The following is a 230,686-nucleotide window of genomic DNA, read 5'->3' as shown; positions in this document are numbered from 1 at the left end:
CTTCGCCTACCTCACGGTTCATTGAGTTCAGCATCAGGAAGATTTGTTCAAAGCCTGTATCCAAAAAGGAACCTAGCCTTAGGATAAACAAGATCACAATGACACTGCGTATCGCAGGAAGCGTAATGTGCCACAGCTGCCGAAAACGGTTGGCTCCATCTATTCTTGCAGCCTCATACAATTGCGGATCAACGCCGGCCAACGCAGCCAGGAAAATAATCGTTCCCCAACCGGTTTCTTTCCAAACTACCTGCGAAACGATCATAGTTCGGAGCCACTCGCTGGAAATTAGAAATTCCACCTTGGGAAGGCCTATGGATGCAATCACATCATTGACAATTCCGCCTTCGGTTGTAAAAAACATATACGAAATACCGACCACCACAACCCAGGATACAAAATGAGGAATGTATACAATCGTTTGGATAGTTCGTTTAAATACTTCCTTGCGAATTTCATTTAATAACAAAGCCAGTACTATGGGCAGCGGGAAAAAGAATACCAGATTGTATATGGCCAATATGATTGTATTCTTGAACAGCATAGCAAAGGATGCATCAAAGAAAAATCGCTCGAAGTGCTTGAATCCAACCCATTTGCTATGCAGCATGCCGAGAGCCGGCTGATAGTCCTGGAAGGAGATCAGCAGCCCCCACATTGGGAAATATCGAAAAATTATAAAGTAGAGCATGCCCGGAATTGCCATCAGATACAGCCACCTGTTTTTCATCAGACGGTTTAACCTTCGGCGGGCATTGCTCCTAGCAACCGTGTGCGTCTTTAACGGTTTAGAAGTCAGTTCCACCATTCATCGTCCTCCTTGATTATGTCGATAGCGTCAGCATACCGAAGCCGGAGATTGCGTTCAATAATCAACAGCGTTCCACTTGCTCTTATCGGCGAAACTTCAGGTACAGCAAGCCTTCATAATCACTAGCGTCCCCTTCAATAATCATTGGAAGCAGGCTGTTAACCTCCATGTTTGGACATACAGCTTCCGCTAAAGCTCAGCTTATTGGCAGAAGAATCCCGTATAAGGGGGCGGGCCCGGAGCTGGGCATTTAAGCTCAGTGCTCGTATCCTTGTCTCTAAAATAATAACGGAAGTGATTGTTCCGTTAGCTCCCAAAAAAGCAAAAAAACGAAGAAATACAGGAACCATTCGTTCCGTTATCTCTTCGCTTTTTATGTAAATCGCCCTCATTATCCCTAATAACGGAATTCCGACTTCCGTTATCATCTCAAAATTGACGAGACAGATTGAATAGCGGAACTTTCAGTTACGCTAAGGTACTTCATAGCTTGATAATTTCTCAACACAGTAGCTTTAGCTAGTATCTGTCCAACTTTTAGAAACAATAACTCTACTCCAAGCGTTAGCTCAGTGAGGAAGCTAAGCTTTCTTAGCGGTTACACAGCAGCTGCTAAAGCTCTTTTTGCTTCTGCTCCCTGTATTGACCCGGAGTCATCCCCTCCAGCTTGCGGAACTGACGGATGAAATTTTGCGCATTGGTATATTGCAGGCGTTCAGCAACTTCCGTAATTTTCATTTCCGTTGCGCTCAGCCAGCTCTTCGCCATGTCGTGACGGTATCCGGATAAATAGTCGCTGAAATTAAGCCCGGTTTCTTTGCGGAACATCCGGCGAATATAATGGGTGCTGTAATTCATCCGCAGCGCACACTGCTCGAGGGTCAGGTCGCTATCATAATGCTCATGGATCAGATCCATCACTGAGCGGGAGATGCTTTTGCCGGATGATTCATGCCGCTTGCGTGTCAGCTCGATCATAGGATGAATAATCTGAGTATTGAACCAGCCTTCGATTTCTTGTGGTGTCTTTAGGCTGAACAGCTGCTCATACTCGTTGCGGCGATCCTGGGAAAATAGTTCTCCTGTATCTCCCATGTCATAAATAACCCGAGCCAAATCCGTCAGCAGCATAGCGAAGGACATACGATAAAGGTTAGGGTCGGTTTCTACCCGGAGCACTTCTTGAATAAACTGTTGGAGCAGCTCACCCGCCTTGTCCCTGTCCAGAAAGGCAATCGCCTGTGTTAGCTCTGACACTAGATGATGTGGATAGTAATGGCGGGACGCTTGCTGCGGCTTCAGGTCATCCAAATGCAAAATAGCTTTTTCCCCAAGTCGTATTCTGTATTGCAGAGCTTCTTTGGCTTCTAGAAACGCTTGATGTGTTGCATACATATGCTCATATGGCCGGCTAATTCCTATGCTGACTTTAAGCTCCAGAAATTCAGCTGCTGCCTTCTGCACCGATTCAGCAAGAACGCTCAAATCGCTCAACAGCTCCCTGTGATTCTCTACATCGCTGCCGACCAAGGTTACCTGATAATTTCCGATAGGCATAGCATGAATCCGCTGGGGCTGCGGGATCAGCTCGGAAGCGATATTGTTGATCGCAAACAAGAGCAGATCCTGCTCATTGGAATTGTACCGCGTTTGCTCCAGTGTATCGATTTGCAGGACCATTACAGCATACCGGTCCCAGGCAGGAATATGGTACTGACTTGCCTTTTCATTCAGCTCACCGCGATGCATCTCGCCTTGAAACAGCTTAAGCATGAAGTAATCAATGAGCTGGCCCGATTGAATCTTCATTTGACCCTCCAGCTGCTCTTTGGATTGATGCAGGGAAGCGAACTGCGTACCGATCCATTGCAGCTCATCCTTGACTGCAGCTCCTGAGCCGGACGCTTTACTGTGACGCATCGTAAATTCCATCAGGCTGCGTACGGGGAAGGACATCCGCCTCGAGCCCCAATAAGCTAGCAGCGCAGTAAACAGCAGCAGCAGCAGACATGCCGTTAAAGTGGCCCACCCAATCGATGCAGATTCCTTCTTCGCTTCCTCTAAAGGAATTACCGATACATAGGTCCAATTATTGTACCGCGATTGATTATAGATCACGCTGTAGTCCTTACCCTGCAAAGTGCTATTGAAATAGCCCTGCATATTGCCGGTGTTCTGCAATTCCTTCAACCACGGCTCAGACAGGACACTTTGACCGATTCGACTCGTGTTGCTGTGGATAATGACATTCATCCTGTCGTCAATAATCATCGTTTCCCGCGTTGAAAAACCTCCAGTCAGCAGCTTGGCCAGCTCCGTATTGGACACACGCACGGATAAATAGCCCTTCTGCTCGGAAGCCGTTGACGGAATAGGCTTCACCAGCTTAATGCCCGAAAAGGATTGATCCATATCCGGCATCCATCGGAAGTTATAGACGGAATTGAATGTCCCGGCTTCCTTCCCTTTATCCGTACCAAAGTAAAAGCCGCCGTCTTTGATATACCATTCGTTCTGAAGACTGTGCAGCTCCACAGACTTAACGCCCAGTTCATACGTTTGTACGCCCAGAAGACCTCTAACAAGCAATTCGATATCCTGAAAATCTTCAATTTTCATACGCTTCGCTACTGAATTAACAACAAATGGTGTTTCGGCATAACGCCCGGACACCTGGTCAATTACTTTAAGAATTTGCTCGACCCTGTTTTGCGACTGCTGCAAGATGAAAACGTTTGCTTCGTTAACCTTGGTTTGGACCGTAGAAGTTGATTGGAAGAAGGAATAGATGCCAAGAGACAGAAGCGGAATCGTACTAACCAGTGTGGTAAACATCATCAATTTAATGAAAAAAGAGTATCGCGGGGGCATAGCATCCTCCATACGGCGGGTATAGTGCTTCCCATTGTATCATATGCTTTCGCTTTTGAGGACATTTGTTTTTGAGATAAATTACCAGGTATCTTCTCTAAATCCACAAAAAAAAGAAACCCGCCAACTAGGCCGATTTCTCGCCTTTGGCGGGTGCTTTTCATAATGCGATGCTGCCTACCTTACTAACAATGACGCCCAGGTGCTTTCGAGCCATTGATCAAAGTCAGCGCCCTTTTCACCTTCGTACGTATCGTATACATCGAGTCTCATCTTTTTCAGCTTCTCTTTAAACTCTTCGAACGTATGACCTTCCGGTAAACTTTTTTTAATTCTAAGCAAAATTTTAGTTACACCTTTAAATAATTCACCTTTATTTTTGGACGGTAATTGAACTTCCTCACCCAATTCTCTGAGCTTACGGAAAGCCGCCTCTTGAACTTTATACACGGCATCGCTTTTCAATCTAGTCGTCAGCAAATCAATGATTTGTTTGTTTTTCCAACCGCCCAGCTCTTCAACAGCATCTAAACGCTCTCTCCAATTCGACGTTCGATTGACAGATTTTTTTAATTCCTCATAGTTGGGGGGCAAATCGATTTTTACTTCATTACTATTCAAGCCATTCAATCTCCTTTTATCTCCAAATGCTTTTGAACTGCTCCGTATGGAACGAGTATCCGTAAAGGACAAACATACCACAGGTATGGCATTTACTCCAAATATATCTTTTAGGATGGTGGCCACAATTGCATACACGCTGAGTTTGATCGTACGTAGACCAACGTGGCAGCAAGAAGCAACAGCCTATGGACCACGCAGAACAGGAATGGCCCTGGATGGGCAGCACTTCTTCTATGTGAATCGCAATTTCATACGATCTCTGCCGCTTCCGCAAGAAATTCTACAAGATGGAGAGCGCGCAGGGTGCCGGACTTATTTTCCCTCTCAATACCTAACTTCATTTGCAATAAGCATCCAGGGTTAGTTGTAATGATCGTGGCTGCCCTCGTGTCGTTCACATGCTCCATCTTACGATCCAAGATCTCCATAGAAGCATCGAAATTGACAATGTTATAAATTCCCGCTGAACCGCAGCACATCTCCGCCTCTTTCATCTCTATAAACTCAACATTTGGAATGCTTCGGATTAGCTGGACGGGCTCTTTGGTCACTTTCTGGACATTGGTCATATGGCATGAATGCTGATACGTAACGCGCTGTGGTGCATGGCTCGCAATGGGAAGCCCGCCGCATAAAACAAGAACTTGGGAGATATCTTTCGATTTGTCCGTAAATCTCTTCGCCCGTTCCACCCACTGCGGTTCGTCACATAATAGATGATCATATTCAACCAGCATCGCCCCACAGCCGCCAGCATTATTAACTATGAAATCCACTTCAATCTTCTCAAAAGCAGCAATATTTCTTCTCGCCAGCACTTTACTTTCATCTAATTCTCCCGTATGGGCATGCAGTGCCCCACAGCATGTTTGATTCTCGATAACTATGACGTCACATCCTGCTTCGGAGAGCAGCTTGACGGAAAGTTGATTGATTTTTCTAAACATGGCATCCATCACACAACCGACAAAGAAGGCGATCGTATACTTTTTAGTTCCCTTAGCCGGGGTAAAACGCGGGAGGCTTGAACGCTCCAACGGGGATACCGCCGACGGTGTGACGGCTTCGAATTCACCTAAGTGAGAAGGCAATTTTTTCATGAGCCCGCTTTTTCTTGCCAGCTTTTGAACACCGCTTTTTTCATACATCCACATAGCATTTCCTATGAGATTCATCGCTTTTCGGCTAGGGAAAACCTTTTTGAACAACGTATTGCGCAAAGCTCGTACCGGCATGGAATACTTTTTCCTTCGTGTGATGGCTGCCCGAGCTGCTTCCAGGATCGATCCGTATTCTACTCCTGTAGGGCAGACCGTTTCACAAGCGCGGCATCCCAGACATAGATCCATCGGTTCCTCCAACACAGAAAGATCCGTAATTTTACCCTCGCCAACCATTTTCACCAAATTGATTCGTCCGCGCGGAGAATGCGTTTCCTTTCCCATCGTTGCATATGTCGGGCAGGCCGGCAAACAGTATCCGCATTGAACACATGGATCGGTCTTATCGTATTTCAGTTCTTTGCGGAGCGCCTCTAAATTCTCGTTCATTCACTTAACACCAACTTTTGCCCCGGCTCAGGGAAGATTTTCCCAGGGTTCATAATATGATTGGGATCCCAAGCCAGCTTGATTCGTTTCATCATATCTAATCCGGCCGCCCCCAGCTCCATTTCCATAAATGGCGCCTTCATGGTTCCTATGCCATGTTCTCCGGACAAGGTTCCCCCCAGCTGAATGGCAGTTTCAAAAATCTCGGCAACGGCTTGCTCCACACGTCTCATCTCTTCTTTATCAGATTTGTCCGCCAAAATATTCGGATGGAGATTCCCGTCTCCGGCATGGCCAAATACGACTAGATGGATATTGTACTTTATCTTGATTTCTTGAAGGCGACGACACATTTCTGGAATTTGGCTTCGAGGAACGGTTGCATCCTCCGAGATTTTGGTCGGCTTAATCCTGACAATGGCGGGCGAAACCAGCTTCCGTGCCTTCCATACCTCTTCTTTTTCCGCTTGAGTTTGGGGAATACGAACTTCTTTTGCTCCCGCCTCTTTACATACCTTCGATACCTGTTCGGCTTCATCTTTAACTGCCAACGGATGCCCATCAAGCTCGATGAGAATCAGCGCTTCCGCGTCACGGGGAAGTCCAGAAGGTTCATAGTTTTCTACAGCCACGATGGAGGCTTGATCCATCAATTCCATTTTGGAGGGCAAAATTCCGGAGGTGAGAATTTTCGATATCGCTTTTCCTGCGTCAACGAGGCTGTCAAAAATAGCCATCACCGTTTCCGATGCCGGCGGCTTTGGAATCAGGCGCAAGATCGCTTTAGTAATAATACCCAGGGTACCTTCAGAGCCTACGATTAGCTTGGTCAAATCATAGCCGGTTACGTTTTTTACGGTCCTGCCACCTGTCCGAATCAATTCCCCCTCTGGAGTAATCACTTCCAGCCCAATGACATAATCCTTAGTCACGCCATACTTTAGTCCGCGTGGGCCACCCGAATTTTCCGCCAAATTTCCTCCTATCGTGGATACGTGGGAGCTGCTCGGATCCGGAGGGTACAATAGCCCCTTCTGTTCGGCCGCTTTATGAATATTGGAGGTTAATACACCCGGGGATGCTACAGCAACCAGGTCTTCCTCGTAAACTTCAAGCACATCGTTCATAACGGACAAATCAAATACCATTCCGCCATGAACCGGAAGCGGACCCCCACTTAAACTGGTCGCTTGTCCACGGGGATATACCGGAATTTTCTCTCGATTGGCTAATTTCACAAGTGCGACCAGTTCCTCTACACTTTTAGTCTGAATAACTACATCCGGCAAATAGGTACCAAAAGAAGCATCAAACGAATAGCTGAAACGATCGCTTTCATTCGTCAGCACTCTGCCGGTTTTTACTATGCTTCTAATCTCCTTAACATGGGAATCCGTTACCTTTTTCAATTTATTCTCTCCCTCCCCTTGTTCAACTAAGTAGGCAAGTTTAGAAAAATAAGCTTAATTTTTTCTCCGCGTTTTTCAAGTGAATGGCACACTGGATTTTTGCCAGCTCCGGCTCTTCCATTTCGATAGCTAGTACAATATCCTGATGCTCCTTATAAACGGCTTTTCGCTTTTCTTTTAAGCCCAGATTGGGCCGGAGAGTAATCTCCAACGCTCTTTCATATAGGGCAGATAAGCTTTCCATCATTTGGATCATAATCGGATTCTGTGTCGCCAAAATAATCGTGCGATGGAATTCAATGTCAGCCTCTGTCCCTATTTTATCTACGTCGCTAGATTCGATTTCGAGCCGATTCAGTGCCTGATGCATTTGTTCCAATTGTTCCGGTGTACGTCTAATTGCAGCTAAATACGCAGCTTCAGGCTCTAAAATTTTTCTCATCTCGAATAAATGTTTGATGACCCCCGCATCATCATTTTCAATGCGAATGTGATGCAATAGAGCTGATCCGCCTATTCTCTCCTCAACATAGCTTCCTCCCCCTTGACGCGAGCTGATGACCCCCGCCGCCCTCAAGACGCTGAGCGCTTCACGAATCGGGACTCTGCTCACGCCAAACTGTGCTCCCAATTCCATTTCCGTCGGCAATTTGGATCCTGGTAGGAACTCTCCGGTTTCGATCCTATGTAACAGCTCACGGGAAATCATTTGCGAAACTTTTTCTTTTTCAGTCATAATTCTATCTCCAATCAGTCACCATACCAATTCAAATGTTGTAATACAAATTATTGCATATTGGAAAATTCAAGTCAACGAATAGTAATTGAAATAGGATTAAACAGCGTTTTTTTAATCTATTATAATAATACGGAATGATCAATCAAAAATATGTAATACAAGTTAGAACGGTATTGGGCTTCACGTTGCGGTAGCTGTTCTGGGAATAGACATAACCTCGCCGGCCGGGAATCGGTCAATTTAATAGGAAGTTAAGTTCATTCGATCCAAAACAATGAAAGTACTCCGCTAAAGTGATAAAATGTTTCTGTATAAGCAGCAGAAAGGCGGAGAAGCTATGGTACATGCGTTCATCATTGAGCCCAATACGTATAACGCCTTTGAAAACGAGGCGGCACAGCTTGAACAATGCAAAGAATGGGGCTTACTTTCAGAGAAAGCAAACAAAACTAAAGCATTTTTTTACAAAAGAAATGGTACGAGTCTGCCCTGCACCATTATCGGCTTTGTCGATAAAATAACCGCAGTGATCGAATTTGATAACGAGCAGCGGCATTGCATCCACCCTTCGTACCTTAAGGAGATGCAAGCAGCGAATTATGGTCAGAAGCTGGGTGTGGCAGCTGAAGAAGCACTAGAGCCTGAAAGCTTGGAGCTTGAGCCGACAGAAGTAGAAGCGCTACAGCCTGAGAGCTTGGAGGTTGAACCTCCGCAGGAGGCTGCTCCACCTGCAGAAGAAGCCAAGATCGAAGAAGCTAAGGCAGAAGAAAAACCTGAAATCGAAGAGCCGAAAGCCGAAGAGCCCCCGAAGGGGAAAGCCAAAAAAGAAAAGGCGCCCAAGCTTCAGCTTCCTGAAGAAAAGGTGAAAATGATCGCTACTGTAACGGAGTTTACAACGGTGCCCAACAACTTCTCCGATAATGAGGATGAAGTAATCATCTACGAGGCGGTTTCCATTATTGATCCGGAAACTCAAATCGGCTCAGCTTGGTCCAGCCACAGTGCCACACTTAAAAAGTTGGAGCTGGAAATTGGGGATACAATCACCTTTGAAGGCAAAATAGTAGCCAAGAAGCTAACCAAGCATCCAGTGCCTTACAAGATCAACAATCCATCGAAGCTGCAAAAGGAAAAAGCCTGAGAAGGCGGTGTCCACGAATACAAATACGGCTAGAGGCACCTACTTTCCAACTTTGTAAAACAGAAAAACCGTTTCTTGACAAAATGGAGGTACTATCAACCATTTATCAGGAGACGGTTTTTTATATGGATGTCAGCTTCCAACCGGAACCCTCAGAGTCACTTTCGTGCCGGTGCCGATCTCGCTTTCGATGCTTAAATCCGTGCCATACATAAATTTTAGCCGCTTACTTATATTTTGCAGACCCACACTGGAACGAGAAGTTAGCTGGGTTCCCGGATCAGGCGTCAGTACTTGCCTCAACCGTTCCTGCTCCAAACCGACGCCGTTATCCTCGACTTCAAACCAATAATGACCTTCCGCTTCATAGCCTTTTATGCGTACAACTCCACCTTTCAGCCGGTTGCCAATGCCGTGCCGAATCGCATTTTCAACAAGCGGCTGAATGAGCAAAGGCGGAAGCATGACACTTTGCACAGCTTCACTAATCTCATATTCGATCTGGATGCGGTCCTTAAATCTTGCTTTTTCAATTTCGACATACGATTGAATTAAGGCCAGTTCATTGCTGAACGGGACACCCTTCTGAATGTTGCTGAATGAGAAGCTTCCCCTTAAGTAATCGGCAAGATCCGTTATCAATTTTCTTGACTTCACAACATCCGTATAGCTAAGCGCCATAATCGTATTTAATACGTTAAATAAAAAATGCGGTTTAATTTGAGACTGAAGAAATGCGACCTCCAAATCAACCGTCTTGCCGACCGATTCTTTCATGATCAGCAAGCTTTTGACTCTTGCTTTTAATTCTGCCACATTGAAGGGCTTTGGCAAATAATCGTTTGCCCCTGATTCAAACGCAACTATTTTATCCTCAGGCTGGATCGAGGCCGTGACCATGAGAACGGGAAGCTCCAGAAGGCTGTACTTCCTGCGAATTTCCCGAACCACATCAAATCCTGACAGACCCGGCAGCATCAGATCGAGAATGACCAGATCAATTGAATGTCCTCCTTCGATTTGCTGTAAGGCTTCCTCACCGCTCTTGACGGCAATAACTGTATAATCGAGCCGTTCCAACGGATCTATTAACACCTTCAGATTGGAAAATTGGTCATCCACTACCAATATGGTAAATGTTCCTTTGCTCTCGGATACATACGGCGTCACGAAAGAATAACCATGCTCAACCGGGTTACGGAGCTCACTTGGCTCATTTTCACCCCTGCGGCTTTCTGGGTTCTCCCCTTCAGTGCTGCCTCCAGCGGACGGCAGACTCATCGTGAACACCGTGCCCTCCCCTTTCACCGATGTCACATGAATCTCCCCATGCTGCAGCTCCAGCAATTGTTTCACAATCGGCAGACCTAAACCGAAGCTCTGATTAGAATCAACCTTCAACGATTTAAACGGCTCGAAAATGACAGGCAGATCCTGCTCATCAATACCTATACCCGTATCTTTGACGAAAATGACAATCATCCCGTCCTTTTCCCCGGCACCTACTTCGATAGTGCCATACTCGGTATATTTCACCGCATTGTCCAGTAAATTGCTAATAATTTGCCGAAAACGGCTAGGATCCGCAAACACGAATGGAAGATCCTGTGGCACGCTGTTTATGAGTTGAACCGGCTTTCCACCCGTCATAAATACGAATATTTTCAAAATAACTTCTATCGCTGATCGAGCATGAATCGGAACAGGATTAACTGTCATTTCCCCTTGCTTCAGCTTGGAGAAATCCAATATATCGTAAACAAGCATAGATAACCGCTTTGCAACCGTAGTAATTATACCTATATTTTCCTTTTGCTCAACCGTTAGCGGATAACGATGGTCCTCCAGCACCGACTGAGCAATGTTCATCATGCCATGCAGCGGCGTTTTAAACTCATGTGCCGTCTTCGTTAAAAATTCATCCTTCAGCTTATCCGCCTGAATGAGCTGGAATGACAGCTCCTCGTTTTGTTTAAACGCATTCGAAAACCGAAGTGACATGAGCAGTGTCAGCATCAGTAAGAACAGGAATGGCTCCACCGGTGGAAATGTGAAAAGAGGAACAAAAAAATAGATATTCAAATTTTGCACAAATGCATAAAGGTTCAGGGAAACAGCGGCTGCAACCAAATACAAGCTTCCTTCCACTTTATGCAGGGCGGCCAAAACAAACACATAAAGGGCATAAAAAATCGGAAACACCCCATAAAACGTCGTTACCGGCTGCAACGCGATATGTTGGAAATAGGAGAAAAACAAGGCATACCCGATGAGCATTACACATCCTAAACCCAGCATAAACCTTATAACCCGCTTGGAGCAAAAAAGTCGATACGCTGTGTAAACGTAGAGACTCAAAGACATTCCAGCTGCTATGACTGACATGTATTGAATGCGTAGAAAAAGCCAGCCCGGCATGAAATCGATGAGTTCATACACCACTCTCTCGCCGCGGTATGCAGTAAAAGTGCCAATAAACAAACATATGAAACCAAACATGAGGACAGATGTATCTTTTCTGCGCTGGGTATATAAGCCGATAAAATAAAGCCCTACCATGAGGAAAGCGGTAAGCCTGATCCAATCATAGGCTATCGCTTTGCTCTGCAGCTTCCCAATTTGATCGGCATACCCCAAATAAATAGAATGGATAATCCCGCTGCTTGCAGGAAAATCGTAATTCGAGACCTGAACAATTACTTCATTGTTTCCTGGCTGCAAAGTAAAAAAGCCGGCGAATGGCTTATTCCGGCCATCATAAGATCGATCATCTGACGGATTTCCGCTGGACCCGATTGACTGACCGTTCACGAATATGTGATTTGCCATTGGGATTGACAATGTTTTCAGCCCGTACATACGCTGCTCGGCGGCTTCGTTATGGATACGCAGTCGATACGTTGCGCTGCCGAATGTGTCCATCCGGTCTGACCATGATCCCGGTACGGCAATCATCTGTAGGGAAGAAACGCTCCCCTCGGCAAAGTTTTGTGCGGACAATAACTGATCGGGATAAAACTCCCACTGGCCATCGAGCTTAATTATTCCATTCTCAGCGAATCGCCAGTTGGATACATCAAGCACCCCACGCTCCGCCTTCGGTGCTCCGTTATCATCAAGCTTCAAAACCATTGGGATCGTTCCGTATGTGCATACGAGCATTGCAAATGTAATGAGAAATGCCGCTATTTTCCGTTTCATTGGCCGCTCCCGATCCGGAAATTGGACGAAATCAGCTGCTGGTACAATCCGACCGTTTCCAGTTCCAATTCAACATCCAGACGTTCGCGTACTTCCAGCTCTAACTGCCTGTATACTTTAATGGCCTCTTTTCGATCTCCCATCTCCATGTGCAGCTTCATCAGCTCCCGGCTATCTTGCTCAGAATCCGGGGAAATGGCTACGATCCTGCGCAAGCATTCCTTAGCAATAGATAACTGGCCTTTCTTTTTGAAAAACAGGAACAGTTTGCGCAGCGAATGTATATATTTGTCCAAGAGCTCTTCCCGTCTCGGATACACCCAATTGAAGCCGCAATCTTCCATGTAATCTCCTTTGTACAGAGCAACAATCCGCTCAAGCCGCTGTAAGCCGAGACCTGTCTCTTCCAGCGTCTTGTCGAGCAGCTGTTCGAGCTCTAATACATCGCAAATCAGGCTGCCGCAATCAAGCATGTAACCATTACCCGTTTTTTGGACGGCTATTGGCAGGCCGCTCTCGCGAATATTTTTCCTAAGCAGCGAAATACAGGTATGCAGATACGATCTCGCCTTCTCGGCATCGGATTCCGGCCATAGCGCTTCAGTAATGACGGCACGCTCCACGGCTCTACCGGATCGATGGACAAGAAATGCGCATAATTCCTTCTCTTTATTCGTCCGCCACGACAATTGCGTGCTCTCAGCTTTTCCCGATTGAATAGTGAAACCACCCATGCAGCAGATTCTTGGGTCATCGTTCACCTCGTGTTCCCCATTCCATCCCGTTACAGCTTCCTCGATCCGCTTGAACGAATGATGCAGCCTCTCCAGTTTGATCGGCTTCAATAAATAGTCGAGAGAATGAATTTCAAATGCTTCAATCGCATACTCCGCATAGGCTGTTGTAAAAATAATGTGCACGCCCGGATGAACCGTTTGAATGGCACGTGCGGCGTCCACACCTTTCATTACTGGCATTTCTATATCCATAAAAACGGCATCTACTTGCAGTTGTTTAATGTCTTCAACAGCTTGCAGCGGATTCATATATTTGCCTACAATATCCACATTGCCGAGTTCAAGCAGCATAATTTCCAGCATATCCAGCGCATGTTCCTCATCATCAATCAACACGACGCGAATCATAGATGCTCCTCCAGTACTCGTATGTTCTCATTCATTAGTTCTTTTATTCGACAAATTTAGAGGATGTCCTGCTCTTTTTCCACAATCAGACAAGTGTGTAGGATACTTCTCTGAAGCCGCAGTGGCGTGCAAAAAGAAAACGCCTTGCGGCGTTTTCGGTATACGATATTAGTTTGTGCATTGCCTGAAATCAGTACTTTCCCTACTCTGACCCTCACATCCCATAGAATCCTGCAAACATACAGTTATTTTCTACAAAAGCTTGCTGTTGAGAGAAAAGGCCTGCGAAAGTACATTAATTTTCAGAGAGAAACGTTCTGGTTCAGCTAATAATGAAAAAAAACTGCACATTTGCATGAATTCGAGAATGCTACGATAAGACAGCTAAAAGGATGTATGAATGCAAGTTTTTGAGGTAACTAGAGATTTGAGAGCCGCCCGCTCTGCTCTATTCAAACTTCCCATAGAATGCTTTACGGTAAATCTCTGCCAGCTCTGTTACCAGAGGCATTCTCGGATTAGCGGTTGTGCATTGGTCTTCGAAGGCGCGGTCAGCCAGTTCATCTGCCCGGGTTTCGAACAGCTGCGGATCAATTCCGAGCTCAGAGAATGAAGAAGGGATTCCAAGTGCTTGATTCAGCTTGCGGATTGCTTCGATCAAACTGTTCACACCTTCCTCCGTCGTCCTCGCCGGAAGTCCTAGAATACGGGCAATTTCAGCGTAGCGCTGATCCGCAATGAAGTGGCCGTATTTCGGGAACGATGCGAACTTGGTTGGCTTTTGAGCGTTATAACGGATGACATGCGGCATCAGGATTGCGTTCGTCCGGCCATGCGCGGTATGAAATTCACCGCCCCACTTATGAGCCAGACTGTGATTGATTCCCAGGAAAGCATTGGCGAAAGCCATCCCTGCAATCGTAGATGCATTGTGAATCTTTTCTCTCGCCAACGAATCTCCTGTAGCCCAAGATTTCTCCAGGTATTCAAATACTAACTGGATTGCTTTTATCGCCAAGCCATCGGTATAGTCGTTGGCCATTACGGACACATAAGCTTCAATCGCATGTGTAAGCACGTCCATACCTGTGTCGGCTACCGCTGTTTTCGGCAAGCTGTACACATAATCCGGATCGATGATCGCTACATCCGGAGTAAGCTCGTAATCTGCAAGCGGATATTTGGTGTTGCCTTCACGTTTATCCGTAATGACCGCGAAGGAGGTCACTTCTGAGCCCGTCCCTGAGGTTGTCGGAATCGCAACAAATTTCGCCTTTCTCCCAAGCCGCGGATATTTATAAACCCGCTTGCGGATATCCATAAATTTTTGTTTCAATGATTGGAAGCTCGTATCCGGGTATTCATAAAACAGCCACATCGCCTTTGCCGCATCCATCGGTGAGCCGCCACCCAAAGCAATAATGCAGTCCGGCTGGAAGCCCTCCATCATTTTCGTGCCGCGCTCCACTGTTTCCACAGACGGATCAGGCTCCACATCCGAGAAGACCTCGATATACACAGGGGTTTTACGTTTCCGCAAATAATATTCCACACGTTCTACATAACCAAGCTTTACCATCATCGGGTCTGTTATGATTAGAATTCGAGAAATATCCGGCATTTTCTCAAGGTATTGCGTCGAGCCCTTTTCAAAATAAACCTTGGGAGGAATCTTAAACCACTGCATATTCACCGTCCGGTAAGCAACGCGTTTGATGTTAAGCAGATTGACCGCTGTTACATTCGAGGTAGTAGAGTTATGTCCATAAGAACCGCAGCCCAACGTTAAAGAAGGCAGGTTCGTATTGTAAATATCGCCAATAGCGCCATGAGTAGAAGGTGCATTTACGATGACACGTCCAGTTTGGAGAGCTGCTGCAAAATTTGCAATAACCTGATCATCCTTGGAATGAATGACCGAAGAGTGACCCATGCCGCCATAAGCTGTTACTTCTGCTGCACGGCTGATGCCTTGGGCCGCATTCTTAACTTTGTAGCAGGCCAATACCGGACTCAGCTTCTCAGCGGACAGCGGATAAGCTTCACCTACTCCAGTCAGCTCGGCTACCAAAATTTTCGTATTTGAAGGGACCTGAATGCCTGCCATCTCAGCAATCTTTACTGCAGACTGTCCTACGATAACCGCATTAACGGCACATTTCTCCGGATTAATGACCAGCTTGGACACCGATTCCGTTTCTTCCTTATTTAAGAAGTAGCAGCCCATCTCAATCATCAGATGTCTGGTTTGCGCATAGACCGGCTCTTCAATGATAACCGCCTGCTCTGAAGCACAAATCATGCCATTGTCGAACGTCTTCGATAAGATCAAATCTGTGACGGCTTGCTGCAAATCCGCTGTTTTGTCAATGAAGCAGGGGACATTGCCCGGCCCGACGCCCAGTGCGGGCTTACCGGTGCTGTAGGCGGCTTTTACCATCGAGGAGCCTCCTGTTGCAAGCACCAATGCCACGTCCGGATGATTCATCAGCAGGGAGGTTGCCTCCAGGGACGGATGCTCGACCCACTGAATGCAGCCTTCGGGAGCGCCTGCCTTTACCGCCGCCTCCATCACGGTTCTAGCAGCCGCTTCACTGCATTTCTGAGCGGAAGGATGGAAAGCAAAAATAATCGGATTACGCGTCTTTATTGCAATAAGCGCCTTGAACATCGTGGTAGAGGTAGGATTCGTTACCGGTGTCACACCTGCCACAATGCCAACGGGCTCAGCAACCTTTTGATAATTCTCATAGACATTATCTTCGATTACACCGACTGTTTTGTCATATTTAATGCTGTGGTAAATATACTCGGAAGCGAATAAATTTTTGGTGATTTTATCCTCATAAACCCCTCTGCCTGTTTCCTCCACAGCCAGCTTGGCAAGAACCATATGCCGGTCCAATCCGGCCAATGCCATTTGCTGAACGATGGTATCCACCTGCTCTTGGTTCAGCTGCATGAAGGACTGCAGCGCCCGCTTTGCATGTTCAACCAGCCGATTAACTTCTTCCTGCGCCGGAGTTCCGCCTGCAGCTTCCAGCTTCTTATTTACGGCCATAAGTTCCGCCTCCATAATCGATATGATTTTTTGCTTCCTCAGCCCTATACTTTGCTGCAATCATCACAACTAATTAAATATTGACATAACTGCTCAAGATAAAGACTTATCGCGTAATCAGGCTTGAGCAATATGCCCGAAGGAGCCGTCATGGCGCTTATAGACTAACTCCGTCAGGTTCGTCTCCCGATTATGAAATAGATGGAAATCATGGTCCAGCAGCTTCATGTTCAGAATCGCTTCCTGCACATCAACCGGCTTCAGCAGCACGTTCTTCCTGCGGACCACTGCGAAGTCCTCCACTTCTGCCTGCTCTGCTTCTGCGATATTAGCAAGCTCCGGAATTTCAAGTCCTGACTTCCGCAGTCTGCCTTGAACCTTTTCCTTCAGCTTACGCATCCGCCGCTCCAGCTTATCAGCCGCCAGATCAATTGCTGCATACATATCGTCCTGCTTTTCCTCCACCCGCAGCGTCATTCCATAAAACCGAATCGTCACCTCCACCGTATGCTCATGCTTATGTCCCTGTACGGATAACGTTATATGCATATCCCCTTCCACATCGTACATATCGTCAGGCTTCCCAAGCTTCCGTTTTGCATAGTCGCCTAGCACCGGGGTAATCTCCATATTTTTTCCATGTAAAATTTGTCTCATGGTTATCCGCTCCTTACATATTTGAATAATGCGTGCTTTATGATCCTTCGATTTTCAGGAAAATAAATAATCCAAATCCGTTAAAACCTGCTCTGTCATTGGAAAAACAAGCTGTTCTTCCTTAGCCAAATGCTCTTTGAGAATGCGGCACGCATGAATCAGATAAGCCAATGCCTGGTGCAGCTGCACAAGCTCCGAATCCTCCCCAATCTCATGAACAGCCCTCAAAAAATATTGGATATACTCCTCAGCCAGCTCATAATCCTTCTCAAGCGCCCAAAAGGAAGGAATCATCGAAGGGGATGATTGCTGGTGGAAATAACTGTTTAGAAACGGAAAAAGCTCCTCCTTCTCCCAATCCGAATGACGTTCCAGTTCTTGCATAAATGCTTTCACCCAAAGTCTCAGATGCAGAAGCGATTGGATTGTCTTTCTCTTGTCCGTTTCCTGCTCCGCCAGCTTGGCCTGGTCTTCCATATCCAACAATATCTGCATTAATTCACCGTGCTCCTGTGTCAATCGGTCCAGTGCGGCACTTAATTCAGTGGAGTGGGCAGTACCTGATTCCATCGGATAATGATCGTTTTTCATTCTCATTCCCTCCAAGTTAAAGCATTCCTTGCTCGCTGATCCATTCTATCCATACCAACTATGGATTTCAGTAAGCAGAAAAACGAGTTCTTTCTGATACCAGTGCATCTGAAAATTGATTTTCATGTGAAATAAATCACATTCTTGAAAGGAAGCCTGCACTTTTATTAACAATGCGGGCTTTTCACTCGGCTATTTTATAATTAATACCGGAACTTCAGCGTGCTGTACGACATAATGGCTAACACTACCCAGAAGCATTTCCTTCAACCCCGTAAGCCCACGGCTGCCCATAATAATCAGGTCGGAGCCCTGCTCTTTCGCGAATTGGAGAATTTCGATCTCCGGCGATCCTTGAATCAAGGAAACGGAATGAGGATTTTCCAATTGCGATAATTCCCCCTCCAGCCTCTTCACGATCTCGTTTCCATACAACAGGTCGGATTCATAAACATTTTCAGTAGTAACGGGATAAGCCCCTGCTATAAATGCATTAAATTTAATAACCATAATGACATGCAGAGCAATATCCGGACTGGTTTGAGCGATTTTTACTGCCTTGTCCAACGCCTTTTCAGATAATTCCGATCCGTCAAAAGCAACCAAAATCTTATTGCAAAACATTTTGAACACCAGCTTTCTTATTGGTTATGCATTAAGTATACGCCCTGCAAGCGCTGCTGGATGTGAGATAAATCACCGTTAGGTATAATCTTCGGATCGAAGCGCTATTCGTTGTATGAAAGAGACTTACGGTAAGCTATCCGATAAATTCCTGCAACGAACAAGCTTCCCCCTACAGCATTTCCTAGAAATACAGGGACAAAATTCGTTATATACTGCGCCCAGGTCGCCTGACCCGCAAAGATGGCAGCCGGTATTAAAAACATATTGGCGACAACGTGCTGAAAGCCGAGGGCAACAAAGGCCATGGTAGGGAACCAGACGGCAAGGATCAGCCCGGCGCCATCCTCCGAACCGTTAGCCATCCAGACAGCCAAGGAAACTAACCAATTACAGCCGATACCGGAGATAAAAGCTGCAACGAAAGGCTCCTCCAGCTTGGCATGAGTTAGCGCGACCGTCTGGGCCAAATACGGCCCCTGCTCTGTCATGCCTCCAAGGTGGCCAAACACGTAAGCAACAAAGATCGCTCCGGCGAAGTTGCTTATAGTTATGACGAGCCAATTTGCGGCTACCTGCCAGCAGGAGGCTTTGCCCGCAAAGCAAGCGAAAGGCAGAGCCATCATATTACCAGTTAGAAGCTCACCGCCTGCAACCAGACAAAGAATAAGACCTAACGGAAATACCGCAGCTCCCATAAAGCCCCTGAAGCCTTCCCAATCGGGAGGCAAGGCAGCACTTACCCGGATGGCTAACAAGAAGCCTAGTGCTATAAACACCCCAGCAGCAAATCCAAGTGGAAGTTGGACAGAAAGCGGCATATTCGCTTTTTTTAAACCGGCCTGCAAGGTGCGAAGGGCGATTTGATCCGGTTTGATGAAGCCCATTGCTTTCCCTCCTTAGTAAACGTCCTGTTGCTACAAAGTCACATGTATCGGATATTTGTTTGGCAGATTGCTGATAAAACCCTGATTGATATGTGAAATTAATCACAATCATAGGAGGAAGTAGTCCTCCCTTTGCATCCTAAGAGGATTCGACTGTCAGGAGATTCTAACAATCAAAAGCATGACCTTTAGTATAAGCTTGAGCATGCTTTTGATCATGATCATTGTATGGTTATGCGACTGCTGCGCTTCTGTTCACTGCTAGGTTATTAGGTGCGGAAAACGGATGCTTTTTCCTTCAGTAAATCCGACTGGCGCTGCAGCAATTCCGACGAGGAAGCAATTTCTTGCATAACAGCACTTTGCTCCTGAGTAGACGCGGCTGCTTGCCGGGCAGAATTTAATATTTCTTGTGAAATCGTATCAATGATTCGTTGCTTCTGTCCGGCATCCTGTATTTTCACCGCTTGCTTATCGACGGTTTGAGCGATTCGCAATACGGCGCCTTCCGTTTCATGAGCGCTGCTTCTAATCATCTGGAGTGCTTGTTCCGTCTGCTCACCTTTGGATGCCTCCTCGTGCATCGCTTCCCCTTGCTGCTTTAACCGTTCCACTACGTCATCCACTTTACTCTGGACCTGCCGAATTAACTCATCAATCTCTTGAGCGGACTTGGAGCTCTGCTCAGCGAGCTTTCTAATCTCCAGAGCTACGACTGAGAAGCCGCGCCCTTCCTCGCCTGCTCTGGCTGCCTCGATGCTTGCATTCAACGCGAGCAGATGCGTCTGGGCGGCAATTTCACCAACCAAATGGGTCACGCTCCCTATTTCCTTGGCATAAGCTTCAAGCTGCGCCGCTACCTCGATGGTCTCTAGCCCTGAATTAGACAGCTCTATCAGGGTATGCACTAGCGACCTGACAATTTGGCTGCTATCCTCAATGGTACGGACCATTTGCGAGGAGAAGGAGCATGTTTGCTCCGCTTGCTCACTGACCTCAACCGCAGCCTGAGTTACTTGCTCCATTGCATGGAAAGACTGCAAGGACTCCGCCTTTTGCCGTTCAGCTCCTGTAGCGATCTGCTCGGAAATGCGGGAGATTCGCTCCGCTTGATTCGTAGCCTGCAGGATCGCTTCGCTTAGTGCGGCAGAGCTTTGGCTGGCAGCTACTGCGTTCTGTGTAATATCTTGAACGATCTTCCTGAGCTGATTTACCATAAAGCTGAAGGACCTGTTCAAAATGCCCAGCTCATCCTTGGAACGATGCTCAGGAATAGTAAGCTTCAAATTGCCCGCAGCAGCTTCATTAGCAACAGCCGTGAACTGCAGTAACGGTTTCACAATCCATCTCGCCATAAGCCAGCCAAGAATTCCTGTCCAGCAAATTCCCATACCAAGGGTTAAGGAAATGAATAACCAATCCGGTAAAAATCCGGCAAAGGAATCCTTCAATACAAAAATAAAAAAGGCACTGGTTCCATAAGTTACTGCAGAAACACCCGTTACGCCAATGACCATTTTTTTAATCAAACCAAATGACATGAAACAGCCCCCAAACCCATAGTGTTGACACATATTGATTATACACAATTTTGGCAGATATTAACTGTGACAAAAATCATATACATCAAGTGCGCAGGTTGAGGACTGGACTTATACCATATTGATCAGATTGATGCATCCGTGCCCACGTACAGCTCTACTTCCAAAGGCAGCACGGTATCCTCTTCCGTTTGCAAATGCTCTTTGACCAACCGGCATGCTTGGAGCAGCTGATCCGTTAAACGGGAGCCTGAAGCACGCTTTTGCTGAGCCAGACAACTATCTGCCTCTTCCAGGAAATAACGGAAAAACAGGTTAGCCAGTTCATGCTCATGCTCCAGCATCCAGAGAGACGTTGTTGTATGTGGATGGCCAGGCAGTTGGAAGTATTCAATCAGCAGAGGGAACAGCTCGTTATCCTCCCACTCAGAATGTTTATCCAGCTCAGCAATCAAGCTGAGTGCTTGATCGCGAAGCTCCTCCAGCTTGCTTACATATTCTATAGGCTTCTCTACTTTATTAAGATGCTTTGCCCTATTTTCTAATTGATAGATAGTTTCGTATAAACAAATATGCTCATTTTTTAATCGTTCGAAAGCAAAGGTAAGATCAGTCGGGTCAGCTTGCTTCAGCTTCATTTCATTCATTGATCTTCAGCTCCTGTATGTCAGGTAAGTTCCACTCTGTCTTCCAACTCCAAGTTCAATTTCCCGTGAGAAGCTGCTATGCCTGATTGCACAATTCCCCATGCACGTTCCACCTCGCGTTCGGACGGTGCAGGCACACCTTCTAACGGGTAAGCTTTATTCAGTTGCTGCCATTTATATATGCCCATGCGGTGATAAGGAAGCAGCTCTATTTTTTGCACATTTCGCATGGTTCCTATGAAGGACCCCAAAGCATATAAATCTTCAAAACTATCGGTAATACCGGGGATCAGTACATGACGGATCCAGACCGGCTTCCTATGCTCCGACAGCCAATTGGCGAAACGGTGAATCCGATCGTTAGGTTGGCCGGTTAGAGCCTCATGCCTCGCCTTGTTCATCTGCTTCAAATCTAGCAGCACCAGATCGGTAGATTCCATGAGCTCTTCCGCATGGTTCGGCTCACAAAAACCGGACGAATCAAGTGCAGTATGCAAGCCATACCGCAGCTTGCACTCCCTGAACAGCTGAGCCACGAAGCCGGCCTGCAGAGTAGGCTCCCCGCCGGTGACTGTTATGCCTCCTCCAGACCTGCGGTAATATTCCAGGTAAGGCTCCAGCTCCCCAATAATTTCATCTACCGTAACTTGCTTGCCACCCTCGGTATCCCATGTGTCGGGATTATGGCAAAACTGGCATTGCAGCGCGCAGCCCTGCATGAACAGAACGAAGCGAATGCCCGGCCCGTCCACCGTTCCGAAGGTTTCTATCGAATGTATTCGGCCTTTCATGCGGGCCACCTCCCTTGTGCAGTAGCTATAGCTCTAGATGGCTCCGTGGAACGTGCGGTTGATCACATCGAGCTGCTGCTCGCGGGTCAATCTAATAAAATTAACAGCGTAACCCGAGACGCGGATCGTCAGCTGCGGATAGTTTTCCGGATGCTCCATCGCATCGAGCAGCTGTTCTCGTTCGAACACGTTAACGTTCAGATGATGGCCGCCGCTAGCCGCATAGCCATCCAACAAGGAGACCAGGTTGTTGATCCTCACCTGCGGCTCTTTGCCAAGCGCCTTTGGAACCATCGAGAAAGTGTTCGAAATTCCGTCCAGGCTGTGCTCATAAGGAAGCTTGGCCACCGATGCGAGCGAAGCTAGCGCGCCTTTGCGGTCGCGACCATGCATCGGGTTAGCTCCGGGCGCAAACGGCTCTCCGGCTTGACGGCCGTCCGGCGTGCTGCCGGTTTTCTTCCCATACACCACATTGGATGTGATGGTAAGTACCGACATCGTTGGCATAGCTCCCCTATAGGCCTTATGCTTGCGTAGCTTGTTCATGAACGACTCAGCAAGCTCGACGGCCAAGCTGTCAACTCGGTCATCGTTATTGCCGTATTGAGGGTATTCTCCCTCGATCTCGAAATCTACGGCAATCCCTTGTTCATTGCGAATCGGGCGGACTTTCGCGTATTTAATGGCGCTCAAGCTATCGGAGACAACCGATAAACCCGCGATACCGCAAGCCATCGTACGTAAAATTTCACGGTCATGCAGCGCCATTTCGATGCGTTCATAGCAGTATTTGTCATGCATGTAGTGAATGACATTCAGAGTGTTCATGTACAGGCGTGCCAGCCAGTCTTGTACTCTATCGAATTTGGCCCTCACTTCGGTAAAATCAAGAACCTCCGATGTAATAGGAGACATCTCAGGTCCAACTTGAATGCCCAGCTTCTCATCGATGCCTCCGTTTATGGCATACAACAAGGCTTTGGCCAAATTCGCCCGGGCGCCAAAAAATTGCATTTGCTTCCCTATCCGCATTGCCGATACGCAGCAAGCAATACCATAATCATCACCGAAATAAGGACGCATCAAATCATCGTTTTCGTATTGGATAGAGCTTGTTTCAATCGAGACCTTCGCGCAGTACTTTTTGAAGTTTTCCGGCAGCGCTGTTGACCATAGAATAGTTAAATTCGGCTCAGGCGCTGGTCCAAGATTATACAAGGTATGCAGAAACCGCATGGAATTTCGGGTTACACGTGTTCTCCCGTTCAACCCCATTCCTCCGACAGATTCAGTAACCCATGTGGGATCTCCGCTGAACAGTTCGTTATAATCCGGGGTCCTCAGAAACTTTACAATCCGCAGCTTCATTACAAAATGATCAATAATTTCCTGCGCCTCGGACTCAGTCAGAGTTCCTTCGGCCAAATCACGCTCGATATAAATATCAAGGAAGCTCGATACACGACCCAAGCTCATCGCGGCGCCATTCTGCTCTTTAATAGCGGCAAGATAAGCGAAGTACAGCCATTGAACCGCTTGCTGTGCATTGACAGCAGGCCCCGAAATATCGAATCCGTAAGATAGAGCCATCCGCTTTAATTCCTCAAGACTGCGAATTTGCTCCGAAGTTTCCTCACGTGCGCGAATAACCTCTTCGGTGATGGAATCCATTTCCAATTGCAGAAGATCCTGTTTCTTGCAAGCAACTAACCGGTCTACCCCATACAATGCTACCCGTCGGTAATCTCCAATAATGCGCCCGCGGCCGTAGGCATCTGGGAGCCCGGTAATAATACCGGCTTTTCGAGCTGATCGCATTTCCGTCGTATAAGCATCAAACACGCCTTGGTTATGTGTCTTGCGAATTTCCGTAAACAAACGCTCTATATCGGACGGCAGCTTGTATCCGTAAGCCTCGCATGCATCCACTGCCATTCGGATGCCTCCGTACGGTTGAATGGACCGCTTCAGCGGCTCATCTGTTTGCAAGCCGACAATTTTTTCATTCGATGAATCAATGTACCCAGGTCCATGCGAGTTAATGGTCGATACTGTGTTCACATCGATGTCAAGCACGCCGCCTTTTTCTCTCTCCTGACGAAGCATTTCACCAACCTTGAACCACAGCTTCTTCGTTGCATCCGTAGGTAAGGCTAGAAAATCTTCATTTCCCTCATAGGGTGTTATATTTCGCTCAATAAATGACTGAATGTCAATTTGTTTCTGCCAACTACCCGGTTTAAATGTGCGCCATGCTTCTGTCGCATCTGCCTTTTTCACAACATCTGATTCTTTCATTACCATGGGATAACACCTCCGTAATTGTTCTACAAGGATATGTTATCTTTTTCACAAAGTTACTGCTATGAAATAAGTCACATCGATCGCCACTACCTAATTAATAATTCCGGAGTTGATTATTTCCACTCTTACTTGAGTATGAAAACGAACCTTAGTATAATTGTCGGTCCAATTCTCCTTTACCTGGTTCCAAACCTTGGGATAGTGGGCCATCAGCCTGCGGGCAAGTCCAAAACCGTCATGATGCGCGCGCTGCATCTTATTAAGGATGATTTTGCTTTTCTTCGTCAACTCTTCGGATAATAGCTGGTCCAGCTCGTCTACAACTTCCTTCTTATACAGCTGGTTTTGAGGATCTTCAGTCACTGTAACCTTCAATTTCAAGTTAAGCTGAACGTCGATCTGCTGATCATCCCCTACCTTCACTTTCAAAGCTCTCTTTATCTTTTGAATAGCAATAGTAACATTGTCAAAACCTGTAATTCTCCGCTCAGCTACCGCCTCTACAGTTAATTGGGCTGTTTTCCCCATTTGGTCGGCTAATAGTAAGTACAAAGTCGATTCATCCAGATTTAAATTCCCTGTCATCTGAGTTCCGTGAAACATCGCTATTCCATGTACGGTAGGATAAGGCTCGGAATTGATCAAATAAGGAAGTACAAAATCATATCCTCGATCTAATGGATGGATCGACTGAAGATTTACTTTGGGAATCGTAGTTGAATCTTCAATACTCTCAATCAGCTTATCCATGTACTGTCCAATGACAGTGGTACCGACCATTTTTTTGTTAATCGTATCTTGAGCTTTGCCATGAACAACGGCTAACCGCGCATTCAAAGGACTTCTCGGGTCACGGTAATAAACATCCATATAAGGCAAGAAATCATACTGCTTCACCAGTTCCTCCCCAAGCAGCAGCACCCGCATTTTAGACGAGGAATAACCTCCCGATACTTGTTGATCAAGAAGTTGTCTGGCATGCTGAGTGGTTTTAGCCAAAACCGAATGAACTTCATTCGTGTCCTTGGGGCCAACTGACGAGGTCTTCATGTCACGGATGGACACCGTTGCTTGAAGCATGCCATTGGCAGCTCTGTCCATCCCTCCGATATTGACATTCCTTTGGTTCTTCAGCAGCATTTGATCCCAGCAGCCGCTTAATAATATCCAGATTAAGCCATAAGCCAGGAGTAGGCAGCATCTTTTCATGCGAGTGCCCTCCTCTTCCTGAATGTTCTCATTAAATAGTAAACCATCAGAAGAAGGATAGGCAGCCCAAGTATGAAAATATAACTTAAATACGAAACAATTTTCAGCAATGCACTGATCATGGCCTGATTCTGAGGAACCAGCGCAATCATAAAAATCACAATCGTAACGTATGGAACGGCCTTGTTATGCTGTTCTTTCCCAAAGAGCCTGGACACCCCTTTAACTGCCATAAATAAATAAGCCATAGCTGAGGTTGCAACCACAATAACCCATATTGATAAAAAATAAAGGTCAGGCCGCTCTATAATACTAAAGGATAGAGCTTTTACCATATATAGTACGGGCTGGGGAATAATTTTGAGCTCTAACTGCGTAAATACCACCAGACATGTGAACACCATGAACGTATAGAGCAAAGTTGAGAAAATATGCCCATATAATACGGCTTTTAATTTCCCCTTACTTGCCCCTTCCACATACGGATAACAGACCAGAATCAATTCAAAGCCATATAAGGAACTCATCGTTTCATTCATTCCCTTAAGGATGTTGAGCAAACCAGCTTGACCTACAGGTAAAATATACAAGAAATCCGCCTGGGAATAAGCATAAGCAGCTATGAAGATCAGTACAAGGAGTAAACCGCTGACAAGTACAAAAAAACGGGCGATAGTTTGTAGACTGTCCTGTACCAAATAAGCGCAAACAAACACAGTAAGAATTATAATGACCCATTTGGGCGTTTCCCTAAACATCCAATCCCGAATAACATCCGCAAACAGAACTAAGATCAGGCTGCTTTGAAAAATAAAAAATGTAGCGAATAGGACATGAACGATCTTACCTAACACCTTACCGAGCAGTAGATGCATATAATCAAATATCGTAAGAGTAGGAAATTTTCTTGCTAAATCCCACATGACCACAATAATCAGTTGAACAAACAAACCGGCAAGAAGAACAGATATCCAGGCATCTCCCTTAGCAATTGCTTCAACTCTAGAAGGTAAATACAATACGCCGACCCCGATTTGCGTCTGAATGACGATAAACATTAACTGCCCGGGAGTTATTTTATTCTCTTCTACGATCATTTTGCTGCCACTCCCTAGATTCGGTTTCCTGAACAACTTTTACGGGACGGGAATCCCTCGGACGCTCGTTCAGCTTCCAGAAGGGGAGCCGGACCATGGTATCCTTCCAATCCTTCCAACGGAAAGGAGATACCGGAGCAAAATAAGGGGTCCCGAATGATTTCAATTTACAAAGATGGATTAAGATCACGGTCAAGCTGAGCACGATTCCAAAAAATCCGAATAGAGCAGCGGAAAACATGACCGGGAAACGAAGCAGCCGGACTGAAGAACTCATTTCATGAGCAGGGATGACGAACGAAGCAATGGCGGTTAAGGCAACGACAATAATCATGGGGTAGGAGACCAACCCTACTCTGACTACCGCATCCCCGATGACAAGACCCCCAACAATACCAATCGTCTGACCGAGAGGTCCTGGCAATCGCATTCCCGCCTCTCTAAGCAGCTCGATCGTAAGCTCCATAAATAAGGTTTCCATAATAGGCGGAAAGGGAATCTGATCGACACTCCCTTTAATTTGATAGAACAACTCCGCAGGAATAACCTCATAATGAAAAGAGACGACTGCAATATAATAAGCGGGAAGAGCCACGGTAATAACAAGGCTTAATAGACGGAGACCCCTTATAAATGACCCTGCAAGGGTTCGGCTGTAATAATCATCAGGCGACTGAAAGAAGGCAAAGAAGGTGACCGGCATGATCAAGGCACTGGGAGTCCCTTCAGTAAAAAGAACGGCTCTGCCCTCCAGCAGATTGCTCACTACCCTGTCTGGACGTTCCGTATTCAACAGCTGCGGAAATGGGGAATACGATTTCTCTTCTATATACTCTTCAATCACGTTAGTGGATACGACACTATCTGCACTTATCGCTAGTAAGCGTCGGTCAATTTCCTCGATCAGCTTTGGATTAGCCAGATTGTTTATATAAACGACAGCGGTCTTGGTTTGAGTGATATCGCCTAGTTTATAAATGCGAACCACTAGATCAGTGCTTTGAATCTGTTTGCGGACGAGCTGGAGATTAACCGTTAGATTCTCAATAAAACCTTCGTGAGAACCGCGAACTGTCTTCTCATTCTGAGGCTCGATCACAGTTCGACTATAAGAGGAGTTCACCAGAATGACGTGACACTCGGTTTCCCCTTCAAAAAAGAGTACAGCATATCCCTGGATCAAATCATGAATGACTTGTTCAAGCTGAGTTCGTTTATCCACCCGAATTGAAACAAGGATATCCTCTAAGCTGCCTTCGATTCCTTGCATCAGCGGCTTCAATATCATTTCGAAAATCTTCGCTTTATCGCACATTGAATCCAGATAGAGGAGGTTGCCCTTTTGTAATTGATAGGAAATAGAACGCTGAATCAAGTCCTCCGTATGAAAAAGTGCCTCCTGAACATACTCCGCATTTTCCTGAAGGGAGGAGAACAAGGCAGGTGCAGGATGCGGGGGGGTATTGAAACTACGTTTACTCTTAGTTTTATTGTTATTAAACATCTGCCGAAAGAAGTTCATAGTCATCCCCCCTCAATTAGTCATTCGTGTATAAATTTCCCTATTTACTGTCTAATTATTCCTGCCGATTTCCCGATCCTCCGACTGGATTGCGAAAAGCATTATCTGCCAGAAGACCGGAAGCAGCTATGGCCTCCGCAGAGCTGTCCCGCGGCTCCAGGCGGAATCCGAGCCGTAGGCCTGGCCGCCGCTGGGCTCAAGGAACTCTCCTGTCTCAGAGCAGTAGAGCTATTTATCGTTCAAATGGAAGCAATACTCAACAAACCTTACTGCAAAAAATTTCTAACAAAAAGCACCCGATCGAAGATCGAGTGCCTAGTTCATAAGAAAAGCTTCTGATCGAAGCCCTTTCGAGGAAGATACATTCGTGTCTAAGCTGTAGCTTTTCTTGCAATATCAGACTTCTTCAGCTCCGCTGAAAACTTGTAAAGTCTAATATTATAAGAAAAGCTTCTGATCGAAGCCCTTTCAAGGAAGATACATTCGTGTATTAGCTGTAGCTTTTCTTGCAATACCAGACTTCTTCAGCTCCCGCTGAAAACTTGTAAAGTCTGTTGAAATCGTGTTTCTTGGGATGGAAGGCTTGCAGCGGGAGGAACACAAGCTTCAAAGGCAGGTCGCATACCCGAGCAGTCACCTGAGGTGACGACCAGGGCGGACGCTTACGCTCCTCCACCCCACACCGATTCCCTCTTTTGTTCTACTCTGTGCTTTGCGCCGCTTCCTTAATCCCCTAAGCCAGTCTTCGAGCCGTTATTGTTCACCATGAACTCTCCTGCAGTGTTCCATTTACGTACAGTTAGCTTCACAATACTTTTAGCGAAGAGATCACATGCACATAACCCTAAACAACACGCCAGTACTGCTGCACTCACGCAAGCGAAGGGTAATTCGGAAGTAATTCTTGCTTTATTACTTGAAAAGTCCAAAAATCAGAGTGATAAGGGAACAGCCAGTTCCGTTATTGCTCTGTTTTGTGCATAAATACTCATATTCGGCCAACATAACGGAATTCCCACTTCCGCTATTGCCCCAGATTGGAGTCGGCAGACGGAATAACGGAACTCTCCGTTCCGTTACAAAATCCTCCAGGGCTCATCGCCGCTATCCCCCCCCCCCGTGATCATGGGGTGCATTCAAGATCTTAAGCTCTAATACAGCTCTAATCTAAGCAAGGCAAGCAGGTTACTCGCTCATTCTTCATTCCTTCGAAATGCTTTCTGATCGAACCCCCTAGGATACATTTCTACCTTATAGGCAGCTTGCCTTGCGAGATAAATAGAGTACCCTCGGTAAACTTATATTAGAAATGGCACCTCACTTTATCGCTGTAAAGCACTTAACCTTCTTCTATGTTTTAAAAATTAATAGCTGACAGTAGGCTCCATTACAGTTAATGTGCTATTAAATGTATTCAGATTTGCAATTGCTCCTATAGGAATTGCCGCCTTGTAAGGTCCGTGTGCGGTAGCCAGATTTGTCATAAGTGGCTTGCCAAGCGGCACTACGAATTCTTGAATCAAATCTTCATATGACTTGCCATAGGCAACTGGACAATCCGTACATTGCCCCATGATAATTCCAATACATTCTTCGAATTTTCCAGCCAGCTTCAAATGGTTCATATACCTGTAAACGGTATTAACAGGCTCGTGAGTCTCTTCCAGGAGTAATATTTTTCCCCTCGTATCTATTTCGAATGATGTCCCCAATGTATCAACAAAGGATGTCAAGTTCCCCCCGACAATCGGACCTACTACGTTACCCGGAACCCTGCTTACCAGAGGCATTCCTGGCGGATTCTGTATTTGCCTATAAAAAGCTAACGAAGACGTCGCAGAAAAAAATTGATTGTAGTTATATGCAGGAGTTTCGGGTGTAAAGTCAATAAGCATGAGACTTTGGAAGGTAATTAAATTGGAATATTGGTACAACACATTCAGCAGCACTGTGATATCGCTGTAGCCTGATACAATTTTCGGATTGCTTTGGATCAAATAATAATCAAGGTAAGGAAGAATTCCGGCGACTCCTACCCCTCCTCTCGTAGGCAGTATCATTTTAACCTGATTGTTCTCAAACATCCTCATCAAATCATATGCTCGCTCTTGGTCGGTGCCTGCAAGAAACCCGTTTTGGGAGTAAACATATTGACCCAGTATTACATTAAACCCCATGCTTTTCAGAAAATTCACATTGGTATCAATCACATTTGCATCCAATGGACTACCCAAAGTAACGACTCCGATCGTATCGCCTTTTTGTAAAATAGTCGGTCGAATTGCCATTTTGCATACCTTCCTCCCGAAATACATATCACTACCGCTTTATAAATTATATGGACCCATTAGGCTCGACATAACAAAATTCCCCTGCAATCTATCGTTACTTATTATTAATGATCTTCAAGCGCAAAAAAGACCACCTTGCGGCAGCCTTCAAACGTTAGGATCAAGCCTTCGTCTAAGTCATAGATTATGATTTCGACGAAGGCTTATTAAAAACCGTGTGCTCTATTTTTGATTATACAATCTGTAGATAACTACCGCAGCTTCCGCTCTTGTCACTTTGTTTTGCGGATAAAGATAGGAGCTATCGCCTTCGATCAACCCTTTTTTCAGTAAGCTGCTGACACTCTTGATAGCATAAGAAGAAACCGAGGTTGAATCCTTATAGCTGCTCAACTCTGCCGAGGCTGCTTTTTCACCTGCAGCTTTTACCAAAGCTAACGCTCTATCAAGAATGACCATCATGTCCTGCCTGGAAATCGTGTCATGCGGTCGGAACAAATTATCTTCCACTCCGTCAACGATACCGAGCGCCTTCGCTGTTCCTACGGCCTCATAGAAATAATCGTCTTTGCTAACATCATGGAATACTGCCGGATTGTCGGCCGTTAAGCCTAACGTACGGTTCAGCAGCAATATGAAGTCGGCTCGGCTTACTTGAGCTCCCGGACTGTATACATCGTTTTGCGTACCTTCCACAATAGCCTTTGATGCTAGTACTTCGATCGCTTTCTTAGCCCAGCTATAGCTAGGGCTGGATAGATCTGCGAACGTTTTATACACTTCGGTTACCGCATACAAGCTAAAGTGGTTGATTTTAAATTTTACAACGTTTTGTCCGGAATCGTATTTTCCAGATGGAACAGTTTGAGTTTTCCCTGATGGATCTACATACCAAACAACTACATGCTCAGGATCGGCATTATTTGAACTTGGGATGTAGGGCACCGATACTTCAACGAATGAATCCGCGCTTTTCCATTCACTTAAGCTGCCGCCAATTTTGAGCGCAAGATCAATGATCGGTTTACCCGCCAGAGTCTTTTGCAGCTCAGCGGGAAGCTGGGCTGTGTTAGCTTTCGTAATAAGCAACGAAGCCGTTGCAGACTTTTGCGCATCTGCAGCTTTCAGCATTGTCGTTGACAGGATTATGGAAGCGAACTCAGTTTTGAGCTCCAGCTTTTTGGTTGTATCATTGGAGCTCAGGAAAGAAGCCGGCAAGGCGATTTCATATCCTTTTGAGCCCCCAATTTTGACTACATTTATCGTAAGTGTCTTAGTCCCATCTGCATCTGGCTTTATTTTCTCAAAAGAACTGCTTAAAGTTTCCGAGGAAACGGCTGCCTTCGATACATTTGTTTGGGGATCCAACGTAGCGGTCACTTGGGTTCCATCCTGCTTAGCTCCGTTATTATCGGCAGCAGGCTGCTCAGACTGCTGAGACTGGCCTACTTGGCCTGATTGTCCCGAATGGCTGGATTGTCGGCCAGGGTCTCTTGTCACAACAACATTGTAGCTTTTTGTAGAGCCGTCTGCTGCAGTTACGACATAGGTGACCGGGGTACTGAAATCATTGGCTGTGACCCCGCTTACTTGTGCAATGGATCCTACTGACACATTTTTCCCTGTTGTGGCAAACGTCGCGACTAAATTCGTCAAAGCAGTTGCATTGGGCACCCTTACAGCAATAGTTGTGCCTGAGATAACGCCGCTCGATGAAGCCGACAGCCCTTGGAAGCTGAAAGAGGTGATATCCTTATCACTACTTAGAGTTTGCGGAATATCTAGAGCGCCTCCCCCTACAGGTGTAGTCGCTATATTTTGAACGGCTTGCCTACCCATACGGTCCTGCAATTGCTGAGTATATAGGCTCAGCGGCTGTACATGGCGGCCTTCCTGCTCCCAGTAGCCTTGCGCTCGTTCTCGGGTTGGATCCTTTCCTGCCGGAAAAGTTCCGTCTGCTGGAAAATTGCCGTAATCGCCTTGATAACGCTTGCCCACAAGTCCGATGGCATAGTTTTGCGCCGTAGGCGGTGCCTGCACGGCCAGCTCCCCGGTTTGGTTCCACACGACATAATTCGCTCCAGCCCAACCATGTCCTGTACCATAGTTAGCCCGGTCAATGATATTGGCATTTCCCCGAATGTTGTCAAACAAGCCTCCTACAGACCAGCGATGATGCGGCTCGCTGCGTGCGAAGGAGTTAACTGAATCGCTATCCGTAAAAACGTTAGGCCCTGTGACCTGACTGTTAACAATAAACGAATGCCGTGCTGTTTCCGTATAAACCCGCTGTGTCAAAGCTAATTGCCCGGTATAGAAGAAAGCATATCTACGGCTACCCGTAATGATGCTAACCATATCATAAACCTTAGCATCCTGAATGGTGATCCATTTCGAAGACCTTCCCGTGAAAACGAGGGAGGTTTCCAAATGATAGCCACTTACATTCCGAAGCCACCCATTCTGAATATAGCCGAACCTTGCAAAGGTATGAGCTTTATTCTCATCCGAATAATAGGTGGTTCCATTCAATACGTCTGTCACTTTAGGGTCGAATTCCACATCAACCCGAAGATTCTCCACGCCTACCCGCTCGATCCGACCTTTATCGTCATACTTGCGGATATCCCCCCCGCCCCATTGAAGCTCAATCGCATTCGGTATGGGAGCGTCGATGGTAATTTCATTTCCGTTTACTTTAGTCACCACTCGGTCGAATTCAAGCGAGAACGGCTCCCATTGAACGGTGGTTTCCGTTGTGCTTGGCAAAATCTGATCCATATGAATCTCATGGATCCAGCTGCTGTTACCATAACGCCGAATCATAATTTTATCTCCAGCTTTATAGCCGGAACCATCCTGAACATGGAAAGTATGATTGCCTGACGGTACGTATAGATCTGTAATCTTAGTAAGTGTATCCCCCAGCAAGACAGGCGAAGCCGAGGTGTCCCCAATATTGAGGATATATCGCCTTGTTGTCCCGGTTGCGTAGAGAACGGTATCCTCTTTCCCCTCTCCCAAACCTCTCAAGACAACCCCGCTCTTCTTGATGAACAGCTCTCCGCCGATATCATAGCGGCCCTTCTTAAGCAGAACGGCTCCACGGAATCCGTCTTCTTGAATAGGCAGTCCTGAAACATAATCTATGGCAGCCTGTATGCGTGCCGTATCATCCCCGTCTCCCGGCTCCACGGCCACTCTAGCCTGCACATCCGGAAGCTTCACGCCGCCACCCATATAACCCACGTTGGAAAAATCGAGAATGCGATTTCCCCGGTAATCGGGTACATAGACCATATTGCCTTCCGTTCCTAAGTAGGCAATATGGCTTTGATCATCTGGAATTTGATTCACATCCGCCACGGTGAAGTACAGCTTGTCAAATACAACGCTTCCATTCTCTAATTTTAGCTGCAATTCGACTTCATATTGTCCTGGCGCTGCCGATCCCGGAATTTTAAATACCGTATCAGTCCCAGACCCCAGCTTGACTGCGTCAAATTGGTGAATGGTTTCATGACCGTCCCGTCGTACTTGCCCCGTCAGTTCGGCACCTACAAATGCTTTGACGGTCAACTCCGGATATTTGGACCCTGGTGGAATGAATGCGGGCGTTCCAATCTTTGTCTGAATGCTTGGGTGCGTTAACCCGGTATCGGCTATGCGAGGCGTATCGTCCTGTACGATAAGAAACACGGACGCCGATTTGGTTATCGGTCCATAGGTAACCGTTCCCGTCAAGAGTGAGACCCCACCTGCAAGCGCCTTGATTGTTCCGTCTTGCTCGATGCTCGCAACCTCAGGCAAGCTGCTCGTAAAGCTGATTTTTGCTTCACTCGGATTCAGATTCGTTTTATCAAACATTTTGCCGCCTATTGATAATTGCGCTGCGCTTCCTTTGGCAACATTAATTTCAGCTTTTTCCGGATAATTAGCGACTGTCTGGTCGTATAAATAGACGGAAGTCAGCGCATTGCTAAGGGGCGGCACAGGCGCTTCATTCGTTCGATAGACCTCCACCTCGTAGATCAGAGGCGACGCGGCTTTCGTCGCAAATACGTTAACCAAGAGATATCTGGCAGTAACCGGTTCGAAAATCGCCGTATCTGATTTGGCAATCAAAATCCGATTTTGATAGAAGCTCTGCCAGTTTTTCTGGGAATTACTCCAGACGATATCTTTCCCCAGGTTATCTTTCCCGAAAGTTTGAGACCAGTTTTTCTCGTCATTTGAGTAATAGAGCTCATAATTGCTGACAGCTCCAGTGTCTCCACTGTTCAAATTCATGACCGTTTTATTAAACTCAGTAGGTCTGCCGAAATCTATTATAAGCTGATGTTGCTTATCATCATTAAAATCGGCAGTAAGCGCGCGCCAGTAAGTGCCAGGATCGCCGTCAACCGCTCTGTAGTCATAGGTTCCGCTAGAACCGCCGCAGGTACTGCCGCAGAAGGAACTTGCAGCCACAGGCTTTTTCAGCGCCATATTTACTGTAGACATATCCGTACCCGGTGCATAAGCATCTACCCAGATGCGGGTCGATTTGGTGACGCCCCCCTTGAGCACGGAAACATTAATGTAGGTGGTACCGCTGCCTACTGCTGTGATCCGCCCGTTCTGATCAACCTGGATCACCTCAGGATAGCCGCTGCTGTAGGTGATCGCAGCATCACTTAAGTCCGCAGCAGCTTGATTATCCGCCACGCCCCTTACCGTCAACTGATGAGAGCCCCCGGGAGAAAGCTTGAGAGTTCCATTATTGGGGTATGGGTTCACACTGGCATCATATAAGTACACCGCGCTAAGAACGGTTCCACTCTGCTGCTGAGTTACATTAACCAGTAAAGTTACGGTTTTCGTTACGCTATTTAGCGTAGCGCTTCCTGTAATCGTTGCCGTACCGGATGCTACGGCTTGGACCTGCCCGCTCCCGTTAACCGTAGCAACGGCAAGGTTGGAACTGCTATAAGTAATTCCTGAAACGGTCAATGAGGCCGGTTGTCCGTTCGTCAGCTTACCATACAGTTGAAGTGATGCGGTTTGCCCAGCCATAAGAGTGAGTACATCATTGGAGGCATAACCCGTAAAGTATACGTTGTCGAGAACACTTGGATCCGTCGGTGGCGTAACGCTTGTATTATAAACCTCGACTTCTGACATCATATCTTTAACTGAAGAATAGGTCCCGTCTATCGTAAGGGTAACTTTAACATAACGTGCAGTCTGTTTGGCAAAGCTGATTGTTTCCGTCTGGGCAAGACTGCCAGATTTTTGAGCCACTACCGTTCCCGCCTGGCTTCCGTCCGGCCTGACACTCACGCTGTAGGCGATAAGGTAGGGGGAAGTGCTAGGAGATGTGACGCTAATGTTCAGCCCTTTCAATACAACCTTATCAAAATCGATATTACCTGAAACACCTTTCATCAAATCAATTTCTACAGATCTTACGCGGTTAGCTGTTACATCAGCCGCTTGTTTAAGTTTCCAATATGTAGCAGTATCTCCATCTACAACATTACCAGCTTTGGCTTGTGAATTTTCCGAGTCGGCAGTGACCGGTGTGTTTTTGGCCAAGTTTACCGAGTCGGCATGTACAACAGGGATCGAATACAATAAGGGAATGATCATTGTAAATAAAATAAAAAATGTTATGGTTTGTGCAATCCTCTTGCGAATGGATTTCATTGTACCTTCTCCTTTTCGATCACATTCTAACCTTTAATAGCTCCCAGCAATGCGCCCTTCACAAAATACTTCTGGAGAAAAGGATAAACAAACAAAATCGGGAGTGTTGCAATCATAATGGTTGCATATTTAAGCGTTTCCGCCAGCATGACCATGTCTCCTGACTCCGCCCCAGTAACCATTCCCGCCGTTTCCCCGGAGATTAGTATCTCGCGAAGAATTAATTGCAATGGAAACAGCTCCCGATTTCGAAGAAAGATCATTGCGTTAAACCACGAGTTCCAATGGCTAACGCCGTAATACAGTATCATAACAGCCATGATTGGCAAGGAGATAGGTATAATAATGCGAAATAAAATGACAAAGTCATTCGCTCCGTCGATCTTGGCTGATTCCTCCAAACTGTCGGGAATGGCCTGAAAGGTGGTTCTCATGATTATGAGGTTAAACGTATTAATGGCTTGGGGAATGATCAGCGCCCACACGGTATTGGTCAATCCAAGTCCCTTGACCGTTAAGTAGTAGGGAATCAGACCGCCGCTGAAGAACATAGTAAATATGATAAATAACGTCAGCTGCTTCCGGTAGTAGAGTCCCTTTCTTGACAGGGCGTAGGCGCCGAAGGCTGTAAGTGTCAGGTTAAAAAGCAGTCCGACAATCACTATAAATAGTGTGTTGCCATATCCTTTCAGGATCATCGGGTTGTCAAAGACCATAGAGTAAGCCTTGAGCGAAAGGCCCTGAGGAAACCAGATCATGCCCTTATGAGCCATTAATTCGGTTGGATTGCTTATCGATGAAATGGCAACGTAATAAATAGGATACAATGTTACGAGCATTAACAGCGATAGGGCAATAACGTTAAACACATCAAATATTCTCTCTCCAAAGGTTGGATACTCACGCATGCTGTCACTTCCTTACCATAAGCTAGTGTCATTAACCTTGCGACTAATGTAATTAGATAGAATGACCAGACCAAAGTTAATAACTGAGTTGAACAAGCCCACTGCCGCACTAAAGCTATAATTAAATTCCTGCAGCCCGACGCGATACACATAGGAGGAGATAACATCCGCTGTTTCATAGGTTGATGGATTATAGAGCAGAATGACTTTCTCGAAGCCTACATTCAGCAGTCGTCCCAGGTCCAGAATTAACATAATAATAATTGTCGGCACGATACCGGGAAGTGTAATGTACCTCATCTGCTTCCAACGGTTAGCACCATCAATTTTTGCCGCTTCGTATTGTTCAGTATCAATGGTAGTCAGAGCAGCAAGATAAATAATAGTGCCCCAACCGACATGCTGCCAAATACCTGATGATATAAAAATCGTTCGGAAATACTCCGGCAATAGCAGCAGACTTTCCTGCGGACCACCGAGCCAACCGACTATTGCGGCAATAAAGCCTCCTGAAGAGGTAAAATCTTTAATCATACCGCAAATAACGATTAACGAGATAAAATGCGGCATATAAGTAATCGATTGAACCGCACGCTTAAACCAAGAGAGCCGAATTTCATTCAACAACAAAGCAAGAAGAATCGGAGCCGGGAAACCGAACAGCAAATCATAAAAGCTTATCAGAAGTGTATTCTTCAACGTTCGAACGAAATAAGGTCCGTTAAAAAATTGGATAAAATGATCGAAACCCGCCCATTCGCTTCCCGAAATTCCACGTGTCGGTGAGTAATCCTTAAAGGCAATCATAGCTCCGTACATCGGCATGTAATGAAATAAAAAATAGTAAAGCAGCACGGGGGCAAGCATCATATATAAATATTTATTTTTACGAATATCCCATAAGAGATTTATTTTTCGGTTTGAAGCAAGCGTTAGAGGGGCTTCCACCTTCGCTGTTTGCACTATAGTATCCCCTTTCAATCAGGGACATTCCTTGGAATGTCCCCATGGTCTATCATGGTCCATCATCGTTTACCGTTTGCTATATCGATCCAAAGCCGCTTGATAAATTTCAAGAATCTTTGGCAAACCAAGCTGATTCTGCTGGGCTACGAATTTATCGTAGTTTTCGATTGGCTCCTTGCCCATAATAAACTTGAGCTGCATCTCTTCCTTGTAGCTCTTGAGGGCTGTAGTAAGCTTGGCCAGCTCTTTGCTCTCGCTTTCGGTTGGAGTTATAAACGAAGGCAGGGTATGCTTCTTCGCATCCGTAGCCGACCACAGCTTCACCGCTTCTTCCTGCTGCGGATATTTCAAGATCATCTTGCTGTACTTCTCATCAATCATGAACGGTCCATTTTGCCTTGTATATTGAGACAGCATTTGTATCGTAGTATATTTCGGGTCCTTATCCACCTTATCCGTGAATGTTAGATTACCATTGTTTGAAGTATAGCTTTCATTCGGAATGCCAAAGTTGAACAGCTCGTTGCCATCCTTGCTATATGCGTAATCCAACCACTGGGCCGCAAGCTCCGGATTTTTCGTGTTAGCGGAGATGGCCACCCCCCGGCTCGGCTCTACCTTGAATTCATAATGACCAATAAATGGAGTCTCTCCTTTGGTTAATGTCGGAAAAGGAACGCCTACCATATTAAATTTTGGATCCTTTGCTTTCATAGCTTCCAGATAAGACTGAAGTCCGCCGCTCAGCAGGTATACCGTAGCTCCGGACTGTCCGCTTAAAATCTTGTTATTGTTTGCTTTTGTATCTGTTACGGCAAAATCTTTATCCAGCAGTCCCTCATTGTACCACTTGCGGAATAATAGGATGACGTCCTTGTACTGCTTGTCCGATGGTCCATATTTGACTTTCCCATCATCACCCACATAAAAACCGGTTGCCGTCTTATACGCCCCGATGAAAGCTTCCTTAAGATCCATGCCGGCCGTATTCGAATAAATGATGCTAAGCGGAGCTGCAGCCCCTTTCTTCTCTTTAAACGCCCGTAAAACGGTTTCCCATTCATCGATTGTTGTCGGTACCGGCAGCCCGAGCTCGTCAAGCCAATCCTTGCGAATCATGGGTCCATTAAAAACTTGACTAAAGCTGTTGCGGACCATTGGAAACACGAAATATTTTCCGTCATCGGTTTGAAGCATTTTGGCCAACTCTTTATCTTCTTCCAGTAATTTATTTAAATTCGGCGCATTCTTCTTGATCAAATCATTCAAGGGTATAATCACTTTATCATTGATTGCCTTCTGGGAGCCTCCAGGATAAACACCGTTATTAAACCAGTTCGTTTCAATCATATCGGGAAGCTCATTGGAAGCGACCATCAAGTTGAATTGCTCTCGATCCTGACCTTGGGGAGGATGCGTAAAATTGACTTGAACCCCGGTTCTTTTGTTGAGCTCCTTCCCGAATGGAGACTCTCCGATGTTTGAGAAGAAGTTAGACATAGCCGAATTGCCCATTAATCCCCAGTACGATAAGGTCTGCTTGGTATTTATCGGATACGTCACAGCAGTTGATTGACTTTTATTCGTTGCAGCTTTGTCCTCGACTGGGCTGGCCTGCTTACTGCATGCGATGGTCAATGTGGATATCAGCGTAACTGCTGTCATACATTGAAGCATCCTTTTGCCTTTTTTGTTCATGGATGGTTAATCCCCCTTATGTATTTGATAGCACTCTCTTTGCTCAAACCGATCATAACCTAATTCTAGTAGGGTCCCATAGAGGTAAAACAGTGAAACGAATGGTAAAACTGTTAATTAAACGCCCGTAAAAGTGCAATCCACTTGCAAAAAAAAGAAAACTGAGGTAGAAGCCCCTCAGCTTTTCGGTAATTACCTATATTTCCCTGGCGTAATTCCTTCATATTTTTTAAAAATCCGATTAAATGTAGATATTTCATTGAAGCCAACCTGGTTTCCAATCTCAAGGACGCTTGCGGAGGTTTCCTTTAACAAACGCTTGGCATGAGCGATCCGAATTTTTTGAAGATATTCCAACAATGATTCTCCATTATGATTCTTAAAAAGCCGGGCCAGATAAGGAGGAGTCAGGTCAAATGCAACCCCGATTACCGATACGTTCAAATTCGGGTCGCAATAATGCTGTTCGACATAAGCCTGTACCTTCTCCATCAATTCATTATTTGCACCTGATTGCTTCTCTGAATGACACAGAAGCTGGATAGTCCTGTCCAGTTCCTCTTCCAAATCCTTAATACTGCGGCATTGAAGCAGCTGATTGTGAACTCGCTCGAAGGAAAGGCTGTCCTGCTCTGTTCTTCCTGGCAGTTCTATCATAGCTTTCATAAAGGTACTGGCAAATTCAACTACAATGCAGCGAATGAATGGAATAGAAATTTGCCTGCGAGTAAGGTTCGTTGAAATAATATCCTTGGTTACTGCCATAGCTTTCTCGGCATCGCCTGTCTTAATAAAATTGATTAATTGTTGTTCTGCAGCTAACGGATAATAGTAAGCTGGACGATGATCCTCTGAATCTCCTTGAGTCATTTCATCATATACCAGGATCTCCCCTCCGCCCATCAGGAATTTGTATTCCATAGCCTCCATAGCTTCCTCGTAAGCTTCCTGCAGCCCAAACAAGCTTTGTTGCATAGAACTGATAGAGACGGTCACCACTACTTTAACATGCGTTGATAAAAACTCTTGGGTCTGCCTCGCAATAGATTTCCATTCTTCGAGCCCTGCAGAATTATCGGGACTATTCAGAATGCAGCATAAATATTCATCCATTTCAACCATATACGCTACATTATTCTTATTTGCCAGTTCCTCTACTACATTGATCATCATAAAATGCAGCAGCTTTACCCTGTCGTAATGAGACTCATCATCAACAGGTGAATCCAGTTTGCCGTAGTCATCAATATACATCATTAATACGCCAAACCGCTCATGTGGAAAATACACTTCATAGGCGGCAAGCACTTCGCTTAAGGGGAGGGTCCGTTTCATTCTACCTTTAAGCAGCTGACCTAATAAATGGTTGCGCATAGCAGGATGCTGCTCTTTAAGCTTATGCATGAAATGTTCTTTCTCCTGGATCAGGCTTTCTAAGCCGTTCTGAATAAAGTGGTATTCATTGTAGGATATGTTGTGCGGATCAGCCTTCTGATGATTTACCTTATTCATTAGAAGCTGAATTGGACTGTAGTTCCTGCGTAAAAAGAAATAAGCTGCTGCACTGCCTAATAATAAACTAAGGGCAACACATAAATAGATGATCCGCTTAATATAAATCAGCTTCTTCAAGAAGACATCCTCAGGAGTTATGAAAATATATTGCCATCCTGATTGACTTGAGGTGACATAAGAAATAGCCAGATCACGTCCCCCATCCGACTCTTGAATGACCCCGCTAACGCCCGTAAATTTAGGAAGCCATGAGTCGTAATTAGGGATAACGGAGCTTGTTGACGCGATGACCTCATGCTTGGCATTGAGGATCAGAATGTGCCCGTCATCGACAATAGGCACGTGTTTTATCGTATTCAACAGCTTCGATGAATTAAACATAAACATTACACTTACACCGGGGCGGTCAGGATAATTGGGTATTAACGTTCTTACATACATGACGGATTTCCCTTTATTATCCACTTCCTGCTCTAAGGCAAAATGGGTGTTAATATATCGTTCCTTCAGTAAAGAAGTCCAGTCCATATGATTATCCGGTTTAAGAAGATCGAATAAAAAATGGCTTTGCTGTGCATTTGAATCTGAAACAACCATGTCAGTGCTGTGGAAATATACGAATACATAGTCGATAAAATCATTTCCAAACTTTGTCGTCTGCAAATCCTTCATCAGTTCATACATTTTGTATCTCTCATCATTCGTAAGAGGATTTTGGGCATTATACAGACTCTCCAGCTTTTTATTTATCGCCAAATCAACACTGAACTTGTCCATCTCCGCCAAACGGCTGTCCACTCCGCTTTGAATTTGGGTCAGCAAAGATCGGTTGGACCGGTCAATCTCATTGCTTAAGACCTCGGTTGATTCTACATAAATTAATACACCTACAATAATAGGGATCAAAAGGATGGTTACATAGGAGAGCAGCCAGCCTTTCATAATTGTATTCTTTTTCATAGCTCTAACGATCATCGCATCTCTCTCCCGAGTCTAAATATTACTTATTGTTGAGGCCTCTTCTCGGTTATCGTTGTATTTCAACATGGATCCATTTAGCGACTATTCGGCGATCGCTTATCATCTGATTATAGGTCACAACATCAAACAATCATATCATCTTACTTGCATCATAACCATCCTGTTAACCGTACATCAAGCGTTTTTGCTCCATTTTCACTAAAATGCTTTTCGATTCACAAAAATGACTATTGTGGGACAAGGCAGCTAAAAAGTAAATTGAATGTTGTAATCAGAAAACGCTTTCATATTAGACTATAAAAAGAGGAAGCAGCCCGGCATTGCCGGCTTCTGCTTCCTTGCAGTCTTCGTGCAGCTTACTGCTGCATACCTGTTATTTACTGTTCGCTATTACTGGCAGTCCGGTCTCCAACTGTGACGGTGATATCTTGTTTATTACCGTTTCGGATGACCGACAAAGTCAGCTTGTCTCCTACTTTTAACGCTTGTACCTTTTTGGTCAATTCCGCAGGAGTTGAAATTTTGGTGCCATTCACCGCAGTGATGACGTCATACGGACGAATGCCGGCTTCAAATGCAGGTGTTTTCCGTTGTACATCAGCCACCAAGGCGCCTTCGGTATTATCAAGCTTCAAATCGCTTAACATATCCTTAGTCAATTCTCCGAGACTTACTCCGATAAAAGGTACCGGTTCCTTCGGAATTTGGACGTTATTTTTTAATTGATCCAAAACCGTGCTAATCGTGTTCGTTGGAATGGCAAAACCGATTCCTTGAGCCTGCGAGCTGACGGCCGTATTAATACCGATAACTTCACCATTCAAATTCAGAAGTGGACCACCGGAATTACCAGGGTTGATAGCTGCATCGGTTTGGATTAGATGCTTATATTCTCTCGTCCCTTTATCATCCGGAATACTGATCGGCCGCTCTTTGGCGCTAAGCAATCCGGCCGTAACCGTATAGTCCAGATCATATGGGTTGCCGATAGCAACGACCCAATCGCCTACTTTCGCATTGTCCGAATTACCGATAGGCAAGGTTGGAAACGGATTGCTGTCCTCAATCTTCAGAACCGCCAAGTCCAAATCATAACTGTTACCTAACAGCGTGGCTTTAAACGGCTTGTCATAGCCTTGTATGGTAACATCAATTTCGTCCGCACCGTCAATAACATGCTCATTTGTCAGGATATACCCGGATGATTCAAAGATGAAGCCGGAACCGATGCCAGCAGGCTGAAGCTCTTGGCTTTCATTCTGTTGCTGCTGCTGCGGTTCGTTCCCCCCTCCAAAGAACTGCCGGAAAAACGGATCGCTATAGAGCGGATTGTTGCTGCCGCCGCTTTTAGGTTTTACCTTCGTTTCGATTTTTACTACAGCCGGACCGGCTTGCTGAGCAATATCAGCAATATTATTAGGCCGCATATCGACTGAAGCGGTTGTAACTCCTCCATTATTGGAACTTGCAGCCGAAACATTGGACACAAGAGGGACTTGGATGCCTCCGAATAAATTCATTTTGTCAGATGTATACATCAAGCCGCCTACTACCAGCGCTCCCGCCAAAAACGCGGCCAGCATACTTTTACCAGAAGAACGTTTTTTACCTGAAAACTCATTTTGGCCTGAGCTGAATTGATTGTTAGCAGAGTTAGAAAATTCAAAGAAACGGGGCTTCACCACAGTAATATCTCCGGATGTCTCTTTGGCTGACTGCTCCTTGTTTCCTTGATGCTCACTATTATTGTGCGGTTCTACGTCATATTGTTTTTGCTTATCGTCCATGATTACTACCTCCGTTTTTTAGAATAGTTATGGGTATTAGATACAAGTGCTAACTTACATAATCAATAATGCACCCTTAATCTTAATACCAACTTAAATGTTCATAAAAACGGAGTTAATTTTGATAATGTTCGGTCATTGGAATAAATAAAGGAATATGACTTCGGGCAACATAAGGTTGAAATAGCTGTAAGTTCAAGATTTCTCGCTAAAATTCCGGAATCGTCATCTTGGGCAGCCTGCTGGAATAGTGCTATCCATAATATTTCTTCACTAATCCTTTAAGATGATACCTCATCAATATGGTTTGTTCTATAGGATTCATTCCTGCCGCTTCTTCCGCGGGACCGTTCCAATATTCCATGGCTATTATTCCGTCCCAACGGAGCCCTCTCAGCCTCTTAATAATGGTATCAAAATCAATTTCACCGTGCTCAAACGGACATTTAGGCCAACCGACTGCCGCCTGTCTTGCATGCATATGTCCGGTATATTCCAACAATTTCATAGACTCATTTTGGCTATGCCCGTTAACCTGAAAGTGTAAGAAATCAAGTGTATACTTTAAGCCTGGCACTGCCTTTGCCATCTCAACAGCCTTCGACGGTATATTCAGCAACGAGTTCCGGCTAGGCTCAACGTGAAAAGAAATCCCATGCTCAGAGGCGATCTGTACCATCTTTCCCAAAGTCAGCGCGGCATTATCAAATGAACGCTCAAAGCCTTGTTCCTCGATTAACGTCCCTGCAGACCCCATAATACTTCGAAACCCGGCTAGACGCGCGTACTTGCAGATTTTATCGAAATTGACATACATATTATTTCTTTTTCTAACATCCGGTTGGCTTGTCTCTATTTTTTCACCGTCAACCCCTACATTGCCCAAAAAATATTCAGCCAGCGTAATCTCGTATTTCTCGGACAATTGTTTAACAAAGCTCGCCATGCTCTCCGGATTTTCAATTACATCAGCCTGACGAATCGTTCCTACAGAATCTACATCAATAAATTCAAAGCCCAGCTTCTTAATAAATCCAAAAATCTCATCCGGTGTGCCGGGACCGTAATTTCTCGAATGACAACTGAAGCCTATCATGGATTCCTCCCTCTTGAACCTTGGGCTATCAGTCCAATATAATTTGCTTGCCTTTATTTTTCATCGACAATTTAAGCGCATCCAATACTTTCATAACTACGACGCTTCTCTCGCCGTTGCTGATATAGGATTCCTTTCCTTCAGCTATACATTCAAAAAAATGCGAGTACATAGCGGCATGTGTTTTTCCGCATGAGATAAGCGGTCTGGTTTCCGATAGGTGACCCGCTTCATGCTGCGTATAAATGCGTATGCAATCATCCGATAGTTCCTTGTAGCATTTATTTACATCATATTTGATTAACCCCATATCTCCCTGAATGCTTACCTCATATTCGGCGGGAGCCGCTGCCGATCTCATCGCTTTATACATAAAGCTGCTGCCATTGTCGAATTGAATCAAAGCCAAGGAGCAGTCGTCCACTTCGCCCTCTTCCCTTTGCTCCAGCGGGATAGAGATGTTGTCATATTTGTAGTATCCAAGACCTGTAACAGATACCGGTTTAGGATCTCCTAAAAAGAACAGAGCCCATTCAACATTATGTGAAGCGCTTTCCATACTGATACCGTCTCCGCCTATTGTTTTGCGTTTGGAGCTGTCTGCGCCTCTTGGGAACGATCGAGTGATGCTTACATTGAACACTTCACCGAGCTCTTTATTGTCTATCATTCGTTTAAACATAAGCATCTGATTTTGCAGCATGCCATTGGAGCCGACAATAAATACTTTGCCGCTTTCCTTCGCCGCCTTCATCACATCCCGCATCTCGGCTTCATTCATAGTTGCCGGCTTCTCAAGATACACATTTTTCCCCGCCTGCAGTGCATCAATTGCTATTTTTGCATGTGTGAATGTTGGTGTACAGATCGAGACGGTATTGATTTCATCCATCGCAAGAAGCTGTTTATAATCTTCAAAAGCATACGGAATAGTAAGATCATCCGCTATTTTCGCGGCAAGTCCAGGCTTAGCGTCAGCTACCGCTACTAACTGTACATTAGGGTTATTTATAGAGCGGATCGAGGGAATATGTCTTTGTACCGTAACTTTTCCCATGCCAATGATCCCAAGACTTATCTGTTTAGTACTTTGCATGCCGAATCATCTCCCTTATTTTAGGTTATTGCAAGGTTGGAATGGATGGACTGCGCAGCTCGATGAGACCTGTTCGATATCCTCGTCTCAAGAGGAACGTTGCATTGCGCAAGCACGGCTGAAAATGTCCCCCCAAAACTGCATCCGCTTCCAATTTAGACAACCGATTCAGTGATTTTAAATAAAGACCTGCATCAAAATCCTCAGCTACCGTAACCCCAAGCTTAGGTTGGCCATTAGGTCCGGACATGACGGTATCTCCGGTAAATAGTATCACTTTGCCTTGATTATTCAGCTTATAAATAACAGAACCACGCGAATGCCCCGGAGTATGTATAATTTCGAAAGAAAGTCCGGCGATTGATATAACCTCTCCATCTTTTACTTTCATGTCGACAGGACATGGAACAAAGTTTTGCTTATACGAATAATATAAGGTCCTCTCGTCTCCAAGCTCTATACCCTCCGCATCCCCAACACCGGCAATTAATTTAACGCCTTTTTTGCTGAATCTATGGGCGTTGCCGCTATGATCAAAATGGGAATGGGTAAGCAGCAGATGGCTTATAGGGTATTGGTCCAACCCCCATAATGCCAAATTTTGCTCAATAAGCTTGTAGTCCTCATCACCGGTTCCACAATCAATCAATACGATAGACTCTTGGCCCATGACAGCGTAAACATTAGAAGATATACCATAGGGTTGGCCGCTTAGTAAATAGATATCCTTCATAATTTGCATATTAAGTCCCCTTCTTCTATTTACTGCAATATTATCTGATCGTACCGATAAGCTCGTCGATGCGCCAGCCCTTCCCTTCAATATAGCTTATCTTAATATCCTTCTCGCTTGGAGCTTCACCTGATGTTCCATCGCCAAGCGGTACGCTGAACTTGAATGTTTTTTGTTTCGTATCGTTTTGGATAAGTTTTACTGTAGAATTCTCCCAGCTTAGAAGGCTTCCTCCATCCGCATTTGGCTGCGCAAGCTTCCCGTCTTTTTCTACAAGACTGCCGCTAGCTATCTGTTTATCAAAAAAAGCAGCAACCTGCATAGGTGTATAAACCTCTTCCAGATATGCAGTATATTTCGCCTTTGTGTCCAAAGAGCCTGATAGCCAACGATAATCTTTTCCATTTACTATAAAAGTAGCAATCGGCTGCCCGTCACTTTGCTCATTGGGATTCGGATCACGGTCATTAACCAGACGCCCATCGATGACATGCCCGTTTATCAAAAGCCCGTTGGATATGTCCCAATAATGATTTCTGGCGTTAACTACCAGCTGCAGCATGTCGACCTCGCTAAAATCCAGATGGCTTTGCTTCTCCACTATTACGAGTTGATGGGCCGCATCCCAGCTGACTTTAGCTCCCAATGCTTCTGCCAGAGCACGTGCCGGAACGAGTGTGCTGCCATCAATGACCTGAGCGGGAACCTCAGACTTAATTTCCACACCGTTTACCATCAGCTTTACAATACCAGGGCCAGCATAAGAAATACCAGAAAACAACACCGAACCTACCATAATTCCGCTGACGAATGATTTCATGTTTAGTTTTATTGTAATCAACTCCTTTAATTATGCAGCGGCCGTGGATGCCATACGTAAGGATCATTTTTCATCCGTAGGCTGCCTTTGATACAATCATGCGCATCTATTTTATTTTAACATACGTAGCTATTTAATTCAGGACATAGATTCCAAAAAAGATTTTTGTCAATACTTGAGCCTCCGTTTTTGAACGTGTCCAACATTGTTTTCCTCTTCTCACTTTTGCTGATTTGAGCAACACTGTTTCTCTAGACCCACTCCTATTCTATCAAGTATTATTATCAACGACATAGATAGAGAGTGGGGTACGAATGGAAAACACGTATGAAGACATCAAGCAAGGCGAGAAGGGTGCATGGTTAAGTATTATTGCGTATATTTTCTTATCAGCTTTAAAGCTGTCGATTGGCTATTTTACAAATTCAGAAGCTTTGTCGGCTGATGGGTTAAATAACGCGACAGACATTATCGCATCCATAGCTGTTTTAGTGGGGCTAAAAATATCACGCAAACCACCGGATAAAGACCATCGGTACGGCCACTACCGGGCTGAAACTGTAGCTGCGTTAATCGCATCATTTATTATGTTTGCAGTAGGGCTCCAAGTGCTGTACCAAGCATTTATAAAATTCCAAGTTCCATCCATGGAGTCTCCCGATATGATTGCGGCATGGACAGCCGTTTTTTGTGCCGTTATTATGTACTTTGTATATTTATACAACATTCGATTGGCGAGAAAAATAAACAGTAATGCCATGATGGCCGCGGCACAAGACAATCGTTCGGATGCATTTGTCAGTATCGGTGCTTTTATCGGAATTGTTGGTTCTCAATTTGGACTACCTTGGCTTGATCCTTTAACAGCTCTGCTCGTTGGAGTTATTATTTGCAAAACAGCGTGGGATATTTTCCGTGATTCTACTCATGCCCTTACGGATGGCTTTGATGATGCCGAGCTTCAAACCATTCGCCAAACCATACGCAATATACCCGGAGTGGAAAAAATCATCGATATCAAAGCCCGTATCCATGGAAATAATAAATTAGTCGATGTAACCATCGGGGTAGACCACCAGCTTAATGTAAGCGAAAGCCATGAAATTACCGAGCATATTGAGAGTCGAGTTCATGAGCTTCATAACATATCGCATGTACATATTCATATAGAACCTTTTGAGAGTCAGAAAGAATGATGTTATAAACCATTTGCAAAAAGGGGCTCGCCGCATGCCGGCAAGCCTCTTTCTTGTTATGCATCTTCCCTGCCAGAGCTAACATGCAAAGCTTCTTCCAGTAGTCACACACCGCACCATAAGCCCCGTACTCAGGTAACGATTTACGAGATACCGTCCCATTTTGCAGCCCATTTATCCATTTCCTTAAGAGCCGTCTTAAAGTCCATACCTTTTTCCGTTAAAGAATATTCGACTGACACCGGTACAGTTGGAAATACTTTACGCAATACAATCCCATTGTGCTCCAGATGGCGCAGCACATCCGTTAAGGATTGCGTCTTGATGATAGCTAAATCTCTATGGAGCTGTTTAAATCGTTTTGGCCCTTTAGATAATTCAGCAATGACCAAAAATGCCCATTTTGCGCCAAGAATTTGCAACACCGAACAGATGTTGGAGAAGCCTTGTTCTTCTTTTATAGGTTCCATTCGCGTTCACCTACTTACTTATATTTAGTTAGTCAAAATATTTGGACAATATCCAAATACTTTGCCTTCTTACATAATTTATGTAACTTAATTATAATACAGTCAAATGATTTCGCAAAGATATGAAAGGAATGAATCGTATGAATCGACTGTCTATTTACATTCTTGCTTTAGGGGTATTTTTAACGGCAACTGCCGAGTTGGTTGTCTCCGGAATCCTTCACATCATCGCCAAAGACTTAAACACAACCATCGCCCTCGCCGGGCAATTGATTACAGCTTATTCTCTTGCTTTTGCAATTGGAACTCCCATCATAGTGTCACTTACTTCCCGCATGGGACGCAGAAAAGTATTGGTAGGTTCATTAGCAGTTTTCATTCTGGGCTGCATAGCTTGTTCTGCCAGCTCGAACCTTACGATCTTGATGGCTTCTCGAATGATTTTAGGGGGAAGCTCAGGCGTTTATCTTGTTGTCGCGTTCGGAGCGGCTGCCAAATTAGTGCCTGCTGAGAAACTAGGCAGTGCCATTAGCACAATTGTTCTAGGATTTAGTAGTGCTATGATCTTGGGAGTACCGATTGGGATAGCTATTACCAGTTGGATGAGCTGGCATGCCATTTTCATGGTTCTAGGCCTATTCAGCCTAATAATTACATTAGTAATCTTGCGTCTTCTTCCGGAGATCGAAGGGGATGAACCGATTTCTTTCCAGCAACAATTCAAAGTACTGGGAAGCCTGGTCATCATAAGTGGTCTATTCCTCACCTTTTTTAGGGAATCAGGCAATTCGATCCTGTTTACTTACCTAACCCCTTTTATAACAGACACCCTTCATATGAAAGCCTCCAACATTAGTATCATCATGCTTGTTTTCGGTATTTTCGGTGCAATCGGTTCACGTGTGGGCGGCTATGGCGTAGATAGATGGGGAGTTTCTCGAATCATTACATTTAGTACTATCGTTCAAGTTGCAACATTAGCCCTTCTCCCCCTGTTCTCCGAATCTTTAGGAATCGGACTAGGGTTGATAGCTCTCATGATATCTTCTATGTTTGTGGCGGGCCCTGCTATTCAAACCTACTTTATTCAACAAGCACCCCAATCGTCCAATCTCGTTCTTAGCTTGAATACATCGATTGTTCATTTGGGATTGGCAGCAGGGGCTGGAGCAGGAGGTGTGATGATAAATGTGACTTCCACTACTCTATATAATCCATGGATGGCATGCTTCATCGTGACTCTCGGGCTGGTAGCCGCCTTCGTCAGTTTCTCGTTGGGGAAAAAGCAGCGTTTGCTTAAGTTTCATAACCAAGCATAAGAGCTTAATCCCCTGGCTACAGGCATTAGCGGAAGTGGTCATTCCTCTATGGCACGGAAAGCACCATAAACAGAGCGGTAGCGGAAGTCCTGGTTCCGTTATCTCTCTGTTTTTGTTCATTGTGCCCCTATTTACCCCAAATAGCGGAATTCAGACTTCCGCTATTTCACGGAAAGCACCATAAACAGAGAGATAGCGGAAGTCCTGCTTCCGTTATCTCTCTGTTTTTGTTTATTGTGCTCCTATTTACCCCAAATAGCGGAATTCCGACTTCCGCTATTTCACGGAAAGCACCATAAACAGAGAGATAGCGGAAGTCCTGCTTCCGTTATCCCTCTGTTTGTTGTTCATGTGCCCCTATTTACCCCAAATAGCGGAATTCAGACTTCCGCTATGTCATGGAAAGCACCATAAACAGACAGATAGCGGAAGTCCTGGTTCCGTTATCTCTCTGTTTTTGTTCATTGTGCCCTTATTTACCCCAAATAGCGGAAGTCCGACTTCCGCTATCGGCTTAAATTGGAGGCAGCAGATCAAATAACGGAATTCTCAGTTCCGTTCAGTACCTTTAAACTACATAGCTGCCTCACCGCGATCGATTTCAAGCGTCGAGAATCATGCCTTGCTGCAATTCCACGTCGTGCCCTATTCATGAGTATCGCTCCAGCAGCTCCAAGAGTCTGCGCCGGATCGACACCTTCAATTCCTCCGGCTCCTCCAGTACGGCCTCGTCCCCTAATCCGATAAAGAACTCCGTATAAAAAGGAATGTCGCTGCGGGGCACATCCTTATCGATAACGCCGCTTCCGTCTTCGCGCACTTGCATCAGAGGAGCAAGCCACAGCTCGGATTCGCAGCGCTGGACGCCGGCCGGGCTTAACTCCGCCCGAAGGCGAACAGGCTCCCGCGGCTCTGCAACCTCTCTGCGGCTGAGGCGGATATCGCTCAGATCGAGCGGGTCCGTGCCGGATGCATCATATATCGCAGCGCGAATTCGATCGCATCGGAATACGCGAAAGCCCTCGCGCAGGAAACAGTAAGCCGTGCAATACCAGAAGCCATTGTTAGCATATATACAGACCGGCTGAATCCGACGGTTACCCGTCCCCTCCTCCTTTGACTCGTATTCGATGGCAAGCACCTTCTGATGTACGGCCGCGTCAAGAAGAATAGCCAAGCTGGGCGCATCGCCACGCCTCGCTGGCGTAATGAAGTCGACCCGGTCCTTCATGCCATCAATTCGGTCCCGGACGTCCCCAGGCATATGAAGGTAGAACTTTCGCAGCGCCGAAGCGGATTCAGCTTCGAATGGCAGCGAGGAGTAATGACGCAGGGCATGCACCGCAAAGAACATCGCCACGGCCTCTTCCTCCGTGAATGCGATCGGGGGCAGTACTCTCTCCCTAATCACCTGATAGCCCCCGTGTGGCCCCACTTCCGAATAAAGCGGTACCCCCAGCTCGCTCAGCTCCTGCAGATCCCTTAGAATCGTACGCTTAGATACGCCAAATTCATCGGCAAGCTCCTGTACTTTGAATCGCCTCTTCCGGTTGACAGTCATCATCAGTTCCATCAGTCTTTTGGACTTGGGCATCCGGATCATCCTCTTTTTCATAAATAAATTAATTCATGACAAATTGTGTCACTATTATAACTTACGATATAAAACGTAAGCAACACTAAACCATTAGGAGTGATCGACCATGCGTAAATATACGGTATTGTTCTTTCTCATCATGTTCATGATCGGAACCGATACGTTCCTGATCTCGCCCTTGCTCCCTACACTGCAGACACAGTTCGGCGTGTCAACGAGTATCGCCGGATGGATGCTTGGCGCCTATACGCTCGGTTCGGCCGTCTTCGCCTTGATCGCCGGACCTCTGTCCGACGGTTGGAATCGCAGAACCGTGCTTCTGAGCGGCTTGCTCGGATTCTCTGTCGCGACAATTTTATGCGGCTTCGCGGACAGCTTCTGGACGATGTGCCTGTTCCGTTTCCTTGCCGGCATCAGTGCGGCATTCACCGCTCCGCAGGTGTGGGCGTCCATCCCCGCCATCATGCCTGCATCCCAAATTTCGAAGACAATGGGCATCGCCTTCTCAGGGCTCGCCGCATCCCAGGCGTTTGGCGTGCCCATAGGTAGCTGGCTTGCGACCGCCCATTGGTCGGTTCCGTTCTGGACGATTGGAATCGCATCTTTGCTGCTTGCCATCGTCATCTTTTACACGCTGCCCGACATAAAGCCAAGCGTCCAAAAGGATGAGCGGACGTCGATCCTTCGCCGGTATGTCCCGTTGATCACGAGCAGGAAAGCAAGGGGCGGCTTCTTCGCTTACCTGCTCCTTCACTTGGGATGCGGAACTGCATTCGCCTTCGTTGGCAAGTGGATGGCAGACCGGTTCGAGCTTCCAGTCGGGCAAATCGGTACTGTAATGATCTTCCTCGGGCTTGGCAATCTTCTGGGGAGCACGGTTAGTGCATATGCATCTCAAAAGCTGGGTCAGTCAAAGGCAGTCGCGGCAGGAATGGCATCACTCCTGGCTCTATACGTAGTAATGCCTCATCTGGCGAGCCTTCCTGGCGTGACGATTGTCTATTTCATCATTTGCACGATACTCGGGATTATTTTCCCGATTGTTATGGGTTCGCTCACTTCGCTCAACTCTTCAATTCGCGGAACGATCTCCAGCCTGGCCAACGCGACGATGAACGGTGCGAACACACTCGGCGCATGGGCGGCAGGCATACTCTATGTTCAGCTCGGGGGCTATTCGTCAATCGGTATCTTCTCTGGGATCTGCATCGCACTCTCACTCGGGACTTTCCTGTCCAGTGGCGTCCTGGGGAGGAATTCAACGAGTAGCGGCAAGGAGTAAGCAGCGGCACTTATACCAAGGAAGGAAAAAAGCAGTACTTCTACGGCCATGCGCCCTGAAGTACTGCTCTTGCCTTGCTGAACGATTAGAAAAAATCAATTGCCTCGAATTTGGTGCCACATGGTCACCATATCAATCCAACCGTGATGTTCCGTAATCTTGCCGTCAACGACACGATATTGACGGTACAGCGTGACATCAATGGGATTGCCCGTAGGCGCGTTTCCAAAGAACATTCCTTTATGCGTGCCTTTCACAGTCATTCTTACGAGTACTTTCTCCCCTTGACCGATAATCTCTTCCACAGTGTAGCTTTTATCTGGAAATGCCTCTAATATCTTCCCCGCAAATTGTTTCAGACCCTCTTTGGATTGATAAGAGAGCTCTTGATAATCGGCTGACAGAAATCGATCTACGCAATTCAAATCGCTTTGATTCCAAAAAGCCTCGATAAACGCCGTCACCCTTTCCATGTTGTTCTGTTCTATTGTTTTCATAATAAAACAACTCCTTATTTGTTAGTTATTTGACTTAGCGACACATGATCTTTCCTAATGAGCACTATTGGGCTTAAATTTGTGGCAAAAGCGTTGCGGTGTCGAACCATCCGCGATGTTCCGCAATTTTACCGTCGACTACGCGAAATTCACGGAACTGAGTTGCCTTCACTATTTTCCCTGTAGCTGCAAGTCCTGCAAAATTGCCTATATGCGTACCGGCCATGAAGATTCTTGCGATTACCTTCTCACCTTGGACTAGGATCTCTTCCACGGTATAGTTCCGGTCTGCAAAAGCCTCCACGATTTGTTGAGCAAAAAACTGATCAGTCCGATCCAAAATGCTCTGATTCGCAATGTCCTCGATAAACGCGGTCACCGTTTCACCATTCTTCTGTTCTCTCGTATTCATAACAAAACATCTCCTTTAATTGTTTGTTTCATAGATTTCAGCTTGCTGCCCCTACCTTGGCAGTAAGTACGCGTACCAGATCCACGAAGCTTCTAACCGTACCTTGGATTCTGTCTCTCATACCCTCATCTAGTGGAGCACCATCCTGACCGAATGAATTCGATCCATACCCGATGGAGACCCATTCCGGACAATTAACGCCGTGCAAGTTGCGCACAATAGTCTGCAGATGCGAAAGTGAGCTTACTCCCATCGGACCGCCTGCGGAGCTTACAGAAAGCACCGCCTTGCCCGCAACCTGACCTCCGTTTATATAGTCCAAGGCGTTTTTTAGTACCCCTGATACGGATCCGTGATATTCAGGAGTTGCCAGGATCAAACCGTCCCCGTCTGCGATTGCTCCCAACACATGTTGGACATTTGGATGAAGCTCCTGGTTGTCGATCGAAAAAAATGGCAGCGGCAGTTCCAATAAATCAATAAATGAGACCGTTATATGCTGAGCTTTCAAAAGGCTTTCCATATACCTAAGAAGCTGCGTGCTCGAAGCGCTTGTGCGGTTACTGCCCGCAATCAATGTTATTTTCATATTCAAATCACCTTTCGCTCTCTTATTAATGGTTGTGAATCGATGGATCTGCCTGTCGCCGGCTGACAAACAAATCAGTATGTGTTAACATGTGACTATATAGTCACTTTTGTTAAGCTCAGGATACGTTGCTATATGGTCACATGTCAAGCGGATCAAACAACTTTTTTCGGACTGTCTGTCAAAAAGGGGGTGTTACGATTGAACAATGAAATATTCAAGGCACTTGCGGATCCCAGCCGCCGAACGCTTTTAGACCTGCTTCACGCTTCAGACGGGAGAACGCTGAACGATCTATGCGCTCCGCTTGACATGTCAAGATTCGGCGTCATGAAGCATCTGAATATACTCGAGGAAGCCGGGCTCATTACTACGAGGAAAATAGGGCGGGAAAAGCTGCATTATTTGAACGCAGTACCTATACGTAAAATCTACGACCGGTGGGTCAGCAAGTACGCCGAACCATGGACGGTCTCATTAACATCCCTACAAAATGAATTGGAGCGTGAAACAAATATGGAAAACAAACCCCGGCATGTAAACCGGATTGCTATTAAAGCGACGCCCGAGCATGTGTGGCAAGCCCTCACGGACCCAGTTAAGACATCAAAGTTCTGGTTCAATTGCTCCATCCGATCCACATGGGAAATCGACTCTCCCTTTGAGCTCTGCAATGGCGATGATAAGAAAGCGGAAGGAATTATTATCGCCATTGAGCCTCCGAGAAAGCTGGTGATGAGCTGGCGCTTCCTCTCGTTTCCGGACACGGCCAGTGACGCCCCGTCGCGCATTACGTGGGAGATCGAACCGCATGCGGAGCTTCGTGGCGTGACCGTCGTAACCGTCGTGCATGATGAATTTGAACAGGCAGCAAATACCGCAAAAATTCTTGAAAATGGTTTGCCGATCGTGCTTTCGGGCATGAAGACATTGCTAGAGACCGGGTCGACGCTTGCTAGTGATTAAAGCGAAATGTTTAACAGAAAAACGCCGCTCCTGCATATGCATAGGGGCGACGTTTTTTTTGAAGAGCAAGCATGCTGCGCTTTTAAATTTGTGAAACACATGGCCGCAGCCTTTCTATCTCTTACCGGAGTCAAAAGGCTCGCCTGCCGCTTTCGGGGCATTCGATGTTTTGGAGAACACAATTAGCGCCAACAACGTGACGACATACGGGAATACCTTGAGAATAATAGGCGGAAATACCGCTAACGATGGGATAACCTGAGATACATTAGCTATCGTGCTTGCAAAACCGAAGAATAGTGTAGCCCCCACAATACCGAAGGGTCTCCATTGCCCGAATATTAAAGAAGCCAAGGCCAGAAAACCCAATCCGGCCACACTGCCTGTAAATTCGCCCGCGAAGGTAACAATCATCGCGGCGCCGCCAAGTGCCGAGAAGGCACCGGAGATAATCACTCCGGTATATCTCATCGATTTTACGTTAATGCCTGATGCTTCAGCCGCGTGCGGATGTTCGCCGCATGCGCGCAAGCGCAGACCAAACGGTGTTTTGTAAAGAACAAAAGTACTGACGAACACAATTAACAGGATAAACCATGTTGATGGGTATGTATTGGAAAAGATTAAGGGACCCACAACCGGAAGCTTCGAGAGCAGCGGCACCTCAAAGGGCGTAAAGCCGGAGGTGATGCGTATATTGCCGCTGCCTGTAATATTGCGTGACAGAAAAACCGTCAGCGCCCCGGCTACCAGATTGATCGCCGTACCACTAATAATCTGATTAGCACTGAGACTGATGCTGGCAAATGCATGCAGGAGGGAGAATACTGCCCCGGCTGCCATCGCGATAAACAAACCGATCCAAATGACAGCCTGATTGCCGGGCCATATGGACTGTAATTTGAAAATAACAAATGCGCCAGTGAACGATCCTACAACCATCAGCCCTTCGAGACCGATGTTCACAACACCGCTTCTTTCACTAAATAATGCGCCCAACGCTGTTATCAAAAGCGGAATGGTAAACACGATGGCATAAGGAAATATTTGTTGAAGCGTCACCCACATAGAATCATTTCACCTGCTTTCCTCTGGTTGATGAGCGTCGGTTAACCCAACGGATCAAACGCTCAATGAGAATACTGGTAGCTGCAAAGTAGATAATGATAGCGATGATCGTATCGGCAATCTCCGGAGGAATCTCAGTCATGGCATTCATGAAGCCTCTGCCTGAAGAAAGCAGACCGAAAAAAATCGCAGATATGAGTACACCAGCCGGTGTATTGGCTCCCAGCAGCGCAACCGCTATTCCGTCAAAGCCTTGCGATGGCATAATCCCAATTTGCATATTCACGGCATTGCCCGCATATTGAGCTACGCCGCCAAGACCGGCGAGCCCTCCGGAAATAACCATTGACAACGCCATACTGCGTTTGACCGCTATACCCGTATATTCAGCAGCATATCGATTAAAGCCAACCGCTTTCAATTCATAGCCAAGCGTCGTTCTATCAATGATAAAAGCGACAAGAATAACGGCTATAAGCGCAATGAAAATCCCCAGGTTAATATAGGATCCCCCGAACAGCTCCGATAAGAACGGCTCCTTCAGCAGGGCAGTATCCGACAAATTTCTTGATTCGGTTTCCAAATACGCCCCTTTGAAATAAGCAGGCACCACGTAATAAACCGTCCAGTAAGCTATCCAATTCATCATAATTGTAGAAACCACTTCATGAACGTTAAACCTCGCTTTGAGTATTCCTGGAACGAATCCCCATATAGCGCCACCGATAAAGCCGCTGATCACCATAAGTGGCAGCAGCTGAGCTCTTGGCAGGTCAAAGCTCAGTCCAATGGCCGTCGCGCAAAGACCTCCAATCAACATTTGTCCAGCTACACCTATATTAAATAAGCCTGTTCTAAAGGCGAAGGCTACGGATAATCCGGTAAAAATCAGCGGGGTTGCCGTTGCTATCGAATTCCCGATTCTTTCCGGGTTTTTCAAACCACCCTGGAACAAGTAGCCATATCCCTCAAATGGATTATGGCCCGTCACCGCCATCAGCAACGCTCCGGCCAGCAAGCCCAGAACGACGGCAAGCAGGGAAGTAATCCCGCTTCTCATACGCCTCCCCCCCTCTTCACACCGGCCATCATCAAGCCTATTTCCTGCTCGTTAGTATCCTTTGACTCCACGACTCCGATAAGCTCACCATTATTCACAACAGCGATCCGATCCGATACTTGGATTACTTCTTCCAGCTCCAATGAAACCAAGAGCACCGCTTTCCCTTGATCACGATGCTCGATTAAACGTTTGTGAATATATTCGATGGAGCCTACATCCAAGCCACGTGTTGGCTGCACGGCAATAAGCAGATCAGGAGCCAGCTCGAGCTCCCTCCCGATGATTGCCTTCTGCTGATTCCCTCCCGATAACGATCTGGCCACAGATACAGCGCCTTGTCCTGATCGTACATCGAAGCTTTCCAAAATCCGATTCGCATACTCACGGATGGCTGTCTTATTCAGAAGCCCTCTTTTAGAAAACGGCTCGCGGTGGTATACCTCCAAAATCATATTCTCTTCCAAAGTATAATCTAGTACCAGCCCCCGTTTATGCCGGTCCTCCGGAATATGGGCAATCCCTTGCTCAATTCTGTCGCGAATTGCCATACCCGTAATATCCTTTCCCTGGAACCAGACATGCCCGGATTCGATCTTACGAAGACCCGTTATACCTTCAACCAATTCTGCCTGCCCGTTTCCTTCAACACCCGCGATACCAACGACTTCTCCGGCACGTACATCCAGTGAGAAGTTATTCAATGCGGTCAGCTTCTTATTGTTACTAATAGTTAGCGAATCCAGTTTGAGCACTACCTCGCCCGGCGTAGATGTCTGCTTATCCACCTTAAAAGAAATTTGACGCCCCACCATCATCTCTGCCATCTGTGCCTCGGTAGCTTCTCCCACATCAACCATTCCTATCGTTTTGCCACGGCGAATGATGGTGCAGCGATGTGCAACAGCTTTGATTTCTTTGAGCTTATGTGTGATCAAAATGACCGATTTGCCTTCCGCAATCAAATTTTTCAAAATCTTTTCAAAATCTTGGATCTCCTGAGGGGTCAGCACAGCAGTAGGTTCATCGAATATCAATACCTCTGCGTCACGGTAAAGCATCTTCAGAATCTCCACTCTCTGCTGCATGCCAACGGAAATATCTTCAATTCTGGCATAGGGATCAACATTCAATCCATACAATTGAGACAGCTTTTCGATCCGCTTGGCGGCTGCCTTTATATCAAGAATAAGTCCCTTCCGGGGCTCGCTGCCGAGAATCATATTTTCCGTAACGGTGAACTTCTCTACGAGCTTGAAATGCTGATGAACCATCCCGATTCCCAGCTTGTATGCAACATTCGGATTACTGATCCGGGTTTCCTCACCATTAACCTTAATGATGCCTCGATCCGCCTGATACATGCCGAAAAGAATACCCATCAGCGTCGATTTACCGGCGCCGTTCTCCCCCAGCAGGGCGTGGATTTCTCCTCGCTTCAAACGAAGCGTAATATCGTCATTCGCGACAATACCGGCAAATTCCTTACGGATATTGAGCATTTCAACCACATAATCCATCTATTTGTTCCTCCTTTACTCGCAGGTTCCGCTATATACCCAGATATACAAAAAGACGGAGGTTATCCGTCTTCTATATACCCGTGGCATTGCTATATACCAATCCTTATTTTATTAGTGAGCCCTGTTCGGCAGCTACTTTTATTTCGCCAGCTTTGAGCTTGGCCAATACTTCGCTAACCTTCTTCACAGTATCCTCGCTAAGATTCGGATTTTTATCCGGTATGCCCACACCATCATTTTTGGAATCGAATGTTAAGGTTTTACCCCCCGGGAATTTACCCTCCTTCTCGGCTTTGACCATGTCATAGGCTGCATGATCGATTTTCTTCATAGCTGATGTCAGAACAACCGATTTATCTCCTTGATATACACCATCCGCATATTGATCCACGTCAACACCCACTACCCAAACCGCCTTACCAGAAGAAACGCGCGTCTTGGTTTCGTTAATGACTCCAACACCAACGCCGCCAGCCGCACAGAAAATAACTTTCACACCGCGATCGAACATTTGCGCAGCCAATTGTCCTCCAGCTGCTACGTTGTCAAAGGAGCCTTGATAAATAACGTTTTCCTTCTTCAAGCTGATCTTCGTCCCCAGTTTTTCATTAGCGTATTGAATCCCTTGCTGGAAGCCCCAGTTATATTTTTGTACAGGTGGAATTTCCATGCCGCCAATAAAACCGGCTTCGCCTTCCTTAATCTGAAGCGCCGTAGCTATACCAGCTAAATATCCCGACTCCTGCTCTGCGAAAAAGATCGCTACCGTGTTTTCCTTTACTACGGATTTGGAATCACCACTATGTGGGAAACCATCAATCAATACGAATTTGGCATCCTTATATTTATCCTGGGACTTGAATATCGCCGTTTCAAACTTAAAGCCAGGAGTTACGATAAACTTGAATCCAGCATCATACAGATTGCCAATTTCCTTCATATAATCAGCCTCTGTCGTTCCTGTCGGCTTCAAATATTTATCGGTAAGCTTCAACTCGCCTGCGGCTTTTTGAATACCTTCCCAGGTTCCTTGGTTAAATGATTTGTCGTCAATCGAGCCGGCATCCGTAACCATCCCTACCTTGAAATTGGTTACTGTCGCTGTACCACCGCTTGGATTCTCTTTTTTACCACCACTACAACCTGTCACAAACATAACAACAGATGCAATTAACACCCATGTTTTGAACCCTCTTTTCACTATTAACGCCCCCTCAAATGTTAATTTATCTATCATTAAAGATAATATAATAACTATATGCGGAAATCCTATTTATTTCAACCTAACTTTATGTCAGATTTCTTAACTTATGATTAAGAGCGCTCTTTCTGCAAAGGGCCTTTCAGTAGATCATATATCCGATAAACAATAGCTTTTCCCACAATATTCTCCTTTATTCTGCTAATAATACCTTTATTAACTAGATCATTCCCTTCTTCATATGCCCTCACAAATAAAGTATTACCGATTGTGTTTTTTGAGAAAATTCAGTTATGCTTAAAATAAGCAACAAATTTGATGAATATATCATTTGGGGTTGATGCGGATTGTTTAGTATATTTTTAATTATTCATCTTCTTACAGGTATTATTTGTTTAGTAAGCGGCTTATTCGCTATGTTTTCCAAGAAGAAAAAAGGCAAGCATACACTATCAGGAGAAATTTATCATTGTTCCTATGTTATTGTATTTGTAACAGCCATTGCGATGTCCATTTTACATTGGGAGACAAGCCAATATCTCTTTTATGTCGCTTTATTTTCTTACGGCCTTGCTTTACTTGGCTATTTGGCAGCTAAAAAAAAGTGGAAAAATTGGTTGGGTTCCCATATAGGAGGACTGGCGGGTTCATACATCGGTATTGTAACCGCCACTTTGGTAGTAAACGTACATAGAATTCCTGTTTTAAATGAACTGCCCCAATTATTGTTTTGGTTCTTACCTACAATCATAGGAACTCCAATTATATTTATAGTCGGAAAAAAATATAGTCCACCAAACGTATAGTTGATACATTCAGAGGTGTATGGGGGGAGGGGGAATGCGAGTATCCAGATCACCGAAATAACAAGCCGAAAATATATCCTATTGGTCACTTACAAAATGAATGTCTTAATGCTATTTATAGAAACAATTTATTTGCATAGTGGAGATTCTCTTCGGTTATTATTAAATTGCATAATCCCAAGCAGCTGCGCCAAGCCCAATAGCAGCATAGAACTTTTTTAACCGCATGACTAACTCCTCACAGCATGGCATGGCAGCCTAGCAAACCGTACGCAATTAGCAGGAAAATGTCATGTTATTTTCTCCCAAAAAAGCGTTCCAATCCCTATAACTGGAATTTCTCATGCTAATTCTAAGGGTTTGGGTTGATCTCAGCCCTATCCCCTCTATTAGCAGGAGTTTTTCCAGTTAGATTGCTCTCAAACGATTTCCAGGCTGAATTAACGGGAGGATTTCCATCTATCATCCGACAACCCTCCGAAAATCCTAGTCTCCTTTAGAATGAAAGCAACTTCTGAACATCTGTTCTAGCGCGGTCACTTATGCCACATTAGAAAGGGTGCCCTACTTTTGCGCTACAAAGCAATTAAACTCCCTCTTACACGTAAGAAAAGCTTCTATTCGAATAAAAAAGGCAGTTGAATGATAAAAATCAACTGCCTTTCCTATTTGGGTGGTTAAGCCTGCTTTAAGCCAGATATTTCATCTTCTGTTACCGTATAAGTGCGGACAAAAGGCTGGTCCTGTACCGGCTCTCCCTTTGTATAATCGATAATGACGATGGAGCCGTCCGCTTGCTGTACCCATTGCGGATATCCGTTATCTCCAGCTGAGAATCCGGATTTATCTAGCAGTACAAAATGATCTCTGCGAAATTGATCGGGGTAGCCGGCAGCCGCATTCCATTCCCAATCGATGGTATAGTCATCCGGATTAATAACCTTTACAGATAACGACCGCCAGTGGCTGACAGAACGGTTCCGCTTAGCTTCATTCTGAATATACCGGTTACCGAAGCTGACCGTTCGCGTGGCCAAGCCTACTGTATTCGTGTGCAGCAGCAGTTCTCCGTCCACATAAATGAAGATCTCATGATGCTCCCGAATGATCTTGTATTGATGCCACTTGCGTGTGTCCAGCATAAATCCTTGCTCTGGCCGCCCGGCCAACGACACGCGGTCTGTCTCGAAGCGGATCCAGCATCCGGCACTAATGCAGCAGCCATACTCGTCTGCCTCCTCCAATCTCATTTCCGTCTCTAGTTCTACACGTGATACATCATTTTGAGCCGGATATAATTGGAACCTCACAGCACGTTCAGGACCTTCCTCCGTTCTTAGGGTCATGACGCCGTTGTCGATTACACAATCAGCTTCATTCCATATGAAGGAGTTCGGCTGATAAGTAAACAGCTCCTCCGGATCGAACACAAACGCATAGGTCGCATTGGTGCCCAACGCATTTCTGAAAACAGCCAGTGCCTTGCCTGATTGCAGCATACCAAGTGTAGGACGGTGACCGTGAAACGGCGCCAACACCCCTTGATCCCAAGTCAAGCCGTAATCATTGCTTCGAATCATACGGCTTGGCTGCCCATAACGAGTGCCATGGTCAGCGCAACGTGTTACAGCGAGCAAATGTCCGGGCTTGATTTCAGCAAATCCGGCTTCCGCGTCCGAGTACAACGGATGGTCCGTCATAAATGATTTCCGTCCCCAGGTTTGTCCCCCGTCATCCGAAAACACAGCCGCCTGCTTGTAATACACTTTAACTCCGGGGAACCAGTCGTATTTGGCCGGGTTGCCAAATTCGTAATAGGTTGCCGGATTAAAGCGCAGTCTAGGCTCCATTTCACCGACTTCCGCTCTTGTATACATCAAGCTCCCGTTCGATAGCTCCTGAATATATTCCGGCTCACCCCCAACATCGTCTATCCGGTGTGGACCATTCCAAGTCAAACCATCATCATAGCTCCAAAACAGTTCATTCCACATCTGCTTATTGTAAACCCAGGTTGATAAATATTGGAATTCGGTTTTGGGATTCCGCAGCCCGCGGTCACAAATAACAACCAGCCTCCCATCAGAAAGCGAATTAATTCTCGGTACTACGTACACACTCCCCTGCTCGAAAACATCGGTATACGCTATCGATTGATGGTTGATCCATGATTGCCCGCCATCCAAAGATCGTGTAATCATGATATCCGTTTTCGTACGATGATGACTGTCCGTACGCAAATAGCATGCCACAAGCGCCCCCTTCGCCTTAGCGATCCCGGGAAATGAAATGTACATATCCTTTTCTTGAGCTACCAAGTGTTTATTAGAATCGGATACCTTTTTCATAGGGTCACACACCCCCCTTAACATTACCGCCTAATAAAATTTGTGAAAGCTTATTCATTCCGTCAGTCGTAAGCGGCTGCAGCGGAAAGTGCGGCACTCCCTCGCCGAAGCCCAGATATTGCGCCATTCCCTTCAAAACCGGAAGCGAATACCCTTCAATCGAGAATGCTTCCTCCAGCCGGACGATAAAATCTTGTATTTCATAGGCTTTCTCCAGTTCTCCCTGCCGAACGGCTTGAAATAACGAAACCATCTGATCAGGGATTACATTGCCGACCCCCGGAATCAATCCGGCCGCACCCATTTGCAGACTGATCACACTTAAAACCTGCACCCCCTGCAGCACCGAAAAATGCGGCAAATCGCTGGTAAGACGAATCGCCTGCTGAAAATGTGGCATGTTGCCGGAGCTGTCCTTGTAAGCTATGACATCTGGAAAACGGGCGATCTCGTTAACCGTCGCCGGTTCAATCGGGTTGCCGGTATACACCGGAACATTATAAATAATGAGCGGCAATGAAGTCGCTTCGCGAATTGCGGCGTAATGCTTGACAATCTCTTTCTGCTTAACACGGAAATAGTAAGGGGTCACAGCAACAACCGCATCCGCCTGCAGCTCCTCCGCCTCGCGCACGAGCTCCAGCACTCTGGCTGTGCTGGTTTCCATAACGCCAACCAACAGCGGAGTTCTTCCTGCACACTCCGATTTCAGCGCCTGCAGCGCCTTCAAGCGCTGCTCACGGGTCAGCATTGGCGATTCAGCTGCCGTTCCCATTGCAAAAATACCGTTTACCCCAGAGCTGATCATATAGTTTGCCAAACCCCGCAAAGCAGCCGTATCGACATCCAGCTCCTTTGTAAACGGTGTAAGGATTGGCGGAATAATACCTTGTAATTTATTCATATTTACTTACCTCCCTTTGTGTATGGTCAGACTTTTGATTGCAAGACAAAACAAGGGCGAATCCAATCCGCCCCAAGTTATAAAACTCTGCCAGTGGTCCCTTCATTTCATGGTCATTTTGCATTCTTTTTCTTCTGATAATAGTCATTCATCAATTGATCTGCTTTATCCCCGCCAAGACGTTTCCATTCCTTCTTTAAATCTTCTGCTGCCATTTGTGGCGTATAAGCCGCTCCGGAAACTACAGCTTTAGCAATTGCCGGATCAACCAAAGCGTTAAAAGCAGTCATCGTTTGATTAAATTCCTGAGTGGACGGCAGCACTGCGAAATCTCTGCGGAACGGTACGGACAATATGACTTTGCCGGCTTGGGCCCTTAATTCATCGATTTCCCGGAAGATCGGATCCGGATTCGGATTTTTCAAAAGATCCTCGTAAGAGCCCTTGTCGTTGTAAAGCAGATTATACGTAGCCGCATAAGTAAGCTCCTTGGCATTCTTTTGCGGATCGACAGGCGCAGGAACCCCGTTGGATATTTTGTAATGCACATTCTCCAATCCATTTGCCAATGTAAACCCGCCTTTGTCGATCATGAAATCGAGGACCTGTACGGCCGCTTTCGGATTTTTCATCTGTTTATTGAAGCCGACCATATTGCCTGCTAAGCCTACCCCTTGGTTATAACCGTTCTTTCCGTATTTGGTGGATACAGGAGCGATTGGAGCCAGCTTCGCCGTTGGAGCATTTTTCTTCAAGTCCTTATACGAGTTGTAAATATCGCCGGTCGTACCGAGAAAAATCCCCGACTTCCCTGTTACCCACAGCTGTTTTTGGCGTTCAAAATTTTTGTCCGTTAAATATTCCTTATCAATGAGACCTTCCTCGTACATTCTCTTATTGAATGCAATCGAATCTGCAAACCGCTCTGTCAAAGCGCCATAGGCAGGCTTGCCGTTTTCCACATGCCATTTATCCGCCATCGTATCGAATATGCCTTGAATCGGACTGCCTAATCCGAGAGGAATATTGAATGAAAAAGGTACTGTATCCGCTTTTCCGTTACCGTCAGGATCTCTTTCTTTAAAGGCTTTGGCAACCTCCAGCAGTTCGTCTGCGGTTGTCGGCATTTTGAGTCCCAGCTTATCCAGCCAATCCTGCCTGATGAAGCCTGCATGAACAATCGTGCCGCTTGTGCCTGCACGCATAACCCCTGCTAAATACATTTTGCCGTCGTCGAATGTGACCCATTCCTTCAGCTCCGGATGCTCAGCCAAATACTTTTTATAGGAGGTGCTGTACTTGTCAATGTAGGAGTCTATAGGCTGAAGGGCACCGTTATCAACTAATGTCGATAGAAACGGCCGATTGGCTTCAACGAACAGATCGGGACCTTCTCCTGCTGCAACAAGCGTGTTCAGCTTCTGAATAAGCGGACCTAAGGTAGGAGGAGTAGCAATCCACTTTACTTGAACGCCTGAGTTTTCATTAATCCATTTCGTCCAGCGGTTCTCCTCGATATTGCCTTCCTCGCTTGCGATATTCCCATTATCTCTGGCATTTATGGAGACGATTTTGGGCAATTTATCATACGGATCGGACGAGCCCTCCGCACTTGGAGCAGGGTTACTCTTCGTGCAGCCGGCGAGTAATAGGGCAGCAGCCAGACCACCGGATAATGTTAATCGAATCGTTCTACGACCCAAAGCCTTTTTATTCATTGACTTATCCTCCCAGGAACATCATCTAAATTTTCGCTATCCTTTGACTGAACCGATAAGAACACCTTTAACAAAATGCTTCTGCAAAAACGGGTAAAAGCAAAGGATTGGCAGCAATGCGATAAAGATAGCCGCGGCCTTTAAGCCCTCCGGCGTTGGAATATCATTCACACTGACGATGGCCGTATCCAAATTTTGCAGCTTATCATTCATGCCTTGCAGCATTTGATACAGCTTCAGCATCATCGTTGCTTTTTTGGCGCTCGAAATATAGATCAATACATTAAAATACGAGTTCCACCAGTAAACTGCATAAAATAAAGATAAGGCAGCGAGCATCGGCTTAGAAAGCGGTAATATAATCTTGAACAACACTGTCCAATCCCCGGCTCCATCAATAGCAGCGGATTCTTCGATCTCAGAGGGCAGTCCCTCGAAATATGTTTTCATCACAAACATATTATAGGTGCTTATTAAAGCAGGAAGCCATAGTGCCCAATAAGTGTTCATCAAGCCAAGCGTTTTAATCAAAATGAAATGAGGAATTAAGCCTCCGGTGAACAGCATCGTAAACGTTATGACCATAAGCAGCGAATTCCGACCTATAAGCCTCGGCTTGGAAAGCGGATAAGCAGCAAGTACCGTCGCGGTAATATTGAACACTGTGCCGACTACCGTCACGATTACCGTATTGAAGAGAGCGGTGAAGATGGCCCCATCCTTCAATAGAATGCTATAGTTCAATAACGTAAATTCCACCGGCCACAGGTATACCTCGCCCGAGCTTATCGCCCTGCTGCTGCTGAAGGAAGCGGCAATAACCTGAATTAACGGATATAGTGCACAAAATCCGCACACCGCTAGTAGGGCATACATGAAGCTGTAGCCAAGTCTTCCTGCCAATGTAGTTTTATTCATACCCTCCCCCCTACCATAGTCCTTTTTCTCCTAGTAATTTCACAATTTTGTTCACGCTGATGACGAGAATTAATGCGATTAGCGATTGGAACAACCCGAGCGCTGTCGTGTAGCTGTATTGTGCTGACAAAAGCCCTATCCGGTACACATAAGTACTAATGACATCGGAGATGCCCAAAACCATATCGTTTTGCAGCACAAAAATTTGCTCGAAGCCAATATCCATCATATGCCCAACCTTCAAAATCAACAGTATAGCAACCGTACTGCGTATGCCTGGCAATGTTATATGCCATATTTGACGCAGCTTGCCCGCGCCATCCATCTTGGCCGCTTCATACAGCTGAGGGTCCACATTAGCCATTGCCGCTAAATATAAAATCGTTCCCCAGCCCGCCTCCCGCCAAATTCCAGAGAGTACGAACGTAATCGGCCACCAAAAGGTATCACCAAGAAAATAAATCGGGTCAAGCCCCAACCCCTTCGTCAAAATACTGTTGATCACACCTCTTGCAGGAGACAATATCGTAATGAGGATTCCCCCAAGAACGACCCACGATATAAAATGCGGAAGATACAGAAAATTTTGCACAATCCGCTTGTACCACTCCACCCGGACTTCATTCAACAGCAGCGCCAGAATAATAGGAGCCGGAAAGCTGAATAAGAGGCTGTACACGTTCAGCAGCAATGTATTTTTCAATACCATATAAAATTCTTTGCTGGCGAACAGGCTTTCAAAATGTTTAAGACCTACCCAATCGCTTCCCCATATGCCGTCTGCAAACCGGTAATTTTTGAATGCAATGATCTCTCCTCCGAGCGGGGCCAATTTGAACAAGAGATAGAAACCGATCACCGGCAGCAGCATCAGATATAAGTTGCGGTCCCGAACGAGCCGTTTTCTGATCCCGGCCCACACGTTCTTATGTGGCTTGGGGGCAAGCACGGATTGTGTGATTATTGTGTCGGATTCGTTATGCTGCAAGTTTGCTCACCTCCTTTGCCCTTATCGTACGTGCTGCAGCTCCATTTTGAAAAGTAACACCTTTTGATGTAGGCCGCTCTTTTTGACAAATGGCTGATCGCATCTTTTGACCCGCACTTTTTGACATAGCAAAGCTTCTATTCGACTGAAGTTTTCCGGGCACAACCCTCCCTCACACGTATCTCATCTAAACCGCGTTGTCCCTTCCGGCTTTCCCAAACTGCTGCAGGTTAAATCCAGGTCCGTATAGCTCCTCGAATAGCGAAAAGGAACGTCAGTTCGTTATTTCATGTTTCAACAGCCATTCACACGACGAAAGGGAACGTTGATGCGCTATTGGCCGAATTTCGGTGCCTTAACCCCGGTTTTCTGTCAAATAGCGCACCTACGTTCCCCGAGTGCCTCTTTTGCCCCGCTTTCAAGACAAATAGAACATCTATGTTCCGCCTCTTCCTGTTTGCGCCGCTCATTATCCGCTCCTGTGAACCTAAACTTTGTAATACTTAAAAAATAAGAAAAACGCCTTGCGGCGTCCTTGGTGTACAATCTACGTTTGTGCGTTGGGAGGGAATCGGGTATGGGATTCCGGCCGCTGTTGAAGTCGTGTTCCTTTGAATGGAAGGCTTGCAGCGGGAGGAACACAAGCTTCAAAGGCGGACGCTATCGCTCCTCCATCCCACACCCGTTCCCTCTTTTGTTCTACTCTGTGCTTTGCGCTGCTTCCTTATTTCCCTAAGCCGGTCTTCGAGCCGTTATTGATAGCCATGAACTCCCCTGCAGGTGTTCCATGTACAGTTAGCTTCGCTATACTTTTAGCCAAGAGATCCCCTGCATCTAAACAATACGCCAGTACTGCATCCATGGAAGTTGAGGGCAATGCGGAAGTAATTGTTCCTTTATCGCCTGAAAAGTCCAAAAATCAGAGTGATAAAGGAACAGCCCGTTCCGTTATCACTCTGTTTTTGTGCATAAATGCTCCATTCGGCCAACATAACGGAATTTCCGCTTCCGCTATCACCCCAAATTGGAGGCGGTAGACGGAATAACGGAACTCTCCGTTCCGCACAAAATCTTCCAGGGCTAATCGCCGCTATTCATATAAAAATCCCCTTGATCATGGGGTGCATTCAAGATCGAAATTCTTTCATTGAAGATACATTTCAATCTTAAAGGCACTTAAACTTTCTTATATCTTCCTCGAAAGGGCTTCTGATCGAAGCCCTTTCGAGGAAGATACATTCGTGTCTTAGCTGTGGCTTTTCTTGCAATATTAGAAAGGTGAACCTCCGGTTCGAACTTATACTTTCTAATATTATCAGAAAAAAATCCCCCTACCGAAGTAAAGGGATTTGCAATGTCCTATGTCCGAAGCTCAACTGTTACGCTCTTTATATTCGCCAGGTGTCATGCCTGTGTACTTCTTGAAGATCCGGTTAAAGCTGTAGCTGTTACTGTAGCCGACTTCCTCAGCGATCTCATTTATTTTCATTCCTGTGCTAATCAGCATCTCCTGCGCCGCTCTAACCCGAATACCAATCAAATATTCAAGGAAATTACATTCCATCTGCTCCTTAAACAACCGGCTTAAGTAGGAGACGCTAAAATCAAACTTTTCGGCAATCAGATTGAGTGACAAATCAGCGCGTTGGTAATTATCGTGAATATAGTCGAGTATTTTGGGAAATGCCTCGTTTTTACTGCGGCTGCTTCGTTTTTCCTGAATTAACCGGATGAGCTCGATCAAAATATTTTTGCTATAAGCGCGTATTTCAGCCAACTCCTGGGAATTATTGATTGTCTGGTACAAATCCCCGTGTTTCCTGGTTATTTCCGACACATCCACGTTAAGCTCCAATGCCTCACTCAAAGACTCGACCAATACCTGGACGCAAAGCTGTTTCATCGTTTCGGGAGGAAAGTTTTCCTGCACAGCCTTATTTATAAGCTCGTCGAAAAGCTGCTCCGTCTTCTTCACGTTTCCCTCACGCAAAGCATCTGCCACACCCTCGCGCGTAGCGAAAATTTTAATCGTACTCTCGCTTGATGGAATTTTTAAATCCTCGATTGACAGGACCATATTCATTCCAAGCACCAGCTTATACTTTAAAGCTTCCAACGATTCCAGATAGGCTAGCTTAAGCCCTCTCATGTTCTCGGTATGTCTGCTCAAGCCTATTGAAACCGATTTGTTGAAGTACTGTTCAACTGAGCTATGTATCAACTCGCCAATAGACAGTGCCGTTACGATATTGCCTGAGGCATTCTCGTCCTCAAAGCTCATAATGAAGGCGGCCTTCCCCAGTTCAAGCTGAATAGAAGCCCCTTTCCCGGTAGCATTCATATATTCCTCCGCCATATTACATAGCCCGAACGTATATAACTGTGCGTCCCTTTCGCTGCCCAACTCTTCCGGCTTATCGAACTCAGCGACCATCACAATGTAATTGCTTGAATATAAACGAATGCCCAAAAAGTCAAAAAGCGGTTTTTCCGCCGCAAAACTTGTCCTGTTCCCTAATAGAAGGTCCATGAGCAAACTCCACTTCATGACCGGTTTACTATCTCGGAGCTGCTGATTCATCGTGCGGTTATCGGTGATCACCTGACTGAACTTTTTCTCCAAATAATCCAGATTACCGTACATTTCCGCCGGGCTGGAATCGGCTTCCCCCTTCAATTGCGTACTGATGCTCCGTAAGGCTTGCTGCATAGGCCGGTAAAACCGGTTGCTTAGCATCAAGGCCGCAATAACTGCAAATACTACCATTCCCAAAGCTACTGTGAGCAAAATATTACGAATAACCCCCAGCTGCTCATCCTGCTTTTCATCAGGCATAAAATTCATAAATATCCACCCGGTATAAGGCGAGGTATAGTAGTAGACCTGACCGTTCATGCCGTCGATCTGTATTTTCTGCTGACCGCTCTGCTGTAATTGATCGAAGTCATCCCCGAACCATATTTTTCCGGTGTTCTGATAAAGCCGTTCCTTATTCTGATGTGAGATAACATTGCCCATTCCGTCCATTACAAAAACTTGCCCGAGCCTGGAGTTCGTATCACTAATAAGCTCATTGAGCTTTTCTTCATTAATATTTGCCGCAACGGATCCTTTTTTTCTTAAGCCTGTAGCAGTTAAAGGATAGGAGCGCATCAGTGTGATGACATTTTTATTAATGCTGTAGCTTGTATTGGCGTTATAGGTTACTTTGCGCGGGCCGATCCAGACGGATATATCGTTGATCTTATGAAACATATCGACCCATTCAGAATCGAAAAATTGACTGCGTTTCTCTAGTGTACTGCTGGAGGCGATAAGGTTGTTGCCAGATGAATAAAGATAGATCGAGCTTAGGATGTTGTTGGCATCCAGTATCGTCCGGAGCGTGTTGGATAAATTGTTAAACACCTCATACTTTTGCTGATCCTCAGGGAGATTGCCCTCCATAAACCGTACGACTTCCATCTCTTGCACCAAGTTCAACGTTGTTTTATCTATACCGCGAAGCACCAAATCAACCTTCTGCCCAAGCTGCTTCAGCAGGTCAATTCGGGTCGCATCCAAATCCTCCTTAACATGAACTGCTACACTCCAATAAGACAAGCTTGCGGTAAGGATGACAATACTAACAAACACGGCTACATATACGGTTAGCACTTTCTGCGGAATTCTTCTTTTAATTATCCTCATAACCTGAATAATAACTCAATGAATTACGGTTTGCTAGGAACTATTTTTGACAAGGTACACCTTTTTTGATATGGAGATTGTGATGAGAAAAGCTTCTGATGAAAGTCTTTTTACATCTTAAAAAACTGACGCTTAACACCCTTTCACTTTCACCCAAAAGAATACGAGGACTTATTCATCCCTAAGGCGATTGCGCTGTCAAGCGTACAAAAAGCAAGCCATCGCACCTATTCGTGCGGCAGCTTGCTTCTTAGTAAACTCAGATTTCTTGGATAAGTACAATGATTACTTTTTTTGCAGCTGAAGCGCTCTTAAAATGACAGTCACGGCTTCAGCACGTGTGGTGTTAGCTTTCGGCTTCACTGTGCCGTCCTCGTAGCCGTTAATTAAGTTTTTAGCAGCTGCGGCTGTTAATGCATTGCGAGCCCAGTCGGATATTTCAGCGTTATCCGTGAAGCTGATTTTCATATCCGTTGAATCGATCTGTGCCGCACGAATTACAATCACCGCCATTTGCTCACGGGTAATCAAGTCGTCAGGACCGAAGGCGCTCCCGCTATACCCGGTAACAACGCCCAGCGTGGAAGCAGTCTCAATTGCACTTCGGGCCCAATGAGCTTCGGTATCAGCAAAAGCTTTGCCTGTTTGTGCTTGGAGATGAAAGGCTTTTACAATGACAGTAACGAACTCAGCCCTTGTTATACGGTTATCCGGTTTAAAAGTATCGTCTGAATAGCCATTAATCACGCCCAGTTGAACCAAATCGCGAATGTTCATTTCAGCCCAATGCCCTTTGGTATCGCTAAAACCCGCTACTGCCGCTGGAGGACCGGTGATCTCCTTTTTATCCGACACTAGAACAGCAAATTTCGTAAAATGACGAACAGTTCCCGAGACAGTTCCGTTAGTCAGATCTACTTTCTGATCATCTAACTGTATCCATCTATGTTCCTTTTCGTTCAACCAATACAAGCTTACAGTTGATTTAGTAAAGTCAATCTTAGTTTTGTCGAAGGGTAATGTAATAATAACTTCCTTACTGAAATCACCAGCTTTATCCTTCTTAATCTCGTATATCTCACTCACCAAGCTCATGGAATCGACAATAGGCAGAATAGATGTATCGCCTATTTTATCTACATTAACCTGAATATCGCTTTCTATGGCTCCGAGAGGCACATCGATTTGGGCTCCGTTCAAGATCAGAGTCCCCCCATAAGCTGCAAAAATGGTTCCGAAGTTGACAGGGCCGCCGCCGCCACCACCTCCTCTGCCGCTGCTAATCGTTGGGGTAATTGGCGAGTAGAAGACATATTTCGTGAAGTGCTTTGTCCACACCACAATATCTTCGCCAACCGTGATTTTAGCATCCCCGCCTGGGACAATTTCGTGATCTGCGGTCGTCTGTATATCTGCCGATACTGAGCCCGTGATCGGAATCAGCTCACCACTTCTTACGTAGCCAACCAATTTGCCTCCCTGTTTCGGGAACAGCAAGCGTATAGCTTTGTCAAAAGTTAACGTAACATCCGATGAGCCCACTTCAATGACCCCGCTCACATTGCTAGCGCTGACCGATACACTGTTGCTGCTCTGCACTTCTGGCAGCCTGATGGTGCCATCCCAAGCCGCAGGAGCAATAACTTTCGTGCCTTCCGGAATCACCACCAACACTTTGCCTTGGGAGGTTTCCACTTGCACTTCGATTAATGGGAGAATGGCCTCTTTGTTCGATCCTGCAATAATTGGCGTAACTGCAATTTTTGCATTCGTTATACCCAATGGTGCGGTAATAGTTACGGGCTCACTAGTTACCTGAATGGATGCGTCAGACACAGCCGTTATTGCCACAGCTCTTTTGATAGTTACTCTATATGTTAATTTCGTTGTGCCATCTTGTGCTGTCACTTCAATAGTGACAAGATTTCTGCCAGCATTTAATCGAATTTCTTTGGACGTTGCAATTTCAGAGTTTATTTTCACACTGGCACGAGCTTCTTCAGGAAAAGCCTTCAAAGTCAGAACATCCACACTATTTCCCACAGACATGGTGTAGTCAAAGATAGCCCTGTTAAACTCAAACACAGCGTCGCTTACTTGTAAGGACTGCAACTGAGCATTACTGTATGCTGCAGATGTTTTATTCACGTACACGAGATAAGTTTTACTTGAGCCGTTGTGATCAGTTACCACCAATTCCATTCGGTTGCTGCCCACATCGAGCGGGATCGATTGAGTTGACTTACCGCTGATTAAGTTAAGTGGACCCCACACAAGCACATTACCACTGTTGTACAAGCTCCCTACAATGCTGGAGCTGCTATCATACACGCTTGCCGTAACGCTAATACTCGGTATTTGACTAGTCACATTAAAATGATACGTAGTTCCCGTTACAGAATCGGCAACTAATGTTAGTCCCCCGCTCGACAGTGTCAGCGCGCTTAGGTTTGCTCCGCCCCCTGAAACAGCAGACCTTGTTACAACCACTATATAGGATGCAATCGTTCCATCTTGCGCGGTGACGGTGTAGATCACTGGTAAAGTGAAGTCGTTCGTCGTCGTCCCGCTCACTTGCGTAGTGGCGCCGACCTTCACCGTCGATCCTAAGGAACTTGTGAAGGTTGCAACTAGTGATGTTACGGTCGCTGCGTTGGGTACGGTTAATGTTATATTCGTGCCATTGATTGTACCCACTACCGCCGGCTGCAAGCCTTCGAAGCTGAACGCTGTCAGTTCTTTGGCGCTGCTTGCAGCTACTGTAACTGTTACAGTGTAATTCTTCGTTGTTCCGTTCTGTGCGGTGACGGTGTAGGTCACCGGGGCAGTGAAGTTGTTCGCCGTCGTCCCGCTCGTTTGCGCGGTGGTGCCTACCTTCACTGTCGATCCCGCTGAACTCGTAAACGTTGCAACTAGTGACGTTACGGTCGTTGCGTTGGGTACGGTTAGTGTTATATCCATTCCGTTGATTGTTCCCACTACTGCGGGTTGTAAACCTTCGAAGCTGAACGATGTCAGTTCTTTGGCGCTGCTTGCAGCTACAGTTACGGTGACTGTGTAGCTCTTCGTCGTTCCATTTTGCGCGGTGACGGTGTAGGTCACTGGTGTAGTGAAGTCGTTAGCGGTCGTGCCGCTTACTTGCGCGGTAGTGCCTACCTTCACGTTCGATCCTACGGAACTCGAGAATGTTGCAACTAGCGACGTTACGGTCGTTGCGTTGGGTACGGTTAATGTTATATCCGTTCCACTAATTGTACCCACTACCGCTGGCTGCAAGCCTTCGAAGCTGAACGCTGTCAGCTCTTTGGCGCTGCTTGCAGCTACTGTAACTGTTACGGTGTAGTTTTTCGTTGTTCCATTTTGCGCGGTGACTGTGTAGGTCACTGGTGTAGTAAAGTCGTTAGCGGTCGTGCCGCTCGTTTGCGTGGTGGTACCTACCTTCACGTTCGATCCTACGGAACTCGTGAATGTTGCAACTAGCGACGTTATGGACGTTGCGCTGGGTACGGTTAATGTTATATCCGTTCCGTTGATTGTTCCCACTACTGCGGGTTGTAAACTTTCGAAGCTGAACGCTGTCAGTTCTTTGGCGCTGCTCGCCGCAACAGTCACGGTGACCGTCCAGTTGTGCGTGCTGCCATCTGCTGCTGTAATCACATAAGTTAAAGGAGTCGTGAAATCGTTAGTGGTCGTGCCGCTCACTTGATTTACTGTGCCTACCTTCGCCGAGGCTCCCGCAGATAAACTGAACGCTGCAACCAAGCTGTTCAAGCTGGTTCCGTGCACTACTTCTATCACCACTGTGTGCGCAGTCGCATCTATCGTTGCCGCTCCGGTTTGCTCAGCCAAGCTGAACGCTGTCAGTTCTTTCGCACTGCTTGCAGCTACTGTTACGGTTACAGTGTAATTCTTTGTTGTTCCATTCTGTGCGGTGATGGTGTAGGTCACTGGTGTAGTGAAGTCATTCGCTGTCGTGCCGCTCACTTGTGCAACTGAGCCTACCTTCACCGTCGATCCACCCGAACTCGTGAATGTCGCAATTAGCGACGTTACCGCTGTTCCATAAGGCACAGCTAAAGCTACATCCGTGCCACTGATCGTACCCACTACCGCTGGCTGTAAGCCTTCTAAGCTGAACGCTGTCAGTTCTTTCGCACCGCTCGCCGCAACAATCACGGTGACCGTCCAGTTCTGCGTGCTCCCATCTGCTGCTGTAATAGCATAAGCTAAAGGAGTCGTGAAATCGTTAGCGGTCGTGCCGCTCACTTGATTCACAGTGCCTACCTTCGCCGAGGCTCCCGCAGATAAACTGAACGTTGCCACCAAGCTATTCAAGTTGGTGCCGTGTGCTACTTCTATCACCACTGTGTGCGCAGTCGCATCGATCGTTGCCGCTCCGGTTTGCTCAGCCAAGCTGAACGCTGTCAGCTCTTTCGCACTGCTCGCAGCCACTGCCACCGTTATAGTGTAGCTCTTCGTTGTTCCGTTCTGCGCAGTGACGGTGTAGGTCACTGGTGAAGTGAAGTCATTCGCTGTCGTGCCGCTCACTTGTGCAACCGAGCCCACCTTCACCGCCGAACCGCCCGAACTCGTAAATGTCGCAATTAGCGACGTTACCGGTGTTCCATAAGGCACGGTTAAAGCTACATCCGTGCCACTGATCGTACCCACTACCGCTGGCTGTAAGCCTTCGAAGCTAAACGCGGTTAGCTCTTTCGCACTACTCGCCGCAACAGTCACGGTGACCGTCCAGTTCTGTGTGCTCCCATCTGCTGCTGTAATCACGTAGCCTACAGGTGTCGTGAAATAGTTAGCCGTCGTGCCGCTCACTTGATTCACGGTACCAACCTTCGCCGAGGCTCCCGCAGATAAACTGAACGTTGCCACCAAGCCGTTCAAGCTGGTGCCGTGCGCCACTTCTATCGCCACCGTGTGCGCAGTCGCATCGATCGTTCCCGCTCCGGTTTGCTCAGCCAAGCTGAACGCTGTCAGTTCTTTCGCACTGCTCGCAGCTACTGTTACGGTGACGGTGTAGTTCTTCGTCGTTCCATTCTGCGCGGTGATGGTGTAGGTCACTGGTGAAGTAAAGTCATTCGCTGTCGTGCCGCTCACTTGTGCAACTGAGCCTACCTTCACCGTCGATCCTCCCGAACTCATAAATGTCGCAACTAGCGACGTTACCGGTGTTCCATAAGGTACGGTTAATGCTACATCCGTTCCACTGATCGTACCCACTACCGCTGGCTGTAAGCCTTCGAAGCTAAACGCTGTCAGCTCTTTCGCACTGCTCGCCGCAACAGTCACGGTGACCGTCCAGTTCTGCGTGCTGCCATCTGCTGCTGTAATCACATAAGCTAAAGGAGTCGTGAAATCATTAGCGGTCGTGCCGCTCACTTGATTCACGGTGCCAACCTTCGCCGAGGCTCCCGCAGACAAACTGAACGTTGCCACCAAGCCGTTCAAGCTGGTGCCGTGCGCCACTTCTATCGCTACTGTGTGCGCAGTCGCATCGATCGTTGCCGCTCCGGTTTGCTCAGTCAAGCTGAACACTGTCAGCTCTTTCTCGCTGCTGGCGGCTACTGTTACAGTTACAGTGTAATTCTTCGTCGTTCCATTCTGCGCGGTGATGGTGTAGGTCACTGGTGTAGTGAAGTCATTCGCCGTCACTCCGCTCACTTGTGCAACTGAGCCTACCTTCACCGTCGATCCGCCTGAACTCGTAAATGTCGCAACTAGCGACGTTACCGGTGTTCCATAAGGTACGGTTAATGCTACATCCGTGCCATTGATCGTACCCACTACCGCTGGCTGTAAGCCTTCGAAGCTAAACGCGGTTAGCTCTTTCGCACCGCTCGCCGCAACAGTCACGGTAACCGTCCAATTCTGTGTGCTGCCGTCTGCTGCTGTAATCACATAAGCTAAAGGAGTCGTGAAATCGTTAGCGATTACTCCGCTTACTTGGTTCACGGTGCCAACCTTCGCCGAGGCTCCCGCTGATAAACTAAACGTTGCCACTAAGCCGTTCAAGCTGGTACCGTGCGCCACTTCTATCGCTACTGTGTGCGCAATCACATCGATCGTTCCCGCTCTAGTTTGCTCAGCCAAGCTGAACACTGTCAGCTCTTTCTCGCTGCTGGCAGCTACTGTTACAGTTACAGTATAATTCTTCGTTGTTCCATTCTGTGCGGTGATGGTGTAGGTCACTGGTGAAGTGAAGTCATTCGCTGTCGTGCCGCTCACTTGTGCAACCGAGCCCACCTTCACCGTCGATCCGCCCGAACTCGTGAATGTCGCAATTAGCGACGTTACCGCTGTTCCATAAGGCACAGCTAAAGCTACATCCGTGCCACTGATCGTACCCACTACCGCTGACTGCAAGCCTTCGAAGCTAAACGCGGTCAGTTCTTTCGCACCGCTCGCCGCAGCAGTCACGGTGACCGTCCAATTCTGCGTGCTCCCATCTGCTGCTGTAATCGCGTAGCCTACAGGTGTCGTGAAATCATTAGCGGTTGCTCCGCTCACTTGATTCACGGTGCCAACCTTCGCCGAAGCTCCCGCAGATAAACTGAACGTTGCCACCAAGCCGTTCAAGCTGGTGCCGTTCGCCACTTCTATCGCTACTGTGTGCGCAGTCGCATCGATCGTTCCCGCTCCGGTTTGCTCAGTCAAGCTGAACGCTGTCAGCTCTTTCTCACTGCTCGCAGCTACTGTTACAGTTACAGTGTAGCTCTTCGTCGTTCCATTCTGCGCGGTGACAGTATAGGTCGCCGGCAAAGCAAAGTCATTCGCTGTCACTCCGCTCACTTGTGCAACCGAGCCTACCTTCACCGTCGATCCGCCCGAATTCGTAAATGTCGCAACTAGCGACGTAACCGGTGTTCCATAAGGCACAATTAATGCTACATCCGTGCCACTGATCGTACCCACTACCGCTGGCTGCAAGCCTTCGAAGCTAAACGCGGTTAGCTCTTTCGCACTGCTCGCCGCAACAGTCACGGTGACCGTCCAATTCTGCGTGCTTCCATCTTCTGCTGTGATCACGTAGGCTACAGGTGTCGTGAAATCATTAGCGGTTGCTCCACTTACTTGGTTCACGGTACCAACCTTTGCCGAAGCTCCTGCGGATAAACTGAACGTGGCCACCAAGCCGTTCAAACTGGTTCCGTGCGCTACTTCTATCGCCACTGTGTGGGCAGTCGCATCGATCGTTGCCGCTCTGGTTTGCTCAGCCAAGCTGAACGCTGTCAGTTCTTTCAAACTGCTCGCCGCCGCAACATTTACAGTAACGATCCAGTTCTGCGTACTGTCATCCGCTGCTCTCACCAAATAGGTGACTGGGTTCGTGAAATTGTTAATGGTCGAGTTGCTTGTCTGCCCCTTGGAGCCAACCTTCGCAAAGGCTCCAGCAGATAAAGTGAATGCCGCCTTCAAACTAGTCACGTTAGTTCCGTACGCCACTTCAATCGCGACTGTGTGAGCGGTAGCATCAATGACGGCAGGCCCTGTTTGCTGAGGGAAGCTAAATGCCGTAATGGCTTTCGCACTACTCATTGCAGCGGTTACGGTCACTGTCCAATTCTGCGTACTACCGTCCTCCGCTTTCACCATATAGACAACCGGGTTCGTAAAGTTATTTGTAGTCATATTGCTCACTTGATCTGTGGAGCCTACCTTCGCGGAGGCCCCTACAGATAAAGTGAACACAGCCTTCAAATTGGTCAGGCTGGTACCGTTGACCACTTGAATCACAACCGTGTGAGCTGTTGCATCAATCACGGCAGGACCAGCCTGCTGAATGAAACTAAATGCCGTAATTTCTTTTTCACTGTTAATCGCTATGGTTACGGTAACCTTCCAGCTTTGCGTAGTGCCATTCTCCGCTTTGACAACATAGGTGACTGGGTTCGTGAAATTGTTTGCAGTTGTGCCGCTCACTTGATCTACAGTGCCGACCTTCGCCGTCGCTTCTGCAGATAACGCAAATGTTGCCACTAAGTTATTTACGCTTGTACCGCTCATCACTTCAATCTCTACCGTATGTGCAATCGCATCAATAACGGCAGAACCGGTTTGCTCAGCCAATCCGAATGTCAGGATATCTTTCGCATCGTTCGCTGTAACGCTCACTGTATACGTAGTCTTCGTTGTTCCATCCGTCGCCGTTACGATAACCTTCTTGCCTGTCGCCAATCGAGTAGCTAAGGTTATCCCGTCTTCATCGTAAACCTCAAATGATGCATTCGTTGCTGGCATTATCGCTGCCTTGAATACGGCTAATGTCGTGCCATAAGGGATGTCCGTTATGCTTTCGCTCGCCGTTCCACCTGTACTTACGTTTCCTATCGTGGAAGTCAGCGTTGCAATCGAGTTCGGTACAATCCACCTCGCATACAAGGTCGTAGTAGCCGCTATTGTAAAAGAACCCCCCGATTTATAGGAAATACCGCTGCCATCCGCCTTCGTATTCCATCCATTGAGGATAAAGCCTGTCTTTACTAAATTGATCGTACCCGCATAAATACTCGCTTTTGCTCCTGGCATGTAAGAATGACTAGTCGGAACGGTCCCGCTGATGTTTCCATTCCCGTCATAGTCCAAGTAAGCCTGAATGGCCGATAAATAGGGATATTTGCCATTATGTAATGAATCGATCGCCCATATATTCGAAAAATCCCAAATATGAGCAATATCTGCTTCATAAGTGCTTTTATTCTGCATCTGTGCAGTAGATTTGCCTACGCCTCCGGCTGAAACCGATTGTCCTGTTGTTACTGTGTCGTAGAAGCTGTTGATGGCCTCTCCTCCGCCGCCAAGATAACTATCAAGTCTTTCACCAACCAGGCCTCCTACATCCATACTTCCGCTCACGCGTCCAGTGGCATAGCTGTTGTTGATCATTCCGCCGCCGTTTTGGCCGGCCAAACCGCCCACTTTAGCATTTCCCCCTACTTGTCCTGAAGCATAGCTGTTGCTAACATATCCATAACGGTTCCAACCAACCAAGCCTCCCACCATTTCACTATCAGCACTTCCTATCACATTCCCTAAGGCGTAACTGTCGCTGATCGATCCACTGTCGAAGTTATCGTTGTAACCAACCAAGCCTCCTACACCATATCCTCCGCCCACTTCCCCTGTGGCATAACTGAGGCTGACTGTTCCGAAAATATTGCTGCCAACCAAACCGCCTACATGAGAACTTAAATCACCTCCGCTCAAGTTCACATTCCCGGTCGCGTAGCTGTTGCTGATCTTTCCATTAACGCTGTCGCCAACCAAGCCGCCCACCTGAAAACTTGAATCGCCGCCGTTCACATTTCCTATGGCGTAGCTATTTCTGATCTTTCCACCTTGAGAGTTGTCGTTTTTCCCAACCAACCCTCCTACACCATAACTTTCATTAGACCCGCTCACATTCCCTGTGGCGTGGCTGTTGCTGATCTCTCCATTGTTGTTGGAAGCAACCAAACCACCTGCATATGGACTGGGATTGGTTGAAGCAGGATTTTGACTCAAGCTCACATTCCCTGTAGCGTAGCTGTTGCTGATTGTTCCATAATACTCATTGGCAACCAAGCCGCCCACACTAAAACTTCCGATCACATCTCCTGAGGCGTAGCTGTCGCTGATCGCCCCGTTTATGTTCCCACCAGCCAAGCCGCCTACATATTGGCCTCCGCTCACCTTTCCCAGAGCGTGGCTACTGCTGATCGCTCCATTTTTATTGTAACCAACCAAGCCGCCTGCATTTCTGTCTGAACTTGTAATCAAACTCACATTCCCTGTGGCGTAGCTGTTACTGATCGGCCCATCAGTATTGTAACCGACTAAGCCTCCTACACTTTTATTTCCACTCACACTTCCTGTGGCGTGGCTGTTGCTGATGATAGTTCCACTATAGGATTCACCAACCAAGCCGCCTATATTTTCAATTCCGTTCACATCCACCGATGCGTAGCTGTCCTTGATTTCTCCATGGCCGCTACCAACCAAGCCACCTGCACCATATCCTCCACTCACACTCCCTGTCGCGGAGCTATTCTCTATTTTCCCTCCATCATTCAAACCAACCAAGCTGCCTACGTTATCTCCACTATGATTAGATACATTTTCCAGCTTCACATTTGCAATTGAACTTCCATTCCCGATACTACCAAATAACCCTGTATAATCACCATTACGTATCGTTAACCCGGTTATTTTATATCCGCTGCCATCCATATGGCCACTAAAAGAAGTATTTACATCTCCTATCGGAACCCAGCCTGCTCCAGCATAACTGCTCAAATCAATGTTACTTGTCAGCTTAAAATATAGGTTCGCAGCTAAATAACTACCTCTGACCTTATTAAGTTGATCGGCAGTCCCAATAAGATAAGGGCTGCTAGAAGAGCCGTTTCCTGAAAAATCTGCTGCAAATGCCTTGCCAATTCCGAAAATCCCTCCGGGTATAGTGCTGAACATTATCATCATCGTAAATATCACTATCATTATTTTATTACCTGATTTACGCATTCCGCTTTCTCCTTTCGGTCCATCACTTGATTCCCAACAATTCAACAGGCGACTTTATTTTTAATTTTCATAATGTAAGCTTACAGCAGCCCAATAAAAGAATAATGAAAAACTCGGCCAAAAACAGAAAAAAACCGCGCAGCATCAAGCCTTCGCAGTTTTTTTAAAGCGGATTGAGCTATTTTATTTTTTGTCGGAAAATCGCCTTAGCAGCAAGTCATATAGATGTATCAGTTCCTCAGAAGGGCGAATACCAAGCTCCCGGCTGAGAAGCCGAACATAATTGGTGTACAGAGCAGTCAATCCCTTTTTGTCCCCGGTCATCTCGTGTATCGTCATAAGATGGCGAATAACCGATTCGTCCAGCGGATTGCGCTCGTTCAGCTTGAGCAGCAGCTTTAATGCTGTTGCCGTGTTCCGAAGTGAAATTAGCACAACGGCAAGCCGCTTTACGAACAAAGCGTACATTTCCGCATAGCGCTCCGTTTCGTGAATGGCCCAGACATACGCCTTGTCCCCAAACAAATCTCCCGTATACAACCGTTCGATTTGTAGCGCTCTCTCCACATTTCCGGCATCAATGGATTGCAGCATCTCTGTTTGTTTTTCGAATTCCAAGTAATCAATAACTGGCTCCTTTAATTCGAGTGCGTAGCCATCGTTCTCCGAACGCACAACCTCGCGCATGCCAAGAGGCTCCAATGACTTACGCAGTTGATAGACCGTTGTATTCAAATAGTTCTCCGCATTGGCTTTGTGCATTCCGCCGAAAATATCCGTTACAAGCCTGGAACGGGGAATTCGTTTGCCGCGGTAAAGCAGCAAATAAGCGAACAGCTCTGCGCATTTCCTAGAAATCCACTTGACACGACCCACTTCGTTGCTTATTGCTACGTCGCCAAGCATCGTTAGGACAATCTTGCCGGAATCTGCTGATACCGGAGCCGACAACGACGGGGAATTGATGACTCTATGGTTCGCCAGCGCGCGATTTACCGTCCGCTGCAGGCGCTCCTGTGAAACGGGTTTGACCAGATAATCGATTACGGACAATTCGTAAGCTTCCAAAGCAAATTCCTTATGCGATGTGACGAAGACGACTTGCATAGGAGAATTTGAAGCTTCCAATTTAGCGGCGAACTCTATTCCACTCTCACCTGGCATGGAGAGGTCTATGAAAGCCATTCCGATATCTGTGTTCTCCCTTAGAAAGGAGGAAGCCGACATCGTATCGCTAAAGGCACCCGCCACATGAACTCCTGGCAGTTTGAGCAACATTTTGCTCAGAATCAAATGCATCGCCGGCTCATCGTCTATCAAAATAACTTTCATACCGAACCTCCTTCATTCCACCGTTGTCCAATTCGTCCCCTGCACCAGCCGAGCCGGGCAAGGTGAAGGAGAAGGTTGTTCCAATTCCTGGTTCACTCTCGAACCAAAGATTGCCGCCATGGATGCGAACGAATTCGCGGGTTAACGCCAGTCCGAATCTCGTATCCCCTGAATCGTCACTGGTAACCATTACCTTTAGGAACGGCTCCTCCCGTCGCAGCAATTCCGATGTCTGATCATCGATTCCCGCTCCATTGTCGCGTACGGACACGACGATCATATCGCCATCCAGAACGGCCCCGACCTCAATCGCCCCGCCGATTCCAGTGAATTTGATCGCGTTGGAAAGCAAATTTCGAAGAATAAGATCCAGCATTTCTTTATCGGCGCTGACCGTAAGCAACTCGTCGATTCGATCCGTCATCTGTATTTGCTTCATGCCGGCTTTCGTGCCGGAAAGCAACAGCGCCTGCCGGACAACCTGCTGCAAATTCCAGCTTAAGGGACGAAACACGACCTTCCCCTTCTGGCTGCGATACCAATCCAATAAATTTTCGACGAGATGGAACGTACTTTGCACTTGTCCTTTGAGCTCCCGCACCAATTCGGCATGCTCAAAGTCCGCGGCGGTCAGTTCATCACCCAGCAGCTCGGTTAAGCTAACGAGGATTGCGATCGGATCGCGGATATCATGCGCCACAACGGTGAACAGCTTGTCCTTGAACGCGTTCAGCTCGGACAGCTGTCGGGCGTTCTCGCGCAGCCGTGCCTCGCTCTCCTTCAACTCCGTAATATCGTTGAACATCAGAATCTTACCGATCAGGATATTGCCCGAATCGTAGATTAGCGACAAACTGCAGTTGTAATGCTTATTTCGGTTAGCATGGAATCTATGGAAAGGGAAGCGTTCGTCCCCGTCATTTGCATGGCGAATACGCTCAAGCAGTTCCGGACTTCCCGACAAAACCTTCTCCATTTTAACGGGGTATTGTGTCGTCAAAGCGAGTTCGGGAAGCACCTCTTCAGCTGCATTGTTGTAACTAACAATTTGGTCCTCATAATCGAGCAGGACGACCCCATCCCGAATGGTTTCGAACACTTTGGCCATCGCAAGCGGCGTTAAGCGAAGCAAATTAAACCGTAAAATTCCCCACACATAGGCAACACCCGATAAGGCGAACCCGAACGGTGTTAAATCAACGCTAATGCTGGTCCAAAGGAAGAGATTGAAAAACATAGGCGCTACCGCACCCAAAAGAAGGACCATGATTTGCTTGCGCACGATCGGCAAAGCCCGCCAATACATAGGGATAAACAGCAATATCCCGCACAGTAGTACGGAATAATTATAGATGGTATGCACCTTATACCAAGGTCCCTTGAGCGTTGTATACAAGGGAACCGAAGCTCCCTCATTCAGAATGTAGCGCTCATAGATCAGATGATGCCAATCGTTGGTCAAATGGAGGAAAAACACAGCTGCGGGTATAACAAACAGCACTAGCGCGAGACGCTTGCGATAGCGAGATGCCGTCCCGGTAAATTGAATAACCTGAAAGAACCAAAGAGTAGTAACGAAAGGAATGCCTAAATATTGAATTTGTAGCGACAGCTTCACTTCGTTCAGGTCCCGGCTCAACACCTCAAACGCATAGCCGAGCGCATAGAAAGCTGCTGCCAGCATGATCAGAATCATCGTTTTGGCAACAGGCAGATGTCGTTTCCGGTAAGACAAGAAAGAGACAAACACCATCAGCGCCGTTGCGAGAAAAAGCATTATAGACATCCAGTGTCTTATGTCCACGGCTTCGTCTCCCTTATATCGAATGACTGTCGGGTCGCCCGATGGGCTATTTCGACAAATCTACCTCAAAATAGGATATCACCTTCTCTATCTTGTGTCCACGGCGGCATCCTCTGCTTATTTTAATTCAAGCTCACTTTTTTGGAAATTTCAGACTATTGATTTATACTTAAAAACCATGTAGGCTATAAACATTTATAACAGAGGTGAGATCCTATGTATTGGACAGCACTATTCGAAAATGATGTACCTACTGAACCCTTATACTCTTAATGGAGATAGGGTCACAGCTTCTCTCCGTTAGGGGTATTTCCTACCTAATTTAAACGGAGGGGTATTCTAGTGAACAAAACATGGTTAGGCTCTATATATTTAGCTTTAGCTGCCAGCATTTGGGGTGGCATGTACGTTGTCGTTAAAGTTGTTATACAGGTCATTCCACCTTTGGAATTGGTATGGATGCGTTATTTAATAGCCATTGTAGCCCTGTTTGCAGTTGGTGTAGCTACAAGACAATCCTGGAAGATCCATCGGCGTCATATTTTATTAATTGTCTTAATCGGAATCATTGGCAACACTATTTCTATCGTTACCCAAGAAATAGGCACCATGCTTTCTTCTGCACAAATGGGGGCCATCATCACATCTTCTACACCCGCATTTATGGTAATTTTTGCTCGTCTGCTCCTAAAAGAGCGTTTGAGCCTGAGGAAGGGCCTATCAGTTGGTTCAGCTACAATAGGCGTACTAATTATAATGGGTGGAACCGGGCATATTGAAGGATCCAATCAACTGGGCGGTATTTCATTGATTGTAGCAGCACTAGCTTGGGCGCTCATGTCGGTTATGATCAAGTGCGTTCCAGGACATTATTCACAAATCGTTGTGACGACTTATTCAACCTTGGTTGCTATCATTGTATTGACCCCATTGGTTATAGGTCGGTTACATGAAATTAATATTCATCAACTGGCTCATCCCTCCATTTGGGGCGGACTCTTGTATTTAGGAATCATTTCTACCGCTGCTGCATTTTTACTTTGGAATCGTGGACTTCAACTTCTTAATGCATCAAGTGGAGGATTATTTTTCTTTTTTCAACCTTTAGTAGGAACATTTCTTGGATGGCTTATTTTAGGAGAAACGCTCGGCTTATCATTTGGAGTAGGCTCCATCCTTATATTAAGCGGTGTTCTATTAGTAATTAAAGAAGGAAAATAGATTAAAATAGAAGGCGCTGTCACTCAAGGCCCAATTAATCCTGCAGCCGATGATTACCAGCCATAATAAGTGATTTGATACATTGTTGGACGAAAAAAAGAATGGACAGAATTTCAGAGAAAATCTGAATTCTGTCCATTGATTAAGCTTAAATTTAGCGAGAAACTAATGGGGATCAAGGTTCTTAAAGTTCAACGATCTTTGTTGCAACATTTTGGCAAAATTCCTTGTCATGCTCCACAAAAAGAATGGTTGGCGAGTATTCAAGCAGCAATTCTTCAATTTGCATGCGAGAAATAACATCGATAAAATTAAGCGGCTCATCCCAAATATGCAAATGAACTTTCTCGCTAAGACTTTTTGCAATCAGTACTTTCTTCTTCTGTCCTCCGCTAAACGCTGAAATATCCTTTTCAAATTGAACTCTGGAGAAATCAAGCTTTCTTAAAATCGATTTAAAAAGACTTTCATCTATCCCGTTGTCTGCAGCATAGTCAGATAAATTGCCTTGAAGATGGGATGTGTCCTGTGAAACATAGGATATTTCCAACTGACTATCCTTCCTGAAGGTGCCTGTATAGTTTATATCCTCGCCGCAAATAAGCTTGATGATACTTGATTTTCCGGAGCCGTTTATACCTGAAAGAGCAACCCGCTCACCTTGCTTAATAGAAAAGCTTAGATCTGCACAAACTATCTTATCACCGTAAAAAATCGATACATGTTCAAGTTCAGCAAGTTGGTTTTTATGAAAAGCAAGCTGCGAAATCTCCAAGCTGTCAGAGCTTTCGATATTTCTAAGGAGTTTGGATTTTTCATCAATAGCCGATTGCTGTCTTTGCTCAATTGCTTTAGAACGCTTCATCATTTTAGCAGCCTTGTGGCCAATATATCCTTTATCTACCTTGGAACCGGAATTTCTTGTTCCGTTTTTTGTTTTTTCCACTTCATGCGACCAATTGCCCGTCCGTTTAGCTGAATCCGACAAGCGTTTAATATCTTTTCTAAGTTTTTCGTTCTCTGCCAGCTCAAAACCGTCTTGTCTCTTTTTGTTTTCCCACCAGCTCGAAAAATTACCTTTTTGAATTTCTATGTTGGTCTTATTGATTGAAAGAATGTGGTCTACACAGTTATCAAGAAATGATCTGTCGTGAGATACCAAAATATATCCGCTTTTGCTATTTAGATAATCACTGACAAGTTTTCTTGCTTGCATGTCTAGATGATTGGTCGGTTCATCAATTAACAGAAAACTATTTTCCTTGATAAATAAAGTAGCAAGCAGCACTTTCGTTTGCTCTCCATTAGACAATGAATCGAAGGGTCTGTACAAAACATCCTCAGAGACCTTTAACAATGAAAGTTCACGCATTAATTTCCAATGAAGATAGTCAGGAAATAGATCGTTGATTACATCAATCGTATTATTCTCTTTGTTTTCGACATGGAAAGGGAAATATTCAAAACTGACATTGGCAGAAATATTTCCGCTGTATTCATATTTTCCAAGCAACAAGTTGAGAAAGGTTGTCTTACCTCTACCGTTTCTTCCCGTAAATCCTAATTTCCAATCGGTATCGATTTGAAAACTAACGTTTTCAAATATGTTATCGTAACTGCCCTCATAGGCAAACGTCAGGTTCGTAACATTTATTTGTGACATGAAAATATCCTCCTGTATGAAAAATATAAAAGCTACAAGAAAGTTACTTCTTGTAGCTCAAATAACATACAGCAAAACCAACCCAAATAATTGGGTTAGATAAGGACATATGGTTTGAGTGAAAAGATAGAGTAACTTTCTTGCATATAAAGAATAAAACATGCGAAAAAAATATCGCTTTTACCGTTTTATTTTTTTATATATTTGCAAGAAAAATTACATTATACTTTTCAGCTCCAATCATTAAGTTAAAGATATCTTATCATACCCATTTATTAATTTCAATTCCCAGGCTCGTTCGCGTTTCCATCCAGATCCTTCAGCGTAAGCATACTTCTTTTAAATAAGTCGAGAAGCTTTCGATATTCATCCGGATATGCCGGTTGCTACCTTCCAGCTTGCTCATCATAATGCCGCCTTCCATGACGGAAAGTGTGAATGTAGCTAAAGCATCGATATCGATGGCAGCATTGAACTCACCGCTTCGGATACCTTCGGAGATTATCGCTTTCATGTTGTCCAGCGTACCTTCCAGACCCTGCTGGGCTCTTTGGCGTAAGATCGGATGAGCGTCATCACTTTCGGTAGCCAGATTAAGGAGTGGGCATCCTCCGATAAAAGGCGGCGCTTCAACCACGTTTTCGTATACACGTAAATAAGCCAACAGCTTGCCAATAGCTGTTTCTTGCTGATTGACTGCATCGTTAATTTTCCCCCCAACTACGCTGCCTGCATAGCTGTATGCCTCAAGAGCAATTTCATCCTTACTGGTAAAGTGGCGATAGATACCGCCTTTCTTAATATCTGTTACTTCTGTAATATCGGACAAGGATGAGCCTGAATACCCTTTTTGGTTAAAAAGCTCAGCAGCCTTAGCGATGATATGCTTGCGGGTGTTTTCTCCTTTTCGCATAATCAATTCCCCCTTACCCACGTAAAATAATAATTTCATTATAACAAATGAAATTGATCTATTGAAAAGGTAAGCGGTTATGCTACAATAAAGATACCGATCGGTATCTTTATTGTGTGAGAGGAGCTTGCAATGGGTACAACATGGTTTAAGGAACCCCGCTATGCATGGATTGGATTAGGTTCACTTTGGATAATCGGCTTTATTGGCGCACTGACCCGGTTTACTATGGCTTATTTTCAGGTTCAGATTTCAGAGGATTTGGAGATCAGCAGAGGATTCATTTCGATGGCATGGTCTACCAACCTGCTCATTACAGCCTTATGCGCACCTCTGGGAGGATGGCTTGTCGATCGTTACGGGCCCAAAAAAGTAATGCTGGTCAGCGCAATCATAGGTACTATAGGAACTGGCACCGTCATACTGGGACATCATCCTATCATCTTCTTTATTGGATATGGGGTTATCTCCGGGTTCGTCGGTATTGGAACGTCCACTACCTATATGTTGATGTTTAAATGGTTTCAGCATCATCGGGCCAAGGCTACGTCACTGTTAGCGAGCGCCTCTTCTGTAGGATTGGCGATCAGCACACCGATTTTCGTTTCCTCGAGCTGGCTGACCTGGAAAGATGCCTTCCTAACCTCATTTGTCCTAGGTATTATCGTAACCTTGCCTACCATTTGCTTTGGCATTAAGGGGTTTGAGCTGAAGGATAACAAAGCAGATAAAGTGCAGGAGAATGAGATCATTACATTGGACGACCAAGCAATACCGAAAGCAACCCGTCCTTTGTTCAAAGGAATAGCCGCACCTCTGCCTATATTCATTGTCGTTGCCTGCGCACTGTTCACTTGTGGCTTCAATATGGGGACTGTAGAGATGAATTTGGTCGCCATCCATCAGTCGGTGAATGTGTCGCCGAGCATGATAGCATTATCCATGAGTGTGCTGGGGGTTATGGAAATTACGGGATCGCTCATTTTCGGCTATTTTTTGGACAGAGTTAATAAGTTTGTTATGATGACCATTTTGTACGGCATACGCATTTTGGGATTTGCTTTCCTCTTTATACATGTAGATTGGTCACCTGTCCTATTTGCCATCGCCTTCGGTATTACTTATTTGAGCGCTATTCCAGGTGGACTGCTGATCGCCAATGAATTTTCAAAAGGAAATGGCAAACAAACTGGCTTTCTCCTTCTTTTTCATCAAGGGGGAGGCATACTCGGTGCGTTGATAGGCGGGATTTCCTTCGATTACTTTAATAATTACCAGGTGCTGATCGGTGTTGATGTCTTAATCTGCACTCTCATGACACTCGGTTATTTGTTCTTGTATACAGCCCTGAAACGAAGCATCCGATTTCATAATGTGAACGCCTCTGCGATACACAATTAGAGTGAAGCATCTATTATTTTTGGAGGAGAGCTGCATAATGTCGATGAGAGAACAATTGGATCAATCAAAGAAAGCTTTTATCGCGAACGCACCTGAAGAAGTGCAATCAGAAATTTTTCGACATATTAGGGAACAACAACAATCCGGTATCACGTTAGGTTTGAAGGAAGGCGACAAAGCCCCCAATTTTATGCTAAACAATCCTCTTAACGATCAAGTGATCCTGTACGACGAGCTTGTAAAAGGACCGGTTGTCTTGACCTTCTATCGCGGCAGCTGGTGCCCCTTCTGCAATATCCAGCTGCGGGCTTACCAGCAGATTCTACCGGAGATTGAGAAGCTAGGGGGCCAGCTAATTGCCGTCACTCCGCAAAGCCCCGACAACTCTTTATCTCATAAGGAGAGGGAGAAGCTTGCCTTCCAAGTGCTGAGCGATCCGAATGGTCGTGTCGCTGCTAGTTATCAGATTTTGTTCCAAATGCCTAATTCCATTCAAAATGTTTTCACTAATACATTCCGTCTGGATCTCACTGAGTTCAATGCATGCGATCGCTGGGTGCTGCCAATTCCTGCGACATATATTATCGACAAGGACGGGAGCATCCGTCGAACGTACGTCAATCCGGACTTCATGAAGCGGATGGAGCCTCAGGAAATTCTTGAGCAATTGCAGAAGCTCTGAGAGCAGCATGAAAAGCCGCTTGCGCGGGGTCAAATAAAGAGAAACCGAACCTTTTTCAAAGATTCAGTTTCTCTTTGGCATTGCCTCTGTTGAATGAAGCTGGGAAGCAGCTACAGTTTTAATAGCGTTCTCAATTCAAGTAAGTCATCAATGATAGCATCCGCTTGTGCTAGCTCGTCTTCTTGGGCAAAGTCAAATCGGCAGCCGATCGCCATCAAACCATTGTTTTTTGCGGCATTAATATCAGAGAGCCTGTCGCCGACTACTGCAGCATTGACGATGTGATATTTTTCTAAAATATGGCATACTAAATCAGCCTTATTCTGGGTTTGTATCTGTTGGATACTGAAGGTTTCTGTCACCCAATTATCCAGCTTGTAATAACTTACGATGGCATTCAGATATTCGGTTAGCCCATTACTTGCAATAAAGATGGAACAGCCAGCCTGTTTCAAGTAACCGAAAACCTCATAGACATGAGGATATAGGGCGCCGCAGCCATTATTAATGTTTGCAATTAACTTCTCGTGGAAAAATTCGTTTGCGCTTTGCCTGAGTACGTTTGAATGATCCGGCAATAACGTTTCCCATACTACTGGTAAAGGAACCCCCATAATCTCACGATATTTTTGAGTTGGTGTTTCGCTCGACCATTCATGAAGCGACCTCAAATAGGCAAACGTTTCTTCGAGGGATATTTCCAAGATTTTGTTTGTTTGAAACAGCGTTCCATCCATATCGAAAATGACTGCTCCTGGCATTCTTTTCTCTCCTATCCCGGATTAATTAAGTATGATTTTACATTGGATACTATTATAATTCGCTTCCCAAAACGACCCTTTCATTATTCAGTCCACCTTTTTATGCTCTTAGGCGCTTTATATCTTGCCTAGGCGGAAAGCCAAACATGCGAGAATATTCGCGGCTGAATTGCGAGGGGCTTTCATAGCCTACTCGAAAAGCCACATCAGCAGCATCTGCTGATTCGGTTAATAATAGGCGACGTGCTTCCTGCAATCGCAGCTGCTTTTGAAACTGAATAGGGCTCATAGCCGTTACCTCTTTAAAGTGTCTGTGAAATGAGGAAATACTCATACTGGCTATTTCTGCAAGCTCTTCAATACGCAAAGGCTTGTCATAGTTATTGCTAATTTGTTCTATAGCGTCCCTGATTCCATAGGTGCCGCTTCCTTCCAATGCGATTTGCGACAGCGCAGCTCCATACTGCCCTTGCAGAAGCCTGAATAGAATTTCCTTTGTGTAGATAGGAGCAAGGAACGGAATGTCTTTCGGATTGTCTAGTAAACGTGCAAATCTGAATATTGAATCCATTATAGGTAACTCCATCTGACCGACAAACATAGCTCGCTCAGCATTTCCTTTAGGGGTGATTCGAATTTCAGAGTCCCTTAAAACCTCTAAGATTTCACTCGCCGTAAATTCAAGTCTAAAACCCAAATACGGAATGTCGGAAGAAGCTTCCGTGACTTGGGCAGTAACCGGCAAGTCAACTGATGCAATAAGATAATCTGCGGGATCGTACTTGAAGCGCTCCTGTGCCAGCCATACCTCCTTCGCCCCTTGAACCACAATGCATAAGGAAGGTTTATACATTCCGTAACTTGGTCCGGTCAATTTTGAGCGACGTATGAAAAATAAATTCGGAATGGCCGTTGAGTGAACACCGTCCTGGACTGAATACCGCTCAATTAGTTTGGCAAGTTCATTCTGCTGTTTGGTTATTATTTCAGACATAAGATCCCCCTTGTTCCGTCATTCCTTATAGTTCGATTATAATCCATATTCATCAGTTACATAAGTGTAGTGAGAGGATTAGGCAATCATTTGACATGAATGGGATAACGCTCACTTTTTCATCTGTTGCATAATAAGGCTATAACCCTTTAACAAAAGGAAACAAAGGAGCGTATCGACAAATGGAATATGTGAAACTTGGAAATACCGGCTTGGATGTATCCCGGATTTGTCTCGGCTGTATGAGCTTTGGTGTAGCAGTGCGGTGGCATCATCCATGGATTCTTGATGAGGAGCACAGTCGTCCTATCATAAAAAAAGCCCTTGAATTAGGTATCAATTTTTTCGATACTGCGAATGTGTATGCAGACGGAACTAGTGAGGAAATTATTGGACGGGCTCTAAAGAGTTATGCGAATCGGGATGAAATTGTCCTCGCGACAAAGGTGCATGGACGTATGCATCAAGGTCCAAATGGCGCAGGACTTTCACGAAAAGCAATCATGAGTGAGATTGATAAGAGTCTTATGAGACTGGAAACCGATTATGTTGACCTCTATCAAATCCACCGCTGGGATTACAATACTCCCATTGAAGAAACCATGGAAGCGTTGCATGATGTTGTGAAAGCCGGTAAGGCAAGATATATTGGTGCTTCTGCCATGTACGCATGGCAGTTTCTCAAAGCGCTACATGTAGCCGAGAAAAATGGATGGACCCGGTTTGTGTCGATGCAGAATCATTTGAACCTCATATATCGTGAAGAGGAGAGAGAGATGCTGCCGCTTTGCAAGGTAGAAAAAATCGGTGTGATTCCATATAGCCCGCTTGCATCAGGAAGATTGACACGTGATTGGTCGGAAACAACGCTTCGTTCTGAAACCGATCAAATGCAAAAAAATAAATACGATGCGACAGCAAATACGGATCGATTGATCGTGGAGCGTGTTGCAGCAATCGCAGAAAAACATGGCGTTCCCCGTATTCATATCGCACTTGCTTGGTTGCTTCAGAAAGAACCTGTCTCAGCTCCTATTATCGGTGCTACGAAGGTGTCTCAGCTCGAAGAAGCCATAGGTGCTCTATCGATTACGTTAACATCTGAAGAAATTTCGTCATTGGAAGAGCCGTATGTTCCCCATCCCGTAGTTGGTGCGATTTAATCTTTGGCATTCTTGGGAACAAATCCTCATACGGATAAGATCAGATAATTTACAAATAATATTAAAAAACCGGAGGATTTTAGATGCAAAAAGTAATTTTGAACAATGGTGTTGAGATGCCTATTCTCGGTTTTGGTGTTTATCAGATTGCAGAGAAAAATGAATGTGAACACAGCGTTTATGAGGCTATTATTGCAGGTTATCGGCTGATTGATACAGCTGCCTCTTATCTAAATGAAGACGCAGTTGGCAGAGCGATCAAACGGAGTAGCGTTGCAAGAGATGAATTATTTATCACTACGAAGCTTTGGGTTCAGGATGCTGGTTATGAGAGTACAAAAAAAGCATTTCATAAATCACTGGAAAGATTGCAACTCGATTATTTGGATTTGTACTTAATTCATCAGCCATTTGGCGATGTATATGGCTCTTGGCGGGCTATGGAGGAATTGTATCGTGAAGGAAAAGTCCGTGCAATTGGCGTTAGTAACTTCCAGACGGATCGTTTAATAGATTTGATACTTCATAATGAAGTAGTTCCTGCCGTAAACCAGGTTGAAACGCACCCTTTCAACCAGCAAATCGAAAGTGCAAAATTCATGAAAGAAAACAATGTTCAGATTGAGTCCTGGGCGCCTTTTGCTGAAGGAAGAAATAGCTTGTTCCACAATGAGGTATTGGCATCCATAGCTGGAAAGTATAATAAATCCGTTGCTCAGGTGGTATTACGTTGGTTGACACAAAGAGAAGTCGTTGTAATTCCAAAATCTGTTCGTAAAGAAAGAATTATCGAAAACTTCAATATCTTTGATTTTGAATTAAATCAAGAGGATATGGAGTCGATTACTACGTTAGATACGAAAGAGAGCCTGTTCTTTTCACATCGCGATCCTGAAATGGTGAAATGGATCGGTACCCGGAAACTCGATATCTAACCATCTTTCGAAAAACGGCAGGTTGTGATTACAAAAAATGAACTCATTAATTTAACAATAGCCTTAAAAAATGTAGCAGATGCTTAGGCAATCTGCTCCCTATTTCGTTTGCAATCTCCAGGTAACTGCATCATTTGACTCTGTTGCGAGTGTATAACATATAAGAGTAAAACACAGGAATTATAGATGCAGCTGCAATCGCTATTATGAATACGATAACTGCTGCTGAACCGCTTAAGAACGAAGATATCACGGAAATTATCCCACCGATCATCATTAGTGGGCCTGCTAGCCTATGGGTTTTCCTCCATATTTCTTCATTAGCCAGCGTCCACGGTGTTCGTATTCCAAACATATAATTATGCTTAACCTGGGTCAAGTAATTGCCCATGATCGCGAAAAACAGCCCTACAACAACCATGGCCACCTTAGTTATGTCGACATGATTTCCTAGGTTGTAGGCAATGATCGTCCAACCTACCACCGTTATCAGTACAGTAACACCGACGCGAGATACTTCAAACGCTTTAGAAAATTGTTCGTAATTTGCTCTCTTGGGGTCGACGAAACGTAAAACACGGATTATTACCGGTATTAGACCAAGCAATATAAGCGTGATGATTAGCATTCCTCTGCTCATGGTACCGTTCACTTCGTTATTCATACCAAAGTGTGTAGCCATCGTTTCTGGAAGCTGGTTGTAAAAAATCAATGCCCCGACAGCCGGCGAAATGCTGAGCAAAATAAGAAAGATTTCTCTCATTATTTTCATCATTTTTCATCCTCACTTTTGTTAATAATATTGAACATCCATCCTATGACATCTTCTACTACTGTCGTATGCAGCGTATAAATAATGTTTTGCCCATGCCGTTCGTCTAAGACCAAACCTGCCTGCTTGAGCAAGTTCAAGTGATGAGATATGCTCGGCTTGCTAATCTGGAAATGTTCCGATATCTCCCCGGGACTCATACTTTTGTCCCGTAACAACTGTAAGATTTGCCGACGAGTCGGATCCGATAATGCTTTAAAAGCGTCATTCACAACATATCACCACCATATTTCAATATTTAGATAAATTTCTAAATGTCTAATTACATAGTACACATAGATTGATTTGACGTCAATAAACATTTATCAGAAAAGTAAGATTATACTGTGTTTGACACGATTGCAGTTATGACATATACTGTGCTTATAAATGCGCAGTTAACATTCTGGCCGTGATACGGCGGTTCGTTGATAAAAGAGCGCATATCCAAATTCGGAAGGATGGAGAGTTATATGTCTATTCAAGTTGGGCAAGCGGTTTTATTTGCAGATGTTGTAAGGGATCGTCATTCCGTAAGAAAATATGATGCGAGCTGGACTATTTCCAAGGAAGAAATGACAGAACTTTTGCAAGAAGCTACCCTCGCTCCCTCGGGCGCTAACGTGCAGCCTTGGCGGTTCCTTGTTATCGATGATTCGGAGCTTAAAAAAAAGCTGCTGCCGATAGCGTACAATCAGGAACAAGTGGTCCAGGCTTCGGCAGTCGTAGCTATTCTGGGCGATTTGCAGGGAATTGATAAAGCGGAGCAAATTTACAGCGCGGCGGTAGACGCCGGCTATATGAGCGAAGAGGCCAAAGAACAAATGCTGCAAAATTTGCGCAGATTTTACGCGGACCCTACGTCTGAAGTCGTTAAACGCGCATCACTAATCGACGGCAGTCTCGTCTCGATGCAATTTATGCTTTCGGCCAAAGCAAGAGGCTACGATACGGTTCCAATGGGCGGTTACGATGAAAAATCCCTTAGAAGCGCATTTCATATTTCCGATCGCTACTCCGTTGTCATGCTGATTGCAGTCGGAAAAGCGGCTCAGGAGGCCCATAAAACGGTGCGCCTGCCAGTGGAGGAAGTCACCTTCTGGAATGCAATTCCAGAAGAAGTGTAAACGTTGGGTGCATAGTTGAACACTGGTCCAGCTTGTTGTTCAACTCCTCGAAAACTATTATAATGAGCTTACGAAACAAGATAAAATAGTACAACAACATCACACCAAGATATCGTAGAGCGATTTATAATAAGGAGTGAACGACATGGGTATGACGAATCGGGGGATACCTATAGGACCTCGCCGTTTCGTAATTGCTGTACATGCATTGGTGTGGCTGGCCCGAAGTGAGAAGCTTTTACCCAGTTCGGCGATCGCTTGCCAGGTTAATTCACATGCGACTTTTTTACGTAGAGTTCTTCAGGTTTTAACTCAGTCGGGGATGGTAGAAGCAAGAGAAGGCAGAGACGGTGGTTACGCACTCGGCAAATCGGCCAGTGAAATTACGTTGGCTGACGTCTACGTCGCGCTCAAAGCCGAATGTGCGGAGCTGGAAGACAATGATAATTGCAGCGAGGCCGACAAGCAGTTGGATTCTATGCTCGTCACTATATTATTCGATGCGGAGCAGCAAACGATTGAGTATCTTCGTCAATTTACGATAGCCGACATGATGACGCGCATTCCATTATGCGATAATAGTTGAATTATAAGTTCCGATACATCCGTGCACTGCACGGATTTTTTTTATCGAGCATGGGTAGAGAATTATCCCCCGCGCTAAACTGCCCGCTTAATGAAAACAGGAACTGCTGCCGCGGCAGCTGCTCCTGCTGTTGTTCAAACTTCGACTTAAGCCCGCGCGAGCAGTGGAAACAGACCGCCGCGGATCGGCTCACCCACGACAAGACCGAGGCCGTTCGTAATCGTATGCGACTTGCCGCTGTACGTCGTGCCGTCGGTCATGTAGATGATGGCGAGCACCCGGCGCGGATTGTCGGTGACGTTCGCATGAGCGTAGTGGAACGTCAGACCGTCGTGGAACGTGCAGCTTCCCGCCTTCATGCGGACGATAACCGGCTTTGTATGCTCGTGTTCGGTCCCTTTCGTATATTCGAAGATATCCTGCGGATCGACGAGACTGATCGGGTTCAGCTTGCCTATGCTGCGCGAGCCCGGTATGAACATCATGCAGCCATTGCGCTCGTCCACGTCATCGAGCGTAATCCATATCGACAGTGCGCCGGTTTCGTTCATCGGCCAATACGTCAAGTCCTGGTGCCAAGGGGTTGGCTTCGAATCACCGGGCATTTTCAGTAGGGCGTGATCATGAAACAGCCTGATGCCGCTTGCGCCGACCAATTGCCTAGCCATTTCCGCAAAGCGCGAATGCGCTGTATATTTGGCCATGCCGGCATGATCTCGCCAAATATTAACCCGCTGATTCAGCACACGGTAGTAAGATCCCCCTTTTTGATCCGTCTGCGTGGACATGCCTTGGGCAGAATTCATCGCTTCGTCCATGTAGTCGCGCAATTCCTCCAGCTCGTCAGCCGTGAGTACGTTGTGGATTTGAACGAAGCCGTTTTTGCGGTAAAACTCGATTTTTTCCTGCGGAAGCAGGCTCTTCGGCTCAAAGGTGTCATACATTGGAATCACTCCTTTCGTTTGATACCAATGTACAATGCGGAAGTGCAGCGCATCTTGGCTAATTTGCCAAAAAAACACGCCGATCCGCCATCCCGAGGGCCACCTCTCCCGAAGAGACAGTACCGAAACGCGGTGGCCTTGACGTCGCCAGCCGATTATCCGCTGTTTCCGCCTTCTGCTTTCGCCGCCCTGCGAAATTGCCCAGGCGTAACACCTACCAACTGCTTGAACACTTTGTTGAAAAAACTTAGGTCGTCGAAGCCGACCTGCCCGGCGATCTGTAAAGTACCGGCGTCTGAGGAGAGCAGCAGCTTTTTCGCCATGGCGATGCGCGCTTCGTTGCGGTATTCGATGAACGTTTTGCCGATATGCTGCTTGAATTTGGCAGTGAACGACGACTGGCTCATGCTGCACAATCTGCTGACCTGATCGAGCGATAGCGGGCGGGCATGATGCGTTTCGATGAATTCGGCCATCCGTTTCATCACTTCTCGCTCGGGAGCGAGCACCGTCATCGGACGATGCAGCGACCGGTCGTAGCAGCGGCTTAGGAACACGAACAACTCGATCAACCGCGTTTTGACGAGAAGGCGGTAGCCCGGCTTTTTTTCTTTGTACTCGGAAAGAATTCGATCCAGCAAATGCTTCATTTCCAGCTGATCATGCGGCTCCACATTCAGGTGAGACTGAAATTGGACCGACTGCCGCAGAAACGGCTCCACATAAAAGAAGTCGACGAACGAATCCACTGTTGATAACATCTGCAGCTCATTCGATAAAATCGACGGCGCGAACAGCACGTTGTATACTGTCAGGTTCGGATCCTTCCCGCCTTTATAGGAATGCTCGGCGTCCGGCTCGATGACGAAAACGTCGCCTTCGTAGATCCTATACGTGTCGCCGCGGTAATCATGCCGGCCCGACCCTTCCGCTACATAGACGAGCTCGATGAATTCATGGGAGTGCGGCTCCACCATCTCCTCTGCTCGGAACGGATACAGAGCGATATGGAACGGAAAGTCGGCGCTTTCGAAATACCGGGAATTGCTGATCCTTGTCAACGTGGTGCCCCCCCAATACCTTATTTCATCGATAATGATCCGATGGTTGCTGAGAACGGAATCATGCATACTCGTATGATAGAACATTTCTCTTTTTCGGGGAAGTGGGAGCGATACGTGAAAAAAAGCAGCCTATGTCCGGTAAACTGTGATTCGGATCAAGGCTGCTTCGTTTATTTCGTGGTTAGCGCGATCGGAAAGAGGTCCGAACAGTAGAAAGCCTAGAGCGTAGGCAAAAGAGAGCTCCGTCCATGCCACTTCGGCCGGCGATGCATGAAATGCATCCGCCAGTACAGAGCCCATCGGTAAAGTAACTTATATACCAGACACGACAACAAGAGAACACCAGACTAAGATGGCCGTTATTAAATAATAGCGTGTCTTCGGTGAATTGCTCAATGTCCGAACATGTTCTGTCACGGTGATCACCCGTTCCAATATTATTCCGTTCAGCTGATCAGCCCGAATTATCAGGTTGTGAAATACTGCTCCCGATCAAGGTCAGGAATGAGCGTTGGTTGCACAGGCTGCCACCCGAATCGTTCACGAGTCAGAGCGCTTGATGCCGGGAGGTCCACCGAAACAAAGTGCGTCAACCAACCGAAGTGGTTGGCTGCTTCCTCGGATGACTTGCTTTTCACCGGAACACCCAGGCGGCGGCCGATTACGTCAGCGATATCACGGATCGGCACTCCCTCTTCACCAATCGCGTGCAGCTTGGCACCCGCAGGTGCCGACTCAAGCGCCAGCCGGTAAAGACGTGCAGCATCGAGACGGTGCACGGCAGGCCAGCGGTTAGCGCCATCGCCCACATAGGCCGAGACACCCGTGCGGCGAGCGACATTGATCAAGGCGGGAACGAAGCCATAGTCTCCATCGCCATGTACCGAGTGCGGAAGCCGCACCACCGACACTCGCACGCCATGCAGCGCCATCGAAAGCGCTGTCGCTTCCGAATCGGCGCGGTGCCTCACTGCGGAGTTAGGATCGGGAGCATCTTCTTCGGTCCCAAGGCGGCCTGGTGTTAGATGCCCGATCACGGAGGTGAAGACTAAGGGGCGGCCAGATTCCGTGAGCGCGGTGCCGAGCGCCTCGATAGCGAGCCTGTCTGTCACACCGGAGGCCGTAAGGTTCGAGAAATCGTGAACAAAGGCGGTGTGGATGACACCATCCGAGGCAGCGGCTCCGCGCCTCAGGCTATCGAGATCATCAAGCGAGCCTTGGTGCACTGCGGCTCCGGCCGCGGCGAGCATTGCTGCGGCCTCATCCGAGCGAGCGAGGCCAAGTACCTCATGCCCTGCTCCTATTAGTTCGCGCACGATGGCGGAGCCGACGAATCCAGTCCCTCCTGTGACAAAAACACGCATAATGAAGTCCTCCTTAAGCTGTTAATATAGTAGAGCTACTTGAATACTAACGGTGCGAATCAACGATTAGCACCGCCGGCCCCAAGGCTAAATTCATTATATATTGCGTTTCACCCGGATGTTTGCCTGTTCCGCGTCGCTTCTTGCCTAATTCACCGGAACGTTCCCGACCTCTGACTGCGTATGAAAGAATATGAAGGTAACTGACGTCCGATATTCCGCGGGTAAAACAAGAAAACCCGCCAAGCCTAATGGCCGCGGGGTACGAGGGTATAATCGGGGGCGTATGCATCTCGGTCCGTATAGTCCGATACAGGGAAGATGACAGCTGTTGTGTCATCCCATACGGTTTGATCAATCCAGCACTTGTATTTATCGACGTAATTTAGCGATGTCTCTCCTTGGAGGGCTCCCGAAAAAGCGGCTGTAGTCTCGGTTAAATTGAGAGGTGCTCACATACCCCACTAGCAGGCATGCAGAGGTCGCATCCATTGAACTGGAGACCATCAGACGTCTCGCTTCATGAAGGCGCAGCGCTTTTTGGTATTGTAGCGGGCTCATCGAAGTGACGGACTTAAAATGCTCGCGAAACGAGGACTCGCTCATGTGTACCAGCTCGGCCAAGTCTGCAACCTTCATCTGCTGGGAGAAGTTGTCGCGGAGCCAAGCAATCGCCTTCGCAACTCGCTGCACGCTGGAATCCGCAAAACCCATTTCAGCAACGTGAACGCCGATGGGGCTGCGCAGGACTCGTATCAAAATCTCATCCATCACGAGTGGGGCAAGCAATTCAGCATCGCCGGGGCTCAGCAAACAATCCATCAGCCTCTTCACCGCGCCCATAATGCCCAAATCGGCGCTCGTGACGTAACTCGCGCTCCGTTGACGAGCTGGAGGCAAGCCCTGGGGATACACTTTCAGGACCAGCTCAGCAATCTTTTGCGGGTCGAGGTCCAGCCTAACGCCTAGGAATGGTTCGGAATAGCTGGCATGTGTGGCATTCATAGCGATCGCTAAGGCAACGGGGAACATGAGCATTTGCGAACTGCCGAACTGATAGATCTCCTGCCCCACCGTGACGACCTTTGCCCCCTGTGCAACGATTAATAAAGAGGGCAAGTAGAAGGTTTTCACGTAGTCCATATTTATTTGCGAAAAGCGACTGATGTTCAAACCGGGGATGCGCTGGCTAAAGACACCATCATGTGGAGTATTCGTGTAGATCAAGCGTGCCAGCCGGGCTGTTTCTGCTTCAAGCGATCCCTCTAGATTCCCGAACGCCGGTGAAACCGCATGTTCATCTAGCATCCTCATCTTTTCGAAGACAACTCCTGTGTATTCAGACATCTTGACAATCGATACCATGCGGTTCGTTTATGATCCATTCTCATGATATCATGTGAAGCTCAACCAATCTAGAATTTCCCTTGAACTCTTCTGACTGACTAATTTAATTCACCAAGCTATCTCCTTCATCAAGTCCTAGCATAAGATTCATATTTTGTACCGCGGCACCTGAGGCACCTTTACCTAAATTATCGTACCTTGAAATGACATTAATTTTATCGTTATGACCAAAAACAAAGATCTCTAGACGGTTCGTGTTATTACATTCAGAAATCATGAAATGCCCTTCATCAAGGTAAACTTCTGAATCGAACGGCATCACATGTTTTGAATTGCCATCCATCCTTATTTGCAATTACATAATAAAGATGTTTTCGTGAAGAAAAACGGAGCATCCTTGTATTGAGGATTTGACAACATTTTAGGGAGAACGAATCCTTTGGAAAATTATACAAAAATGGACGTATTAAGGAAGCAGTGTCTTCCTTAATACGTCCATTTGAACTAACGTTCTCCGTCTAGCTTAGCAATTGGGTTGAACTTAACAAAACCCGCCAATGGAACGTACTCGTCATCATACATTACCAAAGAAAGCTGACTGGAGGCGTACTCTTGTTTGTTTTATAATTACCACAATTTGGTCGAACCTATTACGGACACAAACCGCCATAACATCACGAAAAATATACAATTAATAATAGTAGACAAACATATAAGGGGTCACGTCGTGAAAGAGAAAAAGCCACTCATTTTCTGGTTTATTCCGCTATTGATTTTAGGATTGGGAGCGCTTCCAAGCGTTAGAGAAAGCTTTTGGTGGGAAGCGCTTGGGGCACTCCTATTTGTGATTTTCATCGTTATTTACGGTTGGTCTTGGCTTGATGCGGTTCAGGAACAACGTAAATTATTTAAAGAAGCTGAGCAGGCAACGATTCAAGAAAACAGCACAAATACTGGGCCTTACCGTAAGTCATCTTAGATGGCTATGGAATAACTCCTTATTCTCATTCTACAGAAAACAGACCAAACTTACACCTATTTACACGCTAAAAAAAGCCGTGTGCTGCCCTTCCAAAAGGGCTCTGTCGCCGCCAAACACGAAATTGCCAACTACTTCACCGAGCTTGCGCAGCGTAATGCTTCCAGTCTTTTTGCTCGCTCAAACGCTTTATGTAAAAACTCTTTAGCCGTTAAATCCTCATAATCCCAATTCATGGGCTCTATTGCAGTTGCACCTGAATAATCCGTTTGCGCAATTTTTTTCATGGTTGTAGACCAATCAATCGTGCCGTCAAAGGGTAACCCGTGTTGGGCACGACTTCCGTTATTATCATGTAAATGGAGTGCCATCACCCGGGAACCGTACATAGATAATAAATCAACGCCTGGATAGTAGCGGTAGTGATGTCCGCAGTCATAACAGAATCCGATACGTAGGGAATCCACTTGCTCCAGCACATAGGCCAAATTGGTAAGATTCCGTAAATTCTCCAGTGCAACATTGACACCAAGCTGTTCAGCTTTTTCAGTGATTCTCTTGATTCTATCCAGTCCCAATGCATTATATGGATTATCTTCTTTGGGCAGGTGCACCACCATTGTTGGAATCTCAAATTCGGCGCAATCTGCAACACATTGCAAATAACAATCGGTTAAGGCTTCACCGTCCAGATTGTCAAACCAGAGGCTGTGTTGGTTTTTGACAGGCGCGTGGATATTTTCTATAAAAAGACTCGCTTCTCGCGCAATTTGTGGCCCATTGCGGTAATCGTTCCGATTAAAGTCTTCACTCCACCATAATAAAACGCCATCAAATCCGGCCTCTTTTATTAACTGATAGCGATCCTTAATCGGCAATTCATAGCCAAACCAATCATAAATGGTAATCATAAGCCGCTTCCTTTCTTGTTTTTTTCCATCATTGCGCGCTCAAATTGCTTGCTGATTATTTATTACTGGTAAATTCATAATAAATAATCCTCCTCGGTTCCCAATAATTGGTCCTTGTGAAGCTATGTTATTATACTATTTATTAATTGGCAAACCTTAAAAACACACGTTAGCTTTCTGGATAGAAACATACATTCGCCCTACGATGCCTGATTATGGAGTTTTCAGAAAATGAGATCTTCGTTTATCTTTATATATCTCATTTTTTTGAAATGAGAAGATTCCTCCATTTGCGCAACCATTGTCGCCTTCGTTGCGTCCATTAACTTAGAATGATTAATGCTGAGTGATGGAGTGTGTGCTGCCTTGAAAAAAGTGCCTTTAACGCTTGCTCTAAGTGCCGGACTGTTAGTGACCGGTATGACGACTGTTTTTGCGGCCGAAGCCGTGAAAGCAGTACTGTTTCCCATTCAAGTAGTAATTAATCAAAAAGCTCAGGCACTTCCTACGGAAAGCCCGATACTGAACTACAACAATCAAACGTATGTCCCCCTCCGTTTTTTCTCTGAACAGCTTGGCCACCAGGTCGATTACAAGCAAGGCCCTACAAACGAGCAAAGCAGTGTTTCGCTAAGTTCTCCCTACAGCGGTTCAACAGAACAAGGATGGCACTTGACCTTCTTGATGCAACCTGGCAATCATAGAGACGCCCCGCTTTCCCTAATGCTGAACATGGCAGAAGTAAATCCAGAGGAAAATAAACCTTTGGAGGACCGCACATATCAATTTCAAGCTTCGATTTATAACGTTAGTAAACAGGATATTGTGCTGATGAACGGGTTCAAGATCGGTTTGGAAATCGTAAGAGCAGACGAGGACGGAATCAGCAAGATCGTATGGGAAGGATCTATCGAACATACTCCTTTGAAGGATGGCCCGGTACATATCAAAGGGCTACCGATTCCAGCAGCGAATAACGACATGTTTTGGGGCGTTCAGTCGCCGGCCTGGAACTGGGATGGTAAGGATCTTAACGGTGTTTCGCTGAAACCGGGATTTTATTATTTAAGACAAAAGGAAGGCGCTCATCTACAATATGGGATCATTAACGGATCATCCGAGATCCTCACGCATAACTTCAATCGCAGCATGGCTAATGGATTGGTTGGTTTTAGCATTCGTAATCTTCCTTAAACGCAGATAGGCTGCAGAGCAATGGATGACCGGCAGCCTTATATCCTTCCTGGGGGTTTCGGACATACATGATTGCGTCCCCACTAGGAATGGATACTCGACCAGTATTGGGAACGTCTCTTTCGCTGCTTTCATCGCTTTTGACTAACAGACCACTAGAAAGAGCCTCCCTAGTCTCGGGAGGCTCTTAAAATATTTAAGTCATTTGTGATAAGGTTCATCAATAAAGAAATCACCAAGCATCTATAAATTAATGAAAAAAGCTGTATGTGCAAAGTCTGGAATCAACAGCCTGACGCAGCTCCTGCATAAGCTGCTGAGCAGAGATTAACGCGTGACGTTCAACGTATCAATAACCGCCGTCCAGTGTTCGGGCTCCCACTGCACCTGCGCCCCCAGCGTTTCGCTGACGAGTCGAAGCGGAACGTAGGTGGACCCATCCTCTGAGATGAATGGAGCATCCGCCAGCATTGCTAATTCCCCATTGATAACCGCTCGCGCCGTTCCTATGTAGAGCTCAATCGTGGTCGACCCAAGGACAATCTTCACCGTACCGAGATAATCCGGCTTCGAGCTTTCTCCCTTCCAATTCATTACGCCGCTTGGCGGAGGTGACCATTTCACGGTAGCCCCCATGGCTTCTAACACACCCCGTAGGGGTATGAACGTCGATCCGTCCACCAGCTTTGCCTTCGGATTTACATCCACGTATTTCCCGTTCAAGCGAATGCCAATGTCGTTCTCATCGAACGCTTTGGGAGGTGCATCGTTTACGACTTTCACCACAATTTGGCGCTCCGTAGGAGGGGTTCCCGTCGTATAAACCAACGGCTTTAGTTCATAGACTTTCACCGCACGATCGTCGCTTAGCACCCATTGGACGGATTGCCTCACCGGGTTGTAATGAATCTCTACGCCGATGCCCAACCGAATCCCCGACATCTCTTCCGTCCTAAGGACCTTGCCTTGGCCGTTGACGAGGGCCATGTAGGTCGTGATGTAGCTGCTATTGCTACCGAATCCTGTATCCTTCTGTTTCTCCCAGAGCACCAGGTACTTGTCACCACCAAGGCTCAGCAGCTTCGAGTGTGCGGCATTCTCCTCTTTCATATCGGTATAATCTGTAATCCAGATCGGTTCGTTATGCTGATCCAGCGACCGGCTGACTGTCTGCAGATAAATATTCCTCGATTCATTCTGGCGCTCCGATGCAGGGTCGATCCTATCCGTCATCTCCGATACTCCTGCGAACAAGTACTGCTCACCTGTCGAGACCACGCCCCCCAATTGGGCGTACGTGTATTGATAGACCTTCCCCTGCTTGAACTTGAACGGAATGTACCAGTTCTGTAGTCGCTGCCCCTTCAACGACCGCTTCGAATACGTGAACCCTCTTGGTGAAGCATCGGCTTGATCAACAAAAAGCAGATCCTGACCGTCATAAAGCACCGCCTGGTCAAAGGAATGTCCGGCCGATGCTGAGAATCTTCCATTGGCATCAAAGACTCTCTTCAAGGTATCGGTCGAAGCTGCAAACCCAAAAGACGCCTGATGATTTAATCCATCCACGGATGATTTAAACATCAGCCTGCCGAAATACGCGGTTATCGTTTGGTCACTGATGACCAGCTTGCAATTTCCATTCGCAAAGGGCGTTTTTACCCCCCAATATTTATCGCTCCAGAATGTATCCGGATCGTCACCGGATATGCGTAACTCGCTGACCTTCTCGCCCGTTGAACGATACTTAGCGAGGAGAATGGCAGTCTCTTTCTCTTGATTTTCTTCGAGCTCTTGTCCAAACAGAATGTAATAATTGCCTTCCCTATCCTTCGCATAGCTGCCGAAGAGCGGGAGCTCCCGGCGGATGGTCAAATGCTTGCTGACGCCATAATCCGCATCTAATTCATAAATATGGATTGGCCCTTTCTCTTCGGCGACCCCCACGCTAGTCGTACCATCTGCGTTCACCTGCATCACCAAGGGTGACATCACACTATTCCATCCGTTCAGATAAGCGGCGGTATTATCGATGACGTTCTTCACCGGATGCTCCACGGGAATTCGCTGAATACTTAAAGGGGGGGCAGACTCCCCGCTGGCTGCTGCGGCTGCCGTACTCATCAGAGAAGACAGTAGGATGACTATGATGATTGATAATTTAAGCTTCATACTTTCTCCTCTTCCATAATCCTCTATTATTAGGGGTATTTTTTATCTTTCTATATTATACCATTCACTATTAAAATTGAAGCGGTACTTACTAGTCTTTTTGAGCCTTGATTCACTTTGACCCCTTGGCTTTTCGCTTTACTTGGCGCACCCTGTTGACCCTTGGATAAACTGCGACACACCTTTGCAAACATCTATGAAAGCAATCTCTATACCGGGCAAGCTGATAAGTAAGAATGACAAAAATAGGTATACTTTAAATACATCCCTTTTTTTATTATTGGTTTTTTCAAAATATAGTTCTTCTTTACAGGCTCAACCCCAAAATCAGCACTTGACCCTCTCCCCGACCATTAGCCCTCGCAAAATCCTGCAAAACTGCAGTTATTTTCCTACCGGAATTGCTGTAGAGAGAACAAACCTGCAAAAGTACATCCATTTTCATGGATAACGCTCCGCTTCAGCTAAGAATGAAAAAATAAATGCACATTTGCAGGAATTCAATAAGACTTCGGATATACATCGGCCAATGGCTGTATGAATGCAGGTTTTTGGGAGAAGACCATGGCTTCAAGTCGAATAAATTCGAATAAAGTCGTGTGTGCTGTCATTACCGTTCTTTAGCTTTTGTCCAGGGCTAGGCTGGACAAAGAAACGAAATCGAATGACTTCTTCAAGCGCTGATTTCGGTATTAAGCCTCTTTGCATAGTCTATTTCATACTGGATAAAAACGCCATACTCTCGTCAACCGACCTGTTAATATAATCAATGATTTCACAGTTATTGTCGTTAAACAGTTCCAGCGTTTCATTCATGAGGACTTCATCAATTGAAAAGTCCTTTCGCATCCAATCAAGTAAGGCAGGTAAGTAGTCGCTGTTAAATCCGTCAATGTTCACGGTAGGCAGCATATGCTGATGAAGTTTCAGAGAATATTGTTTAATAATTCGTCCATTTAATCTTGCGAAGTCACGATATGCAACTTGCGCTTTCTCCTTCAATTGCTCAGGAGTTGCGAATTCCACGATTCTCAAATATAACTCCAACCAAACGACATCCGAAATTAAGTGACATAAATAGCCGAGATAAAAGGGTTTATTCATAACATCCTTGTAAGTAGCATAAAACCGCAAGTAGTTTATTCGACTTTTTCCACATGCGTCTATATCCTTAAAATGTGTTACTCCTTTTGCAACTCCCATGAATCCATGTATATCAGGTGCAATCCCCCCGAGCATAAACTCATTCCGGTTATCAATACCTAACTTGTCACTTAATAGAGATGAAATACAATAGTGCATAATTCTTGAACCCATCTGCATGCCCCCTTATTAGCGATAGATAGCAATATTCACATGCCACTTATATTCGGATAAACTTGGATATAATTCAATAATCGTCAACTAACATGCCAATGACAAAAGGATAACAAATATACTGCAGTATCCTGCTCCATAATCAGGAGTCACATTAATTCGTTCCATTAAACTGCCGTTAGGTGAACAAAGACTGCCATTCGTGCCGGCAGTCTGCGTGATCTTGATGTTTATTGAGCTAAAGTGTCATTCGCCTGTCCAATACTTCCGTACAATATGTTTTTACTATTATTTTGATCGAATGGTATAAGCAACACCGCTGAACTAACGTGACCATGGATCGCACCGGCTTTGCAGATCGGTAAGAAAAATCGCAAAAACACAAAAAAGCCCGCTATTTGCACGGACTTAATTCGGATTATGTTCTTGTCTTCGACATGATTTTAGCATCCTTATTCCATAATATTTGGCATGGCCCAGTCACTTCCACATGCGCCCAGCGACGAAATATGCTTTAATAGATAAAAGGAGTGTGATTCAATGGACATCAAATCGTTTCTATATCCCAAGAACGAGGTCTCTTACCTCATGACATCCTCTAATATGAAAGAAGCCATGAATAAATTGGAGGCAAGCCACTATACGGCCATTCCGATCTTGGACGAAAATGGCTTATATTTTGGAACGCTATCCGAGGGAGATTTGTTATGGAAGCTGAAAGCCACACCCGGACTCAGCTTTGATACGATGCACGAAATTCCTGTCGTCTCCATCAAAAAACGGATGAAAGTCGAATGCGTCGAGATCAACGCCGATTTGGACGATATGCTGGCGCTGGCGGCTGATCAGAACTTCGTTCCTGTCGTAGACGCTGATCGCGTCTTCCTAGGCATTATTCGCCGCAAAGATATAATCGAATACTATACCCGTAATATTTCTGATTAGTTGGAATGACCTGATCTTGCGGATGATGAAGGCTGCTGCTCGTCGGCAGCCTTATCTCTGTTCTTATAATCTCCTTTACTAATCATTTAATCCCTTTCCATTGAGAATTTGCTGCATATATTTTTCAACCCTTGACTCTCGAGTTTTGGATTGTTTGGGTTCAGAAAAATAAAGAAGGTATGCTCTTTGCCGTCCCGGCGTCAAAGCTTCAAAAGCAGTTTTCAAAGCAGGGATTTCATCTAATTTAGTTTGAAATTCTTCAGGAATTATGTATTCTGTATTCTTTTTAAAATTCACTTCCAAACCGGATTTTTCAACCTCAATAGCCTCATAAATATAGGCTTTCAAGATGGTTTCCATCTCAACTATTTCTCGAACATTGGTGAACCGAATCTGGCGTGCCGCCTGTACATTCTCCGTTTGTTGGATTAGGATACCATGGGCATCTTTTAACAAGGCACCTTTGTGAAACAGAAGTGCACAGTAATCTTTAAATCCATGTATTAAAACTATGTTTTTATTCTGAAAAGTGTAACAAGGATGCATCCATTTAAATTCTTCGGTCAGCCCACAGTCAAGAACGATACTTCTCAACTTCTCATATTCTTCCTTCCACTTTTTAGCCTTACTTAAAAATCCATCAACCTTAGGATTCATACTGCTATTTGTCATCAAAGAGCACCTCTCTTCATCATAATATAGTGTTTTCAAAATAACAGTTCGTTTTCAAAATCTACTTATTTTTTAGTTAGCTTGCCCCCACTTGCGCCCAATCCATGCTGGCAGACACGGGCTATGATCGTGATCTGGATACATAATAGGAATACATTCTCGCCTCTGCGACTCATAGATTCAATTGTACGGCTTTTTTATGGATTGTACAGTTTGCGTACAGATTCTAGTCGATTCATTTTTTTCCTTCAACAGATTAAAATAATTTTTTGTTGACTTAAACCATGGTTTAAGATGTATCCTATTCCTGTCGACAATGAAAGATAAAAATTTGGAGGCCTCCAGATGAAGTATTGTTCAATTAGCGAAGTTTCAGCCAAATTCAATATTCCAGAATCAACATTACGTTATTATGAAAAAAAAGGACTACTACCACTAATTGAGCGTGATGAAACGGGTAGACGGTTATTTTCAGAAGATCAAATTGCACTCCTTGAAACGGTTATTTGTTTAAAAAATACTCATATTCCAATAAATGGTATTAATAAATATATGGATTGGATAGTAGAAGGAGATAACACCATTGAACTCCGACTTGAATTGATGAAGAAGCACAAGCAAGCTGTGCAAGCTGAAATTTCGTTGATGACAGAATCCTTAAAAGGAATAGACGTAAAAATTACACGTTATACAAAGCGCACTCAGGAAAGAAAAGAAAAATGAGAAGAGGAACTATAATGAAACTTTCAGGAAATACAATACTTATTACAGGCGGAAGTTCAGGAATAGGATTAGCTTTTGCAGAGCGCTTTATAAAATCTGGAAATAAAGTCATTATTTGTGGAAGACGTGAAGATGTACTTCAAAATGCGAAAGAAAAATCTCCTGGCCTTATTACTCGTGTAAGTAATTTGGATATTGAATCCGAGCGTGTAGCATTGTTTGATTGGGTAACAGCGAACTATCCAGAAGTGAATGTGTTAGTTAACAATGCAGGAATCCAACAACGCTTTAATGTGTTAAAAGCAGAAGCGAAGAACAATTGGAGTTATTTCAGTAAAGAAATCACAACCAACATTGAAGCACCTTTTCATCTCTCTATGCTGTTCGCTCCATTTTTTGCAACAAAAGAAGAGGCGACTATCATTAACGTGACATCTGGGCTAGCTTTTACACCGTTTGCGATTGCTCCAATTTATTCAGCAACAAAAGCGGCGCTTCATTCATTTACAATGAGTCTGAGACATCAACTTTCTGATACGTCTGTAGAAGTAATTGAGGTTGCTCCTCCGGCAGTGAATACAGATTTAGGCGGAGCGGGGCTGCATACGCATGGAGAACCGTTAGATGCCTTCGCAGATGGAATTTTCAAAGGATTAGCAGAGGGTAAAAAGGAAATTGGATACGGTACTTCTGTGAATCGCTTACGCATGTCACGAGATGAAGTCGACGAATACGTAGAAAATATGTATAAGGCAACGAAAAACACCATTGAATAACTAATGCACCGTCAGTCTAATACTTTATTTCCCCAGATTATGAAGAACTAATTCTGTTTTATCTATAGGCAGCGAACAACTAGTAAAAGCTCCTGCATCTGCAGGAGCTTTCTTATTCATTGAGCTAGCATTTGGAATGAATGCTCATAATGAATTATCAATAGCATAGCTTCGTTATTTATGATACCGTCCGGCGTGCTATCTGTAACGGCAAGTTTTCGCTTAGACCAAGCGTCCGCTCCGTTGAACTATGAATTTCGTTGATTAGCTCTGGTTTTTTCATGAGTGACACGCCATAAGAAGGAATCATTTCTTTAATTTTCGGCTCCCACGCTTTCAAATGCTGCGGGAAGCATTTTTTTATTACCTCAAGCATAACGGAAACGGCTGTAGAAGCACCCGGAGAAGCACCGAGCAAAGCAGCTATCGAGCCATCAGCGGCATTAATGACTTCCGTACCAAATTGAAGCGTTCCTTTTCCGGCAGCGGTATCTTTGATAATTTGCACACGTTGGCCTGCCACTAGTAATTCCCAATCTTCGCTTTTGGCGTCCGGGACAAATTCCCGTAGAGCATCCATGCGCTTCTCTTTTGATAACATAACTTCCTTGATCAGGTATGTTGTCAATGGAACGTTTTTTACGCCGGCCGCCATCATAGTAACAAGATTATGCGTTTTTACGGACGTTACCAAATCGAGCATGGAACCAAATTTTAAGAACTTGGGTGAGAAGCCTGCAAACGGTCCAAAGAACAACGATTCCTTTTTGTCGATAACTCTTGTGTCAAGATGCGGAACAGACATGGGAGGAGCACCCACAGAAGCTTTGCCGTACACTTTTGCATGGTGCTGCGCTACAATATCCGGTTTCTGACACACCATGAATAGTCCGCTTACCGGAAATCCTCCAATACCTTTTCCTTCAGGAATATCGGATTTTTGCAGCAAATGCAGGCTTCCTCCCCCGCCGCCGATAAAGACGAATTTTGCAGTACGTCGTTCGACGGTACCGGTATCGACATTCCGCACTTTCAACTCCCAAGAGCCGTCGCTAGTACGTTTAATATCATCAACATCATGTTTGAATTTTATATCCACATTTTTACTCTTTAAATGGGCAAACAATAGCCGCGTTAAAGCGCCAAAGTTGACATCCGTTCCAGATTCGATTCTTGTTGCCGCTATTGGTTTATTCATTTTCCGGTCTTGCATCATAAGTGGAATCCATTCCATCAGTTTTACCGGATCATCGGAAAATTCCATCCCTTGAAACAGGGGATTGTTAGACAGTGCTTCAAAACGCTTTTTTAAAAATGTTACATCTTGCTCCCCTTGTACAAAACTCATATGAGGCACTGGCATGATAAAATCCCGCGGATTACGTATCAAATTGCTGTTTATAAGATAAGACCAAAACTGCTTTGAAACCTGATACTCTTCATTAACTTTTATAGCTTTGCTAATATCTATGGATCCGTCCGGTTGTTCGACAGTGTAGTTAAGCTCGCATAGTGAAGAATGCCCCGTTCCCGCATTATTCCATTCGTTAGAACTCTCCTCTCCTGCATTTGCGCGCCTCTCAAACACTGTAATTTCCCAGTCCGGTACTAATTCTTTCAGCAGTGAACCCAAAGTAGCACTCATGATTCCGGCACCAATTAAGATAACGTCTGTTTTAGTTTGTCTGTTGCTCATTTTTACCGTCCTTATACCCTAATATTTTCAGAAAGGATGTAGGCGATCCTGTTTAGGCGCCACAGCAAGCCAAAGCGCGACCTAGTCACACATCTTTTCTGGATCAATTATAACCCTATCATAGTGTATCATTATTAATTATATATTAAAATAATTGTGCATGTCCTTGTACCTTTTTTTTTAGTTTTCACTAATCCTATTATAACCTTTATCTTGCTTCATTTGTATCATTATTGTGAAATCATAGAGCAATCCAATCCACTTGTGAAATGAATTGTGTCTGATAGCGTTTCGAGGCCGCCTAATTGTGCCGGCAGCCTCGTACTTGCTATTATTGAACTCTTGTTTCTAGAGGGAGCTTAATTACTCAGAGGCGTAAAACTTTTCTTTGTAGTACTGCCTTAGTTAGAGCTTTTGCATGCAACAGAACATCTTCAATAGAAGGTCTATATATAGTATTGCACTACCTATTTATAGTGTTACTAAAATGGCTCAAAAATGAAATCAGCGCTTGACGAAGAAGTTATTCGATTGTCTTACGTGCCGTGCCCTGTTCAACTGTAGACAAAACCTTAAGAACGACAATGGTAGCACACACGGCTTAATACGAATTATTCGATTCAAAGCCATTGCCTCTTCCTAAAAACCTGCATCTATACATCTTTTTGGCTTGATATCGGCAGTCTTTTTGAATTCATGCAAATGTGCAGTTATTTTTTCATTGTTAGCTGGACGGGAGAGTTTTCCATGAAAATTGATGTATTTTTGCAGGTATGTTGTCTAAACAGCAATTTTGTTAGAAAATAACTGCATGTTTGCAGTTTTTTTAAGGACTGATGTTCGGAAGAGGATCAAGCACTGATTTTGAGGCTGAGCCACTAAAATAATTCTTTATTATTTTGGACCCCCACCTTCCGAGTATTGCCATTCAAGCTAGCGAAAGACTGCCGCATCATGTCAGACAGCTTCGTCCTGGTAAATAATTGAGTGTCCCGTTGGGGCCAATGCCACCATCCATTCTACAATGAAAACAGGGCATTTGGATGTAAATGTTTTGTCAGATTATCTAATTCCGGGGAGGCGAACCAGTCATTGTCTAGAGCTTGACCATATTTTATAGTGTGTATGACTGAGTTTGAAGACAAATAAATGTTATGATGAACTAATGGTTCGAATGAGACATTCTCCCCTTCCCGCAATAACCGAAACTTTAATTCACCTTCTCTTTTTTCCGCGTACACAATCCATCCTGACTGTACAATATAAAACTCTGATACCGACTTATGGTAATGGCTATTTTGCCAAGCACCATTCTCTGAGGCTACTGTTCGACAATACGAATTTCCATCAGTTGAACAATTTAATCTGAATCTACGTTCACCATTCGGCATCAAATCATATTTAGTTTCAATACCAAAAGAACGAGCTTCTTCTATAGAGATTCCGGGCATATTAAGCCTCCTAAAATAATAGTAAGGATTTCTACCTATATTTTACAGAATCACGCTATATTTTGAGATGGTTTTTTGTAATATTGACATGGAATTAAGTTAGCACTTCGCTACATAGCTTCCTGTGGAACAATAAGGAATTACCCTGATCCCATCATGACCACGGCATGTTCGCCTTCCGCCGCGAGCTCGTCAGCCAGCTTTTTCTGGTAAACATCGCTCTATCGTTCACATACTCAAAAAAAGAAAAGCTCAAGTCGTTAATTTAGCATATACAACAAAAAACAACATCATCTCTCCAATGATCAAGTAATTGGGTACAAGGAAAAATAAATCTACTATGAAAAAAACTCCAAGTAAACCTAATAACAAAACTAAATGGAGTATCCCCAATCGTTGATGGATGTGCCTATATTTATGGAAAACCAGCGAGGTTGAGAAGAAGTAGAGCAGTACAGATCCAAAAATAAAACTTAGCATAAATGTATAATTTAATTGTTCCAGAAATAGCAATTGGATTGAAGCTGCAAGCATACACAAGGATAAATAAATGAATAAATGGCCGTAAATTATGGTCTGCCCGGCCGTCTCTATGCTCTTGTTCACTTTCTTTTCAACATTATCAAAATATTGCCACCATATAGCAATAATTAATAAAAAAGTTATTGACGCAAACAAAATAGATTGCCACGTCCAGTAGTTAGACTGCTGCAATACTGCAAGTATACTGATCACTGATTCACCAAGAAGAATGAGTGTGAACAACGAGAAGCGTTCTAATAAGTGGTGAGTATTTATAGGGCTTTTCACTAAGTATTGCCGGCCGATTAATGGGAGCAATATGTCTACAATAATTCCCGCATACAAAATTAAATAACGAATCCAAGAATCAAAGAAAATGGATAAAGATGAGATCACCAATCCGATCCAAAAACGACTCCCCAAATAACGGGCAGTGATTTTTCTATGATCTTCTTCTTTTTTATGTACCGAAAGATATTGAATGGCGGTCATAGCTCTTAACCCAATATAGCCTATTAAGAATGGAACATAGTATTGATCAAAATTAACCGACAGGCTTGCTGTCATTATTAACACAAAAAATAATTGTACAATCAGAAAAACTCGGTGTGACAGGATGTCTTGCCCAAACCGGTTTACAAAAAGAGATTGCCCAACCCACGCCCACCAAATCGGAACAAATATAAGAATGAATTTGGATAAGTATTCCATTGGAATTGAACCAGATTCGACATGCAACAAGACATGACTCGCTTTAGAAACTGCAGCTACGAACAGCAGATCATAAAATAACTCCAGCCAGGTAACTTTCTTCTCAGCAAATGAGTGTTCATTCATCGTTTTGCTCCCCAATTTAAGGTGATGTTATTCCCTAGTGCTTCAAAGATTGAACGCATGGGAACCATCACGGACCCCTGATAGTTTATAGGTGGAACTTCCAACGCCAGTTCGGTGTTGTCTACTGTGACCCTCGCTTCCTGAAAATCATCGGCCATTGCGCTGCTCTGGCTAAAGAGAACCGTCATCCCTACCATCAAGCACAGGGTACCAAACAAAATTTTTCGCTTATTCATCCTCCGGCTCTTTGTGAAAAGCATAGCAATCCTCTCATTTCTGTTAGTTTTTGACCATTCAGCCGATTCAGCTTAAGTATAATATTGCCTTTCAGTATTCTCCAAAAAAACCTATTTTCCTGCCCGTTCACCACCATGTAAGCGGAAATGGAAGCATCTTTTTTGTAGGGAAATTCCTCTCAGAGTGGGGGTTCGAAGATCCAAAAATGAGTTCGGCCGCTTTTTGGATGTTGCTTAAGTGATGGGGCGAGAAGCGATGTTCAAAGGCTGCTTTCAATCTAGAGGAGACTAGGATTTGTCGGGCGGCTGCGGAAGGAAAGAAAATAGATGGAAATTGTAACGCTAATCCAGCGTGGATATCGCCTGAAATCAATCTAACTGGAAAAACTAACTCTAATAGAGGTGAAATGGTGGATATCAGCCAAAATACGTAGAATTAGCATGAGGAATTCCAGCTATAAGACTTGGAACGCTATTTTCGGAGTAACTAACTTGACATTTTCCTGATAATTGCACGAAGTGTGCCAGACTGCCATGCAATGCCTTAACCGAACCACGAACCATGAATCACGAAACACGAACCACGAGCCATGAACCACGAACCACGAACCCGATACCTGCGATGAGTACGCGCTGGAAAGCGACCTCATCTTATTCATCACTAAGAATACACAAGAATATGCAAAAAAGCCTTCAACTATTAAAGTGGAATTGAGGGCTCTTTTGTAACCATCTATTCAGGATAAAATGGTGGAGGGGTTGTCTCAAAATGACTTTTGGGACAGCCCCTTTTCCGCGTTACCACTCTGCTTGGTCATCAAACCTATTTAGCTTAACATTTGACGAATGGCTTCGCTAAGCGGTGTAGCTGGACGGCCTAGTAATTGTTGAAGATCATTGCTCTCAACGTCTAGCCCGCCCTCCCGAATCCCGCGTTGCATAGATATAAGGAATGGAATCATCGCTTCAGGCACACCGACTTTACCCAGCATTTTGCCATAGGATTCGTCGTCTAAATGCAGAACCCTTACTTCACGGTTCATGGCTTCCTCAAAGATCGATGCAAGCTCATCTTGCGTTAACAGCTTGCCCGACAATTCGTAAATCGTGTTCTCATGTCCTTGTCCTGCAAGGACATGGGCTGCTGCCTCAGCATAGTCGCGGCGGGCTGCCCAACCTAATTTGCCCGATCCCGAGGCTACGGCCCATGGCGCTCCGTTCAGAACGGCTTGGAACGTTCCCATTTCATTTTCTAAATACCAGTTATTGCGCAAGAAGGAGTATGGAATTCCTGACTTTTTGATTGCTTCCTCCGTTTCGCGATGGTCCTTGGCAAGATCGAATTGGCTGTCTGTGGCATTTGGTGCACTTGTATACACGATGAAGCCAACATTAGCTTCTTTTGCAGCTCTTATAGCTGTCATGTGCTGTTCAATTCGATTTTGCAAATCCCCTGATGAAATTATAAGCAACCTGTCAATGCCGGCGAAAGCTGCTACCAACGATTCATATTCATTAAAGTTCCCGTACCGCACATTGACTCCCAGGTCGCTCAAGTGTTCGGCCTTCTTCGGATCACGCACGCTTACAGCGATACTTTTTGCCGGAACAGTCTTCAGTAAGGCTTCAACGACTAAAGCTCCAAGATTTCCTGTTGCTCCAGTTACCATTAATTTCATAATAAATGCCTCCGTTATGTAAACTTATTTATTTTATAGCGGCAATAGTCGTAATATCATTTTCAAAATGGCCGGAAAATATTACAATCGCCTTGGGTCGATTCCTTTGCAGAAGCGTTTCAGACATCGTGAATTCCGATTTTTCGCAGATCCATGTTGCGCTATTCATTAAGGGAATGCCCTTTTAAGCCGTTCTGGGTTTCATGAATTTTTTTTGCCCCAAAAACACAAGTAAACTCAACACCAAAAGCACCAATGGCGTGACGGCGATGCCAAAACCTTGACCAGCCTTGAGATGCGTAAATACAGCTCCTGCCATAACAATAATCAATGCACCGCTAGATACAGAAACTAGCTTATTCCTCCAAAACCCTAGTAGTAACCCCGCTGCTGAGAGAACTTCTATTCCTCCTGCCACATACATAAAACCGGAACCATACCCGTAAATCTCATTAAATGCTTCTATCTGATCTGGATTTCCGCTTAATTTCATAAAACCGGTCAATAAGAACATAACTCCAACCAAGCCCTGCAATATTCGAACTGCCCACTTCATTTTGACGCTTCCTCCTTGTATATGACTTACTTATAGAGCTATAATAATGCCAAGGATAAATTATCGGAAGTAGGCACTTAAAATAAACATAGTATACAAAATGATACCTTACATAGATATGTTATTTCTAAAGGAGAACTTCAAATGTCTGATACTTGTAGAGTCGAAACTGCATTAGAGATCCTGGTCGGTAAATGGAAGCCTGTTATTCTGTTTCATCTATTTTCGAACGGTACGATGAGATTTAGCGAGCTTCAAAAAGCAATTCCGGATATAACAAAAAAAATGCTTACAGCTCAATTAAGGGAATTAGAATATCATGATATCGTTCATAGAGAGATATATCTCCAAATCCCCCCCAAAGTTGAATATTCCATTACTGAATACGGTAAAAAAATGACCCCTCTATTACAGGCGATGAATGATTGGGGAATGGCTCATGTAGAGCATTTGAACGAGTTATATGGGAAAGATCAATCCGTGGAAGCATTCGAGGTAAATGATGAGCTTGTAGGGAAGTAAGCACCCCGGAAAGAAATTCGGGGTGCTTGCCTTGTATTTAGCATCCGCAGCTTAATCAGCCAATCATCCTCTTATGCACCAACAATAATTATTACCAGCTCCAGGCTTCAAGACCAAGCAGTTTTCTGCCCAGAGCGGTCAGCTCGGGATCATTAGGCGTATGAGCATGCTCCCAGTCTCGCGGATCTTTAGGAAACGGATTAAACTTATTGGACTGTTGATGCATCGAAGTTTTGTTCTTCAAGCTTTCAAGCGCAAGTCTTCTACGTTCTTCGAACAACTCTTCCTTGGCAGGGAACATTGTAATATATTGAGCCAGTCGTGGACGATCGAACAAATTTTCACCATTGCCATGGGCAACCAGAACGTCCCACAGGAGCAAATCGCCTGCCTCGCCGGGAATCACTTTCACCTCATGTCCCGTATAATCCGGATTGATCGGGTTTCTGTCCGCCGGCTGCTCCTTGATCCACTGCTCGAATTCTTTATAGATGCTGGGCACACAACGGAATCCACCCTGATGAATATTCGTATCCTCCAAGAACAGAACACCTTGCAAAGGACGCGGTCGTGGCAACGGGAACGTCAAATTTGTCGTGTCCGTATCCCAATGAATGAAGCTGGTATTAAGCTCCGGCTTGTCTTCTCTCTTCGGCGGCTTCATGTTCACACGGTCGACCGTCACCCACAGCTTCTCTTCCTCCAGCAGTTCGGCAAAAGCCTGATATAACCGCGGAAATTGACGATTATCCCAAAGCGAAGGATGGTGGATAAAAGGTATCATGCCTCTTTGCTGGTCATGCCACAATTCGTCCATTCCTGCTGGCGGGGTGTACCAGCCTTCCTTGTTTTCAGGGTCCTTGCCCATGAACTCCCAAATTGCGTTTACGGCACGCTCGCAGTTTTCTTTAGGTACTGCATTTTTAATTAAGATATAACCGTTTTCTTGGAAAAATAGCTTCATTTCTTCTGTAATGACTGTCATTGCTCATTTCCTCCCTGTATCCGAATATGAATGATATTATCCTTTTACCGCACCACTGGTTGTGCCCGTTGCGATATACTTCTGTACGAAAAACCCGATAATGATCATCGGCAACATAGTAATCGTGGCAGCAGCGCTGCTTTTTCCCCAGTCCACTGAAATTGCGCCAACGAAGGTCGAGATGCCGACCGGCAGCGTATACGTGTCCATGCTGGTCAATTGCATCGAGAACAACAGCTCGTTCCATGAATACTGCATAGCCAGAATGAAAGCAGCCGCCATGCCGGGCAAAATAATAGGAACGATGATTTTCCAAAATGTCTGCATTGGCGTACAGCCGTCGATCTTGGCCGCATCACTCAGTTCAGTAGGCACATCGCGGATAAATCCCATCATCAACCAAATAATAAAGGGCAAATTCAAAGCCGCATGAGCGATAATCGGTCCTGTCAGCGTGCCCAGTAATCCCGATACTCTGACCAATGTAAACAATGGCAGCAGCATCGATATGGCCGGTACCAGCTTTCCTAATAAAAAGCCGTTTGCAATCGTACCCGACCATCTTGAACTAAAACCAACCAAACCGTAAGCTGCCAATGTACCGAAAATAATGGCAATAAATGTTGACACAATGGCGACAAGCGCACTATTGCTAAAATAGGAAGAGAAATCCCCTTTTAAGAACACATTGACGTAATTGTCCATAGTTGGTGTGAAAAATAGCTTAGGCACCTTTGTAAAAATGTCCATTTCACGTTTAAACGAGTTGCTAATGACAAGCGCGATAGGAACGATAGTCCATAGGGTAAACAAACCTAGCGCAGCTGTTTTGAACCCGTGTCCGAGCAAGCGGTTAAGCATTCATTATCTCTCCTTTACCCTGCTTTGCCGGAAGCGGAGTTTTTCATCAACGAGCCAAAAATCAGGAGCAGACCGACTAGTGTAATGACTGACACAGCCATCGCATAGCCCATCTCATTGTTCTCAAATGCTTGCTTGTAGGCATAAATACTAAGCGAAGATGTTGAGTTGGCAGGCCCGCCGCCGGTCAGCGCAAAAATGATATCGAAGACGCGGAACGCATCGGTTCCCCGGATCAAAGTAATAACAATAATGACCTTCGATAACATCGGCAGTGTAATTTTCGTTAACGTTTGGAAAGCACCCGCTCCGTCTATTTTGGCCGCTTCATACAAATCATGCGGTATGGACGTTAATCCGGCAGAGACGACAAGGATCAAGAAGGGAGTCGCATGCCAGGCATCCGCGATCACAATGCTGAATAACGCTGTGCTTGTTTTCTGCAATCCGCCGAATGATTCCAGACCGAACCAGGACAATACATAATAAACAAGACCGTACGTCGGATCATACATATACCGCCAAATTAAGCCAACAATGACATGGGAAATGAGCAGCGGCATTGTAAATAATGCTCTCATGAAATTAGCCAGCTTCGCCGGGATTGTCGTCAGTAATACAGCTATACCGATTCCGAGCAGAAGCTCCAAGCATAATGCCATCCCCATAAACAGAAACGTATTCCACAGGGAGTGCAATGCCGTCTGGTCCTTAAAAAACCGGACATAGTTGTCAAAAAAGACGAATACTGCTTTGGATTCCTGTCCTAAACCGTATTGAAAGAAGCTCATAAACAACGCATAAACAAGAGGGACAATCATCGCAACAAACACGATGACTGCTGCCGGCAGGACTAGAAAACCGGCCAGAAAGCTGGCTTGATTTTTCTTCATCATGCGGCTTTGCTGATAGTTAATGACTGCTGTTCCGCCTTGGGGTTTATCCACTTTTTCTACTCCCCCGTATGTGATTTTTAGAATTGCGAGGCAATCTCTTGTTGTACTCTCTCCAATATTTCCTTAGGATCGGCGCCCGAAGTAATAATGCTCGACATACCGTTACCTAGCGCTTCGACAAGCTTAGGCGCGTTTGCTTGAAGCGGTGATGTGATACCGTCTTTCAGAGCAGTTCCTACAGCAGGCAACCACGGCGCCTTCGACACAAGCTCCTGATCGTTAAAGAGAGATTGGCGCAGACTGATATGGCTGGCATTTTTGAGGCTCATCTTTTTCTCCGTTTCCTTGCTGGTCAACCATGCTGCCAACTGGAACGCCTCTTTAGGATGCTTGCTGTCCTGCGGCAAACACCAACTCCACACGTTGATTAAGCCGGCCGGACTTTTCTTATATGGCAGCGGTGCGTATCCCAATTTGCCGTTGACCTTCGACTTGGTCGGGTCCTCCAACTGCGAGAACAGTCCCGATTGCGTAATGCCAAGCGGAATTTGTCCGAATTGCAAAGCTTTCGTGACCTCATCCCACCACCATGTTGTACTGCCTTTCATTGAATAGGAAGCAAGCGTTTTCCAAAATTGCATCGTTTCAATATTCGCAGGCGTCGCCAATTCCAGCTTACCGGAAGCGTTGAAATAATCCGAACCGTTGGTACGCTTCAAAATGGTAAAGATACTGACGCTGGCGCTGCCTTGCTTTCCGGGAATGCCGATCCCCGTTCCTTTGTCAAAAAAGTGCTTTGCCACTTTCAGCGTATCGTCCCACGTTTGAGGAGGCTGCAGTCCTTCGGCCTGAAGCATCTCTTTGTTATACACGAGCAGCGGCATCTGCTCGAAATTCGGCAGCCCGTACAGCTTGTTGTCGACGGTAAACGCTTTAATCGCGCTCGGGTTCATATCAGCCGCATCGTATTTGCTTCCAGCTTCCTTCACATAATCATCCAGCGGGGCCAGAAAACCGGATTTGACGTATTCCCCGATCCACGATTCCTGTGCCCAGATTAAATCGTACTGCCCGGTTTTACCCGACATATTCAAAGTCTGCTTAGGCTTCAATTGGCCAAAATCAATCGCATCCATCTTCACCTTGATGCCCGTTTCTTTCTCAAATTCCTTCAGCAGCTCAGCCTGATCGTCTGCATGGGGTCCCGCCCATCTGGAAATCGTCAGTGTCACATCGCTTTTGGGCGCTTCTTTAGCTGCGCTTGAAGCAGTAGTACCGCCGTTCGTGCCGGATGCTGCAGGTTTCGTGTCGCCGGTGGCGCAGCCCGATAGCAGCAGCAGAGCGGAAAGGGAACCCGCAACCAATTGTTTTGTTTTCTTCATAAAAACAGTCCTCCCGAAACGTTTTGGATTTTTCAACCTAACAATGTTTTAAAGTATTGGGCAAACTCATGAAGCATTTGTTTCGTTGCGAATTCTCCACTGTAATCCTCCAGACCCAAATACCCCTCGTATCCGACTGTCTTTAAATCGCCGACGAGCTGAGGCCACGGGACGCAGCCTTTGCGCAAGCCAGCCCAATCGGCCTTCCAAATATCATTCCCCTCTGCCCCATCTACCCGGTTCCAGCTCACATTCTTTACATGGACGTGGGCTAGATACGGACCTATTATGTCGAGGCCCATCCTAAAGTTCTCGTACCCTTCGTAGATCATGTTCCCAGGTCGTACAGGATGCCGATGAATGCCGGATCGAATCCATCGCATAACCTGCGGGCGGCCGAAGCGCTGCTGATGATCGTGTTGTGATGAATCTCGACAATTCCTTTAACCCCATAACTACGGCATAATAGTTCGGATTTGCTCAAATATTCCCGCGCATCGGCATACAATTTTGAATAAGATTTGTCTCCGTTGTATAACGGAACGCCCAACCGGATAAATGAAGCATCCATGAAGCTTGCCGCCTGCAGGAGGCGCTCCGTTGTCACCAGGTCTCCTGCAGCCATATTCGGCAGGACGCCAACCGAGGTTATATTCGCTTCTTCTGCCGCCAACCTGTACTCGAACCATTTCGTCTTCTCAGAAGCAATGGGAATGGAACAGAGATTGTTTCTCCAAAAGGATGGCGTCTCGTCTAGCGCATCCCGGGGAACATCGGCAAATCTCCATTCAATTCCGTCTATACCTGCTTCCTTTACTGCTGAAATCGTCTCACCCAATGTTAAGTCCGGCGTCGATGCAGTGAATACAGACAACTTCATTCGTGCTTCCCCTTTCCATTTGATTTAATCCAAGCCAAGAATGTTATGTTTCATAAGTTTTTAGCAGCAATCTATATAATAGAGTGCTAATTTTACAACCAAACATCACCCCCTTGTTGAAATCAACTTTTTTTCTTTATTTTTTCAAAAACTCATTGATTTGCCTTTGCTTCTCGTCAATGATCTTGTCTACACCGGCCTTTTTCAGCTTATCTATGAATTCCTTATACTTGGCATTCTGCTGCACATCGGTTCCGGAGCCGCTTTCCAGCGTTTTGCGGTATTCCACCACAATCGTGTTCACCCTGGATATTTCCGTTTTGACTGGATCGGGGTTAAAATCAAACCCCGATATGACCGATCGGGTAAAATTATTCGGATCGGTGCTCATCTGGATAAACTTCTTATCCGAAGCTGTCGCAGATGCCGGAATTCGGGCATTGGACCAAGGTGTTACCATCCACCATAAATTTTGAAACACTTTGGAAGGATCGATACCATCTGGATATTTGAACTCCTTATCGCCTACCGGGATGAAGTCTTTTCCTTTAATCCCATACAAGTACAAGTCTCTAACGTCTTTATCCTTATACAGCAAATTCAGAAACATCAGCACCTTCTCGGCGTTGCGGGAAGAGGGCGTAATGACGATAAAATTACCGGCTTTAAACGAGCTGACCATTTTAAAACCTTCTCCTTCGATGGACACATAGTCCAATCTCGCTCCAGGATCAAATTTCGCCCGCCCCGCGCTGTTCTCTCCCGTATAGCCTTCCGGAGCATTGCTGATATAACCAAGACTTTTTGTGTCAGAGATCAGTTCCGACGCCAGAGAGGATTTGCTGAACAACGAATCTTTGTCTATCAGCCCTTCGTCCCACCACCGTCTCTTCAATTTCAGAAAATCTTTGTACTGCTGGGTCTCGAATTGATTGATGACAACGGGTTCGTTATTCAGCAGAAAGCCCGGGGAGTTGAAATCATAGCTGGGAACAAATTCACGCTGTGTGCCAAGAAAAGCCATAGCTTTATAGTCACCCGTGTATTCACCGTTGTATCTGATGCCTACTCTGCCGTTTGCCTTCTCTGCGGCCAACACCTTCTTCAGAAATTCCTCCACCTGCTGAAGCGAACCCAGGTTGCTCGAATTGTATCCGTATTTCTCTGCAAGATCCGCCCGAAAATGAAAACCCTGCGGATATTCGATCGGGCCTGGAATCGGAATCCCGTACAGCTTTCCGTTATATTTATTAGAGTTAATATATTCAGGGGTAAGCCCCTTATATAAATCGGGAGCGTAACTTTCAATTAAATCAGTAACATCTTTGGCTCCCATCCGGTTCAAAATCTGCGAATAGTTTTGCCAGTACCCGTTATAGAAGAAATCGTAGTCCTCGCCGGCAGCCATTTTCACAAGCAATTGGTTATTGTAGCTGCTCCAGGGGATGTACTGAATATCCAACGTCGCATGAATAGATGCAGAAAGCTTCTTATTCAGTACCTCCATGACTTCACTGTAATGGGGCGGTGTCTCACCCGGTAATACGAGCTTTAAAATGACTTCGTTATTCCGCTTCCCATCCGTCACAGCTTTACTTAATAATGGTGCATTGCCGTTGTTGTATAAGGATACGGTATCGCTGCAGCTAGAGAGCAGCAGTATCGCTGTTATTAAGGACAGCCATGCAATTAGCGTCTTTCTGTTCACGAAGTTCCCTCCTGTAGGAATATTGGGGGTCGTTTCTTGGTGTATCGTAGCCTTTTACAACTGAAAAATATACTTCAAAATATGATTATTACTCAGAAATCCTTAAATCTGATGTTTTTGCAGCAACTGATAGAGCGAATTGTTGAAAAAAAGAACCAAGCATCGCGGCCTGGTTCATTTGGTGTTATTCAGTCTTCGGTAAGCGTTGGGCGTTAATCCGTATTCTTTCTTAAATACATAATAAAAATAGTTGCTTGAGTTAAATCCAGCAGCATGCGCGATTGCATTAATAAGCATATCCGACTGCTCGATCAGCTCCTTGGCTTTCTGCAGCCGTTTACGGTTGATATAGTCATGAACAGATACTGTCGTCTGCTCTTTAAACAGGACATTCATGTAGCTTACCGAATACTTTAAGTATTCCGCTACGTCGGCGGCCGAAAACTCTACCCGTGTATAATTCTCGTCGATAAATGTGAGTGCGCTGACTACCATCTCATTGGATTTTGTCTTTTTGCCGTTTTCCTGTACGTTTATCGCATCCAGAATGAATTCATTGATCCAAGACGTGATTTCCTCCACGGACTCGAGCTTCATAAGCTGATCATACATCTCCTGATAGGACAGAGTCGGCAGCGGGTTACCTTTGGACGCAGGCGGCAGACTTTTAAGCACACTGATCGTAACTTCGCTTGTAATTGCAAGCATATCCCGATAAGGATAGCTTTCCAGCCCTTGGAGCAAATTTTCTATAGCAGGCTTTACCTTATCCAGTTTTCCCAAATTTATCTCGTTGATGATGGCTTTTTCTTTATCATGCGGATACCCCGATTTCTCCAAATGCCGCAAACTTACGTAGTCCAAGATGGAACCGGCTCCTCTAAATATGCGATGATGCGTTGCTGCCAAAGCCCCCTCGTAGGAGTATTCGGCTTCGTACAAAGTTTCGACCGATTCCCCAATGCCAATCGTTACGCTTATATTCAAATAGTGCTTAATATTGGACTGTACCTCGGATAATACCTCGCTCAGGTTCTGAAGATCATCCTCCCAGTTATTGATAATAACCGCCACATGATCCGCCGCTATATTGACAGGCAGACTGCGATAGCTCCGTTCCATCGTTTCTTCTGCAATATTGCACATGGCAAACCGTACTAAATATCTGCTCTTACTGTCAAAAAGCTCCTCGAACCGGTTGTAATGATCGATGCGGAAGACGATGACAGCAGCTTGGTTGTCGGTTTCCAGCTGAATGTGATGTTCCTTGATCTGCTCGTCAAACCGACCTCGGCTATCGTGATGACCCAATAATAGGCTCTTCAAAAACTGCTCTCTTAGCAGCACCTGCGTGCGATGCGAGAAATTTTCCAGCGATTCGTTTTCTACAACCACCTTGGAGAAGGCTCTTTTAACGATTTCGATGTCCCCTTCCATCTCGATACCCGCTAGTCCATTCGTCTGCCGCTTGACCAGCTGAATGAGCGACCTGATTGGTGAATAAATAACCCGCGATAGAATGACAGAGATGATCAAGCTGGCCACAAGCAGCACCGAAGTACTAATTAATGTGATATTTTTAATATTGATGAGGCTTTTGAACATCTCGGTGTACGGATAAATGCTCACATAATGAAAGCCGGTGCTTTCCATAGTTGTTTTCTGAAAAGACACGACGTACTTATTGCCATTTACATTCTCGATAAATGAGCCGTTGGATTCTGCACTTTGCTGAATCCGCTCAAAGAAGGCAAACTTCCCATCCCCCCCGGTAAACAGGCTAGTGGAAGGCTTCGTTACAAATTCCCCATCGTTCTGAACGATGAACATTTGATTCAGCGGATCATTCACCATCTGATCGATAAGAGCCTGAAATTTGTGGCTGTTAATATTAATAACCATCGCCCCTTGAATCTCCCTTGAGCTAGGTGAAGGTTCGGTTATAATAAGCGACAGAAGTGGTCCATCTGAATCGTTCCCGGGCGGACCTTTGCGCAAAATATATTGAATTTTCGGAGAGGTATACCGGTATCCGCTTAAAATTGCCGTCATTTCGGTGTCCGCAAAATCTCTGACTCGCATATTCGCATACTTGGTCGAAATAACGACATTTTGCTGTATGTTGTACAAATAAATCGATTGAACGATTGGATTGAGCTGCAGCGTCATGTTCAATCGGGTGCCAATGTTGCTCTGCATGAACGTATCCATCTCGTCATGTGAGAACATTGCTGAAAATATAATATCGTTATAGTAAAGATCGTAGCCTATTTTGACCGTAGAGGTGTATAAGTAGTTGGAGATATTCTGCGTCTGAAAAAGCATGTTGTGGGATAAGTCTTTAATTTCTCGTTCCAAAATATTTTGAGATTTATAATAAAACAGTCCGAATACTAGATAAATATTCAGGATGTTCAGGATAATGAAAGACACGAGTAGCTTCATGAATGTATTTTTTCTTATGGAAAGGGAGGTGCGCGTGATTCCTAACGACTTCATGCCGGACAGGTCCTTTCTCGTGGTCAGCGTTTGATTAGTTCTTATCCTATTCTAGCATGAAATCTAAAGAAGTTTTGAACTTTTCAGGAACTGTGATTTAATTAAAAAGGGTTACCTCACAAGCAGTTTTCCTACTGCTTGCGAGATAACCCCAAGTAAATATAAAGACTAGCAGACAGTCAATAATACTCAGCCTTCCGTCGCCTAATTAGCCAAAACTTTATCAAGATAACGGAGAACGGCCTCCTTATTCCCTGACACCTCTTGCTCACGTTTTTGGTCCATGACAACCCGGTCTTGAGCTGCACGAACAACCTGCTGCTCTTTATCCTGCGGTACGACAACGACTCCGTCGACATCTCCAACAATAATATCACCTGAATTAATGCTTACTCCTCCGACGGAAACAGCCACTTTCGTTTCTCCCCCGCCAAACTTACTGCCGGCTGCTACCGTAGTCCCTCTGGAGAAAACAGGAAAACCAAGGTCGCGTATTCCCTTAATATCACGGATCACGCCATCTACTACGATCCCCTGCAGACCCAAGGTTTGAGCCAGTCCGACAACAAAATCACCGGCCACCGCGCGGTAAGTGTCTCCCTTGGCGTCAATGACCAAAACATCTCCGGGACTCGCTTCCCGAATCGCCCTAAGCACCGCCAAATTATCGCCGGCAGGTATTTTAACTGTGAAGGCTCTCCCTGCAATTTTGTATTCTTCCTTTAACGGCTTGATGGCAGGATCCAGATTGGTAAGGCCGTTCAAAGCATCCGAAATACTTGTTGTTGGAAGTTCAAGAAATTGGTTTTCAATTGCAGACATTTGAGTTTCCCCTTTCCACTTCGTTATTTTGTTTCCACACGCGTATACCGGTTAACGGGAATCGGCAGCCCCAGATTTTCACGAAGTGTGCGGCCTTCATATTCGGTACGGAACAACCCTCTGTTCTGCAGCTCCGGGATGACTCCGTCAACGAAATCCTCTAATCCACCCGGAACGTAGGGGGGCATGATATTGAACCCGTCAGCTCCGTTTCCAGCAAACCATTTCTCAATATGATCCGCTATTTGCACCGGTGTACCAACCACGATTCGATGCCCGCGCGCTCCGGCCACTTCCTTATACAGCTGGCGAAGAGTGAGCCCTTCCCTGCGCGCGAGATTAAGCAGCAGTTGCGGGCGGCTTTTCCGTCCGTTCGATTCCGGAATGTCAGGAAGCTGATCATCTAACGAATACCCGCTTAGATCAAATTGGAATCTTTCAGAAAGGGAAGCAATCGCTCTGGAATCATCGACAAAGCTTTGCAAATATTCATATTTTTCCCTCGCTTCCCGCTCAGTCTTACCAATAACCGGAAGGAGTCCGGGCAAGATGAGCAGATGCTCGGGAGAACGGCCATACTGCTGTAAGCGGCCCTTTAAACTGGAATAAAAAAGCTGCGCTTCCTCTAACGTCTGTTGAGCTGTGAACACAACCTCTCCAATTCGAGCGGCAAGATCTTGCCCGGTATCGGAAGAGCCGGCTTGAATAACGACCGGATGTCCCTGAGGACTTCGTGTCACATTCAGTGGCCCCTTCACGGAGTAATATTTGCCTGCATGGTTCAATGTGTGCAGCTTATTCCTATCTATGTAATCACCGGTAGTCTTATTGACAATATAAGGATCTTCCTCCCAGCTGTCCCACAAACCTTTGACAACCTCAACAAATTCCTCTGCACGCTCATACCGGACCCCATGCTCTTCATGCTGATCTCTATTGAAGTTTTGCGCTGCTGACAAGGTCGAAGTCGTTACTACATTCCAGGCCGCCCGGCCCCGGCTTAATTGATCCACTGAAGCGAGCAAGCGAGCCAGATTAAACGGTTCATAGTAAGTAGTGGAAGCTGTGACAGCTAAGCCAATACGCTCCGTAACCTTGGATAGAGCCGCAAGAAGCGTAATAGGTTCAAACCTTGCAACAACCGATGCAGGAGAATCAGGCGAAGTCGTTAATCCGTCTGCCAAAAAAACCATATCAAACTTCGCCCGCTCCGCCGTCTGGGCCAATTGCTGAATTAATTCGAAGTTTTCACTGCCTGCTTGAGCTTCATGATGTCTCCAACCGGCAACATGATGTCCAGCAGCTTGTAAAAATAAACCGAATTTTAGTTGTCTAACCGTTTGACTCATATTCGACAAGCACCTTCATTCCTTGAAATGTATGATTGCATTCATGGCTTTATTTGGCTGGCTTCAGCTTAATATCTTCTGCATAGAACATTTCGTCCATTCTCGGATTGAATTCGATTCTATTATTGACTCCATACGTAAATTTGTTTTGATAAAGATAAATTCTCGGACGGCCGTCCGCAAGAATCTCTTGTACCTTCTTATACTGTTCTTCTCTTTCCTTATCATTAAGATTGCTCGAAGCAGCTTTCAGAAGTCTGTCCACTTCCGGATTGCTGTAATCCGTTTGCTGCTTTGCTCTTTCTGTAATGAACGGCTCCAGCGGCAGTGGCGATTCAAACATCGAATTTCCTTTACCCTGCAAAGCAAGCTCTTTGAACGTGTTGGAATTATCACGCTGCTTATACTGAGTTTGTTCCAATATTTCAAGCTTTACTTTGAAACCGACATCCTTCAAATTAGCAGCAATTGTTTCCGCGATCTCTTTAAACGAAACCGGTGAGCTTAATGTCAATTCTGCACCATTCGGGTAGCCGGCTTCCGCAAGCAATTGTTTGGAGCGTTCTTTATTGTAAATATTTGTGTTAAACAATTTCGGATTGTTGCCTAAGATCCCGGGACCTATGCCTTCTTGGGTTGGCACTCCTGCACCTCCCAGTACATTATCTACCAGTGTTTTCTTGTCGATAGCCAGTTCAATTGCTTCGCGAACCTTTGGATTTTCTGTTAGAGTCCGAGGAGTTTGACGAACCAGCAAGCTTTGCACCCGTGCGCTATCTTGCTGTGTAAAGTAAGTGGTACCGCTATCTTTTACACGCTTGATGTCCTCTGGGGGTATGGTGATGGCAATGTCTACCGCGCCTGTTAACAGCTCGGAAATACGCGTCGTTGATTCAGGAATAGTACGGAATACGAGTCTGTCCCATTTCGGAGCTCCGCCATAATAATCTGTATTTTTTACCAGCTCCACCCGGTCATCCTTAATCCATTTGACATATTTGTAAGGACCTGTTCCGACCGGATTTTTCATAAAATTGTCCAGCCCTTGCTCTTGAAAATATTTCGACGGTAAAATACCTGAACTGATCCTGCTCAAACGCGCCAATAAAATTGGATCGGGCTCCTTCGTAATAATATCGACCGTAAAATCATCTACAATCTTAACTTCTTTAATAACGGAATAAGAGGAATAATCAATAAGCTTCTTATCGTTAGCGGCTCTCTCTAATGTAAACTTCACATCAGCTGCGGTGAACGGATCACCATTATGAAACTTCACTCCCTGCTTCAGCTTGAATCGCCAAGTCGTATCATTCGTACGTTCCCATGAAGTAGCTAGACTAGGTATTTTCTTCTGGGGGTCCGATCCGTCTTTCTTAACCAAATAATCAAATAGATTGACTTGAATGGCTTCCGTTTGCGTATTGCCGTGGTTATGGATATCAAAGGTTACATTGTCGGTTGTTTGTGCAATCGTCAACACCTTCTCTTTACCCGTCTCTGCTGCTCCTGTTCCCGCACCTTTAGTGCTGCTGCAGCCTGTAATCGCCAATAGGATCAATAGTGTTATGACCGGAAATTTACGAATCCAATTCATCTTTTCTGTCCCCTCCGAATATATGCATATCTAATGCAAATGCTAACCTCTATTTTATTATCGCTGTCCCGCAAACTGATTGCTCGGGCGGGTTAACCCCAAATTCTCCCGAAGTGTTCTTCCCTTGTATTCGGTATGGAACAGCCCCCTGCGCTGCAGCTCTGGGATAACTAGACGGGCAAAATCATCGAGACCTGTCGGCAGCTGTTGGGGTCTGATAACAAAACCATCGCAGGCTCCATTCAAGAACCACTCCTCCAATTGATCAGCCACCTGAACGGTTGTACCCGCAAAGGTCCGGTGTCCATTACCTCCGGAAGCTCTTTGAATTAATTGGCGTATGGTGAGCTTTTCCGTTTCAATCATATTTTTCATAAGCTCAAAACGGCTTCTGGTTTCATTAATTGTTTCAGGATCAGGCAGCTGTGGAACAGGACCATCCAACGGATAGGAGAACAAATCTACCTTTAATCGGTCTGAAAGCCGCTTCAACCCCAGTTCGGGTATAATGGATTCATGGAGCTCAGCCTCTTTCTCCTTGGCTTCTGATTCCGTTTCTCCTACGATCGAGCTGAATCCAGGCACAATTTGTACTTCATCCGGACTACGACCATATCGAGATAATCTGGATTTTACATCTGCATAAAAGGCTTGAGCCTCTTTCAAAGTTTGTTGTGCCGTGTATACGATTTCTCCCGTTCGGGCAGCAAGTTCTTTGCCTTCTTCTGATGATCCTGCCTGAGCAAGTACTGGATAACCTTGAGGAGGACGCGGGATATTTAACGGACCTTTAACTGAAAATGAATCGCCTTTGTGATTGATTGCATGGATCTTCTCTGTATCGGTGTAGACTCCCGTACCTTTGTCAGCAACCAGAGCATCATCCTCCCAGCTATCCCACAGCTTGGTTGTTAATTGAACAAATTCCAACGCCCGGTTATAACGTTCCGCATGTTCAAAATGCTCCTCTCTGCTGAAATTCAAATGGGTTTTGCCGATTCCCGTCGTAACGATATTCCATCCTGCCCGCCCGCCGCTTAAATGATCCAGGGAGGCAAAATAACGTGCCGTATGATAAGGTTCGTTATACGAAGTGGATACGGTAGCTATCAATCCGATTTGCTCCGTTACTGCAGCCAAAGCCGACAACAACGTATAAGGTTCCAGCCGTCCAAGCGCTTGATGCTTCACACTGCCGCCAAGATCATAGCCATCTGCCAAAAATACGCTGTGGAACTTGGCTTGCTCTGCACGTTGAGCCATCTTCTTATAGAAGGCTAGGTCGGTCACGCGCTCGGGTTCTGCTTTGGAGAGTCTCCATGCGGTTTCATGAAACCCGGTGCTGTTCATAAAAAAGTGTAATGTCATTTGACGTTTGCTGCTCATTCTGGTTCACCTCATGTTAATTATGAATAGTGTGGCTATGTAAAATATCTGAAAATAAAGCCGATGTTTCTTTTTATATCGCAAAGTGGCAGGCCACTCCATGCCCGCTAACATTTATTTCAAATTGTGGAGTCTGGCTGCGGCAAATATACTTCGCAATAGGGCAGCGTGTATGAAAGCTGCAGCCGCCAGGAGGATTGGCAGGATTCGGAAGATCTCCCTGCAGGATGATACGTTCCTTCTTCTCCTTCGGATGAGAAACCGGAATAGCGGATAATAAAGATTGTGTATAGGGGTGCTTTGGATTGGAAAACAATTCATCCCTGTGCGCCAGCTCAACAATTTTACCAAGATACATAACAGCGATCCTCTCGCTGATGAATTTCACAGTAGCTAAGCCGTGCGCGATAAATATATAGGTCAGCTGGTATTCCTTTTGCAGCTTTTTTAATAAGTTTAAAATCTGCGCCTGTATCGAAACATCGAGAGCCGAGACAGCCTCGTCACATACGATCAGCTTCGGCTTTAATGCCAATGCCCTGGCGATACCTACACGCTGCCGTTGGCCTCCGCTGAACTCATGAGGATACCTGTTCATCTGATGCTCGCTTAAGCCTACAACTTCCATCAGCTCGATGACTGTATTCCTCAGCTGGTCTTTACTGGATACACCGTGAATTCGCAACGGTTCCGCAATTATGTCCTCAATTTTCATTCTTGGATTCAATGAAGCATACGGATCCTGGAAAATAACCTGTAAATCACGACGAACCTTACGGATCTCATTGCTGCCTAGTCCCGTCAATTTTCGTTGTTCAAACCATACCTCTCCATCAGTCGGTTCCAGCAGCTGCAGGATCATTTGTCCTGCGGTTGATTTGCCACAGCCTGATTCACCGACAATGCCAAGTGTTTCGCCCCTCTTTACCGAGAAGCTAAGACCGTCTACAGCTCTGACATATCCAGTTTCCTTGGAGAATATACCCTGCTTGAACGGATAATATTTTTTCAAGTCTTTTACTTCCAATAACGGGTGCTCGTCTATAATTATTGAACTCATACTACGTCACCTTTACCTTCTGCATGAAAGCAGCGGACCTGATGCCCCATAGCCTTTTCTTCCAGAACCGGCTTCTGCAAGCTGCATATTTCGGTTGCGGCAGAGCATCGGGCTTGAAACGCACACCCGGACGGAAGATGCCGTAAATTAGGAATCGTTCCTGGAATGGAGTACAACTCCTCCTGCTGCTCATTAATTTGCGGCAATGAGCTTAATAAACCAATGGTGTAAGGATGAAGCGGATGATCAAACAATTCGACAGCAGCAGCTTCCTCAACCACCTCACCGGCGTACATAACCACGACACGATCGGCCATTTCGGCTACAACTCCCAAATCATGGGTAATCAATATAACCCCCATCTCCAGCGTTGCTTTAAGCTTCCCGATCAGCTCCAAAATTTGCGCCTGAATAGTTACATCGAGCGCTGTCGTAGGCTCATCAGCAATCAACAGCTTGGGACTGCAGGAGAGGGCCATCGCTATCATCACTCTTTGTCTCATGCCACCCGATAGCTGGTGCGGAAAGGAGTCGACTATCTTGTCAGGTCGCGGAATCCCGACCAACTCCAGCATTTCGATACTCCTTCTGCGTGCCTCCTTCTTACTTAGCCCTGTATGAACAAGGACGGATTCGGAGATTTGATAGCCGATCGTAAATACCGGATTAAGCGAGGTCATCGGCTCCTGAAAAATCATGGACACCTCATTGCCACGAATTTTGCGCATTTCCTTTTTGTCCATTTCCAGCAGATTTCTGCCTTCCAGCAGGATCTTCCCCCCAACAATCTCACCCGGGCGAGCCACAAGACCAATGATAGACAGCGAGGTGACGCTTTTGCCGCAGCCCGATTCCCCCACAATACATAAGGTTTCTCCTTTGGCAACGCTGAACGAAACTTTATTGACGGCAGGGACTATTCCTTCATTCGTTACAAACGAAGTTTGCAGTTCCCGAACCTCCAGCAATGTTTCCGGCATTCCATGCCCTCCCTTCTCGCACTCAATAAATGGGCATCAATTTAATTTCGGGTCCAGCCAATCACGCAGCCAATCCCCGACAAAAATAACTGCTAAAACTGTAATTGTAATTACCACTCCCGGGAAGGTGGCAACCCACCAGCTAGTGGCCAAATATTGCCGCCCATCGCTCAGCATCCCGCCCCATGAAACATCCGGGGATTGGATTCCAAGCCCGAGAAAGCTTAGGGAAGCTTCCGCAATGATGACACGGCCTACACTCAACGTAGAGATGACGATAAATGAAGAAATAACGTTCGGGAGCACATGGACAAAAATAATTCGGAAGTCACCTGCACCAACTGCTCTTGCAGAACGGACAAAATCACGCTCGCGGACAGCTAAGACCTCGCTTCGGACCATCCTTGCGTAGCTCACCCAACTGGTTACGCCAATAACGAAGATAAGCGTTCCAATTCCGGGTCCGAGCACGAACATAAAGAGCATCATGAACAAAATAGTCGGTATAGCCAAAAGTGCATCGACAATTCGCATAATCAAACTATCAACCCAACGACCGTAGTAACCGGAAATCAGCCCCAAAACAATCCCGATGATGCCTGAAACTACGACAGAACAAAATCCGACGATAAGTGAGACACGTGAGCCATAAATTAATCGGCTCCATATATCCCTGCCTAAATTATCTGTTCCAAAAGGATATTCCGCCAAACCTCTAGCCGCCCATGCTGGTGGAAGCAGCTTGCGAGCCACATTAGTTTGAGCAGGGTCATGCAATGCCAGAACAGGAGCAGCGACAGCAATAATCGCAATAACAAAGAGGACAACCATGCCCACAGCTCCTGTTTTACTTTGAACCAGCCTTTTAAAGGCGCTCTTCAGCCATCCTTTTCTGTCAACAGACTGCACCGGCAAGGACGAAGGAGCGGTCTTAGTTTCGATAGTTACAGACAACTCCTCACCTCCTACACTCTCAATAACATACATATCCTAGAAGATTAATGGGTTTTAAACTCAAAAAAAATAGTTCCTCAAAATCTTTAAAAGAGGTCTTCAGCCGACTGATCGACACAGAACCATTCATAAATACAGCATAACACAGGCTTATTCAAACAATATAATACTTAATTGTTATCGTGCTATAACTTGCGGGAATGAGGAAAGTTACGGCTTTTTTTAGTTGACAAGTAGGATTTTAACCAATTATAGTTTCTAATTAATACACATAGGAATAGTGTGAATTGAATTGCACCAGCTTCAACTCAAACCTCAAAAAAGTATCAATCAAAGGAGAATCTAAACAATGAGCAATTCAATCAGGAAAATCAAGCTCGGACTTTTCATCCAAGCTGCAGGGCATCATGTAGGCGGATGGCGTCATCCTGATGCACAAGCCGGGGGCGAGAATTTACCTCTGCTGCAGCATATTGCGCAAACTGCGGAGCGTGGAAAATTCGACCTGCTGTTCCTTGGAGACGGATTGGGCACATCGCCTAACGCTGCTCCATCCGTTGTCGCGCGGTTTGAGCCCTTCACCTTACTGGGCTTTTTGTCAGCGGTCACCAAGCATATCGGGCTTGCCGCAACCTCCTCAACGACTTACGGCGAACCGTTTCATATGGCTCGTGCCTTTGCCTCGCTGGACCATTTGAGCGGAGGAAGGGCCGCCTGGAATGTCGTGACAACTTCGTCTGCGGAAACTGCACTGAATTTCAGCAAAGACAGCCATCCAGATCATTCATCCCGCTACGAGAAGGCTAAGGAATTTGTGGAAGTTGTTAAGGGACTGTGGGATAGCTGGGAAGACGGGGCTTTCATCCACGACAAGGAATCCGGGGTATTTTTTGATAAAACAAAGCTTCACTACTTGGATCATAAAGGACCGAATTACTCAATTAGAGGACCGTTGAACGTGTCCAGACCTCCTCAAGGCTATCCCGTGCTTATTCAGGCCGGATCGTCCAATACGGGTCAAGATGTCGGAGCGGAAATTGCCGATATTATATTTACTGCACAACAATCATTAGAGGATGCACAATCCTTCTATGCCGGAATCAAAAGCAAATTAGCACAGCACGGAAAGTCTCCGGAACATTTCTTCATCATGCCTGGCCTGATGCCTATTATCGGAAAAACAGAGCAGGAAGCAAGAGATAAGTTTGACCAATTATCGAGTTGGGTTGATCTTTCCGTCGGTCTGGATGCGTTATCTGCTCGCCTCGGACAAGACGTATCCAAATTCCCGCTAGATGAGCTTCTTCCAGAGCTGCCGGAAACGGATGGCGCCAAAAGCCGATCACATCTGCTCACAGCATTAGCCAGACGCGAGCAATTAACGGTTCGCCAGTTGGCCTATCGGGTCGCAGGCTCGCGTGGACACGGCGTTATTCTCGGCACCCCCTCCCAAATAGCCGACCATATGGAAGAATGGTTTGCTGGTAAAGCCGCCGATGGCTTTAATATCATGCCGCCCTACTTCCCTTGCGGACTCGACGATTTTGTTGAGCTTGTAGTTCCAGAGCTGCAGCGCAGAGGTTTATTCCGAACTGAATATGAGGGTCGCACGCTTCGCGAAAACTTAGGGTTACCTCGTCCGAAGAGCCGATATGCCCGTGTATAACGAATAACATATAGCCCGGTGATACCAAGGTCAACTGCCTTGGTATCACCGGGCTTATCTTGTGTTGTATGTACAACAACTTAATGATTGTACTTAATGCGCGGATCAAGAAATCCATACGCAATATCGGTTGCAAGGTTAATCAAAATAACCATTAAGGCTATAACAAACACAGCCGCCTGTACTATCGCCATATCATGGGAGTTGATTGCCTGGACAATGAGCTGCCCCATACCGGGCCAGGAGAAGACCGTTTCTGTTACCAAAGCTCCACCGACCAGATTTGTTAATTGAAGCGCAGTAATTGTAACAACCGGAATAAGTGCATTGCGAAGTGCATGCTTATTAATAACGGCAGATTCCCATAGCCCTTTGCTTCTCGCCGTCCGGATATAATCTTGTCCGAGAATTTCCAGCATGCTGGATCGGACCAATCGGGTCATTTCAGCTGCTACACCCATTCCTAAAGTAAGAGCCGGAAGCACTAAGTGCCCAAAAGTACCACGACCGGAAACCGGAACCAGACCCAGGTTAACGGAAACCAACAAAATCAACATAATGCCTACCCAAAAATTGGGCATCGCCTTACCCAAAACCGAGATGCCGGATATTAAAATATCTCCTGCCGTATTGCGTTTAACCGCAGACCAAATGCCAAAAGGAACCGCAATACAGCAAGCAACAACCATAGACGCAGCTGCCAGCTCAAAGCTTGCCGGCAGTCGTTCCAGCACAATGGGGAGCGCTGCTTCTCTGTAACGGAAGGATGTGCCGAAATCGCCCTGCAGCAAATGTGACATGTAGCGATAATATTGAACATACAACGGCTGATCCAATCCGAGGGCTGCCGAAAGAATCCGCCTGTCCTCTTCACTTGCCGTATCCGAAAGCATTAAAGCAACCGGATCTCCCGTGACATGAACCAAAATAAATACGATCAAAGAAATAATATAAAGTACCGGAATGATCTGCAAAAACGATTTATACAAATACTTACTCATTGATCTCCGTCCTTTAAACTGTTACCGCACATACCCATAAGCGGCTAAGGAATCTTTGCGGCTATGCTTCCTGGGTGACAGCGCTTGATGTGTGAACAACCTCTCCAGCTATATTCTGCGGATTAAGCAGTAAATTGTAAATCGGGCATACTCGCTCAACTGCTTCATGCAGCGCTGCGATAGTCTCTGCAGATTCATTGGAAACAATATGCAGCTTGTAATGAATGTTATAGGGAATGAATGGAATCTCCTCAAAGCCTTCTTGCCCGCCGAGCGGATGCTGCTGACCGAATACTTCAACCTCAAGTGACTCCAATGATACGTCTCGCTTGGCGGCTTGAATCAATGTAATGTGGGTTAAGCAGCTTCCCAATACACCAAGCTGAAGCTCCGGAGATGTAGGTCCAAGACTGTAGCCTGCAAAATTTTCCGGGCTGTCGCTGATGATCTGGTAGTCGCGGATGCGAATTTCACGAACTCCGCTTCTTCCAGCAGCACGGACTTTCGCTGAAAAATGGTTAGGCTTAGGATCTGCTTTCGCCTGTTCTTGCAGCGCAATAGCCGCAGCTTTTTTTTGAGCTAAATACTCGTTCAATGTAGTCATGTTTAACTCTCCTCTTTAATTCTTATTTTACCTACCTATTTAATTGGTTTTGAAGTATAAGAACACGCTCTAATCTGTGCATTCGCCCTGTTCTATACCCTTCATTGTTTCTAAATATAGCATAATCCTTATTTCTGATACAGTATTGTTATTTCATCATATTATAACTTTTCAGAATGAATCCTGATGCGATGGATCTTGAACCTCCTTTGTCTCGAAAGGAAAGACCGGATCATTTAATTCTATTATGGTGCATGTATTCGACGCTGCTGCTTTTTGCTTTAAAAAATCAAGAAACGTTTGACTGGCTTTGGACAAATAGGTGTTGCGCTTTTTGCACACTACCAACTGGACCGGAATCGGCGGATAGATCGGAACAGTGCTCATCTTGCTGTTCGAGATAGTAACCATCCTCAGGAGCATAGTAACGCCTACGCCTTCAGCAACAAGGGATTTGATAATCGACAGTTGATTGGTGGTAAAGGTTACATTCATTTCAAGCTCCGCTTTCTTGCTGACTTCAATAAGAAGCTTTTTCTGAAAGCAGTCATTCTTAAAAAATATTAGCGGCTCGCTTAATAGCTCATGCAGAGTCACTACTTCTTTATCCGCAAGAGGATGGTCAGCCGAAAAACATGCAACCATATAATCGTTAAGCAAAGGTATCACTTCAACTTCTGTCTCAATCGGATTGGCGGAAATGATGCCGAAATCAATCTCCTTGCGTTCTATCCATGTACGAATTTGTTTGGTTCCTTCTTCCACAACACTAATATTAAGCGAAGGATAGCTGCGCTTGAACTCTTTGATGATCGGTAGAAAATAGGCACTGCCAAACATGGAGGGCAATCCGATTCGAATTTCCCCCCTCTGTAGCTCGCGCATTTCTTCCATCACACGTCGTGCATCCTCCATTTTACCTAGTATGTCATTAGCATAATCGAACAGTACTTTGCCTTCCTGAGTCAGAATCGCGGATTTCTCTGATCTGTCAAAGAGCAGCAATTGAAGCTCATCCTCCAGCTTTTGAATCGTCTTGCTTATAGCAGGCTGAGCAACCAATAATTTTTCTGAAGCCTTGGTGAAGCTGGATGCTGAAGCAACCTCTGCGAAATAATGTAATTTTCTGCTGTCCATAAGATCCACCCTTTTCCTTGTCTCCGAGGGAGTTATTTTTCATTTTCTGATAAAACAAGCCCGTAACGGCGATTGACCAAATCAATTTCTTCCAACGACATAAGAACCCTGCCTTTTCCTCGAACTGTAATCAGATGTAACAGAATATCGACTACAAACAAGCTGGCAATATGGGAATTGGCGAACGAGTAGGACATTCCTTGAACTAACAGTGCAACAGCCGCTTGCTTCGCAAGAGGACTGATTAAGGAGTCTGTAATTGTAATTTGATTGACCCCCCGTTCATATGCAAGTTCAGATGCCAGTATAGTATGCTTACCGTAGGTTGGAAGTCCAATCGTTATTAAAAGATCTGTACTATATAAGGAGCGAACACTATCAAATAACTCATCCGTTCCAGAACCAATCAAGATTGTATTCGTAAATATTTCATTTAAATGTACGGCTAGTACGGTTGCCGGTCCTCTGGCGTTTCGGCTTCCGACTACAGCAATTCGGTTCGAGCTCATGATGAGTTCTATAGCCTTTTCAAACGAATCCGACGAATTACTTAGTTGGGTGGCCTGCAGATTTTTCACAGTCAAATCAAATATTTTCTGTGCTATTCCCGAGCAGCCATTTTCTTTCGATATGAGAACATCAGTATTCACTTCCCCCAAGGTTTTGACAGCGGTCAAACGATTCTGCAATATGGCTTGCAGGGCATTCTGCAAATCGGGAAAGCCTGAATATCCGACATCCTGTGCGAACCGAACTACAACAGACTCGCTAACACCAACTCTTTGAGCAACCCTCGATGCTGTAAGAAATGATACATCCTGCCAATTTTCCAAAATGTAATGACCGACGCTTTTCTTCGCTTCGCTCAGATTGGATAGTGAAGCTTGAATTCTTCCAAACAAGGTTCCAGAATCAGACAAAATGAAGCTCCTCTCCTATAAGCAACAATTTTTTTCACTTCGACAATAAATATTCTTGCTTTTTACTTCATGATTCAGTAATTCCTAACACTATCCATAATTCCAGAAACATTACCACTACTGAAGATAAAAAAAAGACACAACTAGAACTCATCGAATAATGAGGTAAAAGTTGTATCTTCAATTTGAATGATAGATACTTATAATTCCTATTGGACTAGTGGGTATATATAGATTATCATTTCATTTTCATACGGTCAAACAAATAACAAACGGAATCTCTTATCTCCGCATCGCTCGCTGTCTGATTTTAAAGATAAGGTAAACGATCAATGGAATAACGGGAAAATAAGTGAAATCCCATGTCACCCAATAAGGATTCATTGAATCGAAATAAACAACGTTAGGCGCGATCACTAAAGCGTAGCTGAAGGTCAATGTCCCGAATGGTATTGTAAGATAGCGGTAGTCTTGAATTTGCAGCAGTTCAGCTATCCCTTTAATGAATCCATACCCGTAGATAACCATGCGAAAATAGGTACATAACAGCCAGCTGATGGCAAGGATAGCCTCCACTCTCTCCAAAAAATGACCGATTCCGATTTTCTTGGCTAACGTATAGGTTGAATACATCTGATGCTCCGTGAGATAGGCACCCAACACAAGCAAGGACATTAAAACAATAGCAAAAATGGCTATCCCTCCGATCACAGAGGCGAGGATGAAATCCTTTCGCAAATGCTCATTTGCCTTAACATTAGGCAGAATCATCCACATTACGAATAGCTCCGTGAAAGGAAAAGCAATGAAAAATAGTGAGCCATGTACTAGCGTGGGAATGTCGTGCTCCAGCACAGGTGTTAATCGATCCAGCTTGGCTTCGGGAATGAGAAGCAAAATAACCGCAATAAACATGATTGCAAAAACAAGAATCAACACCTCTGCGGTTCTCGCAATCGACTCCAGCCCACTGCGAATGGCCACAACCAGCATAATTACCATTAATATACAAATGATTCTCATCGGTGTTTCCGTCATCATCTGTGTTGTAACAAAGTCGCCGATTTCTCGAACTTGAGTAGCAGCGTCATGAAACATGATAATCATATAAAATAGGGACACAGCACCGCCTACCCATGTCCCCAGTACTTGTTTATGAATCTGTACGAGATTCAATCCAGGGAAGCACTGACTGAATTCAAATATGAGCCAGGCAAAGAGAAGTCCTAGCACGAGACCTATTAAGCCGGAAATCCAGGCATCCTGATGAGCAATTGCTGCCATGTTTGAAGGAAGGAAAAGCAGCATATCACCAATAACGAAAAAAATAATAAGGACTGACATCTGCTTGGTGCTGATCCGTTCCATCTTCAAGTACTTTCAACCTCCTCCTGGAAACATAGCGGCAAACCAATCATTGACAGGCTTATAGATCCATACCAGCAGCTGAAAGGGACTCGGAAGCTTAATATTGATGCCTGTTATGATGCAGAGAGCCATCCCTATAACCAACATAACCCCGTAAACTGCCGCTTCCCTCCCCTGTCTCTGTTTGATTAGCTTAGGAAGCTCCACGGCAGCAGCCAGAACGGAAACAGCAAGCACTAAACCTGTAACCATAACGAACATAGGCTGCTACTCCTTGATATTGTTTTGAAATGAATTGTTAGTTGTTCCCGTTCTTCGAATGGTTACATTGATATCATAATTGACCTTTAACCGAGGAAATCTTTCCTTCCATTCTCCTTTCAGTTTTTTCCAAACCTTGGGATCCTTTTTGTAAACTGCCTGTCCAAACCCAAAAACATCCACATTATACTTGGATTTGACCTTATTTATCGTATGTTGGAGTAAATTTCTCAGTTTTTTTTCCGCTTCGTGCTCCAGCCATACAATTGTATCGGGCTCCGTAATATCGATTTTACATTCAACTTCTCCTATGTTGGATTCGATAACAACACCAATAAGAATAAGAGGCTCACCGTTATCAAAGCTTACTTTCATTTTGGTATCCGAGCGGAGCGTCTCAAGTGCAAGAACTCCACCGTCCGGACACTTTATATGACCTGCAGTGCTTTTGACGTTGTTTCTTATGTAATTATAGCCCTTACTCTCGTCCTCATTCAGCCAGCCGATTAGCTTGTCTTTATCGAATATCGCAAGGCCCGCTGATTGCAGTAATCCTGCATTCTCGATTTTATCTACATTTGATTTACTATCCCCAGTCGACAGGTTGCCTAACACTTCTACTCCAGGCAAGACCAGGTTCAAGCCGCTGGTTACCAATTGAAGAATCGCCTGATCCATTGTAACAGTTGTTGTCGGGGCCCAGTTCTTGGAGGATGTATCCAGAGAGTAAAACAAATTATTTGCAGGTATTTTCTCCAGGGAGGTCATTACCTTCAGTACCTCTTCAGCCTTTATTCCCCTTGAAACTATCACATAATAATCCGTCCTTGCCTCGGGATTGCGAGACAGCAAGTCTAATATCTTCCCGATTCCTTCTTGGGCAAGCGACTCACCAATCACTAGGACTCGGGTATGCGCTGAATAAATTTTTCTGGGGCTTGTCTCAGTCAGCTTCCGGAAAGCTTCAAAAATGGTCGGCGCACTTGCTTTATACAAGGTCACTGGTGATCTGCCAGTGGTCAGCCTCGATGAAACCTCCCCAGGCACGACAACCTGTACAGCCAATTGATATTGATCGCCAATCTTATCAATAGCCATTCCCATCTGGATTCCAAGCTCATTTAACTCCCTGCGATTCCAACAACCGGTTAAAAGCGTCAGCAGCAGAAGCCAAGCACAAAGTTGGAAGCCTAATTTCAATGCTGAAGCACTCCTTCTTATCAAGTCTTGGGCTTGGGTGTCTTCGGCTGCCGCCAAAGGTTTTCCTTAGCTGTGGACATAGGCCTAGTTGTCATGAGTGGCCATGGAAGCCGAAATAAGGTGTCCTTCTGGTCCTTTCCATGAAAAGGAGAAAGTGAACTTAAGAACGGAACACCGAATGAACGCAGACAAGATAAATGGATGATCAGCAATAGAAGCCCTACCATAATTCCGATTAATCCGAAGGAAGCCGCCAAACCCATTAGAATGAATCGAATCATACGGATGGAGATGGACATGCCCGCAGCAGGAATGACAAAGCTGGAAATCGCCGTAATGGCCACAATAATGACCATGACTGCGGATACTATTCCAGCTTCAACCGCAGATTGACCGATGACCAGCGTACCTACAATCGAAACAGCTTGTCCTACGGTTTTAGGCATGCGAACGCCGGCTTCCCTTAGGATTTCAAACGTAACTTCCATCATAAGAGCCTCAATGAATGCGGGGAAAGGGACGCCTTCACGTTGTGCCGCCAAATTAATAAGCAGATTGGTAGGCAGCATCTCTTGATGAAAGGTAGTTACCGCAATATAGAGCGATGGAGAAAGCATAGTAATAAAAAAGGCCATAAACCGCATGAGCCGCAGAAGTGAGCTCACGTCAGCCCGTTGATAGTAGTCTTCGGCGGATTGGAAAAACTGAACGAACAATGCTGGCACTAGTAGGACGAACGGAGTTCCGTCGACGATAATCGCCACCTTGCCCTCCAGCAATCCGGCTGCAATCGTATCCGGTCGCTCGGAGTTGTACACCGTCGGAAAAGGTGTCCATGTCTTATCCTGAATAAACTCCTCGATGTAACCGCTCTCCAGTATGCTATCTATATTTATTTTATCCAGCCGACTGAATACTTCCTGCACCAAGCTTTCATCAGCTATCTGCCTCATATACATGACCGCGACATTCGTCTTGGTGACCGTGCCGATTTGACGTCCCTCTAGCCAAAGCTGAGGATCTTTAATTTTCCGGCGAATAAGAGCAGTATTGGTGCGAATATTTTCCGTAAAGGCCTCCATTGGGCCGCGGATAACCGTTTGCGTAGTTGGTTCTCCGACGTTGCGGTCCTCCCAGCCGGCAGCACCGATATGCAAGCCACCGGCATGGCCTTCTGCAAGCAGTACTACGTCCCCGGAGAGCAGGCTGTTAAATAGGCAGCTCATCTCCTTCAATTGACCGATATCGCCTATCGATAGCACTTCTTCTTTGAAAAAATCCAGTAGATTTGCAGGTGTTGAATAACTGGGGAGGCTGCTGCTATACTTGTCGCCGTTTAATAAAGAAGCAATAATCGATTGATTCAATACATGTGTATCCACCAAACCATCGATATACACCAAAGCGATGTCTGTCGTACCATAGGTCATCTCTTTTACGACCAGATCCTGGCTCCTGCCGAATCTGTCTTGAATTTCTTCAATATTCAGGTCAAGCCTTGCAGCCAATACATGCTGCTCAGAGGCTGTAGATTCTTCCCTCACGGACTTGTCCCCCTACTCGTTGACCCATCGATGTTATAATATTATCCAAAGCAAGAAAGATTATACGGAAATGGTAACAATCTCAATAAATAAGCAGTGGATCGAATATATGACGTTCGATGGTGAATCATCGATGGCCGACCTACGAAAAGCAAATGGCAGAGAAAGGTATTGGGAGTTGGCTTATTTCGGCATAGGCAACGAAAACTGGGGTTGCGACAGCCGAATGAGGGGCAGGCTGTCGACTTTGACGAGAGCGGATGGTTCGTCATTATGAAGGCGGCGTAGAAGGGGCAGCAATTATTTAAACATCACTATTTGCTGTTATGTGCTTGTATTCTCTCTATAAACTGCCGGATGTCGACTTTGCTAACAGGTTGACCCGTTCCCATGGGGCCAGCTGCCCGTTGAATCAACTCGAGACCATCGATCGCAGCACCTGCACACCTTGGAATAAGATGGATATGCAGATGTCTGACAACCTCTCCCACTGTCAACGTGTATACCCTTTCAGCCTGAATTTCCTGATAGAGCATATTTTCCAACTGTGAAATAATCTCGGGAAGCTCTCTTTTTTCATCGGATGTTAATTTATGCCACGATTCAACATGCCTCTTCGGTTCAACATACAAATAACCAACCAATTGCTTTTCTACAGGAGCATGGTATATCACATAATGGCCTTTCTCCATAACGAAATACGGATCGCTGCTTTGTTCCTTCATGCAAATTTTGCAATTAATCATAAGTACCGCCTTTTCCTTTAATTTTTCCGGGGCTGACACCAATATATTTTTTGAACAGCTTGCTGAAGTAAGCCTCATCCTTGATTCCTACTCGCTCTGCCGCTTCATAGACCTTCAAGTTTCGTTTCATAATCAGTTCCCTGGCTTTTTCCATCTTGGTTCGATTTACAAAATTAATAAAGCTATCGCCCATTTCTTTTTTGAAAATGTAGGAAAAATAGCTTCTGCTCATGTTCGAAAATTTGGCTGCATCCTCAAGTGAAATATTTTGTTCAATATTGTCGTAAACATATCTCTTGACGCTCATGATTTCAGGTCTTGCCGCCTCCCCCTTGATGGAAAGCATAGATTGAATGAACCCGGCGATGAATTCCTCTACGTACCCTTTGATGTCATGCAGCGTTTCTGCGTCCAGGATCATTTCCGTCCACTTCATGTTCGAATCGTTGTATGCCGGAGGCATCTGCTCCTCGTAAGGCTTGAATACTTTCATGAAAATATACAGCACATTTAATATCGCCATCTTTACCCTCATCGGATGATGAATCCCATTGGACAAAATCATGTTAAAAAAACGATCGATGACAATCTTCACTCCGTCATAGTCATTAGCGTGAATATATTCAATTAATAACTTTTCTTCCTCTAAACCGAAAATAATTTCTTTATCGATGAACTCGGTCATACTATCGGCAAAAATAATACACTCTCTCCCTTGATAGAAACGATATCCGGAAACGTGTTTTGCTTTACTGTAGAGTGCAGGAACATCCTTCAGGCTATTGGTCTTTCCGGAAACCGCAAAAGAAACGGTGATATTCAAATAGCGCTTGAGAGAATGATTCATTTTCCGGTAAAATTCAGTCATCACTTGATGATTTGATGCTGCATGGACTGATGTATCCAGTAATATCAAATAATCCCCGTCGTCCAATTCGGCAAACTCGGCTTTCGTAAATTCGCTAAGCCCTTCCTTCAAAATATTAAGAAACGAAGAGCTTAACAAATGACTGTCTCGCAATCTGCTTTTGGTCGGAGCATTGAAGTAGTCGTCAATGGTGCAGTAAATGACAAGAAACTGAACAAATCCCGGCTGAACCTGCATAACCGACGCTTCTTTTTGAAAATCGGAATAAGCTATGGAGCCGCTCACTAATTTCTTGTACAAGCCGTTTTTTATGACCTGCTTATTCGCTCTTAACACCGATTCAAAATTGATTTTCTCTTCATTTTGCACCCTTTCCTTTTCCACTTGCACCTTGGCTTTGAGCAGTACCTCCAGAAGACCATCGGGCTGCATAGAGAGCTTCAATATATAATCCTCGGCTCCAAGTCTCATCGCCTTTTTGACGGCATCCATCTCATTATGACAGCTTAAAACGATGACTTTGATATGCGGATAAAGGGTCGAAAGTTGTCCAATCAGCTCCAGGCCATCCATATTCGGCATTAATATATCGGTAAGCACGATATCAGGACGAGTCTTCTCAATCAGCTCCAATGCCTGTATTCCATCCTCCGCTTGTCCGACAAATTCAAAGTCGTACCTTTCCCATTCGATACATGACTTTATTCCTATTCGGACTAAAGCTTCATCGTCCACTATAATGACTTTTAGCATTGGATTGACCTCCCTTTCCTTCAAGCCTCAATATGAACTGTCTTCCTCTTTGATAATCGCCGGAATCACCACAGACACGGTTGTCCCTTCCCCCTTAGATGCCGAAATTCGCAATCCGAACGGCTCTCCGTATTTAAGCTGCAATCTGTCATCAATATTTCGGAGACCTACACCGCTAAATTTATGTTGAGTTCCTGTATCTTCGTTCACATCATTAAAAATTTCAAGGATTCTTCGCTCTTCAATCCCTTCCCCGTTGTCGGTCACATCGATTCGCAAGCATCCCGCTTCCAGCTGTGCTCCGATTTGGATCCTGCCGCCGGTCTTTTTGTTCTTAAGCCCATGCAAAATACAGTTTTCCACCACTGGCTGCAGCAGCAGCTTTATGATCTGATATTTCTCCAGGCTAGGGTCGATATCCATATGCAATTCGATACTGTCATTATAGCGGGCGCTTTGAATATTCATGTACGCTTTAACGAGATGCAGCTCTTCTTTTAAGGTGATCTCTTCGTCACCCTTCTTCATACTGACCTCCAGAAGCCTTCCCAAATCGGCAATCATATTCGAGGCACTAACCGCCCCATTCATCATAGCAGTCCATTTAATAATATTTAACGTGTTAAACAGAAAATGCGGGTTAATCTGAGCCTTCAACGCTTCATATTTCAGTTCCTGTTCTCTGCTTTGCTCTTCGACTACCTTAAGAACCAGCTCATCAACCCTTTTAAACAAATGGTCAAAGCTTCTCACGATACTCTTCACATCGTTGGAGTAAGTAATATCCTTAGTTCCCAGGCTGTAGTCCCCGATTTTTTTCTTCCTTAAATCTTTAATAAGAAGCTTTAAAGGGTTTGTAATATAAAGGATTAGCGAGACACTCGACAAAAGAAACAAGCCAAATACAATATAATTGATAGTCAACACCTGATTTTTAAGGCTTGACGTATTTTTCATCACATCTTCATAAGGAATAACCGATACGACCGTCCAGTTCAGCCGGTTCAGAATATGATAAGTAACCATATACCGCTTTCCTTCAGAGGCTCCGATAAAATAACCCTTTTGCGTACCATACAGCTTCAGGTCTTTTTTCACATTATTAATATCGTTTATCTCTACCTCGCCTGAGGTCTTAATGATTCGATCCTGACTATCCAGCAGCAGAATCGATCCTTTGGAACGAACTGTAAATAGGGATACGAAATTATCCAGGTCCAAATTAATCATAACGACACCCAGCATTTCGCCGGTAAAGCTGCTTTTTATAGATTTGGCAAGGGATACGTATTGTTTATCGTCATTTAAGTTGGAAGAATGATAAAGGAACGGAACCGTCCAGACCGAATCTCTTTCATGCCGAATGAGAGAATTAAACCACTCATCATCTTTTAGCCAAGAGCCGAATTCTTGCTTGAAATTCAAATACTCCTGGTTCATATCGATATCGCTTACAATATTCCCCATCACATTGCTGACAATTCCGTCCGAGCTGACTATGATCATATGTGCGTTATAATTAAAAAAATTGTTGTTTTTGGCATAATTCAGGCGATTTTCAATCTTGGACATTCTTGAATAATCTTCAGTTGTCAGCTCCTGCGGAAGTTTCATCCTGCTGAACGCTTTGAAATCCGGACTTCTGGAAAAAGCACTTAAATTCGATGTGATGGTATCATCCAGACTTAACACATTCGATAGCTTCATCATGTCCAAAGTAACATTCTCAACTTGATTACCTACCTGCTCAAGGTTGCTGATTAACAGGTCGGAGGTTTCTTTCTCAAATAACGTTTCCGTATGCTTAAAATTGATGTTCAGTGAAAAGAATACGGCGGCAAAAACGAGGATGACAATGGAGACTATGATCCGAATCTGCAAATTGCGATACAAAAAGCCAATCCATTGCTTAATCTTGTACAGAATCGGCTTCCCCTCCCGAGAACTTTCCGTAAGGAAAGTTTACTTCGTAAGCACATGCCGAGTTTTTGCGCAGCAAAGACTCTCTTCATGTTGTATCTATTGTACTGGAGTCCTATTGGACCAGCAACAATTATATAAGCAGCCCCCAGACAAGAGACTGGGGGCTGCCAAGACTCAAGCGGCCATTACTTAATGAATGTATCCTCCAGCGTGATGCCGGATTGGAAGGATAAAAATCCCGGCATGTTCTTGAATCCGCCGACGCTCGCCTTCATTCCGTACGCTTGCTCACGCCATGATAAATATACGAAAGGCGATAAATCGAGCGCCCGGTCAATCAATTTATCGTAGATCTCTTTGCGCTTCGCTTCATCTATCTCTTTTCTGCCGTCGATTAGCAGCTTGTTGATTTGCGCGTCATCAAAGAAAGCCGAATTGTTAAGTCTTGCAGGGCCGCCGGTGTAGAAGTTGCTAAGCCAGTCTGCATCTGTAATATCTCCCGCTGTGCCCGCTACAACAAAATCATAGTTGCCTTCGGTATTTTTCTTCACACGGGTAGCCCAATCAGGTAGATCAAGTTCGATTTCGATTCCAACCTTCTTCAGCTCGGACTGTACGGCCACAGCTGTTTGCTGGTGATAAGAAAATTGGGATGTGGATAAGAGACGCGCTTTAAAGCCGTTAGGATAGCCGGCTTCCGCAAGCAGTTTTTTCGCCTTTTCAATATTGTACTCAAAATATTTCTCATTCTTTTCATTATAACCCATATAGCCTTCTGGAATAGCCATGCCATATATCGGTTTTCCGCGTCCATTAAACGCTGTGTTAATAATCGATTTGCGTTCGATCGCATACGAAATGGCCTTTCTGACTCTTGGATCACTGAACGGCGCGAACTGCGTGTTGAACTGCAGCTGCATAAACGGCCCGCTTACTGCGTCAAGCTTCAGCTTCGAATCCTGTTCAATCGCTGCTGCGTCCTTCCAAGGTACGGTGTCGATCAAATCCACATCGCCGGCTTTGAGCGCATTGACTCTTGTATTTTCATCCGGATAAAAGACGAATCTCAAAGTATCCAATTTTCCCTTATCCTTCTTGTAGTATCCGTCGAATTTCTTCACTACGAATTCTTGACCCTTCGTCCATTTAACAAACTGGAAGGGACCTGCTCCCATCGGAGACGCGTTCAAATCGCCGTTTTTCTCCTCGGTGTACTTCTTGGATACAATAACTGACTCAGGAAGAGCCAAGTAGTGAATAAACGGAGCAGAGGGCTCCTTCAGTGTTACGGCAACCGTTTTAGCATCAGTTGCTTCAATCTTTTCAATGACGGACAATTCGTTGCGGAAAGTCGCGTTATTTTTTGGATTAGCGATTCGCTCGAATGTATATTTCACATCCTCTGCGGTAACTGGATCGCCGTTTTGAAATTTAGCGTCGCGAAGCTTAAACGTGTACGTTTTTTTATCGGCCGACAAGGAATACGTCTCTGCCAATTCATTGCTCAGCTTTCCTTCCTTGTCATAATTAACAAGACCGCGATAGATAGCCAGTTTGATCGTTCGGCCATGCGTCCCGTTTTGCACCAGCGGGTCCATGGTCGCCGGCTCACCGGATAGACCGAAGACGAGGTTGCCGTTTTTAGCGCTGCCTTTATCCGAGTTGTCCGGTTTGGCGGAGTCGGCCGCTTTATTCGGTACCGCCCCTCCACAGCCGCTCACAATCAAGACAACGACCATAATTAAAAACATCATTTTAGACAAACGCTTTACCATATTGCATGCCTCCCCTTGTTATTTATAATACGGTATTTATAATAGGGACAGCCATTGGAAATGGCCGCCTTTATTACCAAAGCTTAAGAACGGTTCAATTTCGGATCCAATATGTCTCTTAGACTGTCACCCAACAAATTGACGGCTAAAATGGTGATACCTAAACATAAGGAAGGCCAGACGGCATACATCGGATTTAAGCTGATATAACCCCTAGATTGTCCAATCATTTGGCCCCATGAAGGTTCAGGTGGAATTACGCCTAATCCGAGAAAGCTAAGTCCCGATTCAAGAAGAATGGCGGCAGCTATAGTCAAACTGATTTGGATAATAAGCGGGGACATGATGTTGGGTAAAATACAGCCGAACAACACCCGCATATGAGACGCTCCCAAAGACAGCTCACTTTCTACATATTCCTGCTGCTTGATCTGCAATGTCGACGAATAGGCGATTCGGGCAAAGTGAGGAGCATAAACGATTCCTATAATAATGATCAGATTTTTGATGCCTGCTCCCCAAAATCCAACCACCATCAACGCCAACAAAATCGGCGGGAAGCACAAAATAATATCCACAGCCCGCATAATCGTTTTTTCGGCAATACCACGGAAGTAACCCGATACAATCCCGAGCAGCAGCCCAACGGAAAATGCTACTATAGTTGAGCCTATCGCTACAGTGAGTGAGGGGCGTATTCCTAGAATTAGCCGGCTTAATATATCTCTGCCAAATTCATCCGTGCCAAGGAGATATTCCGGCAAGGTAGATTTAAGCACGATATCCGGATGAATTTCAAGCGGATCATGAGGAAGTATCCATGGTCCAATCGCGGCAATGATTAATATAGGAAGCAGTACTATAGAGCTAATGACAAACGTTCTGTTCCTGATGCACTTGTTCAGCATACATCCAACTCCTTGACGATATTCGGCATCTCACAGCATGCGCTGCCTTCGGCTTTAGCGAACTCTCGGATCCATGAGTCCATACAACAGATCAACGCATATATTAACTACGATAAAGAATGTGGCCATGACGACGATACAGCCTTGAATTAAAGGATAATCGCGGTTTGCTATCGACTTGACCAATAGCGTGCTCATTCCCGGCCAGTTAAACAAATACTCGATGAGAACCGTACCCCCGATTAGGTTACCGAGCTGCAAGCCGATTATCGTGATAACGGGAATAATCGCATTCCGGAAAGCATGCTTGGAGATAATCTTCCACTCCGGTACCCCTTTTGCTCTAAGCGTCTGAATAAAATCCTTATTTAATACTTCCAGCATGGACGAGCGCGTCATTCTTGCGATCGAAGCCGCCAAGCCCAATGCTAGTGTTAAAGAAGGCAGGACCAGGCGCAGCATATGCTTCCCCGGGTTATCTGTAAACTCGACAAAACCGCTGGCAGGAAGCCATTGAAGCTTGAAGCTGAACACGAGAATCATAAAGGCGCCTAACACATAGACAGGGAAAGAAACGCCCAGAGCCGATATAGACGAAAGCGCCAAGTCAATAAAGCTCTGCCGTTTCAAGGCTGCGGCAATGCCCAATGGCACACCGATGATCATGGCGAGAACGATGGATACAAGCGCCAGCTCTATTGTATTCGGAAGTCTTTGCATGATATATGTGTTGACCGAGGTTTTATCAAAAAGGGATTGCCCCAAATCAAATTTCGCAAAATTAACAAGCCAATTCAAATACTGCATGATCAAAGGCTGGTCAAGCCCAAGTGTATGGCGCATTTCCGCCACTGCCGCAGCGTCTCCTCCTCTTTCCGTACCCAGCACGAGAACTGCAGGATCCCCCGGCATAAAGTGAATCAACGAGAACACCAAAGTACCGACGACAAGCACCTGAACGATAAGCAGTACTACTTTTTCACCCAAATAACGTACCATTCGATCACCCTCTATTCAGCAAAACCGGTTGTTGTTGTTGTTGTTGTTGTTGTTGTTGTATTTCTGCGCTTGCATTTGTAAATAAGTGGCATGCCACGGCATGCTTGTCGCTTAGCTCAATAAACTCCGGAGCAACTTCGCTGCAAATCGGCATGACATCCTTGCACCTTGTACAAAACCTGCAGCCTATCGGCGGATTAACTGGGCTTGGAACGTCGCCGCTTAATATAATGCGCTCCTTGTTGAAATCGGGGTCCGGCATAGGAATGGCGGACAGCAGCGCTTTCGTGTACGGATGTCTGGCATTAGCATATAATTCCTCCGCATCGGCAATCTCGACAATACTCCCGAGGTACATGACCGCTATACGATTGCTCATATGCTTGACGATCGATAAATTGTGGGAAATAAACAAGTAGGTCAAACCGAATTCTTTCTGCAGATCGTCAAGCAAATTCAGAATCTGGGATTGGATAGACACATCCAAAGCGGATACAGCCTCGTCGCATACGACAAGCTTAGGATTTAGCGCAATCGCCCGCGCTATTCCAATCCGCTGCCTCTGGCCGCCTGAAAATTCATGAGGATAACGGTTTATATATTGTGGACTTAAGCCCACTAATTCCAGCAGCCGTTTCACCCTTTTTTCCTTGTCTGCTCCGGCTGCGGCACCGTGAATTTCAAACGGCGCTCCAATTATTTGTCCAACCGTTCTTCGCGGATTTAACGATTCGAACGGCTTCTGAAACACCATCTGAAATTTGCCGCGTTGCTTCCTTAATTGCTCGCCTTTCAGTTTTAACAGGTCGATATTGTCAAATTTAATTTCACCGCTGTCAGCATCGGTAAGCCGCATAATGACGCGCGACAGTGTGCTCTTCCCGCAGCCGGATTCACCGACAAGTCCAAATGTCTCCCCCTTGAATATGGAGAAACTAACATCATCAACCGCCTTGACATATCCGAGCCGTTTTGAAAAAACACCCTTTCTTAAAGGAAAATACTTTTTAACGTTGTTAACCTCCAAAAGAATCTCCTTCATCCTGTTTCACCTTCCCTCCATGCCTGATCCAGCTTCCAGCAGCGAGCCTTGCCGTTATGACAGGCCTGCATCATCTCCGGTTCCTTTTGCCGGCATATATCTGCCGCATCCGGGCATCTGGGGCTAAACCGGCAGCCATCCGGCATGGAACTGATACTTGGAACGGTGCCGCTTATACTATACAGCTTTTCATTCTTTTGCCCCATATGAGGAATCGATTTAATCAAGCCTTGGGTATAGGGATGCTGCGGATTGTGGAAAATCGACCTGACATCCCCCTCTTCCATAACTTTTCCGGCATACATAACGGCAACGCGGTCAGCCATTTCGGCTACAACTCCGAGGTCATGCGTAATTAGCATAATGCTCATATTCATTTCTTTCCTGATTTTTTTCAACAATTCCAGAATTTGCGCCTGTACCGTTACATCAAGCGCCGTGGTCGGCTCATCTGCGATAAGAAGCTTAGGGTTGCATGACAGCGCCATCGCAATACTAATTCGCTGGCACATCCCCCCGGAAAGCTCATGTGGATAAGCATTCATACATCTTTCCGGGTGAGGGATGCCAACTTGCTTCAACAGCTCTACCGACTTGTCATAGGCACCTTGATGGGATATTTTTTCATGAATTCGAACGGCTTCAATAACCTGGCTGCCGCATGTATATACGGGGTCCAAAGCCATCATCGGGTCCTGAAAAATCATCGCAATGGACTTCCCCCTGATTTGTGACATTTCTTTTTGGCTAACCTTCAGCAAATCCCGACCTTCAAACGAGATCTCTCCTGTCGTTATTTTCCCTACCGCAGGAATGAGCTTCATCAAGGAAAGTGACGCCACGGTTTTACCGCTCCCACTTTCACCGACAATGCACAATATTTCCCCTTTATCAATCGTTAAATTAACTCCGCTAATAGCCGGGAATACACCCTTGTCCGTCTTAAACTCTGCAGTAAGGTTGCTAATTTTCAATAGGGCATCATTCATGAGTATCACTCCCAGCTTTGTTCGCCTACCAACGATGCAATCGCTTCAAGACTATTTGACCACTATAAATCTAACATGAACATAACACAATTCACTTCTCTATCTATAACTAATTATATATTCATGTCACATTTCATTCCATGCAATACTGTATGCTTTCCTTGTAAATTCATATCGTATTTTGTAAAAAATGCGTGGTACGGAATCAGCTGGTTCAGACGGTTCTAGCTTCTTCTACTATATTCAGATTTTGTTGTATTATCGTCTTGTATTGATGAAGAGTGGTCCATTTTACATTCTACATTTTACATTTGAAATCGGAATCGGTCTCCGCGTGAAATAATTTTAACGTATTCCATAACTTGTCTTTGTTCCGAATAGACTAATGCGGTCATCAGAAACATGGACGCGCCTTTTACGGTATTCAACAGCCTGCTCTCGCTTGGCGAGGCATAGACGAGTTCCAGCGTTTTACTGGAATATGCAGGCCGCAGCCCGTACTTTTTATCGAGTATCTGATATAGGGATTGATCAACCAGAATTTCATGCTGAATCCCCGGACACCGTTCCAACGACAAGTAGGAGGTTTCCAGCGAAACCGGTTCGTCGTTAATGAGCCGAAGCCTCTGAATTTCAGCGATCTCTGAGTTTTCCGGTACTCCCAGTAATAATGCCATCTTCAGGGATGCCGGCGTTACTTTGACGCCCATCGATCTGGCTCCTGCAGTCATCCCTCGTGCCTGCATACGATCGGTGAAGCTAGTCACGTTCACAAGCTCCCGGTCGATTTTCGGCTTGGATACGAAAGTCCCTTTGCCCTGCTTCCGGGCTAATATCCCCTCATTCACCAAATCTTCAATCGCCTTGCGGACGGTAATACGGGAAACCTCATACTCCCCGGCCAAATCCATCTCGGCGGGAAATCTGTCTCCAAACTGCAGCTGATCCGATTGAATCAATTCCCGGAACTGCTCTGCCAACTGGATATACAGCGGAGTTGAAATAGTGGGGTCCAGCTTGTTCTTCACTTGTCTTTCACCTGCCTTTACGTATTACTTCAGGCTGCTCTTTGTCCAAAAAACGGCCACAGCACAGTGAATACATCTGTGCCATGTCCGTAGGGATGGTTTTAAGATTGCTCTATATTAATAAGGAACCTGGAACATATAACGCCGAGTCTCGAGAGGATGATTTCTACTTTTCGACAACGCCAGGGCAAACATGCGCAGTACGACATTGATGACGAGCGGAGCCAGATATCCTTTCATTTCTTCATCAATGCCGGTAAGATCAAAATTTTTGGCATCGACCACAATCAGCTTTTCCCCGTATTGTTTTAGGAACGTTAGTGCCCGCTCTTCCAAAGGACGAGTTTCATCCAAGCCCATCAGCAAAATGAATGGAACATCCTTATCCAGTATCTCGAACGGCCCATGAAAAAATTCCCCTGCATGAATGGCGTGAGAATGAATCCGCTGCATCTCCATCAATATGCATATAGCGAAGGAGTACGCCATGCCGTAACTTGCTCCACTAGCCATCGTATACATGATTTTTTCGTCCTTATATTGCTCGGCATATGCTTGTACCTGATCTGCATTCTGCTTCATGACTCGCTCGAATACAGTGCCAAGGTTCTCCAGGCTGCTAATCAGCTTTTCATATTTTTTGTTGCCTTCTTTCACATACAAAAGCCCCATAGCCAATTTATAAAGGATCGCATAGTTCATAATTTCCGGGAGCGGCTCCATATTTCCGGCCGAAATCCAGCTGTAGTTAACAATGAAATCAGACTCATCGGCAAGCGGGGCCGTCTCCACATACATCAGCGAAACTGTTAAAGCACCTTTGCTTTTAGCAAATTTGGCGGCCTCCGTCGTTTCCGGAGTTTTGCCTTTATGCGAACATAAAATAACTAATGAATGCTCGCCCAATGATTGGGGATTTCTGTGAATGAATTCATTGGAGCTATAAATTTCAGCTGTAATCTTGCTGGATTCGCGGTCAATGAAATATTTACTCGGATACATAAGTGCTGATGAACCGCCACACGCCACGTAAAACACTCGGGTAATCGTTCTTTGTTTAAAAGCCTCAAAGATCTGTTCAAGCTGCGTATTTGCATTCATATAAGGTGCTGAGTTTACCATTTGGATAGTCCTCCTGTAATCTTGATTATTGTTTTTTCTTGCCGTATCCGAAAGCGCCGTAATGCCCGCAGGTTACCGCAGCCGACCGTGAAGCTTGAATGAGAGCAGCCTGCATATCCCGATACTCGTGATAATGTGCAAGGAACCCCCCGATAAAAGAATCGCCGGCGCCCATCGTATCGATGACATTGCCCGTCATATGAGGTTGGCTGCAGATGATGCCGTCTTTCGAAAACATAGCAGGCTCCGCCCCTCTTGTCACACCAACTACTTGTACTCCCAACTGATGAACTTCCTCGAACAAGGAACTGATTTCGCTGTGAGACATGTCGCTGCCCGAGAAAAAAGCATAGGTCAAATACGGGCAAACAAGCTGCAAATATGCTTTATTCCATCGCTTCGTTGTGGAAAAATCAAATGAAAGCGGTTTATGCGCCAAACGGGACAGCTCGTGCTCGATATCACTATTCACACTTGTATGCACGACGTCATATTCATTGATATAGTCGAGATCATCCTGGGTAAGCTTAAGCATAAGCAAGGACTGTAACCGGATTCCACGGTTAGTACCTACGAAAATCCGATCGCCCTCTTCATTTAGAGCAACGACTGCTTTGCCACTAAGGCCGTATGCCCGGCGAATACGGGAGAAATCGATTCCTTCTTCCCCCATGCATTTCACAACATGCTCCGCTTCCGCATCATCCCCAACGATTCCCAGATAAGCGCATGCACTCGCACCGTTTCGTTTACTGGCGACCGCTACATTCAAAGCATTGCCTCCCGGATACATCAGCCCTTGGTCTTGATAATAATCAACAACGTTATCCCCGATTCCAATCAGCTTCATTGTCTCGCTTTCACCTCTTTTAGGCCTTTACTCCGTTTCGTAATTCAATAGTCGCCAATTCGTCGATCTGTAAGCCCGCAGGGGAATTCACCAACACAACCCCGTAATCCCCTTGCGCCGATTCCAAGGAAACTTTCCCTTCACGCACATCTGTGAGCACTGACTCCGCCGGGCGTTCATATGGATTTCCGTAACCGCCTGATCCCGGTGAGCAAACGCTCACTAAGTCCTCTTTGTTCAGCGTAATCCCGGATATTTTAGAGCCCAGCTGCTTGAGTTCGCCTCCGCCCAGAGCGGCCTTGAAGCTGCCCGGACTTCCACTCTTTCCGCCTTCCAAGCCCCATGGAGAGAACTTATGGCGGTCACCAAGACCTGTATAGCTCATTCCATCGTTCAAAATTCGGAAGTCTCTTTGAATGCCGAGGCCACCCCGGAACCGTCCTGCTCCTCCCGAATCAGTCCGCAGTTGATACCGCTCCACCAATACCGGGTATTCGCGCTCCAACGCCTCCACCGGCAGGTTCGATGTGTTGGTCATATGCACTTGAACGCCGCTTAACCCGTCTCCACGACTGTGTGCCCCGGCCCCCCCTGCGATCGTTTCAAGATAAACGAAATAATTGCCAGTCTTCAGGTTTGTACCCGAGAAAATAGCCGATGTCACGACACTGTTGCACGCCGCCAGGACACGTTCTGGGGCCACTTGGGCTAATGCCCCCAAGATCACATCTACCACCCGTTGGGCTGTATCGATCCTCTGTCCCACTGGAACCGGCAGCTTGCAGTTGACAATCGATCCTTCGGGTGCCGTTACCTGCAAAGCCCGGTAAATCCCTTGATTCGCAAAAATTGATTGTCCGGCAACCGCTTTGAAGCAATAGAAGGCCGTTGTCAGAAGTCCCGAATATGTCATATTCAGCGGACCAGGCACCTGTGGACTCGTTCCCGCGAAATCGACTTTTGCCATGCCGTCCACGATCGTGATCGCAGCCCGAATCGGAATCGGAGTATCCGAGTTGGCGCCTGCATCATCCAAATAATCTTCAAACGTGTAGGTTCCCTCCGGCAGCGTACGGATCCCGGCACGCATCAGATGTTCCGCATAGTCCAGCAGAGCATCGGTACATTCGGCAAAATAATCCGCACCGTATTTCCGCACGACTTCACCCATCCGTTTCGCTCCTGCAATATTCGAGGCGATTTGCGCATCGAGATCTCCGCTCCGCTCCACAGGGGTCCGGGTATTCAGGATAATGTAGTCATAAGTCTCCTGGACAAGCTCTCCCGCCTGACAAATCCGTCCTAATGGAATCCGCAGCCCTTCCTGATAGATGTTGTCCGAATTCGCCGATACACTGCCGGGTACCATCCCGCCGATATCCGAATGATGCGCAATATTGGCCACGAAAGCTACCAACCGTTCATCGATAAAAACAGGTGATACCATCGTGATATCGGGTAAATGAGTCCCGCCTCCAGCATAAGGATCATTTGTAATGAACATATCACCAGGACGCAGCGACTGCACCGGGAACTTCTTTAACACCTCGGTGACGACGCCGAGCATCGACCCAAGATGCATAGGCACATATTCAGCTTGCGCAATCATTTGTCCCTTTCCGTCAAACAGCGCTGTCGAGCAATCTTTTCTCTCTTTAATATTGGTGGAGTAAGCCGTCTTCACCAACGTAACGCCCATCTCTTCCGCAACGGAGAGCAGCAAATTTCCGACAATTTCTAATGTAATGGGATCTATCCGTTTCATTGTTGTTCCTCCTCGCCAAAGGTATGAATCAGCAGATTGCGGTATGCATCCACTTGCATGGTTTGCCCCGGCAGCAGCAGGATCGTAGAATCCATCTGTTCAATGATAGCTGGACCCGTGACCCGATCCCCGGGAACCAGTTCGCTCCGCTGATAAATAGCCGTCTGGTAATAATCCGGACGATCTGCTTCCGAGAAGTACACTTCCCTGTACAATGATGATTGCACCGTCCGGCTGCCGTTCTCATCCCCACGCTGCAGTGTCGCCTTGGGCAGCTCACCAAGAGCAGTGACCCGATAATTGACGAACTCCACGATTCCTGTCCGGTTGGAGTATCCGTAATTTTTCTCATGCTGCTCATGGAAACGCGTCAATATCCCTTGCATCCCTTCGCCAGTCAATTCAGACCATTCGACGGGGATCGTTAGTTCGTAATTTTGTCCCTTAAACCGCAAATCCAGTCCAAGTACAAATCTGCGCTTCGCTTCTGTTATGCCTTCCTTCTCCAGCATTGCCGCTCCCTCTTGCTCCATACCGGCAAAAAGCCCGCGGATTGTCTCCATACTGCTTGCACTTGATTCAAGCAGCGAGGACCGGACATAGTCGGAGCGAACGTCCGTCACCAGAAGGCCAAGCGAACAAAATGTACCCGGTGAAGGCGGAACCAGAATCCGGGGAATACCGAGTTCACGCGCCAATGCACCACAGTGAAGCCCACCTCCACCGCCAAAGGAAACGAGCGTAAATTCCCGGGGATCGTATCCTTTCTCCACGGAGATTAAGCGGATCGCCCGTGTCATGTTTGCGTTCACCACAGAAAGGATGCCCATTGTCGCTTCAAGCAGCGATAGATTCGTTCGGTCGCAAATGTGTTCCTGCACGACCCGTTTCGACGCTTCCACATCTAGAATCATTCTTCCGCCCAAAATACCATTTGGATTCAAACGGCCGAGTATCGTATTAGCGTCTGTCACGGTCGGCCGCGTTCCGCCACGTCCGTAAGCTGCGGGTCCAGGCATGGACCCGGCGCTTTCCGGCCCTACCTTCAACGCACCGCCGGCATCCAGCCATGCAATCGATCCTCCACCCGCACCGCATGCATGAATATCCAACATCGGAATGCGTGCGGGGAAACCTTCAACTTCACGTTCCATCGAAATTTTGGGCTCGCCGTTCTCAATTAAACTAAAGTCAGCCGAAGTGCCTCCCATGTCAAACGTAATCATATTTTTATAACCTGTCAGCTCGGCCAGATGTGCTGCCGCCACGACACCGGCTGCTGGTCCGGACACTGCAGTACGTACCGGATTTGCTACAGATTCTTGAATCGAAATGATACCGCCGTTCGATTGCGTAATGTATGGATCTACCGGAATGCCCGCCTTACGGACGGATTCCTGAAAATTTTCCATATACCGCTGCATAACCGGACCAAGGTACGCGTTTAGAGCTGTTGTGCTTAAGCGTGCATATTCTCTAAACTCCGGTACCACCTGATGAGAAGCGGACACGTAGGCTTCCGGGTACAGCCTCCGAATTTCCTCTACTGCTTGTTTCTCGTGCTCCGGGTTGAGGTAGGAGAAGAGAAAACATACCGCGATCGATTGTACACCTTCACTCTTCAAGTGTTCAATTGCTTCACGCAGACGGTCACGATCCAACTGTTTTCGTACGCTGCCGTCCGCATACAGGCGTTCGTCGACCTCCAACCGCAGATGGCCGGGAATGACCGGTTCCGGCTTTTCCTTGAAAAAATCGTAAAGACTTGGGCGGGTTTGACGCCCGATTTCAAGCAAATCACGGAATCCTTCTGTGACAAGAAGCCCCGTGAGTGCTCCTTTTCTTTCGATCAGTGAGTTGGTGGCCACTGTTGTGCCGTGAGCCAGATAACGAACCTCCGACACAGGAACTTCGTTCAGCTCCAGAATTTGCACAACGCCGTTCATGATAGCCCGGGATGGGTCTTCAGGCGTGGAAGGAACTTTATGGTTCAATATCTCTCCTGAATGTGAATCAACCAATGTTACGTCAGTAAAGGTTCCTCCGACATCTACTCCGACCATGTAACGCATATTTTTCCTCCTCGTACGCACTTGTACTGTAACCAGTTGTTATATATTGTCCTGTTGTACTATATTGTTACAAGGAAATTATATATCGCAGGTTTTGGGCAAACAATGTAATATATGACTTATTACTTGTCATATTGTCCTTTAATTAGCGGCTAAATTGGCTTTTTCGGATTGATAAAAACCTTAAGCAGCCACACTTGGCTCATCAAAATTTGCAAATGCGGAAACAAACATGAATAAGACGATATAATACAACTTTACAGATAAATATTACCTCTCGGAGTTTACCATTGCTCAAATAGACAGCACTGGAAATCGCAGCCTATCGACGAAATAATATTTTGGAGTGGGACTGCCCGCTTTCCCCAGAGTCTCGCGAAGAGGGTCCTAGAAAGACCTGTCGTTACAAATATTCGTGCGACGCACAAAAAGGCTGTCCCAAAAGGGTATCAGTGAATGAATCAGTCCCAAACTATGTACAAAGACGCCTCCAAAACCACCATGTAAGTGGAAATGGAAGCGTCTTTTTTGTAGGAAATTCCCATCAGAGCGGGGGTTCGAAAATCCAATAATGAGTCCGGCTGCTTTTTGGATGTTACTTAAGTGATGGGGCGAGAAGCGATGTTCAAAGGCTGCTTTCAATCTAGAGGAGACCATGATTTGTCGGGGCCGCTACGGAAGGAAAGAAAATAGATGGAAATTGTAACGCTAATCCAGTGTGGATATCGCCTGAAATCAATCTAACTGGAAAAACTAACTCTAATAGAGGGGATATGCTGGATATCAGCCAAAATACGTAGAATTAGCATGAGGAATTCCAGCTATAAGACTTGGAACGCTATTTTCGGAGTAACTAACTTGACATTTTCCTGATAATTGCACGGAGTGCGCCAGACTGTCATGCAATGCCGTAACCGCACCACGAACCATGAGCCACGAACCATGAACCACGAACCACGAGCCACAAGCCACGTGCCACTAAACACGAACCACGAACCCGATACCCGCGATGAGCACACGCTGGAAAGCGACCTCCTCTTATTCATCACTAAGAATACACAAGAATGTGCAAAAAAGCCTTCAATTATTAAAGTGGAATGAGGGCTCTATCCCCAGAAGTGTGTTTAGTCCCCCGATGTCTTTAGGCCAAGCGGACTTGAACCCGTTTTCAAGTAATTAAGAATGACTAAAATTCTTTCAAGTGGTTAACTGCCTTATCCAAGAATTCCGGTTTGCCGTAACTTCCCGATTTCAAAACGATTAGCATTTCATGGCCCAGGGACAGTCCCGAGGGGACACCCGTTTCGATTTCCTTTAGCACGTAATTGCCGGTGAATCCAAGTTTTCTGCTGACCGTACCCGATGTATCTCCACCTGCTACAACCAGGCGTCTGAGTCCTGTGTTATCCACCAAACGCTTAGCCACTTCAGCCAGAGCAGCGGAGACCAGTTTACTCGTAGCGAGAGGATCCATTCCTTGTTGCTCACCCAGCGCCTTTGTTTGCTCGACGACCTTGTCGCTATTATCCGCCATAACCAGTACATCAAAGCCGGACTCGAGAAGCGGCTGTGCTTCGCGTATGACTCGCATGATTTCCTCTTCCCGATCGGAGCTGAAAATGCGGCGAGAATCCAAGATGATAACAGGCTTTCCGATATGAATGAAATAGGCGGTTTGCTGCAGGGTGTTGGGAGTCAAACTTCCAGAGATCACCAACACGCCGCAACGATCACGGATTTCCAGTCCATGAAGCGGGTTATCTGTCTGAGACGCTCCCATGAATTTGGGAAGTTCTTCTGCGATGGCCGAACTCCCAGCGATGACTTTGAGGTCGCTTACAGCCTCTGCTATGATCCTAAGATCCTCCTGCGTCTCGCCGTCGATGATGCAATAGATACAGCGATCTTTCAGGCGATCGATCATCTGGCGTAATTCCTCGGCTCCGTTTCTTACGGTATCGATAGAAATGGATTCGACTTGGCGGGACGTTTGCCGCTGAAGGATTTCCACCAAGTTGGATTGCAGCATGGGATGGACGGGATCCCGTGAAAATGGCGTTTGTTCGAGCAAAACCCCATTCACTTGGTGAATGGCATTCCGCGTGGTTCTGCCGTTTTTGGGAAATGCCAGGATAATGACCGCGAAATCCTCACCTGTGGCATCCATCATGGCGTCCAGTTCTTTCCCCACGTTACCTCGGAAAACGGAACAGGTTTTATTGAAGAAGGTCGTACACCCCATCTTCATCAACTGGTTCGTCGCCTCAAACACTTTGCGGTAGCTTTCTTCCGGGGAATCCAACCGACTGTCCGTGTCCAGGATCAGTACGTCTGAGGCCCCGTTCTCCATGGTATACGCGTGCTCATTAAAAGTAACGACTTTAGCGGTATATCCGCCGTTTACGAACATAATTCCAATATCGTTTGCACCCGTCGTGTCGTCTGCTACGACTCCAATCATATATGCCCACTCCTTTGCACAAGTTGTTTCTCCCTATAGGAACAGTTCCAGCGGACTTACCGCTGCAACTCGATTTCCGGGTCAGCGGTTAATCCCTTCGACGATGGCTTGCGAAATCTCGCTCGTCAGCGTAGTTCTGCCTAAATCCTTCGTTTTAACACCTTCAGCCAACGCAGTAAAATGCAGTTTCCATCGTTTGAGAGCCGGAGTTGTGAGGTCCCATGATCTAACCGTGAGCTAGATTCAAGGCTTCTTTCGTTACTTGCAGGATGGGATAGCCGTTGGGTCCTACTTTGCTGCCGTAGGAGCTGCTTGATATTCGGAAGCTTTCGCTTACGCCCTAGGGCAAGGAAGGCGATCCCGGCATACCGGTCAATTGTTTTGTTCAATCGACTTCTTCTTTACCTTTCGAATTTGTACCGCTTTCAAGCGCAGGTTTCTTTCTCGGCTTGTATTTGGAATCTTCAAGAAAGCTTCTTACCGTTGTCTTCGGAATTTGCTCCATGGCGATCCCCGACGCTCTGGCCATTACGATCATACGGCATGCCATTTCCAATGTTTCCAGCCGCATTTGAACCTCCTTGACGGAATCGTCATAGACGACCACGCCGTGGTTCCGCATGAGAATAATGTTGGATTTACGAGCTTGCTTCTCAATGGAATCCGCCAATTCATGCGTTCCCGGATGCATATAATCCACATAGGCGATGTCTTCGAGATAATACATAGTTTCGATGAACAACTCCGACACGATCGGAATATTCGAGCATGCGAGAAGCGTGGTATAAAAAGGCGACGAATGCAATATGGCATTCACGTCCGGACGCTGCCGATAGATTGCCACATGGAACGGGGTTTCCTTCGAAGCCTTGCGGCTGCCGGTATATGTTCCCGTACCAATGTGGTATTCCACGAAACTTTCCGTATCAAGTTCCCCCATATAGGTGCCTGATGCGGTAATCAGCATTTTGTCTTGATCCAATCTTGCGCTCATGTTGCCGGAAGTACCCCAGGCCAATTGATTGTTCAACAAATAACGGCCTGCTTCGACGAGTTGCTTTCTTACATCCACTAGAACCATCTGCCTCCATCTTAGATTGACTGATCTTAGCTGTAGTGTATTATAATCGGTTTCAAAAAAATAATAGCGATATTGAATAGCGGATCATAACCAAAATCTATTGTAGAAACACGTTCATTCTTACGGATTAAGCAGAGTTGTCCATTCCATTCTTCTATGATAACGATTGATTCTTGTTACTTTCATTAGCCGATTTTGCCTGAAGGTGCCAGTCTATCTCCCTGCCCCGGAGCCAGACGGTTACACCTCTTCCGTTTTACAGGAACTGCCCAGAACAGGCGACAGGCGCCTCAGTCTCTGCAGTGCCGTAAGGATAAAAAAACTTCATCCTCAAATCACGCCCGATTTTCGCTTACATTCTCATCCCCCACATGCGAGCCATTCTCTTTCTTTATATCAGATTATGTCAGGTCACGAAAATCCACACTTTCCACAAACTCAACAAACGTCCGCAATACATTCAACTTTAAGAAATCGTCCTGGTAAAACATCCAGGTTTCACGCTTCAGTGGTACTCCATCTTGATCGGTAAGATCTATCGTATGAAGTCCGACCGAATCGTCCAGCACCGATCTGGCGAGAATTGCGTAACCCAAACCATTCAAAACCATTTCTTTGCAAGTGTCGGATTTGTCAACCTCCATACCGATGTATGGAGGAACGGAATAATTTCGGTACCACCACTGGTTCACCCATTGTCTAAATTTGTTATCCGCTTGATATACGATTCTCGGTAATCGAGGAAGATCATTCAGGTGAATCGGTATGCTGCTCGCGACACAGAGGTTCTCCTCGGAGATCAAATGTTTCTTGTCATTCCATTCGTAATTGCCTCGGATGAAAGCGACGTGGACTTCTTGGTTATACACTAAGTTGTAAATTTCAGAACCCCAGCCGCTTTTCACTTGAAATTCGACATTCGGATACCGTTCTTTGTAGAGCTTGAGAATACGGGGCAACTTAAACCTTGTAAAGTAATTGGAGGCACCCACCCGTAAAGTGCCGGTAACTGTCTTTTGCATGTTCGAAATCGTATCTTTCATTTGCCGGTAACGTGTCAGCATCTCCTCCGCGTATAGAGCCATATACTCCCCCTCCGGAGTAAAATGGACACCTCGGCGCCCTCTCTGAACGAGTTGAACTCCGAATTCGCTTTCGATCTGCTGGATCCGTTTGGTGAGTGCCGGTTGAGAAATGTACAGATTTTCGGCAGTTTTCGTGATGTTTTTTTCCTTCGCCAACACTTTGATGATTTCCCAGTCGGAAATGTCCATCGTTTCACCTCCTAACGCAAAAAAGCGCGGAAGAGAAGGATCCTTCTCTTCCCAACGCCTTATTTATCTTTCGCGATACCGAGTTTTTCATAGGTCTTCAGATAAGTGGCATCTTCCTTTTCCAGATACTTATAAAATGCGTCACTGCCAAGATATCCATTCTGGAGACCCACTTTCTGGAGTTCTAATTTCCATTGTTCGGTTTCACTCAGTACTTTTAACTTTTCATTCCAGTATGCCTTGGCTTCGTCAGACATATTCTTCGGACCGAATATCCCGCCCGCGCCTGCCGTCACAATCATCGTGAAGGGCTTTTTCGAATAGGTGCTCTGCCCCCAATCTGAGTTAGTGCTTTCAACACTTAAATCCACTGTACAACAATTCTTTGAAAAGTTGAAATTCACAGAAATTATTTCTGTCGATAACTTTTTTATATGGTTGGTGTTGCATGAAGTTTGACCTTGAGCATTTGAACGATCGCGGCGGTTAGTTCGGTTGTCGAAGCCGTACCGCCCAAATCGGGAGTCAGCGTTTTCCCCGAGCTTACGACCTCGTGGGTAGCCTCGACGATCGCCTTCCCCTCGTTCGGATAACCGAGATTGGAAAGCATCTCCGCGCCAGAAAGTACTAACGCAATCGGATTGGCAATGCCTTTTCCCGCTATATCGGGAGCTGCGCCATGGGAAGCTTCGTAAACCGCGCAATTCTCACCTATATTAGCACCCGGAGCAAGACCAAGAGATCCCACCAGACCGCCAGCTAAATCCGAGAGAATATCCCCGTACTGATTCGACGTTACGATTATATCAAATTTCGACGGATCTTTGACCATAAAATAACAAGTCGCATCCACCATGAAATCTTCAAAAAGGATATCAGGATACTCGAGTGCCACTTCACGACAGCACTGCAGAAATAGGCCGTCTGTATAACTTAGTGCATTGGCTTTGTGAACGCAGGTTACCTTCTTCCGTTTGTGCTTCCTTGCATATTCGAAAGAAAACCTGGCCACTCGCACGACGGCTTCGCGGGTTGTCAGCTTGATCGCTTCAGCAGCGTAATCGCCGATCTTATGTTCTAAAGCGCTGTAGACGTCTTCGGTAATCTCACGCATGATAACAACATCAAGCCTCTCGAATGAGCCGGAAATCCCTTTGAAACCCCGAATGGGTCTGGGTGCGACGAACAGTTTGAGTTCCCGCCGTATGGCATTGTTGATCGACGGATAGGTGATTTCAGAACCATCCGGCTGTACACAATTGATTCGGCCGGCTTGCTTCTCCACGATCAAAGGTCCTTTGATCGATACTTTTACTTCTTTGATCATTTGAATGACTTCTGGAGCAAGTGGATGCCCATAGCGCTCCAGCGATTGCTGCGCAGTCGGGATCTGAATCCACTCAAAAGGTAATCCGGTAGCTTCCAGCACTTCCAAGGTAGCTTTCGTAATTTCCGGCCCGATGCCGTTCCCCTCAATTACACCGATTTTCAGCATTTCGTCAAACCTCCATGTTCAAGATGATGTTTTCATCTTAAGAATAGAGCTTCCGCGAAACAAAATAAAATATGGATAACGAATCGCCATCCATAGGATTTTTGCATACCTTGCCTTTTTCCACAAGATGTTCCCCATTTCGTGATATCGCGGTGCTTCCCCTCCTGTTTCATTCTTATGACAAAAAATGAGTATAACCATCATATAGGAAACGACTGGTCCTATCCGAAAGTCTTGAAAACAAAGAAGAAAAACCCTCCGCTCATGCATGAACATAAAGCGAAAGGGATTCGATTGTTTCGAACCGTAATACTGACCCGACTTGTAATTATTTTTCTATACCTAGTCTTTTAATAAATGCAACAGAGCTTGCAGATGCTGAACGGCCGATTTCGCTGCCTCGAAACTGTCAGGCTTTTGACTGATTTCCATTGTTATATAACCCGAGTAATTCAAGGATTGGAGCATACGTAAAACTTTCAAATAATCAAAACTGCCTTGCCCGGGAGGCTGCCGATCTGTGTCGGCCGCATGGACATAAGTCAACAGCTCTTTCCCATCCCAAAAACCTTGAGTGACAGAGCGGTCTTCCTCGTTCATGTGATAAACGTCAAGCATAAGCTTTAAATTCGGTATTTGCAAATCATGGATAAACTGAATCGTTTCCTTGGTTGTATTCAGGTTATTTACGTTTTTTTTATTTTGCGGCTCCAGTGTTACTCGGATGCTGTATCGCTCGGCATGTTCGCAGATTCGCTCGAGACCTCCCCTAATCCATGATAGGGATTGTTGCGGCTGATGTATATCTAGATCACCTCTCAGCTTGCCTATGCTTACCTGAGACCCAAAAAGCGAAGCAAATTCAACGATTTCCATTGCCCTATTAACGGCTGCTTCACGTACAGCGGGATCTGCAGCTGACAAAGTAAGTTTGTCCTCGCTTACTACAGGTCCGGTTCCCACAGCAGCTACTTCCAGGCCGTGTTTGTCCAGTTGCTTGGTGAACCGTTTAACGTCGAAGTCCTTTGGATTACGAACAAAAGGCTCAATTCCCTTATAGCCGAGTTCCTTCAAAAGGGGAAACACATCGTCCGCCTCACCCCGATATCCGAGAATTGGCAAGGTAGTTTCAGGTGTTGCATACGGATATGACCACTTCAAACGCAGGCCCTCCTCTTTATTTGTGATGCTTTCATTACAGATCATATATTCTAGATAACCCCAGTAATTAAACAAACGATAAGCATGACGATTGTAGTACCGATTGCCCATTTCATCGTAAAACGTTGATGATCACCGAAGTTTACTCCCACAAGACCGACAAGCAAATAAGTGGAAGCAACTAGTGGGCTCAGCAAGTGTACGGTTTGTCCGAGTAATGAGGCTCTGCCAATAACCTCTGCAGGGATTCCATATTTCGCAGCCGCCTCTGCAATAATAGGAAGTATTCCGAAATAAAATGCGTCATTGGACATAAAGAAGGTAAATGGCATACTTGTAAGCGCTGTTATTATAGCCAAATAATTCCCAAGAGAGTCAGGTATAAGGGCAACCACTGCATGCCCCATAGCATCCACCATCTTAGTTCCAGATAAAATTCCTGTAAAGATTCCAGCTGCGAAAACCATGGATCCTACAGCAAGCGCATTACCTGCATGACTTGCGATTCGTTTTTGCTGATCTTTCAGGTTAGGGTAATTGATTGCCAATGCAACCGCCGTAGCAATCATAAACATTACGTTAAGCGGCAATACATTGAAAATAAGACCAACCAAAAGTGTAAGGGTCAGGAGGAAATTAAACCATAACAGCTTTGGACGGCGCAGCTCGAAAGGCTGCAATGCCGCTGTCAGTTCTGCGTTAAGGTGAGACTCTGTGTCAAATGCACTGTCTAACTGGATAACCCCAAGCCTCTTACGCTCTTTTAACCCAAAGTGATAAGCAACTAATAGCGAATATGCAGCAGACGCAATCAAGGCAGGTATTAAAGGTGTGAACACCTGGGATGACTCCAGGTGCAAGGAACTCATGACCCTTGCGGTTGGACCTCCCCACGGAAGAATATTCATTACACCGTTACCCATCATCGCAATACAAGCTAAGATCAATGGATTCATTTTAAGCTTTTTGTATAGAGGCAGCATGGCAGAGACCGTAATCATAAACGTCGTCGCTCCATCCCCGTCGAGAGAAACAACAAGGACTAGAACAGCAGTACCCACAGCGATTTTTAACGGGTCTCCTTTAACTAACTTTAGAACCTGGTTAACAACTGGATCAAACAATCCCGCATCAATCATAATGCCAAAGTATAAAATACCGAATATTAACAAAACTCCCGTCGGGGCAATGTTTTTTATTCCGGCTGACATCATATTAGCCAAGTCAGGGGCGAACCCTCCCATTAGGGCGAACACAACAGGTACAAGAATTAAAGCGACTAACGCTGAGAGCCTTTTGCTCATAATGAGATACATGAAGACCGAAACCATTAGAAAGCCTAATATAGATAGCATTGGTGATTTTCCTCCTAAACGAATGTGTTTTCAAAAAATGGCCAAAAGGCGGAGCCTTTTGATATAAATGTCTTTAAAGCGTTTTCAACTTTTTAATAGAACCGCTTGCACCTATTAACATCCAGCAATATCGCCTCATACCATACCTCATTCGCTCTATGGATCATCCACTTCTGTATAAAACGGATTAGCAATGTAATCCATAATAATTCCAATTGTATCCGTTCTATTTTGCCATTATATCTTCTTTAGTCATGGCAAGATAGCAAGGACAGCATAGCTTTAACGTTTATTTCCGGACTGGTCAAAATCGGAATCGGCTGCTTAGTTATTTTCTTCAAAGCACGAACCATAGACATTTGCGCAAGGACAATCACATCGCAGCGACTTGCCATTTCATACAGATACTGCCCGATCAGTTCATCATGCTTAGGCTGGTTCCCTTGCTGCAACGCTTCGAACGCTTCCGTCAAGACAACAGTTTCGACATTTACTTTAGCACCTTGCTGCTCGGCTATCTCATGAATTAACATTGTTGTTGTCGGACCGGCCGCCCCGACCGTAGCAACCACGCCAATACGCCTGCCCAGTTTAACGGCATGCTTAAGCATACTGTAATCAGCACTTAGAACCGGTTTACTGAAGAGGTGCTTAATTCCTTCCACATGCGGAGTAAACGATGAACAGGTAAGCATAATCCCATCCGCACGGCTGTTTTCCGCTCGTTCCATTAACGAAGCTAATTGCCTGACCATGGCTGGAGATATGACTCCCGTCTCGTTCAACTCGGAGATCAATCCTTCGTCCATAAAATGAAGCAACTTGATATGCGGTGCATATTCCTGAAACGCCTCTACAATAGGCTGAACCGAGTTCATCGTAGCATGGATAAGTGCTATACACGTTTCCTTTTGATTCAAAATTCAAAACCCCCTTATTACTCAGTATTTTTTGAAGATTTATTTCATGAATTAATTGTAGCCGGACTTGTATAAAAGCTAAAATTCGAATCTTGGATAGGTAATCATAAAAAAATCGTATATTACTTCTTTTATCGCAATTTTCTACATAATAACTAAGGCTGACCAATTAACGCAAAATTTGGAGACGATGCTCTGTACGTTGTAAAGCGAATTATTAAGCAGTTATTATCCTGAATTGGAGAGTTCCGCTCGCTGAAAATATGAAAAGGGCTCCGAATCTTTGGTAGAATGGTGTTTGACTAGAACAACATCATCCAAAGAAAGGAGCACCTTTAAGGTAAAATCTACCACACCCGTCAGCAAAATCAAGAGCGAATTCACGCTGCACAATGCCACCAGCTTCGGCAGTGTCAAGATCTTTCTGGCTTATCTCGAAAAAATCAAAATTCCACAAGCGTTGCGCAACCTCTCCCACGGAAAAGCCCACAATTGCCTGTTTCCCTTTCATCGCAGGTTGGCCATATATCAAGCTCAGGTTTCTTAATTAGAGAGAAAATGAGTAAACACAGTAGTTCAAAACAATAAAAATTTTCATAATTGTTGAGGCTATCGGCACTGCGGAAATGTATATTTATACAATATGGATATCCGGCTGCATACAAATAGATGCCTCCAACCCTCCCTGCAAGGTGGTTTTGGAGGCATTCTTGTACGGCTTGGAATTGACTTTCTCCCCTCAACAATCTTGGATAGCTCTTTCCAGCAGCCGAATTCACTGCGGGTTTAAACCGCACTTGCTATCCTTTCACCGCTCCGGCTGTTATGCCTTGGATAATATACCGCTGCATGCACAGGAAGAAAATAATGATCGGTATCACGGCCATCGTCAGCGCAGCCATAGCCAGGTGCCACTCGTTTGTGTACTGCCCGAAATAAACCGATGAGGCAAGCGGAATCGTTTGATTTTTCTTGGAGCTTAATGTAATCAACGGCAGCAAAAAGTCGTTCCATATCCAAAGCGAATTGAGAATCGCAACGGTTGTTGTAATCGGCTTTAGAAGTGGAAGTAAGATGCGGAAATACACGCCAACGGTTCCGCTGCCATCGATCAAGGCAGCCTCCTCAAGCTCTCGCGGTATGGATTTGATAAAACCATGAAACAGGAAAAGCGCGAACGGTACGCCAAAGCCCCAGTACATAATGATGATGCCGTACAGTGTATTGATCAGCTTCAGCTCTTGAGCCACCTTCACCAACGGTATCATCATCGTCTGGAATGGGATCACGAGTGAGGACAGAATGACAAGAAAGATAATCTGGCTAGCGAGACCGGGGCGGCGCACCAATTGGAAGGCAGCCGCAGAGCTGACGAGCAAAATACCGGACACGGCGATCACCGTAATAATAAGCGAGTTCATAAACACGCCAAGAAAGTTGATTTGCTTCCATACAACCGCAAAATTTGCAAACTGAAATACATGAGGCAACGCCAATGTCGAGGTTGCAACTTCATTGTAGGTTTTCAGTCCATTGATAAAAGTGATATAAAGAGGGACAAAGACCAGCAAGGCAAGCAGAATCATAAGGACTTCAATGATAAGCTTACCGATGGAATAACGATCCTGATTCACATCTCCACCTCCCTGCGCTTCATCACAGCCACCTGGATGAGCGTAATGGAAGCCAGCACCAGGAAGAATACGACAGACTTGGCTGCTGCATACGTAAACAGGTTTTTCGTGAATGCATCCAAATAAATATGAAAGGCAAGCGATTCCGTTGTACCGAATGGTCCGCCTTTGGTCAAAGCGAAATTAAGATCGAATCCTTTAAATCCGCTGGAAATAGCGAGAAACAGATTGATAGTCATCGCAGGACGAATCAACGGCAGAACGACATGCCAAAACCTTTTAATACGCCCGGCTCCATCAATCTCTGCAGCCTCCAGCATATCTTTGGGAACACCTTGAAGGGCTGCCAAATAAATTACCATAAAATATCCAGCGGAATGCCATACCGTAACGAGAACGAGCGACCAGAAGGCTTGTTCAGGCAAGCTGAGCCAGTTTTTTTGGAACAGCAGCCAGCCTGTTGATTTTCCGATCTCACCAAACAGTCGCACGATGATAAACTGCCAAATAAATCCGATAATGACCGAGCCGATCACGTATGGCAAGAAAAATATGGTACGGAGCATATTTCGGGTTTTAAGCGACATGTTCAGCACCAGAGCCAGAAAAAGCCCGCACACATTCAAGCATATTGTCGTCGCCAATACATACTTAAAGGTAAAATAAAAAGATTTAAAAAAACCGCTGTCCTGTAAGATTTTTTGATAATTTCCCCATCCGGCCCAACGGATATCGTTGCTGATTCCATTCCAATCCTGAAACGAATACATGATCGCCCGCAGGAACGGAACCAGAATAATCACTGCGAAAAAAAGGATTGCCGGAGCCACAAAAGCTGAATATATGAACAATTGTCGGGTTTTCATTTTCATTATGGGCTGCTCCCTTTCCTTTCATGGTGTAGGTTGATAAACATGGTGCACAGCCTCGTTTTGAAAGCCATGCACCGCGTCATCTTCCGGAAAGGTTATTTTTTCACTCGGTCCGTCCAGATTTTTTGAACTTCAGTCAAGGCCTGCTCTTTGTTTAACTGACCGCCCACATAAGCTTGCAGCGGCTTGGCAAACTCTTGATTGGAACCGGATGGCCACAACGTATGGGCCCATGGGATCGTTTGGTTTTTCTCAACATATCCGCTCAAATCCTGAGCGAGCGGTCCAAGGTCTGGAGACGTTTTCAAATCTGTAAATGCGGGAATGAGCTTGAAGGAATCAACCAAATATTTTTGTCCATTCGTATGGAGCCAAGTCAGGAATTTTTTAGCCTCATCCAGATTCTTGGAATTTTTGTTCAGCACGTAATATCCCGGTACGCCTACAGGTAATTTCGTGTCAGAAGCATTGTCATTGAGTGGAATAGCGAACATACCGATTTTGAGGTTCGGGTTGATCTTTACAATTGAATCAATCGTCCAGACACCTTGCTGCATCATGGCTGTTTTACCGGTGGAAAATTCCGACACCTGATTATCGTAGCTAATACCGACCGATTCTGCGCCTTTGCCGTATTTGACCGTCATATCCAGTACATCGAAAAATCCGTTCATGTTAGCTACATTGTTGACTTTAGCTTCGCCTTTGTTGATTTTTTGAATCATTCCTATAGGATCTTTCTCATAGGCGTAAGGCAGATTGAACAAATGCTGGCCGAGTATCCACCATTCCTTATATCCTTCCGAGTAGGATAAAATGTTCGCAGCCTTCAGCTTCTCGTTCACCTGCTTCAGTTCGGCAAGCGTTGTCGGCACCTTATCGATGCCTGCTTTGACAAACAAATCTTTATTGTAGATAAAGCCGTAGCCTTCAAAAGCAACAGGAAAGCCAAGCTTTTTGCCGTCTACCGTCATTCCCTCTACAGCCGAAGGAGATACCTTGGACATCCACGGTTCGTTCGACAAATCCGCTATTTTATCTGACCAATCCTTAATATCTGTAAACGCCTTGGACATAAAAATATCTGGAGCATCGCCTGAAGCGAATCGGGTTCTTACAATTGTATCGTAATCAGAGGTAGCCCCGCCTTCAATGATGACATTCGGGTTTTGTGCCATGTAATCAGCGGACATCGCTTTAACCTTGTCAGTAATCTCCACTTTAAACTGCAGCAGCTTGAGCGTCACCTTTTGCCCGTTTGCGCCGCCTGTTGCAGGTTGTGTGCTCGTTCCAGAGTTGGAACCTGTTTTAGACCCTGAATTACTTTGCGGCTCATCTCCACCAGCGCAACCGACAAGCGAAGTCAAAAGCAGTGCTGCAACGGTCAGCATGGAAAACTTCTTTTTCATAAATCCTCATTCCCCTTATAGTCAATTTTTGGTTCCCCTCACCAATTAGTCTATAAGTTTGTCTTACGGAACGGTAGAGATTATTTTCGCCAAAAAAAGGAATCTATGAATCTCGCCGCTGCTTCCGGTACTGCAGGGGAGAAACCCCGGTTTGCTTTTTGAACACCTTGCTGAAATAATTATCATCGGTATATCCCAGAGAACCAGCCATCGTCGATACTGGCATATCCGTATGGAGAAGGAGCGACTTGGCTTTTTCCATCCGCAACTCCGTCAAATACGTCATGAGCGTGGTATTGTACAGCTCCTTAAACTTTTTGGCGATGTATTGCGGGCTGAAGCGAAATCGTTCAGACAGCATCGACAAGGAAAGCTCCTCTTGAAAATGGCGTTGTATATAATCGTAAATCGCTTGAATGCCACGGTTGCCGGCATTCCCGTTTCCTTCCTCCTCGATCAGCATCCAAAACATTTGGACCAGCTGCTTTTCCCACTCGTCCAAATCACTTATCCATTGCGGCATAAAAGCATCAACCTCTTCGTTGTCCGATTTGTGCAGACGTCCTGCCTGTTCCAACAATAAGTTGGCTTCCATCGTGTAAGACTGCAGCTCCTTCAAGCTAAGCTCACCCCGTTCCCGCAATGCTTGTGTAAAAGAGCGGATGATGTCCGCAACGTAGGCTTTATTTTCATTTTTCAAAGCGGATTGCAGCAAGATTTGTTGTGCTGTCAACCGGGGAGCTTCCTTCCCTGACACCACCCGACTGCCAGAATTTAGCAGATTGCATTTCAGCAGCGCTGTACGGGCCGCGCCGACCGCAGAAGGAAGTGTTTCCACGGATGCTTCCGTATCGCATAAGCCAATAAGCACCTCGAGCCCCAACGTGTTTCGCCAGGCTTCCTTAATTTTGTCCATACAGCGCCTGTGCTCGCCCGAAGTCAGCCTAATGCTCCCCTCTGCTGCGGTTATCAGCAGCCATTGATACCCATCTAATCGGCACAAATAGTGGGAATTATACAGCTTTAAGGTTTCATGGGTAATATTGTTGACCGCAAAGACGAAGAGCTCTCCATCTCCAAAAAACCTTCGTTCGATAAGTCCCATACGATTGCGAGGCAGCACCAATGCTACCCTCAACTGTTCCATGGGCAAGCCGATTTTGAAAAACAAGCTCCGGATTCCTTCGTGCAGCGCGGTCTCGCCAATGAAATAGGAAGCCAATTTCTGCTCATCCAGCAGTGCGTCCGCCTTGCGTATGCGATATTCGGTTTCCCGGTTCTCACAAAGACTGCTTTCCTTCTGCTGCCATGCTGTAACCGCTCGTATGAGCGCTTGCTCCAGATCACTTTTGCTAAAAGGCTTCAGCAAATAATCCACACCGTTCGCCCGGATCGCCGCTTGCGTGTACGAGAAAGCGTCATAACCGCTGACGACAATTACCTGGGTGGACCAGCCTTCCTCACGGAGCAGCCGCAACAGCTCTGTTCCTTCCATATTCGGCATACTCATATCGCAAAAAAGCACTGCCGGATTGTGCAGGCGGATCAATTCAAGCGCCTGCTGCCCATCCTCTGCCGTCAAGCGTTCGGTAATGCCGAACTTATCCCAATCTATAGCTAATTCTATACCTTCTCTTACATGCTCTTCATCATCGGCAATCAATACTTTCATATTTAATTCGCCTCCTTGTTTAGGCTGTCAATGGGAATTTGGAGAGAGATCACTGTGGCTTCATAAGGTGCGCTTTGAATATCCCAATCGAATCCTGGATCGTAATGAAGACGCAGTCGTGTGAGTACATTGATCAAGCCGATCCCACCATCCTGACCGGTATGGAATTGGTGCTTGGCATACTCCTGCTTGATTCGTTGTATCATCAACGCGTTCATTCCCTTTCCGTTGTCCATTACACGGATACAAAGCTGCTGATCTGTCTCAATCCCGATGTGTATGGTGCCGGAGCCTCGTCCCTTTTCAAAGCCGTGGATAATACTGTTCTCCACCAAAGGTTGCAGGATCATCTTCGGCACATGCATGCTCATTGCATCGGGTGAACAGGACAGAGTGTACGACAGCTTGTTTTTGAACCGTCCCGTCTGCAGTGACAAGTAATGCTCGATGTGTTGGATCTCTTTTTGTAGAGGCACGGTCTCCGTCTGCAAATCCATGCTGTAGCGCAGAATAGCTCCCAGCTCGGCAATTTTTTCGCTGACCTCTACCGAGCCTTGGCGAAGGGCGAGAGTGCCGATGGACTGAAACGTATTATATAAAAAATGCGGATTGATCTGGGCCTGCAGCATTTTCAAACGGGCGGTGGATAGTTCCAGCCGATTCCGGTACTCCCGATTCATCAAGTCATCCAAATTCTGTACCATTGATTGAAAACGATGCTCCAGCACACCCAACTCATCCATACGTCCGGTTGAAGGCCCTATCTCAAAGTTTCCGGTTTCCACACGGGCAATGCTACGAAGAAGCCTTTTTACAGGAGCAATGGTGAAATAGGATAAAATCGCGGCCAGTATGAGCACAAAGACCACAGCAATGAACTGAATGATTAATGAACGGCTTAGTGTCTGGACAGCGGATTCATTCACAACTGTTAGCGGGACGAATTTAACTATGGTGAGAGGCAAATCCAGATAGTGGTCTCTCACATAAATATAAATCCCGCTGCTGCCTTTCCACTTCCCGCTGATCGAGCCCCTATCCCCAGGAAGCTCCGGCATTAGACCTTCGCCAGCTCGTTCAGCAGGTACATCAGCCGAGGAATATAGAAGTTTCATGTCTTTTTGCATATACAAAAAGACATGTTCGCCTTGATGATGCGCAGGAATGGTTAAAGGTCGAAGCCTCTTCTCAATCTCACTGAGACCGGCATAAATCGATACCATTCCCAGCACCTCGGAATGGGGATAATCGACAATCGGTTTATGAAAGGCAAGCGATAGCTCACCTCCAATCTTGTTCACTTCATACCATCTGGCATAATCCATAACTTCACTCTCATTTTGAGGTATCGCTGTACTGGGAAGTACCATATTGACTCCAACCCGGGCAATATCCGCGTTCACGATCGTTTCCCCGGTCAAAGCGCTCACGTATCGTACTGCGCGAAATTCGGGACGGCTGTTGTAAATGTTAACTAGTTGACTGCTTGTAGCCATCACATGGGCAGGAACAATTTCCCGCGATCTCAAATACCGCATTAGCGTCTGATCATAGTAAAAGGAAAGCGATATATGATTCAAATCATTCAAATACTGCTTGATATTGTCCATTCCGCTATCCATCGTGCTCTGATTAAGCTCGATCACCTGACGCTCCATGGATCGTGAGGTGGTTTTGTAAGAAATCATCGTAGACAGCGATAACGGGATGATTACTGAGATGAGCATACCGATCAAGAGTTTAGCAAACAAGCTCCTTTTTAGCCACATATAAAATCGCCCCTGTTCATGATTGCTTTCCATTCCATGACTCCATACTGTAAATGTCTGCTTATTCATATTAACATAATTTATGAAAGCGGATACACACCTCTTTTTCCTACATATCAACAATCCTGTTCCAATTAATCAAATTGCACAAAAATAAATACAAGTAATCCAATGTGAATTTAATAACTTAAATAGAGTGGTCTTTATGATCTTATTATTCCAAGAAGTTGCTATCGGCCTATTGATAGTTGCAACTGTAGGTGTAGGATAATCTGCACGACAGGCTGGCGATCGCAAGTAATTCTTTTCATAAGGCGGGACGATTACGTTCCATCTAGCACAAAAAAATCTCCCTTTGGAATTAACCAAAGGGAGACTTTGCATTTCATTACTTATTTAACGCCTTAATAAAGTTTGTAAATATTGTAGCAACACTTGCCCTATCGGCATTGGCCTTTGGTGCAAATGTGTTTTCACCTACACCGCTTATGATACCGTAGCTTTGGATCTGTGTCACAGCATCTTTCGCCCAATCACTCACTAAACTTGCATCTGCAAAAGCTGGCTGGCTTTTGCTTGCTAGCTTAATGCCCTTATATTTTATATAGTTATTCAGCATTACAGCCATTTGCTCACGAGTGATTTGTGCGTCAGGATCAAATTTTCCATTATTTACGCCTGAAACAATTTTCTTATCCGCTGCCCAAGCAATTGCCTTGCCATACCAAGCATTAATGTCAACATCTGTAAACTCCGATGTTTTGTAGCTTGAAAGGTCTGCTCCCACTATATTTGCAATTACCATTGCAAACATGGCTCTTGTCATTGCCATATTTGGTGCAAACTTCCCATCGCTTACTCCACTAAAGAACTGGCGAGCTGTTACAAAATCTACTGCCTCTGCGTACCACTGTGTGCTTTCGACATCTGCAAATGTTACTTTATTGTAGCCAATAACAAACCTTGAGAAGTGGCTGAGTGTCATCTTTACTGTACCTGTCACAGCATCAAATCTACCCATTACAGTTTCAAGCTTTCCGTTATTGTCCAAATAATATACTACAATTGCGTTTGCACTTTCTCCTGCTTTTAATGTATATGGAACTACTACTGTTGCATAACCGCCGTCGAAATTTGATATCTTATCACTGCCGCTTGTTACAGTAAAATCAAACACCGGTCTGTCCGCAACCTTTTCTTTGATTGCCGCAGGCACGGAAAGTGTACTCGTATCTACAGCACTTACTGAAACTGTTACATCTGCCTTGGCTGCTCCTGCAATTGTTTTTAGAGCCTTATTATCAAAGGTGATTGCTGCAACTGGTGTTGCAATCGTAAGTGATTCTATCTTGGCTTCGGCTGCTGCTCCCACAGATATTTTTGGAATAGTCATTTCAACTGTCTTTGCAGCTGCCGGTGCTTCTACCTTGATTTCAACTGCAGCTGCCGCGCCACTTGCTGCTGCCGCAAATGCAATTGCATCTGCTACTGCTTCTTCTGTTACTGTTGCAACAGCTGTGTTGCCTGTAGTAGTTTGTTTAACTTCTGATGCAACTGTTATTCTGCTTTCTTCCGTTTTTGAAGATTCTGGTTTTGTTGTTATTGTTTCATTGTTATTGCTACTATTGCCACTACTGCCACTCTTATTGCCACTTTGGTTACTTCTCGGTATGTTTTCATACTCAGCCTTCAATGTAACCTGGCTTGTCGGCATCGCAAATGTAAATGGATTTGCTGTATACTCTCCAGCCGCAAGACCTGTCGCTGTCCATTTTACAAAGCGTTGTCCGACTGGAACAGAAGCATTTACTGTAACTTGAGAATCCTTCTTAATCTGAGCAGGACTGTTTACCGCAGTTCCATCTACCTCAATTGTTCCTCCATCTACAGTCAGTGTAGAAACAACCCTATCCTCAACAATCAAAGGTATTGTGTATGCAGTGGAATTCAAGTCTGCAAAGGTTATAACAAGATCATACGTCCCTGGAACTAAATTATCATACTCAGGAAGTTTATTTATGTCGTCATAAGCAATTTCAAGCCGATCCTCAGGTGCACCATAGCCTGTGCTTGGGAACCAATAGCCGCCGGCGGCATCAAGAACCAGTGCATTATTCTTCATGATCTTTACGCTTTTTACCGCTTTCCGCCAGTTTGCCGGTTGAATTCCTAAAGATCCTTTTCCAAAGTCTACCGTTACCCATATATGTGCTTCAACAGCCCTGTTGTAATAGGCACTTGTTGAAACCAGGCTTGGAGCAACACCGGAAATGGAATCGGAAAGCTTGAAGGTGACGTCAATCGTGTGTACGGCTGTAACATTGTCAAAGATATACTCGCCTGCCGCAACAGCCGCAGTGTTTCCGACTCCGTCAACTTTTACGGTGTCAATTACAAAATATTCGTTTGGAGTGAATGTAAACTTTTGACTCTGTCCACGCTCGACCAAAACATATCCGTTTGGAGAAATTGTCCCTCCCGAACCTGCCGATGCAATAACAGTAACGAAATTATCTTCATCTCCGCCACCAACATCAATAACTCTGGGTAGGGGTACGTTGTTAGTTGCATTCCAATCCCAAACACTAGTAAAGTCCCATCCTAAAGCCTCGAATGTTGCTTTTTGTGTAAAATCGGAGGCCGTCTTAGCAGTAAACGCAGTGGCGATTGAACTAGGAAGTCCACTTGTACCTAACTTGTTACTATTATAGTAGTTGATTTGATCCTTATCGATAATCGGCCTGCTGCCTGACCAATAGCCTGCTATTTTACCAGGTGTAGCCCCATAAATTGCATTGGTCACACTATTGCCATTAAAGGTTTGGAGCAGACTACCACTTGATCCGCCCATATCACCAACAACAGCACCGTAATATTGACCTCCGGTAAGCCCTGTGACAGTACCCGCAACGTAGTTATTTAGAATAATTTTCCCAGTTTTTTCATCCTTTTGGGTAAGAGGCGAGGTCCAATTTGTACCTCCAATCAAGCCCCCAACCGTAGTTCCATAAACCGCTGCGGTTACGGAGGAATTTTGCAAAGTGCCCGCATGGAGCAAACCTACAATACCGCCTGTATTGCTGCCACCGGTTACTTTCCCATCCACATAGCTGTTTTCAATAGTGCCAGTGGAAGTCCCAGCAATGGCACCTGTGCTGCTGCCGCCGGTAATATCTACATTTACTAATTTAAGATTTGCAACTCTGCCGCCTGTGCCTATATAAGCAAAGAAGCCTGTGCTTTTGTTGCTGCTCGCTAATGTCAAATTTCTTATTGTATAACCATTTCCATTGAATGTTCCTAAAAATGGAGCTGGAGAAGTACCTCCGCCGATCGCTGAAAATGTTACATTACTCATATCGATATTTGCAGATAATTGGTATTTTCCGTCAATCGGATAGGCGGTTGTGCCAAACCCATTTGAAAATGCAACCAATTCACTTGCTGTTCCAATTTTTACAACTGCTGTGCCACTGCCGGCAAGAGGTGTGACTTTCGCTGTGGCAGTGCTTGTTACGGCTCCGTTATAAAAACCTGTTCCCGTAGCAACGGTGCGCAAATACATACCTACATCCGCTTTTTTGATCGTATATTTCGATGATATTTCTCCTGCAATCGTTGTCCACGCCGTGCCGTCCGTTGAGCTTTCCCATCTGAAAGCAGCTGTAGCGCTTGAAGGCGTAACGGATGCATTCAGGGTTTGTCCTTCTTTTGCAATCCCTGCAACGGCAACACCTGTTATCGTCAACTCGTTGACGTCTTGTGGCACCGATGGATAAGTCCATGCTGACAAATTGGGAGTACGCGGTTTGTTTGTAACAAGTGCGTTGCTATCCCCGTTTACCAGTGTTCCGTTGGCATCAAAGCCCTTGCTTGTCACTCTGATTTCCGTTGGTGAAATGGAAACATTTGAAAATCCGGGTCCGATTGCCCTTACATCTACATAAGCGACGTTTGCAGGATCTTTTGTGTAATAAGTTCCGCGTCTGTCATTATTACCAGAATAGCCCGTGATATAGGTTGTTCCGTTGCCGTAAGCCTGTGGATCAATGTTTGCGCCATTCGCATATAACTTGGTACGGACATAGACATGGTCGTGACCCGCAAGCACCACATCAACTCCAGCTTCATCAAAAGCGCTTGTCCAGGAAGCTACTGGATTTGCCATACGATATCCGAACAGAGATTTGTGTATAACAGCAACACGCCACTTTGTAGGGTTTTGTTTAACGACGGACTTCATCCAGTCCTGCTGAGCTTTTATTTGAGAAGCACTGTTTTGGTCCTGATAATCCATCATCATGAAAAGCGTATCGCCGTAAACAAAATAGTAGTTGCTTGACTCAAACTGCATTTTGTCCATACCCGCTACCATTCTTTGAGTACCGTCGCCGCCACCGTAAAATGACGCGCCGTTTTTAGGCGGATTGTAGCGTCCCAAAAGGTTTTGCAACGTTGGGTCCACCGGTGCCCAACTGCTGTTCGGCGCCCAGCTGTTGCCTGCACCGTCATACTCATGATTTCCTGTCCCCAAATACAGGGGCACACGCGCGAATGTATCGGCATTGGCCTCAAAAAAACCATTCCATTCCGAGGTGTCGAATCCATAGGTAACCTGGTCGCCCGAGCTCAGAATAAAAGCAGCATTCGGGAAATCAGTAAATGCTTGATTGAGAGCTTTGTTATTGTGATTGACAGTAGTGTTTGCTGCGTGTACGTCAGTAACCCAGTTAAAATTAAATGTATTGAGGTTACTGGCAGGAGTTCTAAAACTGGCCGGCGATCCTACGTTTGTAACATTCATTGCACCGTCACCAACGCTGTATACATATTCCGTATTAGGATCAAGTGTGGCCGTTTCCGCCTTATGGCTTTGTACCGGCGCAACAGAGTACGCGGTCCCCGCACCATTATAGTTAGCTTTTGAAATGGCGCTTGAAAGGTCTACCGTGTTATTTGTTCCCACAACAACATTTGTAAACTTTTTGCCATTGCTTTCAAAGTCTGACTTTTTAGCATAATAGAGTTGCGTTGTCTTCGTTGTTACTGGCGTTACCCAGTTAAAGCGTGCAATATATTTGCCTGACTCTTGATTAAATGAGTCTAACAAGAATGTTGTGGAGGTAGGCGCTGTACCGCCGCCTGTCGGCTGGGTGATCTTATCCCCTGATTTGGTAATGGTGAATGTATCAATGACACGGAAAGGATTTTCAGAGCCTGTAGCTTTATAGTATGCTTTATAGGTTATCGCATTGCTCGTAACCTCCACCTTGCTGTACATACCTGGTGAATAGATGGCCCCGCCGCCTGTACCCGTTTTATTGATGCGAAGGTCATAAAAAAAATCATTCCAGGAAGTGTCACGGCTGTCCAGACTGTAACCATAATTGTAAACCGATCCGCCTATGACATAGGTAGGCGCTTCGCCGAATTTTGCTTTTTCAAAGCTTCCTGTGCCTGACGCAGTAGAAGTTGTCTTTAGAGTGGTTCTAGCATAGGCATGCTCATGACCGTTGAATACCAAATCTATGCCTGCATCGGTAAGTTTTTTACCTGTTACATTGTCGATTTGATAGTGACTTGAACCTGGGTCATAGGGTGGAACATGAAGATATACAATTTTCCACTTTTTGGATGTTACTGCGGCCTCATCGGCCAAAAATTTCCATTGAATAGTATTGTCAGCGGAAGAAGCAAAAGAATTAAGAGAGATAAACAAGGCGTCTCCATACTCAAAGGAATATACGGTTCCATCACCAGCTGAAGACAGACCGTTTGGTTTCCGTAAAGATGTATGGTTAAGTCTTGCTTTATACTGTATAAAATCTCTGTCATAGGATGCACCGTCATGGTTACCTGGGGTTGCCATGATTGGTAACGTATCTAAAAGGTTTTGAGCCGCATCAAAGAAATACTGCCATTGGTCAGAAACATGTCCATCCTCTACCACGTCACCCATATGAAGAAGAAACGCAGCATCCGGTTCATTTGTCTTAATATGGTCGTATAACTTAGCTGTATTGTCAAACGCGCTTACAGATGTCCCCTGTGTATCAGGGGTGATAACGAAAGAAAACGGATTCTTGCCGTTAGGATCGACAGGAGCGGTAAAGCTAGCGATAGCGCTATATCCGTTACTTGCGTTGCCAACTTTATAATAATACTTGGTTTCAGGAGTAAGATTCTGAATAATAACATTAAAAGAATGAATAGCTTTAAATTGAGTCCGATTATTCTCCGGAAAAATATCTGTGGCAACTGGAGCAGTCATTGTGGCGCTTTTTATTACACCATCAGCCAGGTTAGGTGATGTACCATAAATAATTTCTGAAGTGTTCACCGTCGGATCAGTTACCCAATTAAAACTCATTGCCGATTTACCTAATTCTGCGCCTCCTGCTAAACTGATTGCAATTTGTGACGGTTTTGCCGCAGGTGCTACCGCCAATGCTGCCATTGGCGGCACAATACAGGAAATAGCTAAAACCACGGCTAAAATTGCTAAAACTAGTTTTGATGATTGTTTTTCTCTGTTCACTCCAAGTAAAACTCCTCTCATTTAGATCTATGACCATTATGTTTGCAATATATTAATTCTAATGCACTTTTACGTTAAGGTTTTGTTAAGGTGAATTTTAGGTCAAAACGAACCACTTTAAAATTGGGATCCTGTTGACGGTTCCAACACTCTTCATTCGCTTGTCAAAATACCCCACAAAATCCCTGGATGTTTACCATCTCACGGCTCAACGGGTCAATGCCCATATATTCCATCGTTATACTTGTCCAAGGTGTGGAGACCGATAGCGTTGAGTATTCATCTGACAGTTTTCCAAGCAATTTAAACACAGATTGCTGCTTCTTCATATGTTTGGCTCGAATGTTATGCAACTTTCGAAAGACAGGATTTGTTGCAGTGAGTACGACCGTCGCTTGATGCATATATCACAAATTGATGACAACAAAAAAACATGTCCTAACAATTGGACATGTTTATGAAATACGAATTATTTACTTGAAGACATTTGGAAATTGATTAACGATCCCGTTTGTAAAAGCATCTGCCATCTCCAGGGCCTGTTTCTCAATCCGATCATATGCTTCGATATCGGATTTATATTTTTTAGACAGCCTGAAAACTGCTTCATCCTTTGTCATTCGCAAATGCTCATGGAGCATATTCATCAAAGCCGATTTAGGCCAGTTCGGATTGATACGGTTCAGGAACACAGCAATTTCATCCGCATTGGCATACCATTTTTTCTCAGCTTCCGCAGCTGCTTGTTTATTGCCAGCTTTGGCAGCTTTAACAAGTTGTGCTGCCAATACAAGATGCTCTTTAAATAAATCGCTGAATCGTGCAGCTATCTCTTCACCGTAGTAGCGTTTAAACACAATCGCCATATCAGGCGGATTGCGGAGGAGGCGTTCAGTAACCGGTGCCTCATCTGGCAAACTCTCTGCAATGCTTATGATTAGCATCCTCGTCCAAGCAACGTGTTGTTCCCAAAGCGTTCGAAATACTTGGTTTAATTCCGCTTCTGCTTTACTGATACAAGCAGAATTTTGTGGTGGAACAGATTCATTTCTCAAGAAGGGCACAGCTGGGTGTGCATAAGGATTGAAATTATACTGACCACTGTTTGAGTGGAATGGGTGTGTCACCGAATAAGTATTTATAGGACGAAAATAAGATTGAAACGGTGGATCTGGTATCCACGGTGTTGAATAATACATATGCATGGTTCCTCCCCAAAATAGTTATTCACCTATATACAGCATATGAGAAGGAGTTCTTATTTGTTTGGGCCTTTGACTACGCTGTTGATGCAGGAGTTGATTGTACTTGTGAGAAAATACTACTTCATCAAATGAAGATTCAAATATTCCTTGCAGAAACCTCAAAAATTGGCCGCCTGGTTCTAGAGATCAGGTGGCTCAAAGCAGAGTTTCTCCGAACTTCAAATAAGACAACCTCCTAAGTTCCACTCGGAACATAGGAGGTTGTCTGCAATCTGACGCTGCTTATAGGAGCGGCGCTTTTGCTTACATCTAAAGTCGCATTAAACGTATACCTTCTAATAAAACTAGCCGTTACTTAAGATAAGGTTCAGCGTCAAGCTAAGATGAATCTATACCCCAAACTGGAAAAATAAGCTATCCTTTCTATATCAAGCATAATTCCATAGAAAGGATGGTTTGCCATGAATTCTATTCCACTTTCTATCAGCGAAGAAATGCATTTACTAGCCCAACAGCTTCACCATCATTTTTCTCCTACCCAACTCGAGGAGCTCGCTAGAAAAGCCGACTTCGTCCAACGAAAAAGCAAATATACCGCGCAAGATTTGGTTTCCTTATGTGTATTTTTAAATGATCATGTATCTGTGACTCCCCTCGCACGATTATGTAGCCAACTAGATGCTTCCAATCAGCTTTCGATGAGCGCAGAAGGATTGAACCAGCGGTTCAATCCTTCTGCAGTTGCCTTCCTTCAATCCCTTTTTTCAACGCTTCTCCATGACCTGTATTCCCTACGCTGGCAAATCGAGATTTTATTTAAAACGTGGAAATTTATCTTCCATATTGACCGATGCAAGCCGGTCAAAACCGAACGTTTTGAATGTCATGTATACGGGCAGTTGATCGCCATTTTGCTTAGTTCTTCTCTCCTGTCGAGACTTTGAACTTTCTCAACAGCCTGTATAGTCTTAGACTATCGCTGTTTCATTTAACTAACGTTCTCCGCGTTTCATCGCTGAACCTCCACCAGACCGTAGCGGCATCGCCCTTCTGATTGGCTGCCTTCGTATATAATTAGAGCTAGCTTTGGTTAGCTGACTATATGTTTTCTTCCAAAACCTTGAATTTGTCTCCATGAATCTTATCCAGGTGTTCCTCTCCCCAATAGCATAAATGGTCTAGCGCGGACTTTAATCCCCAGCCGTAGGAAGTTAAGTCATACTCCACTTTAGGTGGAATCTCTTTATAAACCTTTCGAGCAACAATTTCATCCTTTTCCAGGCCTCTTAGTTGAGTGGTCAGCATTTTTTGCGTAATGCCAGGCATTAATCGTCGAAGCTCAGACGTCCGTTTCCGTCCTGTCATCAAATGATAAATGATCAAAGGCTTCCATTTCCCCCCCATTACTTCTAATGCCGCCTCAACTCCAACTTTATACTTCTTTTGAACGCTATTTCCCCTCTTTTCAGTCATCTCTTATTCCTCCGTTAAAATACATTCGTCCGTTATGCAGTAAGACATCTATCTAGGGAACTTCCGTGTTCCTATAGCACCTGTATCATCCTATAGAACTTAAAAGTGCGTACTTCTAGATTTTTTATTTACTATTTATAATAGCATCAGCCATTGATTATGGCTACAAACTAACTGTTGAGAAAGGTAGGGAAGATACAAGTATGAAAGTATTAATTGTTGTTTCGCACCCGAGAAAAGATTCCCTGACATTTAAGGTTGCAGACCGTTTCGTACAAGGTCTTGCCGAGGCGGGCCATGACTATGAAATATTGGATTTACACGGGATTGGCTTTGACCCTGTTTTAAAAGGAATAGACGAACCTGATTGGTCAGTTGCGGAACAGTCCTTTTCCCCTGAGATAGAATTGGAAATAAGGCGAATGAAGAAACATGATGCCTTGGCATTTATTTTTCCAATCTGGTGGTGGCATTTGCCAGCCATGCTAAAAGGTTATATTGACCGTGTATGGAATAATGGGTTTGCGTACGGCTCGAACAAGCTTCATCATCAGCATGTCTTATGGATGGGTCTAGCGGGTGTTTCGAAAGAACAGATGAAAAAGCGTAATTATGACGAGATGATTACGCATTTGCTGAATGTAGGCATTGCAGATTATTGCGGTATTTCCAATTCCAAGGTGGAGTACTTATTCGAGACTTTGGATTCCAACCCTGAGCATTATGATATTATACTTAACCAAGCTTATTACTTAGGTTTAAATTACGCCAAGGGACTTTAAGCCTTAAGCAGTCTCACAAAGTACACGAGGGGAATGATTAATTTTGGGACAAAACTGGAAAATTTTTATACTTGCTGTGGTCTGCTTTCTGGTCGGGACATCCGAATACATGATCACGGGCATTTTAGATAAAGTTGCCTGTGAATCCCGTACGTTTCCAACTTACGGTTCATTCCGATCTTGCGCTTGTGGGCCTGCTCCTGTCTCATACGCAAATCGTAAAGCGTTTGGCTGCGTGTAAGCTACCCTATGCTGCGGCCAAGGCGGCCTTGTCCAACTACAGCAAAGGTATGTCCAAGGAATTCTCACCGCGCGGCATCCGCATTAATTCAGTGGCGCCAGGCTTTATTCGGACCGAGGCGTCAGAGGCGGTGATCGACCTGTTTGCCCAGGCTGCAGGAAGCAAGGAAGCTGGACTGGAGCAGTTCATGAATTCGTTCGGCGGTATTCCCCTTGGACGGCCGGGACAGCCCGAGGAGGTTGGCGAGTTGGTCGCGTTCCTGGCCTCTGACCGCGCGGCATGGATTACTGGCAGTGAATACTTAATTGACGGCGGGACGATTCCAACGCTTTAATTTTGTGAACCAGCCGGTGTCGGCTGGTTTCATTGATTTTAGGGCCGGAGCTATTCATTTAACTGAGAATTCAGATGATGATGCAGTTGGGATACCGGATCAGGATGTTCAGATATATCAATATCAGGATTGTTTATCCATCACCTATATCAATTACTAAGGTTGTTGCCGTCGAAGCAATCGGTTGTACAACATGCTTTTCCGGATCGCCAGTACGCCGCTATAGCACGAGTCCCTGACAACATAAACAAGACTTGAGCGGAAGCGCAATAGCTACGACTCAATGAACAGCCTCATGTACGCATACTGCGCAAAAAGCTAAAAGAGTTAGGTGTGTCAATTGTTGCTAAGGGCTCGATGCCGTCCCATCGGATATATCAATTGCTTTTTCGCCTCGATGCGCTAAAAGATTCTGATGGGACTCGATATGCTCTAAGCGGCAAGACAGTACAGTAATCAACTACGGATGAAAACAAGAGCCTATCTGTTTGGCGCAATCGGATTCTCGCCGAACTAGCACAAGGTGGTCAGCTTGTTATTTCCGAAAAGGGTATCGAACTGCCCGCTCGGATTGCTCTGGCATCGCCAGCAACGGAATATGGTCTGGGGCCGGGCCGAGGCGGCCAAGCACCATTGATCCGGACGGCCGTAGAACGGTTCTGGTATCTGCCAGACGGATGCTCAATGAGAAGCTGATCCCGTACGGCAGCATGGTGATGGTGATGGAGGAAAGCCTGGTATCCAAGGAGCTGCGGGATCTTACGTAGAATGGCAGCGGCAAGATGCTGCTACTGGAGCCTATGGGCGGTTGGTTGTCTATGAAAGCCCAAATTAAGGCTACGCTGGAGACCACGGGATCAGGTGCTATTGTCAATACAAGCAGTGTGGGCAGTTTAAAGGGGAATCCGGGGTTGGAAGCGTACGGAGCATCTAAACGGGGGGTAAACAGCCTAACTCAAACGGCTGCCATCGAGTACGGGCCGGAAGGTCTAAGAGGCCTGACGATCACCAAAAGAGATTTACACGCACATACTCGTATTCGGACACGGGAAAGAGCCTCCGGAAGCCTTTGGGCTCCTGGCGGCAACGTAACTAATGCTTTTCAAAGCCTAGATAAAGCTGCTTTTATGCACTCAGCCCGCCGTCTACGGGCAGAATGACCCCGGTAATGAAAGAAGCGTAATCACTTTGACCGTTAAAGATTAAGAAAAAGTACGTTCCGTATAGGGGCAGTACAAGCGTAGCTGACTCCACTCGCAAACGTATGGGTATAAATGGTAACGATAACACTAACTAACGTGAGATTGGGTTGATTCGGGGTACACCATGAACTTATTAACTCCTCGGTGCCCATAGCATGACGGACACTCCTACAATGCAAATAACGGCCCCTATCCGTACATATCGAGTGCTTTCTTATCGATGAGCCATCCCCCATATAACAGCGAGAATAACAAATACGCCGCCCTAAGCCGCGTAGACTCGCCCAAACGATGGGAAAGCATCTTCTGAGAGACGGAATTTCTACCGTTTGAGAGATCGTCCTAGTATTTGGTATTATTCTTCAGCCATTGCTTCTGCCTTCGTATTATGAACCGTACCAAATGGATGCTGAGGCGGAGCATAGATAGTGTAAAGTTTAAGCGGAATATTGCCCGTGTTTATTACATTGTGCCATGTCCCAGCAGGCACCATGATTGCATAATTATCATAAACTCTTTTTTCAAAATTTAAGTTATCTTTAGAAGGGCCCATGCGAACTACACCTTGCCCCACTTCAATACGTAAGAATTGGTCTACAGTGGGATGAACTTCTAGTCCGATGTCCTCCCCTACATTGATACTCATAACAACAACTTGTAAGTTATTACCTGTCCATATGGCAGTACGGAATGTATTGTTTTGTTGTGTAGCCTTATTAATATCTACAACAAGCGGTTTTCTTCCATAATCCTTTAATCCAATTTTGCCATCCATATTTGATGATTGCCTATGACCAAATCGGTTTGAATAGTCTATTTCTTGTGGAATTACCCAGTGCACAGGCTGTCTTACATAGTTATGGAGTGGGGCATTGATGTAGTACGGATAGGGAGATCTATACCCAGTATAATACATTTTGTTTACTCATTCCCTTCACAAAGTATAAAATATGTTATTCACTATGGCTTGGGTAGGGTACTTTTACTCTGCAAGAAACTGCTGTTTGCTCATCCTTATTTTCAATTAATTCGATTTAATTGACCATAAATGGAAGAACGGAAGTAATGGAACTTCAAAATAACCTACCTGTTGATGACCGCTAATTAATACTGCTACGTTCGAAGCCTTATCAGAACAGGAACAGTGAGTTTGTCCAGGTGTATGTTGATATGGGTAACAAGTGAAAATCTTCCTTAGAGTAAGAAAAAACGCTAAGTCGTCACATCCGAATGCTTAGCGTATATTTTCGTTAAGACACGGTAACACGGTCTTTGTCCCGAATATGTAAATGTTCCGTAATCTGCTTATACGTCCATTTCTCTTTGTCTCAATTGTGTAAGTATTGAATTTCTGACCCTTAATTGCCTTAAAAAAAGCACCCCTTAGAATTCATCAGATTAACCAGGGGGGGTTCCAATGTCTATTCTAAGGGGTACACCCTATTTGCTACAGGTCTTTTATCTAAGAATATATAAATAAGGATGAGTATTATGCTCATCCTTTCAAATATGCTTCTCATGACTGTTTTATCTATACTCAGTGGTGAAGTAAACTTCCTTCTGTTTGGGATCCTATATCACTGACAATCGCAGATCAATTCCCCCAGTTTAGTTAAATCATGGGAGTGGGAGTCAAAGACTTAATTTACGAGTCTTTGACTCCCGCTACGTCGTTATGTGGTTAACCTAATACTTATTTCTCATAAGCTCAATATCCTTACTTGATAAGCTCATCCCACTTTTTCTTCAATTCATCATAGCCCTGCTCCGGTGTCATTTTACCAAAGCCTACAGCCTGAGAGATCTTCATCCATTCGTCTGTCCATGTTCCATAGCCCTTGGGCCTGCTGGAAAATGCGTTGGCTTGCGGCATGGTCCGGTTAATAATGTCGGCCTGTGCCTTGTCAGATTCCTTCAATGCAGGCAACAGCACATCCATGACGGGCTTCGACACCGGAACTCCGCGTACAAGATTTAAGGTTTGTCCTGCCTCCTTGTCATTGACGAACCAATCGACGAATTTCTTTGCATCGTCCAGGCTTTTCGAGTCCTTACTCACCGTGAAAAATTGAGAAGGAAGTAGGAAAGCTCCTGATTGTTTGGCATAAGGCACCAGCGTCATCGCATACTGACCTGGGTGTACACTGTCGAAGGCAGGGAACCCAGCAGCGTAATCCCGTTGAACAAGCACAGTTCCGTTAAGGAAATTGTCCAGCTTCGGATCATATTGCTTATGGCCTGCAGTAACATCCGGTGGCGGAACAATGCCTTCCCTGCGAAGATCAGCAAACAATTTATTGAAGGCGATATAGGTATCACGATCAATATTGAATTTTCCGTCTGCTGTATGCACGAAGCCTTTTCCTTGCGCCAGCTGGTAGATTTCGTATTTATCCGATTCAGCGGTCCCCGTTGCTATCGACAAATCTTGCATAAAATATCTGCCTTGCTCAAGCTTGGGCTTCAGCTCTCGACCCTTCTGAATCCATTCATCCCAGGAGAAGCCTTTTTCCGGTACGGTTACACCCAACTTTTCCATGGCAGGCTTGTTGTACATGAAAGTAATGGTATTGGCACCAATCGGAATTCCGTATTGCTTGCCGTTTACGACTCCGGCTGCGAGCAGGTTCTTATCAATATCTTTGGTATTAATTCCGCTGGATAGATCGGCGAGCTGTCCACGTAGAGCATAATCCATCAAATTTCCGGTATCGATCTGCATGATATCCGGTAAATTTCTTGCGGCTGACAACGTCGCCAGCTTGGTGAAATACGTATCAAATCCCATATACGACGGCTCGAAGGTAATGTTCGCATTTTTTTGCTTGTATAATTCAAGCGCTTTCAGAGTAGCATCATGCCGCGCCTGAGACCCTGCCCACGTAATTCCCAGCTTAACAGCCACACCGCTGGTTGCATTAGGCGATGACGAACTTGCAATCTCGGTACCTCCTTTACCGGAGGTACTACACGCGCTTGCCACCAACAGTGTAGAAAGCACAGCAATACCTAATATCCCCTTTTTTGTTTGCAGCATACCTCAATCCCCTTCCAAGCTGAATTTGCTTTACCCTTCTGATTATAGGTGAACGGGTATTAGACTCCAATGAGACAAAGCAACAAAAGCTTTTACAAAATAACAATTGCCAGGTTCATTCCTTATTTTTCGTCAAATCTGTCGGGTTGACACCATTGTACTTTTTGAACTGGCTGCTGAAATAAGGAATGTTGCTGTAGCCCACCTTGTCGGCAATTTCATAAATGTAGTATTTACCCTCCATTATCATCTGCTTCGCCTTTTCCATACGCACTCTAGTTATATATTGGTTGAAGGTTTCTCCTATCACATTACGGAATATTTGACCTAAATAGTTTTTCGATATTTGAATCTCATCAGCCAAGACGCTCAAAGTAAGATTGTCCGCGTAATGCTCATGAACAAACCGGACGATAAAATCGGTCATTTGCCTATGCTTGATATTGTCGCTCCAATGATGGTTGTTAATAATCAAAGCTACGATTTGTTCCAGCCACAACCGAAGCGCTGATGGCGTATATTCTTCATGAATATCCACTGTCGGGTTAAACTTCGGTGTGATCTGTTCCAATTCAATCCCTATATCGTACAACGAATAGGCAATGGTTGCCCACAGCTCACCTGCCCACAGGTTCAAGCCCAGCTCATGAAATACTTGGTGCTGCTGATGCTCGCTCGCATATCCGGCAATGATATGTCTTGCTTCCGTCTCGTTGGCATTGCGGATCGCTATAGCCAGCTCGCGAAAAAATTTGAAGGAACGTAACGGACCTGCATATCCTAAGTCTTCGGTCTCACTGGCCTGAAAAAGCGAGGCAACCGAATCCGCGAGCATCCGCCAGTCGCTGATAACGCTTCCTAGCTCAATCCGCAAGCTGATCTTAAGCTGCTCGGTCAAATACGAGAACAATTGTTTCTTGAGCCGCTCTGCCTGTAGGATAAGCCAATCATGTGAAGTATCACCGGAAGTTGTATGCAGGATGATCGCAAACCGATAACTGTGCAACTCGACATAGTCGAAATCTGTGAATACTTTCCCGACAATTTCACAGGTTACATTTTGTACGACAAAGCGAAGCAGGCTGCGTTCATTCTCTAGAGCTTTCCAAGGCTCGTTAACAAAGATCTCTAATCCTAATACCAGATGCTCCTGCGTAGACCATAGTTCTGTTTTCAGCTTGATTTCCTGTATATGATTCACTTTTTCATAGCCGCCGCCGGTTACTACAGATTTTAACCATTCCTGTATGACGAAGGGCTGATACAACTTCATTTGATCCTTCATTGAAACGTATTCCAACTCTGTCAATTCATCGTAATCCAATCGCCCCGATACTCGGGAAACAACCTTGTGCAGACTGTCTACGCTGATCGGCTTGGATAAATAATCATCTACCTGCAATCGGACGGCTTGCCTGGCATACTCAAAATCGGCGTAGCCGCTCAATATGATAAATTTACCTTTGAAGCCCTCATTCCTTAGTGCTTCTATCATCTCAAGTCCGTTCATCACTGGCATATTGATATCAGTCATTACGATATCGGGCTGTAGTTCCCTGACAATTTTTAGCCCCTGTCTTCCGTCGATAGCTTCCCCGACCCACTCTACCTGCAAGTCATCCCACGGAATTGAATATCGCATGCCTTCCAGCAGGTTTGGATCGTCATCAATGATCACGATACTTCGCATATTCATGCTCCTCCTCTCATGGCTCATCCCGCTGAATCCATGGAAAACGAAGGGTTACCACGGTTCCCCCATCGGTTTGATTTCGAATATCAATCCCTTCGTCCGTCCCGAAAAAAGCGGTCATCCGCTCTTTGACATTATTTATCCCGTAACCGCCCTTTGTCTTGGAATGCAAAGATCCGCTGCCTTCTTGAAGGCCGTTCCCATTATCGGCTATCGATATCATCACTTCCTGTCCAAGGGACTGGCAGCAGATTTTAATGCTCCCTCCCTTACGGCCATGAAAGCCATGTCGAATGCAGTTTTCCACAAACGGCTGTAAGGTCATTTTCGGTACATAGCAAGACAGTAGCGAATCGGGCAGCTCGATCGAATAACGGATATCGTCGCCCAATCGAATTTGTTGAATCTGCATATAGCATTCAATATGCTCCAGTTCCTCAGTCAAAAGAATCAACGACTTGCCGTTGGACAATCCAATCCGCAGCATTCGCCCAGTTAGTTCCAGCACGCGACTCATCTTCTCGTTGCCGTCTTTAATGGCCATCCAATTCAATTGATCGAGCGTATTATACAAGAAATGCGGGTTGATCATGGCTTGCAGCGCACCGATCTCCGATTCCTTTTGCTTCCGGTACTGTACCTTGATCGATTCATACAGCTCTTCAATGCGGAGCAGCAGCTTGCGGTATCCCAGGAATAGCTGCCCGAATTCATTCTGATAATCCGTAGGCAGCATATCCGGTCCCTTGGCTACGGGAAATTGATTCATCGCACGCAACAGAATAAAGATCGGTTCGGTAAATCTGCTATTCAAAAACAGGAAGAACAGCACTAATATGCAAACAGCCGCAATACTGATGGCCAAGAGGATTCCGGCCATTCTTGTGCTTCCTGCCACCAATTGCTTCCAGGGGGTAATCTCAATAAGCAGCCAATCTGAGCCTTTCACACGCGTCCATACGATCAGGGATCGGGAAGTGTATTGTCGATACCCATTCTCTTCATGATGTGAAGGAGCTCCAAGACTGTCCGCAATAAATTGCTGAAATTCCTTGCTGTCCTGCACGCCCTCCTCACCGACCTGCGTGATCAGCCGATTGCCCGAATCCAACAACAGCCGGTTGGGCTCTGCATCCTTCTCCAGAAGCAATTTTTGTATGTCCGATGCCTTAATATGAACGACAACAATGCCCTTATAATCGCCAGCAGCGGAATAGATTTTACGAGCAAAGCTGACAACCGAGACTTGACCTTGATAAGTGTTGGTCATATGCTCACCGATCCAAGCAAAATCTGAGGATGCTATAGAGCTAAACCAAGGTACCTGCTCGATCTCATTCAATGGGACGAATCTGACTAGCTCCTGATTACCACTGATCGGCAAGTCCCGGGTATAAATATCAATACTAAATATTGACGGTGTACTGAAGGTTAACGTATTTAACGATGCCACCACATTGCGCTGCGTCACTACATTTTGGTAAGGCTCGCGTTCCGTCGTCAGCAGCTCCAACAGCTCATTGTTCCGGACAATCGACAAGGAAACGGATTCAATAGCAGCAAACCGTGTTTGCAGCTTCTCATTCAATTCGGTCAGAATTCGTTCCTGATACGAGGATGTGGTTTGGATCATGCCCTGAACAGAGAAATAATAGCTGGTCCAGATGACAACGGTAAAGAGGAGCACGACAAAAATAGATGTGCTCCAGAAATATAAATGGCTAATATGAAATTTTTTGAAAAGTCGGTTTATCAAGGACAATCATCCCTTCAGACCTGTTGTTGCGATCCCGTCTACAATGTAGCGCTGCGTGAAAAAGAAAATGATTGTACCGGGAATAATTGATACCAAGGCCATTGCAAACAATTGTCCCCATGGCGTAGCTGACTGTGTATCGACGAATAGCTTCAATGCCAGTCCTACCGTATATTTATCAATCGATTTGATATAGATCATATGCCCAAAGAAGTCATCCCAGTTCCACAGGAAGCAAAAGATAGCTGCGGTGACCAATGCCGGTGTTAATAAGGGCAGGATGATGCGGTAATAGATTTTAAATGTGCTGCAACCGTCTATCTTGGCCGCCTCGTCCAAATCCTTCGGAATTCCACGGATAAATTGAACAAGCAGGAATATAAAGAACGAGCCGCCGATTCCACCAGCTAGCGCATGCGGTACGATAAACGGCAAATACGTATCAATCCAGCCAAACTTATCAAACATCACATACTGCGGCACAATCGTGACCTGGTTGGGGAGCATAAGCGTCAGAAGCACAATCGAGAACCAGAACCCTTTCAGCGGAAAATTCATCCGTGCAAAGCCAAAAGCAACGAGGCTGCATGATACAAGCGACGTAAACAACACAGATACAATTAATTTTAGCGTATTCCAGTAGAAAATGCTAAAGGAATAATTGGTTATTGCATACCAGCCGCCCGTAAAGTTATCCAGTGTAGGCTGACTCGGGAATAAATTCGCCGATGACAATTCCGCATTCGTTTTGAAGGCAGCGCCGAACCACCAGAATATCGGATACACCATGACGAAGCAAAGTACGATCAGAAACAGGTGGCCTAGGAAAGGCTTCCATTTTGAACGAGCCACTTTATTTACCCCCTTCTGTTTCATAATGCACCCATAATTTAGAGGTGGCAAAGATCAGAGCTGTCACAACTGCAATTATAAGGAGTAATATCCATGCAAGCGCCGAAGCATATCCCATCTGGAGATGAGCAAATGCCTTATCAAATAAATAAAGGGCATACATGTAGGTGCTCTCGACAGGACCGCCTTTAGTGATGATAAATGCCTGTGTAAACATTTGGAACGAGCCGATGGTTTGCAATACCAGATTAAACAGGATGATTGGAGACAGCAGCGGAAGCGTGATATTGAAAAAGGTTCTGACTTTGCCGGCTCCGTCAACAGAGGAAGCCTCATAAAATTCATGCGGAATTTGCTTCAGGCCCGCCAGAAAAATGACCATGGAGGAGCCGAATTGCCAAACCGCCAATACGATTAGCGTACCCAGCGCCGTTTCGGGCAGACTAATCCAATTTTTTCCGATAATATGGAAGTAAGACAGGAACTGGTTGACCAGTCCCGATGTGCCGAATATATTACTCCATAGAATGGCCACAGCTACGCTTGCCCCGATCAAGGATGGAAAATAAATGATCGTCCGGTATATATGCATCCCTCGAAGCTTTAAATTTAACACCATAGCCATTAGAAGAGCAACAGCCAGCTTTAAGGGTACGGATATCAATACAAACAACGAGGTCGCTTTCAGGGAATGCAGAAAAGACGTATCATCCATCAATATTTTCTGATAGTTCTTTATGCCAACCCATTTAGCCTCCTCAAGCAGCGAGTAATCCGTAAAGGAAAAATAGATCGATTGAAACATCGGCCAAATAGTTAGAAATAAAAATCCAAGCAGCCAAGGTGAAATATACAAATATCCTTCGAAGGAGATGTCTTTTGTATTCTTGTTTGGTCGTGCTGTCCTTGTACGCAAAGTAGACCCTCCCTAATTAGTTTTCCCTGCCACGGATGAGATTACCTGGATTCACCTGGCTCCAAGGCGTCTCGTACGTCGGCTGATTGGAATATCGACGCATTGTTATATGCAGCTTGACCCCTGCGCCTTCGGCCAATTGAATATGGAGCCATTTATGATCAACCTGAACCGTTTGAATCGTTTCACCGTTGACATTGACAACATTTGCTGCATCAAATTCATGCTCACCAAAGCCACCTGCTTGAATAATCACTTCTTTCTCCGCAAATAAATCAAGATTGATCAGATTCAAGGTAACCGACGTGTCTGTCAGGTTCTCGACCAATGCGCTAACTAGCGGAGGCAAACCAGGTCTTTGTGCCTCACTATCGTAGTAGCGGACCCGTGCATGCTGCAGACCGCCGTGGGAAATATGCATAGGTGCTCCCATTGTAAGCTGCAGTAGACCCTCCGGATATACAGGACACATTTCCTGCCATTTGTGAATACTTGACAAGTCACCGAGGCTGTACCCGTCGGAAATCCACGCTTCAGGATTTCCTTGGGGCGATCTCATCTTTTCTAATTGTCTGGAAACCAGCGTGTAGTTCGCTCTAAGAATCGTTTCCGGATAGGAAGGATCATTACCACGTATATATTCGAACCAAGGTATAGTATTGGCGATATAATGCTTCGTTTCTTTGCCGGTATATGGGTTGCGCCCAGATACGACAGGGATCTCCACCTGCTTGTAAAAATCGGCGGCTCCAATGCGTTCATAGCGTTCAATGTCCTGATCATTCATGGACAAGGTCCAAAGATAAATCGGATAAGCTGGATTTGCCGGCTTATAATCCGTCCAACCGCTGTCCAGATGCTTGTGGGGAATCAGCCACTTGCCGTCTACTAGCTTGCGCAGGTCCCAGTTGATATCAATCTGCTGTCTGACCATATCAAGCCATTGCAGGTTACCTGTCAGCAGAACCGTATTCATGGCTGCATTCGTGAGCGGCTCCAGGATAGTGAACAGTCCGTGTGACCAACGCCAGCCGTAATAACCGCCCCACCACTTCCCGTCATTGTACTCTCCAATCATGCCTGACAGCCCAACATTATCCGGCATAATTCCGCCGTTCAGGTCAGCCCGATCCTTCCAAGCTCCTACATATTCGGTCACCCAACTGCATAATTTCTCATCTCCGCTGTGCATGTAGGCATGTGCAATCAAGCTCGTTGCATTCAAATTCAGCGGTACATCCCCTTTTGCCATCCGCTGGTTCATTTTCTCAATAATTTCACGGTATACCTCGTCATTCGACCATGGGCATTTTCCGCTGGCTATATCTACACCTGTGATATCCTCGAAGGGAGCCAGATAATCATCAAGGATTCCCCTGTGCGTCATCCAATCCTCCTCAGTCATTTCAAAACGCGGACCACGACTGCCTGTGATCGGGGAGCGGATCAACTTTTTCTCTTTATCGTAGTTGTGGGCCTCCAGGTCATCACCCGTGTAGAATCCGGCGAACCGAGCAGCACGCTGCCTGTCTTTCAAACTCTCGGGGTCGGCCAATCCAAGAAAATAAAAAAACAAATACCCTTCCCCATGATGCATCCAATCATAATAGCCATCGAATTCACGATGGATCTGACCATATTCGGTCCACTGCCATGTAATCCCTTCCCATACTTTGCGGGCGTGATCATACAATTCCCGATTGCCACCCAATACATAGAGCAGCGCCAAATTCATAAAGCCCTCATAAGGATCATCGGAGCCGTCCATGCCTGGCCAGACATTTCGCCAGATCAGCGTACCGTCAGGCTGTACATACCGATCGACAAACTCCTGCGCCGCATCGTTTAATGAAGCCATCAGCTGCTGCTGCAATAATGCCCATTCAGGAGGTACCTGCCTGTCTTCTATTCGAAGCATGGCCATAGGCTTTTGCTGTCTTCTAGCCATTACGTCCACCCGCTTCCATCAGTGACTGCTCATTGCAGGCCAGCAGTATCTTCATGGCACTGCCACCGCCTTCCATCTGCTGAAATCCTTTCTCAAGCTGCTCCAAGGGGTAAATCGATGTAATGAGGCGATCAAGAGGTAACTTCCCGTCGGCAGCCAAGGCAGCCGCCTTTTCAAAATCTTCTCGCTCATATACGCGTGCTCCGAGCAATTTCAATTCGCGCCAGAAGAAACGGTGAAGATCGACCTTGGGCGGCTGACTGAAAATACCTACGACGACGATTCTGCCTCTGGTGCGGGGAAGCTGCGTCATCAGCTCGGCGCCCGCTGCTGAGGATGTCACCTCATACACGACGTCACATCCGGCTCCGCCTGTTTGTTCATTGACATATGCGACCACATCCTGCTCCTTCGGATTAATCGTTTTCAGGCCTATTTCTGCGAGCAGCTTCAAGCGATGCGGGTTAATTTCTGAAACGAGCACATCAGCTCCTGCTTCCTTTGCGGTCAGGCCGATCAGTGTCCCGATCGGCCCTCCTCCCAGCACAATTACATATTCTCCGCGCTTCACTTCGCCCAAGCGCACATCATGGCAGGCGACGGCGAGCGGCTCAATCAACGCGCCATGCTTTAAGGATAGCAGATCAGGCAATTTAACAATCGTGTGCGCCGGAACTGTCCAATAGCGTTGAAAGGCACCCGGTGTTTCAATACCGAGAAATTTCAGTCTGTGGCAAATATGACTGTGATTCGCGTGGCAAGCCGGACAATTTCCGCACGAGTCCAGTGGCATTACGACCACACGCTCCCCAACCACCGTATTCGTAACGCCGCTCCCGACAGCGTGAACAATTCCGGACATTTCATGACCCATAATTTGGGGAAAAGTAACGCGTTTGTCCATGTGACCGTGATAAATATGCAAATCTGTACCGCATATCCCTGCATACGAGACCTCGATTTGCACCTCTCCGCTTTGCGGCTGAACCGGTTTGTCTTCTCCAATTCGTATCGTTTTGTTTCCCTCATAATAAATAGTTGTCATCGCTGATTCTCTCCTTTTATCGTTGATTCTATATTTAGTCTAATAGGAATAGCTCGCAGATAGTAGTAGAGAGAATAATGATAAGTTTCAGATTTTAAGAAAATCTAGGCAGGGAGCTATGCGGTCATGGTAGAAAATAGCAAGTTTTGCTTGGTTGAACGTCAAATCAACTTCTGCCAGTGATGCGCTCTCCCACGTTGGTTGGTTTCACTGCCCCAATAATAATCGGTTAACCCTGCATTGTCGTTGCTCATACTCCTTATCGGAGTTGGTTGGCGACGTTTATTTAGCAAGGGGCTTTGGAAAAAATGAATTGACACAAACGCCACTTTTAAATAACATTTGTTACATAACATATGTTATTATTAAGGAGTTGAAGCAATGCCCCCAACAGCAGTTATCACGGAAGAGAAGATTTTAAAGGCAGCATTTGAAATTGTCCGGGTGCAAGGGTTAGAATACTTGACTGCCCGAAACATCGCACAAAAACTCAATTGCTCGACTCAACCTGTGTATCGAATCTACGATAATATGGATGAAGTTAAAGATCGTGTGTATGGAATGGCTGTAAGTCTTATGCGGGATCAAATATTCAGCCATCAGGATGACCAAAACTCGCCAGCGTTGAATATGGCGATCGGTTTTTTGCATTTTGCGAAACAAGAGCGATATATTTTTCAGTTCGTGTATTTATCCGGATACAAAAGTTTTGATTTAAGTCACGAAGTGTTTATGGGAGACACGTTAAGTATGAAATCAATGCTTCATAGCAAGCGATTTCGAGCTATTGATGAGAAAAAGCAAAAAAATATTTTTATCAAAATTTCGATATATCTCACTGGTATTGGCACAATGATCAATTCAGGCACGCTAAAGATGGATTTCCATGAAACTATAGAGATGGTTAGAGAAATGTACGAGGCATTATTGTCCTATGAAGGGAGACCACAATCATGACGCAAATGGTCGGAAAAAAAGTAGGCGAAGGCGGTTGCTCGGAAGTATTCCAATGGGGCGGGAATCAACAAATCGTGAAAGTAGCGAAGGGCAACACGAATGTGGATGCGGTGAAAAGAGAATTTTCCAATAACATGCTCGTTTGGGAGAACGGATTACCTGAGGCCCGTCCCTATGAATTACTGGAAGTCGATGGCCGTCCCTCGATTGTCATGGAAAGAATCCACGGGGAATCGTTGATGGAGCATTTCTTCCGTTACCTTATGCAGCCTCCTTCCGAAAAAGGTCAAAATGGCGATAGTAGTGATTTTTTAAAAATCACTGCAAGATTATTGAACGAAACGCATCGTTTTGGCAACCTTCCTTTGCCTTCTCAAAGAGAAATGATGATATACTCCATTCGCTCGGCAGGCTATTTAACCGCATCCGAGAAAGAACGGGTGATCCGTCATCTGGAACAATTGCCTATCAAAAAGCAAGTCTGCCATGGAGACCCTAATCCGGGAAACATCATGATTCGTGAGAACAAAGCTTTGTTCATCGATTGGATGAACGCTTCGCTTGGCACCCCCGAGGCTGATTTGGCCGAATATGTCATTATGATCCGTTATGCCATCTTGCCGCCCCACGCTCCGAGCAGCGCGGTTTCCAACTTCGATTCCCTGAGAGCGCATATCATTCAAATATTTTGCGATGAGTATCGCCGTTTGTCGGGTAATTCTCTGGATGAAGTTGAAAACTGGATCATGCCTGTTGCGGCGCGTAAACTATGTGCGGATGCTATCAGCGAGGAAGAAAAAATGTTGCTTCTCGCCGAGATCAGGTCAAGACTTTAAGGTGCGTAACTCCGCAGCGGGAAAACGTGGTTAGCTGATGCCATTGGTCTCCGAATTGCTTCCAAAAATCAGTCCCATAGTCTCTATGTCATACGTCTGATCAAAAAAATTTATCATCAATGTCATGATATCTCCATGAGTCCCAAATGATCGCCCACTACTTGTAGAAACCATGTTTAAGCTGGTTGAGACGTTTAGATCTCGCATAACAAGCGATGTTGTGGAACTATCCTGTTCCCAATGGTAAACATTTACATGTTTTCTGTATATTACATATCCCTGCCTGCTAGCATAATGCGGTTGCCTATCCGCGCAGGTAGCGTTCTTGAAGTTATAATTCATAGTTAAACTATAATTGAATTTCTTGCAGGGAACATAACAACTCCTTGTTCAACTTAAGTAATAATTCCACATCTTTCTCATCCATTTTTTCCAATGCTAAGATCATAGCTTTATAAGAAAAGGCATTCTCACTTGATTTTCTTGATAGTTCTTCTCCTTTAGAAGTTAGCTTTAAATTTATTTCTCTCCTGTCCTCATCGGAAGTTGTACGTTCCACTAAGCCTAAACTAACCAACCCATCTACACTTACACTGACTGTACTTTTAGAGGAAAATAGCCTTTCAGTTATGTTTTTAAGAGTTAGTCCAGGAAACGAGTACAGAGTATTTATAATTGATAATTGTTGTAAAGTAATCCCTAGACTTTCTGCATTCTGTTGTGTGAATTTTGTTGTGGTCTTGTTTATCGCCCAAAATGATTGCAATACCTCAATAGCCTTTTTAACATTTTCATCTTTATAATTCATACAATAATGCTCCTATTCTATTTGTTCAATCATGAACAGTTCAATATTGAACTAATTATACTTAAAAAGGTTTTCGCAATCAATAAAAACGAAAACTAATCAAAGCTCTTGTGAGTACTTTTTCCATTTCGAACCTCCTTTAGAAGTAGTTTTTAAGATGAAATTTCAATTTGATAATCCTGCCAAGCAATTTCATTTTAAGATAGAGTTAATTTTGCTACTATCACAAACCCGTGATTTAACTAGGGCGTGTATTCAAACTATAAATAATAGTTAAAACATGGTAAATTAAAGTTATGAAGAGACGATACGAAATACGCGACGATCAATGGGATCGAATGAAAGACTTGTTTGAACAGGAACGAAACCCCAAAGGAGGAAGACCTCCAAAAGACAACCGAATGATGCTAAATGCTATGCTTTGGGTCGCTCGTACAGGCGCTCCTTGGCGCGATATGCCGGAGTATTACGGCTCTTGGTCTTCCGTGTACTCTCGGTTTCGCCGCTGGCAAAAAGCCGGGATCTGGGATCGAATTTTGAAACAGGTTTCATTGAATCCGACTTCGAAAGCGTGATGGTTGATGCAACGATTGTTCGCGTCCATCAGCATGGAGCCGGAGCAAAAGGGGGCAGCAATTTCAGGCAATGGGACGATCCAGAGGTGGATTGACAACAAAAATCCATGCGCTCGTGGATGGTTTGGGCAAACCGTTGCGGTTCGAATTGACGGCTGGGTAAAACCATGATTCAGTCATGGGCTATGAGATGCTGAAAGCGATGGATTTGACCCGAAAACAAATTTTGGCCGATCGGGCTTATGATACAAATCAGATTCTCAAGCTCTTAACAGAGCAAGAGGCGACGGTTGTGATTCCGAGCAAGAAAAATCGCCTTGTGCAGCGTCAATGGGACAAAGAAATCTATAAAGAACGGCACTTGGTGGAGTGCTTTTTTTATAAAACCAAGCATTATCGTCGTCTGGCAACCCGTTTTGATAAACTGGCCTGTACCTTTCGGGCCTTTTTGAAGCTAGCTTCGATTATGATCTGGCTTGCTTAGGTTTTAATACACGCCCTAATGTTTGAAAATAATTACTGTACGTTTGATTTTGAAAGAGATAGGGATATCAGACGATACAATAATTAATGCATTGCAAAATAAGCTTACTTGTTGAGTAGTTTAAAGAACGTCTCTTCTTTGTTTAATCCAGAATAAATACATTGAAATAATACTTTTATCTTTTAAGACAAATGTAGAATAAAGAAGGGGTTGCTGAATGAGCTATATAGAAATCACGAAACAAAATATTGATCGTGAGCACATTTGCTGTGCATTGGGGGCCAAGCAGTACGAACAGTCCGTACTCGAAAAAAAACAATGGCTTAGGGAGCGTATGGATGATGGGTTAATATTCTATCGTCTGAATGAGCGTTCAAAGGTATTTATTGAGTACCTTCCTGCAGAAAAAGCATGGGTTCCAATCACAGCCCCTAACTACATGTATGTCAATTGTCTATGGGTTTCTGGGAGATATAAGAACCAAGGACATGGAAAACAATTGTTGAGCAAATGTAAGGAAGACGCAATGGCGCTTGGGATGGATGGCATCGTACATATTGTTGGAAAGAAGAAGCTCCCCTATCTGAGCGAGAAGCAATACTTCGAATACATGGGTTTTGAAGTGGTAGATGAGTCTGAGCCTTATTTTGAGCTAATGGCTCTGAAATGGAGCGATTCTGCTCCTACACCAACATTTAACGTCTCACATGTATTTGATACTGAAGGTATCCATATCTACTATACAGCTCAATGTCCTTTTGCAGGAGGTGTCTTAGAGGAACTAAGGGAGGTTGCAAGTAATCGAGGATTCGCATTCAACACCCACCGTATCCAAACTAGAGAAGAAGCTCAAATGGCTCCAACTGCTTGGACAACCTTTAGTTTGTTATGTAATGGGAAATTTATCACGCACGAAATATTGAGTCCCAACAAGTTTGAGAAACTTCTGAAAGATTTGAAGTAGAGCTCTCTAAACCAACGTTGAGTCTGTAAAATAGATTGTGTAAACTCCTAAACCTATTAAAATGGAAGTATAGGAAAGGTTGGGGAGAACACATGGGATTATGGACAAAGCAGCAGCTTCGGGAGTTTATTAAGGAGAACAAGTTAGTAACAGCTCAAGATGCCCAAAACGCACTGAAGAATCTATTTGCAGAGACGATCCAGGAGATGCTGGAAGCAGAAATGGATACACACTTGGGTTATCAAAAGCATGAAGTGGAGAATAAAACAACCACGAACAGTCGTAAGGGTAAGAGCAAGAAGCGTGTAACCAGCGAGTATGGTGAGCAGGAAATCATTGTTCCAAGGGATCACCAAGGTGAACGTGACGAACAAGATTATTCCACTCATCAAGGAGTGGCAAAATCGTCCGTTGCAAGTCGTTTATGCGGTCATCAAAGTCAAGCAAGATGGAGCTATTGTGAACAAAGCAGCCTATATGTGATCGGCATTGATCTTGGTGGAAGCAAGGATGTACTGGGGATGTGGATCGGTGAGAATGAGTCCGCGAAGTTCTGGTTGAGCGTCCTAAACGACCTGAAGAATCGTGGCGTACAGGACATCCTCATCACCTGTGTAGACAATTTAACCGGCTTCACACAAGCCATCACTGCTTGCTATCCAAAGACAGAAATCCAGAAATGCATCATTCACCAAATACGTAATTCCACCTGCTATGTCTCTTACAAGGGAAGAAGGTAACAGCCGCTCTGAAGCCCATTTACAAAGCCGCATCCGAAGAAATGGCTCTTGTCGAACTCGATCGATTCGAAGAAGCCTGAGGAAGTAAGTACCCATTGATCCTTCGCTCTTGGCGTAATAACTGGGATGAGCTGGCTACTTTTTTTAAGTATCCACCAGAGATCCGCAAGCTCATTTACACGACCAACATCATTGAAAGTTACCATCGTTAGCTTCCAAAAGTAACCGGCCACCATTGATGTCACTCGAAAGTGGACAGGCCGTGTTCAAAACTGGGGACAAATGCTGCTCCAGCTGTCCGTCTTCTATCCGGATCGCATCGGCCAACACCTGCGCTAGCCAATTTTTTTCCCCTCGGGGAGAAGTCTTTTAATTGAGTTTACACAAAAGATTTGACAGACACCTAGGGCGTGTATTCAAACTATAAATGATAGTTTGAATACACGCCCTAGTAAATTTTCAGCTTTTATTTCTTTCCGTTTTTGCTGATATTAAAATAAACTCCCCGATCACCAATTTTTCTTGAAATTAGGAGAAATCTCTGTATTAAATTCAAAAAAGACTATCACTAAGATCAATTGACCTTGGAGATAGTTTTTTTTCATCAAAATGGATAATTGTTGGACAGACTAACTATATATCCCAATTAAGCTTTACTTCATTACCCGTTCTAGATGATTCATAAATCGCATCTAAAATTAAATTATTCGTAAAGCCTGTCAATGCCGAGCAAATGGGATCATACCCTTCACGAATGCATTCTATGAAGTGACGGCACATCCGAAGTCTGTCTCCCTCATCATTGTCAGGAACGTGGAAATCCGTTTCCATAGGCCGATTGAATTTCTCGGTAAAAAACTTGCCATGAGTTTCTCTATAGCTTGCTCCTCCCTCCGTACCCAATAAATGAATATAAGGCTTGCTATCGGTTTCCATATGAGCAGCCCAACTTACATCGAGGGATAGCGTGCTTCCATCCTCCATTTTGATCATGGCCGTGGCCAAATCCTCAACATCGAAGATTCCATCCCAGTTTGGTTTCCCCCATGTACCGATCCCTTTTTTGTATGGGCCGAATTTTGCATAAGTTGAACCGTATACAGATACAGGCTTCGGATTGCCCATTAAATAAAGAGCCATATCCAGCATATGCACACCAATATCAATTAACGGTCCGCCACCCGATTGGTCCATGCTTGTAAACCAAGTTCCCCAACCTGGGATGCCTTTACGCCTCAGCCATCCTGCTTTGGCTGCATATATTTTACCAAGCTCACCTCTAGCTTGTTGCTCTTTAATTTGCATCGGTACGTACTGCCACCGCCGTTGGTGAGCTACCATCAATACTTTGTCGGATTTATTGCTTACCTCCAAAATTTGGCGTGAGCTGTCAGCATTAAGCCCCATTGGCTTTTCCAGCAGGACATGCTTGCCTGCCTCCAATGCTTGAATAGCTAATGGTGCATGAAATTGATTCGGGACCGCAATAATAACCGCATCAACCTCAGAGCTATGAATGAGCTCATCCGGACTTTTGGCTATATGTGAAATACCGTGCTCAAGAGCGCGAACCTCGGCAAGCGGCATATAGGTATCTGTAATAGTTGTAATAACACAGTCATCCGGTAACTTCAGAAATTCCTTAATATGAACATTTCCAATATTGCCTGCTCCAATGACACCAAGTTTCAATTTATCTGCAGATCCCATTCTCTGTCACTACTCCCTTTTGCTTTATTGTTTCAACAAACCCTAATCCATTCTTTTTGTTGGCTGCTGATTAGAATAGCGTCAACTATTTTCATATTGTGATGTCCATCGGCAAGCGTTGCAAAGCTTCGCTCCCCTTCAATGGTCTGGCTCCTTCGTTTTCTCTTTATTTCGTTATAGAAATCAAGGAATAGATTCTTCAAGCCATCAGACCAGCCTTCTTGATGCCCGCCAGGGAGATGAGCCAACGCTGCAGCTTGAGGTGAAAGCAAAGCAGGATCACGATACCATTCTTTATTCGGTTCATTTCTTCTGCCTTCCCACAGCGTGTTTGGGTTTTCCTGATCCCAGTATAGAGTAAAGTCCGCAGATGATATTTCAAAATGCAATTTATTTTTACGTCCGGCACTGACTTGGGAGACGGTGAACACACCACTAATATCATCTTCAAAATGAACCAATACCGAACCGCAATCTTCTGTCGAAACGTCCACTTCCTCAAACACATCATTCAGTCCTTTTGCATAGGTGGACATGTTGTTGGATGGCTTCTTCCGAATGGGATGGATCGTTTTTAGGTCGGCAAAAACCTCGACTATTTTTTTACCAAGGACAAATTGCATGGTATCGCACCAGTGCGATCCAATATCTGCTATCGCTCTGGAAGGTCCGTTTAATTCAGGTTCAAGCCTCCAGCTGTAATCGGTATCGAATAAGAGCCAATCCTGTAGATACCCTCCGGTTACCAAATGACATTTACCGTTTTGTCGGCTCATCAGCATAGTATGAGCTTGCATCACCATAGGAAAGTGTCTGTAGTTAAAGCAAACTCCATGGATCGTTCCCATTTGCTCAGCCAAGCTTACAAGCTCGCCTGATTCTGAACTATTCATAGCTAACGGTTTTTCTGACAGCAAGTCTTTACCGGCTAAAATAACAGCTCTATTAATTTCAAAATGAAGATAATTAGGCGTGCAGTTATGAATCACATCCAGCTCCTGATTGGACAGTAATGCATGATAAGTTTCATAGGCATATGGAATTCGATATTGCTCCGCCAATACCAACGCTTTGTCCATCGTACTGCCTGCAACCGCAAGGATTTCTACACCTGGAACACGCCTTAATGCTTCAATATGAAAGTTTGCCGAAAACCCAGTTCCAATAATGCCAACTTTGATAGTCTCCATTTCATTACTCTCCGAAAATTTAGTCATAGCTTCAATTCATCATACCTCTCGGTAGCTACACATAATGCTGTAAAAATAACATGTCGCTTTCAACACTTTGGAACTTATCCTCTCGCTCCCCATCGCTCTCCACAATGGTGTAAAGGACATGGCCAAGCTCCTTAATCCTTCCGTAAACCGTGCCAAAATCGAACAAGCCTTGACCCAGATCAACAAACATATCCGGCTTTCGATATTTCATATGGACCTCATGGTACGGCGCCGTATAATCCTTTTCTGACAGCTCATCAAAAAGGTTCAATGGATACGTTAGACCCTTTTTGATATCACGTTGATGCACGAGGTCGCACCTTTCTCCTAATTGATCTAACAGGGCTATTGGATCTAAACCGCCTCGAATAACCCATGCCAAATCCAATTCCACCTTAATATACGAAGGATCTGTATGATTCAACAGCATATCGAACAGCGTGTTTTCACCGTCCTGCTTGAACTCAAGTGCATGATTGTGCAGATAAAAAGACATGTCGTGCTCATGACAACGTCTTCCGATAACGTTCACTTTTTCCGCTAATTTCAGCGCTTCCTCGCGTGATGTTATTCGAAGCGAGGGCAGGACAATCCGTTGTACCCCCAATTGAGCGTTATAAGGAATGATAAAATCCCAATCCAAATCGTCTACTTGAAGCCCCGGTGCGATACCTTCATGTGAAGCAATTGGGTTCAGGTTCAATTCAACGAGCTTTTTTTTCAATTCATTTGCAGGAATCGCATCGCTAAAACGCTTTCGGGATTTATCTGTTGCTATTAGCTCAACATTTCTATACCCAATCTGTGCCAATTTCTCTAATGTCCCTAAGTAATTATCATTTAATTGGGAATTCACCGAAAATAAATTAATTGCTACCTCCATACTCTTGGTATCCTCCTTCATCGTTCACGCTCATGCTCAGTATTGAAAAGCCCAATATGAACCTACATACTGGACTTTCGATTCTATACGATTTCTGATAGACTGCTGCTATTTGCTCTTAGCCCATTCATCAAGCTGCTTTTGCTTTTCAGCAACAATTTTATCTATGCCTGCCGCTTTTAATGCAGCTATAAACTTCGGAAGATTGACCTCTGGATCAATAGTTCCTGTCTCCAAGCCAATTTTATATTGATTGACTACATTCGTTACTGCTGCTACTTCTGTTTTTACCGGGTCAGTGCTAAAGGTAAAGCCTAACGCTTTTGATTTCTTTGAGCCCTTATTAAACTTATCCATCTTATTCCATATTTCCGGATCTTCGTTGGCCCAAAGATAATTTAACAATTGGTTGCCGAACATCCAGCCTTGCCTTAGGTTATAGCCGCTGTTCTTGGCATCGACTCCAGACGGATAATCGATGACATTCTCGGATTTTTTCACATAATGCTTGCCTTCAATTCCCCATGCCAACAGATTGACCAATTGCTTATCCGAATACAATAAGTTCAATACCATCATGGCACGTTCTGGGTTTTGGGAATTCTGGGTTATGGAGAACATCGTTCCCGTAACACTGCGCGTTGTTGCAATGGAGGGCGTCAATTCAACATTCACCATCGGCTGACGAGTAAGCTCGCTGACCTGCGACTCAATACCCGGTTTACCTTTTACGATGACACTAAACCCTTTATTTGCCTTAATTAGATCGTACCCTGTTTCTTTACTTGTTGCCGCGTCCTTGGAGATATATCCGGCTTGATACCATTTTCTCATCTTTTTAAGCACTTCTGCATACTGAGGTGTTTCATACCAATTTACCACTTTCAGCTCTTCCAGATTGGTTAATACACCGAAGTCGTCACCCAAATTATCCATCATGCCAAGATTGTAATATTCAATCGGCGAAGTTCCAGCCAAATGTGGCCCCAATAATGTAAGATTAGGCTCTCCTTCTTTGATAGCTTTAAAAACCGCATCCAAATCATCCAGCGTCTTGATCCTGCCAGCGTCAATTTGATATTTATCCAAAAGATCCTTGCGCATCACAATACCACCGAAGGAAGCAAAATCCCGTATACTCGGAACCCCATACGTCTTCCCCTTCACCTTCGTTGCTGCCAAAATTTCCGGATCTACCGCTTTGAGAATACCTTGTCCCGACTTGTTCAATAAATCATCGAGAGGCAGCAGTTGACTTTTGGATACCTGCGAGCTGTAATTTTGTGCACGTGTATATATAAGATCAACTTTCTCATTTGCCGTAACCATGAGTGTGGATTGCTGCTCCCACGCAGCTGAATCGATGGAAACCAGCTTAATGGTTGCATTGATCTTCTCTTTCGTAATCTTACTCATTTCCTCCTCGACTGCTTTCAAATCCTTCTGGCTCGGCCCTCTGAACACAATAGCAACTTCATAAGGGGACAAATTAGTGTTGTTCTTCGATGCATCATTTACAGCTGCATCTTTCGCGGGATCTGTTGACTTTGCACAACCAGCCAAAACCATACCTGCGGCCAGCATTGTGACAACAGTCCCAGTTAAGCTCTTCATTTTTTTCATGAATCGGACCTCCCTATTTTATATGCCAATTCAGTTTGGAACTGAATAATAGCCGTTCCTTATCCTTTAACCGCACCGACAGTGAGCCCTTTAATAAAATACTTTTGAAAAAAAGGATATGCCATAAGGATAGGAATGACCCCCATCACCGCAATAGCCATCCTCACACTCTCACTAGGGATTGCAGCGAGGTCTCCAACCTGACCGGATTCAGCTACTGAGTTTTTCAGGTATTGAATATCCAGCAATATCCGGTTTAATAAATTTTGAATGCTATAGTATTTGCTGTCCGTAATGTAGATCAATCCGTTAAACCAATCATTCCAGTAATGAATAGTTTGAAACAATCCCACTGTGGCTAGTACAGGCAAGGATAGCGGCATAACAATCTTGTAAAAAATTTTGAGCTCGCCGGCTCCGTCTATATAGGCAGATTCAATGACAGGCGCCGGTATGGATTGAGTGAAAAACGTCCTCATCAAGATAACATAAAAGGCATTGAGCAATAAGCCTGGTATGATAAGAGCCCAAAATGTATTTTTCAGCGGTATCAGTTGCGTATAAACCAAATACGTAGGTACTAAGCCGCCGTTGAACAGCATGGTGAAGAAGACGAAAAATGATAAAAAGTTACGAAAAGGCATTTCATTTCTTGAAATCGGATAGGCTAACAAGGATGTAATCACAAGACTTGTTACGGTTCCTATTACCGTTACCAGAATCGAGATACCGTAAGCTCGTACAATCGTTGCCGAGTCTCTAAACAAAAATTCATACGCTTCCCAGCTGATCTCTGAGGGAAACAAGGAATATCCGTTTACTATAATCGTTTGCTCATCCGTAATGGAGGCGGTAATTAATAGAATGAGCGGTATCAAGCAAAAGCAGGAGACAATAATGAATAGCAGGTTAAGAACCCATTGCCCGGCGTTCTTTGTTTTCAATGAAGCTCACTCCTTTAAAATAATGCGTTTTCCCGATTCACTTTTCTTACCACAACATTGGATATGAAAACCAGTACGAAACCAACAACTGATTGATAAAGTCCAGCCGCGGAAGACATGCCGATATCCCCATTCTTCAATAAAGCACGGTATACATACGTATCAATGACATTCGTCGTTGGTTGAAGCATACCAGAATCCAACGGAACCTGATAAAATAACCCAAAGTCTGAGCTAAAAATCTTACCTACTTGCAATAGCGTCATAATGATGATGACAGGTGAGATTAAAGGGATCGTAACACTCATAATTTGCTGCAGCTTACTGGCTCCGTCAATGGTAGCTGCTTCGTAATATTCTTGATCGATCCCAATGATAGCCGCCAAATAGATTACACATAAATAACCTGCATGCTTCCATAATTGAACTGTTGTTAAAATATATGGCCAGTATTTGGGTTCGCTATACCACATCATGTCTTGGATACCAAGCAGGGGCAGTATGCTTTTATTAATAAATCCATGCTCCATACTCAGCAAGGAAAACACAAGATAACCTATAATAACGGATGAAATCAAATGAGGAAGCAGCACGACGCTTTGATAGAAACGTGAGAATACTCGGTTTTTTAATTCGTTTAACAGAATGGCCAAAGCTACAGCAACTATTAAATTCAAAACAATAAACACTACGTTATATAAGATTGTGTTTCTTGTGATGATGTAGGCATCGCTTGTTTTAAACAGGTATTCAAAATTTTTAAATCCAACCCAATCGCTCCCCAAGATGCCTTTGGCAAAATTGATATCCTTGAATGCAATAACCATTCCAAGCATTGGAAGGTAGTTATTGATGAGCAGATAAAGGATACCTGGCACTACCATTAAGAGTAGTGTTTTGTTTTTTTTGATATTACGCAAACGATTTCTGTCCAACAATGATGTCATGGCGTTTCTCCCTTCAAATTGCTTTCTGTGATATCTATAGATTACGCCATAAAAGGATAAGCCCCCACCACTATTCTGACCTCACTCTACTACAATTCTGACCTCTTATAGGAAAAAGCATCCCATCATAGAATAGGATGCTTACTTATTGGACAAATTACATTCTCGAAACTCCTGTGGATTGAGCTGGGTTGCTCTTTTGAACATTTTGGCGAAATAAGAAAAGTTCGAATAGCCAACCGACACCGCTATTCCACTGACCGACAAGTCGGTATTGGCCAATAGCTCTTTGGCGATTTCAATGCGTGCCTCCGATATATAATCGATTAGGGCTATTCCCGTCTCTTTCTTGAATAATCTGGATAAGTAATCTGGATGAACATGAACGTATTTTGCGATATCATCTCTCGACAGAGAATCTCCCAGGTTTTGTTTGATATACCACTTCACTTTGTCTACGATGGTTTCCGACTCCTCAGACACGCGGCAATATTCGACTGTTGTTTTCAAGGAATCCTTAACCCAAGCCTGAAGGTCCGTTACAGAGCGTGCTGCTGTGGATATCCGTTCCGGAGACATATGGTCGGTAAAAATTTGATGCGAATGAAAACCTTTCACCTGAAGAAAATGATAAAGAATTTGAACAAAGCTTTGTTGAAATTCCTGAAGCAGCTTAACATCCAACAGTTCCATATTTCGCCAAGAGTTTAAATATTCTTCCGTTGCCGTGAATACGGCTTCGAACGCTCCTGATTTCAACATTTCTAACCACCCAGCCATGGGGATCAGCTTTGTAATCGTCCCGACATGGTTAAGCCGTTCATTTTTAACAAATACTTTATTGTTCTGAGTCACATTATTAATCTCCATTTGGGTCAACAGCTCAACCTCTTTAACAATCTCCCAGAAAAAGCTACTCTCCCCTATGTAACAAGATAGATCACAATAAAAATAACGATTACAGGAAGCTATATACGTCTCGAAAGCTTTTCTAAGCTGGTCTGGTTCAACTTTGTTTCTATCAGCCATGAAGTCAGGAATTAAACCCAGCAAAGTCCCCTCTTTTAGATGGACCATCTGGCTGTTCGGATAATCGGTAAAAATGATTTCCTCCGCCGCATTTTGCAGAGCATACTCCAGAATCGTAATATCTCTTGGAGTGAACACTTTGTACCACCGCTGAACACTTATAAGGACCGGTATAAACTGATCTGTTTCTTGATAAGGTATGTTTTCCATGACAAGAAGCTCTTTAATTTGATTTGAATTGGAGAGCAGCCTATAGTTCAACAAATCCTTCCAAAACCGCCCAATCAGAATGGGCTGATTTTTGGACCACAGGCTGTAAAAATGAGCATAATTTTCATTAAAGGCGATCTGTTCCCTTTTGTGCTCAACACGTTCAATCGCTTTTTCAATAACCTCCTCCAGCTCATCGTATCTGACCGGCTTAAGCAAATAATCAAGGCTTCCCAGTTGAATAGCTTTTTTGGTATAAGCAAAATCGGAATGACAGGTTAAAAATACAGATTCGGTTGCATTATAATGCTCTCTTACCCATGTCAGTAATTCAAGTCCATTCCCTTGGGGCATTTCAATATCACAAATCATAATATCGATAGGCTCTTGCAAGAACACCTCTTTAGCTTGCTTCACGCTGTAAGCGACATAGACATTCGTAATCGATAGCTTTTCCCAGTCGACACCGGATTGAACCGCGCGGACCGCATGAACCTCATCATCAACAATAAGCAACCGGTACATAACTATTCATCCTCCATTTTCTCAAACCTTATAGGAAGACGAAGCTCCACCTCGGCTCCTCCGCCAGTGTTGTTCGATATCCATAATCGGGCTTGATCTTGATATAGCAAATTTAATCTCCTTCGGACATTCCATATCCCTATATGCTCTCCATTTTCATCCGCTATACCCTCTTCAGACTGAACAGCATGTAAAACTTCCGGCGGGAAGCCCTTTCCTGTATCTGAAATGACAACCTTCATGAATGGAATGCCAGCTTCTTCGCAGCCATCAACGGTTATTTGCAAATGGATCCGTTCCTCCATGCTAACCGCATGCTTAATTGTATTTTCCACAAAGGTTTGTATGGACAACGGGGGAACCAATGCCTCCGATAATAAATCGGCTGCTTCGATTTCAAAAGTGAAATTTTCAGGAAATCTCATCGTTTGAATTCGCAAGTAATTATTCGTATGAGCGATCTCTTCTGATAGTTTAACGAAATTTAAGCTGCTTCGAAACATAAACCGCAAATATTGAACCAGGCTCATTGACAGCTCCTGTATCAATTCAAAGCTTTTCAATTGAGCAAGGCTATATATAATGTTTAATGAATTGAGAAAGAAGTGCGGATTAATCTGGAGCTGAAGATGCTTGAGTTCTGCTTTTTGATTGATCAGCTGCTCCTCATACACACTTATTTTCAAATCCGTTATTTGCGATACCATCGTATTAAATGTCTCGTTCATGATTTCAAATTCGTAAGAGGTGCGGTATAGCTCAATTCTGTCCTCCATAAACCCATCCCGGACTTTTCGCATAGCTGTAACAATCCGATTGATGGGGAGCAATATAACCTTTCGAATGAATGTGTAAAATGCAGGAAGCAGCAATAACGCTGCCAATAAAATAAACGTTGTAATTCTTTGAAGCTCCGGAAGCCTTTCCAGGATAGTACCCTCCGGGATAAAAATCATCAGTAAAAAGTCTCCCTTGGTTGACTTTTCGTTTACCTGAAGATATTCCTGCCCCCTGCTAGTAAAGCGATTCACATTCTTTTCTAATCCCAAATGAATATCGTTTTCTTTTAGAAAATCATCATTGGTCATTACCTCATGAGCATCAGTAACAAGCAGGGATCTTCCAGATTGGCCGAGTTCAATTAAGCTTAGAGGTACCATTAACTTCGAAGCTTCGACGATCCCTCCTATATAGGCATTCCCGGATTGTATAATATGATATAAGTAATATTGATTATCAATTTTAGTTACAAACCATTGCTTACTTAGCTTCTTGTCAGAAATTTGGAGGTCATGTAGCAAATCCAGTATTCCGTTTTCCAGAGCCTTTCGTTCGTCGTATGTCTCTCCGGGGATTTTGGAAGTCATTAATTCATCGTTAACAGAAGAATATATAAAAAACAAATCCAGCGGTTTATAGTTTTTTATATCGGTTTCGATCCTATTGACTAAGCGAATTTTTGCAAATAGGTACCAAGCATTTATATCCTCCTTGGGATAATCCAGATTAAGTAAATCATTCTCCAGGGCTGCCATATTATACAAGTATTTATCCGCCTCATCCAAATTGCGATCGATTTGATTCATATATAGTGTGAGCAGACTTTTATTGGAGCCGGCAACCTGATTACGAACTACATTCATAGCGTAATAGTTATTGTAAATTAGAAACAGTATCAGAGGTATGATTAAGAGTAATAAACCAATTATGAGTTTGAACCGGATAGATTTAAACACTGGGGGATTTGTAAGCATCACATAACTCCTTCCTGATCATTATTTATACACATACAATCGTCGTTCCTTCTTCGAAAGTGTATAAGAGAAATATAGAAACTTCAACTCCTAAAACTTATCAACTTCCTAGCAATCACGCTGCTAAGACCTGTATGTGTTGCAGGATCTAGAAGTTTTACAATCTCCTCGGATCCAAGATACTCACTAACCCTCTGATCCTTAGAAAGCACGTCAAAAGAGTTACCTTCGCTCCGCCTTTCGCCACTTAATGGTCTGAATCATGAACGTTTTCATGGGCAACTTGTCGACCGATCGTGTTAGCGAGTGTCATTCAAACAACTCCTTCTCGATTAGTTCCTTCAGTTCTTTACAGCCAAAAAGTCCATATGAATGGTCCAAAGGACGTTCAATAAATAAAATCGAAAAGAATGGGGGTATAATTTGAATGCACGCGACTTCGCTAACAAGTCACTTATATGCTCAGAAAATAAACTGCATGACTAGCCCTACAACCGTTGAAAAGTATGAGATTCGATAAAAGGGCTGAAATACTAAAAAGAGATGCAAGCCGCGTTAGCGGAAAGCATCCCCTGTTAAATAACACCGTAAAACGTTTATAAAAACATACTCATATTCATCGTTGTAATCACAGATTGATCGGGATAAATGGATCGCGAGGCTAGTTTCCACTCCCCATTAATGTATGAGCAGCGTCTTCTTCGTGCTGTTATTTTTCTGAGACTGCCAGATCTTTAATTTTCATGGTAGTTTATTACTCTGTCCAATTGATTGATTGCAGTGATTTGGCCAGTATAAATACCCACGTTATGTAACCATTGTCGGGAATGGGATAAAGTTCTTATCATTGAAATTTGACAAGAACTTTATCCCATAACACAAAAAAGCCGCGATTTACGCGGTTATTAATAAGATAATGTTCTTGTCACCCGACATAAGCTTTCGGATGACAAGAACTTGATGCCATAAATGACAAGAACTTTATCTCATTCTCATTTCCTTCCAATTTCCTCGCGAATCGCGAAGATGCGATGGTTATTTTATGTAACCTTCTTCATTTTGTGAAATAATGTCCTTGCTCCAGATCTGCGAGAAGCCCATGTTGGACAGGTTTCCAACCTAGCAGCTCCTTCGTCCCTTCACTTGATCTTGCTAAGTCAAGCGACGCGACCATACCTAGAAAACCGAAGATCGCTTGTGCCTCTTCACGCGGGATGCTGACTACCGGCACATCCACGTGACGACCTATGACGCCGGCAATGTCGCTGAACGGAATGCCTTCATCGTCCACGCCATCCAGTCGTGAGCCTGCAGGCGCAGATTCTACCGCGAGTCGGAACAAAACTGCCGCATCCAAGCGATGAATCGCTGGCCAACGGTTAGTGCCGTCTCCAATGTAAGCCGAGGAGCCTCTTTCCTGGGCGATCCGGATTAATTGCGGCACGAAGCCTTTATCTTCTTCTCCATGAACGGAAGGTGCAAGCGAGACGATCGATACTCTCACGCCTTGTTCTATAAACGCAAGTGCTGCATCCTCCGATGCTTTGCCATTAGCATGAGCTGTGATAACAAGTGGTTTACAAGAGCCCGCAAGCCCCTCTCCCATTGCTTTGATGGCACGAAGATCAGTTGCTAGGGATGCGACGAAATTAGAGAAATCGTGGTTAAATGCCAGATGAATAACACCGTCTGAAGTGGCTGCACTGCTGCGCAGTATATCCAGATCCTCTAAAACACCGCGAGCCACCTCAGCTCCCAAGCTTTCTAATACTTGAGCACCACTCTCTGAACGGGTCAGACCAACTACCTGATGGCCCGCACCGATGAGTTCGCGGACAACAGCTGTACCAATATAACCTGCTGCACCTGTAACGAATATACGCATAATAGTTTTACGCCTCCTTAAGCATTTGACGAAGATATGACTCTAGTCTAAACTATGAAGTAAACTCTAAGGCAAGCGTTTGGAGGTATGATTGCATATGAAAATTCAAGAATTAGGAGACTTGATGGGTTTAACACCCCACACCATTCGTTTTTATGAGAAGGAAGGCTTGCTTGACAGCAGGCATATTCAGCGAGAGAAGAATAATTACCGCAACTACTCAGACGAAGCAATTGAACGTTTAAAGCTGATTAAGAAATTTCAAGGCATCAACTGCTCGTTAGCTGAGCTGAAGAAGATTTTGCAGGATCACGATACGAATGCACGCACGAACCAAGAAGTAATAGAATGGATTCTTCAGAAGATCAATGAGATCGAGCGCAGGAAGGACGAATACGATCATATGCTTGTAACGCTGAATTGGATGCTGACATACAGGAAGCTGCTGAATGAAGATCCACAGCAAGCTGAGGCTATGATGGCGGAATTACGTCTTCGAATTAACATATAGCCGAACAATCGTGAAAAAGCTCTTTGGACGTAAATTCCGTCACAAAGAGCTTTTTACTCCTCACAAAAAATAACCATCGCATATTTCAAGGCATACTATACTTTCTGCATAAATGTGGGTTTCTCATGTTCTTGTCCTTGCTTTGATTCACAAGCTAAGGACGCATTCGAAACCTACCGCAAATTATCCGAAAGTCGCCAGACGAAGTTTAACCAGTTGGTCAAGCGAGCCGTTTCCAAATGCCAAACCGATTTCGACTCGTTTCCGGACAGCTATCAAACAGAAGATGATATGGAGAAACGGGATGAGATAATTGGTAAGATATGCGAGAAATTAGAAACAATCTTTGGGGACTTTCTCGAATAATCGATTGGTTCAGCTAATCCCGCTCCTAGCGATTTCGCGCTAGGTGCTTCCAATGTAATCAGGCTCTTGTCAACCGATACTTCCCGAACTGAAAATAATCTTGCCTTGTAGAATCTAATTTTGTAAGCTGAAAGTCATAAGGATGTGAATTTATGTCTTATATTGAGCAGCTCTATTTAAACGAACTTAAACTTTACTTTGCCTACAAAAGAAAAAGCTCGGAAATCGAGCAGTTCCGAGGTACGTTTCATGCCCATCAAGGCATAGAAATATTGATCATCCATGAAGGGAACGGAACTCTTATCGTTGATCAAAAAAGCTACGAAATAACTTCAGGCATGCTTTGTATCTTTCAACCTTACCAGCTGCACCATATTCAAATGGAAATCAATCAGCAAAGCCCCTTCGTTCGCTCTATCATTCAATTCGAACCCTCACTGTACGAAGCTTATTTTGAAAAGTGGCCCAGCCTATTGGCATTTTTTAGACATATAAATACAAGCAAGCTGCCTTATCCTTGCCTGTATAACCTTGAAGAATCAATGCAGTTTCACACACTGCTTCAAAGCTTGGAGCAAAGAATGACTACTTTGAATAAAAAGGATGCATTTGAAGAATACTCTCTGTTTCTCATCGCTTTCTTCCGCGAATTCAAGCCTCTTTGGGAACAAAGCAAAGGCCGTTTCAGTAAGAGTGTAACGCGGAAACCCCACCAAGCAGAACGAATTCTCACCTGGTTGGAGGGACATTATACTGAACCGCTTCGTTTAGAGAGGATGGCGGGTGAGCTGCACCTCTCACCGCACCACTTATCTCACTTATTCAAAGAGTGTACAGGCTCCAGTATTTCTGACTATGTGATCGCAAGACGTATGCAGCAAGCCGTTAAACTGCTAATCTCAACCGATTACGCCGTAGCCTATATCGGGGAATCCGTAGGGATGTCCAACTGCTCTTTTTTTTGCAAGACATTTAAGAAACAACTGGGCGTCACACCGTATCAATATCGGAAGCAGTGGCAAAATCAGTCAGGCTTTACCACTACTCCGTACTTTTAATCATCATCGCATCGCGCTGTGCAATCAAGCACAGCTCAGCCGCTTTGAAAGCATGCTCCTGCGTCATGGCTTTCTCTGTACGGTTGAGGCAATCCAGTATCAGTTGACCAAAGTAAGGGAAGCCAACTTTTCCATTCACAGAAAAGTGATATTCCCCTTCCTGATTTACCAAATAAACGTGATCACTTGTCTTATCGCGCGCAATATCCACATACTTGCGAAGCTCGATGTACCCTTCCGTACCCAGGATCGTTAAGCGGCCGTCTCCCCAGGTGCTCAATCCATCCGGTGTCATCCAATCTACACGGAAGTAACCGGTAGCCCCGTTATCTCCGATCAACGTTGCATCGCCGAAATCTTCAAAGTTGGGATGTTCAGGATAATTATAGTTTGCCACTTTGCTATGGACAACCTTGGCATCCTTAGCACCTGTGAAATAGAGGAATTGCTCTATCTGATGGCTCCCAATATCGCATAGAATACCGCCAAACTTTTCCTTCTCAAAAAACCAGTCCGGTCTGCTTTTTGCATTGACTCTATGAGGCCCGAGACCAATCACTTGAAGGACGCGACCGATAGCTCCCTGCTCAATGAGCTGTTCAGCATAGACCGCGCTTTCCACATGCAAACGTTCACTGTAATAAACCGCATATTTTCGTCCTGTCTCGGCTACCTTCTGGCGAGCCGCTTCCAACTGCTCTAATGTCGTGAATGGGGCTTTATCTGTAAAGTAATCTTTTCCGTGATCCATGACTCTGAGCCCTAAAGGCCCGCGGTCTGAAGGAATTGCAGCTGCAGCTACAAGCAATACTTGATCATCTTGCAAAATCTCATCCAGCGAGCAAGCCACCTGTACTTCCGGGTAGGTGCTCTTGAATTTCTCCACTTTCGCCGGGTCAGGATCATATACCCATTTTAATTGCCCCCCCGCTTCCCTTAGTCCATTGCACATGGCGTAAATGTGTCCGTGATCCAATGCCGCTGCCGCAAATATGAACTCTCCAGGTTGACAAACCGCACTGAATTTCCCTTTAGGCGCGTAATTCATACCATCATTTTTTTGCATTCGATTTGGCTCCCCTCTTTTATTTATAGGTACTTCCTATTGTAATCGTCTGTGTTGCAAAATTTTCAATGGACGCTTTTTTCTCATAAAAATGAGTAGTATTAGCTTGCACGCCGTTTATAGTGTAAAAAGGGTCTTCCGCAGTAAGCGGAAGCTTTACCAGCTCTCCCGTACTGGCCGATTTATAAATTGCCGTAATAAGCTCCAGGGTTTGACGTCCGCTAATACCATCAATCAGCACAGGAGCGCCCGTCTCTATGGCAGTAAGCACATTATTGATTTGTCCAGTGTGACCTTCATACGCTGCCTCAGGAAGCTCATCATATAAAGCCTGAAGTTGGCCCTCCAATTCAAGATTCGGCTCAGGGAAGCCGTTAGCTTTGGAGTTGGAAGCCGTCACCTTCCAAGGTGTTGAAACTCGCGCTTTTTCACCCTGGAAAATGAGCTGCTGCTCTTCACCATGATGGACAACGGAGCTGGTCACTTGCCCTAAAGTACCGTCTGCGTATCGCAGTATACCTATGGAAAGATCCTCGACTTCCGCATTATCATGGGATACATTGCTCATAAATGCTTGGATTTCCATAGGACTGCCCATCATCCAAAGCAGCGCATCGATATGATGTACGGCGTGATTCAACGTTGGACCGCCTCCTTCTTTCTCCCATGTGCCGCGCCACCATAGATCGTAGTAACAGTGTCCCCGCCACCAGAACGAGTCCACTTGCACATGTCCGATTTCCCCCATGAGCCCACTCTCCAGCACAGCTTTCATTTTCATCATCGGTGTTTTAAAACGGTTCTGCGCCACAACGGATAAAATTCGACCTGTCCTTTTTGCTGCTTCATTCATCAAATCACATTCTTCAAGGGAAGATGCCATCGGTTTCTCAACCATAACATGAGTGCCGGCCTCCAAAAACTCAATTGTTAATGCTGCATGTGTATATGGCGGCGTGCAGATGGAGACGAGATCAATATCCTCCTGCAGAAGCTCCTTATAATCCTTGACCGCCCGAGCTTCCAACTGAAATTGGTCAATACGTTCCTGCGCCTTTTCAACATAAATATCACTGATCGCAACAATTTTGCAGCGCTCCGGAAATTGTAAATATCCTTCGATGTGCGCTGCTGAAATCGCACCCGATCCAATAATAGCTACCTTCAACATTCATTCAAGCCCCCCATCGTTTAAGTGCTCCTAGCATATCAAGAATACATTTCCCAATGTAACGCTAGTTTGTTTAAAAATGATATTACTTTGTGGTCATAGAACTACACAGCTGCAACGTTTGAATAATATGAAAGATTCCATATTACACGCCCCACAAAAAACTGCATAACGTCTCTGTTATGCAGGGATTACACAATTATTTCATGCCGGAGGTCACCATTCCGCTAACGAATTGACGTTGGAATATGATGAACACCACCAGCACCGGAATCATGGTAATGACGGACATCGCGAGCAAGCTGCCCCAGTCCACATTGAATTCCCCTATAAAGTTAGACAAGGCTAATTGAATGGTATATAAGGACGGATTGCTGATGCCGATGAGCGGCCACATAAAATCGTCCCACCGCCACATAAAGGAGAAAATCGCAAGAACCGACAATATGGGCTTACATAGCGGCAAAATGATTCGTGAATAAATCCTCCATTCGGATGCTCCATCCATACGGGCCGCTTCCAGCAGCTCGTCAGGAACGGTAAGCAAATACTGTCTAATCAGAAATACCCCCGTCGGTGTGGCCGCTGGAGGAATAATAAGAGCCAGCAGAGTGTTATACATACCCAAAAAGCTGAGCACCTTAAAAATCGGGATCATAATAACCTCAAGCGGAATCATCAAGGTAGACACAAATCCGACAAGCAGTAGTGAAGCTCCTATAAACTTATATTTCGCAAGCGCGAACCCTGCCATCGAGTTGATCAGCAGCAGCAGAATCGTTGAGCTGACCGTTACAATCGCACTGTTCATAAAGTACCGGCCAAAGTTGCCTTTCTCAAAAGCATTCGTAAAGTGCTCGAACGAAATCGGATTGGGCCAAAATCGCGGTGGAAAACTGTATAAATCATTGTTCGTCTTGAAGGACGAAATGACGATCCAAAGCGCAGGAAACAACCATGAAGCAGCCAATACGAAAAGAAGAATATACAAGGATACTTTGGCGGAGGTTTTCAGTTCCACGTTAGTCAGCGCCCCCCTTTGACAATCTGAATTGCAGTGCGGTAAACAGTGAAATCAGAATAAACAACAAAACAGACATAGCGCTGGCCCTACCCAGCTCCTGCTTGGCAAAGCCGATTTCATAAATATATTGCACGATATAAGTCGTTCCTTTACCCGGTCCGCCGCCCGTCAGCGCAAACAATAACGGATAGGCTTTGAGCGCTTCGATAAGAGAAAGCATAATGACAAGAACAGTAGTAGGTTTGAGCAGCGGCAGTGTAATGCTCCAGAATACCCGGGGTTTGGATGCTCCGTCCAGCCTTGCGGCCTCGTAAAAATCGGTCGGGATGGCTTGCAACCCCGCCATGAAAATAACCATATAAAACCCAAGACGCGACCAAACGGTGGCGACAACAACCGATGCATTCGCAAAAAAGGAATCCGCTAAAAAATGAACGGGTTCGAAACCCAAAAGCGTCATGAAGTAATTCAAAACTCCGAAATCGCCGAATATCCATTTCCACGTCAAACCAACAATGATATACGAAATCATCGTTGGCCAATAAAACACGGAGCGAAACATGCCTTTCATCTTGAGAGGCTGTATCAGCATCATCGCTACAACGAGCGACAAGCAATAAATCAACGGCACCACGATCAGCGCATAAAGAGCCGTTCTCCCTAGCGCAGTCCAAAACTCTCCGTTGGTGAATATCTCTTTGTAATTATCCAAACCGACGAATTCCATTGGATTTAATCCGTCATATTCGTGAAATGAATAGACAAACCCGGTAATCATGGGAATTACAATGAACGTGGTGAAAATGAGCAAGTTAGGCAGTACAAACAAATACGGAATCCATCCCATCGAATGATCCGGCCGCCGCTGTTTTTTTATCGCCCTGGCTGCCGAGGCTTGTGTAGACATCAAGATTACTCCTCTCCTATCCTATCCTTAAAATAGAGCACACTGCCGGTTTGTCCCCGGCAGCAGCCCCATTCCTCTATTATTTCTTTTCATCTTTAATCGCTTTATCGATCAAGCCGGCAACCTTATCAAGGCCTGCCTGAGCCGTTGTTCTTCCGGCAACGATTTCTGATATCGCCGTTTTCAAATCGTTGCTGAATTTAGGCACGATGGTTTGTCTGGACCAATCCTCCGCTGCAGCCGGGACGGTGTTGTTCAGTTCGTTTGAAAACACTTCCATCATTTCTTTGCCGAAAGCGTAGTCCAGCTTTGCGCTGTCTTTGCGCGGGCTTAGGAATAATGCCTCTTGAGTGTATTTAGAGTTCACTTCTTTGGTAGTAATATAGTTGATGAAATCTGTCGCTTCTTTTTCAACACCGGAATTTTTGAACGCCATAGCAAATTTGCCGCCAGGTACCGAGGAACGTACTTTACCCTTCGGCATGTATGTTACGCCCCACTCAAAGTTCGTAATATCTTTATAGTTGCTAATCATCCAGTTCCCTGCAAAATGAGCGGCAACCGTCCCGGTGCGGAACAAGTTATTCGGGTTTTCTCCGCCTAGCCAAACAGATGTTGGGGCGATACCGTCCGTATGGAGCTTTTTAAAATATTCAACAGCCTGTACACCCGCTTCATTGTTGATCGTCGCTTTCGTTCCATCCAGGCTCATCATGCTGCCTCCAAATTGATACAGCAAGGTCGACCAGCGCTGCGGCGTATAGTCCCATACAAGACCGTATTTAGCTCCGCCTTTATCCATAACCTGCTTCAAGGCAGCGGAGAACTCGTCCCATGTCCAGACATTCTCAGGGGATGTCGGCACTTTTACTCCCGCTTTGTTAAACAAGGCTTTGTTGTAAATCAACCCGTTGGCTGTAACATCCATAGGAGCGGCCACCGCTTTACCATTCACCAAGTAGAACGGCTTCAAAGAATCGACGAACTGTCCGGTATATTTATCCAAACCACCGTTGCTCACGCTTAAATCTACCGCTTGATTAGCAAATGCCCCTAGGTCCGTCGTAACACGGGCAAGTGCGGGGGGTTGTCCGCCCGAGATCATGGTTTTCAGCTTCGTATTCAAGTCTTTAAAAGGAACCTCGATCATATTTATTTTTACATTTCCATTCTTAGCCTCATAATCCTTAATGATGCCCTTCATGATTTCGCCTTCATTTCCATCCGAGAACCAAACGAAATCCAAAGTTACATTCTTTTTGCCGCTTGCTGCCTTACCGGCATCCCCTGACTCTTTCTTGGAACAAGCAACTGACATTAATGTCATCAAAATCAGCACCAAAGCGATAGATACCGTTTTCATAAATTTGTTCATTTTTTTACCCCTTTTCATTTCAATCATTTTTAACATGTGACGTTTTTTACGACCCAACTCTGTATTTACGCACTCTCTAAAGAATCCGAGTTTTCACTTCACTCATCCCGCCGCTTACCTAACATGACATAAGATCGAAATCGCACCGGCATAACAATAGTTACTTCAATATCTTTTTCACACCCCCGCCTCTTTGGTTTCCAGCATATCAAGAATAGGTTTACATAAGTAACGCTACTTTGTGCAAAAATAACAGTACTTTGTGGTAGACTACCTGATGCCCATGTCATCACCTAACGGCTAACTATAGACGTACTGCCGCACGAAAAGGTAAAAAGCGAGCAGCGGTAAATGTTGCTCATGTTATGTTAAGGATTGCGTTTTTTCGCTTAACTCGTAAAGAAATGCATTTGGATCTTGGGAGATTACTATGACAAGCAGAATCAACAGTTTATTGTAAGGTATGCCGTTCGTAGACTGGAGTGATTAGTGTCCTGTGAAAATAAAGTTATAGGCTGAGAAGCTTGAATTATAACGGGGTTTATGAGTTTGAAAATCTTCAGCCTTCAAAATTTAAGGTTTTAACTGGAAAAAAAATAAACAGCGGCGGACCATGACTTGAAAAATAGTAGAGTGAAGGGCTGGGCATCCAGCCCCTCCTCATCAAACCGTACGTGAGGTTTTCCCTCATACGGCTTTCCGACGTTCTTCACCTCGAGC

General features: G+C 45.2%; 176 protein-coding genes and 6 pseudogenes (1 of these 182 cut by a window edge). 35 read left to right on the top strand and 147 right to left on the bottom strand.

From position 1 onward, the window contains the following. The 6 genes from ACFQ0C_RS31055 to ACFQ0C_RS31030 form a co-directional block, all read right to left on the bottom strand. Window positions 1-730 carry the 5' portion of an ABC transporter permease gene (locus ACFQ0C_RS31055; RefSeq protein ID WP_379372845.1) on the bottom strand. Its footprint begins 152 nt before the window's first position, so 730 of the gene's 882 nt are visible here — the first part of the coding sequence; the start codon lies at window positions 728-730; its stop codon lies off the left edge, out of view. A gap of 693 nt (window positions 731-1,423) precedes the next feature. Beyond that, window positions 1,424-3,682, bottom strand: a complete 2,259-nt coding sequence (locus tag ACFQ0C_RS31050; RefSeq protein ID WP_379372626.1) for a helix-turn-helix domain-containing protein — start codon at window positions 3,680-3,682, stop codon at window positions 1,424-1,426. A 177-nt stretch (window positions 3,683-3,859) separates the two neighbouring features. Further along, window positions 3,860-4,303: a HEAT repeat domain-containing protein gene (locus ACFQ0C_RS31045; protein WP_379372624.1), complete on the bottom strand. Its 444-nt coding sequence runs from the start codon at window positions 4,301-4,303 to the stop codon at window positions 3,860-3,862. 251 nt (window positions 4,304-4,554) lie between these two features. Beyond that, window positions 4,555-5,856 (bottom strand): (Fe-S)-binding protein, encoded by a 1,302-nt coding sequence (locus ACFQ0C_RS31040; protein ID WP_379372622.1) that lies wholly within the window; start codon window positions 5,854-5,856, stop codon window positions 4,555-4,557. Beyond that, entirely contained in the window at window positions 5,853-7,265 is a 1,413-nt protein-coding gene (locus ACFQ0C_RS31035; RefSeq protein WP_379372620.1) for an FAD-binding oxidoreductase, read from the bottom strand. Before ACFQ0C_RS31035 ends, ACFQ0C_RS31040 begins: the two co-directional genes overlap by 4 nt. A gap of 40 nt (window positions 7,266-7,305) precedes the next feature. Next, window positions 7,306-8,001: a FadR/GntR family transcriptional regulator gene (locus ACFQ0C_RS31030; protein ID WP_379372618.1), complete on the bottom strand. Its 696-nt coding sequence runs from the start codon at window positions 7,999-8,001 to the stop codon at window positions 7,306-7,308. A gap of 340 nt (window positions 8,002-8,341) precedes the next feature. On the opposite strand from ACFQ0C_RS31030, the gene ACFQ0C_RS31025 reads away from it, so the two are divergent. Then, window positions 8,342-9,145, top strand: coding sequence for a hypothetical protein (locus ACFQ0C_RS31025; RefSeq protein ID WP_379372616.1), 804 nt, complete (start codon window positions 8,342-8,344; stop codon window positions 9,143-9,145). 132 nt (window positions 9,146-9,277) lie between these two features. Here ACFQ0C_RS31025 and ACFQ0C_RS31020 read toward each other — a convergent pair whose 3' ends face one another. The 25 genes from ACFQ0C_RS31020 to ACFQ0C_RS30900 form a co-directional block, all read right to left on the bottom strand. Further along, window positions 9,278-12,346, bottom strand: coding sequence for a hybrid sensor histidine kinase/response regulator (locus ACFQ0C_RS31020; RefSeq protein WP_379372614.1), 3,069 nt, complete (start codon window positions 12,344-12,346; stop codon window positions 9,278-9,280). Further along, a complete protein-coding gene (locus tag ACFQ0C_RS31015) occupies window positions 12,343-13,491 on the bottom strand; it encodes a response regulator (protein ID WP_379372612.1) in 1,149 nt (382 codons plus the stop codon). Before ACFQ0C_RS31015 ends, ACFQ0C_RS31020 begins: the two co-directional genes overlap by 4 nt. 448 nt (window positions 13,492-13,939) lie before the next feature. Next, complete coding sequence (gene adhE, locus ACFQ0C_RS31010) at window positions 13,940-16,552, bottom strand: bifunctional acetaldehyde-CoA/alcohol dehydrogenase (protein ID WP_379372610.1); 2,613 nt, start codon at window positions 16,550-16,552, stop codon at window positions 13,940-13,942. Window positions 16,553-16,669: 117 nt separating this feature from the next. Further along, window positions 16,670-17,209 carry a ribosome hibernation-promoting factor, HPF/YfiA family gene (hpf, locus tag ACFQ0C_RS31005; RefSeq protein WP_258217971.1) on the bottom strand — a complete coding sequence of 180 codons (540 nt, stop codon included), beginning with the start codon at window positions 17,207-17,209 and terminating at the stop codon, window positions 16,670-16,672. 54 nt (window positions 17,210-17,263) lie between these two features. After that, entirely contained in the window at window positions 17,264-17,800 is a 537-nt protein-coding gene (locus ACFQ0C_RS31000; RefSeq protein WP_379372608.1) for a hemerythrin, read from the bottom strand. 192 nt (window positions 17,801-17,992) lie between these two features. Further along, window positions 17,993-18,424, bottom strand: coding sequence for a universal stress protein (locus ACFQ0C_RS30995; RefSeq protein ID WP_379372606.1), 432 nt, complete (start codon window positions 18,422-18,424; stop codon window positions 17,993-17,995). A gap of 104 nt (window positions 18,425-18,528) precedes the next feature. Then, complete coding sequence (locus ACFQ0C_RS30990) at window positions 18,529-19,311, bottom strand: formate/nitrite transporter family protein (protein ID WP_379372604.1); 783 nt, start codon at window positions 19,309-19,311, stop codon at window positions 18,529-18,531. Between the two features lie 269 nt (window positions 19,312-19,580). Continuing rightward, complete coding sequence (locus tag ACFQ0C_RS30985) at window positions 19,581-20,852, bottom strand: methyl-accepting chemotaxis protein (protein ID WP_379372602.1); 1,272 nt, start codon at window positions 20,850-20,852, stop codon at window positions 19,581-19,583. A gap of 125 nt (window positions 20,853-20,977) precedes the next feature. Then, window positions 20,978-21,499, bottom strand: a complete 522-nt coding sequence (locus tag ACFQ0C_RS30980) for a hemerythrin domain-containing protein (RefSeq protein ID WP_379372600.1) — start codon at window positions 21,497-21,499, stop codon at window positions 20,978-20,980. 20 nt (window positions 21,500-21,519) lie between these two features. Beyond that, complete coding sequence (gene pflA, locus ACFQ0C_RS30975) at window positions 21,520-22,290, bottom strand: pyruvate formate-lyase-activating protein (RefSeq protein ID WP_379372598.1); 771 nt, start codon at window positions 22,288-22,290, stop codon at window positions 21,520-21,522. 33 nt (window positions 22,291-22,323) lie between these two features. After that, entirely contained in the window at window positions 22,324-24,594 is a 2,271-nt protein-coding gene (gene pflB, locus ACFQ0C_RS30970) for a formate C-acetyltransferase (protein WP_379372596.1), read from the bottom strand. Between the two features lie 90 nt (window positions 24,595-24,684). Continuing rightward, entirely contained in the window at window positions 24,685-25,803 is a 1,119-nt protein-coding gene (locus ACFQ0C_RS30965) for a Ger(x)C family spore germination protein (RefSeq protein WP_379372594.1), read from the bottom strand. Beyond that, window positions 25,800-26,900: a GerAB/ArcD/ProY family transporter gene (locus ACFQ0C_RS30960; protein WP_379372592.1), complete on the bottom strand. Its 1,101-nt coding sequence runs from the start codon at window positions 26,898-26,900 to the stop codon at window positions 25,800-25,802. The genes ACFQ0C_RS30965 and ACFQ0C_RS30960 overlap by 4 nt, the downstream gene beginning before the upstream one ends. Continuing rightward, a complete protein-coding gene (locus ACFQ0C_RS30955; protein WP_379372590.1) occupies window positions 26,881-28,422 on the bottom strand; it encodes a spore germination protein in 1,542 nt (513 codons plus the stop codon). Before ACFQ0C_RS30955 ends, ACFQ0C_RS30960 begins: the two co-directional genes overlap by 20 nt. A 1,364-nt stretch (window positions 28,423-29,786) precedes the next feature. Then, window positions 29,787-30,710 carry a S66 peptidase family protein gene (locus ACFQ0C_RS30950; protein ID WP_379372588.1) on the bottom strand — a complete coding sequence of 308 codons (924 nt, stop codon included), beginning with the start codon at window positions 30,708-30,710 and terminating at the stop codon, window positions 29,787-29,789. Window positions 30,711-30,935: 225 nt separating this feature from the next. Further along, window positions 30,936-36,401 (bottom strand): S-layer homology domain-containing protein, encoded by a 5,466-nt coding sequence (locus ACFQ0C_RS30945; RefSeq protein ID WP_379372586.1) that lies wholly within the window; start codon window positions 36,399-36,401, stop codon window positions 30,936-30,938. Between the two features lie 26 nt (window positions 36,402-36,427). After that, window positions 36,428-37,309 carry a carbohydrate ABC transporter permease gene (locus tag ACFQ0C_RS30940; protein ID WP_379372584.1) on the bottom strand — a complete coding sequence of 294 codons (882 nt, stop codon included), beginning with the start codon at window positions 37,307-37,309 and terminating at the stop codon, window positions 36,428-36,430. Between the two features lie 12 nt (window positions 37,310-37,321). Next, window positions 37,322-38,179: an ABC transporter permease gene (locus tag ACFQ0C_RS30935; RefSeq protein WP_379372843.1), complete on the bottom strand. Its 858-nt coding sequence runs from the start codon at window positions 38,177-38,179 to the stop codon at window positions 37,322-37,324. A gap of 162 nt (window positions 38,180-38,341) precedes the next feature. Beyond that, window positions 38,342-39,973 carry an extracellular solute-binding protein gene (locus ACFQ0C_RS30930; RefSeq protein ID WP_379372582.1) on the bottom strand — a complete coding sequence of 544 codons (1,632 nt, stop codon included), beginning with the start codon at window positions 39,971-39,973 and terminating at the stop codon, window positions 38,342-38,344. A gap of 192 nt (window positions 39,974-40,165) precedes the next feature. Beyond that, entirely contained in the window at window positions 40,166-42,463 is a 2,298-nt protein-coding gene (locus ACFQ0C_RS30925) for a helix-turn-helix domain-containing protein (RefSeq protein ID WP_379372580.1), read from the bottom strand. A gap of 383 nt (window positions 42,464-42,846) precedes the next feature. Next, window positions 42,847-44,256: a S1C family serine protease gene (locus ACFQ0C_RS30920; protein ID WP_379372578.1), complete on the bottom strand. Its 1,410-nt coding sequence runs from the start codon at window positions 44,254-44,256 to the stop codon at window positions 42,847-42,849. A 253-nt stretch (window positions 44,257-44,509) separates the two neighbouring features. Continuing rightward, on the bottom strand, window positions 44,510-45,352 hold the full coding sequence (locus ACFQ0C_RS30915) for a sugar phosphate isomerase/epimerase family protein (RefSeq protein ID WP_379372576.1): 843 nt from the start codon (window positions 45,350-45,352) through the stop codon (window positions 44,510-44,512). Between the two features lie 28 nt (window positions 45,353-45,380). Beyond that, complete coding sequence (locus ACFQ0C_RS30910; RefSeq protein WP_379372574.1) at window positions 45,381-46,448, bottom strand: Gfo/Idh/MocA family protein; 1,068 nt, start codon at window positions 46,446-46,448, stop codon at window positions 45,381-45,383. Window positions 46,449-46,473: 25 nt separating this feature from the next. Next, the gene (locus tag ACFQ0C_RS30905; RefSeq protein WP_379372572.1) at window positions 46,474-47,190 is read right to left on the bottom strand and encodes an MBL fold metallo-hydrolase; all 717 of its coding nucleotides are present in this window, start codon (window positions 47,188-47,190) and stop codon (window positions 46,474-46,476) included. 31 nt (window positions 47,191-47,221) lie between these two features. Next, the gene (locus ACFQ0C_RS30900) at window positions 47,222-48,001 is read right to left on the bottom strand and encodes a DL-endopeptidase inhibitor IseA family protein (RefSeq protein ID WP_379372570.1); all 780 of its coding nucleotides are present in this window, start codon (window positions 47,999-48,001) and stop codon (window positions 47,222-47,224) included. Between the two features lie 314 nt (window positions 48,002-48,315). Between ACFQ0C_RS30900 and ACFQ0C_RS30895 the strand changes: the two genes are divergently transcribed. After that, window positions 48,316-49,197, top strand: a complete 882-nt coding sequence (locus ACFQ0C_RS30895) for a cation diffusion facilitator family transporter (protein WP_379372568.1) — start codon at window positions 48,316-48,318, stop codon at window positions 49,195-49,197. Window positions 49,198-49,340: 143 nt separating this feature from the next. Here ACFQ0C_RS30895 and ACFQ0C_RS30890 read toward each other — a convergent pair whose 3' ends face one another. Then, window positions 49,341-49,667, bottom strand: coding sequence for a winged helix-turn-helix transcriptional regulator (locus tag ACFQ0C_RS30890; protein ID WP_379372566.1), 327 nt, complete (start codon window positions 49,665-49,667; stop codon window positions 49,341-49,343). A 140-nt stretch (window positions 49,668-49,807) separates the two neighbouring features. Between ACFQ0C_RS30890 and ACFQ0C_RS30885 the strand changes: the two genes are divergently transcribed. Further along, entirely contained in the window at window positions 49,808-50,986 is a 1,179-nt protein-coding gene (locus tag ACFQ0C_RS30885; RefSeq protein ID WP_379372564.1) for an MFS transporter, read from the top strand. Between the two features lie 649 nt (window positions 50,987-51,635). Here ACFQ0C_RS30885 and ACFQ0C_RS30880 read toward each other — a convergent pair. Further along, window positions 51,636-52,580: a helix-turn-helix transcriptional regulator gene (locus tag ACFQ0C_RS30880; protein ID WP_379372562.1), complete on the bottom strand. Its 945-nt coding sequence runs from the start codon at window positions 52,578-52,580 to the stop codon at window positions 51,636-51,638. 109 nt (window positions 52,581-52,689) lie between these two features. On the opposite strand from ACFQ0C_RS30880, the gene ACFQ0C_RS30875 reads away from it, so the two are divergent. Further along, window positions 52,690-53,865 carry an MFS transporter gene (locus ACFQ0C_RS30875; RefSeq protein WP_379372560.1) on the top strand — a complete coding sequence of 392 codons (1,176 nt, stop codon included), beginning with the start codon at window positions 52,690-52,692 and terminating at the stop codon, window positions 53,863-53,865. A gap of 95 nt (window positions 53,866-53,960) precedes the next feature. Here ACFQ0C_RS30875 and ACFQ0C_RS30870 read toward each other — a convergent pair whose 3' ends face one another. From ACFQ0C_RS30870 to ACFQ0C_RS30860, 3 genes are all read right to left on the bottom strand, one after another. Then, on the bottom strand, window positions 53,961-54,362 hold the full coding sequence (locus tag ACFQ0C_RS30870) for an ester cyclase (protein ID WP_379372558.1): 402 nt from the start codon (window positions 54,360-54,362) through the stop codon (window positions 53,961-53,963). Window positions 54,363-54,435: 73 nt separating this feature from the next. After that, window positions 54,436-54,774: an ester cyclase gene (locus tag ACFQ0C_RS30865; RefSeq protein WP_379372556.1), complete on the bottom strand. Its 339-nt coding sequence runs from the start codon at window positions 54,772-54,774 to the stop codon at window positions 54,436-54,438. Window positions 54,775-54,811: 37 nt separating this feature from the next. Further along, window positions 54,812-55,363, bottom strand: coding sequence for an NADPH-dependent FMN reductase (locus ACFQ0C_RS30860; RefSeq protein WP_379372554.1), 552 nt, complete (start codon window positions 55,361-55,363; stop codon window positions 54,812-54,814). 201 nt (window positions 55,364-55,564) lie between these two features. On the opposite strand from ACFQ0C_RS30860, the gene ACFQ0C_RS30855 reads away from it, so the two are divergent. Beyond that, window positions 55,565-56,329: an ArsR/SmtB family transcription factor gene (locus ACFQ0C_RS30855; protein ID WP_379372841.1), complete on the top strand. Its 765-nt coding sequence runs from the start codon at window positions 55,565-55,567 to the stop codon at window positions 56,327-56,329. A gap of 114 nt (window positions 56,330-56,443) precedes the next feature. Here the strand turns inward: ACFQ0C_RS30855 and ACFQ0C_RS30850 are convergent, their stop codons facing one another. The 4 genes from ACFQ0C_RS30850 to ACFQ0C_RS30835 form a co-directional block, all read right to left on the bottom strand. Continuing rightward, window positions 56,444-57,397: an ABC transporter permease gene (locus ACFQ0C_RS30850; RefSeq protein ID WP_379372552.1), complete on the bottom strand. Its 954-nt coding sequence runs from the start codon at window positions 57,395-57,397 to the stop codon at window positions 56,444-56,446. A 4-nt stretch (window positions 57,398-57,401) separates the two neighbouring features. After that, window positions 57,402-58,457, bottom strand: a complete 1,056-nt coding sequence (locus ACFQ0C_RS30845; protein WP_379372550.1) for an ABC transporter permease — start codon at window positions 58,455-58,457, stop codon at window positions 57,402-57,404. Further along, a complete protein-coding gene (locus ACFQ0C_RS30840; protein ID WP_379372548.1) occupies window positions 58,454-59,977 on the bottom strand; it encodes an ABC transporter ATP-binding protein in 1,524 nt (507 codons plus the stop codon). The genes ACFQ0C_RS30845 and ACFQ0C_RS30840 overlap by 4 nt, the downstream gene beginning before the upstream one ends. Window positions 59,978-60,083: 106 nt before the next feature. Beyond that, window positions 60,084-61,136 (bottom strand): BMP family lipoprotein, encoded by a 1,053-nt coding sequence (locus ACFQ0C_RS30835; RefSeq protein ID WP_379372839.1) that lies wholly within the window; start codon window positions 61,134-61,136, stop codon window positions 60,084-60,086. Between the two features lie 392 nt (window positions 61,137-61,528). On the opposite strand from ACFQ0C_RS30835, the gene ACFQ0C_RS30830 reads away from it, so the two are divergent. Then, window positions 61,529-61,987 (top strand): DUF2306 domain-containing protein, encoded by a 459-nt coding sequence (locus ACFQ0C_RS30830; protein ID WP_379372546.1) that lies wholly within the window; start codon window positions 61,529-61,531, stop codon window positions 61,985-61,987. A 677-nt stretch (window positions 61,988-62,664) separates the two neighbouring features. Here the strand turns inward: ACFQ0C_RS30830 and ACFQ0C_RS30825 are convergent. The 9 genes from ACFQ0C_RS30825 to ACFQ0C_RS30785 form a co-directional block, all read right to left on the bottom strand. After that, window positions 62,665-64,335: a sialidase family protein gene (locus ACFQ0C_RS30825; RefSeq protein ID WP_379372544.1), complete on the bottom strand. Its 1,671-nt coding sequence runs from the start codon at window positions 64,333-64,335 to the stop codon at window positions 62,665-62,667. Window positions 64,336-64,339: 4 nt separating this feature from the next. Beyond that, window positions 64,340-65,239 (bottom strand): dihydrodipicolinate synthase family protein, encoded by a 900-nt coding sequence (locus ACFQ0C_RS30820; protein WP_379372542.1) that lies wholly within the window; start codon window positions 65,237-65,239, stop codon window positions 64,340-64,342. 113 nt (window positions 65,240-65,352) lie between these two features. Further along, on the bottom strand, window positions 65,353-66,957 hold the full coding sequence (locus ACFQ0C_RS30815; protein WP_379372540.1) for an extracellular solute-binding protein: 1,605 nt from the start codon (window positions 66,955-66,957) through the stop codon (window positions 65,353-65,355). A 36-nt stretch (window positions 66,958-66,993) separates the two neighbouring features. Then, the gene (locus ACFQ0C_RS30810; protein WP_379372538.1) at window positions 66,994-67,875 is read right to left on the bottom strand and encodes a carbohydrate ABC transporter permease; all 882 of its coding nucleotides are present in this window, start codon (window positions 67,873-67,875) and stop codon (window positions 66,994-66,996) included. 10 nt (window positions 67,876-67,885) lie between these two features. Next, entirely contained in the window at window positions 67,886-68,863 is a 978-nt protein-coding gene (locus ACFQ0C_RS30805; protein WP_379372536.1) for an ABC transporter permease, read from the bottom strand. Window positions 68,864-70,235: 1,372 nt separating this feature from the next. Further along, window positions 70,236-72,554, bottom strand: coding sequence for a helix-turn-helix domain-containing protein (locus ACFQ0C_RS30800; protein WP_379372534.1), 2,319 nt, complete (start codon window positions 72,552-72,554; stop codon window positions 70,236-70,238). A gap of 285 nt (window positions 72,555-72,839) precedes the next feature. Beyond that, complete coding sequence (locus tag ACFQ0C_RS30795) at window positions 72,840-83,069, bottom strand: GLUG motif-containing protein (protein ID WP_379372532.1); 10,230 nt, start codon at window positions 83,067-83,069, stop codon at window positions 72,840-72,842. A 183-nt stretch (window positions 83,070-83,252) separates the two neighbouring features. After that, window positions 83,253-84,401, bottom strand: coding sequence for a response regulator (locus ACFQ0C_RS30790; protein ID WP_379372530.1), 1,149 nt, complete (start codon window positions 84,399-84,401; stop codon window positions 83,253-83,255). Beyond that, window positions 84,376-86,205 carry a sensor histidine kinase gene (locus tag ACFQ0C_RS30785; protein WP_379372528.1) on the bottom strand — a complete coding sequence of 610 codons (1,830 nt, stop codon included), beginning with the start codon at window positions 86,203-86,205 and terminating at the stop codon, window positions 84,376-84,378. The genes ACFQ0C_RS30790 and ACFQ0C_RS30785 overlap by 26 nt, the downstream gene beginning before the upstream one ends. Before the next feature lie 342 nt (window positions 86,206-86,547). Between ACFQ0C_RS30785 and ACFQ0C_RS30780 the strand changes: the two genes are divergently transcribed. Next, window positions 86,548-87,426: a DMT family transporter gene (locus ACFQ0C_RS30780; RefSeq protein WP_379372526.1), complete on the top strand. Its 879-nt coding sequence runs from the start codon at window positions 86,548-86,550 to the stop codon at window positions 87,424-87,426. A gap of 184 nt (window positions 87,427-87,610) precedes the next feature. Here ACFQ0C_RS30780 and ACFQ0C_RS30775 read toward each other — a convergent pair whose 3' ends face one another. Together ACFQ0C_RS30775 and ACFQ0C_RS30770 are read right to left on the bottom strand one after the other, a co-directional pair. Next, complete coding sequence (locus tag ACFQ0C_RS30775; RefSeq protein ID WP_379372524.1) at window positions 87,611-89,089, bottom strand: Lsa family ABC-F type ribosomal protection protein; 1,479 nt, start codon at window positions 89,087-89,089, stop codon at window positions 87,611-87,613. 319 nt (window positions 89,090-89,408) lie between these two features. Continuing rightward, window positions 89,409-90,002, bottom strand: a complete 594-nt coding sequence (locus ACFQ0C_RS30770) for a TetR/AcrR family transcriptional regulator (protein ID WP_379372522.1) — start codon at window positions 90,000-90,002, stop codon at window positions 89,409-89,411. A gap of 132 nt (window positions 90,003-90,134) precedes the next feature. On the opposite strand from ACFQ0C_RS30770, the gene ACFQ0C_RS30765 reads away from it, so the two are divergent. Both ACFQ0C_RS30765 and ACFQ0C_RS30760 read left to right on the top strand, forming a co-directional pair. After that, the gene (locus ACFQ0C_RS30765; RefSeq protein WP_379372520.1) at window positions 90,135-91,403 is read left to right on the top strand and encodes an MFS transporter; all 1,269 of its coding nucleotides are present in this window, start codon (window positions 90,135-90,137) and stop codon (window positions 91,401-91,403) included. A gap of 37 nt (window positions 91,404-91,440) precedes the next feature. Next, window positions 91,441-92,085 (top strand): peroxiredoxin-like family protein, encoded by a 645-nt coding sequence (locus ACFQ0C_RS30760; RefSeq protein WP_379372518.1) that lies wholly within the window; start codon window positions 91,441-91,443, stop codon window positions 92,083-92,085. Between the two features lie 110 nt (window positions 92,086-92,195). On the opposite strand, the gene ACFQ0C_RS30755 is transcribed toward ACFQ0C_RS30760, so the two are convergent. Together ACFQ0C_RS30755 and ACFQ0C_RS30750 are read right to left on the bottom strand one after the other, a co-directional pair. Further along, entirely contained in the window at window positions 92,196-92,846 is a 651-nt protein-coding gene (locus ACFQ0C_RS30755; RefSeq protein ID WP_379372516.1) for an HAD hydrolase-like protein, read from the bottom strand. Window positions 92,847-92,946: 100 nt separating this feature from the next. Further along, window positions 92,947-93,840: an AraC family transcriptional regulator gene (locus ACFQ0C_RS30750; RefSeq protein WP_379372514.1), complete on the bottom strand. Its 894-nt coding sequence runs from the start codon at window positions 93,838-93,840 to the stop codon at window positions 92,947-92,949. A 182-nt stretch (window positions 93,841-94,022) separates the two neighbouring features. Between ACFQ0C_RS30750 and ACFQ0C_RS30745 the strand changes: the two genes are divergently transcribed. Next, window positions 94,023-95,003, top strand: a complete 981-nt coding sequence (locus ACFQ0C_RS30745) for an aldo/keto reductase (protein WP_379372512.1) — start codon at window positions 94,023-94,025, stop codon at window positions 95,001-95,003. 83 nt (window positions 95,004-95,086) lie between these two features. Then, complete coding sequence (locus ACFQ0C_RS30740) at window positions 95,087-95,938, top strand: aldo/keto reductase (protein ID WP_379372510.1); 852 nt, start codon at window positions 95,087-95,089, stop codon at window positions 95,936-95,938. Window positions 95,939-96,068: 130 nt separating this feature from the next. Here the strand turns inward: ACFQ0C_RS30740 and ACFQ0C_RS30735 are convergent, their stop codons facing one another. Then, window positions 96,069-96,713 carry an SdpI family protein gene (locus tag ACFQ0C_RS30735; RefSeq protein ID WP_379372508.1) on the bottom strand — a complete coding sequence of 215 codons (645 nt, stop codon included), beginning with the start codon at window positions 96,711-96,713 and terminating at the stop codon, window positions 96,069-96,071. Then, entirely contained in the window at window positions 96,710-96,982 is a 273-nt protein-coding gene (locus ACFQ0C_RS30730) for an autorepressor SdpR family transcription factor (protein ID WP_258214317.1), read from the bottom strand. The genes ACFQ0C_RS30735 and ACFQ0C_RS30730 overlap by 4 nt, the downstream gene beginning before the upstream one ends. Window positions 96,983-97,222: 240 nt before the next feature. On the opposite strand from ACFQ0C_RS30730, the gene ACFQ0C_RS30725 reads away from it, so the two are divergent. Together ACFQ0C_RS30725 and ACFQ0C_RS30720 are read left to right on the top strand one after the other, a co-directional pair. Beyond that, window positions 97,223-97,876: a nitroreductase family protein gene (locus tag ACFQ0C_RS30725; protein WP_379372505.1), complete on the top strand. Its 654-nt coding sequence runs from the start codon at window positions 97,223-97,225 to the stop codon at window positions 97,874-97,876. Between the two features lie 145 nt (window positions 97,877-98,021). Next, window positions 98,022-98,462, top strand: coding sequence for an RrF2 family transcriptional regulator (locus tag ACFQ0C_RS30720; RefSeq protein ID WP_379372503.1), 441 nt, complete (start codon window positions 98,022-98,024; stop codon window positions 98,460-98,462). Window positions 98,463-98,608: 146 nt separating this feature from the next. Here the strand turns inward: ACFQ0C_RS30720 and ACFQ0C_RS30715 are convergent, their stop codons facing one another. From ACFQ0C_RS30715 to ACFQ0C_RS30690, 6 genes are all read right to left on the bottom strand, one after another. Beyond that, window positions 98,609-99,406 (bottom strand): phytanoyl-CoA dioxygenase family protein, encoded by a 798-nt coding sequence (locus ACFQ0C_RS30715; RefSeq protein ID WP_379372501.1) that lies wholly within the window; start codon window positions 99,404-99,406, stop codon window positions 98,609-98,611. Between the two features lie 155 nt (window positions 99,407-99,561). Beyond that, the gene (locus tag ACFQ0C_RS30710; RefSeq protein WP_379372499.1) at window positions 99,562-100,467 is read right to left on the bottom strand and encodes a helix-turn-helix domain-containing protein; all 906 of its coding nucleotides are present in this window, start codon (window positions 100,465-100,467) and stop codon (window positions 99,562-99,564) included. A gap of 132 nt (window positions 100,468-100,599) precedes the next feature. Next, on the bottom strand, window positions 100,600-100,770 hold the full coding sequence (locus tag ACFQ0C_RS30705) for a hypothetical protein (RefSeq protein WP_379372497.1): 171 nt from the start codon (window positions 100,768-100,770) through the stop codon (window positions 100,600-100,602). A 167-nt stretch (window positions 100,771-100,937) separates the two neighbouring features. Next, entirely contained in the window at window positions 100,938-101,834 is an 897-nt protein-coding gene (locus ACFQ0C_RS30700) for an SDR family oxidoreductase (RefSeq protein WP_379372495.1), read from the bottom strand. Between the two features lie 372 nt (window positions 101,835-102,206). Beyond that, window positions 102,207-103,148 carry an AraC family transcriptional regulator gene (locus ACFQ0C_RS30695; protein ID WP_379372493.1) on the bottom strand — a complete coding sequence of 314 codons (942 nt, stop codon included), beginning with the start codon at window positions 103,146-103,148 and terminating at the stop codon, window positions 102,207-102,209. Window positions 103,149-103,284: 136 nt separating this feature from the next. Then, window positions 103,285-103,524: a hypothetical protein gene (locus ACFQ0C_RS30690; RefSeq protein WP_379372491.1), complete on the bottom strand. Its 240-nt coding sequence runs from the start codon at window positions 103,522-103,524 to the stop codon at window positions 103,285-103,287. A gap of 384 nt (window positions 103,525-103,908) precedes the next feature. On the opposite strand from ACFQ0C_RS30690, the gene ACFQ0C_RS30685 reads away from it, so the two are divergent. Beyond that, window positions 103,909-104,160, top strand: coding sequence for a hypothetical protein (locus ACFQ0C_RS30685; protein WP_379372489.1), 252 nt, complete (start codon window positions 103,909-103,911; stop codon window positions 104,158-104,160). Between the two features lie 131 nt (window positions 104,161-104,291). Here ACFQ0C_RS30685 and ACFQ0C_RS30680 read toward each other — a convergent pair whose 3' ends face one another. Next, window positions 104,292-105,071 carry a sugar phosphate isomerase/epimerase family protein gene (locus tag ACFQ0C_RS30680; RefSeq protein ID WP_379372487.1) on the bottom strand — a complete coding sequence of 260 codons (780 nt, stop codon included), beginning with the start codon at window positions 105,069-105,071 and terminating at the stop codon, window positions 104,292-104,294. 375 nt (window positions 105,072-105,446) lie between these two features. On the opposite strand from ACFQ0C_RS30680, the gene ACFQ0C_RS30675 reads away from it, so the two are divergent. Beyond that, window positions 105,447-106,265 carry a stalk domain-containing protein gene (locus ACFQ0C_RS30675; protein ID WP_379372837.1) on the top strand — a complete coding sequence of 273 codons (819 nt, stop codon included), beginning with the start codon at window positions 105,447-105,449 and terminating at the stop codon, window positions 106,263-106,265. A gap of 327 nt (window positions 106,266-106,592) precedes the next feature. Here the strand turns inward: ACFQ0C_RS30675 and ACFQ0C_RS30670 are convergent, their stop codons facing one another. Together ACFQ0C_RS30670 and ACFQ0C_RS30665 are read right to left on the bottom strand one after the other, a co-directional pair. Further along, window positions 106,593-108,437: a copper amine oxidase N-terminal domain-containing protein gene (locus tag ACFQ0C_RS30670; protein ID WP_379372485.1), complete on the bottom strand. Its 1,845-nt coding sequence runs from the start codon at window positions 108,435-108,437 to the stop codon at window positions 106,593-106,595. A gap of 711 nt (window positions 108,438-109,148) precedes the next feature. After that, complete coding sequence (locus tag ACFQ0C_RS30665) at window positions 109,149-109,754, bottom strand: zinc dependent phospholipase C family protein (protein ID WP_379372483.1); 606 nt, start codon at window positions 109,752-109,754, stop codon at window positions 109,149-109,151. 540 nt (window positions 109,755-110,294) lie between these two features. Between ACFQ0C_RS30665 and ACFQ0C_RS30660 the strand changes: the two genes are divergently transcribed. Beyond that, window positions 110,295-110,699 (top strand): CBS domain-containing protein, encoded by a 405-nt coding sequence (locus ACFQ0C_RS30660; RefSeq protein WP_379372481.1) that lies wholly within the window; start codon window positions 110,295-110,297, stop codon window positions 110,697-110,699. A 78-nt stretch (window positions 110,700-110,777) separates the two neighbouring features. Here ACFQ0C_RS30660 and ACFQ0C_RS30655 read toward each other — a convergent pair whose 3' ends face one another. Further along, the gene (locus tag ACFQ0C_RS30655) at window positions 110,778-111,371 is read right to left on the bottom strand and encodes a YdeI/OmpD-associated family protein (RefSeq protein ID WP_379372479.1); all 594 of its coding nucleotides are present in this window, start codon (window positions 111,369-111,371) and stop codon (window positions 110,778-110,780) included. 345 nt (window positions 111,372-111,716) lie between these two features. Here ACFQ0C_RS30655 and ACFQ0C_RS30650 point away from each other — a divergent pair, with 345 nt between their 5' ends. Next, window positions 111,717-112,094 carry a MerR family transcriptional regulator gene (locus ACFQ0C_RS30650; RefSeq protein WP_379372477.1) on the top strand — a complete coding sequence of 126 codons (378 nt, stop codon included), beginning with the start codon at window positions 111,717-111,719 and terminating at the stop codon, window positions 112,092-112,094. 14 nt (window positions 112,095-112,108) lie between these two features. Then, window positions 112,109-112,870, top strand: coding sequence for an SDR family oxidoreductase (locus tag ACFQ0C_RS30645; protein WP_379372475.1), 762 nt, complete (start codon window positions 112,109-112,111; stop codon window positions 112,868-112,870). A 178-nt stretch (window positions 112,871-113,048) separates the two neighbouring features. On the opposite strand, the gene ACFQ0C_RS30640 is transcribed toward ACFQ0C_RS30645, so the two are convergent. From ACFQ0C_RS30640 to ACFQ0C_RS30615, 6 genes are all read right to left on the bottom strand, one after another. Then, entirely contained in the window at window positions 113,049-114,566 is a 1,518-nt protein-coding gene (locus ACFQ0C_RS30640) for a malate:quinone oxidoreductase (protein WP_379372473.1), read from the bottom strand. Between the two features lie 1,019 nt (window positions 114,567-115,585). Continuing rightward, window positions 115,586-116,017 (bottom strand): hypothetical protein, encoded by a 432-nt coding sequence (locus tag ACFQ0C_RS30635; RefSeq protein ID WP_379372471.1) that lies wholly within the window; start codon window positions 116,015-116,017, stop codon window positions 115,586-115,588. A gap of 252 nt (window positions 116,018-116,269) precedes the next feature. Further along, the gene (locus ACFQ0C_RS30630) at window positions 116,270-117,376 is read right to left on the bottom strand and encodes a low temperature requirement protein A (RefSeq protein ID WP_379372469.1); all 1,107 of its coding nucleotides are present in this window, start codon (window positions 117,374-117,376) and stop codon (window positions 116,270-116,272) included. After that, window positions 117,373-117,612 carry a stalk domain-containing protein gene (locus tag ACFQ0C_RS30625; protein WP_379372466.1) on the bottom strand — a complete coding sequence of 80 codons (240 nt, stop codon included), beginning with the start codon at window positions 117,610-117,612 and terminating at the stop codon, window positions 117,373-117,375. Before ACFQ0C_RS30625 ends, ACFQ0C_RS30630 begins: the two co-directional genes overlap by 4 nt. Window positions 117,613-118,439: 827 nt before the next feature. Next, window positions 118,440-119,291 carry an SDR family oxidoreductase gene (locus ACFQ0C_RS30620; protein WP_379372464.1) on the bottom strand — a complete coding sequence of 284 codons (852 nt, stop codon included), beginning with the start codon at window positions 119,289-119,291 and terminating at the stop codon, window positions 118,440-118,442. 184 nt (window positions 119,292-119,475) lie between these two features. Continuing rightward, window positions 119,476-119,847 (bottom strand): DoxX family protein, encoded by a 372-nt coding sequence (locus ACFQ0C_RS30615; protein WP_379372462.1) that lies wholly within the window; start codon window positions 119,845-119,847, stop codon window positions 119,476-119,478. A 144-nt stretch (window positions 119,848-119,991) separates the two neighbouring features. On the opposite strand from ACFQ0C_RS30615, the gene ACFQ0C_RS30610 reads away from it, so the two are divergent. Then, window positions 119,992-120,369 (top strand): winged helix-turn-helix transcriptional regulator, encoded by a 378-nt coding sequence (locus tag ACFQ0C_RS30610; protein WP_379372460.1) that lies wholly within the window; start codon window positions 119,992-119,994, stop codon window positions 120,367-120,369. Window positions 120,370-120,460: 91 nt separating this feature from the next. Here ACFQ0C_RS30610 and ACFQ0C_RS30605 read toward each other — a convergent pair whose 3' ends face one another. The 15 genes from ACFQ0C_RS30605 to ACFQ0C_RS30535 form a co-directional block, all read right to left on the bottom strand. After that, the gene (locus tag ACFQ0C_RS30605; protein WP_379372458.1) at window positions 120,461-121,354 is read right to left on the bottom strand and encodes a phytanoyl-CoA dioxygenase family protein; all 894 of its coding nucleotides are present in this window, start codon (window positions 121,352-121,354) and stop codon (window positions 120,461-120,463) included. Between the two features lie 36 nt (window positions 121,355-121,390). After that, complete coding sequence (locus ACFQ0C_RS30600) at window positions 121,391-122,215, bottom strand: carbohydrate ABC transporter permease (protein ID WP_379372456.1); 825 nt, start codon at window positions 122,213-122,215, stop codon at window positions 121,391-121,393. Between the two features lie 14 nt (window positions 122,216-122,229). Next, on the bottom strand, window positions 122,230-123,162 hold the full coding sequence (locus ACFQ0C_RS30595) for a carbohydrate ABC transporter permease (protein WP_379372454.1): 933 nt from the start codon (window positions 123,160-123,162) through the stop codon (window positions 122,230-122,232). A gap of 26 nt (window positions 123,163-123,188) precedes the next feature. After that, window positions 123,189-124,493, bottom strand: a complete 1,305-nt coding sequence (locus ACFQ0C_RS30590) for an ABC transporter substrate-binding protein (RefSeq protein ID WP_379372452.1) — start codon at window positions 124,491-124,493, stop codon at window positions 123,189-123,191. 32 nt (window positions 124,494-124,525) lie between these two features. Then, complete coding sequence (locus tag ACFQ0C_RS30585) at window positions 124,526-124,795, bottom strand: hypothetical protein (protein WP_379372450.1); 270 nt, start codon at window positions 124,793-124,795, stop codon at window positions 124,526-124,528. Between the two features lie 26 nt (window positions 124,796-124,821). After that, a complete protein-coding gene (locus ACFQ0C_RS30580) occupies window positions 124,822-125,373 on the bottom strand; it encodes a sugar phosphate isomerase/epimerase family protein (protein ID WP_379372448.1) in 552 nt (183 codons plus the stop codon). Window positions 125,374-125,509: 136 nt separating this feature from the next. Next, window positions 125,510-127,081 (bottom strand): extracellular solute-binding protein, encoded by a 1,572-nt coding sequence (locus ACFQ0C_RS30575; protein WP_379372446.1) that lies wholly within the window; start codon window positions 127,079-127,081, stop codon window positions 125,510-125,512. Window positions 127,082-127,255: 174 nt separating this feature from the next. After that, window positions 127,256-129,526 carry a helix-turn-helix domain-containing protein gene (locus ACFQ0C_RS30570; protein ID WP_379372444.1) on the bottom strand — a complete coding sequence of 757 codons (2,271 nt, stop codon included), beginning with the start codon at window positions 129,524-129,526 and terminating at the stop codon, window positions 127,256-127,258. A gap of 258 nt (window positions 129,527-129,784) precedes the next feature. After that, window positions 129,785-130,402 (bottom strand): RraA family protein, encoded by a 618-nt coding sequence (locus ACFQ0C_RS30565; protein WP_379372442.1) that lies wholly within the window; start codon window positions 130,400-130,402, stop codon window positions 129,785-129,787. A gap of 23 nt (window positions 130,403-130,425) precedes the next feature. Then, window positions 130,426-131,751 carry an LLM class flavin-dependent oxidoreductase gene (locus ACFQ0C_RS30560; RefSeq protein ID WP_379372440.1) on the bottom strand — a complete coding sequence of 442 codons (1,326 nt, stop codon included), beginning with the start codon at window positions 131,749-131,751 and terminating at the stop codon, window positions 130,426-130,428. 49 nt (window positions 131,752-131,800) lie between these two features. After that, window positions 131,801-133,348 carry an ABC transporter substrate-binding protein gene (locus ACFQ0C_RS30555; protein WP_379372438.1) on the bottom strand — a complete coding sequence of 516 codons (1,548 nt, stop codon included), beginning with the start codon at window positions 133,346-133,348 and terminating at the stop codon, window positions 131,801-131,803. A gap of 57 nt (window positions 133,349-133,405) precedes the next feature. Then, entirely contained in the window at window positions 133,406-134,734 is a 1,329-nt protein-coding gene (locus tag ACFQ0C_RS30550; RefSeq protein ID WP_379372436.1) for an LLM class flavin-dependent oxidoreductase, read from the bottom strand. Window positions 134,735-134,807: 73 nt separating this feature from the next. Then, window positions 134,808-135,794 (bottom strand): ABC transporter ATP-binding protein, encoded by a 987-nt coding sequence (locus ACFQ0C_RS30545; protein ID WP_379372434.1) that lies wholly within the window; start codon window positions 135,792-135,794, stop codon window positions 134,808-134,810. After that, window positions 135,791-136,774, bottom strand: a complete 984-nt coding sequence (locus ACFQ0C_RS30540; protein ID WP_258214367.1) for an ABC transporter ATP-binding protein — start codon at window positions 136,772-136,774, stop codon at window positions 135,791-135,793. The genes ACFQ0C_RS30545 and ACFQ0C_RS30540 overlap by 4 nt, the downstream gene beginning before the upstream one ends. A 36-nt stretch (window positions 136,775-136,810) precedes the next feature. Next, window positions 136,811-137,728: an ABC transporter permease gene (locus tag ACFQ0C_RS30535; RefSeq protein ID WP_379372431.1), complete on the bottom strand. Its 918-nt coding sequence runs from the start codon at window positions 137,726-137,728 to the stop codon at window positions 136,811-136,813. Window positions 137,729-138,077: 349 nt separating this feature from the next. On the opposite strand from ACFQ0C_RS30535, the gene ACFQ0C_RS30530 reads away from it, so the two are divergent. Next, window positions 138,078-139,394 (top strand): LLM class flavin-dependent oxidoreductase, encoded by a 1,317-nt coding sequence (locus tag ACFQ0C_RS30530; RefSeq protein WP_379372429.1) that lies wholly within the window; start codon window positions 138,078-138,080, stop codon window positions 139,392-139,394. An 80-nt stretch (window positions 139,395-139,474) separates the two neighbouring features. Here the strand turns inward: ACFQ0C_RS30530 and ACFQ0C_RS30525 are convergent, their stop codons facing one another. The 8 genes from ACFQ0C_RS30525 to ACFQ0C_RS30490 all read right to left on the bottom strand — a co-directional run bounded on the left by ACFQ0C_RS30525 (window position 139,475) and on the right by ACFQ0C_RS30490 (window position 147,429). Then, window positions 139,475-140,395, bottom strand: a complete 921-nt coding sequence (locus ACFQ0C_RS30525; protein ID WP_379372427.1) for an ABC transporter permease — start codon at window positions 140,393-140,395, stop codon at window positions 139,475-139,477. A 61-nt stretch (window positions 140,396-140,456) separates the two neighbouring features. Beyond that, window positions 140,457-140,999 (bottom strand): OsmC family protein, encoded by a 543-nt coding sequence (locus tag ACFQ0C_RS30520; RefSeq protein WP_379372425.1) that lies wholly within the window; start codon window positions 140,997-140,999, stop codon window positions 140,457-140,459. Between the two features lie 171 nt (window positions 141,000-141,170). After that, a complete protein-coding gene (locus tag ACFQ0C_RS30515; protein WP_379372423.1) occupies window positions 141,171-142,136 on the bottom strand; it encodes a LysR family transcriptional regulator in 966 nt (321 codons plus the stop codon). A 32-nt stretch (window positions 142,137-142,168) separates the two neighbouring features. Further along, a complete protein-coding gene (locus ACFQ0C_RS30510) occupies window positions 142,169-143,056 on the bottom strand; it encodes a MurR/RpiR family transcriptional regulator (RefSeq protein ID WP_379372421.1) in 888 nt (295 codons plus the stop codon). Between the two features lie 282 nt (window positions 143,057-143,338). Further along, window positions 143,339-144,424, bottom strand: coding sequence for a GerAB/ArcD/ProY family transporter (locus tag ACFQ0C_RS30505; protein ID WP_379372835.1), 1,086 nt, complete (start codon window positions 144,422-144,424; stop codon window positions 143,339-143,341). Window positions 144,425-144,436: 12 nt separating this feature from the next. After that, complete coding sequence (locus tag ACFQ0C_RS30500) at window positions 144,437-144,685, bottom strand: hypothetical protein (RefSeq protein ID WP_379372419.1); 249 nt, start codon at window positions 144,683-144,685, stop codon at window positions 144,437-144,439. A gap of 6 nt (window positions 144,686-144,691) precedes the next feature. Continuing rightward, the gene (locus ACFQ0C_RS30495; RefSeq protein WP_379372417.1) at window positions 144,692-145,885 is read right to left on the bottom strand and encodes a Ger(x)C family spore germination protein; all 1,194 of its coding nucleotides are present in this window, start codon (window positions 145,883-145,885) and stop codon (window positions 144,692-144,694) included. Window positions 145,886-145,905: 20 nt separating this feature from the next. Next, on the bottom strand, window positions 145,906-147,429 hold the full coding sequence (locus ACFQ0C_RS30490; RefSeq protein ID WP_379372415.1) for a spore germination protein: 1,524 nt from the start codon (window positions 147,427-147,429) through the stop codon (window positions 145,906-145,908). A gap of 70 nt (window positions 147,430-147,499) precedes the next feature. Between ACFQ0C_RS30490 and ACFQ0C_RS30485 the strand changes: the two genes are divergently transcribed. Continuing rightward, window positions 147,500-147,706, top strand: coding sequence for a hypothetical protein (locus ACFQ0C_RS30485; protein ID WP_379372853.1), 207 nt, complete (start codon window positions 147,500-147,502; stop codon window positions 147,704-147,706). A gap of 37 nt (window positions 147,707-147,743) precedes the next feature. Here ACFQ0C_RS30485 and ACFQ0C_RS30480 read toward each other — a convergent pair whose 3' ends face one another. The 21 genes from ACFQ0C_RS30480 to ACFQ0C_RS30380 form a co-directional block, all read right to left on the bottom strand. Beyond that, window positions 147,744-148,175: an HIT family protein gene (locus ACFQ0C_RS30480; protein WP_379372413.1), complete on the bottom strand. Its 432-nt coding sequence runs from the start codon at window positions 148,173-148,175 to the stop codon at window positions 147,744-147,746. Further along, entirely contained in the window at window positions 148,168-149,796 is a 1,629-nt protein-coding gene (locus ACFQ0C_RS30475; RefSeq protein WP_379372411.1) for a response regulator transcription factor, read from the bottom strand. Before ACFQ0C_RS30475 ends, ACFQ0C_RS30480 begins: the two co-directional genes overlap by 8 nt. 27 nt (window positions 149,797-149,823) lie before the next feature. Further along, window positions 149,824-151,689 (bottom strand): sensor histidine kinase, encoded by a 1,866-nt coding sequence (locus ACFQ0C_RS30470; RefSeq protein ID WP_379372409.1) that lies wholly within the window; start codon window positions 151,687-151,689, stop codon window positions 149,824-149,826. Between the two features lie 215 nt (window positions 151,690-151,904). Further along, complete coding sequence (locus ACFQ0C_RS30465; RefSeq protein WP_258214380.1) at window positions 151,905-153,494, bottom strand: ABC transporter substrate-binding protein; 1,590 nt, start codon at window positions 153,492-153,494, stop codon at window positions 151,905-151,907. 83 nt (window positions 153,495-153,577) lie between these two features. Beyond that, on the bottom strand, window positions 153,578-154,402 hold the full coding sequence (locus tag ACFQ0C_RS30460) for an ABC transporter permease (RefSeq protein ID WP_379372406.1): 825 nt from the start codon (window positions 154,400-154,402) through the stop codon (window positions 153,578-153,580). 54 nt (window positions 154,403-154,456) lie between these two features. Further along, window positions 154,457-155,401 (bottom strand): ABC transporter permease, encoded by a 945-nt coding sequence (locus tag ACFQ0C_RS30455; protein WP_379372404.1) that lies wholly within the window; start codon window positions 155,399-155,401, stop codon window positions 154,457-154,459. A 4-nt stretch (window positions 155,402-155,405) separates the two neighbouring features. Further along, complete coding sequence (locus ACFQ0C_RS30450) at window positions 155,406-156,443, bottom strand: ABC transporter ATP-binding protein (protein WP_379372402.1); 1,038 nt, start codon at window positions 156,441-156,443, stop codon at window positions 155,406-155,408. Further along, window positions 156,440-157,432: an ABC transporter ATP-binding protein gene (locus ACFQ0C_RS30445; protein WP_379372400.1), complete on the bottom strand. Its 993-nt coding sequence runs from the start codon at window positions 157,430-157,432 to the stop codon at window positions 156,440-156,442. The genes ACFQ0C_RS30450 and ACFQ0C_RS30445 overlap by 4 nt, the downstream gene beginning before the upstream one ends. 305 nt (window positions 157,433-157,737) lie before the next feature. Next, window positions 157,738-158,460 (bottom strand): GntR family transcriptional regulator, encoded by a 723-nt coding sequence (locus ACFQ0C_RS30440; RefSeq protein WP_379372398.1) that lies wholly within the window; start codon window positions 158,458-158,460, stop codon window positions 157,738-157,740. A gap of 117 nt (window positions 158,461-158,577) precedes the next feature. Beyond that, a complete protein-coding gene (locus tag ACFQ0C_RS30435) occupies window positions 158,578-159,582 on the bottom strand; it encodes an SIS domain-containing protein (protein WP_379372396.1) in 1,005 nt (334 codons plus the stop codon). Window positions 159,583-159,607: 25 nt separating this feature from the next. Next, the gene (locus ACFQ0C_RS30430) at window positions 159,608-160,432 is read right to left on the bottom strand and encodes a PfkB family carbohydrate kinase (RefSeq protein ID WP_379372394.1); all 825 of its coding nucleotides are present in this window, start codon (window positions 160,430-160,432) and stop codon (window positions 159,608-159,610) included. Between the two features lie 19 nt (window positions 160,433-160,451). Further along, the gene (locus ACFQ0C_RS30425) at window positions 160,452-162,197 is read right to left on the bottom strand and encodes a hydantoinase B/oxoprolinase family protein (protein WP_379372392.1); all 1,746 of its coding nucleotides are present in this window, start codon (window positions 162,195-162,197) and stop codon (window positions 160,452-160,454) included. Further along, window positions 162,194-164,269 carry a hydantoinase/oxoprolinase family protein gene (locus tag ACFQ0C_RS30420; RefSeq protein ID WP_379372390.1) on the bottom strand — a complete coding sequence of 692 codons (2,076 nt, stop codon included), beginning with the start codon at window positions 164,267-164,269 and terminating at the stop codon, window positions 162,194-162,196. Before ACFQ0C_RS30420 ends, ACFQ0C_RS30425 begins: the two co-directional genes overlap by 4 nt. Window positions 164,270-165,455: 1,186 nt before the next feature. Then, window positions 165,456-166,730: a four-carbon acid sugar kinase family protein gene (locus tag ACFQ0C_RS30415; RefSeq protein ID WP_379372388.1), complete on the bottom strand. Its 1,275-nt coding sequence runs from the start codon at window positions 166,728-166,730 to the stop codon at window positions 165,456-165,458. Between the two features lie 385 nt (window positions 166,731-167,115). Continuing rightward, entirely contained in the window at window positions 167,116-167,802 is a 687-nt protein-coding gene (locus ACFQ0C_RS30410) for a class II aldolase/adducin family protein (protein ID WP_379372385.1), read from the bottom strand. 410 nt (window positions 167,803-168,212) lie between these two features. Beyond that, the gene (locus ACFQ0C_RS30405) at window positions 168,213-169,085 is read right to left on the bottom strand and encodes a LysR family transcriptional regulator (protein WP_379372383.1); all 873 of its coding nucleotides are present in this window, start codon (window positions 169,083-169,085) and stop codon (window positions 168,213-168,215) included. A 59-nt stretch (window positions 169,086-169,144) separates the two neighbouring features. Next, window positions 169,145-169,456: a hypothetical protein gene (locus ACFQ0C_RS30400; protein WP_379372381.1), complete on the bottom strand. Its 312-nt coding sequence runs from the start codon at window positions 169,454-169,456 to the stop codon at window positions 169,145-169,147. Window positions 169,457-169,515: 59 nt separating this feature from the next. Next, window positions 169,516-170,580, bottom strand: coding sequence for an isocitrate/isopropylmalate dehydrogenase family protein (locus ACFQ0C_RS30395; protein WP_379372379.1), 1,065 nt, complete (start codon window positions 170,578-170,580; stop codon window positions 169,516-169,518). Window positions 170,581-170,922: 342 nt separating this feature from the next. Next, entirely contained in the window at window positions 170,923-171,741 is an 819-nt protein-coding gene (locus tag ACFQ0C_RS30390; protein WP_379372377.1) for a sugar phosphate isomerase/epimerase family protein, read from the bottom strand. A gap of 50 nt (window positions 171,742-171,791) precedes the next feature. Then, window positions 171,792-173,096 carry a CitMHS family transporter gene (locus ACFQ0C_RS30385; protein ID WP_379372375.1) on the bottom strand — a complete coding sequence of 435 codons (1,305 nt, stop codon included), beginning with the start codon at window positions 173,094-173,096 and terminating at the stop codon, window positions 171,792-171,794. A gap of 248 nt (window positions 173,097-173,344) precedes the next feature. Beyond that, window positions 173,345-174,016 carry an aspartate/glutamate racemase family protein gene (locus ACFQ0C_RS30380; RefSeq protein WP_379372373.1) on the bottom strand — a complete coding sequence of 224 codons (672 nt, stop codon included), beginning with the start codon at window positions 174,014-174,016 and terminating at the stop codon, window positions 173,345-173,347. Between the two features lie 298 nt (window positions 174,017-174,314). Here ACFQ0C_RS30380 and ACFQ0C_RS39170 point away from each other — a divergent pair. Continuing rightward, a pseudogene (locus ACFQ0C_RS39170) lies at window positions 174,315-174,536 on the top strand (hypothetical protein); the annotation flags it as partial. Window positions 174,537-174,816: 280 nt separating this feature from the next. Here the strand turns inward: ACFQ0C_RS39170 and ACFQ0C_RS30370 are convergent. The 7 genes from ACFQ0C_RS30370 to ACFQ0C_RS30340 all read right to left on the bottom strand — a co-directional run bounded on the left by ACFQ0C_RS30370 (window position 174,817) and on the right by ACFQ0C_RS30340 (window position 189,109). Next, the gene (locus tag ACFQ0C_RS30370; RefSeq protein ID WP_258214389.1) at window positions 174,817-175,650 is read right to left on the bottom strand and encodes a carbohydrate ABC transporter permease; all 834 of its coding nucleotides are present in this window, start codon (window positions 175,648-175,650) and stop codon (window positions 174,817-174,819) included. Beyond that, window positions 175,647-176,522, bottom strand: coding sequence for a carbohydrate ABC transporter permease (locus ACFQ0C_RS30365; RefSeq protein ID WP_379372369.1), 876 nt, complete (start codon window positions 176,520-176,522; stop codon window positions 175,647-175,649). Before ACFQ0C_RS30365 ends, ACFQ0C_RS30370 begins: the two co-directional genes overlap by 4 nt. A gap of 95 nt (window positions 176,523-176,617) precedes the next feature. Then, window positions 176,618-177,931: an ABC transporter substrate-binding protein gene (locus ACFQ0C_RS30360; protein ID WP_379372367.1), complete on the bottom strand. Its 1,314-nt coding sequence runs from the start codon at window positions 177,929-177,931 to the stop codon at window positions 176,618-176,620. 103 nt (window positions 177,932-178,034) lie between these two features. Next, window positions 178,035-179,603, bottom strand: a complete 1,569-nt coding sequence (locus ACFQ0C_RS30355; RefSeq protein ID WP_379372365.1) for a response regulator transcription factor — start codon at window positions 179,601-179,603, stop codon at window positions 178,035-178,037. A gap of 2 nt (window positions 179,604-179,605) precedes the next feature. Next, window positions 179,606-181,372, bottom strand: a complete 1,767-nt coding sequence (locus ACFQ0C_RS30350; protein WP_379372363.1) for a cache domain-containing sensor histidine kinase — start codon at window positions 181,370-181,372, stop codon at window positions 179,606-179,608. 388 nt (window positions 181,373-181,760) lie between these two features. Beyond that, a complete protein-coding gene (locus ACFQ0C_RS30345; RefSeq protein WP_379372361.1) occupies window positions 181,761-187,910 on the bottom strand; it encodes a metallophosphoesterase in 6,150 nt (2,049 codons plus the stop codon). 473 nt (window positions 187,911-188,383) lie between these two features. Beyond that, window positions 188,384-189,109, bottom strand: coding sequence for a LysM peptidoglycan-binding domain-containing protein (locus tag ACFQ0C_RS30340; RefSeq protein ID WP_379372359.1), 726 nt, complete (start codon window positions 189,107-189,109; stop codon window positions 188,384-188,386). A gap of 467 nt (window positions 189,110-189,576) precedes the next feature. On the opposite strand from ACFQ0C_RS30340, the pseudogene ACFQ0C_RS30335 reads away from it, so the two are divergent. Beyond that, window positions 189,577-190,056 (top strand): annotated as a pseudogene (locus ACFQ0C_RS30335) (transposase); the annotation flags it as partial. A gap of 157 nt (window positions 190,057-190,213) precedes the next feature. On the opposite strand, the gene ACFQ0C_RS30330 reads toward ACFQ0C_RS30335, so the two are convergent. Next, window positions 190,214-190,588, bottom strand: coding sequence for a winged helix-turn-helix transcriptional regulator (locus ACFQ0C_RS30330; RefSeq protein ID WP_379372357.1), 375 nt, complete (start codon window positions 190,586-190,588; stop codon window positions 190,214-190,216). A 203-nt stretch (window positions 190,589-190,791) separates the two neighbouring features. Between ACFQ0C_RS30330 and ACFQ0C_RS30325 the strand changes: the two genes are divergently transcribed. From ACFQ0C_RS30325 to ACFQ0C_RS30305, 5 genes and pseudogenes are all read left to right on the top strand, one after another. After that, entirely contained in the window at window positions 190,792-191,370 is a 579-nt protein-coding gene (locus ACFQ0C_RS30325; RefSeq protein ID WP_379372355.1) for an NAD(P)H oxidoreductase, read from the top strand. A 43-nt stretch (window positions 191,371-191,413) separates the two neighbouring features. Then, window positions 191,414-191,509, top strand: a pseudogene (locus tag ACFQ0C_RS30320) (hypothetical protein); the annotation flags it as partial. A gap of 1 nt (window position 191,510) precedes the next feature. Next, the gene (locus ACFQ0C_RS30315) at window positions 191,511-191,945 is read left to right on the top strand and encodes an SDR family oxidoreductase (protein WP_379372353.1); all 435 of its coding nucleotides are present in this window, start codon (window positions 191,511-191,513) and stop codon (window positions 191,943-191,945) included. A gap of 488 nt (window positions 191,946-192,433) precedes the next feature. After that, the gene (locus tag ACFQ0C_RS30310; protein ID WP_379372351.1) at window positions 192,434-192,712 is read left to right on the top strand and encodes a hypothetical protein; all 279 of its coding nucleotides are present in this window, start codon (window positions 192,434-192,436) and stop codon (window positions 192,710-192,712) included. Between the two features lie 51 nt (window positions 192,713-192,763). Beyond that, window positions 192,764-193,105 (top strand): SDR family NAD(P)-dependent oxidoreductase, encoded by a 342-nt coding sequence (locus tag ACFQ0C_RS30305; RefSeq protein WP_379372349.1) that lies wholly within the window; start codon window positions 192,764-192,766, stop codon window positions 193,103-193,105. A 175-nt stretch (window positions 193,106-193,280) separates the two neighbouring features. Here the strand turns inward: ACFQ0C_RS30305 and ACFQ0C_RS39165 are convergent. From ACFQ0C_RS39165 to ACFQ0C_RS30265, 9 genes and pseudogenes are all read right to left on the bottom strand, one after another. Then, window positions 193,281-193,445 (bottom strand): annotated as a pseudogene (locus tag ACFQ0C_RS39165) (YnfA family protein); the annotation flags it as partial. Between the two features lie 57 nt (window positions 193,446-193,502). Then, window positions 193,503-194,063 (bottom strand): cupin domain-containing protein, encoded by a 561-nt coding sequence (locus ACFQ0C_RS30300; RefSeq protein WP_379372347.1) that lies wholly within the window; start codon window positions 194,061-194,063, stop codon window positions 193,503-193,505. 801 nt (window positions 194,064-194,864) lie between these two features. Further along, window positions 194,865-196,184, bottom strand: a complete 1,320-nt coding sequence (locus ACFQ0C_RS30295; protein WP_379372345.1) for an ABC transporter substrate-binding protein — start codon at window positions 196,182-196,184, stop codon at window positions 194,865-194,867. A gap of 115 nt (window positions 196,185-196,299) precedes the next feature. Further along, on the bottom strand, window positions 196,300-197,874 hold the full coding sequence (locus ACFQ0C_RS30290) for a response regulator (protein ID WP_379372343.1): 1,575 nt from the start codon (window positions 197,872-197,874) through the stop codon (window positions 196,300-196,302). A 16-nt stretch (window positions 197,875-197,890) separates the two neighbouring features. Next, window positions 197,891-199,633: a cache domain-containing sensor histidine kinase gene (locus ACFQ0C_RS30285; RefSeq protein ID WP_379372341.1), complete on the bottom strand. Its 1,743-nt coding sequence runs from the start codon at window positions 199,631-199,633 to the stop codon at window positions 197,891-197,893. Window positions 199,634-199,639: 6 nt separating this feature from the next. Next, the gene (locus ACFQ0C_RS30280) at window positions 199,640-200,485 is read right to left on the bottom strand and encodes a carbohydrate ABC transporter permease (RefSeq protein WP_379372339.1); all 846 of its coding nucleotides are present in this window, start codon (window positions 200,483-200,485) and stop codon (window positions 199,640-199,642) included. Between the two features lies 1 nt (window position 200,486). Continuing rightward, the gene (locus ACFQ0C_RS30275; RefSeq protein WP_379372337.1) at window positions 200,487-201,401 is read right to left on the bottom strand and encodes a carbohydrate ABC transporter permease; all 915 of its coding nucleotides are present in this window, start codon (window positions 201,399-201,401) and stop codon (window positions 200,487-200,489) included. A gap of 16 nt (window positions 201,402-201,417) precedes the next feature. Next, the gene (locus ACFQ0C_RS30270) at window positions 201,418-203,349 is read right to left on the bottom strand and encodes a DUF8034 domain-containing protein (RefSeq protein ID WP_379372335.1); all 1,932 of its coding nucleotides are present in this window, start codon (window positions 203,347-203,349) and stop codon (window positions 201,418-201,420) included. Next, complete coding sequence (locus tag ACFQ0C_RS30265; RefSeq protein WP_379372333.1) at window positions 203,342-204,394, bottom strand: zinc-dependent alcohol dehydrogenase; 1,053 nt, start codon at window positions 204,392-204,394, stop codon at window positions 203,342-203,344. The genes ACFQ0C_RS30270 and ACFQ0C_RS30265 overlap by 8 nt, the downstream gene beginning before the upstream one ends. Window positions 204,395-204,775: 381 nt before the next feature. Here ACFQ0C_RS30265 and ACFQ0C_RS30260 point away from each other — a divergent pair, with 381 nt between their 5' ends. Together ACFQ0C_RS30260 and ACFQ0C_RS30255 are read left to right on the top strand one after the other, a co-directional pair. Next, window positions 204,776-205,351, top strand: a complete 576-nt coding sequence (locus ACFQ0C_RS30260) for a TetR/AcrR family transcriptional regulator (RefSeq protein ID WP_379372331.1) — start codon at window positions 204,776-204,778, stop codon at window positions 205,349-205,351. Beyond that, on the top strand, window positions 205,348-206,187 hold the full coding sequence (locus ACFQ0C_RS30255) for a phosphotransferase (RefSeq protein ID WP_379372329.1): 840 nt from the start codon (window positions 205,348-205,350) through the stop codon (window positions 206,185-206,187). Before ACFQ0C_RS30260 ends, ACFQ0C_RS30255 begins: the two co-directional genes overlap by 4 nt. 349 nt (window positions 206,188-206,536) lie before the next feature. Here the strand turns inward: ACFQ0C_RS30255 and ACFQ0C_RS30250 are convergent, their stop codons facing one another. Continuing rightward, window positions 206,537-206,995 carry a MarR family winged helix-turn-helix transcriptional regulator gene (locus ACFQ0C_RS30250; protein WP_379372327.1) on the bottom strand — a complete coding sequence of 153 codons (459 nt, stop codon included), beginning with the start codon at window positions 206,993-206,995 and terminating at the stop codon, window positions 206,537-206,539. A 296-nt stretch (window positions 206,996-207,291) separates the two neighbouring features. On the opposite strand from ACFQ0C_RS30250, the pseudogene ACFQ0C_RS30245 reads away from it, so the two are divergent. The 3 genes and pseudogenes from ACFQ0C_RS30245 to ACFQ0C_RS30235 all read left to right on the top strand — a co-directional run bounded on the left by ACFQ0C_RS30245 (window position 207,292) and on the right by ACFQ0C_RS30235 (window position 210,097). Then, window positions 207,292-208,054: pseudogene (locus ACFQ0C_RS30245) on the top strand (IS5 family transposase). Between the two features lie 217 nt (window positions 208,055-208,271). Further along, complete coding sequence (locus tag ACFQ0C_RS30240; RefSeq protein ID WP_379372325.1) at window positions 208,272-209,018, top strand: GNAT family N-acetyltransferase; 747 nt, start codon at window positions 208,272-208,274, stop codon at window positions 209,016-209,018. A gap of 92 nt (window positions 209,019-209,110) precedes the next feature. Beyond that, window positions 209,111-210,097: pseudogene (locus ACFQ0C_RS30235) on the top strand (IS256 family transposase). A gap of 294 nt (window positions 210,098-210,391) precedes the next feature. On the opposite strand, the gene ACFQ0C_RS30230 reads toward ACFQ0C_RS30235, so the two are convergent. The 9 genes from ACFQ0C_RS30230 to ACFQ0C_RS30190 all read right to left on the bottom strand — a co-directional run bounded on the left by ACFQ0C_RS30230 (window position 210,392) and on the right by ACFQ0C_RS30190 (window position 222,488). Continuing rightward, entirely contained in the window at window positions 210,392-211,468 is a 1,077-nt protein-coding gene (locus ACFQ0C_RS30230) for a Gfo/Idh/MocA family protein (protein WP_379372323.1), read from the bottom strand. A 32-nt stretch (window positions 211,469-211,500) separates the two neighbouring features. Next, window positions 211,501-212,658, bottom strand: coding sequence for a Gfo/Idh/MocA family protein (locus ACFQ0C_RS30225; protein WP_379372321.1), 1,158 nt, complete (start codon window positions 212,656-212,658; stop codon window positions 211,501-211,503). Window positions 212,659-212,713: 55 nt separating this feature from the next. Then, window positions 212,714-213,571, bottom strand: a complete 858-nt coding sequence (locus ACFQ0C_RS30220; RefSeq protein ID WP_379372319.1) for a sugar phosphate isomerase/epimerase family protein — start codon at window positions 213,569-213,571, stop codon at window positions 212,714-212,716. A gap of 108 nt (window positions 213,572-213,679) precedes the next feature. Further along, window positions 213,680-215,194, bottom strand: a complete 1,515-nt coding sequence (locus ACFQ0C_RS30215) for an ABC transporter substrate-binding protein (RefSeq protein WP_379372317.1) — start codon at window positions 215,192-215,194, stop codon at window positions 213,680-213,682. A gap of 59 nt (window positions 215,195-215,253) precedes the next feature. Next, window positions 215,254-216,138, bottom strand: coding sequence for a carbohydrate ABC transporter permease (locus tag ACFQ0C_RS30210; RefSeq protein ID WP_379372315.1), 885 nt, complete (start codon window positions 216,136-216,138; stop codon window positions 215,254-215,256). A gap of 14 nt (window positions 216,139-216,152) precedes the next feature. Further along, complete coding sequence (locus ACFQ0C_RS30205; protein ID WP_379372313.1) at window positions 216,153-217,085, bottom strand: ABC transporter permease; 933 nt, start codon at window positions 217,083-217,085, stop codon at window positions 216,153-216,155. Window positions 217,086-217,226: 141 nt separating this feature from the next. Continuing rightward, window positions 217,227-218,849 carry a response regulator transcription factor gene (locus ACFQ0C_RS30200; RefSeq protein WP_379372311.1) on the bottom strand — a complete coding sequence of 541 codons (1,623 nt, stop codon included), beginning with the start codon at window positions 218,847-218,849 and terminating at the stop codon, window positions 217,227-217,229. A gap of 2 nt (window positions 218,850-218,851) precedes the next feature. After that, window positions 218,852-220,603, bottom strand: a complete 1,752-nt coding sequence (locus tag ACFQ0C_RS30195) for a sensor histidine kinase (RefSeq protein ID WP_379372309.1) — start codon at window positions 220,601-220,603, stop codon at window positions 218,852-218,854. A 1,054-nt stretch (window positions 220,604-221,657) separates the two neighbouring features. Continuing rightward, a complete protein-coding gene (locus ACFQ0C_RS30190; RefSeq protein ID WP_379372307.1) occupies window positions 221,658-222,488 on the bottom strand; it encodes an SDR family oxidoreductase in 831 nt (276 codons plus the stop codon). A 97-nt stretch (window positions 222,489-222,585) separates the two neighbouring features. Between ACFQ0C_RS30190 and ACFQ0C_RS30185 the strand changes: the two genes are divergently transcribed. Both ACFQ0C_RS30185 and ACFQ0C_RS30180 read left to right on the top strand, forming a co-directional pair. Then, the gene (locus tag ACFQ0C_RS30185; protein WP_379372305.1) at window positions 222,586-222,999 is read left to right on the top strand and encodes a MerR family transcriptional regulator; all 414 of its coding nucleotides are present in this window, start codon (window positions 222,586-222,588) and stop codon (window positions 222,997-222,999) included. Window positions 223,000-223,517: 518 nt separating this feature from the next. Next, window positions 223,518-224,423, top strand: a complete 906-nt coding sequence (locus tag ACFQ0C_RS30180) for an AraC family transcriptional regulator (protein WP_379372303.1) — start codon at window positions 223,518-223,520, stop codon at window positions 224,421-224,423. Here the strand turns inward: ACFQ0C_RS30180 and ACFQ0C_RS30175 are convergent. The 5 genes from ACFQ0C_RS30175 to ACFQ0C_RS30155 all read right to left on the bottom strand — a co-directional run bounded on the left by ACFQ0C_RS30175 (window position 224,407) and on the right by ACFQ0C_RS30155 (window position 229,966). Then, a complete protein-coding gene (locus ACFQ0C_RS30175) occupies window positions 224,407-225,489 on the bottom strand; it encodes a Gfo/Idh/MocA family protein (protein ID WP_379372301.1) in 1,083 nt (360 codons plus the stop codon). The two genes, ACFQ0C_RS30180 and ACFQ0C_RS30175, sit on opposite strands and share 17 nt — an antisense overlap. Before the next feature lie 19 nt (window positions 225,490-225,508). Then, window positions 225,509-226,660: a Gfo/Idh/MocA family protein gene (locus ACFQ0C_RS30170; protein ID WP_379372299.1), complete on the bottom strand. Its 1,152-nt coding sequence runs from the start codon at window positions 226,658-226,660 to the stop codon at window positions 225,509-225,511. Window positions 226,661-226,859: 199 nt separating this feature from the next. Then, window positions 226,860-227,681: a carbohydrate ABC transporter permease gene (locus ACFQ0C_RS30165; RefSeq protein WP_379372297.1), complete on the bottom strand. Its 822-nt coding sequence runs from the start codon at window positions 227,679-227,681 to the stop codon at window positions 226,860-226,862. A 1-nt stretch (window position 227,682) separates the two neighbouring features. After that, the gene (locus tag ACFQ0C_RS30160) at window positions 227,683-228,591 is read right to left on the bottom strand and encodes a carbohydrate ABC transporter permease (protein ID WP_379372295.1); all 909 of its coding nucleotides are present in this window, start codon (window positions 228,589-228,591) and stop codon (window positions 227,683-227,685) included. A 79-nt stretch (window positions 228,592-228,670) separates the two neighbouring features. Then, complete coding sequence (locus ACFQ0C_RS30155; RefSeq protein WP_379372293.1) at window positions 228,671-229,966, bottom strand: ABC transporter substrate-binding protein; 1,296 nt, start codon at window positions 229,964-229,966, stop codon at window positions 228,671-228,673. Window positions 229,967-230,686: the final 720 nt, after the last annotated feature.

It is taken from the genome of Paenibacillus sp. GCM10027630 (assembly GCF_042676305.1).
Taxonomy (GTDB): domain Bacteria; phylum Bacillota; class Bacilli; order Paenibacillales; family NBRC-103111; genus Paenibacillus_S.
Note: the sequence above shows the minus strand (reverse complement) of the source record. Positions and strands in the feature narration are given on the sequence as shown.

Excerpts from the sequence above, each read along its gene's own strand:
- ACFQ0C_RS30420 (WP_379372390.1), bottom strand. The coding sequence starts at position 164,269 with ATGCGTTACATGGTCGGAGTAGATGTCGGAGGAACCTTTACTGACGTA.
- ACFQ0C_RS30475 (WP_379372411.1), bottom strand. The coding sequence starts at position 149,796 with ATGCTAAAAGTCATTATAGTGGACGATGAAGCTTTAGTCCGAATAGGA.
- ACFQ0C_RS31015 (WP_379372612.1), bottom strand. The coding sequence starts at position 13,491 with ATGATTCGCGTCGTGTTGATTGATGATGAGGAACATGCGCTGGATATG.
- ACFQ0C_RS30340 (WP_379372359.1), bottom strand. The coding sequence starts at position 189,109 with ATGTATTATTCAACACCGTGGATACCAGATCCACCGTTTCAATCTTAT.
- ACFQ0C_RS31050 (WP_379372626.1), bottom strand. The coding sequence starts at position 3,682 with ATGCCCCCGCGATACTCTTTTTTCATTAAATTGATGATGTTTACCACA.
- ACFQ0C_RS30365 (WP_379372369.1), bottom strand. The coding sequence starts at position 176,522 with ATGAAAATGAAAACCCGACAATTGTTCATATATTCAGCTTTTGTGGCT.
- ACFQ0C_RS30455 (WP_379372404.1), bottom strand. The coding sequence starts at position 155,401 with ATGGTACGTTATTTGGGTGAAAAAGTAGTACTGCTTATCGTTCAGGTG.
- ACFQ0C_RS30305 (WP_379372349.1), top strand. The coding sequence starts at position 192,764 with ATGAAAGCCCAAATTAAGGCTACGCTGGAGACCACGGGATCAGGTGCT.
- ACFQ0C_RS30155 (WP_379372293.1), bottom strand. The coding sequence starts at position 229,966 with ATGAACAAATTTATGAAAACGGTATCTATCGCTTTGGTGCTGATTTTG.
- ACFQ0C_RS30695 (WP_379372493.1), bottom strand. The coding sequence starts at position 103,148 with ATGAGGATGCTAGATGAACATGCGGTTTCACCGGCGTTCGGGAATCTA.
- ACFQ0C_RS30860 (WP_379372554.1), bottom strand. The coding sequence starts at position 55,363 with ATGAAAATAACATTGATTGCGGGCAGTAACCGCACAAGCGCTTCGAGC.
- ACFQ0C_RS30520 (WP_379372425.1), bottom strand. The coding sequence starts at position 140,999 with ATGACTACATTGAACGAGTATTTAGCTCAAAAAAAAGCTGCGGCTATT.
- ACFQ0C_RS30960 (WP_379372592.1), bottom strand. The coding sequence starts at position 26,900 with ATGATCGTAGAAGAGAATAAAATAACTCCCGGGCAGTTAATGTTTATC.
- ACFQ0C_RS30225 (WP_379372321.1), bottom strand. The coding sequence starts at position 212,658 with ATGGAGACTATCAAAGTTGGCATTATTGGAACTGGGTTTTCGGCAAAC.
- ACFQ0C_RS30800 (WP_379372534.1), bottom strand. The coding sequence starts at position 72,554 with ATGAGGATAATTAAAAGAAGAATTCCGCAGAAAGTGCTAACCGTATAT.
- ACFQ0C_RS30875 (WP_379372560.1), top strand. The coding sequence starts at position 52,690 with ATGCGTAAATATACGGTATTGTTCTTTCTCATCATGTTCATGATCGGA.
- ACFQ0C_RS30220 (WP_379372319.1), bottom strand. The coding sequence starts at position 213,571 with ATGGAGGTAGCAATTAATTTATTTTCGGTGAATTCCCAATTAAATGAT.
- ACFQ0C_RS30635 (WP_379372471.1), bottom strand. The coding sequence starts at position 116,017 with ATGCCCGGAATCTCTATAGAAGAAGCTCGTTCTTTTGGTATTGAAACT.
- ACFQ0C_RS30690 (WP_379372491.1), bottom strand. The coding sequence starts at position 103,524 with ATGGATGGCAATTCAAAACATGTGATGCCGTTCGATTCAGAAGTTTAC.
- ACFQ0C_RS30205 (WP_379372313.1), bottom strand. The coding sequence starts at position 217,085 with ATGACATCATTGTTGGACAGAAATCGTTTGCGTAATATCAAAAAAAAC.
- ACFQ0C_RS30605 (WP_379372458.1), bottom strand. The coding sequence starts at position 121,354 with ATGACAGTCATTACAGAAGAAATGAAGCTATTTTTCCAAGAAAACGGT.
- ACFQ0C_RS30170 (WP_379372299.1), bottom strand. The coding sequence starts at position 226,660 with ATGTTGAAGGTAGCTATTATTGGATCGGGTGCGATTTCAGCAGCGCAC.
- ACFQ0C_RS30600 (WP_379372456.1), bottom strand. The coding sequence starts at position 122,215 with ATGCTTAACCGCTTGCTCGGACACGGGTTCAAAACAGCTGCGCTAGGT.
- ACFQ0C_RS30930 (WP_379372582.1), bottom strand. The coding sequence starts at position 39,973 with ATGAACAAAAAAGGCAAAAGGATGCTTCAATGTATGACAGCAGTTACG.
- ACFQ0C_RS30940 (WP_379372584.1), bottom strand. The coding sequence starts at position 37,309 with ATGCGTGAGTATCCAACCTTTGGAGAGAGAATATTTGATGTGTTTAAC.
- ACFQ0C_RS30850 (WP_379372552.1), bottom strand. The coding sequence starts at position 57,397 with ATGTGGGTGACGCTTCAACAAATATTTCCTTATGCCATCGTGTTTACC.
- ACFQ0C_RS30215 (WP_379372317.1), bottom strand. The coding sequence starts at position 215,194 with ATGAAAAAAATGAAGAGCTTAACTGGGACTGTTGTCACAATGCTGGCC.
- ACFQ0C_RS30795 (WP_379372532.1), bottom strand. The coding sequence starts at position 83,069 with ATGCGTAAATCAGGTAATAAAATAATGATAGTGATATTTACGATGATG.
- ACFQ0C_RS30765 (WP_379372520.1), top strand. The coding sequence starts at position 90,135 with ATGGGTACAACATGGTTTAAGGAACCCCGCTATGCATGGATTGGATTA.
- ACFQ0C_RS30615 (WP_379372462.1), bottom strand. The coding sequence starts at position 119,847 with ATGAAGTGGGCAGTTCGAATATTGCAGGGCTTGGTTGGAGTTATGTTC.
- ACFQ0C_RS30820 (WP_379372542.1), bottom strand. The coding sequence starts at position 65,239 with ATGAATAAATTACAAGGTATTATTCCGCCAATCCTTACACCGTTTACA.
- ACFQ0C_RS30935 (WP_379372843.1), bottom strand. The coding sequence starts at position 38,179 with ATGATGCTTGCCCCCGTGCTGCTTTACTATTTTTTATTTCATTACATG.
- ACFQ0C_RS30350 (WP_379372363.1), bottom strand. The coding sequence starts at position 181,372 with ATGTGGCTAAAAAGGAGCTTGTTTGCTAAACTCTTGATCGGTATGCTC.
- ACFQ0C_RS30735 (WP_379372508.1), bottom strand. The coding sequence starts at position 96,713 with ATGATGAAAATAATGAGAGAAATCTTTCTTATTTTGCTCAGCATTTCG.
- ACFQ0C_RS31020 (WP_379372614.1), bottom strand. The coding sequence starts at position 12,346 with ATGAAACGGAAAATAGCGGCATTTCTCATTACATTTGCAATGCTCGTA.
- ACFQ0C_RS30585 (WP_379372450.1), bottom strand. The coding sequence starts at position 124,795 with ATGGGCCTCGACATAATAGGTCCGTATCTAGCCCACGTCCATGTAAAG.
- ACFQ0C_RS30880 (WP_379372562.1), bottom strand. The coding sequence starts at position 52,580 with ATGCCCAAGTCCAAAAGACTGATGGAACTGATGATGACTGTCAACCGG.
- ACFQ0C_RS30980 (WP_379372600.1), bottom strand. The coding sequence starts at position 21,499 with ATGAATGAAATGAAGCTGAAGCAAGCTGACCCGACTGATCTTACCTTT.
- ACFQ0C_RS30395 (WP_379372379.1), bottom strand. The coding sequence starts at position 170,580 with ATGCTGAAAATCGGTGTAATTGAGGGGAACGGCATCGGGCCGGAAATT.
- ACFQ0C_RS30480 (WP_379372413.1), bottom strand. The coding sequence starts at position 148,175 with ATGATTAATTGCAAAATTTGCATGAAGGAACAAAGCAGCGATCCGTAT.
- ACFQ0C_RS30355 (WP_379372365.1), bottom strand. The coding sequence starts at position 179,603 with ATGAAAGTATTGATTGCCGATGATGAAGAGCATGTAAGAGAAGGTATA.
- ACFQ0C_RS30810 (WP_379372538.1), bottom strand. The coding sequence starts at position 67,875 with ATGAATAAAACTACATTGGCAGGAAGACTTGGCTACAGCTTCATGTAT.
- ACFQ0C_RS30260 (WP_379372331.1), top strand. The coding sequence starts at position 204,776 with ATGCCCCCAACAGCAGTTATCACGGAAGAGAAGATTTTAAAGGCAGCA.
- ACFQ0C_RS31040 (WP_379372622.1), bottom strand. The coding sequence starts at position 5,856 with ATGAACGAGAATTTAGAGGCGCTCCGCAAAGAACTGAAATACGATAAG.
- ACFQ0C_RS30425 (WP_379372392.1), bottom strand. The coding sequence starts at position 162,197 with ATGAAACGGATAGATCCCATTACATTAGAAATTGTCGGAAATTTGCTG.
- ACFQ0C_RS30720 (WP_379372503.1), top strand. The coding sequence starts at position 98,022 with ATGGGTATGACGAATCGGGGGATACCTATAGGACCTCGCCGTTTCGTA.
- ACFQ0C_RS30770 (WP_379372522.1), bottom strand. The coding sequence starts at position 90,002 with ATGCGAAAAGGAGAAAACACCCGCAAGCATATCATCGCTAAGGCTGCT.
- ACFQ0C_RS30630 (WP_379372469.1), bottom strand. The coding sequence starts at position 117,376 with ATGAATGAACACTCATTTGCTGAGAAGAAAGTTACCTGGCTGGAGTTA.
- ACFQ0C_RS30790 (WP_379372530.1), bottom strand. The coding sequence starts at position 84,401 with ATGAAAGTTATTTTGATAGACGATGAGCCGGCGATGCATTTGATTCTG.
- ACFQ0C_RS30760 (WP_379372518.1), top strand. The coding sequence starts at position 91,441 with ATGTCGATGAGAGAACAATTGGATCAATCAAAGAAAGCTTTTATCGCG.
- ACFQ0C_RS30945 (WP_379372586.1), bottom strand. The coding sequence starts at position 36,401 with ATGAAATCCATTCGCAAGAGGATTGCACAAACCATAACATTTTTTATT.
- ACFQ0C_RS30915 (WP_379372576.1), bottom strand. The coding sequence starts at position 45,352 with ATGATAGGCTTCAGTTGTCATTCGAGAAATTACGGTCCCGGCACACCG.
- ACFQ0C_RS30700 (WP_379372495.1), bottom strand. The coding sequence starts at position 101,834 with ATGCGTGTTTTTGTCACAGGAGGGACTGGATTCGTCGGCTCCGCCATC.
- ACFQ0C_RS30540 (WP_258214367.1), bottom strand. The coding sequence starts at position 136,774 with ATGCCGGAAACATTGCTGGAGGTTCGGGAACTGCAAACTTCGTTTGTA.
- ACFQ0C_RS30705 (WP_379372497.1), bottom strand. The coding sequence starts at position 100,770 with ATGGGCTCTGTACTGGCGGATGCATTTCATGCATCGCCGGCCGAAGTG.
- ACFQ0C_RS30240 (WP_379372325.1), top strand. The coding sequence starts at position 208,272 with ATGAGCTATATAGAAATCACGAAACAAAATATTGATCGTGAGCACATT.
- ACFQ0C_RS30505 (WP_379372835.1), bottom strand. The coding sequence starts at position 144,424 with ATGGAACGGATCAGCACCAAGCAGATGTCAGTCCTTATTATTTTTTTC.
- ACFQ0C_RS30550 (WP_379372436.1), bottom strand. The coding sequence starts at position 134,734 with ATGAGCAGCAAACGTCAAATGACATTACACTTTTTTATGAACAGCACC.
- ACFQ0C_RS30665 (WP_379372483.1), bottom strand. The coding sequence starts at position 109,754 with ATGGGTTCAAGAATTATGCACTATTGTATTTCATCTCTATTAAGTGAC.
- ACFQ0C_RS30195 (WP_379372309.1), bottom strand. The coding sequence starts at position 220,603 with ATGCTTACAAATCCCCCAGTGTTTAAATCTATCCGGTTCAAACTCATA.
- ACFQ0C_RS30755 (WP_379372516.1), bottom strand. The coding sequence starts at position 92,846 with ATGCCAGGAGCAGTCATTTTCGATATGGATGGAACGCTGTTTCAAACA.
- ACFQ0C_RS30610 (WP_379372460.1), top strand. The coding sequence starts at position 119,992 with ATGTCTGATACTTGTAGAGTCGAAACTGCATTAGAGATCCTGGTCGGT.
- ACFQ0C_RS30385 (WP_379372375.1), bottom strand. The coding sequence starts at position 173,096 with ATGCTATCTATATTAGGCTTTCTAATGGTTTCGGTCTTCATGTATCTC.
- ACFQ0C_RS30870 (WP_379372558.1), bottom strand. The coding sequence starts at position 54,362 with ATGAAAACAATAGAACAGAACAACATGGAAAGGGTGACGGCGTTTATC.
- hpf (WP_258217971.1), bottom strand. The coding sequence starts at position 17,209 with ATGAGACAAATTTTACATGGAAAAAATATGGAGATTACCCCGGTGCTA.
- ACFQ0C_RS30740 (WP_379372510.1), top strand. The coding sequence starts at position 95,087 with ATGCAAAAAGTAATTTTGAACAATGGTGTTGAGATGCCTATTCTCGGT.
- ACFQ0C_RS30775 (WP_379372524.1), bottom strand. The coding sequence starts at position 89,089 with ATGTCACAAATAAATGTTACGAACCTGACGTTTGCCTATGAGGGCAGT.
- ACFQ0C_RS30900 (WP_379372570.1), bottom strand. The coding sequence starts at position 48,001 with ATGAAATCATTCGTCAGCGGAATTATGGTAGGTTCGGTGTTGTTTTCT.
- ACFQ0C_RS30445 (WP_379372400.1), bottom strand. The coding sequence starts at position 157,432 with ATGAATGATGCCCTATTGAAAATTAGCAACCTTACTGCAGAGTTTAAG.
- ACFQ0C_RS30270 (WP_379372335.1), bottom strand. The coding sequence starts at position 203,349 with ATGGCTAGAAGACAGCAAAAGCCTATGGCCATGCTTCGAATAGAAGAC.
- ACFQ0C_RS30835 (WP_379372839.1), bottom strand. The coding sequence starts at position 61,136 with ATGTTTGTGACAGGTTGTAGTGGTGGTAAAAAAGAGAATCCAAGCGGT.
- ACFQ0C_RS30580 (WP_379372448.1), bottom strand. The coding sequence starts at position 125,373 with ATGAAGTTGTCTGTATTCACTGCATCGACGCCGGACTTAACATTGGGT.
- ACFQ0C_RS30330 (WP_379372357.1), bottom strand. The coding sequence starts at position 190,588 with ATGACTGAAAAGAGGGGAAATAGCGTTCAAAAGAAGTATAAAGTTGGA.
- ACFQ0C_RS30515 (WP_379372423.1), bottom strand. The coding sequence starts at position 142,136 with ATGGACAGCAGAAAATTACATTATTTCGCAGAGGTTGCTTCAGCATCC.
- ACFQ0C_RS30295 (WP_379372345.1), bottom strand. The coding sequence starts at position 196,184 with ATGCTGCAAACAAAAAAGGGGATATTAGGTATTGCTGTGCTTTCTACA.
- ACFQ0C_RS30230 (WP_379372323.1), bottom strand. The coding sequence starts at position 211,468 with ATGGGATCTGCAGATAAATTGAAACTTGGTGTCATTGGAGCAGGCAAT.
- ACFQ0C_RS30185 (WP_379372305.1), top strand. The coding sequence starts at position 222,586 with ATGAAAATTCAAGAATTAGGAGACTTGATGGGTTTAACACCCCACACC.
- ACFQ0C_RS30485 (WP_379372853.1), top strand. The coding sequence starts at position 147,500 with ATGGTAACAATCTCAATAAATAAGCAGTGGATCGAATATATGACGTTC.
- ACFQ0C_RS30990 (WP_379372604.1), bottom strand. The coding sequence starts at position 19,311 with ATGGGCTTCATCAAACCGGATCAAATCGCCCTTCGCACCTTGCAGGCC.
- ACFQ0C_RS30565 (WP_379372442.1), bottom strand. The coding sequence starts at position 130,402 with ATGTCTGCAATTGAAAACCAATTTCTTGAACTTCCAACAACAAGTATT.
- ACFQ0C_RS30180 (WP_379372303.1), top strand. The coding sequence starts at position 223,518 with ATGTCTTATATTGAGCAGCTCTATTTAAACGAACTTAAACTTTACTTT.
- ACFQ0C_RS30865 (WP_379372556.1), bottom strand. The coding sequence starts at position 54,774 with ATGAATACGAGAGAACAGAAGAATGGTGAAACGGTGACCGCGTTTATC.
- ACFQ0C_RS30625 (WP_379372466.1), bottom strand. The coding sequence starts at position 117,612 with ATGAATAAGCGAAAAATTTTGTTTGGTACCCTGTGCTTGATGGTAGGG.
- ACFQ0C_RS30435 (WP_379372396.1), bottom strand. The coding sequence starts at position 159,582 with ATGGTAAACTCAGCACCTTATATGAATGCAAATACGCAGCTTGAACAG.
- ACFQ0C_RS30745 (WP_379372512.1), top strand. The coding sequence starts at position 94,023 with ATGGAATATGTGAAACTTGGAAATACCGGCTTGGATGTATCCCGGATT.
- ACFQ0C_RS31000 (WP_379372608.1), bottom strand. The coding sequence starts at position 17,800 with ATGAAAAACGATCATTATCCGATGGAATCAGGTACTGCCCACTCCACT.
- ACFQ0C_RS30265 (WP_379372333.1), bottom strand. The coding sequence starts at position 204,394 with ATGACAACTATTTATTATGAGGGAAACAAAACGATACGAATTGGAGAA.
- ACFQ0C_RS30645 (WP_379372475.1), top strand. The coding sequence starts at position 112,109 with ATGAAACTTTCAGGAAATACAATACTTATTACAGGCGGAAGTTCAGGA.
- ACFQ0C_RS30640 (WP_379372473.1), bottom strand. The coding sequence starts at position 114,566 with ATGAGCAACAGACAAACTAAAACAGACGTTATCTTAATTGGTGCCGGA.
- ACFQ0C_RS30450 (WP_379372402.1), bottom strand. The coding sequence starts at position 156,443 with ATGAAGGAGATTCTTTTGGAGGTTAACAACGTTAAAAAGTATTTTCCT.
- ACFQ0C_RS30925 (WP_379372580.1), bottom strand. The coding sequence starts at position 42,463 with ATGATCGTTAGAGCTATGAAAAAGAATACAATTATGAAAGGCTGGCTG.
- ACFQ0C_RS30650 (WP_379372477.1), top strand. The coding sequence starts at position 111,717 with ATGAAGTATTGTTCAATTAGCGAAGTTTCAGCCAAATTCAATATTCCA.
- ACFQ0C_RS30175 (WP_379372301.1), bottom strand. The coding sequence starts at position 225,489 with ATGCAAAAAAATGATGGTATGAATTACGCGCCTAAAGGGAAATTCAGT.
- ACFQ0C_RS30530 (WP_379372429.1), top strand. The coding sequence starts at position 138,078 with ATGAGCAATTCAATCAGGAAAATCAAGCTCGGACTTTTCATCCAAGCT.
- ACFQ0C_RS30950 (WP_379372588.1), bottom strand. The coding sequence starts at position 30,710 with ATGGCAATTCGACCGACTATTTTACAAAAAGGCGATACGATCGGAGTC.
- ACFQ0C_RS30895 (WP_379372568.1), top strand. The coding sequence starts at position 48,316 with ATGGAAAACACGTATGAAGACATCAAGCAAGGCGAGAAGGGTGCATGG.
- ACFQ0C_RS30500 (WP_379372419.1), bottom strand. The coding sequence starts at position 144,685 with ATGTTCGTTATGGTTACAGGTTTAGTGCTTGCTGTTTCCGTTCTGGCT.
- ACFQ0C_RS30825 (WP_379372544.1), bottom strand. The coding sequence starts at position 64,335 with ATGAAAAAGGTATCCGATTCTAATAAACACTTGGTAGCTCAAGAAAAG.
- ACFQ0C_RS30590 (WP_379372452.1), bottom strand. The coding sequence starts at position 124,493 with ATGAAGAAAACAAAACAATTGGTTGCGGGTTCCCTTTCCGCTCTGCTG.
- ACFQ0C_RS30300 (WP_379372347.1), bottom strand. The coding sequence starts at position 194,063 with ATGTATTATACTGGGTATAGATCTCCCTATCCGTACTACATCAATGCC.
- ACFQ0C_RS30200 (WP_379372311.1), bottom strand. The coding sequence starts at position 218,849 with ATGTACCGGTTGCTTATTGTTGATGATGAGGTTCATGCGGTCCGCGCG.
- ACFQ0C_RS30190 (WP_379372307.1), bottom strand. The coding sequence starts at position 222,488 with ATGCGTATATTCGTTACAGGTGCAGCAGGTTATATTGGTACAGCTGTT.
- ACFQ0C_RS30545 (WP_379372434.1), bottom strand. The coding sequence starts at position 135,794 with ATGAGTTCAATAATTATAGACGAGCACCCGTTATTGGAAGTAAAAGAC.
- ACFQ0C_RS30905 (WP_379372572.1), bottom strand. The coding sequence starts at position 47,190 with ATGCAAATTATGAAGGATATCTATTTACTAAGCGGCCAACCCTATGGT.
- ACFQ0C_RS30885 (WP_379372564.1), top strand. The coding sequence starts at position 49,808 with ATGAATCGACTGTCTATTTACATTCTTGCTTTAGGGGTATTTTTAACG.
- adhE (WP_379372610.1), bottom strand. The coding sequence starts at position 16,552 with ATGGCCGTAAATAAGAAGCTGGAAGCTGCAGGCGGAACTCCGGCGCAG.
- pflA (WP_379372598.1), bottom strand. The coding sequence starts at position 22,290 with ATGAAAGGCCGAATACATTCGATAGAAACCTTCGGAACGGTGGACGGG.
- ACFQ0C_RS30840 (WP_379372548.1), bottom strand. The coding sequence starts at position 59,977 with ATGGATTATGTGGTTGAAATGCTCAATATCCGTAAGGAATTTGCCGGT.
- ACFQ0C_RS31025 (WP_379372616.1), top strand. The coding sequence starts at position 8,342 with ATGGTACATGCGTTCATCATTGAGCCCAATACGTATAACGCCTTTGAA.
- ACFQ0C_RS30965 (WP_379372594.1), bottom strand. The coding sequence starts at position 25,803 with ATGAAAAGATGCTGCCTACTCCTGGCTTATGGCTTAATCTGGATATTA.
- pflB (WP_379372596.1), bottom strand. The coding sequence starts at position 24,594 with ATGGTAATGAAAGAATCAGATGTTGTGAAAAAGGCAGATGCGACAGAA.
- ACFQ0C_RS30845 (WP_379372550.1), bottom strand. The coding sequence starts at position 58,457 with ATGAGAAGCGGGATTACTTCCCTGCTTGCCGTCGTTCTGGGCTTGCTG.
- ACFQ0C_RS30255 (WP_379372329.1), top strand. The coding sequence starts at position 205,348 with ATGACGCAAATGGTCGGAAAAAAAGTAGGCGAAGGCGGTTGCTCGGAA.
- ACFQ0C_RS30750 (WP_379372514.1), bottom strand. The coding sequence starts at position 93,840 with ATGTCTGAAATAATAACCAAACAGCAGAATGAACTTGCCAAACTAATT.
- ACFQ0C_RS30290 (WP_379372343.1), bottom strand. The coding sequence starts at position 197,874 with ATGCGAAGTATCGTGATCATTGATGACGATCCAAACCTGCTGGAAGGC.
- ACFQ0C_RS30890 (WP_379372566.1), bottom strand. The coding sequence starts at position 49,667 with ATGGAACCTATAAAAGAAGAACAAGGCTTCTCCAACATCTGTTCGGTG.
- ACFQ0C_RS30160 (WP_379372295.1), bottom strand. The coding sequence starts at position 228,591 with ATGTCTACACAAGCCTCGGCAGCCAGGGCGATAAAAAAACAGCGGCGG.
- ACFQ0C_RS30725 (WP_379372505.1), top strand. The coding sequence starts at position 97,223 with ATGTCTATTCAAGTTGGGCAAGCGGTTTTATTTGCAGATGTTGTAAGG.
- ACFQ0C_RS30430 (WP_379372394.1), bottom strand. The coding sequence starts at position 160,432 with ATGAAGCTGATTGGAATCGGGGATAACGTTGTTGATTATTATCAAGAC.
- ACFQ0C_RS30525 (WP_379372427.1), bottom strand. The coding sequence starts at position 140,395 with ATGAGTAAGTATTTGTATAAATCGTTTTTGCAGATCATTCCGGTACTT.
- ACFQ0C_RS31030 (WP_379372618.1), bottom strand. The coding sequence starts at position 8,001 with ATGACTGAAAAAGAAAAAGTTTCGCAAATGATTTCCCGTGAGCTGTTA.
- ACFQ0C_RS30250 (WP_379372327.1), bottom strand. The coding sequence starts at position 206,995 with ATGAATTATAAAGATGAAAATGTTAAAAAGGCTATTGAGGTATTGCAA.
- ACFQ0C_RS30680 (WP_379372487.1), bottom strand. The coding sequence starts at position 105,071 with ATGATTACCATTTATGATTGGTTTGGCTATGAATTGCCGATTAAGGAT.
- ACFQ0C_RS30920 (WP_379372578.1), bottom strand. The coding sequence starts at position 44,256 with ATGGACGATAAGCAAAAACAATATGACGTAGAACCGCACAATAATAGT.
- ACFQ0C_RS30620 (WP_379372464.1), bottom strand. The coding sequence starts at position 119,291 with ATGAAATTAATGGTAACTGGAGCAACAGGAAATCTTGGAGCTTTAGTC.
- ACFQ0C_RS30985 (WP_379372602.1), bottom strand. The coding sequence starts at position 20,852 with ATGTCATTTGGTTTGATTAAAAAAATGGTCATTGGCGTAACGGGTGTT.
- ACFQ0C_RS30465 (WP_258214380.1), bottom strand. The coding sequence starts at position 153,494 with ATGGTAAAGCGTTTGTCTAAAATGATGTTTTTAATTATGGTCGTTGTC.
- ACFQ0C_RS30955 (WP_379372590.1), bottom strand. The coding sequence starts at position 28,422 with ATGAACTTCTTTCGGCAGATGTTTAATAACAATAAAACTAAGAGTAAA.
- ACFQ0C_RS30325 (WP_379372355.1), top strand. The coding sequence starts at position 190,792 with ATGAAAGTATTAATTGTTGTTTCGCACCCGAGAAAAGATTCCCTGACA.
- ACFQ0C_RS30360 (WP_379372367.1), bottom strand. The coding sequence starts at position 177,931 with ATGAAAAAGAAGTTTTCCATGCTGACCGTTGCAGCACTGCTTTTGACT.
- ACFQ0C_RS30415 (WP_379372388.1), bottom strand. The coding sequence starts at position 166,730 with ATGATTGGAGTCGTAGCAGACGACACGACGGGTGCAAACGATATTGGA.
- ACFQ0C_RS30560 (WP_379372440.1), bottom strand. The coding sequence starts at position 131,751 with ATGAGTCAAACGGTTAGACAACTAAAATTCGGTTTATTTTTACAAGCT.
- ACFQ0C_RS30405 (WP_379372383.1), bottom strand. The coding sequence starts at position 169,085 with ATGGACATTTCCGACTGGGAAATCATCAAAGTGTTGGCGAAGGAAAAA.
- ACFQ0C_RS30555 (WP_379372438.1), bottom strand. The coding sequence starts at position 133,348 with ATGAATTGGATTCGTAAATTTCCGGTCATAACACTATTGATCCTATTG.
- ACFQ0C_RS30655 (WP_379372479.1), bottom strand. The coding sequence starts at position 111,371 with ATGACAAATAGCAGTATGAATCCTAAGGTTGATGGATTTTTAAGTAAG.
- ACFQ0C_RS30910 (WP_379372574.1), bottom strand. The coding sequence starts at position 46,448 with ATGCAAAGTACTAAACAGATAAGTCTTGGGATCATTGGCATGGGAAAA.
- ACFQ0C_RS30715 (WP_379372501.1), bottom strand. The coding sequence starts at position 99,406 with ATGTATGACACCTTTGAGCCGAAGAGCCTGCTTCCGCAGGAAAAAATC.
- ACFQ0C_RS30670 (WP_379372485.1), bottom strand. The coding sequence starts at position 108,437 with ATGAAGCTTAAATTATCAATCATCATAGTCATCCTACTGTCTTCTCTG.
- ACFQ0C_RS30660 (WP_379372481.1), top strand. The coding sequence starts at position 110,295 with ATGGACATCAAATCGTTTCTATATCCCAAGAACGAGGTCTCTTACCTC.
- ACFQ0C_RS30570 (WP_379372444.1), bottom strand. The coding sequence starts at position 129,526 with ATGAAGCTACTCGTGTCTTTCATTATCCTGAACATCCTGAATATTTAT.
- ACFQ0C_RS30460 (WP_379372406.1), bottom strand. The coding sequence starts at position 154,402 with ATGCTGAACAAGTGCATCAGGAACAGAACGTTTGTCATTAGCTCTATA.
- ACFQ0C_RS30815 (WP_379372540.1), bottom strand. The coding sequence starts at position 66,957 with ATGAATAAAAAGGCTTTGGGTCGTAGAACGATTCGATTAACATTATCC.
- ACFQ0C_RS30995 (WP_379372606.1), bottom strand. The coding sequence starts at position 18,424 with ATGTTTTGCAATAAGATTTTGGTTGCTTTTGACGGATCGGAATTATCT.